Here is a 211,523-nt window from a genome sequence, read left to right as displayed (position 1 = left end):
TGCCGAACCTCTGTTGATTGAAGCCCTGGCAATGACAAAGCGCCTGTTTGCTGGGGAGCATCCTAATGTAGCTACTAGCTTGAACAATTTAGCTTCCCTCTACAATAGCCAAGGACGGTACAGCGATGCCGAACCTCTGTTCATTGAAGCTCTGGCAATAAGAAAGCGCCTGTTTGCTGGGGAGCATCCTAATGTAGCTACTAGCTTAAACAATTTAGCTTCCCTCTACAATAGCCAAGGACGGTACAGCGATGCCGAACCTCTGTACATTGAAGCCCTGGCAATGAAAAAGCGCCTGTTTGCTGGGGAGCATCCTAATGTAGCTACTAGCTTGAACAATTTAGGTTTGCTCTACCATAGCCAAGGACGGTACAGCGATGCCGAACCTCTGTACATTGAAGCCCTGGCAATGACAAAGCGCCTGTTTGCTGGAGAGCATCCCAATGTAGCTTCTAGCTTGAACAATTTAGCTTCCCTCTACAATAGCCAAGGACGGTACAGCGATGCCGAACCTCTGTACATTGAAGCCCTGGCAATGTGCCAACGGGTGTTAGGCGTTAATCATCCCACTACAGCGAAAGTTCGAGAAAATCTAGCAATCCTGCAACGCCAGTCTAATCCCCCCGCTATTTAGAAAGGTCGATTAAGTCACTTTATGCAAATATTAAAGGCGATATTAATTTTACCCTTTTCCCTGCTGTGGCGATTTATTAAAAAATTAATTCGTAATTAAAATATTGGTTTTGTGCAATTGAGAGTGTAGAAAACAATTAGTTGAGTGCAATTATTAGATTCTCCTGATGCACTACAAAAATTAAAATATACAGCACAAACAGAAGACTGGGTAATTGGTGTAGTGAATGCTGACGGGGAAAAGTGCGTTGGCAAAGCCTACACGAAGTGCGATCGCTGTTGGAACTATTCTACTCGTATGGGAGAATCAGCAGAACATCCGTTAATTTGCGATCGATGCGTTGCAGCCTTAGAGGGTGTTTGAAAAGTCTGACAGGTTGTAAAAAAGCTCTCTCAGTATACGCTGTGAATAGATAGTAAACAGCACCGAGAGAACAACATGAGTAAAGCATACTCGCCTCTTTCTCATCGATCACTTCGCCAAATAGGTGTTAACATCCTCTTAGAGGCGATCGCCTCTAAGAGGATGTTAGAAAAGTATTTTGTAAGTATAATTAGCTACTGCATAAACGAAGTCAGCCTACGCGGGCTAATGAAAAATTAAGGATTTTAACCCACGTTCGCGTAGCGTTCCGCAAGGAAAGGTGGGTTTTGTCTGTGTAGCCGCGACTTCTAGTCGCCAAGGCAAGTAATAAATTAGACTTTTCAAACAACCTCTAAGAAGTGTTTCATCTTTCAGGAAAGCTAGTGTGGCACGAGCCAAAATAATAGATTTGGTACTACAACTAGGAAATCAAACAGTAGTATTATTAATAGCGATCGCACCTTTTGTTGAAAAGAAAGTAGAAATACTAGTACAGCTACATCCAATGAGTGAAAAGACTTACTTGCCATCTAACCTGAGACTGATTTTACAAGTAGAATCAGGAGAAATTATTCAAGAAGTTGTATCGCGAAGTAATCATAACTTTATTCAATTAAAACGATTTCGAGGCAATTCTGGAGAAGGCTTTAATATTCAAGTGTCTGATGGTAATTTGACAATCAAGGAGACTTTTGTTATCTAAAACTTTTTTGTCAGAGTGTAATGAGTAAATTAGTTATCTTGAATTTGGGTACAGGCGATCTCCATAAAGGCTTTCCTGATGTTACAGTTCAACTTGGGTTGACAAATGACCCACGGGCGATGGAATTTCGCGGGAGTTTACCAGCAGCGCCAGAAATTTCTCAACTTTATCGAAATTGGCAAACACTATACTCGGCTCTCTATCAGTATTATGGTTGGTCTGTACGTCTCGAAATCGAAGATACTGATATAACAAATTTTTCGGAAGTTGAATTTAACAATTTATGTCAGCAATTATCATCTAGAATTAATATTTGGCTTCATTCAGACCAGTTTCGCAAAATCGACCAAAAATTACGCACACAATTAAATCCAAATGAAGAAATTTGCTTTATAATTGCAACTTATGATAACTTACTCCGACGACTTCCTTGGCATTTATGGAATTTTTTTGAAGATTATCCGAATGCTGAAGTCGCACTTAGTCCCTTAGAACCACAAAGACTAAATAAAATATATACTAAGGAAAAAAAAGTCAAAATTTTAGCGATTTTTGGTAATCATAAAGGAATTGATATTAGTAAGGATAAATATTTATTAGAGAGTTTATCAAACCAAGCTAAAATAAGTTTTTTGGTAGAGCCACAACTAAAAGAGTTAAGTAACGAACTTTGGGGGAAAGGTTGGGATATTCTATTTTTTGCTGGACATAGTTCTAGTCAAGAAAGAGGAGTTCTGCAAATTAATCAAACTACGACAATTACTCTGGATAAATTAAAACATGGACTAAAGAAAGCAATTAAGAGCGGATTGCACTTGGCAATTTTCAATTCCTGTGATGGCTTAGGTTTAGCAGAAGCGTTAGAGGATTTACACATTCCCCAAGTTATTGTCATGCGCGAACCAGTCCCAGACGTAGTAGCGCAGGAATTTTTAAAACATTTTCTAACAGAATTTTCTAGCGGACAATCACTATACTCTGCACTGCATGAAGCGCGAAAAAGGCTGGAAGGAATAGAAGATGAATATCCTTGTGCAACTTGGTTGCCAGTAATTTGCCAAAATCCCTTGTCAGCACCAATGACTTGGCACTTGCACCGAAAAATGATTACGACCAAGAGTATTTTAGTAATATTGCTGACAAGCTTGTTGGCAACAAGTTTAATCATGGGGGTGCGGTATTGGGGTTATCTGCAAACATCGGAACTACAGGCTTTTGACCATTTTATGCAGTTGCGATCGCAACTTGTGACTGAACAACCTGATCAGCGAATTTTAATTATTACTATTGATGAAGCAGATATTCAGTACCAAATCAATAAAGGAATGCAAATGCGATGGTCATTATCTGACCAAGCTCTTGCTCAACTTTTAGATAAATTAAATAAGTACCAACCCCGAAGTATTGGTTTAGATATTTATCGTGATGGTGTTGTAGATCCAAAATTAGCTACTCGTTTTAAGGAGGATAATCGTCTATTTTTTGTGTGCAAAGTTGCTACTACTGATGATGATGGCGATAGTGATGGTATTCCGCCACCGGATGGAGTTTCAAGCAAACGTTTGAGCTTTAGTGATTTTGTTGCAGATGATCAAGATATTGCTCGTCGCCAGCTTTTAGATTTGACTCCTCTCCCAACATCTCTATGTCCCACAGAATACGCTTTTAATCTACAGCTAGCACTTGATTATTTAGATAAAGAAGGCAAAAGATCATTTGGTACAAAAGAAGGTGATTTGCAGATTGGTAACGTTGTGTTTCAGCAATTAAAAAAACATACTAGCGGTTATCAAAAAGTGGATACATCCGGTTATCAAATATTGTTGAATTATCGTTCTCTCCCCTCTGTTGAAAAAATTGCCCAGCAAGTTAGTTTGAAAGATGTATTAAATGAAAAAATCTCATTAGAATCAGTTCAATCACTTAAAGACCGCATTGTTCTGATTGGTCTTTCTGCCCCCACCAATACAAATGATTATTGGAAAACACCTTTTAGTTCTAATGCGAAACTGGAACAAAAGCAGATACCGGGGGTATTCGTACAGGCGCAGATGCTAAGTCAAATCCTCAGCGCAGTTTTAGACCGCAGACCTTTATTGTGGTGGTGGTCTGGATGGATGGAGTTCCTTTGGATATGGGGATGGTCATTAGTAGGAGGTATTACAGCATGGTATTATTCAAAACCGCTCCACCTGGGATTGGCGGTGGTAGTAATACTTTTAACACTGTTTGGGTTATGTTTTGGCGTTTTTACACTGGCTGGATGGGTGCCACTTATCCCCTCAATATTAGCGTTGTTAGCTACCCAAGTAGTGGTAGTTTTATGGTTTAGACATTATCGTGTTGCCAAGAGAAAACAATTGAATTCTCAATTATGATAAAAAAAAAGTCATTAGACCAACAAATTAAATGTGCTTGCGTAGTTACTTTGCTCATTATTAGTACAACAAGTTACTTGCAATCAGTGCAGGCACAGCTGACTAATTCGATTCAAAACACTGTTAAAAATTCGCACTTCCAATCCTTTCAACAACCAAAATTGCCCAGAAACGGCGCACCTACAGGTCGGCGCAGAGCAGGGGCTGGGCGTAGTCCTGAGTGTCCTAGCTCTCTGACACGTCTTACTGCTTTAGTCCCTGGGGATGAAGGGAAATCATTTTTAGCATCAACAGTTGCAGAAAATCCAACTTTTTGGTTTTATGTTCCCCAACTACCTGAAACCATGCATTCTGGAGAATTCGTGTTACAAGTGCTCTCTGGTAAAGATGTACAGAATGTCTATCGAACACCTCTTACTCTGTCTGGAAAACCAGGGATCATCAGCATTACTCCACCAGCACAACCGCAATATTATTTAAAAGCAGATAAAAAATATCACTGGTACTTTCATGTTTATTGTGGTGATCCGGAAAAAACGTCTGACAATTTTTATGTAGATGGGTTTGTGCAAAGGCAAGTGCTGACTCAGGCTCTTTATAATCAATTAAAAACAGCAAAACCAAAAGAGTACATTGCCTATAGTGCTAATAATATTTGGTACGATGCCCTAACTAATTTAGGTCAACTGCGCCGCACCAATCCGCAGAATGCAACTATTAATAAAGATTGGGTTGACTTATTAAATGCAGTTGGCTTGCAAGATATTGCTAAAGAGCCAATTGTACAGGATTACAACTTGGAAAAATAAGACTAGTCACAGGATGCAGTTACTAATTTATTGAGGGTGCTATGTCAGGGAGAACTCAAGATTGGCGGTGTTGGTGCAGTAGTTTTGTAATGGTAAGTGTGTTAATTGCTTCCTTGCAAGAGCAAGCTTTTGCTCAAATTACCCCGGATACAAGCTTGCCTAATAACTCTAGCGTTGCAAGGGATGGAAACATCTTCAATATTACTGGAGGAACGAAAGCAGGAAGTAATTTGTTTCACAGCTTTGGGGAGTTTTCTGTTCCTCTTAATGGCGCTGCTTTGTTTAATAATGCTGCGGATATTCAAAATATCATTAGTCGGGTAACGGGTGGGTCAGTTTCTAATATTTATGGGATAATCCGCACTAACAATGCCAACCTGTTTCTAATTAATCCTAATGGAATTGTATTTGGTGCAAATGCCAGATTAAATATTGGTGGTTCTTTTGTGGCGAGTACAGCCAATGCACTGCAATTTGAAAATATCGGATTTTTTAGCGCTACTGATAAAAATATCCCTTCACCGTTGTTGACTATTAATCCTTCAGCATTGCTGTTTAATCAGATTAATCAAAACGCAGGGATTAAAAATTACTCAGTTGCACCCGCCCGAACAAATCCAGCAGGCTTTGATGCATTAGGTTTACGAGTACCAGATGGGAAAAGTTTGCTGCTAGTGGGTGGTAATGTCAGCATGGATAAAGGACGATTAAATGCTTATGGTGGACGGGTTGAGTTAGGAGGGTTGGCGGAACCTGGTAGTGTAGCGCTGGGTGTAGATGGTGATAATCTCAGTTTGAAATTTCCTGAGAATGTAACGCGAGCAGATATATATTTTACTAATAGCGCTGGTGTTTTTGTAGAAGCTGCTGGTGGCGGTAATATTGCAGTCAATGCCAAGAATCTAGAGATATTAGGAGGAAGTATTTTAAGTGCTGGTATTGGACAAGGTTTGGGGACATCTGAAACTGTTGCAGGAGATATTGCACTTAATGCTACCGGAGAAATCAAAGTTGCTGGCACTGGGAGTAATGTTGCCAATCTTGTGCGTTTGGGGTCACAAGGTAATGGGGGTAACATTACTATTGATTCTGGTTCATTCTCATTACGCGATGACGCTGAACTTACTGTCTCAACATTTGGACAAGGGAATGCGGGGAATGTGACAGTACGGGCACGAGATGCTGTTTTTCTTGCAGATGCTGGCATCTTCAGCGCGGTGTCATCAGGGGGTGTAGGTAAAGGTGGCAATATCGACATCAATGCTGCAACACTATCACTAATTGATGGCGCTCAACTGATAACTGCTACTCGTGAAGCACATGAACCCCAGCCACCAGGACGGGGGGATGCGGGGAATGTCAATATTAATGTGACTGGGAAAGTTGATATTGCTGGGGAGAAAAACAGTTTATTTAGTGTGATTAGCAGCAATATGGAAATGGAGACAGTTGGCAATGGCGGTAACATTAGTATCAATTCTGGTTCTTTTTCCTTACGAGATGGCGCTGGACTTACTGTCTCAACTTCTGGACAAGGGAATGCGGGGAATGTGTCAGTGCGGGCACGAGATGCTGTTTCTCTTTCAAATAATGCTGCCATCCTCAGCATTGTGGATACTGGGGGTGTAGGTAAAGGTGGCAATATTGACATCAATACTGTAACACTATCATTAATTGATGGCGCTAGCCTACAAACCTCAACTTATGGAAAAGGGAATGCGGGGAATGTGTCAGTGCAGGCACAAAATGCTGTTTCTCTTGCAGATAATGCTGGCATCTTCAGCACAGTGTCACCAGAGGGTGTAGGTAAAGGTGGCAATATCGACATCAATGCTGCAACACTATCACTTATTGATGGCGCTAGCCTACAAACCTCAACTTATGGAAAAGGGAATGCGGGGAATGTGGCAGTACGGGCACGAGATGCTGTTTCTCTTGCAGATGATGCTGGCATCTTCAGCATCGTGTCACCAGAGGGTGTAGGTAAAGGTGGCAATATCGACATCAATGCTGCAATACTATCACTTACTGATGGCGCTATGCTAGAAGCCTCAACTACTGGACAAGGAAATGCGGGGAATGTGACAGTGCAGGTACGAGATGCTGTTTCTCTTGCATATGCTGTCATCTTCAGCACAGTAGAATCAAGCGGTGTAGGTAAGGGTGGCAATATCGACATCAATGCTGCAACACTATCACTTACTGATGGCGCTCAATTGCTAACTTATACAGATGATGTATCTGATCGCCAGCTAGTAGGACGGGGGGATGCGGGGAATGTCAATCTGAATGTTACTGGCGCTGTCGATATTACTGGGCAGAAAAACAATTTATTCAGTGGGATTGGCAGCTTTGTGGAAACTGGGACTGAAGGCAATGGGGGTAACATTACTATCGATTCTGGTTCTTTCTCATTACGCGATGGCGCTCAACTTACTGCCTCAACTTCGGGACTTGGGAATGCGGGAAATGTGACAGTGATTGCACGAGATGCTGTTTCTCTTGCAGATAATGCTGCCATCCTCAGCACGGTGGAATCTGGGGGTGTAGGTAAAGGTGGCAATATCGACATCAATGCTGCAAGGCTGTCACTTACTGATGGCGGTCAATTGCTAACCATTACTCGTGGTGTATCTGATACCCAGGCAGCAGGACAGGGGGATGCAGGGAATGTGAATGTGAATGTGACTGGCGCTGTTGATATTGCTGGGGAGAAAAATAGTTTAAGTGGGATTGGCAGCTTTGTAGAACTGGGAACACAAGGCAATGGGGGTAAAATTACTATTGATTCTGGTTCTTTCTCATTACGCGAGCGCGCTCAACTTGAAGCCTCAACTTCTGGACAAGGGAATGCAGGCACAATTCAAGTGAATACTGCTGATTTTTTCGCCATTTCTGGTAGCAGTTCAGACTTGAACACTGGGTTGTTCGTGAACTCCCAAAGTCCGACGGGTACTGCTGGAGATATTATCGTCACCTCACCTAAAGTTACTTTAGACAACAGTGGCAGACTCAACGCTGAATCTGCATCGGGTAACGGTGGCAATATCAACTTACAAACTGATTTACTGCTTCTGCGTCGTGGCGCTGGAATTTCTACCACCGCAGGCACAGCACAAGCTGGGGGTAATGGTGGCAATATCACCATCACCGCCCCCAATGGCTTCATCCTCGCTGTCCCAAGTGAAAATAGTGACATCACTGCCAATGCTTTTACAGGCAGTGGTGGGAGAGTGGATATCAAAGCGTTTGGCATTTATGGTATTGAGTTCCGAGACAAAGAAAACCCACAAACAAGCGATATCACTGCTAGTTCAAAATTTGGTATACAGGGGACTGTAGAACTAAACACCCCAGATATTGACCCCAACAGTGGCTTAGTTGAATTGCCAACAATACCAGTTGACACCAAGTTAGCCCAAGGCTGCTACAGTCCAGGTTCCGCCCAAAACCGATTTGTAATCACTGGACGCGGCGGTTTACCACCCAATCCCAAAGACATTCTCACTCCTGATACGCCACAAATAGATTGGGTGTCTCTTAAACCCAGCAGCAACAACCGTTCCCTACCACCTGTTACCAGTGAACCAACTACCTCTACTCCCAAACGCATCGTTGAAGCAACAGGTGCGACGCTAAACGCCAAAGGACAAATCGTCCTCAGTGCTAATTCATCCACCGCTACTCTTAATACTTCCAGACAGAACCCAATTCAATGTCATGGTAGCTAAAGTTACTCATATTTTTGCAGCATCCTGCTTGCTGATGTTGTTCAACAGCCTGACAATTACACCCAGCAGGGCGCAGACAGGAAATCGTGTACAACTACCCCAAAACAATTTTCCCTCACTTCCACAACTCCCGCCGCCGCAGGATGTCCAACCACCTTCACCCAGAACACCACCAACACCACCCTCTCCACCACCACAACTTCCGCCTCCATCTGAACTACTTCAACCTGATCAACCACTACTCACACCAGATGAGCCACTTCCGACAACGCTACAAATCTTCACTGTTAAACAGTTTGAAGTCATTGGCAGTACAGTATTCAGCTCAGAAAAATTAAATCAGGTACTTGCTGAATTTATCAACAAGCCTATAACATTTGCACAATTAATAGAAGCTCGTTCCAAAATTACTCAACTTTATATTAATGCAGGATACGTTACTTCTGGAGCTTATATTCCGGAACAAACTCTCACTAGCGGTGTTGTCCGAATCCAGGTAATTGAAGGTGAATTAGAAGATATCCAGATAACTGGTACTAGGCGACTTAACCCAAATTATATCTGTAGCCGTATAGCTTTAGGCGCATCCACTCCTTTGAATCAAAAACGCCTGCTAGAGTCCCTGCAATTATTGCAACTAAATCCTTTAATTCAAAACTTGTCTGCGGAACTGTCTGCTGGCTCACGTAAAGGTGCTAATTTGCTGGCTATCAAGGTAACAGAGGCAGATTCGTTTAATATACAACCAGTGCTGGACAATGGCGGCTCCCCCAGTGTTGGTAGCTTCCGACGCCAACTGCAAATAAACGAAGCCAACTTACTCGGATTTGGAGATAGTATATCATTAGCGTACAGCAATACTGACGGCAGTAACACCATAGATGCCAGCTACAGCTTACCCCTCAATCCCCGCAATGGCACTCTCACCTTCAGCTATGGTAATACATCAGCCGATGTCATTGAACGCCCCTTTAATAAATTAGATATTGAATCAGCTTCCCAATATTACGAACTCACATTCCGCCAGCCTCTAGTGCAAACTCCTAACCAAGAGTTCGCTCTTGGGATAACCGCTTCTCGCAGAGAAACTGATATTTCCTCCTCTTTACTAGAAGAGAATCAGGTTCCCCTTTCTCTACTTTCACCAGGGGCTGACGAAGAAGGACGCACCAGAGTATCTGCATTGCGATTTTTTCAACAATGGACAAGTCGCAATAGCCAAGAAGTAATTGCCGCTCGTTCTGAATTTAGTTTGGGAATTGGTGCATTTAATGCAACAATCAATGAGACCGCACCTGATAGCCGCTTTTTTGCTTGGCGAGGACAGGCGCAGTGGGTACGCTTATTAGCTCCTGATACTTTATTGTTAATTCGTGGCGATATGCAACTGGCTTCTAGAACGCTTTTAACTTCAGAACAATTTGGTTTAGGTGGTATAAATAGTGTCCGGGGGTATCGTCAAGATTTACTATTAGCAGATAATGGTGCTTTTGCTTCTGTTGAATTGCGGCAACCAATTGCACGTGTATCACAGTGGAATGGACTTCTGCAAGTTACTCCATTTGTTGATGTTGGCACTGCTTGGAATAATTCCTCAAGTAGAAATGAAAATAATACTAACACCCTAGCTTCTGTTGGTTTGGGTTTGCATTGGTCACAGGGTAATAACTTTACTGCTGGTGTTGAGTGGGGTATTCCTTTAGTTTCTGTTGATACTCAACGCAAGACATGGCAAGAAAACGGGTTGTATTTTTTTGTACAATATAATCCATTCTAATTTCACACAAAATCGCAGCAAAAAGTCGAGCCAGTGCGTTAGAGTTGCCTTGCGTCGGAATCTTCTGGCATCGGAGCACCTGCTTCTAGCGATCTGTTAGCAACGCAAAAGTGTCACTTGACAAGAGAGAGTTATAGAGAGTTTTCTCAGGTTTTTATTCTAACTAATTATCAGGCATAAATCTTATTATGAAAAAAGTAAAGTTTAAAATTATATGAAATTTTTCAAGCATTTTTTTTTAGCATTATTGACGACATCACTATGTATATATTTGTCGGATTTCTTTGATTCATCTAATTATTTAACGGTAGCGTTTGCCAAATCTAAAATCAGATCGTTTCCTGTTTTAGTAACAATATCTGCTGTCAACTCCAGCCAGCCTTCTAGCCTAGTGCAGCAAAGTCAAGCACTTTATGAAGAGGGACAGTTTGTGGAAGAGGTACAACTTCTAAAAAAAGCAGCAGGTGAATTTAAAGCTACTAATGATATATTGAATGAAGCTATAACTTTAAGCAATCTTTCTTTAGCCTACCAGCAATTAGGACAATGGCTTGAAGCAACTGAAGCGATCGCACAAAGTATTAAACTATTACAAACTCTAAAAGATTCAGGTTCTTCACAAGAGCAATCCCAAATTTTTGCTCAAACTTTAGATGTTCGAGGTGGACTGGAATTAGCACAGGGGCAAACTGAAGCCGCCTTGGGTACTTGGCAAGAAGCGGCTAAAATTTATCAACACCTAGATGATATATCTGCACTGATTCGCAATCACATTAATCAAGCCCAAGCAATGCAAGCTTTGGGAAATTATCTGCAAGCAGATCAAACCTTAATCTCAGTACGAGAAATTCTCAAAAAACAATCAGATTCTTCTCTGAAAGCCATAGGATTGTATAGCTTAGGGAATGTTAGGCGAAGTTTGGGTTATTTAAAGGATTCGCAAGAAATTCTAGAAAAAAGTTATTCTGTGGCTAGACAAGCAGGAGATGCGATCGCTCAAAGTAATGCTTTACTTAGTTTAGGTAATACCGCCCGCGCTCAAACATCCGCTCAACTTAGTTTGGGTAACTCAAACAACGCCAAGGATTACACAAAAACAGCAATTCAATACTATCAACAAGCGGTGCAGATTGCATCTGCAACATCTATTGTGCGGCTCCAAGCTCAATTGAATCTATTAAGACTATTGGTAGAGCAAGAGCAAGAAGAATTTAATACAGCAAAGGCATTATTACCGCAAATTCAGTCTCAGATAGACAATCTGCCTCCAAGTCGAACAGCTGTTAACTACCGGATTAACTTTGCCCAAAGTCTGAGCAAAATGATACAGAACTCAGTTCAGCTAAAAGATGTTGCTAAAATACTAGCGCAAGCTGTTCAAGTAGCTAAGAGTTTAAAAGATGAACGAACCGAGTCTTATGCCCTTGGTACTCTTGGCGGTCTATACGAACAAAGCGGACAGCTAGCTGATGCTAATAGCCTTACACAGCAAGCCTTGGTGAAAGCCGAATCTCTTGATGCTCAAGACATTGCTTATCAATGGCATTGGCAGATGGGACGGATACTACAAAAGCAATTCAATATCCCAGCAGCAATAGCTGCTTATAATCAAGCTTATAACGCTCTCAAATCTCTACGTAATGATTTAGTTGCGATTAATCCTGATGTGCAATTTTCTTTCCGCGAGAGCATAGAACCCGTATATCGACAGTACGTTGATTTACTGTTGCAACTTCCGGAAAATACTTTTCAAAAGCCAGATAATCTCATTCAAGCTCGTCAGGTAATCGAATCTCTCCAGTTAGCAGAACTAGATAACTTCTTTCGTTCACCTTGTTTGCTACCAAGAATTGACCTTGATAAATTAGTTGAAAAGGAAAAATCTACAGCTGTTGTCTATCCAATTATTTTAGATAATCGACTAGAAATTATTACTAGGTTGCCAGGGCAAGATACAATGTACCGTAAAACAACTAAAGTTTCTAAAGATGTATTAGAAAATACTGTAGAAGAACTACAGAAAGATTTACCTGTTGCTAGTCGTGAGCCTGATGTTAAGCAGCGCTCACAACAGTTATATGACTGGTTAATTACACCTATTGAATCAGATTTGACAAAGAAAGGTATAACATCTTTAGTGTTTGTACTAGATGGTTCTTTACGGAATATCCCAATGGCGATTCTTTACGACAAACAACAGCAAAAATATCTGATAGAAAAGTATGCTATTTCTTTGACACCTGGTTTGCAACTTGTTGATCCCAAACCTTTACGAAATGTGCATTTAAACGTTTTAGTTGTCGGAGTTGAGCAAAAACGCTTGATTGAAGGTAAATCCTTTCCCGAACTCTTAAATGTGACGCAGGAATTAAAACAAGTCCAATCTGAAGTTCAATCAAGTAAAAAACTCTTAAATCAAGAGTTCACCAAAACTAATCTGCAAAAGCAAATTCAATCTACTCCCTTTTCAGTAGTACACATAGCTACTCACGGGCAATTTAGTTCAGACGTTGAACAAACCTATATTATTACCTGGGATGCTCTACTGAAGGTTAGAGAGTTAGATAATTTACTACGAGCTAGGGGTGAAAGCCGACCAGAAACAATTGAATTACTCGTCCTTAGTGCCTGTAAAACCGCCACCGGAGACAAACGAGCGGCTTTAGGATTAGCTGGTGTGGCAGTACAGGCAGGCGCACGCAGTACTATAGCAACTTTGTGGACTGTAGATGATGAATCTACTAGCGACTTTATGGGTGAATTATACCGACAGTTGGAGGCTGGAGTAACTAAAGCCCAAGCACTACAACGCGCCCAACTTGCAATTTTAGCTAAAGAAAATCGTCCTTATTTTTGGGCACCTTATGTTCTTGTAGGTAATTGGTTGTAATTATTTAAAAAATTTGCTTCTTTAGTAAGTAACCCAAGTTGCTGCCATTTTTGAGGAAATCCCGTATATTTACAAAACTGATTGTAGAAGCTGTGCGATGTGTGGCTTGAAAAAGTTGCTGTTTTGTTTTTGGCTTAGTTTCGTAATCGAACAGGATAGTAAATCTGCGCCCTTTTTGAGCCTTTGGGACCAAATCAGGTGCAGTCATTCTAAATCCTCCTTGCGAGCTAGTTCATCGGAAATTTGAATCGTTAATTCTGCCATTGCGATCGCAAGAGAAGTGTATCCGGCATCTCTTGCATCCCAATTATAGCTTTACTACTCTTCCATGCTGTTCAAAACTCTTTTCAATCATGCTGCCCCGCCTAAGCGATGCTTCAATGTCATCAAGTTAAAGGCTGGACTGGTAAATTTGCATCAATCTCAATCAAAGTAACTTTGGCATTTTCAACTACTGTATTTCCCATTAGCGTGTCCTGCATAGCTTCAAACTTAGACTCTGCTTTCCCAATCTGCTCATAATGTAAAATCACATGATAATGCTTTTGTATTGGTTCCCCAGACTCAGAACGCTCTACTACAAGCCAATCTTTGTTTTGACCTGACTCGGCAATCTGACGATATTCACTGGCTAACTGTTCTAATGCAATAGCTATGGCGTGTTCTCTAGTTTGTCCACAGCAACGAATCTCATCTCTTGGCTGGTCAACAGATGACGATACTTTACAAACATACTGTCCATTCTCGTCAGCTTCAACATTAATCGTAATTGTTCCGGTGATTGAAGTCATACTTAGTTTGTTTATGCGGTAGTAGATTTGTAATTAGCAATAGATTAAATCAAAGCGAAAGGTTTATCATCTATCGTTTCAATCACAATACCGCCAAATCGAGCTTCTTCAGCCCAGCACTTCACTGCATTAATGTAGCAAATGTGACTTTCGTACTTCTCTTTAGTTTCAGTTACAATTGCCTCAAATCCTCCACTCATTGAGGTATTAAAGAAACTCAACTTCCGCCCCTGAGCATCACAGGCTTTACTGTAGCAATTATTACAGACTGCGCGTGGATATCTTGCAAAATATCGAGTTGGGATCGAACAGATTGGGCAAGGATGAAACTCAGTATTGCTCATAAATGCAGTAACACTTGAGATTAATTTGAAATAACACTACCTAATTTATGCTGAGTTTATTGATCTTCAACGAAGAGGCTCTTGGATGGGGGCTAAAAGCCAGCAAGAAACAAACGCTTCCTTTCTGTACGTTCGCCTTATGTTTTCAGAATTTAACTCATGAAAATGCTCTTGGTGTTCTGTTAATGAACAGCTTTCAAGGTATCGTAAAGTAGCTTGTAGCGCTTAAACCCTACTTCATACAAAAGATTTACCTGCGGCTGTACCACAATACTATCTTGCGCGAAGATATTGAGTGCAGTTTCTAAGTTCGGGTATGCACCAACCCCCACCATTGCTAAAATAGCTGCTCCGTAAGCGGCTCCTTCTTCGGCTTTGGGAGCAATAAGTTCTGTTTGCAAAACATCTGCTAAAATCCTTAACCAAATATTAGAGCGTGCCCCTCCACCTATTGCCAAAAGTTGATCGACAGGAGCGATCGCACTGATAACTTCCAAGGCTGAACGCAAGCTGAATGCAACTCCCTCGATAACAGCACGAATTATATCTGCTTGCGTATGAGCTAATGACAAATTCACCAAAGCACCGCGAGTATCTGGATCGAGATGGGGACTGCGTTCTCCTGAGAGGTGGGGTAGAAATAGAACACCACGCGCACCAGGTTGCGATCGCTCTGCCATATCCATCAGATCAGTGTAGGATATATGCGGTGCAAATGTATCTCGATACCAACGCAGAGAACCACCTGCTGCTAGCGTCACTCCCAACAGATGATAGCCACCATCTACATGACAGAACGGCGTTGGATAATAGAGGGATGAGTTGAGGTCATCCAGTTAAGAGCTTCGACCTCCCGAATCCGAGTCGGGTCTAACTATGAGAGCAAAAGACCCTTTTAAAACATCCTCTTAAACACTTATAATATCTGCTTTGTTGGGTTGAGGAACGAAACCCAACATTTTATCCTTGTTCATGTTGGGTTTCACTGCCGTTCAACCCAACCTACATTGATAGATTTTATTATAAGTAATCACCCGAACTTGATATAACATCGGGAATAAACAGCAGCTATCAACAATAGTCAATTCCAGTATTGTTTACCCCGACTACTAGCTGTAACCTTAAAAAACTAACATTTAACACCCTCTGAATTATAGAACTGATGTTTATGAGGGTTGATTTAATTTGGTCATGAGAGTACCTTCAGCGGTGTTTATAAAGGTGTCTCGATCTGGAATAATTGCTTGGGGTATTAAAGTAGTGGAGTGAGTGGTAATTCCTGGCAGCTTTTTGACAGCAGTGCCGATCGCCATAAACTCGATAATGCCACTACCTAACTGATAAACATAAGTTTTAATACCAACAACTTGGTCAGCTCCACTATTACGAGCATCAGTAGCGATGTGAGCAATGGCTTGTTCGCGTGCTTCATAAATTAATGTAGTCAATTCATTAATTTCACCACGGACAAATGACTTGAATGCTGATGTGATTCCCCCGACAAAACCAAGAGAATATACGGAAACACCCAAAAGCAACTTTAAAGGCATATAACCCAGGTTGATCAGGTTCCACATTTCCTGATTAGTTAAATCGCTGGTAATAGGAGTTTGACTAAAGGCTACTTTAAGGGCGGGATGGTAAGAAGCAGTACCAATCATCACCATCTCTTGCATCCCGGCAAAGGGAATAATTGATGTCTGAATTCCAACCACAGCATTAGCCCCTGTATTTAAGGCTTCAGACTCAATTCGCTTTAAGGCTAAGTGACGAGTTTGGTTGAATATTTCGGAAAATTCTTTAATTTCTCCGCGTTTTAAACTTTTGAGAGAGCCGAGTATTCCACCACCTAATCCAATGGAGTAGGCAACATTGCCAAAGACAAACTTTTTGGGTGCAAATCCGGCATCAATTTGGCAATAGAGTTCCTGTCCATCGGCGGAAGTAGAAAATTCTAATTTTTCGGATTTTTCTTCACCTTGGTGAACACAGGAGCCAATAGAGAGGAATTCAACATTGCCGATTTGTTGCACTAAATCATTGGAAACGCCTGTGATGCCACTTCCGCCATGCTTTTGTGCTTCAGCCGACATCCGCGCATAAGCTTTTTGCCTTCCTTCATGAATCATGCTGGTGACTTCGGTGACTTCTCCGCCGACAATGGTTTTTAGTCCTGATGCAATTCCTCCAATTAGCCCCAGTGAAAAGACACTGTTGCCAATGACTAAATCTCCCGGATACATACCCTGTTGTCGAAGACAGAAGATTTCATTGCCAGAGAGTCCGCTGATTGCAACCATGCCTTTGACTCCAGTAATTTAGATGAATGTATGATAACCGCTTGTAAAAACCTGTGCAAATCTGTCAGCGATGTTTCAGTCCCCTTGCGGGGTAATAGGTTTTGGAAACACAGAAGCGATATTTTCTCGCCAAGTGCAATATTATTTCAGTCCCCTTGCGGGGTAATAGGTTTTGGAAACATCGATGTTTCCACATTCTATTCAGCCAAATGAAGAGAGTTTCAGTCCCCTTGCGGGGTAATAGGTTTTGGAAACTTTGGAACCACGAAGGAGAAACAACTCAATATATGTGAGTTTCAGTCCCCTTGCGGGGTAATAGGTTTTGGAAACTCAATGCAGCAGAAGCGATCGCCACTAAATAGGAGTTTCAGTCCCCTTGCGGGGTAAAGGTTTTGGAAACTATGAGGTGAGTAAGGAGTAAGAAAGAGAATTTATGTTTCAGTCCCCTTGCGGGGTAATAGGTTTTGGAAACCCTTGGCAGTTGTAAAGCCCTGTTTCAAGCTTTCCTTGGCTGGTTTCAGTCCCCTTGCGGGGTAATAGGTTTTGGAAACTTCTATTTTTAGTATTTCTTATTACAAGTTATAATATTTGTTTCAGTCCCCTTGCGGGGTAATAGGTTTTGGAAACGTGCGATCGCCTCCTAAATAAAGTTTCCTTGCAAGTTTCAGTCCCCTTGCGGGGTAATAGGTTTTGGAAACAATTGTACCCCCTAAGTAAGATTTAATTATGGCAAGGTTTCAGTCCCCTTGCGGGGTAATAGGTTTTGGAAACCAACAGTTTGGTAAAGATATGCCGATCTTGTCAACTCAGTTTCAGTCCCCTTGCGGGGTAATAGGTTTTGGAAACCAATGGCAGATACCTGCGTTGGCTGCAAAGACTATTGTTTCAGTCCCCTTGCGGGGTAATAGGTTTTGGAAACTATTCTTAAGTGTTGTTTTCACGTCTTTCCCTGCTGGTTTCAGTCCCCTTGCGGGGTAATAGGTTTTGGAAACCCTATTTGAGGTGTGTGTTTTACCCCGACTATTTTCAGTTTCAGTCCCCTTGCGGGGTAATAGGTTTTGGAAACGCTGGAAACCTTGAAAGGGAAAGTGGATTTAGCTAAGTTTCAGTCCCCTTGCGGGGTAATAGGTTTTGGAAACTTTACGACTTTTCCGCAATCGCACTTACATTTCCAGTTTCAGTCCCCTTGCGGGGTAATAGGTTTTGGAAACTTGTTGTTGTCTCTTTGACTGCGTAGCTTTCGGAAGTTTCAGTCCCCTTGCGGGGTAATAGGTTTTGGAAACTGCTCGGTGCTGAAACTTAATAAGAGCAAGCTTCCTGGAAACGTTTTTGACGGATCGAAAAAAAAGGTTGTTTTCAGCCGCTCTTATTGCAACTAATTTGCAACTTCCTTCATTTCTTAAACGCTGTAATTATTTACTTGTCTAGGTTCTGGCGATTTTGGCAGATCCCCCAGGGAAATTGACCCCGCTTCGACTTGCCAAACATCAAGTTGATTCCCTAATCATAAGACGTGTATCTATTATTGTCCAGAAGTTGAGGAAGGATATATGGATTCAGTCGATTTTTCCCTGTTTCAGGGCTTTACGGGCTAACTTGACATAAGTTTTCACCGTAGACTCTCGCATCTCTAAATCTTGGGCGATCGCCTTTAAGGATTCGCCTATCTCCCGTCGTGCTAAAATTGTTGCCCAGACTACAGCAATTTTATCAGTGCGCTCCCCTCCTTTTCGTTTTCGTTGTGCAGTAAATAACTCTGTCAGTTCTTCAATACGTTGTGCCAACATATTCGTTAGCAACTCAACGGTTGTAGTTAATTTTTGTTCCACCCAGTCTAAACGTGTTTGTCCCAGTCCGAAGGTAGTTTTGTGTCCTGTCCCACAGTATGGAGCCAACTGTACCAAGCCATAAAATAACTGGGTAAACTCAGCATTTGCTAAAGCTGCTTTGCTTAGACCAAAAGACATAGCTCCGGTAAAACCTGTGACTGAGCCTCGCTTTCCGGCTGCCACTTTCATCGATTCCAAATGGTGCTGATGAATAATTACGCTTTCGTCTATCCAATCAAGGAATGTTTCTTGTTCTACTGGCAATCTGGAAAAGTCATTCCATCGCCGTAGGTAACTATGGAAAAGATTTTCTGGTACTGGCAAGGGGAAATGATGACCTTTGCGCCGAAAACTTGTGGGTGAAATAAAACTCAGATTCACTAATGATTGTTGGGCTGATGATTGCAACAACTGAGCATAAGTAGTTGGAGCATGAGCGATATTCACCTGTTTTATCTGTAGGGATGCGCCACTCAATTCGATAGTTTTCGGTAAGTTAGTCAACCAAAGTTTTAGAAACTGCACCACCCGTTCAGACAGAGCATTCAGATGCCAGTGGTAAATTTGCTTGGCTTCTAATCGCAGTTGCTTGCCACTAGCAAGCAGTTCACCTTCTAATGCTGAAATATTGAAGGGTTTTTCTGATTCTCCATCATGTAAATATGCAGAAAGGTCTGGATCAATTTGTCGCACTTGGTCAAGAAACCAGGCATGAAGTCCAATTGTATATTGTGAGAACAGGAGTTAATGCTGAATTGACACTAGCTTGAACAAGAAACCAGGCATGAAGTCCAATTGTATATTGTGAGTAAAGAGAATTTGATGTGCTTGGCTCAAGTTCAAACACCAAGCCTACCAATTCAATGTTATCTGCCCATGTAACTGCTGAGGTGGTAGCCACTGATTTAGCTTTCGGTTGGCGCCTGGTGCTCAGTCCCCGTGAGGGGATTTTGTAAGTGGAAACTTTGATTGATTGTTCTCTACTAGAATTTATTTGAAGTTTCAGTCCCCGTGAGGGGATTTTGTAAGTGGAAACTCTGTACCTTTATAATGTTTTAATATTGACATTAAATGTTTCAGTCCCCGTGAGGGGATTTTGTAAGTGGAAACTTGAAGAAATTGCTTCTCAAACGGACACCCATAAAAGGTTTCAGTCCCCGTGAGGGGATTTTGTAAGTGGAAACGACCATTGGTTGACAATAGAGTTCTGTTATCCGTCCCGTTTCAGTCCCCGTGAGGGGATTTTGTAAGTGGAAACTCTCGACACTATTAGATGTGGTGTTGTGTCAGACAAGTTTCAGTCCCCGTGAGGGGATTTTGTAAGTGGAAACAGTTGATGAGTATTCAACCGTCTAAGTCGATCACAAGTTTCAGTCCCCGTGAGGGGATTTTGTAAGTGGAAACTTCTTGGGTGATATTGCTACCCATAGCACGAGCCAAGTTTCAGTCCCCGTGAGGGGATTTTGTAAGTGGAAACCCTCGGTGCTGAAAGCTAACGAGAGCAAGCTTTCTGGACACGGTTTTGGCAGATCGAAAATTTTGGTCATTTTCAGCCTACCTTATTGCAAGTAATTTGCAATATCCGAAACTACTGAAATGCCGTAATCATTTACTTGTCAAGGTTCTGGCGATTTTGGCAGATCCCCCAGGGTTTTAGCCCCCGCTTCGATTTGCCAAACATCAAGCTGATACACCAATCATAATACTATTGTTTGCTCTTGTCGAGGAATTTCAGAACCGTATGTAATTGTTCGCTTGATTGCGCCAGCATCAAGTATATACAATCGTACCGAATCTTCTTCAGGCTTAACCAGTTTTTCAATCTTGGTTTGCAGTGTCGCAAATTGTATCGCTGTTAAAAAACACTCAAAAACGCTGTATTGTGTCCATTTTCCGTAACCAGACAACATCTTATGTAAACGAGTGCGACGTTTATTTGCGCCTTTATTATCAGGCAGATCGTAAATAATTAAATAAAACAGGGTAGTCATTGTCAGATTTTTTGAGAAATGATAATCAACGTAAAGCTAAAGCCTTATATGGAATCCCTTCTTGTAAATGGCGACTCAATAGCCGCGCTTGTAGTTCAATCGCTCGCCGATAAGTGCATTTGTACTCAAAAACCGGATGTTTAAATTCATCATTCATTTTGCGCTCGAATGCTTCTAAGAAAGTTTTCCTAGCAGTATCCTTGAGGCGATATGCACCTAAACTTTCGTTAAAATCGTCAGGTTGAATTTCATGTTTATGTAATACGGCTAATACTACATTGTCAGAAATCAAAGCACGAAACTCTTCCATTAAGTCCAGCACCATTGCAGGCTGTCCATGATGGACTTCATGCAAATATCCAATATAAGGATCTAGCCCAGCAACATGAACCGCAGCCGTTACTTGAACTCGCAATAAACCATAGGCAAAACTGAGGAGTGAATTCACGGGATCAGTAGGTGGGCGCCGATTTCGACCAGCAAATGTCCACTCTTTTCCAACCATCCGTGGCCAGCAGGCAAAATATTCTCGTGCAGCTAAACCTTCAATTCCTCTGACTTTATCTATGGTTTTTTGGCTTTTGACGAGACTTTTACGCTCTTTGAGAGGATTATCTCGCTCATTATGACGATATAAAACCTGATATTGATTGTGAATTTTCGCTGCCACAATTGTTTTGACTAATTCTAAACGTCCGACGGGATCGTTATAAAGTTTATATTGTGCTAGTCGCAATTGACCGTTGCGTGAATAACCAGGAAGTGCGGAACCCAGATATTTACCAAAGGTAGAAAGATAGTGAATAGGCATACCCAATTCCAAAGCATAAACTAGAGCATCGCCTGTGACTTGAGGATTGCCCATTAAGACAACTTGTTGGACTGTTTGGGCTGCAACAGTCTGTTTTTTCCAAGAACCATCTGATTGCTTGAGAGCAACGTTAAAAGCTTCGTAATTCTTGCTTAAAACGGCATCAGCTTGAGTGACGTAAAGAACTGTCATTTTAGATTTGTGGTAATTATTGGTGGATAAAACTTATCAAACGTGATGTGAGACTTATTCTTAAAACCTCTCTCCAAACCTCTCTCCGAGACGGAGAGAGGCTTTGATTCTTGCTAGTAGGCAAGGGATTGGGGGTTAGGGTGAGAGTAAAGTTGCACACGGGGTTATCAAGAAACTTGCTCCCGATGAATTTAATCATCAGTTTCAGCAGTGGTTGACCTTCGTAACTGTTGAACTTCAAAAGGTAGACAAATACCTTTTAGACTGCATGAAAAACACTTTTTAGTGTTGTCGATTGGTGCAGGCATAGTTCTTTGCTCTGCAAGTTGAGCAAGAGCGATCGCTTGCTCAGTCATTTGCCGTAGTTGAGGTGTAAGCTCTACTGTCTGTCTTCTGCGGTTAGCGTGATAAAAAATTTCTCCGTAGGCGATACTGCGATCGGTACGTTCTTCTAAACATAAAGCAGCTGCACAAAGTTGAAAATGGTCGTTAAGATGGTGTGCCATCTTTCCCTTCTTATATTCCACTGGGACAAGCTGGCGATCGCATTCTTCAACAGCATCAATTATACCTGCAATTTTTAGGCGATCGCTCCAAACCCATTGTTGCTGATGAATCAGCGTTTCCCCTTCCTGAATAGTTCCTTCTTCATTAATATTGCGGTGTATGTGGCGACCCAAGATAATATGTTGGTTATCTTCCATTTCACCTAACACATATTCCAGATAAAATCTGCGTGGGCAATATTCCCAGGCGTTGAGATATGCCAATGGTAAGTAATCTTCATTCATTGTTCATCAATTATTTCTTAAAGGATGTTTGAAAAGTATTTTTGGTAACATCAAAGCATCAGGAACCTAACCCCCCTAACCCCCCTAGCCCCCCTAGCCCCCCTTCCCTACAAGGGAATGAATGGGGGTTTCAAAGCCTCTCTCCCTATGGGGGAGAGGAATGTAAGTGGGGTTTCACGAGCGTCATTACGAATTAATTAAACAGGTTTGTCCCATTCCCATTGCTGTCTTGCGTCCAACTCCTGCAAAGTGGGCAAAATTAGCTAAAGTCGTAGCAATTTTCGCCTGTTCAGCTTCTTCAAAACGATATCTTACCCAGCCTTTAGCACCAATTTCTGAACTGCTTTCTAACTTCAAACTATAAGTTTTCAGTTCATAAGCACAAACTAAACCTTTCCACTCCACAAATGGAAACTTCAGTTCTTCTGGTGCAAATATATTCCAGCGCCGCAAGAGACTGCCAAAAACTAATTCTGGTAAAGGAAAAGGCTGAATTTCTCGCTTCTGTTTAAAACTTGTAGGCGACAAGAAATTGAGGGTGATGTCATCAGAGATTTTATCTGTATTTGCCAGAATCGCGTAATCTGAGAAATCTGCTAAAGGATGAGTTCCTGGCAAAGTATAGATACTGCGAATAACAAAGGGGCATTCTCCTAGAGACAGAGGTTTGTTACCCCATTGTTCTATACCATTCAAAAGTGGATCGATTAAATCACCATCAAGTAGAGAGATACGAAAAGTAAAATCATCTCCCGGTTGTGTTCCTCGTTGGCGACGGTATCCCATCAATTCTGAGAGGCTGAAAGGAGTATCTTGACTGCCGTGAATGGCATCTGCTATTTGGGTATCTCCCAAACTCAGCCAGTCCATCACTTGAGCATGTAGTCCCCAGCTTATAGCAGGAATAATTTGCTGACTTGCAGCACCCAGTTGAATCACCAAAGCATATAAACTAGCGGATTTAGGAGGCGATGACAACAGTGCTGGCTCCATAGAAAACTCCAACAGGTAAACAGGTTTTATCAGGTAGTTGCCAATAGTTACCAGACAGTTGCGCCTGACTAACTAAACTCACAGGCGGCATCACAATTCGGTTGTATAGTAACAGTCTGGATGATGTTGGTAAATCCAACGGATTTAAAGGATGCTTGGTGATGTACTGTCCAGTTCGCTCTTTCAAATCTGCAATTTCTGTTGCTTCAACTCGCACCTTAGCTGCCCATTTACCCAACCTGATCCAACGGGGAATTTTGATAGATTCACGGCTAACAATATAGGTTTTATACTGACTGCCTACTGCTAATTCTTTAGCACGGCCATAATTAATTGGGTAATTGCGTTTTGCTCCGTCACCTCCAAATTGCACAGATTTACCATAGTAAGCAACTTGTGCTGCTTTGAAGGTATTCACCTGATAAGACCAAATTAGAGGTAATGCCGGAAATACATAGATTCCGGCTTTGTTAAGGTGCAAAAGATTTTGCTCTTGAGTAGCATCTAAGTAACTAGGTTTTTGGGCATTTATTCCCTTAAGTCGATAGGCTTTAGGAATGTACTCAGTTTCAAATAAGGCAAAGCTCAATGCCCAATTGTGCAGATATTTTTCTGTTTCGTAGAGAATACCCATTTCACGAGTGGCAAAAAATACGTTGTCGTGGAGGGTTAACTTGCATTGGTAAAGAATCATAAGCTGGTGATGAGGGATTAGGAAAGTAGTGTAGGCGTTACCCACACTACAAAATTGCTCTTGTTAACTTATTTGCTTTTACCTTTTTTACCAGCGATCGCACCATAAGTTTCAGCGTAGATTTTAGTTTGCTGATACAAAGTTGTGAGTGTATCCCGCAAGCGAGTTTCATCTTGATAAATTGCTGTCACTTCACTCAATAAATCAGTTAATTGTGAACCACTAATTACCTGAGTTTTGCGAATTGGTTCTTGATTGAGTAAATTACTTGCCACTTCAGTTGCTTTGATGATAATATCTGCTATGGGTGCATTTAAATCTGATTTTAAAGCATCATAAAGTGACTGTGTAAAATGCAAATTACTGAAGATTTCACCATCACAAAGTACAATACCAATGATGTGATTTGCCATTGTTCCGGTGCGTGATTCCTGTGCGCCATAGCGACGAGTTCGCATTAAGTTACCCAACACATAAAGGAAACTTTCAAAGGTTGGGTCACGTAGAGTTTCAACAGTGGGAAAGGTAACTTCTGGCAATACATGATCTAACTCATTGATTGATGAACGTACTTTGTTAGTCTCAGTCCGTTTATCGTCATCAGGATCTAACATCATTGTCCCTGATTCACTCAAAGCATTGAAAGTAAAACTCTTATGAGAATCTTGGTATGGACTGAGAGAAAAAGCAGAATCAGAGTACACTTTTGAGCGTTCTGAACCACGCTCACCAACAGCAAACCCATAGATTACACAGTCTGGACATTTCCCACAAAACTGTTCCGCACCGTATCTACAGAAGTTTTCAGCTTTCTTCTCTTCTGAGTTTATCAGGTTCAATGAGCGCAAGAGTTCCCTACCAACTAATCGCTCAGGACTTACCTGCTTGCGCTTAAACATCACCAAACGGCTGATGGAATCTGGATTGTCTAAACCAGCTTGAGTCCGGGCTGTATTCAGGACTCCATCAGTTTGAAAGACGGGAAAAGATTGGCTATGACGCACCATTAAAAAGTGGACATATTTACCAGATGCTAAACGGGGGAAGACTGTTTGAAATTCTGATTTTAAAATGTTGATAACGCTCATGCTACTTCTCCTGATAATTGAGTTTTTTCAGATTGTTTTTCTTGTAAAGCTAGCCAACGATAGGCAAATTCTGCACCAGATTTGATCCGGTTGCGGTTTTCTTGGAGTAAGGCGCGATCGCCTTTATAAAGTCCCAGGAATAACTCATCAACACAAGTACTTATAAAGGCATGAATCGCCATTAATTCTTGTGCTTGTCGAGTTGAAAAATCTACTGATTTATCTAGTAAATATGGACGTTTATAAACTTCTTGACGTTCTAAAGCATCTTTGAGTTGTCCCGCCGCTTGTAAGATCAGGTCTTCCCGATCTATTTGCTCTGGAACTGTGAGAATCATCTCTAAAGCTTTAGAGATAGGTAATAAAACTGCATGACTAGATTCATTAACTTTCACCTGATAAAATTGGCGATATTCTGTTACCAGCCGCTCAATTAACTTCAATTTTTCTTGCATATTTACGTTTCCTTTTACCCAGATTTGGGCATAATTCCAAATTCGTTTGACATCTTCCTTACCTGGTTCACGTTTAGCTTCATTTGCGATCGCAAACACATTTAATACATCGGTTGCCAAATCCCTCACCGTACCATTCAGGGCTTGCCAACGAGCATCTGGTGGTGAACTGCGGCATTCTAGATGCAAGCTATAACTCACAAGTAGCCTCTCTAATGCAGGTGCTAAATCCTGCAATCTTAGGCACGGGTTTACACCCAAAAGATTCCAAAACCCCGCCGGTCCATCAAGAATCACTGAGTCCGCGAACTCTTGATCGCTGGCATAAAGCGGATCGGGGCTGCTAGTCGCCACAACTTTCACACCGAGAAGTATGGGTAAAGCTAATGCCAAAAAAGCGGGTGCTACCCAAGCATCTGTAGTGGTTTTACCTCTAGTAGTTGTATAAGTTATTGCCAGAAACGGCAAGTCTTTAGTGGAGTAACTGTCACCATATCGCCCCATTTCGGCTTCATCTTCATCTCGCCAAGGCAAGTTTTGCAGTCCGTTGTAATTCATCCCAGCATCTCGCCACTGCCTGCAAACTTCCCAGAGGTTAACTCTTTTGAGTTCTTTCACCAGTCGCCTAACTGCAACAGCAATTTGAGGCGAGTAGACATAAGCAGGAAAGATGTAGAGAAAAACAGGCTGTTGTTCTTCTAACTTTCCTGAAGGTACAGCCCAAAAAGCTTGACGCAGCAACATTTCTAAAGACCAAATTTTCGAGATGCCGCGTTTGATTCGTCCTCCTCCCAAGCTATTCTTGTTACTGTATTGTTGAGGCTTAAATAGCACCACAGTATCTAGTTGATCCTCTGCATCTGACTCTCCTGAACTTAAAGAACAAATAGGTTGATTATTAACTTTTGCCTCAGAATATGCAGCTAATTGATTCTCAAAGTCAGTAGGTTGATGGCAAAACCCTGAAACTTCCAAATACTGGGCTAAATAGTTAACAAAAGCCTCATGAGTAGGGCTAGTTATTCCCTTGAGTAAATTATTTTGTTCCGCCCAAGTTGCCAGGCGATCGCCTAAATCTTTCAAAAAATTGCTAACCTGTTCTAGGTCTAAAGTAGTATGAGTTGCAATGTAATAAGCCGCAGCTTGATACCAACCATAATTCACCCCTCCAGACTGCACTTGTGTTTGTTCTGGAGATATTTGATTTTGCAATTCCAAAGTTGTCAGTATCCAATTTATATACTCCTGACAACCTTCAAAAAACTCTCGCTGTGCTAGAATAATCAACTCTGCCAACCGATCAGCCCGGATATCTGCGCCCTCTAACAAAAATTTTTGCTCTGCATCAGTTAGAGTTAACTTCTCTAACCGCTTTGGTGTAGCTGGAACTTTAACATTAGCGACTTTAATTTGCACAACATCAGGAAGTAGCCGAATCAAATCAGCAGGGGTAAAAAGTTCTAAAGTTTGGGGGGCAACTTTGAGTCCTTTACCATCACGAACAAAGCCTACATCGCCACTTTTAAAATAGTCTGCTAATCCCTTTTGATTATTTTCAGCATCTCCTTCGATGAGATTTTTCCATACAGCTGTTTGAATGTCTGCCAAGTCCGGCGCATCGTGATTTTTAGGAGCCAAATACACAGCACCCTGAGCAAAATAGAGAATTGGCTCCCAATCAAGCTGACGAGCAAAACTCACGACTGCATTGTGGATTTGGTTGCTGATTAGCCCTCGACAATCTCTTAGGCGATGGTAAACTAATTTTTTAGGAATAGTCAGCCAATCAAGATGATCTTGTAAGCGATCGCCTTTGGTAGTTATAGCAACATCTGCCGGATCGCCCATGTGAACCGCCACATCCCCAAACGCCAGTAAATGGCGTAAGATATCATTTAAGCGGCGATCGTCTACAGTGAATTCTCCCTCGTCATTTTCCCAGTTAGAAATAATCGGATTACTATCAATGCTAAATTGAGTATTCTGGGCTAAAAAAGCAATTTCTAATAAATATTCCTGCCATTGCTGCCAAAATTCTTGAAAATTTAGCTTCTCACCTAACTCTCGGCATAAGTTAAGAATTGGCTCTATCTCATGGGCTTTTGGCGGCGGTTGAGCCTCTCCCTGACCACGCACATATTTGTTATAATCGTGTAAAGTTAAACCTAAACAAAGCAGTCGTTTTTCAACTTCTTGTAGTTGCAGATGTTGCGGTAAATGTGTACTCAAATTCCAGGCTGTTAATAGTCCATTGAGGACATGAACTAATAAGCTTTGGTCGGCTTTAGCAGCCCAACGTTGGGCATTTTCTCTGGCATAGCGTAGTTTACCGCCGTAGGCATCGCCTTGTTTAACTAAAGTTTGATAATGGGCTATTTCCGAACTCCCTAAAGCTGGTATTAATCCAAATTCCCGTTCCATTGCCGGTAGCACTGTGTTAATAAACGAGTGAAAAATTGGGTCTGTATCAGATGGGAGAGTTTCAATTAACAGTGTTTGTAGTAGTGTTGGCATAGTGTTTAAAATGCAGAGTTTATTTAAAAGACAATACAATACAGTTCAGTTAAGTATTTCTTCCTTCTCTTCCTTCTCTTCCTTTGCGTCCTTTGCGTCCTTTGCGGTTCGTTAAAAAAATTGACTTTGACAAAGAGTTTTAGCCTTAACTGAACCGTATTGATTTAAAAGATGTAAGGTTTAGTGCGATCGCACCGGGGAATTCGCCATTTCAGGGCTTCCAAAAGTAAAGCATCTTGGTTAAAAGCGCAAGCATGGTATTGTTCATCTGCATCTTGGAGGCGATATAGCCCAAAAGTTGGGCTGAGATGGAGGGCGCGGCTAATATCCCAATGGCTGTTGGGTTGACTACGATTTACCTGCACTAAGAAAGTGAGTAGTTTTTGTTTACCCAGACAGCGACTTACTTCAGCTTGTGGGTGTCCAATAATGCTAAGTTTATCGATGAGAGATAGGGTACATTGTTTGAGTTCATCAGTACCGCGATCGCATACTAAGCTAATAGGAAATCGTTCATCTGACCATTGCCGAATTCTCAGGTAAACTTGAATATATTTCTCTGGAAATTCTGTAGCTGAATGATTCGCTTGTTTTGCAGCTTCTAAAAATCCTTCCCGGTTAATAACTTCGACTTCGGCATAGGGCAACAATCTCAGCAAATCATAAGTATAGAAACGCCCTTCATCCCAGACGGCTGCTTGCAAATCCGAACCACCCCGAAACCGTAAAAGCTCCTCTTGGATTGCTTCACCTGTCTTAGTTTTGTCTTGTCCGAGAGCATACCAATGTCCGCGTTTTTTATCTAGTTGCTCTCCGTAGACATGGCGTAAATCCTCAGCCATCCTATCTTGCAACTGCTGCATGACGGCATTTTTCTTGGGACTGATGCTAAATAACATCCCTTGAGCTTGGAGAGCGCCCCAATAGCTGCGGTATTGCTCAAATTCTTTCGGAGGATCAAAAGGTTCTGCAATTATCTCTGTTAAATCTAACTCTTCCTTTTGAGATTTAATGCGGCTGATAGTTTGTCCATCTTCTAACTTTTCTTTCAGCCTCGCCATAATCCAAGGAGTCCGGCTGGGTAGCAAAACAAATGCTTTGTAACTCAAAAAGCCAGGATGACGACCCAAGCGACCTAGACGTTGCATGAAGGTAGCAGAATCGCTAGTTTCAAAAATCAGTAGATGAATTTTGAAATCTACACCGACATCAACAGCACTTGTACCAATTATCAAAACAGGTTGAAGAGAATTCTGCAAATCTTGCTGTGCTAATGCTCTTCCTTGAGGGTCAATCCGACCGCTAATTTCTCGAACAATCACATCAGGAAGTAATGCTTGCAGTTGACGCACCGCTCGACTAACAAGAGCTACAGAGTTGAGAATAATTAATCCTCGTCCTTCTGGTTGCAAAATAGCGCGAATGGTTTCTACTTGCTGAATTAACCAAGTTAGGGAATCAGTATCTTGATCTAATTGGACAAACTCCAAGTTTACAGCTTGGGATATTTGCCGAAATCCTGGGGTAGACTGACTAACATAATTTCCTCCGACCTCTGCAACTTTAAATCCAGAAGTTTTGAGCATCTTAATAAACTCTGGTTTAGGAGTAGCGGTAGTAAATAAAAACCGCATCGGACGTTTGCGGGGGCGATTATGGCGAATTAATAGCATAGCGTTGAGAATTGCGGCTTCTTGATGCACCCCAAAAATGTGAAACTCATCAGCAACGTATAAATCGGGGTTTCTAGCCAGGGTGAGGGGTAATTCCACCCCCCGATTGTAGGCGGGGTTGTAGTAGCGAAAGTGAGCCACTAAATGAAAGATATCTGGGTTTGTCAGAATAACGTGTTTTTGCTTAAATGATAGTAGCAGTTCTTTAAATTTGTTACCTTTATTTGATTCCTCAATTCGACGGGCTAATTCGGCTCCATAGAAAGTGTCTACCGATGTAATCCCCTCTGGCTGAAACTTTTCATAGTAGCCAATAACTTGCTTTTCTTGGTCAGTCACCAGTTCAATCGTTGGATATAGCCCAATCATCCGAAACCCAGGATTGAGCAACGCCGCCAAATAAGCTGCCAAGGATTTTCCATCACCAGTAGCAGAGGTATTAAATATGACTTCTGCCGTTCCACTGATAATCTCTGCATAAGTCTGCGCTTGGTGAGAAGAGAGGGGACAGTGAGAATCGGGTACAAAGTTGGGAGCTTGCTGTTTTACCTTGCAGATTTGCGTACATCCCAGAGGACAAGCACCGATTCCAGGATTGAGTTGGGAATAGAGCGGCAGTATAGAAAGTCTCACAGTACCCTAGTGATGTAACTTTGCATCAATGTAACACTCGATAAAATGGAGATGTCATCAAAAAATGATGTTAACTCTAACCAGTTTCGGTTTGCCCTCGAAATTTTGAAACTAATAGCTGAAAAACCTCGAAAAAAAGCCGAGTTAGAAAACTTGTTGAGCGAGCGCGGTTTTTACTGTGGCGATTTATCTCAGAAGATTACTCGCGTCATTAGTAAACTTAGAGACTGCGGTTTCGAGATTCAGGGTGTTCCAAATCGTCCTTATCAACTAGTAGAGTCCATATTTCCCGTAATCCTTTCCGCAGAACAGCGACAAGCCTTAGCAATGGCAGCAGACTTACTTGCAGACTTGGGATTTTCTGCCCCAGCCAGCCAAATCTACCGAATTGGCAATTTTAGTAAAAAACCTCAATCTCACAGTCTGACGGTAGACTTTCATCCCCCTGCTGATTATAGTGAAGATGCGCTATCTGACATTGTTCGCCAGTTGCAACAACGCTTTCAAGAGAAACGCCGCTTTGTCATTTGGTATCACAACAACAAAGGGAAAGAGACAATCTGGGATTTAGACAAATCAGAACTGAGATTACACAATGGCACACTCTATTTGTTCGCTTTGGCTCCAGACTTTCGTAGCTATCATATTCAAACTAGGCCAAATATTGAGCAGAACTGTACTTTTAGAGTTGATCGGATCACCAGAATTGGTGCAGCTTCCCAAACCCCTTGGACTTATAGCAAATTCCCAACCCTGGATATTATCTATCGACTTACGGGCGCTTTAGCAACTTACCAACCCCGTAGACCTCATGAAACAATCATTTCGCCACAAGGAACTATAGACTACGTTGATATTTTGACCCAAGATGACTGTATATTTTGGTTCCACCAAAGAATGCTGCAATATGGTTCTAGTGCTAGAGTTTTAGATCCGCCTTGGGTTGCTAAACAACTTAGAGATGTTCTAAAAAAAGCTCACGACAATTACTGTGGTTAATAGAAGTAGAGGGTGCGATCGCTGTTTCTGTTTTTCCTGATCCTGTAGGTGCGCGGAGAAGGATATTTTGGCGGTTAAGGATTTTGACAATGGTTTGGCGTTGAAATTGGCGTGAGGTATGGAGAGAAACTGCTTATTGGCTTTCATGTGTTGAATATTTTTGCAATTGGGAAAGCGATCGCGCCAGTACGAGGAAGTGAGGGCGATGTAATGTGGATATAAATCAGCAACCTCTTGAAAAAGTAGCTAACTGAGAGTTTGGTAAGTTTTAGTCCCCTTGCGGGGAAGAGAGATGGGAGATTAATTAATATAATCATCCAGCATCTCACGGATTAATATTTTCGCCGTTGCATGGAATCAACCTGGTAAATGGACTTGATTCCTATTCAGCAGATGACGAGTGTTTGTTTCCGTTCCCTTGCGGGAAATTTTACATACCAACTATTTTAACTTATTTGTAAGATATCTTTTATCTGCTGTAATTTATCAAAAGATGCATTAACTTCCGATTGGTGCTTTTTAAAATAATCTATTGCACTCTGATATTTTATGCTTTCTAAGTATCTAGCTTTTTGACTCGCGCTTTCCAAATCGTTATAAAGTTTTTCCAAGCTCCTGTTATTTAGTTTCTTGGCAAGCTGACGAACATAGCCCCGACGAGAGTCATGAGGAGATTTTTCTGGAAATTGACTTGGTATATCATCACCTTTTTGAGAAGCATAATAATCTACCCAGTGCAATGCTGCATAAAAGCACATAGTTACTGCCCAATCGGGATAAGCACTTTCAGTAAAGTGTGCTGCATCTTCATTGCTTTGAGCTTGCACAAGGTAGCGTTCACAGTTCATGATTTATTGACGCGGAACTAGAGGTAATTAAAGCACAATGAAGTTAGGAGAATTACTTGACCACGTTTTTAGTCTAACTACCTCCGTATGTTCTTCCTCATCAGACTTGGCTATTACCTCATCTTTAAGTAAATAAAATCTATCTACTATCTGAGGACGAAAATACCATTCTTCACCAGAGTCATCTATTAATTTCCATTCATAGTCAATTACCAAATCTTTAATTTTATCCCAGGTTACATCGGATAAACCGGTATTTGCTTCCTCCAACTCTATCTGAAAATCAATCCAATGAATATCAGGAAAACTTGTAGCGATCGCTCTAACTTTTTTAACTTCTACTAATTTATCTAATTCTTGTACCAATTTTTGTATTTCACGAACTGCATCATAACTTGTTAATTTATCGGATTTAACTAAGCGTAAATCAGATGATCCCCGATTACTCCAAGTTGTTTTATTAGTCTTGAAGTTTGACACTGAATGTGTATGTGTTGAGTTCCTAATTGAAATCATGCTTCTCCTTTTAAAAATTCATCTAGTCTGTCTCTCAAAAATGCTGCGTGCTGTCGAGTAAATGCAAAATTTATTGGATGTGCAGATGATGATGCTCCTTGCTCATCTTCCACGAATGGGCTTTCTGAGAGTATTCCTACTAGCAGTATCCGATTTTCCTCATCAATTGCGACACGCATACCAGTAACAAATAACACTTTATTGACTTCCTGTTTACTCATAATTTATTTTTAACCTCTACTTTACATTAAAAAGGAGAGAGCAAAAATGCTGTAGCTGCTACTATATTTGCTCCCTCTCATATTTTATAGCTCTACTGGTAGTAGAACTAAACCATGATCAAGCAGGTTTGTTCCCAGGCTACTTTGTTGATGAAAGTCGATTTGAAGCCTGCGAAATAGGAGAAGAAGTAAAAAACTGAGATTTTACCTGAAACTCAGTAACAGTTTTATACTGTTTTTGAAAAGATTCACAATGCGTCCATGCAGAATACGAGTCAAGTCCTGTTTTGAAGTTTGACCTTGATTCAGTCATAATCTGACCTCTCAAAACTACACCTTGATTATAAGGAATTTTCCAGCCAATATCATCAAATTTCGCAATACTTTTATACGTTAACTACAAGCTAAATACACTTAACGCTCTTAATACTTCCATCTTCTTTGAGAGCGACAATTTTCACCTGCGTTACCTGTCCCTCTTGTAAAACAGCTACTTTTTTCGGTTCTTTCTCGGTCATTTTTATCACTCCCAGGATCTCATAGGTAACTTTATTACCTTTAACGGCAAGTACAGTAGCATCTAAAACTTGGTTAATTTCAAACTTTTGTGACTGAAAAACTTCCGCAATTTCTGCTTGACGTTCAGAAATTTGTTCAACCTGTGGACTTTGAGAAATGGATATTTCTTCAATCGGACTAACTTTGTAATACCGCATTAAACGCATCGCCCAGCCTAAAATTTTTAACATCGCCTGAGCGTTTGCTTGTTGGCTTTGCAGATATTGATTACAGGCACGTTCTATACTGCGGTAGTAGCCTGTAGTTCGGCCACTGTGTCCAATTTGCCAACCATTAGTAACTAAGGTTTTAAGATAGCTAAAAAATCGCCGTCCTGCGTCCGGTTGCTCTACAATGCTACGCAGATATGCAATAACTTTTCCTACTTCGTTAACATCTGTGTCTTCTTTAACCAAAGTTATCGCTAAATTGTGAGCAAGTTGAGATTCCGCTTCTGTTAAAGATTCTGTAGTCAACATTAATACATTCCTTCTGGTGGTTCGCGGTCGGTTGGGTAGCGTAGAACTTCAGCGAGTTGTTGGAGTTGGAAAAGTTGAATGAGTCGGGAATGTGCTGTTTTAATTTGGGTAGCGATAAATTTTTGTAGTACCTCTTCTGTGAGAAGATGATTGTTATCGGGAGTGTAAGTGGAGTAGTGCGATCGCAAATCCTCAAAGTTTTGCAATATCCTAGCTTGGGTGACTTCTACAGTCATTGTTCCCATCCCGATAGGTTTACCACCACCAACTTTTAAAGCTATGGGGTAGTTAGAATCTTGTCCCAGCACAACAAAAAGTGTCCCCAATTCTTCAGGTTTGATGTTTTTAAATTGCAATTGAGTAGTAAAAGTGTATTCTCTTGCTGCTTGTTGAATTGCAATTCCTTGATTTTGACCTTTCTCAATGGCGCGAATTGTATGATAATAAAACTTACGTCCAGCAACTTTTCCCCTTGCGTCAAAATATGCGCTTCCGGGTTCAGGGCGGGGACGATATAACGAAGGCATAAACCCCGTATTAAAACCTATATTTTCGCACTTAACATCATTCAACTCAATTAATCCTTGCCAATCTAAAGCACCGAATACTTGACTAGCGGGACATAATTGTTCTTTATTTCGACATGGTAATCTTTCGTTAGGTATTTTATCCCGAAATCTTGATGTGACTACTGCAAGGGTGCTATTCGTAATCGCTTCATAAACTGAACGAATACAACCTTTAAGGGAACTCCCTTGAATTAGAAGGTATTTATCAATCCCCTGTACCATTGTTTTAATTAAAGGTACACGAGTTCCAATATCGTTACCAGGAACAACTATACCAGTAGAAACATGAAGTGAAGTTTTAACTTTCAGGGTTAAAAATAAAGTTCCATGTAGACAATTCTGATCAAATCTATGATGTCCGGCAGGATGTTCTAAGCGGGGACGTTCCTGTGGAAAAGAAACAAATTTGTATGGTTTTTGTATATTACTTACCGCAGAATCATCAGCAGATGGAGGCTGAGAAGGTACTGGTTTTCGTGGTTTAGGTTTTGGGATATTGGTCATTTTAGTTAACCGTTAAGGCGACAAAATGAATAGTTGCAGTATCAGAGTCTTTGAAATATCTTTGCTTTATTGCTTCAGGCTTTATAAGTTGATCATTTTCACCTTTAAAAGTGAAACCTTTAGGAAATCTTGTTTCTTCTTGGTTATGCCAATAGGCATCTCTATCACAAATTTTCCAATTACCAGTTAAATTTTCAAATCCTTCTAAATTAAATTTCTGTTGACTGAGGATTAAAACTTCATAACCAAATTTATATTTTTTCCATCGAATTTCACAGATAGAATTAAATACCTGTCCTTCAATTTCTCCTCTTTCATCAGGCAAATTACTACAAATCCCACTTACAGCATGAGAGTAACGTAAAAAATAATAACTTTGAGAGTTAGAGACCTGAGTAATTGAAGCATCAAGTTCGTCAGGTGCTACCAATTGCTTATAATATACATACCCAGTTGTAAATTCTTGTGTCATACTTTTAAAACCCCTCACCCCAAACCTCAACAGCACGCATAAACAAATCTTTTACACCAGAATTAGTGTTATTGTTCCATGTAACTTTTACGCCAAATCCTAATTCCATCGACTCTGCAAAACCTTCAGAATCTCGTTTATCTGGTTTAGGAAAGCCATATTTTTTGGCTTCATCGTCTATTAAAAACTCTCCTACTCCAAGTAGATAATTTGAATCCCATTCTCCTGGATTTCCTAGTTGACGAATTTTTCCTGTTTCGAGTTGACACCCTGGATACTGGACAATTGCACTATTGTATTGAACGCGAACCGTACCTAAACCGCGTGATTTGGCAAAACCTAACCCAAACCAACCATCATTTAAATCACGCAGTACCAAACCAATTAAACCAAGTTGCGCTAAGGTGAAATTCTTCAAATGGATTTTCGTATGAAATTCTCCAGCAGTGCAAACTTGATAGTTAAATAAAGCTCCAGGTACAGTTGAACCAAATACTCGGTCAATAGCGACACCGTTACGTTCTTCTAATTTCAGTTGGGTTAAGTCAACTGGATGTGCATCTTCAATGCGAATGCGGCTTGCTATTGAAGTATTACCAAAAATTTGGTCAGTAAATGAAGATTGTTGATAAATATCGTGACTTTTTAAATTTTTAGGTAAGTAATCACCTTTTGTAGGGTCACTTGCCCAAACCTTCCTTGTATTATTATCACCACCAACAGTACGGACAATTCTTTCAGCATGGGCGCGAATTGCACCTTTTAAGCTGCTTCCAGGTAAATAAATTGACCACCCACCCCCATGAAAAGTTTTGACAAATTCCATATCAGGATTTGTAGGGTCTGCACCTTCACGTCCCGATTTAATCAGAATCGGGCCATCTGGGATGATGTTTAAATCAATAGTGCAATGGTTTACAAGTTGTTTGTGCATAGATGTATTTATTTCAATAAATCTGTTTAGGCTGCGACTAAACTATTTAGCTGTAATTCAGATTGTTGAAAGGCAAAATTCACAGCAGCGAATAATTTATCTAATTCTTGAATTGTGTAATAAGTGCTGTTTCTGGTAAATATTTCACGTTCTAGTTTTCCAAATTGCCAACGTTCACCATTAGAAACGATGCCGAAGAGAATTATTTGATGTTCTCCATTTAATCTTTGAGCAGCAATCATTTCTGCTAAACATTGCGCCCAACCTGTTTCAAAGTTATCTTGTTTCGCTTCAACTAAAATAAAGTATGGTTTATCAAATACAACTTTACCTAATGGAGAGCGTTTCGCCAGAATATATTCAGGAAACCCTGATAATTTTTCATCATAATTTAAGGATTCATGACTCCATAAAATAAAATGATGGCGGTAGGTTTTCCAAACTTCTTTAAGAACGGGATAAATGAGATTTTCACAGATAGCAAATTCTGAGTTATCAACTACAGCATCCCGCATCATCAGTTCTAGATCTTCGCGGAAGTAGTCGGGAATATTAAAAGGAATTTCGCTAATAAAAATTGCTTCTGTGTACGTAACTTGAAATGCTTTGAGAACTTCACTGATAGTTTTATAGTTACTGAAAGCCATTTTGAGATCCTCAAGATTGTGTGTGGGTTGTAGTAGTAGAATTTTTGTGTAGATTTTCTGTTAAATATGTGATGAGAGATTGAGTCCATTTTTGTTTGGATTCTTTACCATTTTCATAGCTGGGTAATTTATCACCTAAGTTGCTATTAACTAATTCTTGCAAGTAGGTTAATAACTTTTCTGGTTTTTTATTAACATCAAGCCAGTACATTTTGTCAATTTCTAGTTTAACAACTCCTAAACCGCGCGATCGCCCTCCACCCAGAGGTATTTGTTCGGTTTCAAACTGGTGTAATCCAATCATTAATAGTCCTAATTCCCATTCTTCCGCATTTTCCACCACTGCGCGAAAATCAAACTGTGTCCCCGCAGGTACTACTTGAAAATCATAAAGTTTACCATCTGCTGCGGTTTCAGTGTCTCTATCAATGGCTACACCGTCTCGTTCTTGGTATTGTCCAAACCAGGTATCAGAGACTACGGTTAAATCTCTGACTTGGAATTTGCTAGCAATCCAAGGTGAACCGAAAAGAAGAGAAACTAGATCAGTCTGGTTGATAATTTCTCTTGTCAAAACTTCGTCATTATCATAATTTTCTTTTAACTGTTTCATTTCCTGAGATGTAATTGACCATTCATCCTCAATGGCTGGATTTGCTACCAGTTTGCGATTATTTCCTACAATACCTCTGAGAAAACTTTCAAGGCGCGATCGCATTGCGCCTTTAAAGCTAGACCCTGGTATTAATGGTTGTCCTAATGCATCTTTAATCACAGGTAAATCTGTCCCAATGGGTTCTGTGGAACGTCCGGCGCTAATTCTTAATGCGGTGATGGTGGTAAGCGTCCCTGTGATTTCTAGACGGTTTTTGAATGTGTCAAACATAGGTTTAATTATTCTATTAGTTTATTTTGTCTCTTTTCCTTCAACATAATCATGTGTTCCATAATGTCGCAACTTTAGTCTTCCATTCACAACTTTGCAACTGACACGAAATTGTATTCCAACATAAAAATGATCAATACCTTCATTATCTTTTGCACCTTGGTAAGGATAATAACTAACAGTCTTTCCTAGAATTCTTGTATCTCCATTTGATTCTTCAAATTGATAAGATACTTTAGCTAAAGTTTCTTGTAGTTTTACCTTATCTTGTGTATCAGTAATTTTTTTATAATCTCTCCGAAACATATCTTCATATTCTATTTTCGGAAAATTTAGTAATTCTGGGGATGCTAAAAATTTATCTTTACACTCATTCCAAATTAGTTGTCCCCAGTTAGAAATAGTTATTCTCCCATCAATTTCTGCAACTAACGCTTCTTCAATTTTTTCAGTTTGTGAAACAGATAAACTTGCGCCAGCATTAAGTAATGCTAAACTCACCTCATGTTTTTTTATTCGTTCATAATCTATAGTAATTGGCAAGCGAGGAATAGTAATTAGGTGAGATGATGAACCTTCAAATACATATATAATTTTATCGGCATAAAACATACCAATAGTATTCATACATCCTTGAATCGCCTTAAAACCGCCTACTAAATTAAAGTAGATGTCATAACCATCTTTTTTAGCCTCTTTATATCTTTTTGAAAGCCAATCTATTAAATCATCAATCCCTTGTGTAAATTTTGTAGTATTTTCTGCGGAAAGCTGATAAGGAGTATACACTTCAATACAATTGACTTTTTTATTTAAAAAATCTTTAATTATTTTTGCGGTTATTTGACCTTGTGCTGTATCGGTAGTTATTAACCAATGATAATCTAGTTTCCCATTATCAACTTTGTCGTTATACAAGCTATATATACCATTTAGTTCTGCACTGGCTTCTTTAATTTCTAAAGTATTACCACTATCCAGCTTTTGTTCAGCCCTATTTTTTAACTCTAAAAGAATATCTGGAACTTCAGGATAAGATTTATTAATTTGCTCTTCTGTTAAATGAGCAGTTTTATCAAGCAGCTCTTTCCAATTTTTTGGATCTGCTTTTTGACGTAGTTGATTAGTAAGTAAACTTGTTCCAACAGTTGATACAACAAAACGATGCATATTTGAAATTTCCTATTAATAGTTATAGTTATTTAAGTTTTTAAATTCAATTCTCCAATCGAGGCTGTATGTTCTCTTGCTAAATAGCCTAGATATAGTTGCACAAGTTTCATGTGAATCTGTTTTGTCAATTGATGTCGGTTACTACTCTCCTCTATATACGACTCTAAATCATGACCTTTAGGAATACCTTTCTGTACATTTTTGACTATTGATTCCGCATCTTGCTTAAGATCATCCAGTTCTTTAACTAAAGCTACTGCAAATATTTCTTTATCTTTAGAAGTTGTCCAAATAGGACTTGAACCACGTCTACCAATTTGATAACGAATATAATTTTTGATAACTTCTATAGAAGAACTAGAATCAACAGAAACACCAAGTACATTTCTAAATGGGGATTTTTCATCTTTTCCTGCTATTGCAAATTTTTTGGATATTTCTACCATCTTTCGGATAATCTCATCTATCTGGTTGGTGATACCTTTTTCAACTCTTAAAGCAAGTTGTTCTTTTAAAACATTATTTAATTCAATCATTTTTAAACAGCTTCCTCCTGAAATACATTATGAAACTCATTACAAATTTGCACTTGACCAAAACCCTCAGAAGTGCGATCGCCGATTCCATAAATTTCCAAATCTTCCCAAGCTTTCAACCACAAATCCTTATTTTCTGTACTGAATAAATACACACTTCCTCTATTTGTCACTAACTCCACATCTTTCATCAATCCCCAAGCAGCATTCCAACCAGAACGATAATCATAGCTACTGTAAGCAGTATAAAGTTGCAAAGATGAATCATTCACCCCTGTAACCTGTTGTAGCATTGTTTCAGAAATTACTGTTGTGCGTCGCCAATTTTCAGTTAAAATTGCATCCGCTTGTAAATCAATGGTGAAATAAATACGATTTGAGGGTAATTCGGAAGCATTGCTAAATATATTACCCCATTCATTCCAGCGTATACGTAATTTTTGATTAAATTGGTTAATTTGATTATCTACATTTGACTTAATATCACTTTGCTTTTTAGCTGTAATCTTGACTTTTCCTAAACCTCGTGAACTTGAACCTCCCAAACGAAAATTATCTTGATGATTGTCAATAAATGTGTGTAAAGAATCTACTAAATCATCAGATACTACAATTGCACTTGTATATATTACAGGTTGCTTTTTCTGCTCTTTTGATTCATTTAAAACTTTAATGCTATAAAGTACCCTTTCTTCAGAAGTAGCGCGACGGCGATTTATACCTACTCTAGTTAATAAACGAGAGTTAGCAGAGTTTTTAGAATACTTACTAGTATTTTGACTATAAAAACCAAGAAAGCTATCTACTCTATCTCCTTCTAATTCATTACCCTTTACCGGGCTATTAAAATCATAGATTTGACCAAAATTTTCTGCACAAAATCGATCTATTAAAGTGTCAAAAACACCATGTCCTTTTGGTTTAAACCCAGGTTCGATTTTAGAACTTAAAGCAGTTGTAGGTATTACCTTCACCTCTGATTTAACTTTGTCATCTCCTGTTGGATAAGCATTTTTAAAAATAGCCGGATTTTCACTCAAAAATAATTTATGAAAATCATCACCTTCTTCAATTTGTTGATTTGCTTCCTTTAATATCTGACCAGCAACAGCACCACGAATTACTGAACCAGGAATAAAAGTTTCAGCTTCACTTATATTCCCTCCTGGTTTTTGTCGTCCTATTGCTAAAGGAGATAAAGCTTTAATTTCTAAATTAATCTTTTTCATTGCTTCCCACTCCTTTAGCTAAAAAATCCCATGCTGCTTGTTCTACAGATAACGCAGGGAATTCCCAATTTAACCACCCCAAGCCAGCAGATTTACTCCCACCTAAAGCGTTAATGTGTCGCAGTCCCGCTAAAATTAACGCACCTACGTAATCTGGGTTCTTAAATGGTGAGTTAGATAAACAAATATTCCCTTGAAACCTCAATTTTATATTCGCTGGAGATGTTTCTAGAAAATAAAGTTTACTTTCTTCCCCAGTGCGACGACGACGGCTTATTGTTACTCCTGGACGGATGATTTCTGGTAAATTTTCTGGTTGTTCTTCACAAATTAAATCATCAAATATGATGCGAGAAGTTAAAATAGGATTCCCAAATATTTGACAAATTAAACAATGATACTTTTTATCATCTTTTGATATTTTATATTCTTCCCTGTCAAAATTCCCATCCAAACCTGCCCTTTGTGGACACATACTTTGTGGGTTGGGAGAATAGCAAATGTTCCATTGTAAACCTCCAGCTATTTTTTCGCACTCATGGCGTAAACGCCCTTTTAATTGTGAAGCAGGAATGAGTAAATTTCCTTCAGCGTTGCGAACTATGGGTTTATCTGTGAGTGAACCGGAAGAACCTCCAGCACCTATACATAAAGCTGTGTCAATGATAGCGGTAATAGAATAAGTTTGAATTGAGTTCGGTAATTCTTGTAATTTAATCATGACTCAACCTCTACAGGTGAATTTTCTGATTCTTCCACAAATTCATAGATGTCAACCATATCTCGCCAAATTGTTTCATAAAGAGGATAGCCTGATTTATCATCTTCGAGTGAACCGTCATCATACATCCAAGGTGCTAAATTACCGCCATTATTTTCATTTTTAGGTGGACACCAAGCTTTTTCAAAATCATTTTCTAATTCAGATTTACCCTGCTTGAGTCTCACTCGGAAATACCGATAATTGAGAATAGCTGTGTGTTTACCTCGTTCTAATAAGCTCCTGATTTGGTAAAGTTGTGATTTAGGGAATTTGGCTTTTTTCAAGGCTGCAATTGATGTTAATAATCCCCTTAATTCATGTAGAGTATAAGGTGCGGCGTATAATCTTAAATTTTGGGGAGTTTTCTTAGTTAATGCTTGTTCACGAAATTCTTTAACACTTGATGCAATCATTGTCACAGATTTTAGTGTTAAAAAATCTACTGTTCCCCCATGATATCCCACATTTTTTAATTTTTTAGCCCGTTCTTTAGCAGACTTGAGTAATTGCTCTATTAACTCTTTGGCGTAGTAAATTGGTGTGTTGATAGCTGTAATTAAAACACCTATTGATGTACTAAGTTTACATTCGGAGCGTTCAGCCTTTGATGGTTGGTAACGATGAATTTTGTGTGGTTCAAATGGTTTATCAAACTTGTATTTATAATTACCCAAAATGCACCTTTTCTCTTGTATATGAGGTTGAATTTCTACTAAGTTAATTTTTTTGAGTAAAATGTTTTCAAATCTTTCAGCTATCATTTGAGAAATTTCTAATGCTTTATTAGCAGGTACAACAATTAAAATGTCATCACCACCAATGGTAATTATTTCAAAAGGATGAATTATATCACCATTTCCTAGTTCTGATTCTTCATCATTTAAATGTTTGAGTGTGTGAGGGTGCAAGTTGTCAGCTAATGCTTGATAAACTGCATATCGTGTTGCTAAGTCTATATCTCGACTAAACTCTTTGTGTTCCTCTGGTTTCCGAATTTTTTGGATATATCCACCCATGTTATTACCGTCAGCATAGATATAACCTAGAAAACCTTTACTAGCGTTACTAACATGGGTAAGAGTTTGGGCTATTTTTACATCTCTGGGTTCAACACCTGCATAGTATTTAGTTTTGTAAGTGGGATTCTCATCTAAAAATTCAGTAAATCTATTTACCCAGCTTTCAACTATACCTCTACGCCATTCCAAGTTAGAATTAAAATACCATTGTGGTTCTTTTAGATCACCATCTTTAGCTCTATCACCAAAAAGATATTTTCTAACTGATGATTCAGAAAAAGAAGTTTCTCTAGCTAGTTTGTCTACTTGCAGAATAGAAGAACGGTTTTCCCCTCCATCTCTGACTAAATAAGGATGGGTTTCAAACATAGGTGGATAACGACGGGTGGTTTTACGTCCAGGAATATCATTACCGCTACGTCGTTGATTAAATAAAACAGCTAATTTGGTAGTAATTTCATTAAAGCTTTTACGGGTTTTAAATACTTCTAGCCGTTCGTTTTCATCTTTGGGATATCCAAAATAAGCCTGAATTATTGGTTTTTGGTAGTTCTTGTGATACCACTCTAACCAAGGTGTATCTTCTATATTTTCTTTGAGTAAACCAAACCGAATTTCTAATAATCTAAATGTGTCCCCAACTGCACAAGAGTTAGCTGTTAAGGTTTCGTAAGTATAACGCTTTTCAATGGCATCAGCTAAATCATGAACATAAGCAGCAGGACAAAAAACAAGAATATTTCCACCTGTGGAATAAATAATTAGTTCGGGAATGAGAACTTCGGATAAATTGAAGTATTGATGAAAGTTATCATTTAGCCATGTTCTGATATCTGTACATTGAGCTTGATAAAGATTGGGTTTATATTCTGGTTGATAATCATCATTAAAAAATGCTTTTAAATCAATCTGGTTGATTCTATCTAGTAAACCAGATGCACCGCGTATTTCTTGAATCTTTGCTGAGTCAAATACATAGTTTTTAACTTTGGTCGCCCCACCATAAACTAAACCAATTTTAGTAGTTTGATTCCATAAATTAGAGTGTTGGTGTTTTAGCTCATCCAGAGTTGGCGGAAAATAATCATCTTTAATACTTTGCAATTCTTCTACCTGCTGAACAATTGCTTTAACCGCTTCTGGAACTTCCTTGGCATTATTCTTATTCAAAGCCTCGCGCATTTCTTGTAAAACAGTAATATCAAACTGCGGTTTTCGCTCATTACCCCAAGCCAGACACCAAGCGATCGCTATACTAATAGAACTCATCTTATCCATTTTTACATTTACCTCAAATTAACTCCACCAAAACCCGCGCCAATGCTTGCACCATCGGACGACTAGAAACATCCTCCCCACGCTGCAACCGATGAACATTTCCTTTAAGAATCGGTGTTTCCTCCGATATCACATCACTTACACCTTCATAATCACTGGAAATAATTGCAACCACCTGTAAACCCAGAGACTTACACAACTCTTGCCAAGGTGCAATTTCAGACTCATCTTTGACCAAAATCACCGCATGAGTCGCTTCCGCCATAATCAGCCGGTTATCGTCAGATATTATTCCACCCACATCAAATATAAATATTCGTGTATTGATAGCTCTGACTTCCTGCGCTTTTAGTTTTACAAACTCTGTTGTAAATCTAGCTTTATATTCAGCTTTTAAATTTTTCGCCAAATCCAAATCACGCCGTGCAGTTTCCCCATACCAAGAACCATCACCATCTGGACAACCAGAGATGAAATAAGACTCTGGTGCATTGGGAATCTGCAATAACGCCTGTTTTAAACCATCCCGGAAGCAAGTCTTTCCTGTATTCGCAAACCCACACAGCACAATTTTGATACTAGGCTGCTGTGACGATCGCACCACATCTAATGTATCCCCTACTTTATACTTAGGATGTCTGCTAATCGTGACTACATAGGTATCCAGCCCTCCGTCGCCAATCTTGGGGTCAAAAACAGCGATCGCATCATACAACTTAGATAATTTATCAGCTAATACCTGACCAACCAGTACTGATATGCGTCCGTTAATTTTAATCAGGGAACCACTCGCAAGTTCACCTGAAGCAATCATTACATCCAACTGCGCCGCTACATCTCGCACAATCTGGTCGCCTTTAGCAAGTGTTGCACCAAACCCAACTTTTAAAATGTCGCCTTCAAGATTGATGTTATACGTTGTCATAAAATTTCTTGCAGCTACACCTGTCTTCTTAATCAATCAAATATCAATCTATTAAGTCTCCCAGTTTATACGAGGGGTTATGTGTTATTGAAATTACATATTTACCTAACTTAGGATCGTAAAATCCTACTGCACCGTAAATATGACCAAGTTTATGTGCTAGAACAAATGCTACAGGGATAGAAATTGGCCCATTAATCTTCAGAAGTGGACCTCCCGCCAGTTCTCCTGATGTTGCCATTTCTTCCAATCGGGCTGCTGCATCACGCACAATCTGGTCATTTTGGGCAGGTTCTCCAAAATTTACACGTAAAATTCCCTCTTTTAGCTCGATTTTGTACGTACTCATTACCTTTAGCTTTATTTGATGGGTACATCATACACGCACCTGGAAGAAGTGTCTTCCAAGATGCTGTATCTTAAAGAAACGCCGTGTGCAACTTTCTCTCAAACCTAACCCCCAACCCCTTCCCTACTAGCGTTGGGGAGCAAGAATCAAAGCCTCTCAGGAGTGGGGGAGAGGAATGGAAGTAGGGTTTTAAGAATAAGTTGCACATCGCGTTAAAGAAAGTTATTTTTATCGAGATTGGGCTGGTGTCTGAACTAGTTTTTCAAGATATTCCTGATGTAGAACTATTGCAGTGCTTAGGACGCGGATATCTTAAACAAAATCTCTTACGAGCAATTCGCTTGTGGGTGTGGTTGCGATCGCTTTACGGTGACAATCAACACCGTCTAATTTTAGATGACTCTTTTTCTTACGCAGACTGGCGGAATCTATTCTTCAGTCCTACGCATCCCAAAGGAGAAGAAATTCCCCCCATACATGACTCTCATTGCCTCTGTGCCAAGAGCGTAGCCGAATGGTTATTCAGTGAAAATACAGGAATAATTGTTAGCCACTGGCAAAAATTAATTCTTGCTCACACAGGTATGGATGAATCTGAACTGAATACTCTATTGCAACGGCGCTTATTTGGCGTCACTCGTCGTTCCCTACAGGCTGACTTAGAAACTCTAGCTAAACTCGGCTGGCTTGTGTATAAATACCAAAAATATTATCGGGTGTGCGAGTTTCCACCACGTCTCATAACTACAAAAGATGAGGGAAGCGCTGCTAAAGTAGGTGCTGATGAATTGAGTTTCATGCATGAAGATTTAGTGGGGTTTGCAGAAAATCACTCCCAAAAAATCAATGGAGTACAACGCTTTTTCTTAAAACTCGATTATGTTATACCCCGTCGAACTCTAGACGCTGTTGAAGATTGGCAAGAGCAGTTAAGACAACTTTGGGCAAAAACTCCAGTTCCACCTATCAAGCTAACTTACAGTAGTGCAAGGCTTGAGGGTAACGTTGATTGCATCGTTTATCCAGTATGTATCTACTACGTACAGAGGGCAGTTTATCTGTGTGCATACGGCGAAAGTCCTCAAAAAGATACTAACTGGTATAATTTTCGCCTTGACCGGATTCAGAATTTGCTGACTCTAGAGTGGGTAAACTCTAAGTTGCCCTCTAACTTGCAACAGCAATATCAGCAGAAGTCTTTACCCACCCCAGATGATATTGCTTTGTCTATGTCTAAAGCATGGGGATTTGATTTCTACTTACCTTCCCAACTGATGTTACTGCGATTTGACCGGGAGTTCTGCGATCGCTACGTTAAAGATACTGAACGCCATGAGACTTTTGAAGAAATTAGCTACCAGCAAGTACAACATTTGATTCAACGTGAAATTAAACAACCTCAACAACAGGCTTTACTAAAAGTTCTGGACAACCGTTCACCAAAAGACGCTTACTATCAAGTATTTATCCGATATCAAGATCACAAACAAAGGGATAATAACGTAGTCATGCGTTTACGAGCATGGCAACCAAAAGTCGAAGTCCTCATCCCTTGGGATTTACGACTAAGCTTTGCTGCTGATATCGCCACTCAATTTCAGCTTTATCACAATTCATAATAACTATTAACTAATTTTTGCAATCTGGGAGGATGGCAGTTGTTGTTTCAGTCCCCGTGAGGGGATTTGGTAAGTAGAAACTAGTTATAATCGTTCTCCGTCTGTATCTACTGGCGTGTTTCAGTCCCCGTGAGGGGATTTGGTAAGTAGAAACAGCACCATCTCGTGCAGCTACCAGTCTCAAAGCTGGTTTCAGTCCCCGTGAGGGGATTTGGTAAGTAGAAACCCCTACGAGCTATGGCAACTGAGGCGCTAATATCACGTTTCAGTCCCCGTGAGGGGATTTGGTAAGTAGAAACACAGCTACTAGGCTGGGCTATGGCTTCGGGTGATATGTTTCAGTCCCCGTGAGGGGATTTGGTAAGTAGAAACCAATTGGACAGAGCATCATCTTTCAGAATTTCAATCGTTTCAGTCCCCGTGAGGGGATTTGGTAAGTAGAAACTGCTCGGTGCTGAAACTTAATCAGAGCAAGCTTCCTGGGAGGGTTTTTGGCAGATCGAAAAAAAAGGTCATTTTCAGCCGCTCTTATTGCAACTAATTTGCAACTTCCCTCATGACTGAAATGCTGGAACTATTTACTTGTCAAGGTTCTGGCGATTTTGGCAGATCCCCCAGGGTTTTAGCCCCCGCTTCGACTTGCCAAACATCAAGCTGATTCCATAATCATAAGATGTGTATCTATTATTGTCCACGAGTTTGTGAAGATTTAATCTCCAAGCCCATATTCAAGCTCAATCAAACCCAATAGCTTCTCTTCCAAAGCTGTCAAATAAGGACGATTCAGCTTCCCCAGCATCTCCAAAAACTTCTGCATTGACTCCTCCAACGCGCCCGAATATACTCGACTGATGCGTAGGCGTAGCCCGCCGCAGGCATCGCTAATCTCCGCCTCCGCGGACTAAGAGAAAATCAAGCTTTTATAACCCAGGTCGGTGGGTAAAGCCTTGTTTAGACGCGGTTTCTAACCGCCGATTTAACGTTAAGCTGACACGCATGAGCATTGCTGTGCCCTACTATATGTTACATCCAAACGAGAGTTGCTATATTCTCAGAATTTTTTGAAACCACTCTTCGGTGCGATCGCCCATAGCTTCTAAAGAGTATAAAGTTTCTGCTTGCTGGCGACAAGCTTGGCGATCAATTTCATCCAAATGCTTAATTGCTTCCACTAAACCTTGGACACTATCAGGTTCCACCAAAAAACCAGTTTTGCCTTCTTGAACAATTTCTGTTAAACCACCCCGACGATAACTAATCAAAGGCACACCGCAAGCAAGTGCCTCTAATGCCACATTAGGATAAGCCTCTATCCATCTAGGAGTAATTAATAATGCTTTACACTGGCCTAATTCCTGTTGAAGTTCGTGTGTTGGTAAAAATCCTCTGTATTCTATCGGAGCATCAGGGTATTCCTGACAAATTTGCTCCCAGTAGGGTACATCCTGTTTTAACCCGAATATCTTCATCGGCATACCCGCAATTTTCGCTGCTGCTACAGCATCTTCTAGCCCTTTTTCTGGTGCTATGCGACCTACCCAAGCCAGGTAAGAACCAGGTTGACTGCAAAACTGATAAACAGACAAATCCAAACCATTTACTAAACATTTACATTTATCTGCAAATGTAAAAGTAGCTGCCTGGGTTTGACCATGAACGCCAATAGTACCTGGAAAATTATTTGCTACCTATTCAATCATGTGATCCATAACATCTGTTAAAGAACCCATACTGATAAGATGGGCGATCGGACGGTTAAAAAATGGTGTTAAATACAGTGGTAGCCAATCATAAGCAAAATTCACAATCAAATCATAATCTGCTTGCACTTGGCGAGCATAATCCCACATATTCGCCAGAACAGAATTTTTCGGGATAAAAACTGGCTCAGTACGAGTCTGATTCTGGGCTGGTATCTGGAGTTCTCCGGGAATTTCTTTAATAGGTAATGAACTGCTAACAGACCCTTGGGGTGCGACAATTTCTAATTTGTTTCCTCGCCGCAGCATCTCTTTGGCAATGTTAGAGAGGGTCAACTCCACTCCGCCACCCAATCCTGAACCTAGTGAACCAATTGGAGTGGACATAAATAATAATTTATGGTGTATTTTCGTCGTTGATGTATTTTCATAAAGATCATCTTTTTACCTAAACAACGTATTTATTGGGTTTCGCTGTGGCTCCATCCAAAATACATGATAATTAAATTCAACTTTGCTTACGGTAGCAGCGAGTTGTAATCAGGTAAGGGTGAAAAACCTCTAGAAATTGACTCTGAAGTGTATGGAAAAATGTTTCTACTACTTTAGGATCATCTAAATGAAAAGGAAATTCTTGATTAAAACCTTTAAATAAATACCAATTCACTATCATTTTACCTTCAGAGTTCAAAGCTTGATAAAATTGTAATAACTGCTGGCTAGGATCTAACAGATGTTCTAAAACATCAAAGCACAAAATCGGATCAAATTTCTCTTCTGTAGGCATTTCCAGAGCAAAAATTATTTTTTTGTCCAGTCCCATTTTCTCAGATCGATACTGAACAAAATCACGATTGATCGGATTAATATCATAATAAATCATTTGCTCAACTTGTGGGCAAAGAGCAGCGCCAAGGGCATGAGTTCCGATTCCACCACCAAAATCTAACACTCGACCTTGAGCATAATCTGCAATCAACCGCAACATATCTCCAATATATTCATGACTTGACAGATGCCAAGCCCCCAATTCAAATAAGTAAAGCTCTCCTACTTGATCACGATAGAAAGCACTTGCTTCTTGCCAATTAAAATCTTTATATCCTAAGTTTTTTATTTCTTCTTGTTCTGCTGCTAACTTTGTCTCTATGGTTTCTGAATCTAAATGTAAAAAATCTTGTAGATGACGTTTGAAGTGAAATGAGTTTTCTAAAAAGCTACTTAAGAAACAAGGGGTAGTAGAATTTACCATAAAATTTGTGTGGTCAGGAAATAAACGTATTATATTATAGAATAAATCTATACCAGAGTTATGGATAAAATAAATAATTACAATTTTGTGTATTTACACATCGATGAATTTATTTTTTAATTCAATCAAGACCTTGAACAAAACTATTGTTTTACCTTAAAAAGTTGTATGAAAAGTAGCCTTTTTCAATCTCAAATTCCGAGTTTTTCGCGCCAGTTGACCAATTCTGCTTGGCGGCTTTTGCTGATGGGAATTATTCTGAGTATATTTTTCATATTCTTATATGGTTGTCAAGGGACAGTCCAGAAAAATGACGAAGTAATTCATCTGAGTCTATGGCAATCAATCAATCCCCCTAGTAATCGGGATGTGTTTAACAAGCTAGTAGATAAATTTAATCAGACTCATCCTGATGTTCAGGTGGAATCTATCTTCATCGGTCAACCTCAATTGCCAAAAATATTAACAGCAGTTGTGGGCAATGCGCCTCCAGATATTCTCTCATTCGATCCTCAATTGACAGGTCAGTTTATGGAACTAGGGGCAATTCGACCTTTAGAAGAATGGCTGGACAAATTGCCCTTGAAGTCGGAAATTAGCCCCAACTTATGGGAAGAATTAAAATTAGACGGTCATCTTTGGTCAATCCCACTTTATACGAGCAATATAGGCATTTTTTACCGACCTAAACTTTTCCAAGCTGCGGGAATTACGCAAATTCCTAAGACTTGGGAAGAGTTGAGGGAAGTTGCCAAAAAATTGACCATAGACCGGAATGGCGATAATCGACCGGAACAGTACGGAATATTACTGCCTTTAGGAAAGGAAGAATGGACTGTCTTTAGTTGGTTCCCCTTTTTATTGAGCGCTGGTGGAGAAGTAATGACAAATAATCGCCCAAATTTGATGAATCCCGGTGCGATCGCAGCCTTACAATTTTGGCAAGACTTATTAAAAGATGGTTCAGCAACCCTTTCTTCCCCAGAGCGAGGTTATGAAGAAGACGCTTTTATTGCAGGTCGCGTTGCTATGCAGATCACAGGTCCTTGGACTTATATAATGAAGTCCAATGTTGACTTTAACGCATTCCCTATACCTACAAATGTGAAGCCGGCGACGGTGACAGGCACTGGAAATATGTATTTGATGAAGACTAGACCAGCCAGAGAGCAAGCTGCACTCAAATTTTTAGAGTATGTCTTGAGTAAAGAATTTCAAACAGAATGGAGTATGGGGACGGGTTTTTTACCAGTTAACCTCAAAGCTGCCCAAAGTCAGGCTTACCAGGAATTTATTCAGCAAAAACCTATCTTGAAAGTCTTTATTGATCAAATGTCTGTATCAGGTTCTCGACCAATCATTCCTGGCTATAGTCGTTTGTCTGACAGTTTAGGTCGAGCCATCGAAGCTACCATGTTAGGCGCTTCTCCAGAAACAGCACTCAAACAAGCCCAAGCAAACCTCGATTCAATTTGGGATTCCCTACCATCTAGATGAAATCTAAAATTCTACCAGCACCCCTCAAACCTGGTGACTTGCTACGAGTTATTGCGCCCAGTGGTGCTTTACGAGAATTGGAGCCGTTTGCGCGGAGTGTGGAAATTTGGCGATCGCACGGCTACCAAGTAGAAATCAGCCCAAAGATAGATGATAAATGGGGATATTTAGCAGGCACAGATGAAGACCGCCGTAACCAGCTAGCAGCAGCATGGCAAAATCCAGATTGTCGCGGTATCCTCTGCGCCAGAGGTGGTTTTGGTAGCACCCGCATCTTAGAAAATTGGCATTGGGAACAAAACTCAGAACTTCCCAAGTGGTTGATTGGCTTTTCTGACATCACCGCCCTTTTGTGGAGCCTTTATAACGTAGGGATTTCCAGCCTTCATGGCCCAGTGATGACAACTCTCGCCGATGAGCCAGATTGGTCAATCGAGCGATTGTTCAATTGGGTGGAAGGGCGAGATATCCAACCTCTCAAAGGTTATGCTTGGGGTGGCGGGATTGCTACTGGCATTTTGCTACCAGGAAATCTGACAGTCGCAACTCATCTTTTAAATACACCAATGCAACCAAATTTTGATGGTGTGATTTTGGCACTTGAGGATGTCACAGAACCACCCTACCGCATCGACAGAATGCTGACACAGTGGCGTTTAAGTGGTTCTTTATCAAAACTTCGGGGGATTGCTTTGGGGGGTTTTACTCGCTGTCAAGCCCCACCAAATGTGCCTAGTTTTAGTGTGGAAGAAGTTCTGCGCGATCGCTTAGGCGATTTAAATATTCCGATTGTCTCTAATCTACCTTTTGGTCATGATAATCCCAATGCAGCATTACCAGTGGGTATAGAAGCAACTTTAGATGGGGATGCGGGGATATTAGCGATCGCGCATCCGCATTAAGTTAAAAAGTATAATTTTTTACGTAAAATAATTACAGTTAATTATGTCCAGTGTAATTTTTGACTTAATTCCAGAAATATCAATTATTATATGTACTTATAACAGAGATAAATACCTAGATCATGGAATTAATAGTGTTATAAATCAAACTTTCAAAGATTGGGAACTGATCATTGTTGATGATGGTAGCCAAGACAATACTTTTGAAGTTGTCAATAATTATGTGGAAAAATTCAATAATATCAGGTACTTGAAACATCAAAATAAAAAACAGTGTTACGCTAAAAATGCCGGAATTCAGGCATCATTTGGCAGATATATCACATTTCTCGACAGCGATGATGCTTATCAACAAAATCATCTGGAGTCACGCATTGAATATATTAAACTCCATCCAGAAGTTGATTTGATTCAAGGGGGGTTTGCCACTGAAGAAGAAATTTGGGTAGCTGATTATTATCAACCTGATAAAAAAATTAATCTTCGAGAATGCGTTTTGGGCCCAACTTTTTTTGGGAAGAGACACGTATTTTTTAAGTTGCGGGGATTTAATCACATACCCTATGGAGAGGATACAGACCTGTGGGAACGGGCAGAAAAAATCTTCAGGACTCAACAAATAACAGAACCACAAACCTATCTTTATACCAGAGCTGAAACTAGTGTCAGCAAAGCTTTTTCTGAAAATGTTTCTTCGCCTAGCTAACTCTTTGGTATGAACATTAATATTCGCCCATCCCAAATCAGAAATTTTTTTTGCTATTTCCTCAGTTCTGCTTGGCAGTTTTTACTTCTGAGAATTCTGCCTGTCAAGTTTAAATTGATGGGTAAGTAAGTCGGCGAGAAAAATTCAATGTATATGAAGAAATATAAAGTTGAAGTTGGGTGTGTTACGCCGTAGGCTAACGCACCTTGAATCGTTGGTGCGTTGCGCTGCGCGGCAACGCACCAACGATTTAAATTTCTTAACATAGCTTGAAATATTAGCACCGACTTACTTAAGCAATTTCGTAGTAAGGACTGAAGTCCTTATTTTCTAAGCACTAAAGTGCTTACTACAAACCCTCAAAACTAGCTTGACAGACTACTAGTCTAGCGATCTTAATTTCTTTTCAATGTACACAAGCCAATTGCTGGTATAATTCCCAGAATCATTGCCGTAAATAATTGTCCACTCCAATACAATATAAAATTACGGTTTGCTTCTGGAATCAATACTTGTATAACAAAAAGCAACCAAACTAAAATACTAATTAATAAGAAAGAAATTGAGGGTAAAAAATTCCACCACCAAATGCCTGCTGTATATCGCCTCAATACCAGCCATTGGCAAATCCCTAGCCAAATTCCAGAAATTATATATGCGATCGCTGACAGAAATCCCAAAATCAAAGTATCTTCAAGAGATGATGAGGCAATGGTTGAAATGTCGTTAATCCAGGCTGTAGAAACACCATTGGCAATCAGCCAACCTACACTAGTAGCAAATATCCATTGCCAACCCGGTAAATATCGGTAAAGGATCAGACTCTGGTCAGCAGCAAAAATTACGGCAAATACAACATTACTGAAACTTCTAACCAAAATACTCCATGTTTGTGGTTGGATAACAACGCTAGGTGAGAGACTTTGGAGAATAATTTTCTCTAAGGCGATACTGACAACGCCACCCACAACCCATCCAATTAGGGTCATTAAGGTAAACTGAATAAAGAACCTCTGTCGCTGCGATCGCGGAATCAAAAACTTGCCTGGGTTAGGCTCGTTATTAATAGATGCAACATGATCGGGACTGTTAGAGTCAGTTTGCATAGGAAGTTAGGGGAGTGGGGAGTGGAGAAAACACAAAAGAGTGACAAAATTCTTTTATATTCCACTTTCATTGTTAATTCTTGTTTTATCGCATTCCGACTCCTGACTCCCCATTGCCGTCAAGCGACTAAGGCTTTCGCTGACAACTTGCTGATCAAGCGTAATCCCAGAATGATAAGCTAAACAGTGGTATAAAAATTGTGACTTAGGATGAAGTGATAAATGGGTGTTTCTTCAACGACTCCTCATCTCTTACGGGCTGCTCGTGGTGAAGTAGTAGATCGTCCCCCTGTATGGATGATGCGACAAGCGGGACGATATATGAAAGCATATCGAGACTTAAGAGAGAAGTATCCTTCGTTTCGCGATCGCTCGGAAATTCCAGATGTAGCAATTGAAGTTTCCTTGCAACCGTGGAGAGCCTTCCAACCAGATGGAGTAATTTTATTTTCTGATATTGTCACCCCATTACCTGGTTTGGGCATTGACATGGACATCGCCGAAGGTAAAGGGCCAATCATTCACTCGCCCCTCCGCACTCAAGAACAAATTGATGCTTTGCGTCCTTTAGAACCAGAAGCAGCTCTGCCATTTATCAAAACAATTTTGCAGACGCTGCGCTCGGAAGTAGGCGATAAATCAACGGTGTTGGGCTTTGTGGGTGCGCCGTGGACGTTAGCAGCTTATGCAGTAGAAGGAAAAGGTTCTAAAACCTACTCCATCATCAAAAACATGGCATTTTCAGATCCGATAATACTGCATCAACTGTTAGCTAAATTAGCAGATGCGATCGCTATCTATGCCCGCTACCAAATTGACTCTGGTGCCCAAGTTGTGCAAATGTTCGATTCTTGGGCGGGTCAGTTGAGTCCTCAAGATTATGACACCTTTGCTCTCCCTTATCAGCAGAGGGTTTTCCAGCAAGTCAAGCAAACCCATCCCGATACACCTTTGATTTTGCTAGTTAGCGGTAGTGCGGGTGTATTGGAAAGAATGGCACAATCTGGCGCTGATATTGTCAGTGTAGACTGGGCGGTGGATATGGCAGACGCACGAGCCAGATTGGGTAAACAAGTCAAAGTTCAGGGAAATCTTGACCCAGGCGTACTATTCGGCTCTAAACAGTTTATCCGCGATCGCATTCTCGATACCGTTCGCAAAGCTGGCAATTGGGGTCACATTCTCAACCTCGGCCACGGTGTTTTACCAGAAACTCCAGAAGAAAATGTCGCTTTCTTCTTTGAAACCGCAAAGGAACTTAATCTTGCAGGAGTTAAAAATTAGGAGTTATGAGTTATGAATTAGGAGTTATAGCGTTTCCTAATCACATGAGTTACATCATAGCCCCCTCTCGAAGAGCGGGGAGGGGGTTGGGGGTGGGGTTCTTGTACCTCACTCAACTGAGAACCGCTATATCCCTCTTCTGTCACTCTCCGAAAACTTTTGCCATTTCCGAATTCTAGAGCTTTTGTATAGCAGGCGATCGCGCGATTCTTTTCTAATAACAAATACAAGACCAATTTTTTTCTAATAGTATAGCTTGTATTGGTTGCCTCATGAGGCTTCTAGCGATCGCCCTCGCGGAAAGTGACAGAAGAGGGATATAAACTATAAAATTATCAGTTGCGAGGCGCAAAGTGATTTTTTTTATTCTTAACTCCTCACGTACAGACGCGATTAATCGCGTCTCTCCTAACTCCTAACGTACAGGCGCGATTAATCGCGTCTCTCCAAACTCTTAACTCCTAACTTGATTAATAACTCCTGATTGGGAACTTTTAACTTAATTCTTAACTCCTAACTCCTAACTCCTAACTTATTAAAATCTTAGTATGAGCCAGAAACGGATTTTAGTGACTGGTGCAAGTGGTTGTATAGGTCATTATTTAACAGAAGTCTTAATTAAGGAAACAGATCACGAACTGTATCTGCTAGTTAGGAACCCAAGTAAACTGCAAGTTGATACCAAGGCACGTTCAGGCATCAACGTTTTACAAGGTGATATGCAAAATATTCACCAGTTTGCCGATTTGCTCTCCACAATTGATACGGCGGTACTCACTGCCACAGCTTGGGGTGGTGATCAGACATTTGAGATTAATGTCGTCAAAACTATAGAGTTGCTCGAACTGCTAGATCCAGAACGTTGCCAGCAGGTGATTTATTTTTCGACAGCTAGTGTTTTAGATCGCTACAATCAACCATTAAAAGCAGCTGGGGAAATTGGGACAGATTACATCCGTTCTAAATATGAGTGTTTACATCAAAAAGAAAAATTAGCGATCGCACCCAAAATTACCACAGTATTTCCGACTTTAGTAGTGGGCGGTGATGCCAATAAACCCTATTCTGCTGTCACATCTGGCATTCCCGAAGTTACGAAATATATTAATTTGATTCGCTTTCTTGATGTAGATGGCAGTTTTCACTTTATCCACGGACGAGACATTGCCACTGTAGTACGATATTTAATTGATCATCCTCCCGAAAATGATCAATCACGTCGGTTTATTTTAGGTCAAGCGCAGTTAACTGCTGATCAAGCAGTGAAAGAAGTTTGTGCTTATTTGGGCAAAAAGATTTACTTTCGCATTCCCGTATCTTTAGCATTGGCTAATTTGATTATTGTTCTGTTCCGCATTCAGATGGCCGCTTGGGATCGGTTTTGCATGAACTATCGGCATTTCACCTATGAAAATTTCATCAATCCTGATAGTTTCGGCTTGCCAAATTATTGTGCAACCATGAGTGATGTTTTAAAAATTAGTGGCATTTAACGTGCTGATAAAATATCTATTGTTTGCTAATGATGGCGGTCATTTCTTGCGGAGATAAGCCGACACAAGCTGCAAGTTCTTCCAATGTCAATCGTTCGTGTGTGTTTGCTTCTAACATAGACGTTGCAGCTGCAACGTAATCAGGATTAGCAAGATGATTGATATTCTTAGGAGAAGTTGCTTGGGAATAAAGGCTGGCAATGCCGGAGCCTCCAGTAAATTTTTGTATTTGATAAGTGGCAATTAGAGTAGCTTGATGGGCTTGGAGATAGGCAACATAAAATTGCATAATAGCTAATCTTTTTTGCTGTCTCGCTTCCTTCCAACGAGCTCGCAAAACAGGAAGCTGCTGAAAAGTACTGATGAATTTAATCGGGTCTACTGTGACAGTTAAGGAAAAGCTGTTTGAGCGCTCAGATGGGGAATCCGGTGATGTTGATACCGTAGTTAGAGCCGGAGATAATTCGATAGATACGACATCTCTAAAAGCATTCAATCCCATTGCAGCTTTTGTTTCTAGCACTTAGGCTGAATTGCGTTCAGCAATAGCTACTAATTGCTCAATGATTTTGAGATCCTGCTGTGTAATCTCAGTTTTAAGCAGGTTAAGTTGATTACCATAACTGGACTTATCTTCGGATGCAACCACAGGAAATGTAATACTGACAAATATAACGGCAAGAAGAATCCTGAAACTTTGTGCAAAAGCTTTTGAGAGCCATTGTGCGATCATCTGATTGATTTATTCTGAAGCGCTACACTTGTTTTCTAATTTGCTTCTCTTTTCACAATACCGCTAAATGATAATATTTCTTATAAATCTGGAGTCTTTTTCAAAAAACTAGTCAGTAGATGGTGATAAGCATCAGTCTGCAAAGCATTATAATCAAAGGTTTGGATATCTGCTCACGATTGTAGGCGATTAAGTTTATTAGCAACATTTAGTGATAGTGTTTAAGGCATTTAGCGATCGCCTGTGACAGTTGCGTAAGTCCTGCTGATATGCATTTAGTTTACAATCTGGTCGTAGTAAGGGAAGCCAGAAAGCTCCTGACTCCTGTTTCAACATGCTTTTCTTTTTGCCGATTAGCTTATCTGCTGCAAGAATTCCAGTCCCTAGTCGCCCATTTGATGTAAAAATATCAATGCTAAAATAAAACAACTTTAATAAAAAGTCAATAACTCTTAATTTTCGTTAGAGTGGGATAACAATCAAAGTGTGAGGATTGATACTACATGCGAATCTTGTTAGTGTATCCGATATTTCCCAAAACCTTTTGGTCTTATGAAAAAATCTTGGAGTTAGTCGATCGCAAAGTTTTATTACCACCTCTGGGTTTAGTAACAGTAGCCGCGATTCTCCCCCAAGAATGGGAATTCAAGCTAGTCGATCGCAACATCCGCCCAGCAACAGAAGCAGAATGGGCATGGGCAGATGTAGTAATTCTCTCCGCGATGATTGTCCAGAAACAAGATTTACTCGACCAAATCCAGGAAGCAAAAAAACGTGGCAAGCTAGTCGCAGTCGGCGGCCCCTACCCCACCTCTGTACCTCATGAAGTTGAAAATGTTGGCGCAGATTTTCTGATTCTGGATGAAGGGGAAATCACGCTACCCATGTTTATTGAGGCAATAAAAAGGGGAGACACATCTGGTACTTTCCGCGCCACAGAAAAACCTGATGTCACAAGCACACCAATACCCCGCTTTGATTTATTAGAATTGAATGCCTATGACATGATGTCGGTGCAGTTTTCGCGCGGGTGTCCCTTCCAGTGCGAATTTTGCGACATTATTGTTCTCTACGGGCGCAAACCACGCACCAAAGCCCCAGCACAACTGTTAGCAGAGTTAGATTACCTCTATGAATTGGGTTGGCGGCGGGGTGTGTTCATGGTGGATGATAACTTTATTGGCAACAAACGAAATGTGAAATTGTTGCTGAAAGAGTTAAAAGTCTGGATGGCAGAACACAAGTATCCCTTCCGATTTGACACAGAAGCTTCGATTGACTTAGCAGAAGACTCAGAAATGTTGGAGTTGATGGTTGAGTGTGGTTTTGCGGCGGTGTTTTTGGGAATCGAAACGCCGGATGAGGATAGTTTGCAAATGACCAAAAAGTTTCAAAATACTCGCAGTTCCCTAACTGAGGCAGTGGAAACCATCATCAAAGCGGGATTACGCCCAATGGCTGGGTTTATTATCGGTTTTGATGGCGAAAAAGCAGGCGCAGGCGATCGCATTGTCCGCTTTGCAGAACAAGCAGCTATTCCCTCTACTACTTTTGCCATGTTGCAAGCGTTACCTAACACTGCGCTTTGGCATCGCCTGAAAAAAGAAGGACGACTACGGGACAATCAAGATGGTAACATCAACCAGACAACATTGATGAACTTCCTCCCCACCCGTCCCCTAGAAGAACTTGCACGAGAATATATTGAAGCATTTTGTACTTTATATGACCCAGTACAATACTTGGATCGTACCTATCGTTGCTTCTTGATGATGGGTTTGCCGAGTTGGAAAGCGCCAGCAAAAATGCCAGAGTGGGTAGTTGTGAAAGCGCTGCTGATTGTAATTTGGCGACAAGGCATCAAACGGGAAACCCGTTGGAAGTTCTGGCATCATTTGTTCAGCATTATCAAGCGTAACCCTGGAGTTGTTGAGCATTATATTGCCGCTTGCGCCCACAACGAGCATTTTCTAGAGTATCGCCAAATTGTGCGCGATCAAATTGAAAGTCAACTAGCGGAATATCTAGCACAAGGTGCAGAAAAGCCATATGTGCTAGTGAAGGAAAAAGTAGAGAAAAAAGCTGAAGTGGTAGTCAGTTAAGGCGGGTAACGGGTAATAAGTAATAGTAAATAAGTTACTTATTACCCGTTCTCAATTAAAAGTATATAGTGATTCCCGTACAGGTAAGGTACACACAAAAATAATTAACCACAACGTGAGTTCGACAGAACTAAAAAATAGCAGGAGGCAGTGCAGGTAAGTCTTTTGGATAAATGTCAATAGAGCGTTTAGCATAAATTTTTACCGCTCATAACTTTTCAAACACCCTCTTAATACACCGAGTTAACTGCGGCGGGGTAGCCCCTAAATTCTATTTATGGGGGCTAGCCGCAGGCGAATTTATTCGCCGTCAAGTTTCTTTTTGGTTTTGAATGTACATTTTTATTGTGTCTAGTGTTGCACCGCCCACCGTTGATACAAAATAGGAATTAGTCCACAACGAAGGTAATCGACTTTTTAATTCGGGAAACTCCAAACGCAAATATCTAGAAGTTGCACCCTTGAATCTCTTCACGGCTCGGTGTACTCCAAATTGAGGGTCAACATCAATCAATAATGTACATGGTCTGGCATTATCTCCATTTCTAAGATTTCAACTTTAATATCAATAGCTATTTGTGCAAGCAATTCTTTAAGCCTAGCTGCTACAGCGTTTACTAGTACTTTTCTGTGATATTTTGTCTGCTTACTTGAGTCGATACGTCGATCCAAAAACAGAAACTTTGTCAATCAAGCTAGCTAGAAATGGCTGGCTAGGGATGGAACAATTCTTGTTGGACGCTTGGCAAAATGGGTCAAATCAATCTGCGAGAACTGCGACTAGTTCAAAGTCTCCTACTGGCAACAGTGGGATAGAGCGGATGTCTAGTAATCCAATAGCTCGTGAGGAGTCGGAACCTGTAAGGGTAAACGAAACTCATGCAGTGAGTTGGAACCCACTGCATTCATGCATGGGGTAGTTCACTAAAACAACATTGCGGGTAATTCGCTAAAAGAAATCACATATTTCTCTCCAATATTGCGTTTCAATATCTTAATCGCCGCTTCATGATATTCTTGCCCACCACTAGAAGCACAGCCATCTGATACTACGAACGTCTCAAATCCAGCATCAAAGAGTCCTAAAGCTGTAGCCATCACACAAGCGTCTGTATCAACTCCACACACTGCAACTGTAGTAATAGCGTTATTTTGCAAGGCTTGGAGCAGGGCAGGTGACATCACAAAAGAAGTAGGAGCATGAGCATGAAAAAAAAGGAAACGGGACATAATATTTACTTCGAGCAGAGTAGTTGAAATTGGAGAATATGAAGGCTTATCAAACGTTTTGCTGACAACCGGAATTAAGGTTTTAGAAAGCTCTGTTTCCTGTCCAGACACCATTTCATTCCAGTTGAGTTGACGTGAAAAGTTAGGATTCCGGTTAAAAAAGCGAGTTGCCCAAACCTGATGAAACTTACTAGCATTATCAACCACCTTTGGCACAACCGCTTCACATTCAGGTGTGATCAAAAAGCCATTTTGTAAATCTACCGCTAACAAAATCCCTTTACGTTGGCTTAATGAAGTAGACTGCGCCTGCGCTTTCTTAGCGGAGCCAAGTTGGACGGCTGCCAATGTTCCTGTCAAGGTGATAGCACCGTGAAGGATAGTTCTTCTATTAATTCTATTTTCAAACATGGAAGTGACAAGTTGCATAGGCTCTCAGGTTGAGGTCTTGCACGAATTCGATGCTCTACAGGTCTTTGGTTTGGTTGTTGATGTTAGACATTGTTTTTCTTTTTAGTTAATTGAGAGAGATTAGTCAGTTGATTCTGTGCGGCGCTGGCGTTTTAGGCGCTCACCTTTACAGAACTTCTTTACAATAAATAAATTTGATTAGACGCACATCGTCCAATAGTTATACGACGCACATCCTCCAATAGTTATACTACGTGACTAAGCTTAACTTTCTGTAATATTTTTTGACTAAGGAATCGCGCAGAAATAAATTACCTATTTGCTGAGGAAACTTGGCTAATGCCACCTCTGCCCAATGCAGTGGCTTCTGTTGCTGCCCTTCATACGTGACCGTAACTTTAATGATCTTGTCGTCGTTCTTGATATCGGCGAGGCAAATGTCAAGGCGCTAATTGGTGCTAGTGTTCCTGAACCATCTGTTACTCTGTCGATGTTTGCTGTAGGAGCAGTTAGTATGTTTGGATTGCGTCGTCGCCGTCAAACTTGCAATTCTAACTAAACTTTGAAACCTTGTTAATATAGGGTGCGTTTAGTTTCATTGGAAAATAGCAAGTGATTAATTGCATTTTCACCCGTACACTTATACGGGTGAATTTCGTGTATATTGGCATTTATATTTTATCTACCGCGATCGCGTTCTAAATCATCCATTACTTTTTGCAAATACCACTCGTCTGACATCCCAGGATAGTAATCCTGCTTTTGCTGAATCAATCGTTCGGCAATTTCCCAATATCCCCCAACCATTCGTAAAAGTCGCTGACGTAGCAGGTTATATTTTTGCTTTTTTGACTCAGGACTAAATTTCTGGATTTTTTCTAGGCTACTTAAGACTTGTTGATAATTTCCCCAGTCTTCTTGTTCACAAAAGATACTCGCCGCCCGTTGATAATCTTCCAGAGCGTTTTGCATTTCTTCTAAACAAGTATAGGCAATGCCGCGATTGTAGTAAGCTTGAGCATCATCGGGATTGATCTGTAGTGCTTGGGTATAATCTTGAATTGCACCAAGATAGTTACCCGTTGTCCGATAGGCATTACCTCTGGCAATATAGACTAAGGCATCTTCGGGTTGTATCTGAAGTGCTTGGTTAAGATCCGCGATCGCACCTTGATGATCTCCTAATGCAGAACGGGCTTTACCTCGGTTGCGATAGACAATGGCATCTTGAAAATTTAGTCGCAATGCTTGATTAAAATCTGCGATCGCTTCTCGATAATTTCCCATTTTACAACGCACAACCCCACGACAGCAGTAAGCTTGGGCATCTTGCGGATCGGCTTTTAATACCCAGTTTAAATCGGCGAGTGCCTCTTGGGTATCTCCCTTTTCAGCTTTTTCTAATAATTGCGTGAAATATTCATTTGTGGATAAAATTGGCGCATTTGGAGAATGTGATTGCTGTACAACAGGTAATTCTTTGGGTTGTAGCTGTTTAATTAGTTCCAGACACAGACGACAATTCTCTTTATCCTGTTGCTCTAGATATAATTGTGCAGCTTTTTTAAAGTTAGCGATCGCATCTTGAATATAACCCTGTTTGCGCCGCACCATCCCCCGTAGATTATAAGCAGCAGCATAATTCAGATTCAGACGAATAGCACGGTCAACATCCTCCAGCGCCCCCGGCAAATTTTTCAGCGCCACCCTAGCCAATGCACGACAATAATATGCTTCTACACTCTCAGGATTAAGCTTCAGGGCTTCAGTATAATCGGAGACAGCATTAAGGATTGCACCTGAGTCATAATATGCCAAACCCCGTTGCAAGTAAGCTTCGGGAAAGTAAGGTGTCAGTTCTAAAGCCTGGTTAAATTCTTCAATTGCTCCAGCGTAGTCTTTTCGCCTAGCCTTTTCCAATCCTCTATTGTAGAATTCGTCATTCATGGCATTTGTTTGGTTGATTCAGTTAGTTAAATTCCACTAGGCTTTCTTCGTAGCCTAACCTATCCACTTACCCTTAATATTCTAAGTATTCAGCGTGGCTTTGCTTGATTTCGTATTTTGAGTGAATTCAAACGAACACACGACCCTAAGAGGATGTTTTAAAAGTCTTTGGTGAATAGAATAGAGCCTCCAGCACGCTGACGCGAACGCTACTATACAAACTCTCTAATAAAAAATCACGGGTTTCATAACCTGTGGAGGCAGGTTTTGTCTGTATAGCCAAGGCAAGTAAACAACCACTCTCAGCCCGATTATTTTCAATTCCAAATAAAAAAGGTGGGGAAATGAATGTATTCATTTCCCCATCTCTCGTAGATTGTAAAATATTTACAGTTAACTAGAATTATTCCAAAAGCAATCTAGGAGTACTCAGTACAAAAACATCTCTACTTCCTTGAGCGTCAATCTGTGGTTTTATGGGAGTGGTGAAGTGGAAAAATTTATGGTCATTGATCAATAAGAGTTCTCCCGGATTTAGAACTTTACTAAACACAGGCTTTTCTTTTTTGGCAGTATACAAATGTGTTTCTCCACCTTCAATATTATCTCTATCTACTGAGAATATGCCAATAAAATCAGTACCATCTTTATGGATACCTTCAGGCGCTGGATTACCCATATTATCTGGCGAACAAATAGTTCTAATTTGATGAACTCCGATTTCAGCTTCCGGATGAAGTTTACAAGAATCACTAAATGCTAAGACAAGATTTCTAAAAATATCAAGTTCTATGAGTGCATCATCTAATTCTGCAAACTCTCTTTTTACATCACCCACTAATGGATTATACTCTTTACTTTGAAAGAGGTAGCTATGAGGTAATTTGATTAACTCATTTTCAGAAACTGTGAACCGAGATAATCTTCTCGAACGATAGTTGCCTTTGATATAAGGGTCAATAGGCATATTACTAAAAAATGGCTTGAAACCTTCTGGATTGATCGAATTTACCTTTCTTAGAGTAAACAGAAAAGCATATTCTAATTCCGTTGCTGTCACCAATTTTTGCATAGGATTTACCTCCTTGCACATTGAAATTCTCCCAGATTTTTCTTTATGGGAGGCTTATAACACCTAGTATATGCTACTTCTTATTAAGATGTTGTCAATTTGACTACATAAATTGACACTTTGTGATATATGAAGATGCTCAAATTTTGTCACAGGCGGAGTAATACTCATGGGTGTATGAGTAGCTGCTGAAAAGATTTGCTGATGGGGTTCGGTGGGGGAAGAAATCGACGTATATTTACTAGCAGCAACAAGGTTCCATAATGATAGATTGGCTTTACCGTTACCCACCTTTATATCCAGGTATTCTACTAAAACGCTACAAGCGGTTTTTTGCTGACGTTCAACTTACTTCTGGCGAAATAGTGACAGCACACTGTCCCAATACAGGGCCAATGACTGGAGTATCAACTCCCCAAAGTGCTGTACAGCTTTCCAAAAGCGATAATCTTAACCGCAAATTGGCTTACACTTTAGAACTAATTCAGGTACACGACAATGAGCCGACTTGGGTAGGTATAAATACAATTTTGCCCAATCGGGTGGTAAAACTGGCTTTAGCGAAACATCTTTTCCCAGAATTGGGCGACTATAGCCAAATCAAGGGCGAGGTGGTTTATGGGCTAGATAAAAAAAGTCGAGTGGATTTTTTCTTGACGGGGAGTGAAGAGGAACGCCCGATTTACTTAGAAGTGAAAAATACAACTTTATCTGAGGGGAGATTAGCCTTATTTCCTGACACCGAGACTACAAGAGGACAAAAGCACTTGCGAGAACTAATGGCGCTCTTACCTTTAACTCGTGCAGTGATGCTTTACTTTATCAATCGCAGTGATTGTACTGAGTTTTCTCCTGGCGATCGCCCAGATCCTGTATATGGTAAATTATTACGGGATGCGATCGCTCTTGGTTTAGAAGTCTTACCTTGCCGTTTTGACATTTCCCCTGAAGGTATCCGTTATTTGGGTTTGGCAAAACTAAAAATTTAATTACATCTGATTACAGAGACGTTGCATTGCAATGTTTCTACATGCATAAAACAATAAATCCATCTAGATACTGTCTAGATGGATTTATTGATAGTTGGTATTTACTAAAAAATATTCAACCAAACTCTAATGGAGAAACGACTATAGGTAGTCGCCGCCCCATAAATAGCATTCGCTATTCTGAGGTTTGCTTATGCAGGAATCAAAACTGTGTCAATTACGTGGATAACACCGTTATCAGCAGCAACATCTGCTGTTGCAACTTTTGCATCATTTATCTTAACGCCATTAGAAGCGTCAATTTTTACATCTGAACCTTCAACTGTTGTAGCTGTCTTCAATTTAGCTACATCAGCAGCCAGCACCTTACCTGAGACAACATGATAGGTCAAGATTTTCTTGAGCTTAGGAATATCTTTGAGTAATGCGTCTACTGTACCTGCTGGAAGCTTTTCAAACGCTGCATCAGTGGGTGCAAAAACGGTGAATGGACCAGGGCCTTTGAGTGTATCTACTAGACCAGCCGCTTGGATTGCTGCAACTAGTGTCTTGAAAGAACCATTATTAGTGGCAGTGTCAATTATGTTGGCCATGTTCTTTACCTGTTTCTGTGTAAGCTGTTACAAACCTAAACTATTTGTTTAATAAAATCTATCTATCGTTAGGTGTATGTTAAATCAAAATTTTTATTGATATTATAAAAGTTTATATATATTTTTATACAAATAAAGAATTATATGTACATTGTCTGCGTGGATGAGTTATAGGTACTCCTGGATGCGGATCGCTCCTTTTTCTAGAAAGTGGTAGGGGCGATCGCCTATTCAGTAGTATCAACACAGCAGTTTTTACCAAAAAAGTTAGTTAAAAAGATGGGTAAAGGCATCTTAATTTTTACAAAATTGGTATAAAATCAGGTTTTTAGCTATTTAAGAGTTATCTGAAAATTTTTAATCCCCTAGCGAAACAGGCAATGCAGAGCTTATTCAGTATTTATATTCCTTTGTCCTAGCTTTTTGTCATGAATTTATCACCAAAAATGTTGGTAATGCGCGTATTTAACTGATATTATTTCATCACTAAATACATTTCACTCGCTGTTTGTGTAATCCTACTTGGAAATAATAAATTCCCATCACACTAATGCTTTTAGCAATTGTGATTGTCCGTTTATTTCCAGAATTGATTATACGTAGGACTTACGCAAAAACCCTCTCAAACTCCCATTTGTCCATATCCTCTGCCATCTCTGTGGCTGTTTTTCCATTGCCTGTGCGTAAGTTAGGTATGTCAACAATGAGACTTTTAGGTAATATTTTCCCCAAACTATAACTTTCATGAAAAGAAGAAGACTTATTGCTTGGATTGCTACGGCAGTTACCAGCATGATGCTGGTAATTGGCTTGCAGTTTGTCAATTTCTCGCCAGCAAGATCCGTAACCACACTTAACGTGTATGCGGCTGTCAGCTTAACAAACGCGCTGAATGCCATTAAGACTCAGTACCAAAATGCTAACCCAGGTGTCAACGTTGTTTATACGTTTGGTGCTTCTGGTACCTTATTGAGCCAAATACAAGCAGGAGCACCAGTAGATATTTTCATTTCTGCTGCCACCAACCAAATAGATGTCTTGCAGAATTCAAGCCCAAGTAAATTAGTGGCAGGTAGCCGTAAGAACATTGTTAAAAACAGTCTAGTTTTGATTACTCCTACGACACCTCCCGTTAGTGTTGGTAGTGCTGGTCTTACTAGCATCAATGGTTTGACCAACGCCAACATTACTGGTATTGCTATAGGTGACTACACAGGTACTCCTCCAGTTGTGCCAGCAGGAAATTATGCCAAACAAGTTCTTACTAGCCGAGGTCTTTTCACCGCTCTTAGTCCTAAACTATACCGTGCCAGCAATGTACGTAACGTCTTAACTGCTGTTGAAAATAAAACTCTTGCAGTTGGAGGTGTAAATAAAACTATTGGCGCAGGTTTTGTTTACACAACCGATGCTTTCATTTCTAACAAGGTAAAAGTCGTACAAACTGCCAACCCGGCAGATAGTGCTGCGATTGTCTATCCATTGGGTATACTCACCAGAACTACAGTTCGATCAACGGCACAGAGTTTTTCTACTTACTTAAGTGGTACTAATGCCAAGAATATTTTCAAAAGTTATCAATTTAAGTTGCCTTAATCACCACAAAGTAAATCAATTAAGTACTCGTTGTCGTGAATTTTGAACTATTTGGAGTAATGTCTCGTGAAGTTCACTAAAAAACTCTCAATTCTTGTTTGTAGTTTGACCACTGCCTTCCTTTATACTGCTGTGATTACCAATACTTATAAATCAGCAGCACAAGCAAAAGGACAAGATCTGATTATCAACGGGGGATTTGAAATCGATCCTCTCGTAGATCCTAATGATCTCAAGACTTCAAATCCTAATATTACAGGATGGATTAAGTCTGGCGATTCGATAGATACATCAGTTATTAAAATTAGCAACTTTCCTAAAACTGGTAAGCAGGGTTTATCGCTTGGTGGATTTTCAAAGATTAGCTACATATCACAGACTATCCCTACAGTTCGTGGTAAACACTACCAACTTACTTACTATTTAGCATCAACAGAGCAAGCACCTGATCTGAATAATAAGTTTCAGATTTTTATAGGTAAAAAGGAAGTTGATGTTAAAAAAAATATTCCCTTTCAGAACTACAGGCAATACACGTTAGATTTTAAAGCAGAAGCAACATCTACAGAGATAAAGTTTGGTTCCAAAGCAGAGTTTGCGTTTTTATATTTGGATGATGTGAGTGTTAAAGCTACACCTTAACATTAAGGAGAAAATTGTCGGGATGAAGCGATAGATGATGGAGATGAATAAACCACAGATGACAAGCTAATCGCAATACTGCTCGGTTAAGTCTAAAAAATAAAAATGTGTAGGTTGGGTTGAGGAACGAAACCCAACATTTTGCGGGGTTTATTGGGTAACGCATTGCCTCAACCCAACCTACGAATATTCTTAACCGAGCAGTATTGAAGCTAATCCTCATTTTATTAGAAGCCCAAGCGATGTCTGGCTTTATAGTGTCGAGAATGCCACTATGCCAATAATTAGACTTAAGTCCGAACTCACCTATAAGTCAATATAGTTCAGTTAAGGTTTGTTGGTGAGAATTTTCGGCTTTTAGAGACGCGAAATTTCGCGTCTCTACAGAGTTTAATAAAGCTAACTCTTCTAAATCGATATCAAGTGTTTAGTTTTATTGACACTACTGAGAATCAGCATAGTAACTATCAACTGGTTTTAAACATTGTCAGAATTTTGAATTATTTGGAGTAAAATTTCATGAATTTAACTAAAAAACTTCCAATTATTGTTTTGAGTTTTACCACAACCTTCGTTAGCACTGCTGTGATTACCAATACTTATAATACTGCTGCACAAGCGGCAGAACTTGTTAGAAATGGAGGATTTGAACTCGATCCCCTCGTAGATCCTAACAATCTCAACACTACAAATCCTAATGTTACAGATTGGACTAAGTTTGGCGATCCGATGGATACATCATTGATTAAAATGAGCAATTTTCCTCAAAGTGGTAATCATGGTTTATCACTTGGTGGATTTGTAGACCTCAGCTACATATCACAGACACTTTCTACACAACCTGGTCAGAAATACGAACTTAGTTACTATTTATCATCTATAGATGGAGTCCCTGACCTTGATAATCAATTTCAGACATTTGTAGATGGAAATAAAATTTTTGATCAAACAAACATTTCTTATCAAGCATATACGCCATATAAGTTCAATTTCACGGCAGACGCATCATCCACAGAATTAAAGTTTGGGTCTGTTGATAGACATGCATTCTTATACTTGGATAATGTGAGTGTAAAACCTGTGCCTGAGTCATCAACTATTGGAGGAATTGCAGTTGCCGGTTTATTGGGAATATGGTTGAAGAAAAAGAAGGTCATTAGCTAGAAATAATTGCCCTTTTTTATCACTTTTGGAAAACAACAGACACCATACAATCTCAATGGAAAAGGTGTCAAGGCGTAGCCCATCGTAGACATCGCCTTACCCTTTTTATAGCTAAATAAAGTTCAAATTTGATAGTCTAATGCAACTAAAACTCTGCCACAATGCTGATTTGCAGGTACAGCTTCCAGCATCTTTTTCGGTTGCGGTAAGTTGAGGTTCTTCATTAGTTCGATAAACTGGTTGCGGCTGCGTCCAGCAAACCGGGGATTCCAGGACTTTTCCTCGCCAATGGTGGATACTGTCTGTCCTTGGTAGTCGTGACCAGGATATACCAAGGTGTCATCCGCTAATGTGAATAGCTTCTGAGTAACGGCATCATAGAGTGATCCAGCATCACCGCTTTGGAAGTCGGTACGACCGCAACCCCGGATGAATAGGGCATCTCCAGTTAATACATGAGTGCCGTTGACTAAGTATGCCATGTGGCTGTCAGTGTGACCAGGGGTAGCGATCGCCCGAATCTGCACGTTCCCTAATTCCAACATATTCCCATCGGCAATGTAGTGGTCTGCACAGGTAGCCGCTGCATTCTCAGGTAGAATCCCCAAACAACCCGTAAGTGATCTGAGTCTGTCTGTCCCAGTAATATGGTCGGCATGGATGTGGGTTTCCAGACAATAGCGCAGAGTCAGCCCCAATTGTCGCAATATCTGAAGATCACGTTCCACCTGCTCCAATACAGGATCAACTAAGATAGCTGTTTTACTTTCTGGGTCGGCAATTAAGTAAGTATAAGTACAAGATTCTTTATCGAATAGTTGACGAAATAACATAGCAGATTTCTTCAACATGAAAGTAGTAGCATCAGGTTTTGGATTGAGGGATTTCAGTAACTCCTGTGCCAAACTTGCTGCTTGAACCCGAATTTCGGGAACAGCGGTGGTTTCCCAAAGATTGCCCTTGCGCGGTGTCCCCAAGGTGTACAGCATTTGAGATGCATTTCCATCTGCATCAATCAGCGCCCCATTTCGGGCAGTATCAATTCCCATTGACAATCTATTGGGACGGATTAATCGTTGTTCTTGGAGGCTAGCGACCAATGGGTGCTGCAATCTGAGGTAATCACAATTTGCACCGGTGCAGTTGACAATCCGCTTAACTTGCAAAAGGATATCCTTGTGCGTCCCCCGTTCGCAGATTTTCACATTCACCCCATCCTCAAACTCCTGACAGCTTTGAATCCGACCTGCGTAATGGATCAGTTGACCAGACTCCATTGCAGCATCCAGTACTTCGGCAATTTCTTCAGCAATCCGATGCCGGTGAACTTCCCAGTAAGCTTTGACATGGCGCAGAAATCGCTTCTGTTCCGGCAATGGCATTGCTTGCCAAAGTTGGGGAATAATTGGGCGGATGGCATCGATTACTGCCCGCCAATCTTGAGCCAGTCCGTTGCCGGGGTTCTCCCGGTTGTAGGAACTGGCGTCTCCTTGGGTAAGAGCCTCACGCAGCTCTTGACGTACCACATGCAGCAGTCCTCGCGCCGTTTTTGGTGCAGTTTCTACATCAATAAATGCTGGATAAGAAGTTGTTGATTTGTGGGTATAGGGCATCAATCCGTGCCGCGAGACGGTATGAATTTGTCCCTGGAACCCTTGGTGATGCAAGGCAACAACCGCATCTACCATTGTTAACCCAGTGCCCACCAGCAGAATAGCATCCTCTGGATTTAGGCCAGCGATCGCATCAGCAGACCAAGCATCTTTAACATAGCGGTTGTCTAAAACGGCGAGCGGTGCAGGCAGAATTGCCGGGAAATTGCCCAACGCTAACACCGCCTTTTGCACATGCAAACACTGACCATTGCTCAGGTACACTATTGTGTTATCAGGTTTTGTTTCGATGGCGATCGCTTCATCCACAATCTTCTCTAGCTGCACATTAGCTGCTGCATTTTCCTGTGCTGCTTTTAAAGTCGCCTGCACATAGTCCCCATAAACCCGACGCGGAACGAAGGTAGATGAAGTTACCTGTTCATGCCCATTTTTGTGCAGCCAGTTCAGGAAGTGATTTGGTTGATCACCAAATGCGCTCATCTTACCCGCCGGCACATTCAGCAAGTGACAATCTACTGGTGTCCCGTAAGCAACTCCTCTACCCACTTCAGAATTACGTTCAATCAACTTGATAGATAGTGGCATAGTTGCGTTGCGTAAAAGATTGGCTGCAACCAGAGAACCGCTAAAACCACCACCAATAATAGCGATCGCAACTGGAGAGACGGTTAGGTTAAAAATGCTGTTGTTCATAGGACGTGTGAGTTGCACTTGCTTTCTACTGATCAATTTACAGCCGATAAACTGAAATTTCCGCTTGTAGCAAGCTGTTAGGCGGATGAATTAGCTCAAAAAACCACATAGTCACATGAATAAGTGGGAATTGCACTTGAGTGTCCAATTCCCCAGATCAAGAGAGTGGCGATCGTCAGATTACACAAACTAAAATCTAGACGAGACAGGGTTTTGGAACTATTTCTCTAAAATTGATGTGTCTATTGCATCCAAATCCGATGCAAATAGCGTGGTTTTTAGTTAACATCAAAAAACCCTTCACCAGCGAGAATTTTACCTCTACAATTGTCAATATTTTCTGACACTACTAGCATTCAACCTTCAGATAATGTTTGGCTTAATGTCCTAACAGCAATATAGAAGTATTGACAAATACAGTAGCCCTAAATCGATTGTGAGAAAATAATAAGGTTGTGAATGTCACTAAGTATTGGGTGCAAAATGTGGAGGCGTTCATTAACTGAATTGAACGAAGCCTATCAAAAACTTCGTGAAATCAAAAGCGCATTTACACACAAACTTATAAGGTAATTAAAATGACTTACGATTCCCAAGATGTGGAACAAATCCTTCAAATAGCACTGACTCATAAACAGGAAGGTGAATTTTCACGAGAACAGCTTCTAGAAATGGCATCTGAGTTAGGTATTTCTTCTAATATTTTGGAAACAACTGAGCAAAAGTGGTTAGCTCAACAAGAAGAGGAACGTTCGCGACGGACATTTAATACTTTCCGAAGCAGAGGTTTTTGGGCGCACTTTGTTTCCTTCCTAGCAGTGAATTTATTCCTGATTCTCTTGAATTTAATCACTAGTCCTAGTTATTTTTGGGCTATCTTCCCAGTATTAGGATGGGGGTTAGGACTATTTTTTCATTGGTGGAGTGTTTATCAGACTAAAACAGAGGATTACGAGATAGCCTTTCAGAAATGGCGCACACAAATTTAACTAACGCACAGCTATCTAGTCCTACGAGTTAAGAGTAATCTTTCACCTACAAATGGGGAAATTTCCGTACTTGATACTCTGCTGACTCCACTATCGGATAGGATTCTGCCAGTGCTGGGATGAATTTGTCTTCAATAGTCTGCAAATTTGCTTGGGGTATGGCTTTCCACTGCTCCAGCGTTGCCCAACGAATGATCAGGATAAATTATTTGTGGTCATTGGGGCTTATACAAACCTATTTACTGAGAAATTTAGGATATTCAGCCAGCCCTGTTGTCTAAATTTGGGCATCCTTCTGGATAAAATCTTCCCGTAAATTCGGGGCAACCTTAAACTTGAGGAGTTCTATAAACACGTCCTTTGAACCCTCTGCTTGCTAATTTGCCAAAATAGAGCTGTAGGCTAGAATAACTACGCTTTAAGCATAGCTTGATTGCCTACACTCAGGTGCAAGGGTCGGCTGGTTAATAAGTAAGAGGAAGGGATTATGGACAGCAACAACTGGTTGCAACAACTAATGATGGTGGGTCTTGGCACAACGTCTTTAGTAGCAGAAAAATTGCGCCAAGTCAGCGATGATTTAGTTAAAGACGGTAAGCTCAATCCTGAGCAAGCCAAGGCGGTAATAGATGATATTGCCCAGCAGTTAAAGTCGGAACAGGGAAATTTCGATGTCCAAATGCAACGGCAAATGCGAAATATGATGCAGGACTTGGGAGTAGCTCGCCAGTCGGAAGTGGACGAACTCAGGGGCAGAATTGACCGTTTAGAGCGTCAACTGCGCGATTTAGAAAATAAGCTTTGGCGTTAAGATGTCCTTTCTGATTTAAACTAATTGTGTCCTGTTGGTAATCTTTTTGCCAGGATACTTAAGTAAGGAGAACTGATTTTGAAACCAATTTTTCTTAGCGTGGCGTTCATGCTGGTGTGTGTTGTACTTTTGGTTGTGGGACAAATAGGCAGTAAACAGAACACTGCCATTGCTGCCCAGTTAACCCAAACGCCGCCAGCGCCCACAACTGTAACTGAAAACAATATCTTAATTGCGAGTAATACTATGTCTGATGCTAATGTCGTAACTACCCCCTCTGGATTAAAGTATGTCGAGTTAAAAGAGGGGACTGGGGCGACTCCTCAACCTGGACAAACGGTTGAAGTTCACTATGTTGGCACTCTAGAAGATGGAACTCAGTTTGATAGTTCACGCGATCGCGGCCAACCCTTCAGCTTTAAAATTGGCGTTGGACAGGTAATCAAAGGTTGGGACGAAGGACTTAGCACCATGAAAGTAGGCGGTCGTCGTCAGTTAATCATCCCCCCAGAGTTAGGTTATGGCGCTCGTGGTGCTGGTGGGGTAATTCCGCCCAACGCCACTCTGCATTTTGATGTGGAATTGCTGGGAGTTAAATAGAGACTGGGGCATAGGGACAAGGGACAAGGGAGAATTGTTAAAAGAAGTTATTATTCTCTCTGTTCCCAATGCTCAATGCCCGATCAAATAAATTACTATTTGATGAGGTGCACTTTTTCAACTCAAGAGCCAGACATAAAGCAAATTTTACTTCTGACTCTTTGAAGTTCCGTACCATTCTCTTGATTCGGAATTCTCCCCGATCTTCTAACCTTTATCAGGAATATCAATTCTGGCTGTTCCAATAGGAATGTCTCCATTTAATCCAACCCTTTTAGCTGTTACTCCATAGAGGGTGTTAGAAAAGTTTTAAAGTATACTAAAAACCCCGCTTCCATTCCTCTCCCCGAAAGGTCGATAGGCTTTGAAACCCCCTAATAATGATTATCATTCTTAGCGACTGTATATTTTATTTTCTGGAAGTCCCTAAGTGAATCAGTGGGTTGCTGAACTAGGCTCTTACCAGCCAAATCTCCAACAGACACCCAGCGAAGTTAAAGCACTAGCCGGTTTAGTTTCGACCTCACATCCCGATAGCGCCCGACACCTAAAATAAACCATTGGTTACTCATACAGCCGTCTCACTTTTCCAGAAAATAAGCCTTTTTTAAAACCAATTTTCAACTATTTCTGATTTATTGATCCGACAAATCATCCCAGATATATTTAATATTTATACTCAATATCTATGTTATTACATCCCAGACTTCAAACAATTCTTCATCATGTTTGCTTATTGAGTTTGAGCTTCACACTCAATAGTTGTTTATCCAACTCCCAAAAATCTAGCCAATCAGCGACTAACCCACCGCAAGTAGTTGAAAATACAGCAGCAGCAGTTTCAATTCCTATACCAGACGACAAAGCCATCCCTAAATATGACCATATCTTTGTGATTGTTGAAGAGAATAAATCCTACGACCAAATTATTGGCAACCCGAATGCACCCATCATCAATCAACTGGCAAAAACCTATGGCTTGGCTAGTAACTTCTATGGCGAAGTGCATCCCAGCGAAGCTAACTATGTCGCCATTTTAAGCGGCAGTACCTTTGGTATTCATGATGATGATGCTTTCTATTGCTTTGCTGGTAGTAATGAGCAATTTTGCCAGAATTCCCGTCAAGCTGACTATGCTAACCACACTATTACCTCTAAAAGCTTAATCGACCAATTGTCACAAAAGGGGCTGACTTGGAAAGGGTATTTTGAAGATATTCCTTCCCCAGGCTCTAAGTCCGTTATAGCTCCCAGCTTCATCCGTGTGTTATATGCGGTCAAGCATAATGGTTTTATGAATTTCAAAAAAGTGCAAGATGACCCAAACTTGCCTAGTAAAATAGTAGGAATTGATCAACTTACTACCGACCTGAACAGTGGTAAAGTTCCCAATTACAGCCACATTATCTTCAACCAATGTCATGAAATGCACGGTTTAGCAGAGTGCCCCCAATTGCAAAAACTGATTCAAACTGGCGACACGATGATTGGAAAAGTTGTTAATCAAATTACCACTTCTAAGTTGTGGGCTGAGTCTGGTAACAATGCAATTATTATTACTTGGGATGAAGATAGTAATCCCTCTAACAAAGCTAAAATTCAAGGTTGCTGTGGTTTTGACCGTGATAGTAACGCTAACTTTGGTGGCGGTCACATTGCGACGATTGTGATTACCAACCACGGCTTACGGGGCATTGTGGATAACACACCCTATAATCATTACTCATTGTTACGAACTACTGAGGATGCTTTTGGCATCTATGAATACTTAAACTATGCCAATGACACGACTAAAGGAGTTAAGCCGATGACCAATCTATTTGTGAAAAAATAAGAAAGATATAAACCGCAAACTCAAAGACCACTGGCAAACACTTCAAGAGCAGTAGTATTGTTGAAATTTTCCTTCGATTGTCTAAATTATTATTTGTTTTTATTTCATTACTGTACGTTCGCTCATTTTTAACCTGCAAGATTTAATTAAGCCTTACAAGGCTTATAATCCAGGCGCTGCAATCGATTTAGGCATTTTTGTCTCGCACAGAGCTTTTGCCATTTTATGATTTATGCTATCCCTGTGCCTTAAATAATCGCCTCTGGGAGCCTTCTGTGATGGTCACAAATTTTACTTATAAATAACGGGTTACTTAAAAATATCCTTTTTCCTTTTGCACTAAGGCTTTAATTCCCTTCCGGATCTCAAAATAAGCGAACGCACAGTCATTAAGCTTGCTTTTTTAATGCAAATAGATTTCAATACTCTGTAAATGCTAGTATTTGTCAACTAGATATTGAGTGATGTAACGGAGTCAGAAAACAATAATGAAGTCTAAACAGTTTGTTCTCGGTCTATTGCTGACAGGTGTGATCGTGGTGTTGGTGACAGAACCTACTAGAAGTGAGGACATATTATCACTTAGAGTTCATAAGAGTACAGTGTCCACCAATGCTAACGAAGACTTTACTCAGCAAACACGCCTGATTACCAAAGAGCAGACTGTTGAACCAATCTGACAAATTCGGCAAGTAAGTGAGATAGAGAATCCAGCCAAGAGCGACCAATTGTTATTAGTGCAGTCGCTAACACAATAAACAGCGCCTTCCGAAGAAATCGTGCAAGTTTATGATTATCGGATTCAGTAACCGTGCGGTTTTTATCACCTTTATTTCTGCTGCTTAATATCCTGTTGTTTTTCCTCAAGTAGTCTCTACCATGCCCGCGAAAAAGCTCCGTCATCTGACCTTTATTCTGCATCGCATCCTGGGTTTTGCGATCGGATTGATTGCGATCTTGGTTGGCTTAACTGGCAGCCTGATCGTTTTTCAGCGCGAAATCCGCCATATTTTTACTGTTCACATTTTTCACTGGATTTGCCTGGAATTTGGGCTATGTTGACCGGCCAATCTCCTCTACCTCTGAGCCAGCAGATAAAAACGGCTCAACTTGCCCTACCCGACGGAGCATTGCGGAGCATTGACTTAACGACAGATCCGAAAGCGCCTCTGCGATTGCGGATGAAGCTCCCCCAAGAGCAGCTGGAATACGGCATGAGCAATGTCTATCTGGATCTATACAGTGGTCAGGTTTTACGAGTTGATAATTCGTTAAAGGCATCGTTAGGCGACAAGATTCTCAATTCCTTCCAGCCATTGCACTTCGGCACCTTCGGCGGCTTACCCACCCGCATTCTTTACATCTTCGTTGGTCTGGCTCCGTTAATTCTATTTATTACTGGCTTTGTGATGTGGTGGGATCGCAAACCCAAGCAGAAAGATGATTATTCTCATAAACGGAGTTATATAAACTAATTCTCAAATAATCGGCTTTGTTTTAAAAAGTACTATTAGGTGTGTGGAGTATGAAAGTGTTGCGTAGGCGTAGCCCGTCGTTGACATCGTTGTTTATTTCCTGTTTTTTTCTTGCTGTGGTCATACAACCAACTCAGGCAAAGGAAGTAACTGAAATTTCTCCTGTACAGGAACTAAACCGTTCCGCAAGAACAGTCAAAGAATGGTTAGCTCAGATAGAACAACAGAACCCTCCTGACCAAGGGGGGAAACAGGCGAGTGAAGTTGTACAAGTTACCTCAGTGAAAGCAAATCCCACCGATAAAGGTGTGGAGGTGATTTTACAAACTTCCATTGGGCAAAAATTGCAAGTAGTGAATCGCAGTTCGGGCGATAACTTTATTGCTGATATTCCCAGTGCTCAATTGCGTTTACCCAACGGTGACGCTTTTACATTTCGCTCTACTAAACCAATTGCAGGTGTTAGCGAGATAACGGTAACGAACTTTGATGCTCAGACTATCCGGGTGAGTGTGACAGGTGAGGCGGGTGTACCCATTGTTGAGTTGTTTGACAGTCCGGATGAGGGTATTATCTTCTCTGTGGCTAGTTCTGCATCTTCTGCACAACAGCCGCAGCAACAACCTCAAACGCAACGAACGCCGCAAGAGCAGCCAGAAACTCAGACACAGCCTAGTCTTCCATCAGCAGAGAGTGATGAACCGATTGAACTGGTAGTGACGGGCGAACAAGATGGATACACTGTGCCAGAAGCATCAACTGCAACTTTAACTGATACACCTTTACGTGATATTCCTCAATCGATTCAGGTGGTTCCCCAACAGGTAATCAAGGATCAGGGAATCACGCGGATTGTGGATGCGGTTCGCAATGTATCTGGTACTCAGATAGGAGGAGGCTATGGCAATCTTTTCGGTGAAGTCAGGATTCGCGGTTTTTCCGCCGGTAGCTTAGTAGATGGGTTTACTGGTTTACTTCCTGCTAATGGTGCCAACATTGAACAGGTGGAAGTGCTCAAAGGCCCAGCTTCAGTGCTGTATGGAGATGGAGATCCGGGTGGTCTGGTAAATTATGTGACGAAAAAACCTTTAGACACCCCCTATTATTCTGCTACTTTTACGGCTGGCAGCTACGATTACTACAATCCTGCAATCGATCTGTCTGGACCACTGACGACCGATAAAAAGTTACTGTATCGTTTGAATGTTTCCTATGAAAATTCTGGCAGCTATCGGGATTACATTGAAAACGATATATTATATATCTCTCCGGTTCTCTCCTACAAGATTAGTGATGCCACAACCCTAGACTTCGCCTATGAATATCTGAATTCTAAACAAGGGTTCGACCGAGGCTTTAAACCAGAAGCAATCTTTTTAACGTTGCCCAGAAATCGGAATTTAGCTCAACCGGATGATTTTTCCAATAGTGAAAGCCATCGTGTCGCGCTAACACTCAATCAGCAGTTTGGTGAAAATTGGCGGCTGAAAAGCAGATTTTCCGCACAATTTGATCAAGGTGGTGAAAAAGTTACCCAAACCGGCGCTGATCTTTTAGAGGATGGTCGAACATTGATACGAGGGCAGTTTGGTGATGGTCAGAATTATTCACAAAGTTATGCTCTGCAAACCAACTTGATTGGTAAATTCAACACGGGTGCGATCGCCCATCAACTGCTGTTAGGTGTGGACTGGTCCCGGAGTCGTGGATATACCAACAACAGTTATAGTCTTGGTGATGGTGATTTCCCTTCGATAGATATTTTTGAGCCAAATTATAACGTTCCACTTCCGCCACTTTCATATAGCCGGTCTAATAGCGCAAGTAACGGCATAGGAATTTACCTGCAAGACCAGGTAACATTATTGCCCAATCTGAAGTTGGTTCTAGGCGGGAGATATGACAATTTTGACACAAGCAGTGAAGATTTCAGTAACCCTGACGAACCGCAAAATTCTAGTGCTAACTCTCATGCCTTTTCACCGCGTGTGGGCATCGTTTATCAACCAATCGAACCGATTTCGCTGTACGCCAGCTACAATCGCTCTTTTATATCCAACTTAGGGACTCTAAAAGCAGGCCGGATACAAATAGAGCCTTCGCGCGGTACACAGTACGAAGTCGGCATCAGAGCTGAACTTTTAGACAAGCGGCTTTCAGTAAACCTTGCAGCCTATGACATTGCTAAAACAAATATCCCCACTACAGACCCTAACAACGACCAATACTCAATTGCAATTGGAGAAGTGAAAAGTCGAGGAATTGAACTGGATGTAGCCGGGGAAATTTTACCGGGTTGGAAGGTGATTGCCTCTAGTTTTCTCAATGATGCCTATGTTAGCAAAGGTTATGCCGGACTTCCCGAAGGTCGCCATCTGACAAATGCACCATATCAAGGCGCGAGTTTCTGGACAACTTATGAATTTCAAAAGGGTAACTTGCAAGGATTACAGTTTGGTGCGGGGTTGTTTTTTAAAGGCGATCGCACTGCCAACATCGATGATCCGTTTATCCTTCCCTCTTATGTCACAACCGATGCCTTAATCGGTTACAAACGCGATAATTGGCAGGCTGCGCTCAACTTTAAGAACATCTTCAATGTCAAATATTACGAATCAAACGACTATCTTACCTTCCCCCAAGCACCATTTACCTTACAGGGCACAATTTCAGTGAGCTTTTGATCCCCCGTAACCCAGGGCAAACGCATCTTATTTACTAATAAAAACACAAAAGCCGAGAAACTTTAGCGTTGAACTGAAGCTTGTTTTGGCGGGGTTCCGTTCCAAGAGAAAGTAGGTTTGCTTTCGCAATAACTCCATCTGGCTTCCCAAGGCATGGGAAAATTAGGAACCTGAAAGCGGATCGAAAATCGTCCCCAGGTGTTGCTCAACTTACCAGAACCATCTTCTCGTGACGTATCACATTTGATATTCGATTTACCAACCCAATAGCCATGATAAATTCCACGATTGCTTGTTATTCCAGCCAGCCCTTCAATGAAGATAGTTCCAGATGGATAAGTCCAGATAGCACTTTTGCCGCGTTCGCTTTGATAAACCACTCTGCCGTAGTCACTATTCCACACTTCATCTGCGATTGCTACCCCAGAACGGATTTATCTCAGTTCTAGATCCCAACTCTGGCAGTTAGACAATGTGCTGACTCCAGGACAACTTTATGATGGTTATGACAAGCTTTATATTCCCCGGATTGCTTATACTACTGGGGATTTAGATATTCATGATTTGGTGGTGGAAGCTGATAACGATCGCTTTGCCAACGCCAGAGGCGATCACATTCTGTTTATCAGTACTATATTAAATTGTGTGGCGACAGTGAGCGATCGCCATAGTTGCATTCCTTTATGGAAACCGAAGTTTATTTCTAGCTTGGTAAATGAGGATCGCTGTCACCTCAATGGTTTGGCGATGGTAGCCGGAAAGCCTCGCTATGTTACTCTTTGTGGTCAATCTGATGTGGTGGATGGTTGGCGGGACAAGCGACAAGGCGGGGGTTGTATTATTGATATTCAATCTGATCAGGTGATTGCCACAGGTTTATCCATGCCCCAAGATTTTATCAGGGTAAGTTGTGGTTGCTGAATGCTGGCACTGGGGAATTTGGCTATATCGATTCCGATGGACAATTTCAGGCTGTTATATCATGTCCGCCAGATTACCCCCTTCGATTTCCAATAAGGGAGAAAATTCTACCTCATCTCCCCATTGCCTACTCCCCACTCCCTACTCTCCATTTTCATAACAATTTATCCAAGCGGTTGATTCTCATCACATTGACGTGAATACTGTAATTCCAACTCATTTTGCCGTTCCCTACCTCCTTTATACGCAGCCGGACAAAACTTAGTGTTAGCGCTCATACAATCCATGTGTGGCGTCTTAGCACACACCACAAGTAGTCCACCCAGAACAAACAACAAACCACAAATTGCCAGCGTATTAACCCAATAAATTTCCAGCGCTCCGTGAACTACTATCTCTCGCAGTAGAGATACAATTGTTACCTCAACTGCCACTCCCACAGAGATACTATGTTCTTGCAAATAGACCATTAATAGTCGGAATAACTCGACTAAAATCAACACAAATAGTATTTTTGCAGTCACATGTTGATAGTCTAGTGGCTGCGTGAGGACAATAGCTATTCCCCACAATTGGATCAGCATGACGGCGAATAAACCTAAACACAAAACAATCACAATTAAGTCTTGAAAGGCTTCCATGTTGCGAACAATTGAGTGCCGATCAAGCCAGCGATCGCTAAATAAAAATCGACTTTTCTGGCGCTTTTGCATGTACATTTTATTCCAATCGTGACTAGTTCAGACAACACCAGCGAGTCAACCCAATAGTTTTATTTTATGCAATATTAAGCTTTTGCGCCTCAGCGAGGTTGGTAATTTAAATTTTGTGCTTGTTGCAACAATTGCTCGGCATTTTTCGCCCACTGGGGATTCCCCTGAGCTTTGTATAAATCTCTAGCAAATTGCAATACTTGTACTGCATTTCCATATTGCTGTAGCTGCATAAAAACTAACCCTGCACCATAATAAGCGTTGGGATAGTTAGAGTTAGCTTGGGCTGATTTTCTAAAAGCCTCTAACGACTCCTCTAATTTGTGTTGAATAAACCAAATTGAACCGAGATTATAGTAAGCTTCTGGATACTTCGGATTAATTTTTACTGCCTTACGAAAGGCATCTTTTGCTTGATCAACTTTACCTTGTTGGAGATAACACATCCCCAGATGATAAGGAGGTTCTGGTGCATTTTTGCTATATTCTATGGCTTTTTTAAAAGATGCGATCGCTCGCTCACAATCTCGTTGCTGCTCTCGTACCAATCCAAAATTATAGTGGGCAAATCCTAGTTTGGGATCAAGTTCTAGGGCGCGTTGCAAATAATCGTTAGCTAACTGTAAATTATTACCTTCTAACAACGCACCACCTAAATTAGCAAAAGCTGGAGCAAATTTAGGATCGGCTTGGGTTGCTCGATAAAATGCGTCGGCAGAGGGTTGTAATTTTCCCATTTGTCGGTAGGCTAGCCCTAGATTATAGTGCGCTGGTGCCAATGTCGGATCTAACTTGGCTGCTTGTTTAAAGGCTGCGATCGCATCTTGGACTTTTCCCGCCTGAATTGCCTGTAAACCTTGATTTAACCAGTCTATGGCAGTTTTAGCATGAGATTGTGCCAGCTTTGAGGCCACAGGAGGAAATAGAGAAAGAGAGGGCGAGGAAATACTCACAACCAACAAAGTCAAACTTACTAACCCTGCTATGCGATATTTAGAGAATGATAATCCCATTGATTTTTTGACTCGCAATACTTTCAGTTAAATTTACTTCATAAGGACTTTTTTACAAAAATTTTTAATTTGCCATGAAAGTTTGTGATACTTAACTTTTCTTAAGCTAAATTTTACGACAGGCTACAATTTTTTTAACTTTCGATTAAAAGAAGGATAATAACAAATTAAAGAAGGGGTAATTTTGACTCCAGAGAACCATTTTTTTATCCCTGACATATACAGCAGAATAATGCGGTTATAAAAGACTTACCGCAAGGGGGTTTTATGAACGAAAAAGTAAAATCGGGTTCGCGGAATGTTGCAATTGTCGGGCCTTATTTAAGTGGAAAAACCACTTTACTAGAAAGCTTGTTATTTGTCACAGGGACAATTTCCCGCAAAGGGAGTGTTAAGGACAGCAATACAGTGGGAGATAGTGCTGCCGAGTCGCGCGATCGCCAGATGAGTGTAGAAGTCAGCGCCGCTAACACCGAGTATAACGACATTCGCTTCACTTTTATTGACTGTCCGGGAAGTGTAGAATTTGCCCAAGAAACGTACAATGCTTTAATCGGAGTAGATGCGGCAATTGTAGTTTGCGAACCCATACGCGAGCGAGTCCTTACCCTCGCCCCTCTATTTAAATTCCTAGACGATTGGGAAATTCCCCACCTCATCTTTGTCAACAAAATGGATCGGGCAAATATTCACGTTTTGGAAACGTTGCACGCCCTGAAAGCAGTATCTAGCCGTCCTTTGGTAGCGCATCAATATCCCATCATGAACGGGGAACAACTCACCGGCTTTATTGATATGGTGAGTGAACAGGCATATCAATATCATCCAGGCGCACCTGCGGACCCCATTCCCTTCCCGGAAAGTTTAAAAGAAGAAGAACATACAGCACGGGCAGAAATGCTCGAAGCCCTAGCAAATTTTGATGACCACTTACTCGAAGAACTTTTAGAAGACATTGAGCCATCCCAAGAGGAAATCCTCAAAGATTTAAAAATGGAATTAGGGGCAGATTTAGTAGTGCCCGTTTTCTTTGGTGTAGCAGAACAAGATTATGGTGTTAGACCTCTATTAGAAGCCTTGTTACGGGAAGCCCCCGAACCAGAAACCACAGCAGAACGTCGTTTAAAAAACTTAAAAGGTGATACACCTCTAGCGCAGGTATTAAAAACTTACTACACTCCCCAAGGTGGCAAGCTCTCTCTCGTGCGTGTTTGGCGGGGCAAATTAACTGATGGTATTGTCCTCAATGGCATTCGCACTGGGGGAATTTACCGCCTGATGGGACAACAACAGCAGTTCGTTAACCAAGTTAGTGCTGGTGAAATTGTTGCATTGAGCCGTTTAGAAGGAGTCAAAACAGGCGATACAATCTCTATAGAACAGCAGTCGGCGATGGAATTACCCAAAGCTGCACAGTTGGAACCAGTTTATGCTCTGGCCATTACACCAGAAAAGCGTAACGATGAAGTTAAACTCAGCAGTGCCATCACCAAGTTGTTAGAAGAAGATTCCTCACTTGCTTGGGAACAACACGGCGATACTCACGAAGTTATCCTGTGGGGTCAAGGCGAAATTCATTTGCAAGTCACCCTAGACAGACTGCGCCGCAAATATAACTTGCCAATGACAACGCACTCGCCGCAAGTGCCTTACAAAGAAACTATCCGCAAAACGGTGGCTTCAGTTCATGGGCGCTACAAGCACCAAAGCGGTGGTCACGGACAGTTTGGTGATGTTTTTCTCGAAATTAAGCCTTTACCACGCGGTACAGGCTTTGACTTTAATGAAACTATTGTCGGGGGCGTGGTTCCCAAACAGTACATTTCTGGGGTGGAAATGGGCGTGCGGGAATTTCTGACACATGGACCTTTGGGCTTCCCAATAGTGGATTTGGCGGTAACTCTGACTAATGGTTCCTATCACAACGTTGATAGTTCCGAACAAGCCTTTAAGCAAGCTGCCCGATTGGCAATGCAAACGGGGATACCCCAAGCGGAACCTACCCTATTAGAACCAATTCTGCGGGTGGATGTTACCACACCTAGCGAATTTACCTCCAAAGTGCTGCAACTGTTGAGTGGTAGACGGGGGCAAATTTTAGGCTATGAAGGTAGAAATGATTGGCAAGGCTGGGATAATGTCTCTGCATACTTGCCACAAGCAGAGATGCAAAACTTTATTGTAGAGCTGCGATCGCTCACTCTTGGCGTTGGTTCTTTCCACTGGGAATATGACCATCTTCAGGAAGTGCCGGAAAAGCTTGCTGAACGTGTCATTCACAGCAACAGTAATGGTGCTAACGGCAACGGCAAGTAATTTTGGATTAATGTAAAGTTGCGATCGCTTCAAGGCTCAGATTCCCGACTTCTTTAATAAGTCGGGGATCTATTTCAATCTATAAAAGGATTTGTAAAACTCTACCGTTCATAGAGGTCTTCACGCTGCCAATCCCGACCTCCAAGTTGAGCAGATCGAGTTTTGATTTGGTTAATAAATTCTCTTTCGGCTTCCCACATTGCAAGGTTGGTTTGAGGCGCAGTTATTTTACCAAGATGGAGGTCAATAGCTTGGCGAATAATTTTTGCTTCACTTACACCCGCCTGTTGGGCGATCGCTTTTAGCAGATGCTCTTGACGTGGTTCAATATAAATCTCCTTGCAAATTTTGCTCGACACAATTTAAATTTTACATAATGTATACATTACATTATACATTGTTTTTTAGTGAGATTGCGATCGCTCACTCTCGGCGTTGGTTCCTTCCACTGGAAGTATGACCATCTTCAAGAAGTACCGGAGAAATTTGCTTAACGCTTCATTCCAAGTAATGGTAATGGTGTTAACAGCAACAGCAAGTAATTTTGGATTTTGGATTTTAGATTAATCTAGAATCAATTAAATTTTAGATGTATGGACACTTCTTATGGTTTATGGGTGTCCTTTTTAATTGGCACGTATAGGGAAGTAAATTAGGACAAATGAAATAATTCCTAGTGCAGTTCCAACAGTACTTATGGCTTGTATAATCATGCTGTTATTACCTAGTAGAAAAGTTGCTATAAGTGTTAGGGTTATAAATACAGCCGTACCGATTATTGAAATCAATAAAGGAGTTGTCCGAATTAAAATAGCTTTAGCACTTTCTTTAAAGATGGGTGTTTCAACTAAATTTAAGTGTCTATATTGCTTACTTTCTTCTAAATTATGAATAAGTATTTTCCAGGGTTTGCTAAAATCTGGTATTATTAAGAATTCAAAAGTGCAAAGTTCACTAACGTTTTCAAGCAAGCAACATGCAAGTATATCTCCTATATAAACTTTAGTTACTGAGGTAACGTCAAAAATTATGTTTTTTCCAAATTTCTTATGTAATGAAGATATGTATTTTCTTAAGTCCAGATAATTAATTCTCTCGATGCTCCATTTAATGTTGTCTGTTAAACAAGGAATATATTGTGCTTTTAATCTGGCTAGTTCACTTGAACTATAATCAGTATCTAGAGCAAATAATGTATCCTTTTGATTGCCAGTATAATATTTGTAAAAACCTAATGAAAGATTATTTATTAAATCATAAACGTTGGCGCTTAGTAAGTTAAGCTGAACTTTCTCTGTTTTAGAATCTTCAATTTGAACAAATACAATACGATTTGTACCTCTTAAAATACAATGTACAATCGGATTAAGATACTGATCTGGTCTATCAGAAGTTACAAAAATATATAGAGATTTCAATCTATTCCTCCAGATGTAATCACACGCCCTTTACCTGAAACCTTCGCTTTTCTGAGACAAATCAATGCTTCAACAGAATTTCTTCCCACGCCAAATGAAATAGTCTTTCCAGTAGCTTTGAGAAATAAATCTGAATAAATAATCAAATAGTCTGTAATATTTTTTTCTGCTGACACAACAAAACATATATCGTCACCAGCTACATAAATCAGGGAGGCTTCTATTTCATCTTGAACAAGCTCTGCTATATCAGCAATAGCTGTTTTTACTTGATAAGAAAATTGGCTAGCTTCTTCAAGATTTCCTAAGAGTAAATAAAGTTCAATAGTATCACCTATATTATCTCCGTCACCTATACAAACTAGTAAATTATTAGACACAATCAATATACATAAATCTATTTATACTATATTTTATCCCTATCTTAGTAGCGCTACGATAATTTAATACTGGCTTTTGCAAGCTTCAACATGAAATTTCAATAGTAAGTAATGGTAACACTTCAATTGCGACAATTAAGTGTTCCGCCAGGACATAGAGTAATACTGCACGATGTTAGCTGGCAAGAATTTGAGGCGATTTTAGAAGAACTTGGCGACCATCGAGCGACTCGATTGGCTTATAGCCAGGGAACTTTGGAGATGAGAATGCCATTACCAAAGCATGAGAAAGCCAAAGTCATCATTGGGGATTTGGTGAAAATTCTGCTGAAGGAGTTAGAGATTGACTGTGAAACATTTGGCTCAACCATCTTTAAACGTGAAGATATGGCTTTCGGTCTTGAGCCTAATGACTCTTTCTACATTCAAAATCATGCTCAAATGATTGGTAAAGAGCGAATAGACTTGACGGTTGATCCGCCACCCGACTTAGCAATTAAAGTTTATGTTACTTCCAAAACTCAACTGAATGCTTACGAAGCACTAGGAGTTCCTGAACTGTGGCGATATGAAGATGGCAAGCTACAAATTAATATTCTTCAGGATGGTAAATACATTGAGTCTGAAATTAGTTCTACTTTTCCCAACTTGTCCATTGTTGAAGTAATTCCCCGGTTTGTCGAACAGAGCCGAACTTTAGGTAGAAGTCCAACGCTGAGAGCATTTCGTCAATGGGTGAGAAAGCAAATCAACCCAACTTAATGTAATCCTTATTCTTTAAACAACTCATATTCCTAAGCTGTATCAACTTCTCCAAAGAGCAGAACTACTTCATTCACATTTATATGGTGTATACATTAGGTTATACATTATTTTTTAGTGAGATTGCGATCGCTCACTCTCTTCGTTCATCTCTGACATATCTTTCATATTTTGCATATTAGCTTTTTAGGTTTCTAGCTTCATGCGCTCCCGGTTTAACTTGTCTTTGGAAGCATTTACAGCTGTTTAAGCCTGCTTGACCATCTCCTGTAACTTGTATGAAATGGTATTAGTTTCATCAAAGCGTTTGGGAATTATGTGATTAAGCTAAAAAACATCTAATTTGCATAATCGAATGAAACATAACTCTTGTGGGGTAAGCATCTTGCCCGCCCTAGTTGTGCAAATTAAATGCGCCACAGCTTAAGTATATTCGTTTTAACCACACAGAAAAAACTCATGGGCCTTATAGTCTCTCTTCTAAGTAGCGTCATTGCAATTCTCGTTTATCTCAATACAGGTAGGATATCTGGTGAAAGATCACGTTTAGCAATACGCACAATTACGACATTGATTGGTAGTATTGCAGTACTGAATTCTATTTCTAGGCTTTTGGTGATTGTCCCACCAGGTAATGTCGGTGTCGTCAACTTGTTTGGTGAGGTTTCCGAAACTGCTCTTAATCCTGGTGTTCACTTGCTTAATCCCTTTAGCAAGGTGCTGAATTTTTCCACTCGCCTTAAGGATGTAAAGGAAAATGTAGATGCAACATCCCAAGAAGGTTTGAGCCTAAATCTTGATGTCAGTCTTCAGTACAAGCTCGATCCGCAGAAGGCAGCTACAGTATATAAAACAATTGGAACTGATGAAACACAACTGGTGATTTCCAGATTCCGCTCTACTGTCCGTGCCATCACAGTAAACTACCCAGCCAGTGCTATTTACTCTACTAAACGCCAAGAAATCGCCCAAAAAATTGACCAACAACTCACCCAGGAGATACCGACTTTGGGTTTTATTGTTGAGGAAGCTCTTTTACGAAACATCAAAATGCCTGATACTCTACAAGCTGCAATTCAAAACAAACTTAAGACAGACCAAGAAAATCAGCAGATGAAATTTGTTTTGGAGAAAGAGCGTCAAGAGGCAGAACGAAAGCGTATTGAAGCGCGAGGTATAGCTGATTACCAAAAAATTATCTCTGATGGCCTTACCAACCAAGTGCTACAATTACGAGCGATTGAAGCCACAGAAAAGCTAGCTCAATCTAATAATTCTAAGCTTGTAATTATTGGTTCTGAAAAAGGCGGAGTGCCTATTCTGATCCAGCCATAAACAGGAACCTCAAAGCCCTAAAATTTTCTTGTCAGGTCAATGGCCTGGCGAATAATCTTTGCTTCACTTAAACCCGACTGTTAGGCGATCGCCTTTAGCAGATGTTCTTGATGTAGTTCAATATTTTGAACATTTCTTTCTATTTATTTACTAATAATAATAATAACTATTGTTGGTATTTTTCTGAGCATTACCAACTATGCCTAATATATTCAACCGAGAAATTTTCAGGTTATCTAAAGCTGCTTTTAGCATTGAGGAATTTGTTTTTTGAATCCTGGCTACTATCAAAAGCCCATCAGTGTGGGGTACTATCAGGCTAGCATCGGCTAATCCCACCAAAGGAGGGACATCATAAATCACTAGGTCAAAACTGTTATGTAAATCTGCCATTAGTTGCTTCATTTTTTGAGATGAGAGCAACTTTGTCGGATCGGGTGGTATTGGTCCAGAGGTGATTACAGATAATTGGTTCATGGAAGGTAGTTGTCGTATTATTTCTCCCAATGGCAAGTTTGTAGAAATTAAATTGCTTAATCCCCATAGATTATTTAAACCTGATAGCTCGTGAATTGTGGGTTTACGAAGATCAGCATCTACAAGTAGAACTCGTTGCCCCATTGTTGTAGCTATTTGAGCTAGATGGAGGGCAACCGTAGACTTACCATCACCACTCATAGCTGAACTAATAACTATGGAGCGAATCGGGCGATCGGAACTGAGTAGTTGAATATTGGTATAAAGTACCCGTAGGGCTTCTAAAAAGTTGGTAGAAGAGTCACCATACTTTTTATCTGGTAAAACAGCCAATCCAGCAATTCCCTGAGAAGAAGAATTTTGGATATTTGCTAAGGAAGTTTTTTGATTAAAAGTGCGGTTTTTCTTAGTTTGAACTTGCTTTTCAAAAGGAATATTTCCTAACAATGGTTGTTTGAGCTTTTTTTTCAGTTCATCAACAGTATGGTAGGTATTATCTAGCTTTTCTACAAGTAAGGCAACACCAATTGCTGCGAGGATGCTTGCAACGAATCCTAGTATAAAATTGCGTTGAGTAGAAAAAGGATCAACAGGAATATCTAGGGTAGTTGGTCTTTGAAGTAATTGCCAGCCAATATCCGATTGGGATATTTCAATTTGGAGATTTTCGTGGGTTGATAGAAACCGATTTAAACTTTCAGTAGCAATTTGTAATTTGCGCTGTAATTCAGTGTACTGTCGGATTAAAATTGGCAGTTGGCTGCGTCGTTGTGCAAATTTTTGTTCTATTTTGGCAAGTTCTTGGCTTTGTACTTCTAAGGTTTGAAACTGTGTCGCGACTTCGGCAAACTCTACACTCAATAAGCGCTCTGACTCTTGACGTAGCAAAGGTAAAAGACTAGCTCGTTTCTCTTTCAATGTTTGGATGCTGGGATTCTCTTCTTGCAAACGAGTTGATTCTGTAGCAATCTGAACATCAAATAGGCGTATTTGAGCAATCAACTGTTGATATAAAGGAGCATTATTCAGTATTGTCGTTGCTCCATTTTTTCCTTGTAGGATACCAAAATTAGCACGAACTTGGGCTAACTGTAGATCAATTACTTGTTTTTGTCGAGAGAATTCAACAGTTTGTAAAGCAATTTGGCTGACTTGGCTTTCTGGGTCATTAAAATTGTACTTTTGTCGAAAAAGTTGCAATTCTTTTTGAATCTGATCGACCCGATTTTGGATAAATGGCAGTTGCTTTTCAACAAACTGAAGCCCCTGACGTAACTTGGTTTGCCTCCTTAATTGACTATAATCTAAGTAATTATCTGCTATTCGCTCTAGTACAACTTGAGTCTGCTTTGGATTGCTACTTTGATAACGAACTTCTATAATCTTGGTTTCTTGCAATCGATTAATCTTCAGAGATTCCAGAAGAGAATAATAGTTGATTTCTGGATAGGAGGCTTGCAACTGGTTAAGAGTGCTTTTCATCAGTTCAGGACTCTTAAGAACCTGAATTTGGCTTTCATAATCTAGACTAGACTTCTGTGAGTTCAAGTCTTTGACAACATCCACAACTTTGGGATCATCATTTACAGGTTCTACCAACAGTTGAAAACTGCCTTCATATTCTGGGGGCTTCTCGTTTACCACTAAGTTAATCACTACAAGTGTCATCAAAGCAATCGTTACACTTGTCATGAGTAGCGATCGCCGCCGTAAAATACTTATAAATTCTTGAAAGTTCCATTCCTCTTCTTGTTCTTCAGCCCAGCGAACAGGTTGATTTTGAGAAAATGGAGGCACAGAGTTATTACTGCGATTAGAACTTGAATTTTGAGAAGGATAATTCTCTATCATGTGTTTAATAGTTGCTAATGCACTGAACGGGAGCAGTAAAAAGGCTTTTGAAGCTTTCAGTTAGGTTTTTTAAGTTTAGGTAACAATAGATACTACATATAATATTTATTTGATATTCTCTTTAATGAAAGCTCTCTATTTTTATTGAGCGTAGCACGTAATAAACTAAGTAAAAACTATAACTTACAGTACTTACCTAGTATTTGCTTGCTCAAAGTATAACAATAGAACTCAAGTATTGACAAAAAATACTAGATATCCAATACGAGTTTAAGGTATTAAAACTTGATTTTTCAACGCTTTTTCAGCAATAACAGGGTTGGGCTATGCCTCGGCGACTTATCAAAGGATGATTAAGAAAAGCCTGAAATGCCCTATTTTCGTTAAAATAGTATATAGATACCAATCAATTTATACAGTGCGTAAGTAATAAAAATATTTATTTTATAAAAAATTTGCTAGTCTCTCTTTCGTAATATAAAGTTTTGATGAGGTTTTGGTCTTCAGAATTGAAACATGATAAGGTGGGGCGTAACAGATGTTACACGTAAAAAATAAAACTCAATGATGATATCTTTAAATTCCTTAAGGATGTTTGAACAGTGAGTTTTGTATCATTATTTTTCTAGTTTAGGTAGCTTTTCGTAGAAAAGCCTTGCCACAGGGTGCGTAGTGTTCCAAGAAGAATTCAAAAGTCAGGAGTCAGAATGAAGACGCTCGCGGACACGAGAAAGCGTAGCGCTATCAGTGGAGGATTCAAACCCGCACTTCGATCCTTCGACAAGCTCAGTGCAGGCAAAAGTATTACAGTCAGCAGTTCAACAAAGCTCACTGTAATACCTGTCGAACTGGTCAGTGACCACCACTTTATTGTTGACCACTAAATATATATGCATATTTAGTGGGGGTCTTAAACCCCTTTATTCAGAAGCTTGCGGACTGGGCTTTGTTCTGGTAATTGATGCCTTTATTCTTTCTTGGTAAAGCATCTCAGTCCTAAAGAGAAATTAGGCTTTTTGCTTTAACTCGTTCCGCTTAGGGAAACTTTAATACATAGCTTGAATCTTTCAAACATTGAGAGAAGAAACAAGCCTTTTTCTACTCTAGACTAGGAACAGAACTGATGAGACTTAATGAACTTAATCAATGGATTAATCAACAATTATTGCCATCGATTTCTACTGAGTTAGATGCAAGGAATAAACCTTCTGTAAAAACTCAAAAATCAATTAAATTATCTGTGCTGACCCAATTTTTCCCCCCAGATTATGCTGCTACAGGGCAGTTGATTGAAGAACTAGTGAAACAGTTAGGGAAGCAAGGGGTAGAGGTTGAAGTCTTTACAAGTCAGCCAGGATATGCGTTTAGCTCTCATCGGGCCCCAGCAGTTGAATGGGCTGACCAAATCAGAATTCAGCGATCGCGCACTGCCCAAATTTGGACGGCAAGAATTCGTGGTAAAGCTGTTAATGGGGTACTATATACTTTACGCGCTATGCTCTATCTACTCAAAGCTTGGCGTCGCAAGAATATATTACTAATAACTACAGCTCCCCCATTTTTGCCAGTTATCGGATATCTGGGTTATTTATTGTTCCGATTGCCCTATGTGTGTGTACTCTACGATCTATACCCTGATATTGCGATCGCACTAGGCATAATTTCCAAGCGTCACTGGCTAGTACGCTTGTGGCATGGGATCAACAAACAGGTTTGGCTAAAAGCCAAGGGGATTATAGTACTTAGTCCGGTGATGAAACAACAGGTATTAGCGCATTGTCCCGAAATAGCTGATAAGATTTCTATAATTCACAGTTGGGCTAACCCAGAAGCGATCGTCCCGATTGCCAAACGAGAAAACTGGTTTGCTTGGAAGTATAACTTAGTTAACAAATTTACCGTACTCTATTCTGGCAATATGGGTCGCTGCCATGACATCGACACCATGTTAGAAGCTGCAAAGCAACTACAAGACGAGCCAATTCAGTTTGTCTGCATTGGTGGTGGTGCCAAACGCGAAGAATTAATCACGGAAGTAAATCGGTTAGGGCTGAACAATTTTACGTTTTTACCCTATCAAGAGCAGCAAGTGTTACCCTATTCTTTAACAGCTTGCGATCTATCATTAGTGAGTGTGGATGCAACTACAGAGGGTTTAGTTGTTCCCTGCAAATTTTATTCAGCTTTAGCCTCTGAGCGGCCAATAGCAGTAATTTGCTCACAGACTTCATATCTCAGAGAACTAATGGCTGAAGCCAACTGTGGTGGAACATTTGACAATGGAGATGGTCAAGGTCTAGCGCAATTTATTCGCTTTCTGAATCGAGATCCACAAATAGGAGAGCAGATGGGCAAAGCAGGTCGCCAGTATTTGCGATCGTCGCACTTTACACCAAAAGTTATCTCTCAACAATACTTACATATTTTGGAGCAGGCACTATTGTCTGATGAGATAATAGCCATATCTCAAAGCGATGTAAAGTAAGTATATTGGAATTAATTGCATATTTTCCTACTATTTTTTTAGGAGTTGGGCTTCGATGGTCTTATTGATCTCAGTCCCTCCAACATACCTTCCTTGCTCATAGTTTTTGTCTATACAGGAGGTGAAATTGCAGAAAAGGTGTGACCGAAATCGGAGACGTTCCCAGCGACGGGCTATTTATTGTCTCATTCATAGCTGCTATATCGATAGCGTCAGTCAGAAATATAAAATGTTTGCTGACCAAGCAGGTCAATTACAGCAACGAGGGATGAGTCGGCGGAATGCATTGATGTTAGTAGCTAACCAAACCGCAGTGCCTATAGAAGGAGAATGGTTAGAAGCTTTTTGGTGTGAAGAGTGTCAGCAAACAACTTGGTATCATATTCACAAGTGTGGCGATCGCAGTTATGAAATTTTGGTAGCACCACAAGAACTATGGCAGCAAGTAAGCGGAGTGATTGATGCTCTGGGGAACCCTTCTGTTGGGGAGTTTACGCGCAAGAGTGCCAGACATGTTGGTTATCAAGGTCTTAAAGGTTTCCAGTTTGTGAGTTAAGTGTTATTAGTGCCATTTTGTTAAATATATTAATCTTCAATCAATAATTATGAGTGATCCAAAAATTGTCTCTCAACAGGAGTTAGTGATTGAAGCTGGACGCACAGACCAGCAGTATTGGAAAGACATATGGCGATATAGAGAATTATTCTATTTTCTTGCTTGGCGTGATATTTTGGTGCGGTATAAGCAAACTGCGATCGGTATTGCTTGGGCACTGATTCGTCCGTTTTTGACTATGGTAGTTTTTACAATTGTGTTTGGACAATTGGCAAAGTTGCCTTCCCAGGGTGTGCCTTATCCAATTCTAGTCTTTTCAGCGATGTTGCCTTGGCAATTCTTCGCCAACTCACTCTCGGAGTGCAGCAATAGTTTGATTGGCAATGCTAACTTAATCTCAAAGGTATATTTTCCCCGCTTGATTATACCGACAAGTGCAGTAGTAGTAAGCTTTGTAGACTTCCTGATTTCGGGGATGATTTTATTGGGGTTAATGGCTTGGTATAACTTTGTCCCCAGTTGGCGAATTCTGACACTACCACTGTTTATTACTATTGCTTTTGCTGCTTCAATGGGGGCAGGATTATGGTTTGCTTCTCTAAATGTCAAGTATCGAGATTTTCGTTACATTGTGCCGTTTATTGTGCAGTTTGGTTTGTATATCTCGCCAGTGGGATTTAGCAGCAGTGTTGTTCCAGAAAAATGGCGTTTGTTATACTCTCTGAACCCTATAGTAGGAGTAATTGATGGTTTCCGTTGGGCGATTTTAGGGGGTGAGTCAAAGTTATATCTTCCTGGTTTTTTGCTGTCTTTGGGATTAGTAATTTTGTTATTTATCAGTGGAATTTGGTATTTTCGTAAGGTGGAACGGACGTTTGCAGATGTGATATAAAGTTATAGCGAATCCTTAAGCAACTGAGGTACAGCTTAACCTCACCCCGATAAAGCTTATTCTTTATCTCCCCTCTCCTTAGTAAGGAGAGGGATTGGGCGTGAGGTTTTAAAATGTACTTCACTAGACCTCTTGCAAAAGTCCCAAACACCCCAGCCTTAATCCCCTCTCGAAGAGCGGGGAACTCGGGGTCCCCTCTGGGGATTAGGGGCAGGGAGACAAAGCGTAGCTTTGGCGGGGTGGGGTTCTTATTTTTGATTTATGCAAGAAGTCTACTCTTATTGGGAAACGCTATATATTCGCCCAATAGTTTTAAAACATCCTCTAATATAAGTTGATGAAGAAAGCTCTCATTTGTGGAATATCGGGTCAGGATGGAGCTTACCTGGCCCAGTTACTTCTTAATCAAGGCTATAGCGTCTGTGGTAGTTCGCGAGATGCCCAGATTTCCTCTTTCCGAAATTTGGTTTACTTAGCTATCCGTGACCAGGTAAAGTTAGAGTCAATGGCTCTGAATGACTTTCGGAGTGTATTGCAAGTGCTGACAAAAATCCAGCCAGATGAAATCTACAATTTGGCAGGGCAAAGTTCAGTTGGTTTGTCTTTTGAGCAACCAGTAGAAACTTTAGAAAGTATCACTACTGGGACTCTAAATTTATTAGAAGCTATTCGCTTTTTGGGTGTGCCAATCAAACTGTATAACGCTGGTTCTAGTGAATGTTTTGGGGATACTGGCGAAACTGCGGCTGATGAAACAACACCATTCCGCCCCAGAAGCCCCTATGCTGTGGCTAAAGCTGCTGCTTTTTGGGAAGTTGCTAACTACCGGGAAGCTTATGGTTTGTTTGCCTGTTCTGGGATTCTATTTAATCATGAATCTCCCTTACGACCAGAAAGATTTGTGACTCAAAAGATTGTTGCGGCTGCTTGTCGCATTGCTCAAGGTAGCACTGAGCAGCTTTATTTGGGAAATATGCAGATTCAGCGTGACTGGGGTTGGGCACCGGAATATGTGGAGGCGATGTATTTGATGCTGCAACAGGAACAGCCGGATGATTATGTAATTGCTACGGGAGAGAGCAGTTCATTAGAGGAATTTGTAGCAGCAGCATTTGCATCTGTGAATTTAGATTGGTGTCACCATGTTGTGATAGATAATAGCTTGCTGCGACCTACAGATTTGGCAGTGGGTAGAGGTAATCCAGTTAAGGCGAAGAACAAGCTGGGATGGCAGGCGAAATACAAGATGAAGCAGGTGGTGCAAATGATGGTGGAGGCTAAACTAGCGCAATCGTAAATCATTCGTAAATGCCAAGAAAGGTTTTTTAATAACTCTGACCTCACTTCCATTTGATAACTGATAACTGAAAAACTAATGTCTGACACTGTTATTCAAGTTGAAAATTTAGGTAAAAAATATATTATTGGGCATCAACAGCAAGAACGTTACACTGCATTGCGCGATGTGATTGCTAATAAAGTTAAGTCCCTTGGTACTTTAATCCAAAATCCAAAATCCAAAATCCAAAATTCCCAGGAGGAGTTTTGGGCGCTTAAGGATGTGTCTTTTGAGATTAAACAGGGTGACAGAGTTGGAATTATTGGGCGCAATGGTGCGGGAAAATCTACACTTTTAAAAATTCTCAGCCGGATTACTGAACCTACGGAAGGAAGCATCAAAATTAAGGGAAGAGTTGCTAGTTTATTGGAGGTAGGTACGGGGTTTCATCCAGAGTTAACTGGTAGAGAAAATATCTATCTCAATGGTGCAATTTTGGGAATGAGTAGGGTAGATATTAAGCGTAAGTTTGATGAAATTGTAGCGTTTGCGGAGGTAGAGAAGTTTTTAGATACGCCAGTTAAGCGGTATTCATCGGGGATGTATGTGCGCTTGGCGTTTGCCGTGGCGGCACATTTAGAACCAGAGGTTTTGATTGTTGATGAGGTGTTAGCGGTGGGCGATGCTCAGTTTCAGAAGAAGTGTTTAGGGAAGATGGAGGATGTAGGGCAAGAAGGAAGGACGGTTTTATTTGTAAGCCACAATATGAGTGCGATTCAAGCCATATGTAAAAGGTCTCTTGTATTGAGTTTAGGTCATCTTGTGGCTGATGCGAACTCTAGCGAAGCAGTCAAGATTTATCTGCAAGATTCATTAAGTTCTAATTCTTTCAACCGTAAAAACATCAATCAATTGAAACCACAAATAATATCAGGAAAGATTATAAAAAATAGCAATGATTACATAGAGTCAAAGATTCTTGTAGAAGTCAATATATTTACACCTACTGAAAAGACTATCAGTTTAGATATCCGTGTGAAAGATTGTATGGGAATTGCCGTTGGATTTGGTTCTTTAGGAACGTTGAATCCCAAACAAATCTTAAATATCAATACGGGAATCAACGTTATTTCATTTAGCTTTCCAATTGATAAATTTGCTGTAGGTTCATATATCATAAGTTTAGATTTAACTTTACCGGATGCTGAATTTTATGACCGTGTTGAAGAAGGCTTACGCTTTGATGTTAATCGACCGCCTAATAATGGCTATATTCGAGTATTAAATCAATCCTGGGGATATGGTTCTTTTGAGATTCCTTTAAATCAAATTGATTGCTCTATAACTGATGAGTTAGCCTCTAAATAGGTTTAAACAATCAAAATTTAGTGAGCTTTATAAAATGCCTGAACCTCAACCATAATATCGTATTGAAACAGTTTTACATAATGTTACATAATCTAATTTTTTCAGTCAATCTACTTAGTATATAGATAAATACAATGTTTTCAAGACTCAAGCCATTTGTTAAAGAAAAGATTTATAACAAATTAGGACTACTATATAGTCATGATGGTCTTCCAGTATGTATTTTAAAGTATTTGCCAAAAAATACACCTATTACTTTGGTAGATATTGGAGCACATGATGGTTGGTTTACTATTGCCTTAGATAAATATTGTGGAGTCTCGCAAGGTCTACTTATTGAACCCTTGCCCCATAAAGCAAATCATCTACAACAGATATTTATATCTCCAAAATATTCAGTTTTAGAATGTGTGTTGTCTAATAAATCAGGAGATATTGAACTTGAGGTAAATGAAGCAGAGGCAACATCGTCCATTCTTAATATTAAACGTTCTCTTCCTGAGTTAAGTGCTCTTAATTTAGGAAAGCCAAAAACTATTAAATGTCAAGCGATGACTTTAGATGAAGCCTTGTGTAAATATTCATTTTCTGAAATTGATCTCATTAAAATAGATGTGCAAGGTGCTGAACATCTTGTCATAGATGGAGGTAAAGAAACACTAAAAATCACTAGTATGATTTGGATAGAGATTTCATTTAAACCTCTGTATGAAGGCTCATCTATATTTGCTGATATATATTCCCTTCTTACCCAAGCAGGGTTTAGATTAATAGAAATAGAACCTGGTTTTCGCGCACCAAGCGGCGAGTTATTACAATCTGATGCTCTATTTGCAAAGCTATGACTTTTAGAAAGCAGATCAAACAATGGCTTTATGGAAAATGCCCTGGTTTTGCAGGAGCATTTCCTTATTATGGTACTAAAGTTTATTTTCCGAAGAATTCACTAATATTTAGGTTAGCCTGTGAACAAGGTATTTACGAGCAAGAAAACCTAAATATTCTATCTTCATTAGTGAAACCAAACAGTACCTACTTTGATGTAGGAGCAAATATTGGCTTGATGTCTATTCCTATACTTCAGAAGCATGATTCTTGTATGGTTGTTTCATTTGAGCCTTCCCCAAATACGTATAAGTTTCTGAATCGTACCGCCGAAAGTAGTCAGTTTAATAAACGATGGACAGTAATTAGTAAGGCGGTTGGTAGCCAAGTTGGAACTTTAGACTTCTTTATTGCTTCTCCAGACATGGGAGCCTTTGATGGCTTCAAAGATACGAAACGCGTTAACACAAATAATCAAATAGAGGTTCCAGTAACAACAATAGATATCGAGTGGGAAACTCTAGGCAAACCTAAACTTTCAGTTATTAAAATCGACGTTGAAGGTGCAGAATTGGAAACCCTTAAGGGGGCATTAAATTGTATTCAAAATGATCAACCTTCTATATTGCTAGAGTGGAACGCTACCAACTTACAAGCCTATAATTGTCCGATTGAAAGTTTAATAATATTTGCTGAAAAATATAATTATCAGGTGTATAATTTACCACATTTAATACCAGTATTTAACGTGGAATCATTGTTACTACACATGCTCAAGACAGAAAGTTTCTTGTTAGTGTCTACAAGCAAACCTAGTTAATAATCAAGGTTATACAATGGTATTGTAACGTTGCTGGAAGATGAACAATTACGGCAGAAAATAAGTGAAAGTTGTTGAGCGATCGCCCTCAATGAATATCCCTTAGAACTGCAAGCAAAAAGATACATCGAACTATACCAACAAATGTTGCGATCATCATGTTAGGACTAGGGCGATGTCTACGCTCCTCAAATGTAATTACAGGCTTTGTGCATTACTAAATGGATATAGGCGATCGCACACTGATCTTAGAGGATATTTGTAAAGTATAAAATGTCATAAGTTAATCGGGAATTATAACCCATACTAAGGCATCGCACTTGAATAATATTACTTGGAATTTTGGACTGGTGACTGTTGTAGCATATAGATAGTTGTCTTCAATTGACAGATATATGAATCAGATAATAAATGACTCACATAAGCAGTTAAATGCTTTATATAATCAAGATTTCTATCAGTGGGTACAAACTACTACTCATAACATCCGTAATCGAGATTTAAAGTCTTTGGATTGGGAAAATTTATTAGAAGAGTTAGAAGACTTGGGTAATGAACAAAAGCATCAATTAGAAAGCCGCCTAATTGTCTTACTTGAGCATCTGCTAAAACTAACTTATTGGTATCAAGAAAGAAACTATAACAGTCGAGGATGTCAAGGTACAATTATAGAACAAAGGAAACAAATCAAAAAACTTCTCAAAAGAAATCCTAGTCTCAAACCTTTCTTTTTAGAAATATTGGCAGAAACTTATCAAGATGCTAGAGATATTACAATTGTTAAAACTGGACTTGAACCGGAAATTTTTCCTTTAGAATCCATTGTGACTCCTGAACAAGCGTTAGATGAAAAGTGGCTACCTGAAGAAATTCAATAAAAATTGAGGTAAGCATTCAGCCGTCAGCTATCAGCAATATTAAGCTTGGCAAAGATATTATGTCTCAATCATCTCTCTACGAGCAAGATTTCTTCGCTTGGTTAACCCAGCAGCAATCAGCCTTAGCTAATCGAGATGTGGCAGCTTTAGATTGGGAGAATCTGGCAGAAGAGTTCGATGCTATGGGCATTCACGAAAAAAATGACTTAAAAAACCGCTTAGTAGTTTTGTTAGCGCATTTACTAAAATGGCAGCATCAACCTACAAAACGCTCTGTCAGTTGGTTTACAACGATCGCTAACCAACGGGATGATTTACTAGATGAAAATCCTAGCTTGCGTCAATACCTTCCTGATATTTTAACCAAAGCCTATCGTAATGCTCGTCGGGAGGCATCAGCAGAAACAGAAATAACTTTAGCCAATTTTGGTGAAAATTGCCCTTACAAAATAGAAGAAATTTTGAATCATCAGTTTTTGTGTAATACTACAGATTATTTTGAGAGAGCAATTGATCAAGAATGAACCTAAGAGGATGTTTAAAAAGTATTGTATGAAACACCAAAAGCCTCAGAAGCTAACCCCCCTGCCTTCCTTCCCTACAAGGCAATGGGGGTTTAAAAGCCTCTTGACCTTTCGGGGAGAGGAATGGAAGCGGGGTTTTTCAGTATACTTTAAAACTTGACAAACATCCTCTAAAATCAACTGAGATGAATCAAACGTTGCTCGGATTAAAATAGGTATTAGTCAGTTCTAAAAAAACAGTCGATTATGGAAGAACTATTATTGTTACGTCAACTTATTGAAGAAAAACAATATGAGAAAGCTCTAGAAGTTGTCGCTGAACTTGAAGAAATGTCAAGGGAAGATAAATTAAATAAGATTTATAGCTATGCGGTAATTTTGTTGTTGCATTTAATTAAGCAAGAGGCTGAAAAACGCAGTACCCGTTCTTGGGAGTTTTCTATTTATAATGCCAGCAAAGAAATTAAAAGAGTTAACAAACGGAGAAAATCAGGTGGATGCTATGCCAATGAAGAAGAATTAAAAGAAATTTTAACTGATGCCTTTGATACAGCGCTTAAAAAAGCAGCATTAGAAGCTTTGGAAGGTATATATACAGATAATGAACTCAAAGAAAAGATTCAAGAAGACAAAATAAAAAGTAAAGCGCTTAGTCTAATTTGCTAATTGATAATTTGGTCATTTTGAGGTAAAAAATTTGATCACTAGGGTTTGAAATCGATAATCTCAACCTTGAGGAGTGATCGCAATGCTTGGAATGGGGCGATCGCTCTTATAAAATACAAGTAGTAAGCTGCTCGTCGGGAGGCATCAGCAGAAATAGGAATAACTTTAGCCAATTGTGGTGAAAAACGAAGCTATCTACCAAACAGATCCACCCTTACCCCCCAGCCAAGTCCTACCGACAATGTATGATCTGCCCAGTGAAGATCCAGAGGATATGGACTTACCGGAACAAATGCATCCTCGTCCACCAAGGGAAACCATGCCGACAATGTATGATCTTCCTAGTGAAGACCCAGAGGAGCCTGGTTTGCCGGACGAATTCCATGACTTCCAATCCCAATTATTACGCGAAACCTGTAAACCCCCAAATTACCCAACTGGGGAAATGTTTATTGGCACAGATTTAAATTTGTATTACGATGCCCGCAATCGATTGTGGCACAAAAGACCAGACTGGTTTTTGGTATTAGGTGTATCTCGTGCCCAACAACAACAAGATATGCGCCTGAGCTATGTTGTTTGGCAAGAGGGAATCGCCCCATTTTTAGTAGTTGAATTACTTTCACCCGGTACCGAAGCCGAAGATTTAGGACAAACATTCAGAGATGCCAACAAGCCGCCAACAAAATGGCTGGTGTATGAACAGAGTTTGCGAATTCCTTACTATATCGTGTTTGACCGCTATCAAAATCAATTGCGAGTGTTTCAATTAACCGCAACACGATATCAAGCAGTAGAAGTTCCAGAACAAAAGTTTTGGTTAAGAGAACTGGAATTAGGGTTAGGGGTATGGAGTGGGAGTTATCAGCAAACTGAAGGTTTATGGCTGCGTTGGTACGATGCTACAGGTAATTGGATTGTGACACCAGAGGAACGAGCCGAACAGGAAAGTCAACGAGCCGAACGATTAGCAGAAAGATTGCGATCGCTCGGTGTTGATCCAGATGATTTTTGACATACTCCCCCGAATAGACAAACGGGACATTCTGAGGTCAAACAATTATTGCAGGCATAACCCGTCTTATATCATCTAATCCAATGGACAATGCCCTGCCCATTAGTTCAATCATACCACAACCGAATAAATTCGGTCATTCGCTTATATCCCCCGGTTTATTCGCGGGGGCTTTACGCTTCACGAGTCGTAACTTGATTGGCAGGCGATCGCTTTTGAGTCAAAGGCAAATGTTCTGGTTGTCACTAAACAGTATTGGGCTGTTCAGAATTGCTCTAGAATATTAAGAGGTGCTAATTTGGACAGTTGAGATGACTTCCCAAACACTGGATATAACTAAGACATTAATTGCCCAACTGCAAACTCTACCACCAGAACAACAACAGATGGTGGTAAATTTTGTTGAATTTCTAGTCCAGAAACACGTCCAATCCCAACCTAGTCAGAACCAAAAAAAGCGACGCATTGCTGGATTGCATGAAGGTATGGGTTGGATTGGTGACGATTTTAATGAGCCTTTACCAGATGAATTTTGGATGGGTGAGTGATGAATTTTCTTTTAGACACCCATACATTAATTTGGTGGTCAATAGACCCCATAAAGCTTTCACAGCCAGCGAGAAAGTTATTGGATGATGAAAGCAACACTCTATTTTTGAGCATTATTAGTGTTTGGTAAATACAGATTAAACTCCAGATTGGAAAGTTGACTCTTAAGGTGCCACTTTCGGAGTTGATCAAAGACCAACAGGAAACAAACGACTTGCAACTTTTACCTATTGAGCTAACTCATATTTACGCTTTAACTAATCTACCCAACCATCATTGTGACCCTTTTGACAGACTGTTGATAGCTCAGGCTACTGTGGAACAAGTCCCTATTGTGAGCATTGATTCTGCTTTTGATGGCTATCCAATTGAAAGACTGTGGTAAACCTGGAAAGAGCAGTATCCCCTAGAAGTAGCAGCAAAAGGATACATCGCATTCTGCACACTAGGAGGCGATCGCTTTTGAGTGAAAGGCAAATGTTATTTTTGTGGTGTCGTATGATACTGCGATCGCTCACTAGATAAAACAGTACAGGCGATCGCAATGTTTGAAATGGGGCGATGTCTAACCACAAGCCACTGCGCGTCTACGCTCTGGAAGTTTTCTTGATAAGTAAAATTTTATTTCTTTCAGAGAGATTATTATGCAAAAACTGCTGATTACTGGCTCCTCAGGGCTAATTGGTTCTGAGGTATGCATTCATTTTGCTTCCCTTGGCTGGGAAGTTCATGGTGTTGACAATAACCAAAGAGCAGTTTTTTTTGGGACTCAAGGAGACACTCGCTGGAACCAACAACGGTTGCAGTCTGTAATTAAAGGATTTGTGCATCACGAAGTTGATATTCGCGATCGCCAAAGTGTCCTAAACTTGATTTATAGCCTCAGACCAGATGCGATCGTCCACACAGCAGCACAGCCTAGCCACGATTTAGCAGCTAAAATCCCCTTTGATGACTTTGATACCAATGCTGTTGGTACTTTGAACCTATTGGAAGCAACTCGCCAGTTTGTCCTTGAGGCTCCCTTTGTTCATCTCTCCAGTAATAAAGTGTACGGTGATGCCCCAAACGAAATCCCAATGTTGGAGTTAGATACCCGTTGGGATTACGCTGATCCAATTTATGAGTATGGTATTCCTGAAACCTTGCGAATTGACCAATCCAAACACTCGATTTTTGGTGCTTCTAAAGTTGCAGCCGATGTCATGGTGCAGGAGTATGGACGTTACTTTGGTATGAAAACTTGCTGCCTGCGCGGTGGCTGTCTGACAGGGCCAAACCATTCAGGTGTTGAGCTACATGGGTTTCTCAGCTACTTAGTGAAGTCTAACTTAGAAGGACGGACTTACAAAATTTTTGGCTATAAGGGTAAGCAAGTTCGAGACAATATTCACTCTTATGATGTTGCTCGTTTTATTGAAGCATTTATCCAAAATCCTCGTTCTGGGGAAGTTTATAACTTGGGAGGCGGTAAAAATAATACTTGTTCTATTCTGGAAGCTTTCGACATAGTTGCTTCTCTCTCAGGTAAACCAATGCAATATGAATATGTAGACAAAAACCGTGAAGGCGATCACATTTGCTACTACAGCGATTTGCGGAAAATGCAGCAACATTATCCTCAGTGGTCTATCACAAAAAGTCTTGATAATATTTTTATAGAAATTGCTACAACTTGGTTAAGTAGGCTTTAATGAAACTGCCAAATCACAACTTCCTTCAAACCTGTAGCAGAAAGTACTGTTTTCCAGAACCCTGATCAACCCTTAATTTCCCCTTGGGAATGCAATCGGTCGAAATCAGCTTCTAATCTGGCGCTTTTTTACCTCTGTTCTAGGTGGACTTGAGAGCGAGCTTATAACTTAAAGTTCGAGTGCCTTTCATTGAGTCGGCTTACCGTAAGCCGACTTTTGCTCACGTTAAAGAAACTCTTTCCTAGACCACCGATTAAATTATGTAAATAAAAATGAGTAATTTGCCCCGCATTTTAATAGTTAGTGAACTATCTTTAAGTTTTAGCAAGGATGGTAGCAGTGCTAATCCAACTTTATTTAATCTATTTGAGAACTATCCTTCGGAACTTTTGATGCAATACGTTCCAACATTGACTTTAAGGGATACCCCTCCATCTCCTCCATTTGAAGAACGTGTAATATCATTTTCATCTCAATATCTGCCAACTATAAGAAATAGATTAGGGATTATCTTAAACTACCTAATAGATGCAATAAACTTTCAATTTATAGAATGGCTTTCAATTCCTAATAAAAGTCAGTTAAAGAATTTTGATCCAGAAATTATTTTGGTATGCCCTATTACTCCTTTGTGTCTAATAATGGGGTGTAAACTAATGGTGGAATTTGACCGTCCTGTTTTAATCTATTTAATGGATAATTGGATGGCATATAAGCGTCCTACCAAATGGCCATACTCTTTTTTGCAAAATTTAACACACCAATATATACAAGATTTAACCAATCAAATTCTCAAGCAATCAGTTGCTTGGTTAATGATTAGCGAACAACTAAAAGATGAATTGTCATCTCGTTACAAAATAACGCCTCAAGCATCATTGGTTGTTCATAATCCTGTCGTTTTATCTAACAAGAGTTTACCTAATCTAGAAAAAAAATCCATAAATGATATTTTTAGAATTGCATATGCAGGTTCAATTCAAGGGATGCATTATGATGCGCTAGCTTCGGTAGCAGAGGCAGTATACGAACTTAGAAGTGAAGGAGTACAGGTTGAATTAGTGGTGTATACAGCTAGAGGATTTTGGGATTTTTATAAGACACAACTGCAAACGTGGGAAGTAATCTATGGCTCTTTAATTCCTTACAATGAATTAAATGAATACCTAAAGTGTGCTAATCTGCTGTTGGTCGCAACATCATTTTTACCCGAATATGCTCATGTGATTCGCTCTTCTATATTAACAAAGTTGACCGATTACATGGCCACAGGTATACCAATTATGTCTTGCGGTCCTAGTTACTCTGCTTGCAATCACTTTGTTAATAAATGGGAATGTGGTTTAGTTTGTGAAACAAATAATGTTCCAGACGTTAAAGCCTTTATTGCCAAACAAATGAATAATTATTCTTTAAATCAAATAATTGCAGTTAATGCTTTTGAAGTTTTAAAAAGTCAATTTGAGCAGTTTAAAGTCAGTAATTCACTGTATTATTTTATTCAGAAAATGGCATTAACTAATTAATGATAATTGATAAGGGTAGTTAATCATATTTATTTGCAACTTTAAAAACATACAAATACCATTTCCAATACTATGAGAAGACATCCATTTATGATATATATATGGCAATCTAAAATACTTAGATATTTCTCCAGAAAAATTAATCAAATTAGATTCAAAATTTTCAATCAAGGATTAATACAAAATCAGATTGCTATTTCCAAAGAAGTAATTTTAAATGTTCATGAAGATGCTTATTATGCATTCAGATATTTCACTGATTTTGATGCAGATATGGTGAGTGAAATGAAATCTTTCATCTCGCTCACTAAGGAAAAAAAGTGTTTTCTCGATATTGGTGCCCACTATGGGATATTCAGCTTAGTTTTTTCAAGTAACTTGAATACTACAGCTTTTGCATTAGATCCTTCTCCATCGGCATGCAGGATGCTTGAGCATCATCAGCATCTTAACTCTAAATGTCAGATTGAAGTTTTTCAATTAGCTCTTGGAGATTCAGAAGGAAAATTGCAGATGCAATCTGATATTAGCGATCATTTTATAGTAACAAAGTCAGATATTTCGGTAATTGAGAAATTCGTCGAGGTAGATGTTACAAGAATAGATAGCTTTATTGTTCTGAAAAATATTATACCTGATGTCATAAAAATAGACACTGAAGGGTTCGAGTTAAATGTTTTGAAAGGTGGAATTGAATTTCTCAGCAATTATAATCCCATAATTTTTCTAGAAGTACATCCTGCCTTCTTAAGCCAACTAGGCTACTCAGTGGAAGAGTTAATTACGTTTTTATCTCAACTCAACTATAAACTTTATGAATCGAATTTAAAGTTAATAAAAAATCCTATATCTTACTTAAGTCAGGATATTCGTAGAGTCATATGCTGTAAATCACCTGAATGAGAAAAAACTCGCTGGCTAAGGTCAGGGAGTTTCTCGCCGACTTTCGATGAAAGGAATAACCCATTAGTTAATAAAGTATGAATCAACCTCTAGTTTATAGTTGGCAAGAGATAGTTTCACGCCTTAGTGTAGCTCCCCGATGGCAGGAGGCGGCAAAATATTTGACTCGATCAGAAAAGATGAATGGACTAAAGTTACAGGGCATCTGGTCAATTCTAGACGAAGGTTGGCAAGAAGTAGAAGATAAAATTAAAACAAGCAAGTATGAACTATCAGAATTATTGTATGAATATTATCAACATCCAGTTTGGTTAATCAATGCCGCGTTTTCAGAATCTGATGAATCTACGATTAGCGATCGCCTAGCAGCAGTACGTTTAATTTCCCATGTACAGCTCAGTAAAATTTTGGATTTTGGGGGAGGAATTGGGACAGTTTCTCGGTTGTGTTCGATCAACTTACCTCAAGCAGAAAAAATCGATTTAGTAGACATCACAGAGTTTCGTCACATTATCCAACAACATTTGGCTGATTTTAAAAACATTCGTATTTTAGAAAAGCCAGAACCACTTTATGATGCTGTAATCTCAACAGAGGTGTTAGAACATCTCATTGATCCAATTGAGGCTATGATCGAAATCAATCGTTTGTTAAGAATAGGTGGTGCTTTTGCTGGAAGTTGGAGTTTTGGTCCTTGTATCCAATGCCATTTACCGCAAAATTTCCATCTGCGATCGTTAATGTTTTGGATTATTCGCAGTCTGGGATTTGGATTTTATGGATTTGAACGTCGGGGAAACACTGTTTACGGTTTTGTAAAAACTTCTGATGTCACACTCCAAATGAGAAGAAATGCTCGTTTGATTGAGTTTTGCGCGAGATTGCCAATTCCCCTAGACCGTTTACTGCTAATGCTTCGGGGTTTATAAAGTGATAAAAGTTTTTCTGGTTTGTTCTGGATTGGGTAACGTTAAACGAGGTTTTGAGTCCTTTACTCAAGAGTGCTTTGATGCCTTATCTCAAGAGCCAGAATTGGATATTACCCTTTTTAAGGGAGGAGGAAAATCTAATCATCGCCAAATTACTTTGTGGAATTTTCCGCGTGATAGTTCGGTAGGGATTCATCTGGGTAAATTAACAGGTAGAGGAGCTTACTTTATTGAGCAGGTATCATTTGTCTGTAGCCTTTTACCCCATATTTATCAACAGCAACCTGACGTAATTTACTTCAGTGATGGCATAGCAGGAAATATCCTTTGGCACTGGCGAAAACGAATACGACAACGCTACAAACTCCTATTTTGTAATGGCGGTCCTCTATCACCTCCTTTTCACCGTTGGGATCATGTGCAGCAGGTTGCACCCATCCATCTTCAGGCTGCGGTGGAAGCAGAAGAACCTTTAGAGAAGCAAAGTTTAGTGCCCTATGGTATCCAAATGGATTCTCAATTAAAGATTTTATCTGCTGAGGAAAAAGCTACTCTGAGACGAAAGTTAGAATTGCCAGAGAATTTGCCAATTGTCTTATCTGTAGGAGCAATAAACAAGTCACACAAGCGGATGGATTATTTGATCCGTGAGGTTGCCCAATTGCCAAAGCCACGCCCTTATCTGTTAATTTTAGGACAACAAGAGGCAGAATCTCCCGAAATTTTTAAGTTGGGCAATCACTTACTAGAGCCAGATAGGTTTCAAATTAAAACTGTTGGGTTTAATCAAGTTGGCGATTACTATCAAGTGGCAGATGTTTTTGTACTGACTTCATTAGGTGAAGGTTTTGGACGTGTATTTTTAGAAGCAATGTCCTATGGCTTGCCTTGTTTAGCTCATGATTATGAGGTAACACAATTTGTCCTCAAGGATGAGGGATATTTAGGAAACTTTCAATTATCTGGAAGTTTGACAAATCTGATTCTTCAGGTATTAACTGACAATGATGATGATTCTAAGTATCGGCGACATCAATCAGTGTATAAACATTTTAGCTGGGATAGACTTCGTTCTATCTATGTTGACATGATCCATTCTTATAACTTACGCAAAACTACACGATGACTAAACTATACTTAATTCAAAGGGCTTGGCAAAGATTTACTAGACTTCCAGGTATCCGAGATATTTTTCCTATAGGAGAAGATAAGTTAAAAGAAGTAAAATTTTGGTTAGGAAGAAGGAATCGAGAAAATCAATATTCTATCTTTAGTAAATGCGATAGTTTAGAGAAATATTTTGAATTATCTAGTCAGTTGTTTGGACCTCATCAAATTAAACATGAAATTCTCAGCTTACTTCATTTCGCTAACGCTGAACAACCAAAATATGTATGTGAAATAGGTACAGCTAATGGGGGAACAAATTTTCTACTAAGCCAAGCTTTGTCCTCTACTAAATCCATGCTGGGAATTGATTTATACGTAAAAAACAAAGCCCAACTTCACTACTTTGCAAAAAATTCTCAGCAGCTTATTTTTGTTGATGGCTCATCATATCATCCACAAACTATAGAGAAAGTCCAGAGTATTTTAGATGGCAAAAAACTGGATTTACTATTTATCGACGGAGACCATACTTACGAAGGAGTAAAGCAAGACTTCTTAAATTACAGGCATTTCATACGTGACGGTGGTATCATCGCCTTACATGATATTGTTCCAGATTATTACACTCGATATGGACAAAAAACTGGTCGCTGGGTCGGAGAAGTGCCCAGATTTTGGAGTAAGATTAAATCACTTTATCCATTTTATGAGTTCATAGAAGATCCTGAACAAGATGGTTTAGGAATTGGTGCAATTCGGTATTCTTCTCAGATTAATTTACCAGAAGATTTATAAGTAGTATGTATCGTATTGCTATTCTCAATAATTATCCATTTGAAGAAGTATGGCGTGAAGTAGAACGCCGAGAAAAACCAGATCATCACCTATACGGAGTTAACTATTTTCATCACAGAGGATATGACGTTGAGATTGTTCCTTTTCAAAATTCGCAAATTTTACAATCTATTAATCAATTCCTTTATAGGACTCAATTTCCAGTACCATTAGGCGACATTGATCAACAATGGTCATCTTTACAGTTTTTAAATGATGCTGATTTAATTTATGCTCCCTGTCAAACCCAAACACATATACTCAACTACATTAAGGCATTAGGATTAATCAAAATACCGATAGTAAGTTTAGCTCATCATCCATTAGCTCGTGGCCGACTCAGTTGGTTGCGCTCTCCATTTATGAAATTATGGGTGAGAGGAAATGATGCATTCCCTAGTCTCAGCCAAGCTGTTGCAGATGAAATAAATTCTATTTTACCACTACGATCTTCTGTGACCAACTGGGGACCGGATGCTAATTTTTACCCTGATCTTGGTAGGTTAGGAAAAGGTGTAGTCGCTGCTGGCAGGACAGGTCGTGATTTCATAACATTTGGGTTGGCTGCATCCCAAACCAATATACGATCTCATATAATTTGTCTGCAAAATTCAGTCTCTAATACTTTTGAGACATTTGCTAAGAATGTTCAAATAACAGTTCAACCTCAAAATAATTTCATGAAGTATCCAGAGTTGCTAGAAATTTATGCAAATGCACGAGTATTAGCAATTCCAATGGTATCAGGTTTTAGTTTATCTGGTCTTACTAGCTTGATGGATGCTCTGGGTATGGGAAAACCAGTGATTATGACTAGAAATGCTTTTATTGATATTGATATTGAAGCAGAAGGAATCGGAAAGTGGGTTCCACCAGGCGATATTGAAGGCTGGAAAAATGCAATTCAATTTTTTGAAGATAATGAGGATAAAGCACTAGAAATGGGACAAAGGGCAAGAGCATTAGTAGATGCTGGGTTAAATTCAGAAAAATTTGCTCATCAAATCATGGATATTTTTGAAAAAATTATACAGAAAAAATGATTATTTTACTAAATTATATTTTTTTGTTGCAGAAGATAATCTATTATTCGTTAATTAAGACACTTAAACTTTATGGCTACTCTGCCTTCAAAAAATTATATTGGTGTTAACAATAATCATCTTTTTTCAGTGATTATTCCAACCTATCATCGCAATGATTTATTAGCAAAATGCCTGGATTGCCTCGCCCCAGGTGTGCAAACATTACCAGCAGACCAGTATGAAGTCATTGTCACAGATGATGGTTCCCAAACTACTGCCGAAGAGATGATTAGACAGCAATACCCTTGGGTAAAGTGGGTTGCTGGTCCCTGCAAAGGTCCGGCTGCAAACCGTAATAATGGCGCAAAGCACGCTAAAGGTAAATGGCTGGTTTTTACAGATGATGATTGTGTGCCTACTGACCAATGGTTAGAAGCTTATGTAGAGGCGATCATTACAGATATTTATGTTTATGAAGGTCAGACAACTTGCAATGCGGGCATTCGCTCTCCTCTAGAACATGCACCAATCAACCTTACAGGCGGTTATTTTTGGTCTTGCAATCTTATAATTGATATTCAACTTTTTGAGAAATTGAAAGGTTTTGATGAAAATTTTCCATACCCTCACTTAGAGGATGTTGAATTCCGTGATCGGATTAAGGCTTTAGATCAACAAGCAATATTTGTTGAAAGGGCTATAGTTGATCATCCACCAAGAATAGCACCTTGGGGTAACAAATTAGCAAATTATCATGAAAGTGATATTTATTATTGGTTCTGTAAAAAAAATGAGCCAATTTCTCAACGAAAACTTATAATCACCATAATAAAATACCGAATAAGAGCTATAGCTAAACACCGATTAAGTTCGCATACTTTTAAGGCTTTATTCTCAACACTTATTGAAATTATCTATGTGTTTTTTAAGTTTAATTTATGGAAGGAAAAACTAAAAAAAGTCCCGAAAAATCTAGCTAAATAAATACAATGCATAACTACTATTGGGAACAATTTATTTACGATATCCAATCTTGTGTAGATAGTGGATCTATAATGTTAGACGCAGGAGCAGGTAATTGTCATTGGAAAAGTTATTTTCCATCTGTTAGGTATATTGCAATGGATCTAGGAATAGGAGATAGTGAATGTGACTACTCTAAATTAGACATTAGGGGAGATTTGAGAAATATTCCACTTGAAGATAATAGTATAGATATCATTATTTCAATTCAAGTTTTAGAGCATTTACCTGAACCTTGGAAAGTTATTGCCGAGTTCCAAAGGGTTTTAAAGCCACAGGGGCTTCTTTTTATTAGTTGCCCTGAATCTGAACAGCAACATCAAATCCCCTTCGATTTCTTCCGCTACACGCCTTTCGGTATAAAAAGCTTATTAAACAGTTCTGGCTTTGAAGTCGTTTGGATTAAGTCACAACTAGGTAACTTTTCAAAAATCATGAATGATGTTTGTTATTCTGCTAAAAAGCTACCCTCTCTCTCAGAAAATTGGCTATTGAAGCCAATATTACTATTCACTTCATTCTATCTTCGCCAAGTTATGTGGAGGCTTCATCAGCCTCTATTTAGGTATCTAGATCGATTTGAGCAGTTTCAAGATCATTCAGTTGGTCACTTTTTGAAAGCCAATAAACTCTAAGCAATAAATCTAAAAATAAACAATTGCTCATGAAAGTACTTTTCAGAGATGATGATGTAGATTCCAAGTGTAGAATTCCTTTTTCTTTCCTCAAGTACCCTTTTTTCTGCTTGGTAGGTATGCGGTAATTGTTCAATGGATTGAAGTATTTAGCTGTGATGTTTGTAAAAATTGGGATAAGCCAATAGATTTTCTATTTATCGATGGCGATCATTCTTATAAAGGCTGCCTACAGAATTGGTTAGATTGGAATCCTTTTATAGAAGATGGTGCAATTATTGCATTTCATGACGGTAGGCTTTTCAGTAATGGTTGGACAACTCAAGACACTGGTTCAGTTAGAGTAGTTAATCAATTATTTCGTCATAATCAAAATTCTGTTTGGCAAATCATTGATGAAGTTGATTCCCTTGTTATCGTTCAAAAAGTTCAATCTAAATAAAGGTAATAAATTGCGTGGTTAACAAAAGCTCTGTATATGATGAATGGCATAAAGCAGTTCATGGGAAAGATGATCCAAAAATAGTTAAGCTCGAAGATTGGCATAAAAATGCACTTAGTCTATCACCTTCCTTAAATAAATTGAAAATTTTAGAGATAGGCTGTGGAGTCGGAGATTTTGCTATCTATTTAGCAAATCAAGGAGCTAATGTAACTGCTGTTGATTTTTCTTCTATAGCAATTGGAATGGCTAAAGATAAATCACAAAATCAAAGTATGAATGTTCAGTTTCAAGTAGCAGATGCTCAAGCACTTCCATTTGAAGCAAATACATTTGATTTGATACTTTCCTGCGAATGTTTAGAACATGTTCCTGAACCGCAGTTAGCCCTTACTGAGATGAAAAGAGTATTAAAACCTCTAGGAAAGCTAATTCTCACAACAGAGAATTACTCAAATGCAATTTTATTATTATGGTTAGTTTGCTGGTTACGAAAAGAACCTTTCAACAGTGGTGAAAAAGTTCAGCCCATTGATCATTTATTTCTTTATTGGAATGTCAAACGTATGTTTAATAAAGCTGGGTTACGAGTACATAAAATGGCTGGGTCACACCATGTTTTTATCTTACTTCCAAGATTTCATCCACACACCTTTGTTATAGATAAATTTAAAAATCCTTTATTTGCCAGATTATTCCGTCCGCTTGCACGTCATATGACGTTTTCAGCTATTAAAGAATAGGCAAAATTTTTATGAAGAAATTAATTGTTCATGTTGCTAATGTTGAAGTATCTGAAGAATCAGGCATGGGACGTATTGCTTGGCACTGGAAAAATGAGCTTGAAAAAAGGGGTTATAAATTTTTCCATATTGGTCCACAACAGGTTGGACGAATTCCTCATCAAGGATTGTTTCCATATGTGGCACGTCAATTTTATCAGCAACTCAATTTAAGAGCATCTCTTTTTATTCTTCATGAACCTGCCTCAGGGGTTTTTATGGATTTTGCTATTCCTACTGTGGTAGTTAGTCATGGTATAGAACAAAGAGGTTGGCATCTCCGGTTGCAGGAGAAAGATGGAAGTACTCAAAAACTCAAGTTGCGTACAAAGGTTTTTTTCCCCTTGTGGAGATTGCGTCAGTGCGACTTAGGCTTAAAAAAAGCGAACTTGTTACTCCTTTCAAATCAGGAAGATAGTCAGTTTGTCCAACAGTACTATCATAAAAATTCGACAGATATTTTTTTATTCAGGAATGGAGTTTACCCGTCTGGGTTAGATGAATCGTCTAGGTCTAATAACCCACTAACTATCCTATTTATAGGTTCTTGGTTAGAACGCAAAGGAATAAACACACTACTTAATGCTGCTAATATTTTGCAGAAACTGGGTTTACACCCAAATTGGTTACTGGCAGGTACAGGTGTGAATGCTGAAGCAATTTTAGCTTCTTTTCCTAAGGAGCTTTACCCTTATGTAGAAATCATTCCCAAATTTCAGGCATCTGATGAGTTGAATATATTGGCTCAGTCTGACATCTTTGTTTTACCAAGCTTTTTCGAGGGACAATCTTTGGCAGTACTGCAAGCAATGTCGGCGGGGCGGTGCTGCATTACCACCAATTGCTGTGGTCAAAAAGATTTAATTCGTCATGGCTATAATGGGTTACTACACGAACCAGGTGATGCTGAAAAATTAGCTTCTTTGATAGAAGAATGCGCTAGTGATAGCAAGTTGAGAGTAACTCTTGGTAGAAATGCTAAAGCTTCAGTGCAAAACCGTTCATGGAAGGAGGTGTCTATGGAAGTAGTAGACCGCATAGAAGCCTTATTAAACCAGAACTAACAAAGTTAATGCAAGTTACTTCCATTGTACCTCGACTGCCTCCTGCAATTGATGGTGTAGGAGACTATGCGCTAAATTTAGCTCGTCAACTTCGCAAGGACTTTAATATTAAAACTCATTTTATAGTAGGTGATACCACCTGGACTGGTGCAGCAGAAATTGAAGGATTTGTTGTTAGCCAAGTTAGCGTGGGCGTAGCCGGTCGTAGACATCGCTCTCCTGATGCACTGCTAAATTTATTATCAACCGATCGCTCATCCAGCATCCTTTTACATTACGTAGGCTACGGCTATGCTCAACGAGGCTGTCCAGTTTGGTTAGTCGATGGGTTACAGCGTTGGAAAAGTTTATTTCCTAAGCGATCGCTCGTTACCATGTTCCACGAAATTTCTGCTTCTGGCCCACCCTGGACAAGTGCTTTTTGGCTATCATCCTTACAGAGAAATTTAGCAGCACGTTTGGCACAAATGAGCGATCGCTGTATTACTAGTAAACAACTCTATGCTGAAATAATTGCTAATATTAGCCGAGGCAAGCATCATGAAATTCCATTCCTACCAGTTTTTTCAAACATCGGTGAACCAGATAAAGTACTTCCTTTGTTAGAACGCCAGCAGAGGTTAGTTGTCTTTGGAGGTATTGCCAACCGCGCAAGAGTTTACCGAGAATCTCAAGCAGTTTTGGAGTATGTTTGTCAGAGGTTAAACATTCAAGAAATTTGGGATGTAGGAACTCCAACGGGAGTAAATTTATCCTTAATTACTAAAGTACCTATCTTAGAAATAGGACAGCAATCTGCCGAAAAGGTGAGTAATATTTTGGCAGATTCTGTTGCTGCTTTCTCGGACTATCACCCCGATTTTTTAGCTAAGTCAACTATTTTTGCTTCTTACTGTGCCCACCGAGTATTACCTATCAATGCCAAAGGTAGTGTCTCAGTAGTTGATGGTATAGAACCAGGGAAGCATTATTGGGTTCCTAATCCTCAAGAGAATGAGTTAGGAAATGACGGGGAGATGCAGGCGATCGCAGACAATGCTTATTACTGGTATCAAACTCACAACTTGTCGGTACATATTCAGATATTTGCCAAATACCTAATAACAAATTCAGCAATCACACTTTAATACAAACTATGAGCATTAGTTTTTCTGCTCTGATCACTAATTATAATACTTGGCAACTGACAACTCTCTGCGCTCAAGAACTTGAGCGTTGGTCAAAGGAAAATCTTACAGAGATTTTAGTTGTTGATGATGCCTCTGTACAAAATGCACCCGAAAATCTACCCGATAAAGTGCGAATCATTCACAATCCTGAAAATCGCGGATATGTGGCTAGTGTAAACATTGGTTTTTCCCATGTAAAAGAAGATGTAATTATTCTGTTTGATAGTGATGCTTATCCCTTAATGGATTTGACTCAATCACTTGCTCATTTATTTGCAACTAACTCACAATTGGGGGCTGTGGGTTTTAAACTCATAGATGAGCAAGGCCAACCTACAGGTTCTTACAGTACAGAACCGAATGTACTTGGCTTGTTACTTGGACAACAGTTAGCAGCATTATATAATTCTAGGTTTAAGCACACAAGAGAGCGTCCCCTGTGTCTTCATTCCTGTGGAATGGCTGTGCGAAGGATAGCCTTTGAGAAAGTTGGTGGTTTTGATGAAGGATTTGATTTCTTGGATGCTGATATAGATTTTTCCATGAGACTTCGTGCTGCTGGATGGCATATGCAAATTGATCCTAGTTTAGTTGCATATCACAAAGGTGGAGGTAGTTTCCAAACTACAGCTAAACGGGTTTTGCGCCATCATAGAAATCGATGGCGGTTGTTAGCAAAACATGGACATCTACCTCTACCTTGGCTATTAAAAGCTGGATTGGTAACTCGTCATGCACTTGAATACAGCTTTTTGATAATTGTGGGCAAAGTGGTAATTAAAGATTCTGCGACTCTTAAAGATAAGCTATATGGGAGACGACAATTACTTAATGAAGTATGGAGTAGTTATGGCAATGAATATTAATGAAAATGTAAATACTCTACGCCCCATTTATGATTTTCCACTCCCATCCCTTGAGGATGATCATGGGAGTCGTGGTTTGGTATACAGGGCAATTCTTTCAGGTAGTCGTGTGTTGGATGTTGGTTGTGATACAGGTCGCTTTGGTGAAGTCTTACGAATACAAAAGAATTGCACTGTTGATGGTGTCGAGCCTTATTTACCTGCTGCTGAGGTTGCCCAAACTCGTCTCAATCAGGTTTTCATACGCGCAATTGATAATGAAAAATCCTTTGATGGTCTGATAAATTACGATGCTATACTCTTTTTGGATATCCTTGAACACTTACAAAATCCTTGGGCAGTTATCAAGGGTGCTATGAAAGTTTTGCAACCGGGCGGTACTATACATATAGTAGTTCCTAATATTGCCCATATTTCTGTTGTGCGTCGTCTACTCCAAGGAAATTTTGAATACAGTAATTGCGGAACAATGGATCGCACGCACATTAGGTGGTTCACAGGAGTTTGAGGGAATCTCTTAAAGAAGCTGGCTTTGAGAAAATAGCGATTGATGTCGTTCCTCAAGTACCTTTTTTATATAAAAAATCAGGAATATCAGGTTTTTTAGTAAACCAACTTGTGAGATTTTTACCCAATCAAATTGCTGGTTCTGTTACAGGATATGCAAAAAAATAGATAATGTCAGACTTAAATATTTATTCTTTTTGCTAGCAAAAAAATATTAAGAAAATTTATTTGATCAAGTTATATAGCAATCCAATTTGATTTATGAAAAATTCTCATTGTATTTTAAAAATCAAATATGAGTCCTATATAAGGAATTGAATTTTGACCGCTATTATTTAGTATTAAATCTAAACAATTAGGAGAAATAATATGTTAGCGAATTTTGAAAATCTAAATAAGCCAGAATATTTTTTCAGACCTTCCCAGATATGGCAACGTATTCAACGTTCCACTGAAAATAATGTAATCAATAATTTCTCATCAGTTATTCTGCCTTGGAAAGCCCAAATTAAAGTTCATCCAGATGATACCATTGGACGTGCCATATATATGACTGGAGTTTACGATTTAATTGTCACAGAAATGTTATGGAGGTTAATTGAACAAGGAGAAATTGCTATAGATGTTGGTGCAAATATTGGTTATATGACTAGCATTATGGCGGCTAAAGTTACTCAGACAGGTAAGGTATATTGTTATGAACCGCATCCAGAGATTTATCAGGAATTATTAGAAAACATCACAAGCTGGCAAGAGTCTATGGGATGGCATAATATTATACCACGAGAAATAGCAATTTCCGATAAATCTGGCTCGAATGTATTAACTATCCCAGATGGCTTTGATAAAAATCGGGGTTTATCTAAAATCGAGACTAACAATAATGTTTTGACCATAAATGAAAGTTCTTTGATTCAAAAATCTTATTTAGTTTCTGTCTCTACACTGGATAAAATTTTAGATTTGAATCAATCTTTTCAGATAGGTGTTCTTAAAATTGATATTGAAGGGCATGAGTTTGAAGCTTTAAATGGTGCTAAACAAATGATTTCTCAGCAAAAAATTCGCGACATTATATTCGAGGAACATAATTCCAATCCTAGTTTGGTAACAAATTTTTTACAAAAGTATGGATACACCATTTTCAAAGCTGTAGGAGGTTTTTGGGGGCCAATCATTTGTTCTCCTGAAAGCCAGATAACAGGACGTGACTGGGAACCGCCCTGTTATCTGGCGACTATAAATCCAGCCCGTGTTGTACAACGTACTAAGGCGTGGGGATGGCATTCCCTTCATAACCGAATAGATTTAGTGTAAAGTTTAGTTAAAGTTATTGTGAAAATACTTATCTATTCTCCGCTCTTTTATCCCAGTGTTGGCGGATTAGAAACTGTTGTGTCCATCCTGGCTCATGAATTCATTGTTCAAGGACACGAAGTGAAGCTAGTCTCCCAAACTCCAGCAACAGACTCAAAGGATTTTTCATTTGAAGTCGTCAGACAACCTAGTCCAAAACAATTATTAAAACTCACTCAATGGTGTGATATTTATTTTCAAGGCTGTGTGAGCTTGAAGGGGCTTTGGCCATTAATGTTCATATCTAAACTTTTAGTGATAACCCACCAAACTTGGTATCGCTCCCCTGATGGAAGTATGAATTGGCAAAATCATCTCAAGCACATGGTTACTCATTTTGCAACTAATATTTCAGCTAGTCATGCTTTAGCTAAGTCTATACCAGCAGCATCTAATGTAATTCCTAATTCTTACCGTGAGGATATTTTCTATGAAATACCAGAAGTTGCGCGTAGGCAAGAACTTGTTTTTTTAGGGCGTTTAGTTTCTGATAAAGGAGCAAATTTGCTATTAGAGGCATTGGCTAAACTAAAAAAAATGGGGCTTACTCCTAAGTTAACCATTATTGGTAGCGGACCTGAAGAATATAGCTTACGTCAACAAGCAAATGATTTAAGAATTGTTGATCAAATTTATTTTGCTGGAGTGAAAATTGAGCATGAGTTAGTTAAGTTATTAAATGCTCATCAAATTATTGTAGTGCCATCTCTTTGGGATGAACCATTTGGTATTGTCGCCTTAGAAGGAATTGCCTGTGGCTGCGTGGTTGTTGGTTCAGAGGGTGGAGGATTAAAAGATGCCATTGGCCCCTGTGGTGTGACATTCCCCAATGGTGATGTGCAGGCATTAACGCAAACTCTATTTAATCTCTTAAAAAACCCTGAGCAACTGGCTAACTACCGAGCTAATTCATATGCTCACCTTTTACGTCATCATAAATCAACAGTCGCTAAAGCTTATCTAGAAGTAATTGAGGCAGCAATTCGGTGAAAGAGTATATTGGAGTTTTAGCTCCCTTTGCCATTATAGTTATTCTCTATCTTTCTGCTCAAAACTGGCGGACTTCTATAAAAACCATACTAGTTTTAGTGGTAATTGAAGGTGCTTTACGGAAATGGGTTCTACCCCAAGCCAGTCAGTTCATCTATTTTTTGAAAGATATTGTACTTATAGGAGCTTATCTTCGTTATTTCATTTTCTCATCTACTGAAAAAACCTTTCGTATCAAAGGCAATTCGGCAGCTGAAACTATCGCTTCGATGATTTTGCTATTAACAGCTTGGTGTCTGTTACAAGTTTTTAATCCTAACTTAGGTTCTGCAATTATTGGTATTTTTGGGATAAGAGGATACTTGTTATACATTCCTTTAATATGGATGTTACCCAATCTCTTTCGTTCAGAAGAAGAATTATATAGATTCCTGCGATCCTACCTGCTATTGGTCATTCCAGTGGGGCTATTAGCAATAGCACAGTTCTTTAGCCCCCCTTCAAGTCCCCTCAACACCTATGCTCAAGATATAAAACAAGGTATTGCAACTTTTGGAGATGGAAATTCCAGCAGTGTTCGTGTTACAGGCACTTTTTCCTACATTAGTGGCTATTCAGTTTATGCAATTATTTCCTTTGGATTGTTAGTTCCCCTGTTAGCAGTTCCGCAATCTCGATGGTGGCGTTGGGCAACAATCGCAGAATTACTACTAATTAGTGGTACCTCGTTCATGACCGGCGCTCGTGGTCTTTTTTTCACTGAAATCCTGTTTTTAATCGGTTATTTTGGGGCACAGTTACTAACTAATCTGAAAACAGCCATTCCCTTGATAAAACAGTTTACAGTGCCTATTATCACCATAGCTGTTGTGAGTGTCACTTTGTTTCACTCTGCTATCAATTCTTTACTATTCCGCATCAATTCCAATCATGATTTGTCTAGTCGCATTTCGGGAATCTTCATTGAACCATTTGAATTTATAAAGTTAAAAGGACTGGATAGTTATGGTCCAGGCGCAACTCATCCAGCAGCTTCAGTATTGCGTAGGATTCTAAATTTACCTCTAGGAGAAACCATTCCTGTCTACTATGAGTCGGAATTGGGTCGAATAGTTCTGGAAATTGGTCCTATAGGTTTTTTCTTATGGTATCTACTGAAACTCATATTCATTTATCTACTATGGCACGCATTCCTGAAATTAAAGCGCCCTCTGTTGCGAGAGCTAGCGCTGTCGGCTTTTTTGATTCATGCGCTTCTATTTACTGATCGGGTTGTGTTCAACCATACTCTTCTAGTCTACTACTGGTTCCTGGCAGGATTTATTTTCCTTCTACCCCGACTCGAACAGATAGAAAACTGGAAACAACAACAGGAATTCTTCAATGGCCCAGATACCTATCGCCCTGATCCACCCTACAGGTAATCCTAACGTCCGTCAGGCAGCGAATGCACTAGGAGAAGTCGGTCTGCTGCGGGAGGTGATTACAACCATTGCCTATAACCCAGAAGGAAGTATCAGCCACTACTTAAAGCTGCTTCCGGCTCAAATTAGTAATTCTATTGCGAATGAACTAGGGCGGCGTACCTGGATTCCTCCAAATGGTGTAGCCATGCGATCGCACCCTTGGGGTGAAGCAATGCGGTTGACATTGGTTAAAACTCGACTCAGTAGGCGTTTTGGCTTCGGTTCTCAAGGTCCCATAGATTGGGTTTATGCTTCTCTCGATCGCCATGTTGCCAAGCATCACCTCCAGGGTCTGGCAGCAGTTTATGCTTATGAAGATGCTGCTGCTACTACCTTTGAGGTTGCCAAGCAACAGGGAATTTTATGCCTGTACGACTTGCCTATCCTGTTCTACCGCATGGCGCGAGAAATTCAGCAAGAGGAAGCTGAACGGTTCCCAGCACTATCTGCATCACTGCAAGCAGTACGAGAACCTGACTGGAAGTTGAGACGCAAGGAGCAAGAAGTGGCGCTGGCAGATCATATTTTTGTGGCCTCTTCCATTACCCAGCAATCCTTACTCAGGGAAGGGGTTAGTCCTGACAAAATTACGGTTATCCCTTACGGCGCACCGATTGATTATTTTCAACCCCAACCCAAACTAGATCAAACTTTTCGGGCCTTGTTTGTCGGTCGCGTCGGTGCTCGCAAAGGAGTTCATTACCTCGTCAAAGCATGGGAAGAACTCCAACTTCCCCAGGCAGAGTTAATACTGGTAGGAGTAAACGAATTTCCCCAAACCTGGCTTTCCCAACTTCCTCATGGAGTTAATTACATCCCATCAGTACCCCATACTACGCTGAATCAATATTACAGTAATGCCAATGTGTTTGTGTTTCCTTCTTTAGTAGAAGGCTTTGGACTGGTACTTCTAGAAGCGATGGCTTGTGGCATTCCTGTAATTACAACCCCTCATACAGCAGGCCCTGATATTTTAACCGATGGGGTGGAAGGGTTTATTATTCCCATTCGAGATGTGGAAGCACTCAAAGAAAAACTAGAGTGGTGCTACTCTCATCCCCAAGAGTTAATAGAAATGGGACGGGCAGCTCGTCGCAAAGCTGAAGAGTTGAACTGGGGTATGTACTGCCAGAGATTGGCAAGTCGAGTTCAGGAAATTATCAATTACTAAATACTTAACTAATCATAAAATTTTAGAGGTATAAATATGCAAATAATGAATGTTGAAAAGCTAAAATCTGCAACGCCAGACTCTCTGCATCTTTGGTTTCCTAACCTGTTTGAATTTAAGGGTGGTATTCAGGTTTATCTCCAGGATGTTCTCCAGGCTATACAAGAAGCACTACCCAACTTATCTGTATGTATTTTAGATAAGCTCGATAGAAATAAGCCTGTAGATAAATTCAATTCAAACAATTATTCATTTACTTTTAGCGGTCATTTGCCTAGTGTGTTACAAACAGCGCACTTTACTTTTAAATTAATTACAAAAACATTAATCAATCGTCCAAGTTTTATTCTATGTGGGCATATTAATTTTTCTCCTGTAGCATTTTTTATTCATCGGTTTACGGGTATTCCTTATGGAATTATTGTTTATGGTGTTGATGCTTGGGAAATTCAAAATACATGGAAAATAAAAGCGTTATATGCTGCTGAAAAAATAATTTCAATTAGTGGTTACACCCGCGATCGCCTAATTAATGAGCATAATTTAGATCCAGATAAGATTGAACTTTTACCAGTTACTTTTGATGCTAGACGCTTCCAAATTTCTCTGAAGCCGCAATATCTACTGGAACGCCATAGCTTAACTCTTGAACAGCCAATCATTTTGACCGTAGCTCGATTAGACAATAGTGAACGCTACAAGGGCTACGACCAAATCTTACTAGCAATGCCTGAGATTCGCCTAGCCATTCCCAATGCTCATTACATCTTAGTAGGCAAAGGAAGCGATCGCCCCCGAATTGAGCAACTAATTTCTCAATTAAACTTATACGACTGTGTAACATTAGCAGGATTTATACCAGATTCAGAACTCTGTGACTATTACAATCTCTGCGATGTTTTTGCCATGCCTAGTAAAGGAGAGGGATTTGGAATTGTGTATTTGGAAGCTCTGGCTTGTGGCAAACCAACTTTAGCAGGGAATCAAGATGGTGCAGTTGATGCCCTCTGTAATGGGGAGTTAGGCGTGTTGGTGAATCCTGATGATCTAAATGCGATCGCCCAAACACTGATTCAAATCTTACGAGGTACTTATCCTCACGCCATCCTCTATCAACCTCAAATTTTACGCGAGCAAGTGATTGCCAGATTTGGATTTGAACGGTTCCAACAAACTCTGGCTGAGTTAATTCATCTTCGGTAAATTACCTTTCATTCCTGAAGAACCCCAAAGAGACAAAGCACAGCTTTGACGCTCCTTCGCGTTGGAAGAAAAAAGCAACTGGTGTGGGTGCAATGACTGTAGGAATAGTAACTAATTATCCGGACAGGTCTATTAATTGAAAAAGAATTCAGAATTCATCCTGAATTCTTTTTTAATCAAAAAAAACATAAAATATCGTGAAAATTCTCTTCTTATCGAAGTTTTTTTATCCTAGCTTAGGTGGTAGTGAAACTAATGCTGAGATATTAGCTCGTGAATTTAGCCAAATAGGACATCAAATAATACTAGTTACCAAAACTAGGGGAAAGAATCTCGATGGAAATGGCTTACCATTTCCTTTTGAAGTAGTTCGCAATCCTCATTGGATGAAGCTAATAAAGCTTGTCAGATGGTGTGATGTTTATTTTCATAATGGCATTAGTTTAAGGGGAGCTTGGCCATTATTACTGTTCAAGAAACCTTGGGTCATTCGCCATCAAGTTTGGATCAGAAGTATCGATGGTAGTGTAAATAAAATTGGCGGTAATGCTGATGATTGGCTGGCCAAAATCAAGCATTGGATAAATCAGTTCGCTGTATCAATTTCAATTAGCGAAGCCATAGCAGAGCATTTAAAATTTCCTTCCACTGTTATACCGAATCCATATCGTGACCATTTATTCCGGATAATTCCAGAAGCTGAAAAAAATCTAGAACTTGTTTTTCTGGGGCGACTGGTTTCAGAGAAAGGAGTTGATATATTACTGGAATCGTTAGCACATCTGCTAGAGTCTGGATTTAGTCCACAGTTAACAATAATTGGGGATGGTCCAGAGAAGCCAAAACTACAGCTAAAAACTAAAAATTTAGGGATTGACAAACAGGTTGTTTTTGTTGGCTCCAAAGTCGGAGAGGAATTAGTCCATCTTCTTAATCAACATCAGATTATGATTATTCCTTCTCTTTATGATGAACCTTTTGGAGTAGTAGCACTAGAGGGTATTGCTTGTAGCTGCGTGGTTGTTGGTTCAGAGGGTGGGGGATTAAAAGATGCCATTGGTTCCTGTGGTCTGACATTCCCCAATGGAGATGTGCAGGCATTAACGCAAATTCTATTTAATCTCTTAAAAAATCCTGAGCAACTGGCTAAATACCGAGCTAATTCACATGCTCACCTTTTACGCCATCAGAAATCAGCAGTCGCTAAAGCTTATCTAGAAGTAATTGAGGCAGCAATTCCCTGAAAGAGTATATTGGAGTTTTAGCTCCCTTTGCCATTCTACTGGTGCCCTCTGTAATGGGGAGTTTGGTGTCTTGGTGAATCCTGATAATGTAAATGCGATCGCTCAAACACTGATTCAAATCTTACGAGGTATTTATCTTCACCCCATCCTCTATCAACCTCAAATTTTACGCAAGCAAGTGATTGCCAGATTTGGATTTTAACAGTTCCAACAAACTCTGGCTAAGTTAATTCAAACTAAACTACTACCCACTACCTGGTGAAGTTGATCAACAAAATTAACCTAAAAAATAGATGAAGATATTACAAGTCATACCCTCCATCAGTCTGACTATGGGCGGCCCTACTGAAGTTGTTCTAAACTTGGTCAAAGCCCTGCGCCAGCTTGGGTCAGATATTGAGATTGTCACCACCAATGATGATGGAAATACTTTGTTAGATGTCCCTCTTAGTCAGCGTATTGAGTATAAACAAGTGCCAATCTGGTTTTTCCCCCGTGTTTCTTACCGAATCAAAGAATACATCTTCTCTCCTGAGTTAGCACCTTGGCTTTGGCAGCATATGCGAAATTATAACCTAGTGGAAACTCACTATCTTTTTTCCTATGCTCCGACTTGTGCTGCGGCGATCGCCCGTTGGCAAGGAATCCCCTATCTCGTTCACACAATGGGTCAATTGTCACCTTGGGCACTAGCTCAAAGTCGCATGAAAAAACAGGTTTATAGTCGGCTGATTGAGCATCATAATCTAAATCGTGCGGCTGTTATTCATTCTACATCTGCTGGTGAAGCAGAAGATATCCGTAACTTCGGTGTTAAGACACCCGTCCTCACTTTACCTCTTGGGGTGAATATCCCTCACCCTTTACCCGATGCCAAACAAAAACTACGACACATCTACGGCATTTCTACAGAAACACCCATAGTGCTGTTTCTTTCTCGTCTTCACTACAAAAAACGCCCAGACTTACTACTACAGGCACTTGGCCGTCTTGTAGAACAAAACCATGATTTTCATCTAATCATAGCGGGTTCCGGAGAACCAGAATATGAAACTCAGCTGAAAAACTTGGCAATATCCCTTGGCATCTCCCATCAAATTTCCTTCGCTGGTTTTGTGATCGGGCAAGAGAAAGACTTGGTGCTACAAGGGTCAGATATATTTATTTTACCATCTTTTTCCGAGAATTTCGGTATCGCCGTTGCTGAAGCAATGGCAGCTGGATTGCCTGTGATTATAACTCCAGGAATTCAAATTTCTCCAGAAGTTGCTGCTGCCCAAGCTGGGTTGGTTGTTGAGGGTACACTTGAAACATTGACAGAAGCGATCGCGCTGTTACTGAAATCTCCCAATCTGAGACAACAGCAAGGCGAGAATGGCAAACAGCTTGTCAAACAGCAATATTCCTGGGAAGCGATCGCTCAAAATCTTACCTCTGTTTATCATGCGATTATTGAAAGAAAACTCTTGCCAGAATATCTTGTAAACTCAAGTGCAAAAATCTAGATTTACGAAATGATCAGAATTTGCTATTTTTATAAGCGATCAGTATTTTTTAGTGAACAAGGCAAAAGTTAAAAGTTCAGAAGTGCTGAATCACCGAAGTACGGATCGGCTGGGTGCTACTAAGCTTTTCAGCGAATGCTAGCCGAAGTTCTGTGATCAATACGCTTGATTGAATATGAAAAATTAGATCAAAACGAGGTTCGTATAAATTGAATAAAATTTTTCGTAAATTTTGCAAATATAGAACACTTATTTACATAACAGTTGTTGTAATAACCACTGAATTTTTTTTAAGACTTCTGCTTGGACTAGGTAATCCCCTATTAAGTCAAGCAGATCCTTATACAGGTTATCGCTTTCAAGCAAACCAAAAAGTATTTCGTTTTGGTAAAAGAATAGAATATAACCAGTACTCCCAACGTTCAGAGCCAATTAAGCCAGAAAAGCTTAAGGGAGTACTAAGAATTATGATGATCGGTGATTCCATTCTCAATGGAGGTAATCCTACTGATCAACAGCAAACAATTACTGAGATTTTTAAGTTTAAATTATTGGCTGTTGGACATCCAGCAGAAGTACTCAATACCTCTGCTGGCTCGTGGGGAATTGGGAACCACTTAGGATATTTACGTGAATTCGGAACTCTTGAGAGTGATGTTGTCGTTCTGGAGATTGGCACTAACGATTTAGCTCAACCCACAAGTACTAGTGCTATTGTCGGAAACGACCCTAATTTCCCTACTCATCCTCCACTCTTTGCAATTCAAGAAGCTTGGACTCGCTATACCTGGCCAAGGTTATTACAAATTTTTAAAATTGGCTCTGCCCCTTCTGATTTTCCGCTAACTCCTTCATCTGCTCAACCTGATCGCCAGTTCCAACAGAATATGCAGAACCTTAAAACTACAGTCCAGCTAGTGCGTATTCAAAAAATTCCCATTTTTGTATTGTTCGTACCTCAACTTTCTAACTTAGTTCCCTCCAACAATCCACCTAAATATAAATTGGAGTTTATTCAGCAGTTAAAGTTTTTACAGGTTCCTTTAATTGACGCTCAGTCCGAGTGGTCAACCTTGCCTAGCAAAAAAGTGGAAACCTTATTTCGAGATGACATACACCCAAATGAGTCAGGGAATCAAGCCTTAGCGAATTTACTGTTTCAGCAGCTATGCGTTGCTGGGCAGTTACCTACCTGCATGTCATAATGATACACCTCAACCTCAATGAAGGGTGAGTATATTTGTGAATCGCTTTCATCGCCAACTGAACAAATATGGGATTTTTTTATACTAGGCTATTATCCTGATTTTTTATTTTATTGCTTGATTATCAAAGGCGGTATTCTAGATAATTGGCATGGTTGGTACTATGCCTTTTAGCGTGTTATGACAGAAATTTTACTAGCTATTTATTTGATAGAAGCTAATAAATTTAAACTTTGATTATGTTGGTATGAATAACTCAATAAACAAATAACTTTACCACTTTAGTAAGTGTTTTCGAGCAACAGCAGATCCAACACTTATTCCTAATTACTTCAAATTATCACATGCCCAGAGCCAAGGCGATCGCTACCCTTATCCTTGGTGGTAGATATCAATCCCTCACGATTTTTAAAAGTTGAGAGCGCTGGTTTCCGGCGCTCTAACTTTTAGCTGATTGAATTCTTGTTTAACCTACCTTGCTTACCCACCATATGCGTCTAGATCAATATACTATTGGTAACTATACTCCAGGCGCAACATACTGGAAGCAACTTTTTTGGTATTTTCTTGGGTCGGCTTTAGTTGAAAGTTATTGGCTACCATTTTCAGCTTTTAAGATTTGGGTACTCCGCAGTTTTGGAGCTAAAATCGGTCAAGGTGTCCGCATTAAACCTGGAGTGCGGGTAAAATTTCCCTGGCGGTTATACATTGGTGATTTTGTTTGGATTGGGGAAAATGTATGGATAGATAACCTCGCTTTTGTAACCATCGAAAAGCATGTTTGTCTGTCTCAAGGGGTCTATCTCTGCACTGGAAATCATGATTGGAATCATCCCAATTTTAAATTAATTGTTGCTCCAATCAATATTCAAGAGAATAGTTGGATTGCTGCCAAGTCTTTAATTGGCCCAGGAGTTACTGTTGGTCGGGGAGCAGTACTGACTTTAGGTGGCGTGACTGGAAGCTCACTAGAGCCGATGACTATTTATGCAGGTAATCCGGCTCAACCCATCAAGCTGAGAAAGCTTTGATATCCAATTTTTGCGATCGCATCTCATAGTTTAGTTTACTACAAATTGGGGTAAACCTACAGACACTCCACATTTAGTAATTAGGGCTTGCTGAATAAGTCTCTAAAGCGAATCTAGAAGCCACACAGGTTGCAAAATAGTTGTTTCGTTACTCAGTTTCCAAATTTCCCCAGCGATCGCTAACGATTGTGCAAGGGTTTTGAGACTTTAGATGTTATAGCCTTGCACTTGTTTGGTAAAAAAAGGCTTGAACCCCTTGTATAGAATACGTTACACCTTCATTCAGCAAGCCCTAATTAGTCATTCAAAGGACGCTTTGGCTTAATATCTAAATTTCTGCTTGCAGCAACGGCTATTAAATTGGGAGCATCTCAGTTTTGCAAATACACCATAAGAGAAACAAGATTCCTGCTCCCTCTCCGAACTCACGGAGAGGGCTGGGGCGAGGTTTAGGGTTTCTACGAAAGTGAGATCCCCCTATTGAATTTTCTTAAAATTCTCAATTGTGAGATATTTTTCTTCATCAGCTATCTGACTGTTGTAATCGATATCAATTTGGGTTGGATAGCCAAATCTAGCACTGTACCGTACATTCAGGCTGAAGGCTTGACGGTTGATAGCATCTTGAATCACATCAAATAGCTTAGGAATTGTGTTGTAGTTTTGAAAGAATTCTGGATTAACTGGTTTACCTGTAGCTACAGAAGTGATGGAAGTTGTTTGACCATTACGTACTTTAATGACTACTGGTCCCCTAGCGTCGGCTATACAAAAGCAACTATTGCTCAAAGTATAGTCATAGTTGGAAATATTTTGCCGATTCCAGAAACGGCGATTAAATTCTAATCGCTTTTCTAATCGCTTTAAATTCAAGTTATTACTCGCTGGCGATTCTGCTATCTCTATGGGAGATTTGGACATTACTGGTAGGTTCAGACCAAAAGATAGCAATAATCCGGCACTGATAATGATAGGTAAACGCATATCAATCCATTTTATTTTAAAAATATTATATACATTAATTCATTTACTTCTTTAAATGCACTTTATCTTTTGATTAAAATTCATCAGTGCGTAGCCAAGTCCAAATAGCAAATTTATGACTGTAGAGAGCTGGTTCGTGAGTCTAGTCTATAGCCAAATCAGATCAGGGGCGTTGGAGCAGCCCAACCTAGTATATCGCATACGCGCGAAAATCTTTTCTCTAAGTGAGTCGGCGCAAATATTTCAAGCTATGTTAAGAAATTTAAATGTAGGGTGCGTTAGCTGAAAGCCTAACACACCCTACCTTGACTTTATATTTGTTTACATAAATTGATTTTTTCTTGCCGACTTACTTATGTCGTAAAATCCTGACTGTAAAAAACAAATTTTTTTATTTCAAGCATGAAAGATAGACAAACTTGGTATATTGTCAAGCGTTCTGCTGGTAATTGCGAAATTGTCCCCAGCGATAAAGTTGGAGACGATAATTTAGAGATTATAGAACAGTGGGGGCCTTTTAGTTCGCAAGAAGAAGCGATCGCTCGGCGTGTCGGACTTATTAGGGCTGGAAAATGCCAACCAGTTTAAGTTAGGAGTCATTCGATTTGGGATTTTAGATTTTGGATTGAAGGAAAAATCTAAAATCCCAAATTGGCAGAGTTTGAAATTGACAATGATGGTTTTTATTCCTAACTCCTCACTATTCACTCCTAACTTTATTCCTAACTCTTCATTTTTCTGCTGTGGGCGTGCCCTTAGCAGGAATTTGTTTACTTATGACTTCCACTGCTTTAGCGAATTGGGGGTCTGCTAGAGTAGCGAGTTTGTCACGTTCATGGAGCCACAACTCTTCCATCTGCGTTTTGGTCAAATCCACCTTCACATCTGGCTCAATACCTTTATGATTGATATCTCTACCGCTAGGGGTATAATAATGAGCAATTGTCACCGCCAATCCTGAACCATCTTCCAGGGGACGCACCGATTGCACCAGTCCCTTACCAAAGGTTTGAGTACCAACCAAAGTAGCACGCTTATTATCCTGCAAAGCCCCGGAGAGGATTTCACTTGCACTGGCTGAACCTTTATCTACCAGCACCACCAACGGTTTATTTGTCAAGGCTCGTCCGTTTGCCTCTTCCTTTTCTGCCTCTCCTTGGCGTTCAACGGTGGAGACAATCTTACCTTTATCTATCCACATCCGGGCAATATCCACACTGGAGAAAAGTAAGCCGCCAGGATTACCACGCAGATCCAGAATATATCCAGCTACCTTTTTACTTTCTAAATTTTTGATGGCAGTTTGCATTTCTTTACCAGCATTGGCGCTGAACTGGTTCAAGCGAATGTAGCCAAGATTCCCTGCTGGAGTTTGCTTCTGGGAAAACTTAACTGGATGAATTTCAATTCGCGCCCGTTTGATGTCAAACTCTTTTGTTTTACCGTCGCGCCCAATTGTCAGGCTGACTTGAGTTCCTGCTTCACCCCTAATCAATGATACTGCCTGATTGGTATCCATCCCCTTAGTATCTTTACCGTCGATTTTCAGGATGACATCTTTCGCCAAAACACCAGCTTTAAAGGCTGGTGTATCTTCGATTGGGGCAATTACAACCAGTTGCTTCGTTTTTTCATCTTGACTAATCGTGATCCCAATACCTATTAGTTCTCCAGAGGTGTCCACTTGCATATTCTTAAATTCCTCTGGGTCCATAAACCGGGTGTATGGGTCTTGTAGCTTTTTGAGCATTTCCCGAATGGACTTATACGCTTCCTGTGGATTACTGTAGGACTTGCTCAAGTACTCCTTACGAACAGCCTGCCAATCTACCTGATTAAAAGTACCGTCTACATATTGGCGCTGAATAACTTGCCAAACTTCATCTACCAATTCTTTGGGACTTGCTTTAAATAAAGCCTGACCTCGTGAGTGAATGCCAAGGCTAGTAACAGCGATCGTGGAGAGTGTCACTGCCGTAGCACCCAAAACAAGCCTACTTTTTGTAATCACCATAATGACAGCTGGGTCAGAGGGAAAATATATATTTCAGTATGCTCAATCTAACACAGGCTACTACTGTACAGACCGAATATGTATCCCTAATTTAAACAAAATACTTGACAATCTGGCGAATTTGGGGATTGGGCATTGGGGATTGGGCATTGGGCAATTCAATTTTGGATTTTGGATTTTAAATTTTGGATTAAATTTCAATCTAAAATCCAAAATCTCAAATCTAAAATTCTTGCTCCCCCATTACCCCTTATCCCCAGAGGGGACCCCACCTTCCATACTCCCCTAGCCCCTTTATGGCTCTACCCAGCGTTCATCTGCCTTAATGAGGTTAATTAATTCCTCTACACCTTTATTTTCTGGGACTTTTTTAATTTCCTCTCTGCCACGATACAAAGAAATGTAACCAGGTGTTTTACCAACATAACCATAGTCAGCATCCGCCATTTCTCCGGGGCCATTGACAATGCAACCCATAACTGCTACATCAAGACCAGTTAAGTGTTTAGTGGCTTCCCGAACTTTGTGCAGCACTTCTTCTAGGTTAAACAAAGTGCGTCCACAGGAAGGACAAGCAACGTATTCCACCATAGTTTTTCGCAATCCCAAAGCTTGGAGAATGCTGTAGCAGACGGGAATTTCTTTTTCTGGTGCTTCTGTAAGTGAGACGCGAATTGTATCGCCAATGCCATCAGCAAGTAAGGTAGCAATACCAGCCGTGGATTTAATTCGCCCGTATTCGCCATCACCGGCTTCCGTAACGCCCAAATGTAGCGGATAATCCATATCAAGGTCATCCATGCGCTTGGCTATCAGGCGATAGGCGGCTAGCATCACTGGTACTCGTGAGGCCTTCATGGAAATAACCAAGTTGCGGAAATCCAAAGATTCACAGATGCGAATGAATTCTATGGCAGATTCCACCATGCCTTCAGGGGTGTCACCGTAGGTAAATAGCATTCTTTCAGCTAGGGAACCGTGATTTACCCCAATTCGCATCGATTTACCTTGATCTCGCAAAGAAACTACTAGAGGTTCTAGGGTTTCGCGGATTTTATGGCCAATTTCGTCAAATTCGGTTTTAGTATACTCAGTTCGATTGACGTTTGGCCTTTCAAACACATACAAGCCCGGATTAATCCGCACTTTTTCTATGTGCTTGGCGACTTCCACAGCGATTTTTAGCCCATTGTGATGGACATCAGCCACAATTGGCACGTCTTGGTAAGTTTTTATTAATTTTTGTTTAATTTCTGCTAAAGCTTTAGCATGAGCCATACTCGGCACTGTGACACGGACAATTTCGCAGCCAATTTCGTGCAGACGACGAATACCAGCGACGGAACCATCAATATCAAGGGTGTCTTCGTTAATCATTGACTGCACCACAACGGGGTAGCCGCCTCCAATGGTGACATTACCCACCTTTACAGGACGGGTTTTACGCCGCTTGATAGTTGTATCAAAGGTAGGTTGACTTGATGTAGTATTTGAAGTATCTACTATGGGCAGAGTTTGCATAACCTGATTAGGTAAATTTGCTGTAGCTAAAAATATCAGATTTGATAAATCTCTGTTTCCCAGATTGCCACAGGTGGTGGCTCTTTTGGACGATTAGGTAGAAAAAAAATGGAAAATGAGACAGGCAAAGGAATAAAGAGCAATTAAGAGGTTTTGCTCATTTATAAAAATATATTGCTGAAAAATTATTTTAGCTGAGTAGTTTGAGTCGCGATCGCTCTCTTACTGAGTTATAGATATTACTGGTAGTATAATAACTGCTGAAAAATCTCTCTCACCTGCGGCATAGCGTTTAACGCGCTTCATAAAAGCGATCGCTAAATTTGTGTTTTCATAATACAAATATACTATTGAGTAAACAGATTACACATCCCACCAGCTAAATTAAACTTATCACCAAATTCTTTGATGCCCATGCTAGAAAAAACATCCACATTCCAGAAAGCTATAGAGGCGGTAGAAGCATTAGATCCAGAAGCTCAGGCTATTCTTGTGGATATTATTCAAAAGCGCCTCAAACAACAGCGACGGGATAACTTATTAAAAGCGGTTGCAGAAGCTCGTGAAGCCTATGCTAAAGGGGAAGTACGTAGTGGAACTGTTACTGATTTAATGGCGGAGTTGGATGATTGATGCAACTGCTTTGGAGTGCAAGATTTATTCGAGATTTTAAACGTTTAGCGCGTCGAAACCCGCAATTACGCTCTCTAGTTGAGCAAACATTACAACAGCTTGCGGAAGATCCGTTTGACGCTAGCTTACGTACTCATAAACTTAAAGGAGATTTATTGGGTATATGCGCTTGTTCCATTGATCACAACATCCCGATTCTGGGGAATTAGTGATTTCTTTGTTGACCTTGGGTTCTCATGATGATGTTTACTGAAGTAGACACTGAACTTGGAAAATTTGTGTATTGGAATTATTGATGTTATTACAGAATAAAAGGGACTGTAATTATGAATACCCAAACAACAACCCAACTCCCCATTCCCGCACACTTTAACTCTGAAGAAGTCGGCGAAGTCTGGCGTGTACTTTACCAAGAACGTGCCGCCGAAGCTGAAATCTGGGCAAAACAACACGATATCAAACCTGCATCTTTAGATAAAACTCGCATTTGCTTACTATTAATTGATGTCCAAAATACCTTCTGTATCCCAAAATTTGAATTATTTGTAGGTGGAAAATCCGGTACTGCAGCGGTGGATGATAACGTCAGGTTGTGTGATTTTATCTATCGCAACTTGGGAGTAATTACAAAAATTGTACCCACTTTGGACACCCACACAGCAACGCAAATCTTCCATCCGATCTTTTGGGTGAACGCCGCCGGAGAACATCCAACCCCAGCAGCGACTAGCATCACTGCTGGAGATATCGAACAAGGTATCTGGAAAGTTAACCCAGCAGTTGCTGACAGTATTACTAATGGCGATTATGAATTATTAGAAAAACACGCTTACCATTATGTTAAGCAACTAAGTCAAGATGGTAAATATCCTCTCATTGTTTGGCCTTACCATTCTATGTTGGGTGGTATTGGTCATGCTTTAGTTCCATCGGTAGAAGAAGCGATATTTTTCCACTGCATTGCTCGTCAGAGTCAGACACATTTTGAAATAAAAGGTGAAAATCCCTTAACAGAAAACTATTCCATCTTACGTCCAGAAGTGTTGGAAGATTTTGAGCAACGTCCACTTGCTCAAAAGAATATACGCCTGATTAAACAACTTTTAGAATTTGATGTTGTCATTATCGGTGGTCAAGCTAAAAGTCACTGTGTCGCCTGGACAATTGACGATTTATTAACAGAAATTAAACAGATAGATGCTACCCTTGCTCAAAAAATCTATCTACTAGAAGATTGCACTTCCCCCGTTGTAGTTCCCGGTGTTGTGGACTACACAGAACAGGCAGATGCAGCATTTACAAGGTTTGCAGAGGCAGGAATGCACATTGTAAAATCTAGCGAATTTGGGAATTGGGTATAGGGCATTGGGCATGGGGCATTGGGCATTGGGCATTGGGCATTAATTATTCTCCCCCTACTTCTTTATTCCCTACTCCCTACTCCCTATTCCCTACTCCCTCATTTCTTCAAATAACCCTTTGGATCTTCGGCTACCCAACCCAGAGATGAGCTAGAACGCACTTCAAAATGGAGATGGGGTTGAGTGGAACTTGGTTGTCCACTGGTACCTACGGTTCCCAGTACGTCTCCTTTTTTCAGTTGCTGACCGACAGTAACTTTGATATTGTCAAGTTGAGCATAACGGCTTTGGAGTCCGCCACTGTGGTTAATAATGACCAACTTGCCATAAGTACCTTGATCGTTGGCAAAGGCTACGGTTCCAGGGGCGATCGCTAGCACATTAGTACCAACTGGTGCTAATAAGTCAACACCACTATGAAAGAAAACTTGACCTGTCGCCGGATTAATTTGCCACCCGTAAGCTAATCCGATAGTTGCCACTTGTGCCAACGGATATCCAGACAGGGATGCACGGTTTGGCGTACCTGTATTAGTAGGTAAAGGGGACTTAGTTACAACACCATTCGGCGACCAATTTACCCCCGGAACAAACACAATTCTGGGGTCTTGTTGGCAGCCATTCACCTCAAAAAGGCTATCAGCACGAACTTTGTATTGTGCCGCCACTTGTCGCCAAGTTTCACCGCGAGGCACTTCGACTACAACCCCATTGTAGGGAGGAATTTGAAGTACACTACCAACGGTGGTGATCGCAGTGTTCTGCAAAGCTGGATTCATGCCAATAATAGTTGTAGGTATGAGATTGTAGCGCTGCGCTATGCTCTCCAAAGTTTCGCCACGAACAACTTTATGGCGTTGGAAGCGAGATAAGGCTGGAGTTGGGCAACCACTGACAGCAGCGTTGGCGCTGTTGGTGTTTGGCAGTATGCTTACTAGGCCTAAGGCGCTAACTAAGCTACAGAGAAACAGTTGACGAAAAGGTAAAGTCATGTATACAGGTCAAGAGCGCATTAACTTTAGATTTTAGATGGGAAGAGTGCGGATGAGGGAGTTTTGTTAGCGGATAGCTAGCTACTTCGACATCGCTCAGTACAAGTCAGTACAAGTGCCTAATGCCCAATTTCTAGTAAATTGATCTATCCACTTGCCGTTAGCTTGACTACACTTAGAAATTAGCAACTGCATTGCTGTCCTTGAGCAAAACGATTATGAAGTTATCATTAAAGCAACTGGCGATTTATGTGTTTTTATTGGTGTTCGGCTGTGGTGCAGGTTTGTTTGGCAGTCGCTATCTCCTGCTACAAAATCCCTCTTTCCAACAGTTAAAAAATGTAACAATAGCTTCGCCTCCAGAATCTGTAGTTCCAAATTCTCCTAATGGAGCGATTGGGGCTACTGGGGGCGATAATGTGAATTTTATTGCGACGGCAGTGCAAAAAGTTGGCCCAGCTGTGGTGCGAATTAATGCCACCCGCAAAGTCGCCAATCCGATCTCTGACGCATTAAAAAATCCCCTCTTGCGGCGATTCTTTGGAGAGGATGAGGAACCAATTCCCCAAGAACGGATTGAGCGCGGTACAGGATCGGGATTTATTTTGAGCGAAGATGGAGAATTACTCACCAACGCTCATGTGGTAGCAGATACAGATACAGTACAAGTCACCCTCAAGGATGGCCGGAGTCTAGAGGGGAAGGTGGTGGGAGTTGATTCTGTGACAGATGTGGCGGTAGTGAAAATAAAAGCAAATCATTTACCGATTGCGAAGCTGGGCAATTCGCAAAACTTAATACCAGGAGAATGGGCGATCGCTATTGGCAATCCTCTGGGTTTAGATAATACTGTCACTATTGGCATCATCAGCGCCACCGATCGCACCAGCGCTCAAGTTGGTGTCCCAGATAAGCGAGTCAGCTTTATCCAAACTGATGCCGCAATTAACCCTGGTAATTCTGGTGGTCCGTTGTTAAACGCCCAAGGCGAAGTGATTGGTATTAACACTGCCATCCGCGCTGATGCTCAAGGACTCGGTTTCGCCATCCCCATTGAAACCGCCGCCCGCGTCGCCAATGAGCTTTTTACTAAAGGGCATGTGGATCATCCCTTCTTAGGTATTGAAATGGCAGACCTTTCTCCTACCAGAAAACAGCAAATTAATCAAGAAAATCAGCTTAACATTCAGCAGGAAGCTGGGATTGTCATTAGAGGAGTTACAGACAATTCTCCAGCCAAGCAAGTAGGACTTCTTCCTGGAGACGTGATTCAAAAAGTTAACACTAAACCCGTCAAAACCTCAGCCCAAGTACAGAAGTTGGTAGAGTTCAGCAAAGTTGGGGACATATTAGCGATCGAAGTCAACCGCCGCGATAAAATTCAAACCTTCAAAGTGCAATTAGGAGCTTATCCTGAAAGGAAGTAGTCAATAGTCAATAGTCCTAGAATGTTTGACTACTGACTATTGATTATTGACCATTAGACAAATGCTCTAACTGCATTCTTTGTTCCATCTGGCGCAAAAAATACCCCGTCATCATGGCCGACGCTAGAAGCCCAGCTAAGTTCTCCCGATCTGTTGTGATTTGGACGTTGAAATTCTCTGCGGGGAGCATTCCCACTAGCCCTTGGACATTTTGCGAAATGATTTGCTTAATTTCGGGGCTGGCGGACTGAGCAATCCTAGCTAAAACATCAGGAGACTGATGCTGTAGATATTTGAGCAACTGATTGGGGTATTCCTCAGAGTGGTCGGAAAGAAGTTGATTAGGGTGTTCCTCAGAGTTGTCATTCAAAAAGTCAGGATTAAACACCATTGGCAGTTTTTTTTAGCTTAATTGCTAACTCTACTCTAAACCATAGTACAAGACTAGCGCATTCACCACGGGTATAAGTCTTTAAGAGGAAAGAGCATTGGGCATTGGGCATTGGTTATTTTTTCTTACCTTGCTCCCCTGCGCCCTTTCTCGCCGACTCCCTACTCCCCATTACCCCTTATCCCCAGAGGGGACACCACCTTCCCCACTCCCTTTAGTTCTAGTTCTAGTTCTAGTTGTTCTTCCTTCTGGTTGGTGGAAAGTATTTGCGGGAGTTGTTCGATTTGGAAATACTGATGAAATTTCGGGGTTACTTGGAGTGAGTAGGAGCGAGAATCGCTGTCTCGGCGCTTGCGGATGAAACCAAGTTCGACGAGTTCTGGAACGTGCTGATATACTCCTGAACCGCGCAAGTTAATCAAGTCGCTCTGGAGTATGGGACTATTAAGGGCGATCGCTGCTAAAGTCCGCAATGCACCTACACCCAATTCTACTGGTATCATAGTTTGCACCAAATCATGAAAGTCAGACCGTAGTTGCAAACTGTAACCATCTGGGGTTTCTATGACCTCTAGGGCGCTATCTCGGTGGGCATAATTGTCCATTAGTTCAATTATCCCTTCCTTAACACTGGCGCGATCGCACGCGGCATACTCGGCGATTTCGCCGAGCGACAAGGGTTTACCCTTTAAATAGAGAATCGCTTCTATCTTCGTCGCTGTGGCTGTAATCATTTAGTTATTGGGCATTAGGCATTGGGCATTGGGCATTGGTCATTGGTACATATCAACTAATAATTAACAAGTGTGTGGTATTATATCCTAAATTGTCAAAATAAAAATATTGTTTGAAACTCTCAAATTTGGGATTGGGCATTGGGCATTGATTATTCTCCTTGTCAGGGCTATTTCATTCTCATCTAGCCCGCCTCAGCCCGCCTCAGAATGAATTCTGAGTCTAATAGCGAAACTCGTCTAAAGACGACTGAGAAAAGGTTATAACCCTCTTCTGTCACTCTCCGAAAACTTTTGCCATTTCTGAATTCTAGAGCTTTTGTATATGAAGCGATCGCGCGATTATTTTCTAATAACAAATACAAGACCAATTTTTTTCTAATAGTATAGCTTGTATTGATTGCCTCATGAGGCTTCTAGCGATCGCCCTCCCGGAAAGTGACAGAAGAGGGTTAGTCCGTTTTAACGGACTTTAGCTATTAGCCCCGAACTTTAGTTCTGGGCGGTTTATGTCTAGAACTAAATAGCCCTGTTCTCCTTGTCTCCCTGCCTCTTCATTTCCCTCAAAAGCCTCTGCTGGTGAGAATAAATTCTGCGATCGCTAAATCTTGGGGAGTAGTCACTTTTAAATTTGTCTCCTCTCCCTCGACAATTCGGACTTCGATGCCGCACTTTTCAAATAAAGCGGCATCGTCAGTTACTTCCCAACCTTGACGGACACCTTCAGCATGGCACTGTTTCAACAACTTGACATCAAATCCTTGGGGAGTTTGTGCCGCCCATAGTTGTCGTCTGTCAGGTGTTTTTTGAATTATGCCTTGTTCATCCACAATTTTGATCGTGTCTTTGACGGGCACACCAGCAATTAAACCGGGACAGTGACGAATGGCCTCGGCACAAGAATTAAATAAATCTGGTGTGGCCAGACACCTAGCCCCGTCGTGAATCAAGACTTGTTCTGCGGCTACTGGTAGCGCCTGCAAGCCATTGTAAACAGATTCTTGGCGGGTGGAGCCACCTTGAATCAATTCCACTGGTTTAGTCAGCTTTAGATTGGCGAGAATTGCTTTGAAATCAGACCAGTCAGTAGATTGAGAAATAATCCCGATCCAACTGATTGTAGTGGCGGCTTCTGCGGCTAATAGAGTCCAAGCAATAATTGGTTGCGATCGCACTAGGAGCAGGAGTTTATTGCGGTTACTCCCCATTCTTTTTCCCATTCCCGCAGCTGGAATTAGTAAATACACAGAATTCCTCAATCTTTAAGCTATATATTTTCCCCTAAAATAGGGAGCGAGTAAGCGTCAATAAATATTATGCGAGTAGTAGCCCTTGTACCTGGCGGAATTGGCGACCAAATTCTCTTCTTTCCGACTCTAGATGACCTGAAGCGCCATTACCCTAACGCTCAGATAGATGTCGTTGTTGAACCCCGGTCAAAGGCTGCCTACCGAGTGAGCAAGTCAGTTCACGAGGTACTGGCCTTTGATTTTCAAGACCGTAACAGTCTGGCAGATTGGGGTAACTTGGTGGGCACAATTCGCGATCGCGAATACGATGTTGCCATTGCTGTGAAGCAAAGTTGGTTGGTGGGTCTTTTACTCTGGTTGACGGGAATTACTGTACGCATTGGCTACCAAGGCAAAGGCTCGGTTTTTCTTAACCACGCTGTGCCGTTTAAACCATCCCAGTATGCGGCAGAAGTATATCACGATTTGCTGCAACCATTGGGCATGAAAACCCCTGTCCCAGAGTTAGCAGTAAATGTGCCAAAACCAGATATTGAGTGGGCAGAAAAGGAACAAAAACGTTTAGGGGTGCATGAAACAGGCTATATCTTGATTAATGGCGGTTCTGGCCAGTTATCACAGGCTAAAGAACTGGATAAAATCTACCCTGTCGAAAAGTGGCAGCAAATTATTCAAAACTTCCAACAAAAGCAGCCGGATCTGCCTGTGGTGGTCATTAAGGGGTCTGACGATGAGCAGTTTGTGCGATCGCTTCTGGAGTCTTCTCCAGATATCAAGGTGACAGCCCCAGATGATATTGGCAAGTTAACTGCCATAATTGCTGGGGCAAATTTAATGTTATCTACTGATAGTGCGGCACTACAACTGAGTGTTGCAGTTCAAACCTATACCATCGCCCTACTTGGTCCCACTGATCCAGCGAAGTTGTTGCCGAGAAACGATAAATTCTTGGCCATTGAATCCCCCACAGGAAAAACGGCGGATGTTTCACCAAACGCAGTTTTAGAGAAAATTTGGGGTGGCTAAACCAGCAGTTTGCCCCAATTTCTGCGCTTCTTTCTGGGATAATAGGTAAGAAATTCATAGTCTGTGGTAGGGTATTCCGTGGACTTTAAATAAAGCTCAACGTCTACGCACAACAATAGCTGGATTGGGTCAAGCAATTTTAGATTTTAGATTGACCCCAGCAATCAAGTCAGGGGCAAGTCATTTAATTTTGGATTTGAGATAATAGAATTATTCTCGCGAATAAATTCGCTTGCTCTCAAACCTTTCTAAATTTTGGATGCAAGAATCTTCTTTTCCATTATCCAAAATTTAAAATCTAAAATTCGGTGATAAGCCTACACTGTGCTGTTTACAGTCAGTGTAGGAGTATGTCACTCGCTTCGCTCCCATTCAAAAAATGGTAACTAGCTCAAAGTCGTTAGATTTTGTGGTTAATTTAAGTCAAATGCATGAAGACTATTTTCAGTAATTCGGTGCGGGTAAATGGTTTAGTAAGATATCCAGATGCCCCTACCAGTTTCGCTTTTACTTTGTCTACAACTCCTTTATTCCCGGTGACAAAAATGATGGGAGTCTTCTTAAAAATTAAATTATTTCGGATAATTCGACACAACTCATAACCATCGATTCCTACCATGTTTAAATCCAGCAAAATTAAGTCCGGTTTGTGCCTGATAATTGACAAAGCGGCTTTTAATGGATCGTTGATAGTCACTACAGAAAAATTTTCATTTTCTAAGAAATAGCTAATTGCTTTGAGAATTGTGCGGCTATCATCTACAGAAACGATTTTGTGGACTTTTTCTGCCGTTACAGTAGCAGTCGTTACTCTTTGGGAAGCCGGATTTATATTATTTGATATTGTTGGTTCCTGAAAGTTTGCTTTTGCAGGAGCAGAAATCTGTAGTAATCGCTGAACAGGAGCTATATTCTCTTCAGAAATATTTGGGTAAGAGTTGAGAGTGATAGTTAGTTTCTCTTTGGTGCCAACTAACTCTGTAATTAATTTTGGGAAAAGCGTAGGCGTAGCCCGTCGTAGACATCGCTCCTCAAATATTTTTGGTAATTTATCAAATGGTGGATCAGGTTCATGCAAGATAATCGCACCATTAACAATGTAAGGGTATAAATTGCGAGCCACTTGGATTTCATCTTGATTCCAAATTACAGCCAGATGACACAGGCTAAAACCCTTCATCCAATTAGTTAAATATGGCTGGAGGTTTGGTAAATATTTCTCCTCAATTTTGCTATTAATCAACAAATATGGACGTTGATATTGAGAAGAAATTTTGGGAAAAGAAGCCTGCCAATTCTCTAATCGTGCTTGACAAGCTTCGATAATTTTTTCTACATCTAGCCGACAATTTTTTGGCGTTCTATTCAGTAGTTCTATTAATTCATAAGTACCTTCTTTGATGAGCAAAAATGATTCAATCACCTCTTTAACTAATTCTTGAACCAGCACTGCTGCTTGTGTAGAATGTAGATGTTTTTCACTAACAAGCCAGGATATAGCCTGATACTCAGCAGGGCGGCTTCTGGAATTACTATTATGTTCGATTAACTGACTGTGTGAGTCAGGTTCAAACATCAGACGTAATTGAACACGAACCTCGCTAGTAAGCAGTGGAATTTGCTGGCTGAGGCGACGCAAATGACGTTCTAATCGATCAAAAGGTTCCACTGAATGGGTAGCGTAGGTTATTTTGCCCTGTTCTAGGTAAATCGACCAATAAACTGAGTTACTCAATGCTTGCAAACAAGTACTGTCGGAACAATTGGATAACTGTCTTAACAAACTTAGAGGACGTAGTGTGGTGAATGCACCAGAATTATTCATATTTTTCAAGTTTTTTACGGAATCAACAACCGAACATTTGTAAATTGAAAATAGTAAATTGAAAATATGAGCTATGAAGTATTCTCTTCTTTGTAATATTTCTCTACGTACAGATTATTTATCTTAAAATATGTATATTAAAAATTATAAATTTTATAACTTTTTTGTTACATTTGGCACGTTCTACTTACAGCTAAAAAACAAGTAGGTGGGTATGAATAAAGGTAAACACTGATCATGGCTAGACTATCAGTAGATGTTAATTGCTTCTCAGCTATACTCGCTATCGACAACTATTAGCTGAAGACGTTAATAATGACGTTTATTTATGCCCACTATCTTCAAGAGACAAATTTGATTCCAAGTTCGCGCAGTTACACTGATATAGTTCTAGAGCTAATGAACTTAATTATGGTTAATCACTTTTCTCTAAAGGAACGATTCTCCTACATAAAATCTTTAAAAACTTATCTAGGAAAGTTTACGTATTTATTGTACTGTAGGTTTAATGGATATAAATTTTTGGTAGATAGATTACAACAGCTAATGCTGGGTTTTGATAAACTAAGCTGTACTCCAGTTCATCTGAAATATATAGAGAACTTCATGAAAATAATTTGTTTAATAAAGATTAGAGCATCTACAACTAGATACTATATTCTGTAATGGCCTCGGCAACTGGAACTATATACTCTAAGAGAAGGAAAATAAAGCTTTGAACTTTAACATAACACAAAAAGTTATGCATGATACATTAAGACTTGATGAAGTAGTAGAATTTGCTGAGAACCCAGAACCACGTTGTCCTTGTGTGCTGTTACTAGACACATCTGGCTCGATGCAAGGAGATCCGATTGAGGCTTTAAATCAGGGTTTACTGAGTTTAAAGGATGAATTAGTCAAAAATTCCTTAGCTGCTAGACGAGTGGAAGTGGCGATCGTCACTTTTGATAGTAATATCAATGTCATACAAGATTTTGTGACTGCCGATCAATTTAATCCACCTATTTTGACAGCACAGGGTTTGACTACGATGGGTGCAGGAATTCATAAAGCTTTAGACATAATTCAAGAGCGGAAATCTCAGTATCGTGCCAATGGCATTGCTTACTATCGTCCTTGGGTATTCATGATTACCGATGGAGAACCCCAAGGCGAGTTAGAGCATGTGGTAGAGCAAGCATCCCAGCGCTTACAGGGGGACGAAGCAAATAAGCGTGTAGCATTTTTTACAGTAGGTGTAGAAAATGCGAATATGACGCGTTTAAATCAAATAACTGTGCGTACCCCCCTGAAGCTGAAAGGATTAAATTTTATCGAAATGTTTGTCTGGCTGTCAACTAGTATGTCAGCTGTTTCTCATTCGCAGGTGGACGAACAGGTAGCACTACCGCCGATTGGTTGGGGGACTGTTTAATTAAAAATCGCAGCTAGCTGTGTAAACATCAAGCTGCTGGCAAAAAATCTATGAACATATCAAAACAGATTACTCAATGGCGGATTGTGGCTGCGTCTGTATGTGGTACAAGTCACTTAAAAAATAAGCAGTTATGTCAGGATGCTCATCACTGGCAGATATTGTCAGATAATATTTTGGTGGCGGCCGCAGCAGATGGTGCGGGTTCTGCAAGTCTTGGGAAAGTGGGAGCGATGATTGCTGTGGAGACAGCAATAGAAAACATTTCAACCATTGGGCTGACCCAAAAAATGTTGAATGATGATGCCTTGGTGCGATCGCTCTTAAATGATGCCATACTAGCGGCTAAAAAAGCTGTGGAGGCTGAGGCGGCTAGTTGTGACAAACAACCTCAAGATTTAGCAACTACCTTAATTATGATGGTCGCCACACCAGAAGTTGTCGCTGTGGCACAGATAGGTGATGGTTTGGCAGTGGCAAAAGATAGCATGGGCAACCTCCTGGCACTGACTATACCTGATAGCGGCGAATACATTAACGAAACCACTTTTTTGACTTCGCCTACTGCCTTAGATGCAGTGCAGATGAGATTATGGCGCACAGACATCGTAAATGTTGGTATTACAACCGACGGACTACAAATGCTGGCTTTGAATATGGTTGTTGGCGAACCTCACAAACCGTTCTTTTTTCCCCTGTTTGAATTTGTAGCCAATACCAAGGATAATACCGAAGCCAAGGAGCAGTTGATAAAATTTTTACGCTCAGAGCGGATTACACAACGCACTGATGATGATTTGACACTCATTATAGCTGCATTCAACGACTCATAAGCAATACATCTACAGGTTTCACATCTTACAATAACTCCCGTTAGCGGTAATTTCATTATGCAGGTACTACGTTGTTCCCCTAGAAAAGAAATTCTCAGCCTCAATGTCAGTTTGGGGCGTGGCGGTGAAGCTTGTGTTTATGCAGTGCCATCCGATAGCAACTTGGTGGCGAAGATTTACCACAAGCCAACGACTGCCCATGCTGATAAACTCCAGGCGATGCTTGCCAACCCGCCAGAAAACCCGACGGCGAGTTTGGGGCATATCTCTATCGCTTGGCCAGAGGATTTATTACGGGCGGCAGATGGCAAAAATAGTATCCTTGGCTTTTTGATGCCACATATTCAGGGGATGCGTCCAATTATCGACTTTTACAACCCCAGAACCCGTCGTCAACACTGCCCCCTATTCAACTATCAGTACCTGCTCCGCACGGCTCGGAACCTGGCGGCGGCTTTTGCAGCTTTGCACGCTAGTGGATATTGCATTGGTGATGTGAACGAGTCAAATATTCTCGTCAGTGACACCGCACTGGTGACTTTGATAGATACAGACTCTTTCCAAGTACCCGACCGAAACAATAATGTTGTTTATCGCTGCCCAGTAGGTAAACCAGAGTTTACCCCACCAGAACTCCAGAATAAAACTTTTGCCCAGCACGATCGCGAAATCTCTCACGATTTATTTGGGTTAGGCGTGCTAGTATTTCAACTCTTAATGGAAGGCACCCACCCATTTTCGGGGATTTTTCAAGGTGCTATTGAGCCACCGCCCTACGAAGCCCGCATTGCATCAGGTCATTTCACTTACAGCGAAAAGCGGCACGTACCCTACCTACCGACACCCATTGCACCCCCTTGGGAAATTCTCCATCCCAGCTTACAAGAACTATTTGTCCGTTGTTTTGAAGTAGGTCACAACAACCCACTGCTGCGCCCCAGTGCCCAGACTTGGCTCTCAGCAATAGCTGAAGCCGAAGATTCCCTAATTACCTGCACGACAAATCCCCAGCATCGCTACAACAACCACATGCGTAGCTGCCCATGGTGTGAACGTACCGTGCGATTAGGCGGACGCGACCCCTTCCCATCACATCGGGCTATAGAAGCTAAAGAACATCTACAACCGCGAATCAAAGCGAAAAAGCACTACACCCAGACACCGCGTTTTCCACAGCGAGCCATGTCACCGCACCTAGCTAATTATTGGCAACCAGTAATTACCCAAAACCGTTCACCTTATAAAGCTTTCAAGAAGTCAAAATTGCACCCGATTATTTTATGCTTTTTGGGTTTTGGTTTATTGGGATATGCGGACGTAATGATTAAATTTACTCAGCCGTTGATTTCCCAAAATGCTTACACCCAACAAACATTGAAGTCTCGCCAGACAAATAACATCCTCAGCTTCACTGATTATTATCAGCAGGGTGACGCTGCTTACAAAGAGCGAGAGTATGAAAAAGCAATTGCCAACTTTACCGAAGCAATTAAACAACAACCTACACATGCCATAGCGGTTGTAAATCGCGGCAATGCTCGTTATAACCTGAAAGACTACGAAGGAGCAGTTGCAGATTATAGCCAAGCTCTGACAATCAACCCCAATCAAACCAAAGCTCTGGTAAATCGCGGCAATGCCCGCTATATGCTCGCCGAATATAGCAACGATCCTGATCAAGAGTATAACCTAGCGATCGCTGACTATAATCGGGCTATCGGTCTGGATAGTAATGAAATTGAAGCTTATCTTAGACGGGGGATTGTCCGCGCCCAAATGGCTAAATATAGCGGTGAATCTCAACAAGCTTACAAAAGAGCGGTCGCAGATTTTACTGAGGCAATAAAACTTAATGTATCCAAAGCCGAAGCTTACTTTCAGAGGGGTGCTGTCTATTATCAAATTGCTCAATATAGTAGCAATTATGAGCAAGAATATAATCTAGCGATCGCTGACTTTAACCAAGCATTAACTATTAGCCCCAAACTAGCAAAAGCATATCTCAAACGAGGTATGGTTCGCTATGAACTGGCACAATATGGCGGTAGTCAATCTAACAAAAACCAGGCGAAAGCTATCGAAGATATACAGGCATCTGCCAAAATCTTCCTTGAGCAAGATGATATGGATAATTATCAGCAAGCACTCAGCAACATGTGTGTAGTCGTAGAAAACAAATGTGATCCTTTATTCCAAACCTCAAGTAATGTGGAAAAAACTAACTAAAAATAAGTAAGTTTTGTTACTGAAATATTATTGGTTTTGATTGAAAAAATCAAGCCTGACTAGGGTTAGCGCCAGCTAATCCTAGTTATTTTATGGTTGACATTTTTATTTAATTGAGTAATTTATTTCCGTATTTATAAATATTCATAGAGCTTTTATATAGAAAAGATTTTAATTTATATTTACTTCATAATTTTGCCGAAAATTAAAGTTAAATTATTGACTGAGAATAAAGAAATCAGAAATCAATTTTTCTCTATCTAAGTGCATCCTCTTCATCTCGATAAAGTCAAATAATAATATCTCTACAAATCTCCGAGGTAATTGCATGAAAGCGGTGATTTTGGCTGGAGGGCTTGGTACACGCCTCAGTGAAGAAACTAGTATCAGACCCAAGCCGATGGTTGAGATTGGTGGTAAGCCAATTCTCTGGCACATAATGAAAACTTACTCCGCTCACGGCATAAATGATTTCATCATTTGTTGTGGTTACAAAGGTTACATAATTAAAGAGTATTTTGCTAACTATTTCTTACACATGTCAGATGTTACCTTTGATATGCGATTTAACCAGATGAACGTGCATTCTGGTTATGCTGAACCTTGGCGTGTCACCTTAGTAAATACGGGTGATAATACAATGACAGGCGGACGCTTAAAGCGAATCAGCGAACATGTTGGTAATGAAACTTTTTGCTTCACCTATGGTGATGGTGTAAGTGATATTAATATCACCGAGCTAGTTAGGTTTCATAAACAACAAAATACCTTAGGAACACTCACAGCCGTTCAACCAGCCGGACGTTTTGGAGCCATTTCCTTAGGATATGAGCAAACTAAAATCACCAGCTTTCGAGAAAAACCTGAAGGTGATGGAGCTTGGATTAATGGCGGTTATTTTGTGTTAGAACCAGAAGTAATCAATTTGATTGCTGATGACTCTACGGTGTGGGAGCAAGAGCCATTAGAAAAGCTAGCCGATATGGAACAGCTATCTGCTTTCAAACATGATGGTTTTTGGCAACCGATGGATACTTTACGCGATAAAAACTATCTAGAGGGGCTATGGAACACCAATCAAGCTCCTTGGAAGGTTTGGTAGAAAGGGAGTTAGGAGTTATGAAACGCGATTAATCGCGTCTGTACTTTGGAGAGACGCGATTAATCGCGTCTGTACAGGAGTTATGAGTTATTAATTGCATTTAACTCCTCACTCCTAACTTATAACTCCCCACTCCCCACTTCATAGATTTACTGTAATTTAAAGTACAATAATACTAATGTATGATTTTGCAATTATTGGTGGGGGAATAGTTGGACTCTCTACAGCGTTGGCTTTAGGAAAACGCTATCCAAGTGCCCGTATTTTAGTACTAGAAAAAGAGAGCCAATGGGCATTTCACCAAACCGGCAATAATAGCGGGGTGATTCATTCTGGTATTTATTACAAGCCAGGTAGTTTCAAAGCTAAATTTTGTCATGATGGTTCTCGCTCTATGGTAGAGTTTTGTCAAGAGCATGGAATTGAGCATGAAGTTTGTGGTAAAGTGATTGTTGCAACTGAAGAACAAGAGCTACCACGCTTAGAAAATCTCTACAAACGTGGCTTAGACAATGGCATAGAAGTCCAGAGAATCAGCCCGGAACAAGTCAAGGAAATTGAACCTCACGTAAAATGTGTAGGTGGACTTCGGGTATTCTCAACTGGTATTGTTAATTACAAGCAAGTTTGTTTGAAATACGCCCAGTTAATTCAACAACAGGGTGGAGATTTACATCTGAATACAAAAGTTCTGAAAATCTCCCCAAGTGGTAAAAATCAGGTACTGGAAACAAACAAGGGTAACTTTGAAACGCGCTTTGTAATTAATTGTACGGGATTGCATAGTGATCGCACCGCCAAATTGGGTAAAGTTGAACCACAAGCAAAAATCGTCCCATTCCGGGGAGAATACTACGAACTCACCCCAGAAAAACGTTATTTGGTCAAGACACTAATTTACCCAGTTCCCAATCCAGATTTCCCCTTCCTGGGTGTCCACTTTACCCGGATGATTGATGGTAGCGTCCATGCAGGGCCAAACGCGGTTCTGTCGCTCAAACGCGAAGGTTACAAAAAAACCGACTTTGACCTGCGGGATTTTCTTGAAGTCATCACCTATCCTGGTTTCTGGAAATTGGCAGCAAAACACGCTGATGAAGGCATCCAAGAAATCATTCGTTCCTTTAGTAAAGCGGCCTTCACCAGAAGTTTGCAAAAACTAATTCCTGAAGTCCAAGCAGAAGACTTAGTTCCCACCCATGCAGGAGTCCGCGCTCAAGCCTTAATGAATGATGGCAAGCTTGTAGACGACTTTTTGATTGTTTCCGGTCAAAATTCCATTCATGTTTGCAATGCTCCTTCTCCTGCTGCCACATCTTCTCTAGAAATCGGCAAAGCGCTTGTGGCAGAAATTCCCCAACTTTCGCATCTAGATAGTGTAGTTACTGCATAGATATCATAGTTACTTCCGGTGCTGCTGAATTAAGGGATGAATATTGTGGGGGTGAGCAAGATTGCCCATCCCCCAAGAAAAAAGTCTCGTGCATCAATTAAGAACCGCTATAGAATACTGCTGGGTAAGCCTGCAAAAGGTTTTAGTAACTACCTAATGACAGTTAGCCTCATATATAGCAATACAGTTTAGTTAAGCATTTCTTTCTTCTCTTCCTTTGCGTTCTTTGCGCCTTCGCGGTTCGTTAAAAAAATTTACTTTGATAAAGAGTTAAGCCTTAACTGAACCGTATTGTCATATATAGCATTTCTTAGTTGATTCAAATAAATACTTAACCTCCAGCCCCAACCCTGCTAGCGTTGGGGAGTAAGATTCAAAGCCGAATGGCACTAAGAATAAACCCAAAGGCTTGTGAGTCTTAAGACTGGGAATGTATTCCGAGAGGGCTGTATCTTAACTTAGTGCCATTCCCCTATAGCAGCTCCCTTTTGGATGCAACACGCCCTTTGGCGCAAGCTGTGCGCCCCTACTAAACAAAGAATTTAACTCATCAATACAAAGGTATTAACCACAATGAAAATATTAGTAACTGGCACAGAAGGCTATCTTGGTTCATTATTACCTTCTCTATTAATTGAACGGGGACATGAAGTTATCGGTTTAGATACCGGTTTCTATAAAGTTGGTTGGCTATACAACGCTAATGGGGTGACACCTAAAACCCTCAACAAAGATATCCGCAACATCACCCCTGATGATTTGGAAGGTATCGAAGCAATAGTTCACATGGCGGAACTCTCCAACGACCCCGCCGGACAATTGGCACCCAAAATTACCTACGAAATTAATCATGTAGGTTCAGTTCGTCTGGCTAGTCTGGCTAAGGCTATGGGTGTGCGTCGCTTCGTATATATGTCTTCGTGCAGTGTCTATGGTGTTGCTACCGCAGGTGATGTCACAGAAGAATCCTCGATTAATCCCCAAACAGCCTACGCAGAATGCAAAACTCTTGTAGAAAGAGATGTCAGACCACTCGCTGACGATGACTTCTCTCCCACCTTCATGCGGAATGCCACAGCCTTTGGTGCTTCTCCTAGAATGCGCTTTGATATTGTTTTAAACAACTTAGCAGGGTTGGCATGGACTAGCAAACAAATCAAAATGACCAGTGATGGTACACCTTGGCGGCCATTAGTCCACGCACTGGATATTTGCAAAGCAATAGTCTGCGCTTTGGAAGCACCGCGGGACATTGTACATAACCAAATCTTCAACGTGGGAGATACAGCAAACAATTACCGCGTTAAAGAAATCGCGGAAATTATTGCTGATATTTTCCCAGATTGTAAATTATCTTTTGGTGATAACGGCTCAGATAACCGCAGCTATCGGGTATCCTTCGAGAAAATCAACACAATCCTACCCGGATTTAAGTGTGATTGGAATGCCCGACTTGGTGCCCAGCAGCTATTTGATTTATTCAGTCAAATAGATATGGCTGAAGATACGTTCTTATTTAGAGGATTTACTCGCTTAAAGCAGTTAGAGTATCTGATTCGTACAGAGCAAATTGACAAAGATTTCTTCTGGAATAAAAAGTAGCTAGAGTGGTCTATTAGTGTGTAAATAAATAATTTAATTAAAAGTATTATTCGTAATTTATGCTTTAGCAATAAAGTGCAAATTACGAGCCGATTAAATCAAAACTTACACACTAATAATATCAATAAGTCCGAAATTAATAATATTTATTCGGACTTATTTCATTTATCAAATTATTTGCAATCAGTGAGTTGAAATTTATGGCGATCGCAAAATGTCGTTTCAGTGGTCAACCTCTGCATCAAACCTTTATTGATCTAGGAATGTCACCTTTAGCGAATGCTTATCTGACAGCAGAACAGCTAAATAATGCCGAAAAATTTTATCCTCTACATGCTTATGTTTCTGAAGAGACTCTCTTAGTTCAATTAGAACAGTTTGAAACCCCAGATCACATTTTTAGCGATTATGCTTATTTCTCTTCCTACTCCGTAAGTTGGCTAAAACATGCTAAGGGTTACACCGATATGATGGTAGAAAAGTTTGGTTTTAATCATCATAATCAAGTTATTGAAATTGCCAGCAACGACGGCTACCTACTGCAATATTTTTTAGAAAAGGAAATCCCAGTTTTAGGAATAGAACCAGCCGCAAATATCGCCAAGGTTGCTGAATCCAGAGGCATTCCTAGTATCAACAAGTTTTTTGGAGTTGAAACTGCCAAAGAACTGGTAATCCAAGGAAAATTAGCTGACCTTTTGATAGGTAATAATGTTTTAGCTCATGTACCGGATCTAAACGATTTCATTGCTGGGATGAAACTCATCCTCAAACCCAATGGCATTTTGACGATGGAGTTTCCCCACATTTTACAACTCATTCAAGAAAATCAGTTTGATACGATTTATCATGAGCATTTTTCTTACTTCTCATTCCTGACTATCGAAAGAATTTTTGCAGCACACAATTTGCAACTTTTTGATGTGGAGGAATTACCAACTCATGGTGGTTCACTAAGAATTTATGCCAAACATGACTACGCTGATAATCCCAGCATCAGCGAACGAGTTAGCCATTTGAAAGCAAAAGAAATTGCTGCTGGGCTGCATCGGATAGAGACTTATATTACATTTGCCGAAGAAGTCAAACAAACAAAGCACAAGCTATTAAATTTTCTCTTGACGGCTAAAGCAGAAGGTAAATCAATTGCTGGTTATGGCGCACCAGCCAAAGGTAATACGTTGCTCAATTACTGTGGGATTGGTAAAGATTTTATCGATTACACAGTAGATTGTAATCCTTACAAGCAGGGTTTATTTTTACCTGGAACTCATATTCCCATCTTTGAACCAAATAAAATCCGCGAAACTAAACCAGATTATGTCCTAATTTTACCTTGGAATCTCAAAGAAGAAATTATGGAACAAATGGCATTTATTGGCGAATGGGGTGGACAGTTTGTAGTGCCAATTCCTGAAGTAAAAATTTATCCATCTTCTGTTCCGGATAGGCTTTTAATAGCATCGTAATTACTAAATATAACCCCAAATGCGCCTTTTGTTACTATTTTTTGTTGTCATCATGAGCATAAACAATAGGTAAAAAGTAATTAAAAGGCGTAGCTATATAAAGCTGGGAGCATCTCAGTTTTGCAAATATACCAGATGAGAAACAAGATTCTTGCTCCCTCTCCTTACCAAGGAGAGGGTTGGGGTGAGGTTTTCCAAGGCTTTTTACACTCATTGAGATGCTACCTATAAAGCTTTTGTCATCAAATCGCAAAAAATTAAACTGGAAAGTAGCTTGTTAATTACTAAGCTGCTGTTAGTAGGTTCTTAACTACAGATTTGAGCTTAATATGAATAAACTGCTGACTATTGCTATTCCTACATTCAATCGTGCTGAGTTACTTGATAAACAATTAACATGGTTAGCTAAAACTATTAAAGGTTTTGAAGATGACTGTGAAATTTTAGTTTCTGATAATTGTTCAACAGATAATACTCAGGAGGTTCTCAAGAAATGGCAAGTAACATTTAGCAATATCACATTTAACTCGAATAAAAACTCGAAGAATTTAGGCGTAGTCAAAAATATTATGTATTGCCTAAACTCTACAAAAACAAAATATGTTTGGACAATTGGTGATGATGACCCAATTCAAGATAGAGCTATTGCTTATGTGATTAGCAAACTCAGACAACATGAAGATTTATCATTATTGTTCCTCAACTTTTCTGGTCGAAACCAAATTACTGGAGAACCAGTTCATCCACCAACAATTGTTGGTAATCGCTGGTTTGACGTTGATAGTGAAGATGGGAATGGTGATGGTAAAGCCATATTTGAACATTGTTTCTCAAAAAGTGTCGGTGCAGTAATTTTTCTGACTGCTACAGTTTATCGTACTGACTTAGTAAAACGCGCTCTAGAAAGTTGGCAAGATGCTGAAAATAATTGGATATCTTTAGCATATTTAGCCGGATATTGTGCTGCTAATGGCAGTCTAATTGTTACTAAAGAAACTTATTTGGAATGTGTTGTTGGAGTGAGTTATTGGCAGAAAGAGCCAAAATCTGCACTGTTAATGCAATACAAACACATACCCGAAGTGATTTTGAAATTGCAAGAGAATGGATATTCTAAGCAGTTTTGCAGGCGGATGCTTTTGCAGAATGGCAAAGAAGTCAACTTGAAAGTTTTCTTGGGTGCTTTAAGAAGATGGCCTATGTCCGCCATTAAAACAGTAGTTCCATTTTTGGCTTTAGTCAGCTTGTGTGCTTTTGATGTGATGGTTTCTAAAGAGTTCGGGTTAGCAGAATCAAGTGAAATACCTACTCAAGAAGTGCGAAGCTATAAGTCATAAGCTACTAAATTACTGACAAATATACATTAAAAATAGAAGGTATTTACGCCATGTTTAGCGCAATTAAACGCAAAATATCTACACTGTCTTCTGACTTTGAATATTACGTTGCCCGTTGGAAGCATAGCAGAAATCTGCCAGTATTGGAAGGACGCGATCGCAACATCCTTAATGCTCTCAAAAAAGATGGTGTTTGCGTCACAACACTGGCAGATTTAGGGTTTCACTCTAGCTCGGAACTGCTCAAAGCTGCTTACCATCAATTGTCTCAGATGGAAAATCTAAACAACGACCATATAGAGCAAAAGTTGCCCCAAATTTACACAGTTACAGGTTTACCAGAATTTTATGCCTGGGGGATCGAGAAAAGGTTGCTCAATATCATCGAAAATTATATCGGTCTTCCCATTGCTTTTCACGGTGTACATTTACGCAAAGATTTAAAAAATAAACATCAGTTTGGGACGCTGCTATGGCATAGTGATGCAGAAGACCGCCGCATTATCAAAATCTTTATTTACTTGAATGATGTAGAAGAAAAAACTGGGCCTTTTGAATACATCCCCCGCTCTTTAACTTCCTTATTTAGTTTGAATTATTTTCGACTTTACTACAAACTTTGGAAGTCAGGCTATATGGGTATCGATGATGAAGAAGTAAAACCAGTCATCCCCAAATCAGCTTGGAAATCCTGCTCAGGCCCAGCAGGTACAGTTATTATTGTAGATACGAAAAATGCTTTGCATCACGGCACAGTCCGCACAGAAGAACGTTCAGCGCTATTCTTTTGTTACACCGCCAACCCCCCCGAACGACCAGACCTCTGCACCCAATACTGGGATGATACTTATCCCAGAGCAGAGTTACGTTCTTCATCAGATGCAGTTAAAGTTTCGACTTAGTACCCTTTCGTAAGCTGCGTTAGCGACAGCGTAACGCACCGAAAGCAGCAGCAATGGTGTAAACGCACCCTACGAAGTTGTAGGTTATTAAATCTACATTTATTACTGTTATTTTCTGGTCTAAATACTAAGCCGTTAGCAAGTATTTTCTGTACTCAACATTCATCTCAAAGGAATATATGATTTTCACTGAAACCGCACTCAAAGACGCATTTATTATTGATTTAGAAGAAAAACCAGATCATCGTGGTTTTTTTGCTCGGTCTTTCTGCGCTCAAGAATTTGAAGCACACGGATTAAAGCCAATAGTTGCTCAATGTAACCTGTCTTTTAACTACAAAAAAGGCACTATACGAGGAATGCACTATCAAATTCTGCCAGCAGGAGAAACGAAGTTAATTCGCTGTACTAAAGGCGCTATTTATGACGTAATTATTGATATGCGTCCTGAATCTCCCAGCTTTTTATCACACATCGGTGTAGAACTAACCCCAGAAAACCGCCGCGCTTTGTATGTTCCAGAAATGTTTGCTCATGGCTATCAAGCACTCACAGATGAGACTGAAGTTGTATATCAAGTGGGTGAATTTTACACGCCAGGGTATGAGAGAGGTTTACGCTACGACGACTCATTTTTTAATATTGATTGGCCTCTAGATGTGACTGAAATATCTGAGAAAGATTTAAGTTGGCCTTTGTTGAGAATGATGACTGTTGGCAGCACTTCCAAATAAATCTAGGCTCTTTATCTCTGTGAGTAAAAAATAATTACTTTAGGTAGAAATAAATGTCAAATATTCTATCTCGTGTCGGTAATACTATCTCTTTTGTCTCCAAAAAAGTCCAAGCTCGTGTCAACTACGCTAAGACTTTACAAGTTGTTTCCCTAAAGCCTAAACAGCCTTCCAAAGGAAATGTACTTCTTTCTTATCGGATTGAACCATTTCTCATAAAACCAGGTCAGCCTATCCCCAATGACCAGAGTTGGAACTGGGAATGTCTATTAATCGCCCAAACTTTTTTAGACATGGGCTATAACGTTGATGTTATCCAGTTCCATAATGATAAATTTGTTCCTCAAAAAGACTACGCATTTTTCATTGATATCCGTCATCGTCTAGAAGCGCTTGCACCAAAACTGAATAAAGATTGCATCAAAATCTTCCATATTGACATTGCTAATATGGTGTTCCGCAATGCAGCTGAATGCAACAGACTTCTAGAACTCCAACAGCGCCGAGGAATTACCTTACGTCCACAGCGATTTGAAACGCCCAACTTAGGAATTGAATATGCCGATTACGCTACCGTATTGGGGAACAATTTCACAGTTGATACATTCAAATATGCGAACAAACCAATGTATCGTATTCCGATTTCTTCGTCACTCATTTATCCTTCTCCCGACGAGAAAGACTTTGAAGCGGTAAGAAAGAATTTTCTGTGGTTTGGTGGTAGTGCTTTAGTTCTCAAAGGGTTAGATTTAGTTTTAGATGCCTTTGCCCAAATGCCGGAATACCATTTAACAGTTTGTGGGCCGGTAAGTAATGATAAAGAGTTTGAGCAAGCTTTCTATAAAGAACTATACGAAACACCTAACATCCACACCTATGGTTGGATTGATGTTAGCAGCCCTGACTTTTTAAAGGTTACAAATAATTGTTTGGGACTTGTTTATCCTTCCGTCTCTGAGGGACAGGCAGGTGCAGTAATAACTAGTTTACAAGCCGGGTTAATTCCAATTTTAAGCTACGAATCTGGTGTGGATGTTCACGATTTTGGTATAATTTTCGATAATCTTACCCTTGAAGAAATTAAGGCGAAAGTTAGAAGTATTTCCAATTTGCCTGTTGAAGACCTAAAACTTATGTCTCGTCAGGCATGGGAATATGCAAGAGCAAACCATACGAAAGAAAAGTTTGCCCAAGCCTACAGAAATGCTGTGGAGCAAATTATCCAAAATCACAGCCAGAAAAAACAGAGTGATTCGATAGCATCTAGCAAACAACTGGTTAGCACTTAGCCCTGGCGATTAAAAATCGCGGCTATACAAACCAAGTCCGCCTGCGCGGACGAAAATTAAGGGTTTCAACCCGCGCAGGCGGGTTTTGCCTGTATAGCCGTGACTTCTAGTTGCTTGGTGGAAGCTAATCTTAATTCACCATGAAAATGTACTTAATATTTAGCTGTAACAAATTATTAAGTGCAAAATTATCGAGAATTTGTATCACAATAAACAGTTCCAAAAAGGAGTTTAGTTCATGATTATTATCGATCGCGCCTTACAAGCCCGTGCAGCAGCAGGAAATCCTATTAAAGTGGGAATGATTGGTGCTGGTTTTATGGGTCGAGGAATTGCCAACCAAATTGTCAATTCAGTGCCAGGAATGGAGTTAGTTGCTATTTCCAATCGCCAGATTGATGCAGCTAAACAAGCTTATTCGGAAGCCGGAATTGAGAATATTCAAGTTGTTGGAACTGTCAGCGAATTAGAAGATGCGATCGCTAACGGGGAATATGCAGTCACAGAGGACGCTAAGTTACTGTGTCGGGCTGAGGGTATTGACGCACTAATCGAAGTCACAGGTGCAGTAGAATTTGGCGCTGTGATCGTCATGGAAGCGATCGCCCATTGCAAACATGTGATCATGATGAATGCCGAACTCGACGGCACCATTGGCCCCATCCTGAAAGTGTATGCTGACAAAGCAGGCGTCATCCTTAGCGCCTGTGATGGTGATCAGCCAGGGGTGCAAATGAACCTTTACCGCTTTGTAAAAAGTATTGGTTTAACTCCCTTATTGTGCGGTAACATTAAAGGACTCCAAGACCCCTATCGCAATCCCACCACCCAGGAAGGATTTGCTAAACGTTGGGGTCAAAAGCCTCACATGGTGGCTAGCTTTGCCGACGGAACCAAAATTTCCTTTGAGCAAGCGATCGTTGCCAATGCCACAGGGATGAAAGTCGCCAAACGGGGAATGTTGGGATATGACTTCAACGGTTATGTCGATGAAATGACCCAGTTATATGATGTTGAAGAACTCAAGGAACTGGGCGGCATTGTCGATTATGTAGTTGGAGCAAAACCCGGCCCTGGCGTATATGTATTTGCCACTCACGACGACCCCAAGCAACGCCACTATCTCAACTTATACAAATTAGGCGAAGGTCCTCTTTACAGCTTCTATACTCCTTATCACCTCTGTCATTTTGAAGTTCCCCTGTCCGTAGCGCGTGCTGTCCTGTTCGGTGATGCCGTCATGTCTCCACTCGCAGGGCCGCTAGTAGATGTTGTCACCACCGCCAAAATCGACCTGAAAGCAGGAGAAACCTTAGATGGCATCGGCTACTACATGACCTACGGACAATGTGAAAATTCCGATATCGTCCAACAGCAAAATCTCCTGCCAATTGGTTTAGCTGAAGGGTGCCGCCTAAAACGAGATATTTCTAAGGATCAAGTCCTCACATACGAGGATGTAGAATTACCTGAAGGCAGACTTTGCGACCAACTCCGAACTGAGCAAAACACTTATTTCGCCTCAGAAAAAATCTTGGTAGCAGTTGGGTAATATCGGTTCCAAAAATATTTGCAACAAATGAATTGGCTGTAGGGGCGTACAGCTGTACGCCCCTAATACGGTTTGGATGAGATCCCCCCGCCTGCGGCGACCCCCTTAAAAAGGGGGTAAAGATCAGAAAAAGCCCTCTTTTTAAGGGGGGTTGGGGGGATCTCCGAGGCCTCTAGCAACGTATTTGTAGCAAGAATTTCGTAAAGAGGATAGGAAGCTATACTGTGGGACACTAAAGTTGTTGATAGTAACTTGCTGGGGAACGTTCAAATAAACCTGATCGAAACTTTAGGTCAAATTCATGAAAATTGCTCTAGTCCATGATTATTTAACCCAGCGAGGTGGGGCAGAGCGTGTGTTTGAACTGCTTTGTAAACGGTATCCCGAAGCAGATATTTTCACATCTTTGTACGATCCACAAAAAACTATTGATTTAGGCGATCGCATAGTTAATACAACTTTCTTACAAAAGATTCCTTATGCAACAAAATATTTCAGGTCGATGGCTCCTCTATATTTTCCTGCCTTTCGTGTCTTGGATCTGCAAGACTACGATTTAATTATTAGCAGTAGCACTAGCTTCGCCAAAGCAGTGCGAAAAAATTCCAATGCCCGCCACATTTGTTTTTGCCATAATGTCACCCGTTTCTTATGGGATACAGCAACTTATTTAAAAGAGTACGGTGACTATAGATATTTTGCTCCTTTAATCGAACAAGTATTCCAAGTAATGAGAAAGGTAGACCTGAAATATGCACAGGAGCCTGATCTTTATATTGCTAATTCTAGTGTTGTTGCCCGCCGTATTGAAAATATTTATGGCAAAAAGGCAATGATGGTGAATTATCCAATTGATACTAGTAAATTTGTTTTCTCAGATATAAAAGATGAATATTATCTGGCATCAGCCCGGATGATCAGTTATAAGCGTCTTGATATAATAGTGGAAGCTTTTAATTGGCTAGGGTGGCGGTTATTAATATCAGGTGATGGGCCAGAACAAGCACGGTTAAAATCTAAAGCATTACAAAATATTGAGTTCTTGGGACACGTAAGTGATACAACTCGCAAAGACTTGTTTTCCAAAGCCAAGTCTATTATTGTCGCAGCCCTAGAAGACTACGGATTAGTTCCAGTAGAGGCTAATGCTAGTGGCACACCAGTCATCGCCTATGGAGCAGGTGGAGTATTAGATACTCAAATATCAGGTGAAACAGGAGTCTTTTTCAAAAGGCAAACACCCGAATCTTTACAAGTTGCATTACTAGAAGCCAAGGGGATTTCTTGGGATTACGATCGCATCCGTAATCATGCAGTCGCAAACTTTTCAGAGAACGCATTCTTTGGGAAAGTTGAGGAAATTATTAATCAAGCTTGTGGCGTGCCTCAATTATTCATTTGATAAAGTAGTGATTAGTCATTAGTTATTGTTTTTTGAGACATACCTCACTTTAAAAGTGGGCAAAAGAAACTTTCTGATATTAGACTAATTCAAACCACGTTCTTTGTAGGCGTGGTATTTCAAGGAATAATGGCTCTGGCGTTGCGGTTTTATTTGTGAATCTTTTTCCACTATCAGATTACCTATTTATTTTTCTCTCTCCTCCTCGGAGGTTTGTTAAAAAAATAGGTATCCTTCGGAGAATCTCTTAGCGTAAGTCTTAAAGACAAGGATAATAAAAGTGGTTCAAAATAGTCTAAATCCTCAGATAACTTCAACTTCTGAAAGTGAACCAAGTTACGGTCAATTGTTTGCCGTATTTGTGCGGAGATTTCCTTGGTTCTTGGCAGTATTTATTAGTTCTATTGCTATTGCAAGCATGGTAACTTTAAAGACAAAACCTACTTATAAAAGTTCCATGCAACTGCTAGTAGAACCTAACTATCAAGGTAAAACAGAAGGTGCTGGGTTAGACAACCAGTTTACTGACTCGAATGTGGTTATAGATACTGCCACCCAGCTTAACTTGATGCAGAGTTCGGGACTTATCCAAAAAGCAGTTGATAAACTTCAGTCTGATTATCCAGATATAAGTTCAACTGAAATTAAAGCTTCTTTGGTCTTAACTCAATTAAGGAGCAAAGAAGATAATGTCGCTACTAAAATATTTCAAGTTGAATACACTGCTGGAGATCCAGAAAAAACACAAAAAGTTCTGGGTGCAATTCGACAAGTTTATGTGGAATATAACAAAGAACAACAGAATTCGCGTTTACAAAAAGGTCTACAAATTATTAGGGAACAGTTAAGTAAAGCCAGTGAAGAAGTAAACGCATCTGAGACAAATTTACAAAGGTTTCGTAGAAATCAGAACTTAATTGATCCAGAGTCACAGGCCAAAGCGATTGAGACAGCTTTGAACAATATTGCCCAAGAAAGACAGACAACTCGCGCTCAATATGGGGAAGCTTTAGCACGTCAAAAATCTTTAGAAGAACAACTTAATCGTTCTCCCCAAAATGCTCTAGTTGCTTCTCGTCTGAGTCAGTCTACTCGCTATCAAGGCTTACTGAACGAAATCCAAAAAACCGAACTAGCACTAGCACAAGAACGCTTACGCTTTACAGATCAAACTCCGAGTGTGCAAAAGCTCAAAGAACAGCTTCAGAGCCAGAAAGAATTATTACAACAAGAGGTAGGAAGAACTTTAGGCGGACAGTCTACTGGTGGAACCACTTCTGGAGACTCTCTTCTTGAACGAGGACAGCTTGGGCAAATTGATCTTAGCCTTGCTGGTCAGCTAGTGGAAACCCAGACCACTATAGTTGCTTTAACTGCTCGCGATCAAACTTTGGCTCAGAAAGAAAACGAACTGCGTCTTGAAATTAAACGCTTCCCACCTCTGTTGGCTTATTACAATCGGATGCTACCGCAGTTGCAATTTAGTCGTGAAAGATTAGAGCAGCTTTTAAGAGCAGAACAGCAATTGCGGCAAGAACTTTCCAAGGGTGGATTTAATTGGGAAGTTGTAGAAGAACCTCAAAAAGGCGGACAATTAGGCCCCAATCTTCAGCAGAACTTGCTGTTAGGTGCTGTGGTTGGGTTCATGTTAGGAGGCATTGCTGCGTTTATTCGGGAATCGGCTGATGATGCAGTTCACACCACTGCTGAATTAGAGAAGCAAATGGCCATGCCGTTGTTGGGAACAACTCCCAAGTTACCGCCAGCCAAACCCAAAGAATCAATGATCAAGTTGCCTTTTGGCAAGCCAGAAGTTCTCGCCCCCTGGACAATTCAGGTATTGCAATCTCCACCACGTTGGGAATCGCTGGATCTGATTTACAAAAACATTGAACTTTTAAATACTGTTGCTAACTTGAAATCTTTGATGATTACCTCAGCTTTACCTGATGAGGGTAAATCAGCTTTGGCGTTGGGTCTGGCAATGAGTGCTGCCCGTTTACACAAAAAGGTGTTGCTAATTGATGCCAACTTACGCGATCCCAGTCTCCACCAACAACTGAATCTTCCTAATGAACAGGGGCTTTCAACTCTATTGGCGAGTGATGCAACTCTACCCAACCAAATTAGTCTTCAATACTCAGGTTCCGCCTACATTGATATTTTGACTGCTGGTCCCAAACCTGCTGACCCAGCTAATCTGTTGAGTTCCCCTCGGATGATGCAGTTGATGGCAGCTTTTGAGGAAAACTATGATTTGGTACTCATAGATGCTCCCCCAGTTCTCGGCTTGGTGGATGCCATGCTTACCGCATCATCTTGTCGTAGCGTGGTTATGGTGGCAAGCATTGGCATTGTAACGCGAAGTCAGCTGAATCAAGCCACAGCCATGTTAAGTAAGTTAAATCTGATTGGGGTTGTAGCTAATGGGGTATCAAACTCTAGCAGTAATTACGTACCTTATATCAAACAACAGCAATTAGCTCTACGTCAAGCTGTGGAAAAGTAGTTAGTACGGCTTGGCGTAAATTCAGCTACCATCTTAGCTAGATAAGGGGCTTAAGTTAAGCCCCTTATTAAGGAAATGAGAATAACTTATTACTTAGTTTTTACATATGTTCAGGTATAAAGCGCATCTTCTAGATTATATGCCAGACAAAGCTAATTGGAGATAGTCAAATTAGCAACCTGATAAACGAAAAACCTTATTGACGGGTTTGAAATACTTTTTGGGGTGTAGTCCGTGACGCGCTCTGAGTCTGTAACCATCTGCATAGACAATAGCGGCTTCATTCTCAGCATGAAGTCGATCTTGATCATCTACAGATAATTTGACCGGACGCTCACAAACAATAGAAGTGCGTTGACATGGGAAGAACCAACCACATTCTGTAACCTGACTTTTAATTGCCATTACCAAGGCTGTACGGCAAACCTCATCTTTAATCTCAGGTATTTCATTCATTACTTGGAGCTTCTGTAATTGCCGGTGCAGTAATAATTAATTTAATTGTCTCACACGCTTTATAAAAAATTTTACGCTTCAAAATATTTTTGCGCGTATCTACTGAACTTTATCCAGTTTATGTATGGTTATTATAGCAATGGGTTTTGCCCATTGTAAACTGTAATCTAAGGTTAATCAAAATCTAATGTTGGGACAGAAGAATATAGTTTTTGTGCCTACGGATGGATTGTGCAATCGAATGCGATCAATTGCATCTGCTGTCAGTCTTAGTAAACATTTAAGCCGAGAATTAGAAGTCATTTGGCTTATCAACCGTTCATTAGGTTGCCCTTTTAACCAGTTATTTAAACCACTGCCATCCATACGAGTCATTCAGTCAAAAAAAATAACGAATCATCTTTACCAGGATAGGGATTATGTGTTAGCCATGAGCAAAGACAAGTGTATCAGGCTGATGCTACTGAGCTCATCAAGACTCTATAAAAACCTTATGTATGATGATGTAATTGACAGCATAGAGATGGCTGATATAAGCCCTGCCGATCTAACATCGAAGGTTGCTAAAAGCCGAAGACCTTTGCTAATAACAAATAGAGAATTTTACAAGGATTTCAAGCCAAATTCTTATGATTTTTTCCGACCAATAGATGAGTTGGAACGTCAGATTAAAGAAAGAATTGCTGGCTTTAATGAATATACTATTGCCATTCATATCAGAAGAGGTGATCACAAGAAATCCATCTTAAATAGCCCTTCGTCTCTATTTGAAACAACAGTTTCAAATGAAATTGATATTAATTCTAAAGTGAATTTCTATGTTGCGTCAGATTCTGTGAGAGATAAGCAGTATTTAAGCGACAGGTTTGGTTCTCGTATAATCGCTGACTTCAGAGAAACAAGTAGATATAACAGTCAAGGCTTGCAAGCTGCGCTGATTGACTTATACTCTCTTTCTAGATGCTCTAAAATATATGGTTCATATTGGAGTTCTTTCTCTAGAGTTGCTGCCGATATTTCTGGAATTGAGTTGATTACATTAACCCAGTTGTGAGTGTCTCTATCCCTGTTTAATCACTCTCGGAGAATAAAAATAGGAGCCAACTTTTAAACTGTAGACAGAGCAGCAATTTGAGCGTTTATTTCCTAACAGAATGGCTGAAATCAAAGTTTTTGGTAAAAGCCTTATACCGTAAGGATTATAGATTATTATCTCACCATAGTGATAGAAGAGGGCTATAATGTATTTTACATATACTACTAATTGAAGTGCGTAATGTGGGTTGTAATAAATGCTATAGCAAAGCTTGTGATGCCCAGGGACGAAAGTTGAGTTTCTTTAATACTTCAATGAGTGGAGGATTTGAGGCAATTGCAAGTGAAACTAAGGAGAAGCATAAAAGTCACATTTGCTACATTGACGCAGTGAAGTGCTGGGCTGTGCTTCACTAATGCGATTACAAAGTTTTCGGAATGTGGCTTAAGGTAATACTTATGTACTATGAAATGGCGATCGCATTGTGCCAGTTGCGTAAATCCTGACAAAGCAGGATAGGACAGATATACTACCCTGCTTTGTTAATGAACAAAATTTAATTTTATTGCTATCAGGAAAATTTCAGTACATTTATGCTATCTTCATGGGTTGTCAGAGAAATCACTGGCTCTTTAAAGAGTAAATAAAGAATTTATTTGAGCGATCGCTATTTCTACATAGTCTTATAATCTAGAGATTAAAGCACTTCCAAAAAGGTTAGAAGACAATAGCGGACTGGTTTTGTTAACCTCAGGCAAATTAAACGTAGATATAGATTCATAGGTAATTTCCCTCTACATTTCTCTACTGTCAGTAGTTCCCGGAAAATCATAATTTACCCATGAATATTAATAGTAGCGTTACTCGTAATTAAGGACAGGGTTCAAGACCCCCAACTCCACAGTTAGCTTTGTTTCAGACTGGGGTTTAGACTACATCTAATATCATGTTCGCTTAAAGACTCATTGTTTAGGCTGATGCGGAGAGTTTTTTCAACAAGTGATTAGGCGGACATGATATAAAACATAATTACGAATTACGAATTACTCCAACTTTTTGGACTTACAACAAGATGCGGATTTGGGTCTTTGGCATTGATAGCCTTTGATAACTCCTCAGCAATTCACTTCTGTATAATCCCAAAGACATATGACAACTTCAATAATTCCAACTCTAGAGAATTTATATGATGTAACCCAGCCACACCAAGATAATCGCTCTGGGTACTGCACACTCCATTGGCGACGGGGTAAGCTGTTGGTGAAGCCGTTGGGACGAGTTAAACAACCATATCTGCCTTCATTAGATAGTAAGCGATCGCTAGTAGAATGCTTAGAACATTCTCCTGTAAATTTGGTGAGCATAGATCCAAAATTGGGTGAGGCTTTGCTCAGATTTTGGGCAGAAGCATGTGAAGAAGCTCAAAAACCAATATTTCTAAGCATACCCACTAGCAATAAACTGCCTAAGCAACCTTTGCAGCGACTAATTGATTGGATTGCTGCTTTAGTGTTGTTGCTATTAGTAAGTCCAGTCATGTTGGGATTGATTGTATTAATGCAGGTTTACTCACCAGGGTCATTTTTTTGTCGTGAGTGGCGTGTCGGAGAACGGGGTAAACTCTTTCGGGCGATGAGGTTTTGCACAACTACAAAGCACAACATCACACCGCTAGGGCGTTGGATGCGTAAATACAGTCTTGACAATCTGCCCCAGTTATTGAATGTGCTGCGAGGTGACATGAGTTTAACCGGATCTTGTTGTTGGACTTTAGAAGATGCAGTACAGCTAAATAAACTACCAGAAATTAGCGCTTCATGGGAAGTAGAAGCCCAGCCCCATCTATTACATCTGGATAGCCAAACACTTTGAGAATTCAAAATTAAGAATTCTGACTCCTAATTCCTAACTCCTGACTCCTGAATTCTTATACCAATTCTTTGTGAAACTGCACAAAATCAGGCTTGGTGAGACAAGGGGTTAAGCCCCTTGTTCTATGCAACTTCACAGGTAATCGGTATTATATGCCAAATTATTGTTAGAAAAATCCATGCTTTTCAAACTTCCTCAACCCCTCAGCAATCTGCTCAAAGCTACCAGCTTCTGGCAGGACAACTATTTGATATTGCGAGAATTTAAACACTTTCGCAAAATTGCAACTTTAGCTCTCATATTTTCGGTTCTGGCGGCAACTTTTGAAGGTGTGAGTATTGGTTTCTTACTTTCGTTTTTGCAAAGCTTAACTAGCCCCAATGCTCAACCTGTCCAAACAGGAATAAACTGGTTTGATATTTGGATTTTGGGAGCTAAGACATCAGCAATTAATCGTTTGTATCGCGTATCTTTGCTAATTTTATTGAGTACTTGGTTACGTGCCACCTTCAATTATTTTTCTCAAGTTTATACTGAATTATCTCAACTCCATCTTGCCGATCGCTTACGTAAGCAAATTTTTGAACAGTTACAATCTTTATCGCTAAGTTACTTTGCCAAAACTCGTTCTGGTGAACTAATTAACACAATTACCACAGAAATCGAAAGGATTAGACAGGGTTTCAGTAGCGGAGCTTTTTTAGTGACGAGAGGGTTAACAACCTTAGTCTACTTAATATCAATGTTTTTGATATCATGGCAACTAACGTTAATTTCAGCATTATTATTTACCCTTTTAGGTGTAGGATTATCGAATCTAAATGCCAGGGTCAGAGAATCAAGTTTTGGCATGACAACTGCTAATGCTAATTTTACATCAACAGCCGTAGAATTTATTAATGGCATTCGCACTGTTCATTCCTGTGGTACTCAAGAATTTGAGCGCCAGCGTTACTACAAAGCTAGCGACAAGATAATCAGTACTACAACTAAAGTTGTCTTCACTTGGACACTTGTCAAGCCAATTGCTGAAGGCGCCGCTACTACGGTGTTGGTTGGAATGATTATTTTGGCATTCACTAGCCTGGTTACTAATGGAACGCTACAAGTTGCATCTTTATTAACATTTTTCTTTGTGCTATTTCGTTTTATCCCATTCGTTCAAGATATTAATGGCACGAGAGCATTTCTCAGTACTTTACATGGTTCAGTAGACAACGTTAAAAACCTCTTAAAAAGTGAGGATAAAAATTATTTTCAGAATGGTAGAATCAAGTTTAATTCTTTAAAAAGGTCAATAAATTTAGTATCTGTAGATTTTGGCTACGATGAGCGAAATCTAGTGCTGCATAATATTACCCTAACCATTGAAAAGGGAAAAATGACAGCATTAGTCGGAGCATCTGGGGCTGGTAAAACAACTCTTGCTGATTTAATTCCCCGATTTTATAATACTACAGATGGATATCTTTACATTGATGAAGTTGATGTACGGGAGTTTGAAATTAACTCCCTACGTCGCAAAATAGCTGTCGTCAGTCAGGATACTTTTATCTTCAATGCTAATGTTTGGCAGAATATTACTTACGGTACTCCAGAAGCCACTAATGAAGAAATTCAAGAAGCTGCTAAACTAGCGAATGCACTAGAATTTATTTTAGAAATGCCCGAAGCTTTTGATACCCAATTGGGAGATAGGGGTGTTAGATTATCTGGAGGACAAAGACAGCGAATTGCGATTGCGCGGGCTTTACTACGGAACCCAGAAATTTTGATTTTGGATGAAGCAACTAGCGCCTTAGATTCTGTATCTGAACGCTTAATCCAAGATTCATTAGAAAAGCTATCTGTTGGTAGAACAGTAATTGCGATCGCTCACCGTCTTTCTACCATTTCTAAAGCAGATAAAGTTGTAGTTTTAGAACAGGGACGGATAGTAGAACAAGGTAAGTATCAAGAACTCCTGGAACTCAAAGGCAAGCTTTGGGAATATCACAATATGCAATACCGTAATTCGTAATTCGTAATTCGTAATTTACAAATTACGAATTGATTATCCTGCTCAATTATTTATAGTTTTGACAAGGAAAAATAAATGGTAAATCTAGGCTACCACACTGCTAAAACTCACGGTAAATTTAATCGCTCCCTATATAAAGCAGCCGTTTCTCAGATTGTCAGCATCCCGATAAAACAAACTCGGCAAGTTCCGATAAGTGTCTATGCCTTATCATGTGAACGCGATCTCCCAGAACAAGTGGCAAGTATTCGCTCCTTCATCCGTCATGTCGGCATTCCAGATACATTCACTGTAGTTTCTGATGGCAGTTACACTGACTCTAGTTGTAATTTACTCTGCCGCATCAATCCTTGCGTTCAGGTAATACTTTTACAAAACTTCCTGAGAACGGATTTACCTGAGTGTGTTCTTGATTATGCTCAACTGCATCCAATGGGCAAAAAATTGGCGGCATTAATGTCAATTCCTATTAATGACACTACGATTTACACTGATTCAGATATTTTATTTTTTCCCGGCGGTATTGACTTAATTAATTTAGGTAATTCCGATGACAAATACTCTCTTTATCTACCTGATTGTTCTATTTCATTAGACGAGCGAATTATTTATGATGATTCTGAGAAGTTAAATCCAGTAAATGGTGGGTTTATATTATTTAGGCATGAATTTGACTGGAGTTTTGCTATTGAACGTTTAGCAAATCTTCAAGAAAAGCCCACTTATTTTACTGAACAAACAATTGTACATTTGACAATGCACCATAATCATGGTAGACCTTTATGCTCAAAAAAATATGTTCTTAATGTAGAAGATCAGTTCATATATCCAGATAAATTTGCAAGTAAAAAAAATGCTCTCAGGCATTATGTTAGTGATGTCAGACACAAGTTTTGGTTTAATGTTGGCATATAAAGTTATGAAATTAAACCTCTATTTATATGAGCAGTATAATTAATAATTACGTGAAAATAGCTGGTGATTAATGTCTAACTCAATTAATAATATCAAGCAAAATGAGAAAGAATTGCACAGGCAATTTTTGGAAAAAAACCTGATTTATCAATGCTCCAATTTTGAGGTAGGTGACGGCGGAGGTGTTGAAACTTATTTAGCTTCTCTATTTGAGCATCGACCACCTGATGTTAGCGATCGCGTGATAAAATCGCTTAAAAATGTTGATCAAAGCCAGTTGAAACTGCTACATATCCACAGTCCAGAGTTGCTATTGCAGCTGACAGGCGAATGCCCTACCATCTTCAGCGTTCATAATCACTCATTCTACTGTCCTAGTGGTACAAAGTATTTAGCAGGGCAACGGACAATCTGCGATCGCAACTTTTCTTATTTAGGATGTACCTGGGGTAAGTTGGTAGATAAATGTGGTAGCCGTAAACCTTTAAGAACTTTTAGAGAACTTCAAACCACCCATCAATTTTTAGATGTATTAAAAAAGATAAAAATTACTTTCATTGCTAATAGTGAATATGTGCGACAACAATTGATTCAAAATGGTGTACCCCCAGAGCAAACTATAACGATACATTGTGGTATCTCTGTACCAAAAACAGCAACTGCACCCCTAAGTTTACAAGTCCATAAAAATCATCGAATTTTGTTTGCTGGCCGGATTGTTTCTGATAAAGGTTTGGAATGGTTACTCAAAACATTAATACATACAGACCCGCAAATTAAACTTGATATTGCAGGTGAAGGATGGGAGCGACCACGCTTAGAAAAGTTAGCAAATACCCTCAGATTGAGTAACCGGATCACTTGGCATGGATGGTGCGAGCCTGATAAAATAAATAAACTTTATCAACAGTGTTTTGCAGTCATCTTTCCTAGTGTTTGGCCTGAACCTGCCGGTCTTGTAACTCTGGAAGCCTATGCTCGTTATCGACCTGTAATTGGTAGTAGAGTTGGAGGGATTCCAGAACATTTACGAGATGAAGAAACGGGTATTCTTGTTCCAGCTAATGATATCAAAAAGCTGGCTTATGCCATTAATGAGTTGTATATAGATCATCAAAAAAGCCGATACATGGGTGAACAAGGTCATGCTTTATTGATGAAGGAATTTACAATGGATGCTCATGTAAAAAACCTGCAAGCAATTTATGCAAAAACAATAGCAGAATTTCCTTCTAGCTCGATAAAATTATCTAGCATCACTCAAGCTAAATAAGCTTTATTTGGTCAAAAGCTCAAATGGTGGGGTGCATCTTTTATCTATGAAATATAAAGGAATAAAAATATGTCATTGCATCAAGAATACCAACAACCTTTAGTTAGCGTTATTATTCCCACCTATAATCGACCAGAGTATCTCAAGCAAGCGATCGCTAGTGCTATTAAACAAACTTATCAAAATATTGAAATTATTATTTCTGATAATTGTAGTTCCGAAAATCCCCAAGCACTTGTCGCATCTTTTGGTGATTCACGCATCAAATTTTGGCGACATCAGCAAAATGTGGGTATGTTAGCTAATCAGCAACATGGTTTCAAGATGGCGCGAGGTAAATATGTTGCTAGTCTCCATGACGATGATATCTGGAATGAAGACTTTTTAGTAAAGCTTGTACCACTTCTCGAAGCAAATTCTGAGTTAATCATCGCTTTTTGCGACCAATATATTATAGATGCTAATGGCATAATTAATGATGCTGGAACTGAAGAAAATACACGCGGTTACAAGCGAGATAAACTAACACCAGGAGTTCATCAACCTTTCTACAAAATTGGGTTGGTAGATAAAAGTATACCCACTGCTGCATCTTGTGTAATTCGCAATAATTTTATTGATTGGGATAGTATTCCCTCAGAAGTTGGCGGGATGTGGGATTTATATTTAACTTACCTCTGCTGTATATCTGGTTATGGCGCTTACTACTATCCACAAAGGCTGACGCGATATCGCGCCCATGAGCAAACTGATACTATGCTCAGTGGTAGTCGAGATATGCAAGCAAAAATCCGCAAAGCTAAAAGCGAAATGTTTTGTTATCAAGTCTTTATGGAAGAGGCTCGTCTACAGCAATTTAGGACGTACTTTAAACAGAAATGGTTAGAAGCTAATACAACTTTGGGAATTGGTTTGCTACGAAGTGAACAGATAGCAGCAGCACGTCCTTATTTTTGGCAGGTGCTGAAGAAACAAAAGTTTAATGTGCGAACTATAACCGCATTAAGTCTTAGTTTTACTCCCCGATTTATCGCTAGTAAGTTAATGAAGATATCCAAATAACATCACAGTATAATCTGAGTTGTAGAAACTAATTTTTTAACGAACCGCCAAGGACGCAAAGGACGCAAAGAGAATAAGAAGAAGATTCTCCTCTGCGTGAGCTAAATAGAATTTATGCAATAGGTCTATTGTTAAGCAAGGTAGTGTATGAAACTTTGTATTGTTACCCATAAAATCAAAAAAGGCGATGGTCAGGGACGGGTAAATTACGAAGTTGCTCAAGAAGCAATCCGTCGTGGTCATCACTTGACATTATTAGCTAGTGAAGTCGCACCAGAACTAGAAGATAATAGTCAAGTTAATTGGATTAGAATTCCAGTTAAAAGCTATCCCACAGAATTCGTTCGTAATTTCATATTTGCCCAAAAAAGTGCAGATTGGTTGCGTAAACATCGCTCTGGCATTGATTTAGTTAAAGTCAATGGAGCAATTAATCTGGCTGCGGCTGATGTGAATGCTGTACATTTTGTCCATAGTTCATGGTTGCGATCGCCTGTTCATATTTCCCGCAATCGCCGAGACTTATATGGTTTTTACCAGTGGTTGTTTACGGCTTTTAATGCCCGTTGGGAAAAACAGGCTTTCCAAAAAGCCCAGGTTGTTGTAGCTGTATCCGAAAAGGTAGCCCAGGAATTAGTCAACATTGGTGTACCGCGTTCTCGCATTCGGGTAATTGTCAATGGCGTTGACTTAGAAGAATTTGCCCCTGGTGAAAGCAATCGCCAAAAATTAGGTTTAGCAGAGAATGTCACCCTAGCACTGTTCGCTGGAGACATCCGCACACCCAGAAAGAATTTAGATACAGTGTTGCACGCCTTGGCGAAAGTTCCCGATTTACATCTGGCGGTGGTTGGTCATATCGAAGGTAGTCCCTTCCCTCAACTAGCGGCTTCCTTGGGGTTAAGCGAACGCGTGCATTTTGTCGGATATCGCCGTGATATCCCCGAAATTATGCGAGCAGTCGATTTATTTATTTTTCCTTCCCGATACGAAGCTTGTAGCCTCGTATTGTTAGAAGCACTTTCTTCAGGACTGCCAGTAATTACTGCCACAGCTACCGGAGGTGCAGAGTTGGTGACACCAGAATGTGGCATCGTCTTACCCGACTCAGATGATATCGATGCTTTAGCTGTGGCGTTGATCTCTTTGGTGAGCGATCGCGCCCTCATACAGCAAATGGGTCAAACTGCTCGTTCTGTGGCAGAACAACATAGCTGGATTACTATGGCACAAACTTATGTGGATCTATTCGAGGAGTTAAGCAAGAATGCGGAACACCGTTCTGATACCGACTTATCGCCGTCCACAAGACCTCTCACGCTGCCTTTTGGCGCTACAGGAGCAAACTAAACCCGTTGATCAGGTGATAGTGGTTGTCCGCGATACGGATGCAGAAACTTGGCAATTTCTGACGCAATTAAACGCGCCCAATCTGCCATTGCATACCGTGAAAGTGACACAACCGGGGGTAGTAGCAGCTCTCAACGCCGGACTAGCAGTTGTGGAGGGCGATATTGTTTCCATTACTGATGATGATGCCGCACCCCACCCAGATTGGTTAGAGCGCATCACCGCTCACTTTATCTGTGATAGTTGCATTGGTGGTCTTGGTGGGCGTGATTGGATACACCACGGCAGCAAATTAGAAGACGAATCCCGCCTAGTAGTTGGACAGTTGCAGTGGTTTGGGCGAGTGATTGGCAACCATCACCTGGGAGTGGGAGAACCCCGCGAAGTCGATATTCTCAAGGGCGTAAACATGAGTTTTCGTACCCAAGCAATCGGGCAATTACGCTTTGATGAGCGGATGCGCGGTACAGGAGCGCAGGTACACTTTGAAATGGCGTTCACTCTGACATTAAAGCGGGGTGGTTGGAAGATAATTTATGATCCTAATGTTGCTGTAGATCACTATCCAGCACAACGTTTTGATGAAGATCAGCGAAATAACTTTAATGACATTGCCTTTATTAATTTAGTCCATAATGAAACTTTAGTTTTATTAGAGCATTTGCCATTTATCCGCCGGATTGTATTTTTGTTCTGGGCAGTATTCGTGGGTACGTGCGATAGTTTGGGTTTTGTACAATGGCTGAGATTTTTACCTAGCCAAGGGCAGTTGGCGGGTAAAAAATTGCTGGCATCTTGGCGTGGACGTTGGCAGGGATATAAACAATTCGTAATTCGTAATTCGTAATTCGTAATTCGTAATGAATTCAATTTCTTCTTATATCATGTCCGGGTAATTAGTTGTGATTCCCATAGTCATTGCACCCCACCCCTTTATCCCCTCCCCGCCGGTGGGGAACTCGGGGCCCCCTCTGGGGATTAGGGGCAGGGAGACAAAACGCAGCTTTGGCGGGGTGGGGTTCTTCGGGTTTAATAAGTAATCAAGCGGACATGATATTAGCTCTAGTTCTCAGATTCAACCTGGGAATTAAGACGGGTGGGTTGCTGTCTCCAGAGAGCCAGTAATCCAAAATCTAAAATCCAAAATCTAAAATTGAATGACTTCTAAGCAGATACTTTTCAATAGTTTTTTACAAGAAAGCTATTCTCCTGAGGAGCGATCGCAACAGGGTTGGATGGCGATCGCAGCCTTTGTATTACTGACTGTAGTTTGTTATTTTGCTGGTGCTACTGCCGCATTACGCCTAATTTACCCGGTGACAGCTTTAGCAGTAGGCGTATTTTTATACTTGCGGCATCCCATTCTCTACATCAGCTTTACCTGGTGGATTTGGTTTCTCACACCCTTAGCTACTCGCTTAGTTGACTATCGGGTGGGCTGGGACGCTACCCGTCAAATGCTCATAGCACCCTACTTAGTGGTGTTTGTCACTATAGCAACATTCTTACGACACTTTCCCCGCGCCTCTGGTCAAGGGGGCTTACCGTTTGTTTTGGCTTTTATCGGAGTGTTCTATGGCTTTCTAATCGGTCTGATTTACAATCCCCCTATCCCTGTAGCACGCGGATTGATGGATTGGCTCAGTCCGATCATTTTCGCTTTTCACTTATTTATAAACTGGCGAGATTATCCCAGCTATCGCCAGAACTTTCAGCGAACATTCCTCTGGTGTGTGTTGATTTTAGGAACTTATGGCGTATATCAATTCGTGGTAGCTCCTGAGTGGGATAGGTATTGGCTCATCCAATCAAAACTATTCATGAGTTCTGGAAAGCCTGTACCTTTCGGGATGCGTGTCTGGAGTACATTGCACTCAGTCGGTCCCTTTGGTTCCGTCATGCAAGCTGGATTACTGTTATTATTTACCAGTTCAGGAAATTTAATTTTTCCGGCTTCAGCTGTTGGTTACTTATCCTTCCTGTTGACACAAGCACGTACTAATTGGGGAGGCTGGTTATTTGGAATAATTATGATTATGGGTTCAGTCAAAGCGCGGATTCAAATGCGCTTAATTACCATAATCGTGGTCATGGCAATTTGTGTTGTACCATTGACAACTATCGAGCCAATTTCTGGGGTTGTAGCAGCCCGTTTGCAAACTTTTTCTAATCTTGAAGAAGATAACAGTTTTAAAGATAGATCGGGAAGTTATGACAAAAACCTTGGTTTAGCCCTTTCTAATGGTCTAGGTAATGGCTTAGGAAATATTTGGAAAGTTAACGAAAAAACTGGTCAAATTGAAGTGGTGGTGATTGATAGTGGCATATTAGATATGTTTTTCACCCTTGGTTGGTTTGGAGCCATCTTTTATATGGGTGGATTAATCTTATTGATTATTAGTGTTAGCAACTATGGTGAAGGTCGTTTCGATAGTTTTGTTAGTGCTGCCCGCGCCATTGGCATCAGTTCTGCTACACAGTTAGTTATTGGTAGCGGGATGTTAAGCGTAGCAGGGATGATTCTTTGGGGATTTTTAGCTATGGCTATGGCAGGACATAAGTACTATACCAATCCTCAGATCCCTGACTTCTCTAAGAAGTCGAGGTTCTGATAAATCTTACAACTTAAATAGGACTCTTATAGATTATGAAAGTAATTATTCTAATGCCACTAGCCGAGCAACGAGGCGGCGGTGAAATGATGCTTTGGGATTTGGTACAGCAGGGACGTAATGCTGGTGTTGAGTGGCTGGTGATATTTTTAGAAGACGGCCCGATGGTACAACAAGTAAAGTCCCTGGGTATTGATGCGCGAGTTGTAGAAAGTGGACGTTTACGCCAAATCCACCGTTTTATTGGCGCTGTTTTTCGGATAGCTGCGATCGCCCGCCGCGAACGTGCAGATATAATTGTCAATTGGATGTGGATAACGCATATATCTGGAGGTTTGGCGGCAATGCTGGCGGGGTTGCCTGCTGTGTGGTATCAACTAGAAGTACCTAGTGACAAAACTTGGTTGGTGCGAATCGCAACTTTAATCCCAGCCCGCGCAATTATCACCCTTTCTCAAGATGGCAAGCAAGCACAGGCAGAAATTTGGCCTCACAGACCAACACCTTTAGTTTATCCTGGTGTAGCACTAGATCGATTTGAACCTGATGCTTTACCTTCTCCTGAAGAAGCACGGCGGAAGTTGGGCTTACCTTTACACGGACCTCTGATTGGAATTGTTGGACGATTGCAACGATGGAAAGGAATGCACGTACTGGTACAGGCGATGCCGAAAATTTTACAGAAGTATCCTGATGCTCATTGTGTAGTGGTTGGCGGTAAGCACGATTTGGAATCGGATTATGAGGACTTCTTAAAAGCAGAAATCGCCGCATTCGGTTTGAAAGAGCAGGTAATTATGGCTGGGCTACAGCGTAATATCCCTGAGTGGGTGCAGGCGATGGATGTATTTGTTCATGCCTCAGATAAAGAGCCGTTTGGGATTGTGATTATTGAGGCGATGGCGCTGGGTAAACCTGTAATTGCTGGCAGTGCAGGCGGTCCGACAGAGATTATTACCGATGGCATGAATGGACTATTAACACCTTACGGCGATGCAGATAAATTAGCGATCGCAATTCTCCGCTATCTTGACGAGCAAGAATTTGCCCAGAGTGCGGGAATGGCTGCACGACAACGCGCCCTCGATTTCTCAACGCAGAATTATGCCCAAAATTTTATTAGTGCAATTCGTTCTGCGATGCCGAGTGTTTCATAGGCTCAATCAAAACATAATTCCTAACGAGGCAACATCTTCGATCTACAATTCTATCAAACGGATGAGTTAATTTGGGTTTTCAGTACCTATTATTGCTAATGATTAGGTTGTTGCCTCCCAAAGTCATTTTCGTAAAGCAGTCTGTTCTGGATAATAATCCAGCCAACTAGCATAGTAGGTGGTAAAGAAGCGTTAATTTTAGTTAATTTCAGTTAATTTTAATGGAGGGATATTTTCGTATCTTGGGCTGATACCATTTTACTATTTCACACTCTACACGCGCCCCGAAGTGGTTTGGCAAAGGAAAATGATTTGCAGCCAGCTATGATCGTAGGTGATAGTAAACTACTAGCCAGTTAAGTTTTCTCCCATTTCCCAATGTTTGTTGTTAAGCTTTTACTGAGCTATTTTTTTACTGTATATTAATAAATAACTACTTAATTGCTGGGAGATATGAAAATCTATGAGAATACAGTAATAATTAAATTACTAATTCCTCGCCTATACCCTTTTACTTAGATTGTGTTGATACTATCTTTACATTATCACTTAATTGTAAATATAATATAATACACCATATCTTGTTCGTTATGTAATACTTAGTGTTATAGAGAAAACCTCATCCAAATCAACCTGGTAACACTTTTGGGTAAAAATTAATAGAGTAGAATAACTGAATATCACTCAGACATTTTGAAAATTAGAAGCAGGATTTTTAAATGATCAGCTTAAGTAATTCGGAAAACGGCACAGCTAGCAGCACAGCAGCCACTAAGAGGCTGGCAAGGGCGATGATGGTTTCTAGTGGAGAGTTTTCACTTTTATTAGCCTGTTGTAACTCTTTTCAAAGGCAGCAGCAAGTGATGAATTTGTTAACAGAATTTTCATCAGCAGATATTCACGAAGTCTCACTCTCACCTGCGGCTGACACATTGTATACAGCTATTATAACCGCAATTGGTACTACTCAACCCGAAGCCTTGATGATACGGGGTTTAGAATCTGTAGTGGCAATTAACCAACTAATCATCAGTACCAACATCATGCGAGATGAGTTTCGGAAACAGTTTCGGTTTCCCTTGGTGTTGTGGGTAAATGATGAAATTCTGTGTAAGCTAGTCTGGCTAGCACCCGATTTCAAAGACTGGGCAGCTAGTACCATTAGATTTGATGTACCTCAAAATCAGTTCGTTGAATCTGAACAACAAGCCATGAGGGCTTAATATTGGCTGAAATTACAAAATCTAAGCTACGCTTCTCTCTGATTATTTTCTAAAATTACTTTTATTCAACCCTCGCTGACTAAGGTGAGGTAAAAAGCGTTACCAGATTTCCTCGCAAGCTATTTTCCAAATTAGAAGATGGAATAGGTGTAGAGGAGTAAGTTGCTACAGCAGTTTTATATTTAATTCAACCCACCTACTCAATGAAGTCTGAGCTTCTGAATTCTTAATTGATTGCCGTAGGACTAGAGGGCGTTTTGATTGAGTGCATTTTTATTCAGAATTTGTATAAGGAACAAACAATTAGTACATCAGCGTCTGCCTTTATATCTGTTTCAAAAGAAAGAAACTAAACTAATTACCAACTAGTGAAGTTCTGGAGTTATGTACTTTATATTGCAATACGCTTGGGTTAAGGATAATTGTAGGTTGGGTTGAAGGTCGCCAAACCCAACAAACTATGGCAAATGCTGGGTTTCGTTCCTCAACCCAACCTACACAGTTTAAGGTTTTTGGCGCTAACCCAAGCATATTGGTTTGTATTGTCCATTTGTAGTTGGATAATATCTCTTAGTCGTATATCTATATTACCATGAAACTCATGCAGAAACACTACTTTAACACTAATCAAGCGCGAATTTTCACTGCTTTGATTTTGACTGGAATTTTGTCTATTGCTAGTGGTTTAACACTTGTCAATGGGGCTACAGCTGCTTCTGCGAACTTCTCGCTAGAAACAAGCAATGAAGTTCTTAAAGACAATATTAAACCAAACAGCTTGCCACGTCCAGTAGCTAAGGCGGTACTGCGAGATTTAGCCCGCAGACAGGGAATTTTAACCAAAGAACTGAAAATTATTGATTATAATCAACAGACTTGGCGCAATGGTTGCTTGGAACTGCCTCAACCTGATGAACTCTGCACCCAAGCGTTAGTTCCTGGTTGGCGGATTGTGGTATCTAATGGCAAACAAAACTGGGTTTATCATACCAATCAAACAGGTTCCGCAGTCAGGCTGAATGAAAAAGCTAATGAAAATACACTAGCCCCTGTACAAATTCCAGTCAGCGAGTTACCACCACCGTTAAATAAAGATGTAGTCTTTCGGCAAATCTCCAGTGGTGGTATTACTGGCAGAACCTACGAGACTGTTTTACTCAAAGATGGGCGATTGATTCGCGTGCGGATTGGTGATGCCAATGATTCTGAGCGTACTGTTCACCGTGTTTCTGTGCAACAGGTGCAACAATTTCAGAGATTTTTAGAACGTTCTAAATTTAGTAAATTCCAGAATCTGAGTTACCCAGCCCCCAGTGGTGCTGCTGACTATATTACCTTTACTCTCACAAGCCTTGAGGGTACGGTTCAGTACAACGATATTTCTCTAAATAACCTGCCAAAGAATTTACAAGCAGCAGTCAATGCCTGGAATCAGATTGCAGCCAGGGCACAATAATAACAATTCAAAATTCAAGAGAGTTACATAAGTTTTAGCGCTTACAATCGAAACGATCGCTATTCATGCTGATTGTTCATAATTTGATCATCTCTGTAGCAAATGATGAAAAGGTTTGTCAAGTGGTGTGTTGAGTTTCATTCTTGGTGGAATATTCGCCAAAGCAGAAAGTCTCTTTTGTTTGCCGTTATAGTTACCTTGAGTGTAGTAGCTACGGTAATCCTATCGTTCCCTTTGAACGCTCAAATTAATCTGCCGCGATCCCTTCGGTGGGCTACGCCAACGCCAGCATCTGAGTTAAGGGGAGTGTGGTTAACAAATATTGATAGTGATGTGTTATTTGAGCGCGATCGCCTCAAGGCATCTTTGCAACGCCTTGATAAACTCAATTTTAACACGATATATCCGGCGGTTTGGAATTGGGGATATACATTGTATCCTAGCAAAGTTGCAGCCAAAGTTATCGGGCGATCGCTCGATCCCACACCCGGATTGCAAGGACGAGATATCCTCAAAGAAATTGTTGATGTGGGACATCAAAAAGGGTTAACAGTGATTCCCTGGTTTGAATTTGGCTTCATGGCACCAGCCGATTCTCTATTAGCTAAAAATCGTCCCCAATGGCTCACCAGTCGCAGTGATGGGACTCGCATTGTCAAAGATGGCAGAGATAATCGCGTTTGGCTAAATCCCTTCCGCCCAGAAGTACAACAATTTATTCAAGATTTAATCATTGAAATTGTGAGAAACTACAATATCGATGGCATTCAATTTGATGACCATTTTGGCTTACCATCAGAATTAGGTTACGATACCTATACAGTGGCACTTTACAAAAAAGAACACCGTGGTCAAGCTCCCTCGAAAAACTCTCAAGATCCAGAATGGGTGAGTTGGAGAGCTAACAAAATTACCGAGTTTATGAAACGGGTATTCAAAACCATCAAAGCTACTAAAAAAGATTGCCTGGTTTCCGTTGCCCCTAATCCTCAACGTTTTTCCTACGACTTCTCTTTAGCAGACTGGCAAAAGTGGGAACGGCTGGGAATCATTGAAGACTTAGTTTTGCAGATATATCGGGATGACTTGAATGTTTTTGTCAGCGAATTAGAGTATCCAGAAGTGAAAGCGGCAAAAAGTCATATTCCAGTGAGTGTGGGCATTTTGTCCGGGTTGAAAAACCGATCTGTACCGATGCAACAGATTAAAACACAAGTGCAAAAAGTACGCGATCGCAATTTTGCTGGAGTTTCTTTCTTCTTCTATGAAAGCCTCTGGAATATGAGCAAAGAAAAACCCCTAGAGCGTCAAATTGGCTTCCAGAAAATTTTCCCCACACCAACGGCTTACCCGAATTTGCTAGCCGGTTGGAAACCGTTGAGTTAATTTTCCTAGCAACCTGTCGGTGAACACATCACTTAATTTCAGTGAAGATTCACCCCTTCGGGGTTCGTCAGTCGCTCATGGGGGAAACCCCCAAGACTGCGCTGACTCACCGACAATCACTATCTTCAATCCAAAATCCAAAATTTAAAATCTAAAATTCGGTCATGGTAATTTAACTAGCTTGCTGTCCAAACCGTCTCTGTAAATCAGCCTCCGCTTCCTCAATTGTCATCGGAACCTGTTTTGGAGATTGGGCGCGTCTTCTGTCGATGTATATATGGAATGCTTCATCGTCGTTGCGATGCTCCAAAATATAAGCTCTTAGCTGCTCTAAAGTCATTTGTTGAAGGTTAGGTTTTGTCATAACCAAAGAATTTCTCCAGTTGGTGTTATCTCAGCTTCTATTGAATTATTCGCCAAGATGTAAACATTCCTGGTGCGCTCATCTAATCTTACAAGGTCTATTCGTTTATAAACTCTGGTAAGTTGAGCGCACACCCGAATTGCAGATATTGCTTGTTTGGGTGTAGGCTCGATAAACACTATCCTATTCCCAAACGCCCAGCCAAGCCAGGAGTTAGGGGTAGAAGTGTGGTAATCATCAAGAATAGAGCCAAAAGCCCCAAAGCGGCTCTAGCATCATCGGGTTCAGTGACTTCATTCAAGCTGGGGCGTTCTTGATCTCGTTGCAAAAAGAAAATCACGATCGCCCAGTACATGGCAAGAGTATTACCAAGAGACACTAGCGCCAGTAAAATTAAAGTTGCGATCGTTGCTCGTCCTGCGGTTTTGCGTCCATAAATCGCCTGAACAATGCGGCCACCATCTAGTTGTCCTGCGGGCATCAAGTTCAAAGCGGTAATTACTAAACCCAGCCAACCAATCACCACTAGGGGATGAACACTTACCAAGGATGACTGCAAAGCCGAACCAAGAACAACTCGCGCCAAACTTCCCACCAAAATCGACCCTTGAAAAAACTGATTTGGCAATTGAAATAAACTACCTGGATGGGAAAGCAGCAAACCCGTCACCAGGATTAATAAAGAGACAATACCACCTGCGGCTGGCCCTGCCAAGGCGATATCAAATAATACCTTGCGGTTGGGCAACAGAGACTCAAAGCGGGTAATTGCACCAAAGGAGCCAATTTGCACTGCGGGTAGAAAGAAAGGCCAGCTAAGGCGAATTTGGTGACGCTGGGCAAGTATCCAATGACCTATTTCATGAGCTACTAAAATCGTTAATATCCCAGCGCCTATGGGCAAAGCTTCTTTAAACCGCCCTGGATTGCCAAAGAAATCAAAATTTAGCAATAAGCCCGCAGCTTCTAGATTTGTAGCAATAGTTGCTATCAACAGAATACCTGCAAAAGCTTTTTGCGATAACAACATCGGCCGCGGATCATTGCGGCTCGGCAGGACAATTACCACTGGTTTAGCGTCGGTATTTTCTACTAAAAACAGGCGATATTGATCACCAAGGAGTTGCCGTAATTTTGCAGTTAGACGATTGTGAACCTCTTCTGGTTCTCCTCGCAGATTGCCTTTAAAAATGGCTCCATCTTGATAAGCGATCGTTTCTGTGGCAAAAAACGTATCGATACCGAAAATGCCTTTAATTGTATTTAAGTCATCTTCGGGTATTGGCGGGATCTCCGCTTTCAGTTCTGCTACTGCTAGTTGTGGGGAATTTGGTTCCAGTGAGGAATCAGCAGCGAGTCTTTCTGTGGCGCGTTCTTTGAGGATAGCATCTTGCCCAGCTGCGCGTAACTGTCTGCCCAAGAAGATGTACAATCCGGCGGAAGTCACCACTAAGAACAATATACCCGCTATATTGATGTAAATTCCTGCGGCAAACAATCCAAAAAACAGCAGCCAGGGAGTCATCAACACCACCGACTGTAACCAGGCTAAGATTCCCAGTTTACCAAAAGGTCTGGCGCGATAAAAGCCCCAGCCCAAAATGCCTAAAGCTACCAGTAGGATTGCCGCCAGGATAGAAGTTTCTGATAAAGTAAACATCTCCAAACCTTTGCTATTGAGACTGAGCCAGAACAAGTCCGGTATTGCAGATACACTTATTAATGTATAACGTCGTCTGTCGTCTGCCCAAATTATCCGGTTTGGCATAGGCTAGCAAAAACCGCAGGCATTGCAGTTTTGGTAGACCATTAATCTAGCTCTGCTTCAGTTTCCTCATCTGCTCGCAAAATCACTGATGTAGTTCCGTACAACACGCTCAAAAAAGCGCCAAAATGTTACAGATTTAGATACTTATGATTTCATCGGAGGCGATCGCATCTGATGCCAAAATGGGAACCATAAGAAAAGAAGCTCGTACCATGCTTTGGTATGAAGCAGAGAAACGTAATACATCACAATATATTTGTTTACCCATGTCTAACGAACAAGAGCAGAATTCCGCTTTTAACGCAGCTGCCAACATTAACGTTCACCATGCCGAATTACAGGATTTATCCTTAAGTGCAGCCGGTAGATTATATAAAGGTGGGATTCGACCTGGTGATCCGATCAGAACCAGACTGCAAGCCCAAGAAATGTTAGATAAAATCCCTCCATCTCAAAGAGCAGGGATTGATGGCAAATCTACTGATGTTAATACCAAACAATACCTATCAGATAAGCACGCTAGTCATATCAAACCGCATAGCAAAGGCGGCTCAAATGATCCCAAAAATATCAAGTGGGAAAACGCCAAAGATAATTTAGCCCGTGGCGATAAACCCATGACTTCGCAGGAGCAAATAAGATTAGATGCAAAATGGCATTTTGACAACCTAACAGGTGCAGTCAAAGCAGGTGTTAAAGCCGCGCCCCTTGGAGCAGCTATTGGTGTAGCGACAGCAGCACCATTTTCGTTACTAACCAACGCGCTGTGGGTAGTTCGGGGTGAAATTTCTGCACAAGAAGCCACTATAGAAACATTGAAAGATACCGTCAAAGGCGGCGCAATTGGGGGTGTGACAGCGTTTGTAACCACAACACTAGCAGCAGCTTGTCCACCAATTGCGATCGCTTTAACCGCAGCCGCGCCAGTTTTAGCTGTTGTTGGAACTGCGGGTATGGTTTACGAGTTTTTCAAAATCCTCGATGACCATAAACAAACGGTGAAAGTCTATTATGAATCTTTAACTAAACAAGAATTAGAAAGATTACAATCAATTGAGAACGAACTGATTTATGAACACCAGAAAAATCTAGAGTTTTTGGCCCAAGCAGAAGCGATTAATCAAGAAATTACAAATCGTCCAATTGCACCGGGAATAGAAGGGGCTATGCAACGGTTATGTGAATCAGTCGCTATTGCTAAATCTCTAGGATTAACATCAGCAGATAGTAAATTGCTTGCTGGTTCTCAACTTCCTCATCTGATCACAGAATAATAGGAATTAAATTTTAGAGGATTACATAGTTTTTATGCTTCCTTTTATTTTCGGCGCTCTTGGATTAGCTGTTGGAGCGGTTGTTGGTGCTTTTACTACTCACGCTTTTGGGGAAAGTGATAGACAAGCAGCCAAGCATCATAGGACGGTTGCAAATGAACTAGCTGATAAATATACAAATTTGGAGCAAAAATACTATGAACTAGCTGATAAAACAAAAAAACAGATTCCCAATTTAACTCACCAACACGCTTTAGATGAAGTTGAAAAAGACTGTTTGCGTTTAGCAGTTAGATTACAGCATAGTCTGATTGATCTGATGTGGGATATTGATAGAGATCCAACAGAAGCTGCTTTGAAGGAATTTGTCAACGCAGTAGAATTTACAAATAATTTTCTCTGCGAAATAAATGAAAAGTTAATTTGTGTACCCAGTGACTATTATGCACGCAATCTTATTGCCTCTGCTCAACGCGAAATCATTTTGAATAGTTCAGAAGATTTTTCCAATCCATCAAATAGAAACAATGAAGAATTTACGGAAAAACCATTGTCAAGAGAAAACGAATTTAATAAGGAGGGAATTTCAATGAACAATACTCGGTACATTTTTTTGAACAATTTCAAAGGCTTGTATTATTTTTTCAAAGTTAGCTCCACATCTAAACTTTGAAAATAATATCCCGCCCACGGCTGAATCAGGGTTTGAGGTATAAAACCTGCTCAATTTTTGTCCTAACTATGGCAATGAAATTATATTCTTAAAATATATCTGAATACTTACTATAGTTATGGTATTGCGCTGTAACTTTATCGGAGGCAATCAAGCCACATAAAAATATCAATGTGAAAAATATGGTTTTAAGGTAAAGCAATTAAATCCAGGATTCGACTGAAAAACTGTAAACTTGCTGAATCCTAGTGAAGTCGCTGTCAGCAGAGACGAGAGTAATATTATGATAAATTGCTGTTGCGGCGATCAAGGATAGTCATCGGACACCTCCCAGCAACTACTAGAACTTTCATTTTACCTGATTGATCAAGTGGGAATGGTTTTGACGATCGCACTATAAAAGTCAAAAAGCTTAAACAAAGACCGATCGCAACATTGAGCAGGAACTAGCTAAAAAATAGCGTTGGCGCTAGCCTTGTCGTCAGACATCGCACTCCAGCAAGGTTAGAGAGCAATGCCTAGTTGTGTAAAATAGCGATCGCCTCAAAGCAGCAGAGAAGAAAAATGCTTTGAAAAAGGCGAAAGTAAGAAACTCTAGCACAAAATTTCTTACTTTAGTTTTTATTAACAGACTACGGTTGTACGTCCGATTGAGCGATCTTCAGGTTTGGGTTTAATTGTAATTTCTACATCATTACCCAAAATATTCAGATAGCTAATTAATCTATCAGTTGAAAACCCACTTAATCTTCCTCTAATTAATGAAGAAACTTTAGGCTGATCAATTCCTAAAATTTCACCAGCTTGCACTTGTGTTAATTTTCGGCTAGCAATGATTTCACTAATTTTACGGACAAGTTCGGCTTTGACTAGTCTTTCTTCGGGATTGGGTAATCCTAAATCAGCAAAGACATTCCCACTACTAACGTAAACATTATTTTCGTTGCTCATTTTTTAGCTGTTTCCGTTGAATAATCTTCCTGAGCGTCTTTTAATCTTTTTTTAACCAAATCTATGTCTTGTTGCGGTATAGCAATACCATGTTTTGATTTCTTTTGAAATGAATGCAATAAGTAAACAACTCCTGCAAATTTAACAGTGTAAATTGCTCTGTATGTATCCCCATCAAAATTATCTACAATTTCTAAAACGCCAGCCCCTGAAAATCCATGTAGAGGTTTTGCATCAGGATGCTTTTCACCATGTTGTGCCAAATTTAGAGCATAACCCATTACATCTTGTACATCTTCAGGAAACTCCTTTAAATCATCAAGAGCGCTTGCAATCCATTTAAGGGGTTTTTCTTGTTGTTCACTCATGTAATACCAATTATGCCAAAATTAGCATATTATGTCAATAAGTGATTTTTTTATATCAAAATTAGTCTATAGCAATCCGATTTGATTTCTGAAATTATTTGCGTAGGCTGGGACTGGGGAGTAGGGAAGAAGCCTCTTTGAGTTGTACTGAGTTTTTTCAAAAATTAAATATGAGTCCTATATCAGCGTCAAATACTGATTAAATACCGCAAGTGACTTGCGAAAATTTGTTTGTTAATTATTTATGATTTTACAGCAGATATAACCGCTACTCCATATTTTCCAAATATAGTATCGGAAGTAATTATAACCATCTTTTCTAACATCGCTTGTGCTATTAAAAGTCTATCAAAAGGGTCTTTATGATATTCAGGTAGCGATGCTGCTTTAACAGCGTGGTGTTCTGTCATTGATAAAAAACTAAACTGAGTATCAATAATCGCTTGTATTAAATTTTCCGGGGTTTTAAGCTGCCCTTTTTTTCTTTTTATTTCTATTTACCAAACACTAACAGCGCTAACAAAAACTTTATTTGAAGAATCTGAAATTTGCTGACGAGCTTCAGGTAAAAGACAAGGATTATCTTCAAGTGACCATATTAAAGCACAGGTATCAAGCAATAATTCCATTATTCTTCTATACCAAATTCCGAAAGAATCTCACTTGATGTTTTATAAAAATCTTCTGATATTTCTACTTGCCCTTTCCAAATACCTAAAGGTCTAGGTTTTTGAGTAGAAGCAATTTCTTTTATTTCACCACCAATGTTAAAATTGAATATAGGTGAACTAATTACAGTCGATTCATTTCCACATAATGATTGAGTAATATTTGTTTTATCCTTCAAACTATTTAATGGATGTAAAGTAAAAACATTCAGATCAGTAATAGAATTAATAAATTCGATAGAACTATTATACATTCGTTCATTTATATCTTCTTTAAGATTTTCTCCATTTTGTTTACTAATAATAGAATCAATTTCTTCTTTCAACGATTGTAAGTCTGAAAGAGTTAAAGAAGATAGCATGGATGATATTAAACGTGCCTGATCGCTAATAGACATAATGTTATTAGGTGTAAAATAAACTACAGTTAACAGCTAAAGACGAAATTTTTATTTCACTACTATTTTAATCTATCTAGTTAGACTCTATATCTTGTAAAGCGTGTAGTAATAGTTGTTATTATCACAACATTGAGCAGGAACTAGCTAAAAAAGAGCGTTGCCGCTAGCCTTGTCGTCAGACATCGCACTCCAGGAAGGTTAGAGAGCAAAGCGATCGCCTCAAAGCAGCAGAGAAGAAAAATGCTTTGAAAAAGCCGAAAGTAAGAAACTCTAGCACAAAATTTATTACTTTAGTTTTTATGAACAGACTACGGTTGTACGTCCGATTGAGCGATTTTCAGGTTTGGGTTTAATTGTAATTTCTACATCATTACCCAAAATATTCAGATAGCTAATTAATCTATCAGTTGAAAACCCACTTAATCTTCCTCTAATTAATGAAGAAACTTTAGGCTGATCAATTCCTAAAATTTCACCAGCTTGCACTTGTGTTAATTTTCGGCTAGCAATGATTTCACTAATTTTACGGACAAGTTCGGCTTTGACTAGTCTTTCTTCGGGATTGGGTAATCCTAAATCAGCAAAGACATTCCCACTACTAACGTAAACATTATTTTCGTTGCTCATTTTTTAGCTGTTTCCGTTGAATAATCTTCCTGAGCGTCTTTTAATCTTTTTTTAACCAAATCTATGTCTTGTTGCGGTATAGCAATACCATGTTTTGATTTCTTTTGAAATGAATGCAATAAGTAAACAACTCCTGCAAATTTAACAGTGTAAATTGCTCTGTATGTATCCCCATCAAAATTATCTACAATTTCTAAAACGCCAGCCCCTGAAAATCCATGTAGAGGTTTTGCATCAGGATGCTTTTCACCATGTTGTGCCAAATTTAGAGCATAACCCATTACATCTTGTACATCTTCAGGAAACTCCTTTAAATCATCAAGAGCGCTTGCAATCCATTTAAGGGGTTTTTCTTGTTGTTCACTCATCTAATATTAATTATGCTAAAAATAGCATATTATGTCAATAAGTGATTTTTTTGTATCAAAATTAGTCTATCAGCGTCAAATACTGATTAAATCTCGCAAGTGACTTGCGAAAACTACAACCGCGCAAAAGCCTCAGTAATAGCATTGGCACTGAAAACCTTTGTGAAAAAATACTTTTCACTTTGCTCTCACAAGCGTTTCTTACTTTGACTTGTTAGAATTCTCAAAAATGATCCGCCAAATCCTTAATGCTCAATGCCCTATTCGTATCTTGCCCATGACGATCGCACTATAAAAATCAAAAAGCTTGAACAAAGACCGATCGCAACATTGAGCAGGAACTAGCTAAAAAATAGCGTTGGGGCTAGCCTTGTCGTCAGACATCGCACTCCAGCAAGGTTAGGGAGCAATGCTTGGTTCTGTAAATCAGCGATCGCCTCAAAGCAGCAAATGGTAAAAAAACTTGAACAAAGACTAAAATAAGAAACTTTTGCACAGCATTTCTTATCAATGGTCGGCACAATTTAATCAATCACGCTATTCAATCCCCGTTTCTTAACTAGGTGCAACAGCTTAAGAGCAGTACCACTGGGACGCTTCTGACCGATTTCCCACTTTTGAACCGTTGATAGACTTGTATTCAAAATCGCAGCAAATACTGCCTGGCTGACATGAGATGATTCGCGTATTTGCTTAATTTGCTGAGGTTCTAGCGGTTCAATCGCAGACAAGCACAGACGGTCGAATTCACGCAATGTAGTCTGATCCATCAGTCCAGCTTTGTGCAGCCCCATAACCGTTTCGTGAACGGCTTCAAGAATCGCTGATTTCTTCTTCGGCATTGCAAATTACCTCCATCAATTCATCTTCCAGCTTGGCTTTTTCGAGATCCTATAGTGTGTAAGACAACAGCACCGATGCCAGCTTTTTTAATGCTTCTTCTTCTTGTTTGTTAATGTTGCTGCGCTCATTTTTCGGGAAGCCGAAAACAAAAAACCAGCAATCTCCCTTGTTGGTAGCGACCAGTGTACGAAAGCCACCACGCTTACCTTGTCCAGAGCGGGCAATCCGCTTTTTGACCAGTCCGCCTCCTAGATCGGCTTCGTAAAGTCCTGCTGTCATTTCGTTTACAGCCGTGCAGAGGCTAAGGTCGTTTAAACCCTCTTTGCGTGCCCAACGGTTAAACCATCGGGTTTTGTAGATTATCATGCTATGGTCATTCCCTTCGCTTATTATATAGCACTTGGTGCTATGGTTGGCAAGCTCAATGCCCTATTCGCAATCTTGCCCATGACGATACACTATAAAAGTCAAAAAGCTTGAATCAAAGACCGATCGCAGCATTGAGCAGGAACTAGCTAAAAAATGGCGTTGGCGCTAGCCTTGTCGTCAGACATCGCACCAAAATATGACAGATTAATTAGATTTAAGCCTTGACAATAAAGGCTAAATATGTTTAAGGTCAAACACCACATCTTTCGTAGGGGTTTAGCAATGCTAAACCCTTACAGCATGGTCTTTGGGCATTTGGAAAGTAGCCGCAAAACAAAGCTCAAACTAACTGCGTCCACAAGTTATAAAGTATGTGTAGATAAAACAGCGAGTATATTGAGAAAAAATCTGTATGACAAACTACCAAGAAACCCTAACTAGTAATGAATCCGTTGATGAGCTAATTGCCGAGACGACAAGCATTAACCATGTGGAGGTAATTGAAAATGTCATCGACTCCTTGGAACAAGACGACAGTGCAATGGTTAGCCGCACTCCAGAGAATGGTTATCTCTGGAAGTTTAAGTACGGAAGTGTGGAAGTATTTGTCCAACTCAATGGCACAACCGATGAAGACACCATAACGGTTTGGTCTACGGTGCTAAATTTACCTGCTAAAGATGAACCTAAGTTGATGCGGTATCTTTTGGAGTTAAACTGCTCTAGTACTTTTGAAGCGCGTTTCGGTATTATTGAAAACCGAGTGGTTGTAATATCGACACGCACCTTAGCGGAGTTATCTCCTGGCGAAGTGTCTCGGCTAATTACCGTTGTGGCAACGATCGCTGATAATAACGATGAAGCTTTACAATCTGAATATGGTGCGACTTAAGGAATTTGGGATTTTAGATTGGGCTGTTGCTGCATCGGATGCCTAGCAATCAGATTTGGCGATTAATTCCTTTGCTAGAGGCGGCTGGCAATGTGCAGATGGCGATTGACCTCTGGTTGCTAAAACAGCACCAATCTGGAAAGCATCCGTCAACTCTGCGCTTTTATACCTGGTCGCCACCTGCTATTTCTCTCGGCTATCATCAACGCCAATACCCGGAATATTGGCAACATTTAACTTGGCAAGGGCAAAAACTGGATTTAGTGCCGCGTCCGACTGGTGGACGGGCGGTGTTACATCAAGGTGATTTAACTTACGCTGTAGTCACATCTGGACTGACGGGTAATCGCCTCCAGGTGTACGAAACAATTTGTGAGTTTTTAATTCAAGGCTGGCGATCACTTGGCGTAGAATTACATTACGGTACGGCTGGGCGAGGTTACATCCACAACCCTAACTGTTTTGGCACCGCTACCAGTGCAGATTTAGTTTTGCCAGATGGTGGCAAACTTATTGGTAGCGCTCAACTGCGACGTGAAGGGACGATTTTGCAACATGGTTCCATCCGTTTGCAACCCGATGCTGAACTGTTCACTCAGGTATTTGGTGCAGAATCTTTTACGGATGTACAACTGCCTCAAAGTCTGAGTATTGAAAAGATTATTGCAGCTTTAGTCATTGCAGCTAGCGATCGTTTTCATATCCAAATCGAGGTGCAACCCCTCTCAAAGTCCGAATGGGAAGCAATCTTGGCGCATCAGCCCTGAATCTTGAGGGTAGAAGTCTCTTTTAGATAGCCTGCTGTCACACAATCATCAATCAGTTGTAGAACAAACGGCCAAAGTTCCGGCGCACCTATTTCTACTGGCGCTACCCGTTTCATCACCTGCTCGCGCCTAATGCCATGAATGCGCCAACTTCCGCCCTGAGTTTGCTGATTGTGCAGCAAGGATTGTATACGGTCTAGGGCTGCGGCAAACTTAGCAGTGGGTGTTTCCCCTGCTTCAAACTCATCCCAGAGTAAACGCAACTCACTACCTTGATCTGCTGGCAAAAGTCCGAATAAGCGCAACGCTGCTTGTGCTTCTCTTGCTGCCTTGCTGTCATTACCCTGCACATCGTAACAGAAGGTGTCACCTGCATCAATTTCTACCAAATCGTGAATTAGCAGCATTTTGATCGCATGGAATATATCAACACCCTCTGGGGCATATTCTGCTAATACACTTGCCATTACAGCTAAATGCCAAGAGTGTTCTGCACTATTTTCCCGGCGTGATCCATCAATAAGAAGGGTTTGACGCATCACCTGTTTCAATTGATCAATCTCAATGATGAACTGAATTTGTTGAGTCAGCCGATTGATTTGCACCTGAGTTTCTGATTGTGGGTGTGGTTGACCAAAGAGGCAGGGGAGCAGGGGGCAGGGGGCAGGGGGAGAAAGATTCACCGAATTCCCCTGCAATCAAGGGTTTCAGAGCAACTAAATTTATTTATGCCCAAAAGCAAAAATACTTATTTTGAGCGTCAAGTGCCACGAGAAATAATGCGTCCGTTTTCAGAGCAACTAAATTTATTTATGGGGTTCTCCCCCTTGCTCCCTGCCCCCTGCCCCTTTTCCTCTTCTTTGACTGGATCTTCCAATATATGTGATTATCTCAAAAATTATAGCGAATCTGCAAGTGCTTTTTTCTACATACCAATTAAAAAGCGCCTGGGAGTGTTGCCGTGTTTCCACCCCAAACGCTTTTTATTTTTAACTTGCTCCTCACACAAATAAATAGTATCACTACTTGAATCAAAAGGCCAGTATAGTGAGTGACACTTTCAGAACTGTACTGCCAATTTATATTTCTATATGCAAATTAAAAAATGCCTGGGAGTGTTGCCGTGTTTCCACCCCAGGCATTTCTTATTCTTAACTTGCTCCTCACACACAAATCAACACTATCACTACTTGTATCAAAAGGCAAGTATATTGAGTGACACTTTCAAAACTGCACAAGCAATCCAATTTCTGACAAATTAAAAAGCGCTTGGGAGTGTTGCCGTGTTTCCACCCCAGGCGCTCTTTATTTTTAACTTGCTCCTCACACACAAATAAAGAATATCACGCTTCTATCCAAGGGCAAGTATATTGAGTGACACTTTCAAAACTGCACACCTGATGTCAAAGAATTTTAGTGTAAAAAATGACGTACACCAGTTAAGACCATAACTAAACCCAGTTCGTTAGCAGCTTTGATTGAATCTTTATCGCGCAAACTTCCCCCAGGTTGGACAATGGCTGTAATTCCTGCTGTTGCGGCTGTTCTGACTGAATCATCGAAGGGGAAGAACCCATCGCTGGCGAGAATTGCGCCTTTGGTTTTTTCTCCAGCTTGTTCTAGGGCCATTTTAACTGAGCCGACACGGTTCATTTGACCAGCACCTACTCCTAGTGTAGTGCGATCGCTCGTCACAACAATGGCATTGGATTTAACGTGTTTGCAAACTTTCCAAGCAAACAGCAATTCGGCTAATTCGCTAGCGGTGGGTTGACGTTCGGTGACTACTTGCCATTGACTGGCGTCAGCAATCACGTCATCGCTAGCTTGGACGAGGAAACCACCTGCGATCGCTTTCACTGTATCCTTAGGGCCACTGCTCAAATCAGCTAGAGTCAAAATCCGCACGTTGGATTTTTTGGCCAGGATTTCTTCAGCTTCTGCATCACAACTTGGTGCAACCACACATTCTAAAAATGTTTTGGTTAACTCACTGGCTGTAGCCGCATCAATTGGGCGGTTGAGTGCGACAATACCACCAAAGGCAGAAACAGAATCAGCGTTGAAAGCTTTTTGATACGCTTCAAAAATACTACTTCCCAGTGCCGTACCACAGGGATTTGTATGTTTGATAATCGTTGCTGCTGGGGTATCAGTGAATTCAGCAATAATTCGGCGTGCGGCTTCTAAATCAACTAAGTTATTGTAACTAAGTTCTTTGCCTTGGAGTTTCGTCGCGGCTGTCCATCCCGTTGGGGTTGTACCAGTTTGATACCAAGCGGCGGGTTGATGGGGATTCTCGCCGTAACGCAGAGATTGCAATTGTGTGCCGCTAAGGTTGTAATTTTCTGTTCCTGCGAGATAAGATGCGATCGCTTGATCATAACTAGCAGTATGCAAAAATCCTTTTAAAGCTGCCTTTTGCCGAAACTCTAGGGATGCTACGCCGTTATTTTGGCGCAATTCCTCCAAATACTCCTCATATTGTGTTGGATCGCATAATACAGCGAGATGGGCGAAGTTTTTCGATGATGCACGTAGCATAGCAGGGCCACCGATATCAATTTGCTCAACAGCTTGGGATAATGTCACCCCTGCTTTAGCAATAGTTTCCTCAAAAGGATATAGATTGACCACCACTAAATCAATCGGGCGAATTTGGTTATTTTCTAAATCTGTAATATCTTGGGGAACATCTCGCCGCGCCAAAATCCCGCCGTGAATTCGCGGATGTAGGGTTTTGACTCGACCACCTAAAATTTCTGGAGAATCTGTGTAATCTGCAACTTTGGTAACAGGGAGTCCCGCATCTTTGAGGGCTTGGGCTGTTCCCCCACTGCTGATTAAATCAAAGTCAAATTCTTCAACCAAGCTACGGGCTAGGTCAATTAAACCAGTTTTGTTAGATACACTCAGCAGGGCTAGACGCGCCATTGATCAATTCCTTAAAGTGGGCTGGGAACGAAGGATCTCAAGTTTTGCATAAGCTTTGGTTAACTTCAAGACCATTAGGAATCATCGCAGCGGGAGGGTAAGTTAGGAGTAATACAGTGAATTAGGCATTTGCAGTAATACCAATTTTTCCTGATGTTGCTACAAATCAGATCCTTACAACCCCCTTAATAAAAGGGTTGGAGAGAGTATCACTAGATTTATGCCACTTATAGCCTGTAGACTCATAGACTTCATCCCTCATAAAACTGATTCTAATGAATCGCCGAAAAGCCTTTGGAAAAAGGTTGAGGGAATTGAGAGAAAAACAAGGCTACTCCCAAGAGCGCCTAGCGGAAGTAGCTGGTCTTCATCGTACCTATGTGGGCGATGTAGAACGTGGAGAGCGCAACATTAGTCTCAATAATATTTGGCGTCTTGCAGATGCTTTAGGTATTAATCCTTCTGCTTTCTTTCAAGAAGCTAATACTTCACAGCCCAATTCTGAAAGCTTTCCCGGTAATGAAGAAATCAATTAATACTGGGTGTCCCAGGGCTTTCCTGGTAGTTGAGGCTAAAGAATGCGTAGATTGGCAAAACAAAGTAGGGATGATGCGTATAATTCTCAAAGGGATTACCAAACGCTACATCAAGTTAAGACTCAAGCCTTAGAGTTCATTGGTAGTGAAAAAAGTTCCCTTGTTTTAACAAACGCGATAAAAAATCCCGCCAATACTAACTGTATTGCCTTTGGTGGTTTCTTATACCCCTCAGAAGGTATTTCTATTGAGGTAAAGCTAGATGCTGGAGATACTAGCAAATCAAAAGTTATTAAACTTACTAATACTTGGAATCGAATTGGAGTTATTGTTGATGCTCCAGAAACGGAAATTATAACAGTCACTTTAATGTGGACTGCATCTGTTCGGCTCAACTTTTGGGGACTCAACGCAGATGCCTTAAAGCTTCCTGATGAGATCCTTTTATTAAAACCTAGCGTGTCTGACCTACAACAATCTCATTTAGTACCAGAGACATTTTACTTGCCTCATGATACAGCGCTAGTGATGGAGATAGATGAGGAGCATTCTAATCATTTTCATCTATTAGAAGGCGAAGAAATCAGTCTTAAAAAATGCTCATACTGCGGCAGATTACTTCCTGTAAATATGCAACGTTTGGGTTCTTTATCATTTCACAAGCACAATGCAAAACTAAGTAACCACCAAAATGAATGTCGCTCATGTAAAAAGTGGCGTATCAATAACAATTTCAATCCATTAAGGACTACAGACCAACTACACGAGTCATCGGTCATCACCAGAGAACGCAAGATTTTTCTTAGAGAACCGGAAATCCTTCAAGGGATTAAAGAACGTACAGGCGCAGGATTGAAATCTCAGGTCTGGGAACGATTTAAACGGAAATGCTTTTATTGTGGTAAAGTCCTCAAACTTGAGGAAGTTCAACTAGACCATACACGTCCACTGGCTTACTTGTGGCCTATCGACGAACACGCAACTTGTCTATGTGCCGAACATAATAACCAAAAAAAGGAGAAGTTCCCAGTCGAATTCTATAGCGATGAACAACTTGTGGAACTCTCGAATATTTCTAGACTCTCGTATGAGCAAATACGCAAAAAAGAACTCAACGAAGTAGAACTGCAAAGAATTTTGTCAAACCTACCTAGCTTTGCACAACAATGGGAGCCAAGAACCTTTGCTGCCATAGCAAGAAAAATAACTGAACTTCGTCCTGACATAAATCTGTATACTTTACTTGAAAAGGAAAATTTAGACGTTTACCAAGAGTTAATTGAACGTCTTCGAGAAAGACCATTATCAGTTGGACAGGAATAAGTCTAGGTTTTTAAAATAGAATTCTGGTTTTATTATATAAACTATTGCAATTTCCCAAAAACGGTCTAAAAAATAATAAATGGTGTGTAGTTGTTAATCCTTTGTCACTAATTCCATGCTGCTCAAGCGCTTGGACATTTTCGCATACATCTGCAACTAATTCAAAATATGGCAATGCTATTTTTTTAAGTTGACTGACCATTTCTCCACGTTTCCCCGAACCTAAATGAAGGATTAACAAGCCTGTGGGTTTTAAAAATTCATGGCAGATTTTGAAAAAATCGAGGTAACAATTCATCGATTTAGTTTGCTGCCTATCTAGAAATGAAAGACTTGTTTTGTGAAAATCAGATTCACCCCAACCGCAAAACCAAAGCCGAAGCCAGTTGGGACGATCAAATCTCATACCTAGAAAAGGTGGGGATGTGATTATTGTATCAAAAGCCTCTTGGCATTTATTTGGTAAATCACGGAAGTCTCCATAATAGCCAACACCAGGCCGGAATATTTCGGGAAGTGGCGGCTGTAACGCTCGTTCGATTCTTTCCCAAACCTTATCCACTAAAGATTTGTAGACTGACTCACCTTTGGGATGAAGTGGAGTAATTGGATGTGATATTCGAGATAAAGCATAAGGTCGATTACCATGAAGTACGTGGAGAAGGGATGCCCATATAAATGCCTCAGGTTGGTTCTTTAGCCCATCCCGAATAAATATACGTCGTGCTTTTAAAATTTCCTCTAAAGTTTTGGGGTGATAGTAATCAGCTACAGTTGCATTGAGTCCAAATTTAGCTGCCGCATAGTCTTGGGAATTTAGACGAACAGATGCAAGATGGTACTCAATTTCCTGTAATGCTGTTTTTGCTTCTATTAAAGAAGGAGGGTTTACCTTAGCTGTGGCAATAGTTGATGCTAACGGACTTTTATCATTTGATACTGAAACTCGACCCATGAGGGCAGCTTCAAAAGCTACAGTTCCGACTCCTCCTAGAGGATCGAGAACACGACCACCTTCAGGAACGAATTCACGAATTAACCAATGCGCGATTGCTGGCTTCAATTTACCTTGATAAGAGCATAAGGAGTGTAAGTTGTGTCCCCAATTGCGGCTGCTATATGGAGCATCCTTGTACGGTAAATGTTGACCAAAATTAAGAATCTTGCTCTCAAGATTCTTAACTTCATTCGTAACAGCCATTGACACTGAAACCTGCACAGGTTTATGAAAAACAAGTTCAACTTGAACAAGATCAGACTTGTCTCTAGAGTATCTTCTAGCTAAAACGTGTTGGTGTTCCAATACAAATCCAACCGACTGAGCAATTTGAGCTAAAAGACGATCTGTTGGAACATGAACTCCATAAAACTTAGAATCGCCAATATCCAGAAAAAAGCGTCCTCCAGGAACTAACCCTCGATAAACTGCTGACAATACTTCTTGCATATCAGAGAAATACTGTCGTACCAAAAGCGGGATTCTTTTGTCTTTAGCACATTCATCAAGTTGGGAAGCTACATTCTCTACTGAGTCAAATATTTTATAATTAGATCGCAAACGAGATACGTTATTAATTCCAGCAGCAACAGCTTGCTTGCAAAAACTTGACAATTCTTTTTCCGAAGTTATGAACCCAAGTAAACACAGTTCTATTTTTGTATTTCTGAAATAATTAGTACCGTTTAAGTAGGGAGGAGAAGTGATTGCCATATCGAAAGAGTTGGCAAATTCTGAAGGTATTTTGCGGCAGTCAGCAGATATTTTAATGCTATCAGCCATTTGAACTGGGAGATACTCTATATCTTCAACCATGCGGCGTACTGTCTGACTTATAAAGGCGGACACATCGACTCGTCTTGTTTTGTATTCATCAGGTCTTCGTCGTCGGAGGTCTGCACGTCGAGTCATATTAGATGAGTTAACTGCATTTGCCGCACACGCAAGAAGAAGCAATGATTGTATCTGAATTACTTCTTCTGCCAAAGTATAAGCAAGGTTACGAGCTGCTAACAAGTGCCGAAGATGCTGTTCCTCAAAGAAATCTCGACCAGGAAAAGCAGCTTCAAAAGCATCCAAATCTACTTTTGCACCAAGTTCATTAAGCCATTTAGGTGTCATATACTGAAGGTATTTGGCTGTTACTTGATGCAGGGTTTCCAAATTATTTCTAGCCCAAGCTGCGGCTTTTACTTTCGTCTCGGCGACAAAGCACATGAAAGGATTGATTTCAGAATAAAAGGAAGAAATTCCTAAACACGAAGCAGCAAGTTGTGTTGTTCCAGCACCACCAAATGGATCATAAACCGTGCGCGGCGGTAAACCATTTCGCAATAATGTATCTCTTACATATGTTGCAGAAAATCCTTCAACATAGGGATACCAACCGTGAAGACCTTGATGATGACTTTCACGAAAGGTAACACCAACATCGCAATAACCCTCATAGTTCAGGGGTAACTCAAGTTGTATGTCTGTCTCTAGGGAATTTACATCTATCATTGTGCAATTATGATAGTGCTGCAAAAGTCCGTTGAGACAAGTATCACTAAAGCTAATGTCCCCTGTGGTTGCTTGCCTTTCTAAATCTTCAAGAAATGGATCTTGGAGCGCCAGCCGAAAGTCACGACTGGACAAGGATTGTATATATGCCAAGAACTGTTTTGTGAATTTAGGCTCGCTAGATTCCGTAGGGATAGTAATTGTAACTCTAGCTGACCTCCCGTTGCGGGTTCGCTCACGAGGAAAATAGATTGTCTTAAACACCTGATTTGGCATAAAGTCTAACTTACTTTATTTTGCGACCTTTCAAACAACAATGCGGAATATAGGTCTACATAGTCTATGCCAAAATCTAGTGCGGAAAAACCTTTACAGTATCACTGGCTATAGATAATTCAACCTTTCTACGTACAGGTAACGCCATATCAGTCATCGTCCGAGCATGGAGTTCTTTACCAGAGGAAGTTTGTAAACAATATTGGTACTCCCATCCTAAAAACCTTCGGGTGCGAACAACTACAGAAGCATGACTGACTGGCTTTAAGATAAAGTCTTTTTGGCGGATCATGATTTCACCACTATCATCAGTGTGATTCACTGTTAACTCAAAACTGCCGGTTTGTATTTTCCATAAATTCCTTGACGACGATCGCATTCTTTGGGCAAGCAACAAATGCCGCTAAATACTAAGTCTGCTTGAAGAGATAGGATCTATGTACAAAAGTAGAATTTTAGGAGTAAACCTCTGTCTTTACAAGCTATCACCGTTAAGAGAGCAAATTCTCAACCCCCCGCAGGCTTAATTGTCACTTTGCATGGTTGGGGTGCTAATGCTGAGGATGTAGCATCTTTGTTACCCTTGATCAACTTACCCGATTACGAGTTTGTATTGCCTAATGCACCTTTTCCTTATCCCTATTCCCCTGTGGGGAGGGCATGGTATGACCTGCGGGTGGAGAATATGTATGAAGGGTTGCCAGAAAGTCGCCAACTACTAATAGATTTTTTGCAATCTTTAGAAAGTAGCACTGGCGTACCTTTGTCACGCACCATTTTAAGTGGATTTTCTCAAGGCGGAGCAATGACTTTAGATGTCGGCTCAAAATTGCCCCTAGCAGGTTTAGTTGTCATGAGCGGGTATTTACATCCAGACGCAATAACAGCAGGTAAAAGTGGGATTCCGCCGACTTTAATTACCCACGGTAGATATGATGAAGTTGTGCCCCTGCAAGCCGCTTTGAAGGCACGAGAAACTCTCAAATCTCTAGGAGTGGCGCTAGAATACCACGAATTTGACATGGGGCATGAAATAAATCCACAAACGTTAGAGGTGCTACGGAATTTCGTTGTAAATACAATTGGCTAGTCAGCATTACGAATTTTTTATAAATTCTGGTACAAATTCTGACAATTTTTACGATATTAATGGCCTCTAATGAGTAATATATATTGGGTGGCTGCGTTCAGCGCAACTTAACCCATGCTGAAGGCGAGTGCTGCATAAGGGAGGGGCAAGCATTATGACAACTCTAAGCATTTCCCAAAAAGAAATTGCTGCCATGACTGCGGCAGAAGTAGAAGAACTGGCTACACGTCTGGAACTGGATAATTATAGCAATGCTTTTGAGGGTTTAAATGATTGGCATCTATTGCGAGCGATCGCATTTCAGCGTCCAGAGTTAGTTGAACCCTATATCTACCTCTTAGACTTGGAACCCTACGATGAAGCGTAGCAATTTTAGATTTTAGATTTTAGATTGGGTCAACTGGCTACAATCAGAGATTATCAGGGTTAATGTATTACTTGCTTAATCCGAAAGTACCAATGCAATCTCCCTTAAATCCAAAATCGAAAAGCGTTCGACTGAGCGCTCACGCCGAAGTCCAAAATCTAAAATTGAACAGGGTTCTAATTGGTGTAGGTGGCGGTATCGCCGCCTACAAAATCTGTGAATTGGTTTCGACGCTGTTTAAAACTGGGGTGGAAGTCCGAGTCATCCTCACCCGTTCGGCGCAAGAATTTATCACGCCTCTGACTTTAGCAACCCTATCTCGTCATCCCGCCTACACAGATGATGATTTTTGGCAACCAACTCACTCTCGTCCGTTGCATATTGAATTGGGTGAATGGGCAAATGTCATGGTAATTGCCCCCTTGACAGCTAATACATTAGCAAAGTTAGCCTACGGGATGGCTGATAATTTGCTGACAAATACCGTGCTGGCTTCTACTTGTCCTGTGCTGTTAGCACCCGCAATGAATACAGATATGTGGGAACAGCTATCAGTGCAGCGAAATTGGCAACAGCTATTGACAGATAGCCGATATCATGGAATGAGTACAGCATCAGGTTTATTAGCGTGCGATCGCATCGGTGCTGGTAGATTAACAGAACCTCCAGAAATTTTGGCTCACATCCAATCGTTGTTACACACTCAAGGCAAACGAGATTTACTAGGTAAACGAGTGTTAATTAGTGCTGGGGGAACGCGAGAGTATCTTGACCCAGTGAGGTTTATTGGTAATCCTTCAACAGGTAAAATGGGATTGGCTTTAGCACAAGCTGCACTTCACCGAGGCGCAAGTGTCACCCTGGTACATGGGACAGCGAATTGGAACGTACCATTGGGAGTGCAAGCAATTCCCGTTGTTAGTGCCGAACAAATGCAGCATGTCATGGTGGAATGTTTACCCAACGCTGATCTAATTGTCATGTCAGCAGCCGTAGCAGATGTCAAACCAAGAGATTATAGTACAGAGAAATTGCCCAAGCGATCGCTTCCCCAAGCTTTACCCCTAGAACCAATACCAGATATCGTCGCCCAATTAGCACAACATAAACAGCCCCATCAGCTTTTAATTGGCTTTGCTGCACAAACTGGGGATATTGTCAATCCTGCATTAGAAAAATTACAGAATAAAAAACTAGATGCTATTGTTGCTAATCCCATCGATCAACCTAATAGTGGTTTTGGGAGTGACAATAATCAAGCGATATTTTTAGATAGTCAAGGAAATCAGCTAACGATCGCACCTTGTTCTAAATTAGAAATGGCGCATCAATTATTTGATTTTGTTCTATTTTGACCAAGCAAATTAGGTCGTCTATATATTGAAGCTGCTTGTGTCCATACTGTTTTGGATAAAGCTCGATATTCTCTTGGTTGCTTTTCGTTGGCAGTTAAAGGTTTTTCACCAATCAGAAAACTGTCAAAAAGCTTCTACTACAAAGTAAGACTTGGTGTCAAACCTGATGAACTAATTTCCAACTTACCATCATCAAGATGGCGTAAATGATAAACCGTAGTGGGCGTTGTGGAGCTACCTGGCAGACTTTAGCGCCTAGTAACACCCCTGGCACAGAGCCTAGCCATATAGGCAGTACCAGACTCCAATCAACTGTTCCCAGGCTGAGATGACCAAGGGCTGTAAACAGCAGTAAAATTGCTGCGTGTGAAATATCTGTACCCACTAACTTCCGTGCATCAAGGCGAAAAAACCCAATCAGCACTAGGGCAAACATTGAACCTGAAGAGACGCTGCTTAGACCAACGAAACAACCTAAAATTGCTCCCAAAGTGATTGTTAGGAAGCGACCAAAGTTAGTTTCTAAATCTAACTTTGGCAGTTCGGGTAAATTAAATTTGGGGAAAAAAGTCAATAACAACAATTGCACTAGTGCTAACACCGTGACTAGCAAAATCATTCCGCCAAGCAAACGGAGCAAGATGTTATCCAGATTATACTCACCTGTACGTTTAAGGAAGTGCAAAATCCCTACCCCAAACAGTGAGCCTGGAACACTCCCGAATGCCAGCCATTTGACAACTTCTGTGTCAAGAGTTTTCTGTTCCCAATGTTTGACGCTACCAACAATCTTCATCAATGTGGCAGCCACAACATCAGAACTCACAGCAATAGAAGGCGGAACCTGAAAAACAAAAATCAACATTGGGGTGATCAGAGAGGCCCCGCCAATTCCTGTCAAACCAACGATGATGCCAACAAAAAAGCTTAAGAGCGGTAGTAATAAATAGTGCATACTCTTCGGGTGTTTCAACAATGAATTATCAGCTATCAGTTATCAGAGTCCTGTTGAGTCTCCCACTTCTATAAGTGAGCAGCGTCGGTTAGGGTTTAAATCCCCAAACGAAGCCTTAATAACTGTTCTGACTTAACTACGAGCAGCTAGAACCGAAAGTTAGCTAAAGCTTCACTGCTAGAGAGCAGCAGCCAAACTATAGCCCAGTCGTAGACGGAGCTAGTGATGCCAAGTTATTGTGTTTCTCAAGGGATGAGTGACACAAAGGTTATCCAGCTAAAGGTTAGGGCAGAGGATTCCTGGACAACTTAAAACATCTCTGGAAGTTTTTGAAAGCATGACAAACTGGCATTTAGCTGAAACAGACTTTGATAACTGCTTATGAGTCAGTTACTCTGCTAAACTCAACTTCTAACTGGTTTTTCTGCGGTTTTACATATAAAAGCACGTAAGGCGATGCACTTACCGTATTTTACTTGTAAGCATGATCAAACGTCCAGCGTATTCGCGTTGTATATCGTTAGATTATCTGGATAATGCATCGCAGCCGGTTAAACTTCTGAGGACTGGTTGCTAAAAAAATTACCTCAAAGTTAATAACCATAGGGATAATTGAATGTGCTACCTAACACCCTGACAATTAAAGGCGATCGCAAATAGCAAAAACTCTAAGAGTCTGCCCAGCGAGTTTGGGGGATTATGGATGGTAGTGAGGAAGCACTGGTTACTGAAGCGATCGCTAAAACTCGCAATTTTTTCGAGTCCGTCGGTGTATGCACTCGCTTGTCTGACTACGGTATTGGACTAAATACCATTCCTGTGAGGAGTGGGAAAAGTTTTACCAATGCTTACTTCAGAACTCGGTGCTGAAAAATGCTTGACTCGCAAGCATCTATCATGCTAAAAATAATCAAACCGTTCGGTCGGTAATATTATTTTTAGCAATTTTTAATTCAATAAACTACACCACTCCCTACTCCTAACAGACGCGATTAATCGCGTCTCTACTCCCTACTCTAATAAATCGCTGTAATGTCCAAAGGCGAAGAAACAAAAAGCAGAATTCTCCACCAAGCAGCCGAACTGTTTAACCAAAAGGGGTATGCAGGCTCATCAATGTCAGACATCATGCGTGTTACTGGATTGCAGAAAGGAGGAATTTACAATCATTTCCAAAGCAAAGATGATCTGGCGCTACAGGCTTTTGACTTTGCGATCGCTCGCATCAAACAGCATACTAGATTTGTATTACGAAGCAAACGCCACGCAGTAGAACGCCTGCAAGCAATCATTGGCGTATTTAGTAGCTTCGCAGAAAATCCACCTATCAAGGGAGGGTGTCCACTGCTGAATACTGCTGTGGAGAGCGATGATGCTCATCCGGCGTTGCGAGAACGTACTCAACAGGCGATGAACTCTTGGCTGTATCTGATTCGTCGAATTATTGAAACAGGAATTGAAAAGGGTGAAATTCGCTCGGAAGTGAGTGCTGATGAAATCGCTACCATCATAATTGCAACGCTGGAAGGAGCGATAATGATGAGCAAGCTTTATGGAGATTCAATTCATATGCACAGGGTAATTAAGCACCTGAATCAATACTTTGAAACTCACCTTAGAATGTATGGCACAAATCAAGATATAGAGAAATAATGCTAGTAAATAATAATTTGCACAGACCATTAGAAGTAATATTAACAATTCCTGTAAAAACATACGACATTGACTTTATGGGAATCGTAAGCAATATTGTGTATATCAGATGGCTAGAGGATTTACGTTTAAAGTTTTTAGATGAACATTGGCAACTCAATCAACAAATTGAGCAAGGATATACACCGATTCTAGCTGGAACGGAAATGTGCAAGCTGAAATTTTATCTAACAATGAGTTAGCAGCAGTGGCTAGCCAAAAAGGTGCTTTTATTAGTTTACACAATGGTCGTCCCATGAGAATTCCAGAAGAATTGCAAAATAAATATTTCCAGTGTCAGCAAGTGACTCAGGACATTTGAATTTGATAAAAGCTGAAATTTTTTAACTACTTTCAGACTGAACGGTTTTATTTATTAAGGATTCAATATGCTGAAATTTTACTACAATCCGCTCTCGCCAAATGCTCGTCGTGTGTGGCTCACCTTACTGGAAAAGGAGATACCCTTTGAATCAGTTTTGGTGAATTTGGATGGCGATCAATTACAACCAGAGTTTTTGACAATTAACCCCTTCCATCACATTCCGGTTGTGGTGGATCAGGGTTTTCGAGTTGTAGAATCACTGGCAATTATGGACTATTTAGAAAGTAAATATCCTACACTTGTAATGCTACCTTCTGAGCCTCAGGCGTTAGCAAAGGTGAGGATAGTACAATTAGTCACTGCTAATGAATTATTTCCACAAGTGATTTCACTAATTTATGAAAGAGAAGATTCACCACAAGCTGCACAAGCAAAGCAGCATATAGATAAGGTGCTGAAATTTTTTACACAAGTGCTTGGCGATCGCAGTTTTTTTGGTAGTCACCAGTTAACTTTAGCAGATATCGTTGCAGGAATAGGTGTACTTTCATTACCTAATTTAGGTGTTAATCTCCGTGATTACCCCAGGCTAAATGAATGGTCTGAGCGCTTAATGCAACGTCCAGCATGGCAGAAAACCAAAATGAGCAGCGAAGAATTTGAAGCATTTAAAGGACGAGTTAGAGCTTTAGTGAGGTTGCGTAGGTATCAAGCCAATAAGAAAAAATAGCCAGTGATTAGCGACTTGTTGCGTATTGAGGCGGGATATCAAGAAGTAATTGCGATCGCTAACCAATCAAGTACACCTATAGAAATCTCCAAAATTGGTATCACCACTGAAGTTGTCATATCTTTAATAATATGAGGAGTGAGGAAAATTTCTTCTGATCACTCCTGATAAGCTACTCATTACACCAATTTACTTAGCACCAGTCAATATACTTTCGATATCTGCTAACTGCACCACTCCTGAAAAAGTTGGACTATTAATTACAAAGAAAGGTGTACCAGAAACAGCCAATTTTTCAGCTAGCTGGATATCTTTCTTAATTGCGGAAGTGGCAAGAGTCAGGTCGCGTTTAAATTTACCCAAGTCCAGATTCAGTTTTTTAGCAATATCTAAATATAACGCCTGACCCAGTTGCTTTTGATTAGTAAATAGCGCATCATGATATTCCCAAAATTTGCTCTGCTGATGTGCCGCCCAAGCTGCTGTCGCAGCTGGCAATGCTTCAGCATGAATTGAAGTCAGGGGGAAATTCTTGTAAACTAATCTCAGTTTATCTGGATATTTTACTAACAATTGTTTCAAGGTTTTATGCGCTTCAGCACAATAGGGACATTGAAAATCTGAAAATTCTATTAGCAAAGTTTTTGATTGAGTTGAACCTGTGGTGGGAGACTCACCAATCACTGTTTGAGGATTCGTTTTTAAATCCTGTAAAAATGCTTGCTGTACTTGGTTTACTTTCTGTTGTTGTTGCTGCTGATAGGCTTGAACAGACTCAATAATTACCTCTGGGTGTTCCCGGATAATTTGTAATACTTGCTGTTCCAACTGCGGATCAATCTTGCTGGCAGCTTGTGCAGGAAATGACCAGGTGACAATCAAACATAGCAAACCTATTGCTGTCCAAGTACGCAGATATTGAAATAAGGGACTAAAACAATCAAAGAATGTACCCATACAAAAATTATTAAATACTTCTTCAAGGGGATTCTATACATTACTTTTTACTTGTTAAAAAGATCCAAGAATCATCCCCGCAAGTAAAATAAAACCAATCCACACGTTTTGCCGGAACATCTCACCATAAACAGGATTAGGTAAGTCTTGCTTTCTTAATCGCAGAGACTGCCAAACCCATCCAATAGTAGCAACTGCAAGGCTAATCCAGAAGGCTAAGTGCAGATGTATGAGTATACCTAAGCAAGCCAATAACAAGATTGTGCCAGCAAAAAAAATTCCAATAGCTACAGGGGCATAATCACCAAAGAATAAGGCGCTAGAATTAACACCAATGCGGCGATCGTCTTCCTTGTCACTCATAGCATAAACTGTATCAAATCCCAATGTCCACAATACAGTCGCGCCCCAAAGTAACCAAGTTGGTTGGGAGATAGTTTGTGTGACTGCACTCCAGCTAATCAATACGCCAAACCCCCAAGCGATGGAAAGCACCAGTTGCGGTACGGGAAACACCCGCTTTGCACCTGGATAAAGCAGAATTACAGGTACTGCTGCCACACATAACCAAAAACTCAGGGGATTAAGATAAAAGGCCAGGACTGCTGCACATACTAGCGATACGATCGCAACTACAATCCCAACTTTCACAGACAGGGCGCGAGAAGCGAGAGGGCGATCGCGTGTTCTCTCCACTTTTGGATCAATATCCCGATCCCACAAATCATTGACAACACACCCAGCCGCGCTCGTGGCCAGAGTACCCAATATAATCACACCAACCAGAGCTAAAGGCGGTTTCCCAGAAGCTGCCAAAAACACAGCCCAAAGGGCAGGAATCATTAAAATTAACCGTCCTTCTGGTTTATGCCAGCGCAAAAGCCGGATAATCACAAGCCAAATTGGTGACTGGGGGCGTTCTGGTGTCGTTAACATAGGATTGGGCATGGGGTATGGGGCATTGGGCATTGGGTATGGGGCGTGGGGCATTGGGAATTAGTTATTTCTCCCCTTACTTCTTTGCTCCTATGCTCAATGCCCTATTCCCTAATTCACACATCTTTACATCTATAGAATAACTTTATTTGTTATTTGTAAAAACATAACCTCAAGTGGCAACTTTAAATACCTTTAAATAGTCACTAGGTTAGAAACAGCAGGGTGAATATACTTAGCTCAGTTACCCTTGACCAAAGATGAAGAGTGCTGAGTATTTTTTAATTTACTCACCACTTAATCTGAGCAAGTATGTTGCAAAAAATATCAGTGCCAGCTACCCCGACATACCACCGTTTGCCATCATTTCTTATAAAGAGAGAAAACTAGATGCTGAATTTAGTAGCTTCGGCTAGCTGGGAGAGTGTTCCAACTCAACCACTTAAGCAACATCGGATTATTGCTGCCATTGATCTGGGAACAAATTCTCTACACATGGTAGTAGTCAAAATTGACCCCACACTACCAGCTTTTAGCATTATCGCTAGAGAAAAAGAAACCGTAAGACTTGGCGATCGCAATCTTACTACAGGGGAACTCAAACCGGAGATAATTCAAAAGGCGATCGCTGCTTTAGGACGCTTCCAAAAAGTTGCCAAAACGATCAACGCTGAAACAATCATTGCTGTGGCAACTAGTGCTGTGCGGGAAGCCCCCAATGGTAAAGATTTTTTGCACAGGGTAGAAGCGGAGTTGGGTTTAAGCGTTGACTTGATTTCTGGTCAAGAAGAAGCGCGACGAATCTATCTTGGCGTGCTGTCGGGGATGGAATTTCACAACCAGCCCCATACCATTGTTGATATTGGTGGTGGTTCCACAGAATTGATTTTGGGTGATAGTAACGAACCGCGTAGTCTCACTAGTACCAAAGTCGGTGCAGTGCGACTCACTAGCGAGTTAATCACCACTGACCCCATTAGCAACACTGAGTTTCAGCAGCTGCAAGCCTATGCACGCGGGATGTTAGAACGTTCCGTGGATGAGGTACTAGCAAACCTGCAAGCTGGGGAATCTCCCCGTTTAGTGGGTACATCTGGCACAATTGAAACCCTGGCGATGATTCATGCACGGGAAAAGTCGGGTGTTATTCCTTCCACTCTCAATGGCTACCAGTTCAGTCTTAAAGACTTGCAAGAGTTGGTAAATCGCTTGCGGAAACTGAGTAACTCCGAAACGGCTGCCATACCTGGGATGCCAGATAAGCGGGCCGAAGTTATACTGGCTGGCGCAGTAATATTACAGGAAGTAATGACCCTCTTGGGTAGTGAATCGGTAACGGTTTGTGAGCGTTCTCTGAGGGAAGGCGTAATCGTAGACTGGATGCTAACCCACGGTTTAATTGAAGATAAGCTACGCTACCAAAGTTCAGTTCGGGAAAGGAATGTTCTAAAACTCGCTAATAAGTACCACGTTAATTTAGAATATAGCGATCGCGTCGCAAAATTTGCCGAGAGTTTATTTGATCAAACTCAAGGTACCCTACACCACTGGGGATCTGACGAGCGACAACTGCTGTGGGCAGCTGCAATATTACACAATTCCGGTCATTATGTCAGTCATTCGTCTCACCACAAGCACTCTTACTATCTAATTCGCAATGGTGAATTACTCGGTTATACAGAAACCGAGATTGAAATCATTGCCAATTTAGCGCGTTATCATCGCAAATCGCCGCCCAAGAAAAAACATGAAAATTACCAGAGTTTGCTGACTAAACACCAGCGCCAAATGGTCAGTCAATTGAGTGCGATTTTAAGATTAGCAGTGGCATTAGATAGACGACAAATTGGTGCGATCGCTCAAGTGCAATGTGAGTATTATCCACAATTTCAGCAGGTAAACTTGCTAATTTTTCCATCTCAATCTGATGATGATTGTGCTTTAGAACTCTGGAGTTTAGATTATAAAAAAGGAGTATTTGAGGAAGAATTTGGAGTGAAATTAGTAGCGACTTTAGAAAAGTCCAGCGTTGCTAACTTCTTCTAGAAACAAGTAACTAGGGTGCGTTAATGCTGTGTAACGCACCTGCTGAATAAAGTGCAAGCGCACATATATGCGCCACTACAAATTATCTGTGATTTATACCTATGCTTTCAAAATTCAAGTTAAATTCTTATATATCTATACTTTTTCATCCTACTTAAGGATGAATTGATAAACTATCCAAAGAAGGTAGTTTAAAAACAAAAATTAGAATTATAATTAGAGCATCGTTAATAGTCTATTTAATAATAGGTTATGTTGCTATTGGATATCTAAGCTGGGAAAACTTAGATATCCTTATATAAAATTTCACTAAAGCAGGCTAAATAGCTCAGTTTTCTGAACTGGAGAATACTCCGGCTTCAGCATATAGCTTGCATATATTGATTGTGAGAATTCCTCAGCTTTGAAAGCTATGATCGATATCAAAGCTTAAGCTAAATAATCTAATGAATTTATCAGTGACAACTTCCCCTACTAAAATTGTACCTAAGTTAAGTTACGATGTGCTGATTGAGACTCGATAACATGGTAGGGTTAGTGCAACAGTGGTAGGCTTACCAGATATTAAAAGCTCTGGTGCTACAAAAGAAGAAGCGCTAGAGAAACTAATTCAACTTTTATAAGAGCGAAAATCAGAAATAGTGACTTTGGAAATTGAACCTCCCCAAACCGAAAATTCTTGGATGAAATTTGCGGGAATGCACAAAGATAACCCTCTTTTTGCTGAGGTACTGGACTACATAAAAGCTGAATCATCATTTAAAATCCTGTCATGAATGATTTTTGTCCATTCAGGTGCATTGATCATTAATTGGGGTACAACTTTAATAAAAGCCGCAATTTGTTCTTCTATATCAAAAGATTCGAGAAAATCAATTAAGCTGAACATCACTTCTGGCTGTTGACATTGACCATCTAAAATAAGATGATATGCAGATAAATTTTGCTGTTCAGGATTATTAGCTATTTCAGCTAAAGCATTTTCAAAGTCGGTAACTTGCTGTTGAGTTTGCATCAAGCGATTTTGTCTTAAAATTGCCAATAGATTGTTTTGATTCATGGGTTTCAACCTACATTATCAAAAATACCTTGCCAAGTTAATCTATTCAGGTTAATTAAACCTTGCAAACTTCTCTTGATTTCTTTATTGTACAAACCTTGACAATGGTTACGTTGGTGATTTATCTGGCTGTTGTTGAATATCTTTGAGGATTTCCTTAGCTTCTTCGTTTCCTAAGCTTGCAGCTTTGCGTAAATCTTCCATTCCTTGAGACTGGTTCCCATTCATAATATGATTAGCACCCCGTAAAAAGTAGGCTTTGTCATTATTGGGATTTATCTTAACTGCTTTGTTACAGTCATCTACTGCGTCACTATAATCTTTCAATTTAAAATAGGCTGAACAACGTAAAAAGTACGCTTCGTCATTATTGGGATTTATCTTAACTGCTTCGCTACAGTCATTTACGGCTTTACTATAATCTTTCAATTTAAAATGCGCTGAACAACGCTTCACGTAGTCTTTTTCAACGTTGGAATTTATCTTAACTGCTTTGTTACAGTCATCTACTCCGTTACTATCATCTTTGAATTTAAAAGAGGCTGAACAAGGGTTCACATAGTTTTTAAAAATGGGAATTTTTGGAGAATTCAAATTGTTAGTAAAAATAATCACTGAAGCTGCTAAACTAATCAGTGAAGCTCCTGCTATTAAACTAAGAGCAATCTTTTTATAAGGGATAATTGGTCGTTTTATGGAGGCTTGCGTAGAGTTGGGATCAATATGCAAAGCTTGATTGCAATCGTCTATTACTCCCTGTTTGTCCAATGCAGAACGTGCAAGCCCCATGCTGTACACGGCATGAGCATGGTTAGGATCAATCTTGAGAGCTTGGTTGTAATCATCTATCGCTCCTTGGTTGTCTCCCAACTTATAACGTGCAAGCCCCCGGTTGCTGTAGGCATTGGCATGGTTAGGATTAATACGCAAAGCTAGGTTGTAATCATCTATTGCCCCCTGGTTGTCTCCCAAATCAGAATGGGCATTTCCCCGATTGCTGTAGGCATTGGCATCGTTAGGATTAATCTTGAGAGCTAGGTTGTAATCGTCTATTGCTCCCTGTTTGTCTCCCAAGTTATGACGTGCAGATCCCCGGTTAATGTAGGCATTGGCATCGTTACGATTAATCTTGAGAGCTTGGTTGTAATCATCTATCGCTCCTTGGTTGTCTCCCAACTTATAACGTGCAGCTCCCCGGTTACTGTAGGCATTGGCATGGTTAGGATTAATCTTGAGAGCTTGGTTGTAATCATCTATCGCCTCTTGGTTGTCTCCCAAGTTATAACGTGCAAGCCCCCGGTTGCTGTAGGCATTGGCATGGTTAGGATTAATACGCAAAGCTTGGTTGTAATCATCTATTGCCCCCTGCTTGTCTCCCAAATCAGAATGGGCATTTCCCCGATTGATGTAGGCATCGGCATGGTTAGGATTAATACGCAAAGCTTGGTTGTAATCATCTATCGCCCCTTGCTTGTCTCCCAAGTTATAACGTGCAGATGCCCGGTTACTGTAGGCATCGGCATGGTTAGGATTAATACGCAAAGCTTGGTTGTAATCATCTATTGCCCCCTGCTTGTCTCCCAAATCAGAATGGGCATTTCCCCGATTGATGT

Annotated in this window: 199 protein-coding genes, 9 pseudogenes and 2 CRISPR repeat arrays; of the genes and pseudogenes, 126 read left to right on the top strand and 82 right to left on the bottom strand. The window is 40.3% G+C overall.

The annotated features are described in order from the left end of the window. The 8 genes and pseudogenes from V7K36_RS22170 to V7K36_RS22135 form a co-directional block, all read left to right on the top strand. A partial coding sequence (locus tag V7K36_RS22170) for a tetratricopeptide repeat protein (RefSeq protein ID WP_335119306.1) occupies window positions 1-634 on the top strand: 634 nt, incomplete at its 5' end. Window positions 635-778: 144 nt separating this feature from the next. Then, window positions 779-997 (top strand): annotated as a pseudogene (locus V7K36_RS22165) (zinc finger domain-containing protein); the annotation flags it as partial. A gap of 331 nt (window positions 998-1,328) precedes the next feature. Beyond that, on the top strand, window positions 1,329-1,700 hold the full coding sequence (locus V7K36_RS22160; RefSeq protein ID WP_335119330.1) for a DUF1822 family protein: 372 nt from the start codon (window positions 1,329-1,331) through the stop codon (window positions 1,698-1,700). A 20-nt stretch (window positions 1,701-1,720) separates the two neighbouring features. Continuing rightward, window positions 1,721-4,078, top strand: coding sequence for a CHASE2 domain-containing protein (locus tag V7K36_RS22155; RefSeq protein ID WP_335119305.1), 2,358 nt, complete (start codon window positions 1,721-1,723; stop codon window positions 4,076-4,078). A gap of 161 nt (window positions 4,079-4,239) precedes the next feature. Then, window positions 4,240-4,887, top strand: coding sequence for a DUF928 domain-containing protein (locus tag V7K36_RS22150; protein ID WP_335119303.1), 648 nt, complete (start codon window positions 4,240-4,242; stop codon window positions 4,885-4,887). Between the two features lie 41 nt (window positions 4,888-4,928). Continuing rightward, window positions 4,929-8,618 carry a two-partner secretion domain-containing protein gene (locus tag V7K36_RS22145; protein ID WP_335119301.1) on the top strand — a complete coding sequence of 1,230 codons (3,690 nt, stop codon included), beginning with the start codon at window positions 4,929-4,931 and terminating at the stop codon, window positions 8,616-8,618. Then, window positions 8,608-10,395: a ShlB/FhaC/HecB family hemolysin secretion/activation protein gene (locus V7K36_RS22140; protein WP_335119299.1), complete on the top strand. Its 1,788-nt coding sequence runs from the start codon at window positions 8,608-8,610 to the stop codon at window positions 10,393-10,395. The genes V7K36_RS22145 and V7K36_RS22140 overlap by 11 nt, the downstream gene beginning before the upstream one ends. 271 nt (window positions 10,396-10,666) lie before the next feature. Beyond that, the gene (locus V7K36_RS22135) at window positions 10,667-13,285 is read left to right on the top strand and encodes a CHAT domain-containing protein (RefSeq protein ID WP_335119297.1); all 2,619 of its coding nucleotides are present in this window, start codon (window positions 10,667-10,669) and stop codon (window positions 13,283-13,285) included. 4 nt (window positions 13,286-13,289) lie between these two features. On the opposite strand, the gene V7K36_RS34235 is transcribed toward V7K36_RS22135, so the two are convergent. The 13 genes and pseudogenes from V7K36_RS34235 to cas3 form a co-directional block, all read right to left on the bottom strand. Further along, window positions 13,290-13,493 carry a DUF3854 domain-containing protein gene (locus tag V7K36_RS34235; RefSeq protein WP_442948497.1) on the bottom strand — a complete coding sequence of 68 codons (204 nt, stop codon included), beginning with the start codon at window positions 13,491-13,493 and terminating at the stop codon, window positions 13,290-13,292. A gap of 178 nt (window positions 13,494-13,671) precedes the next feature. Further along, window positions 13,672-14,076, bottom strand: coding sequence for a hypothetical protein (locus tag V7K36_RS22130; RefSeq protein WP_335119295.1), 405 nt, complete (start codon window positions 14,074-14,076; stop codon window positions 13,672-13,674). Between the two features lie 526 nt (window positions 14,077-14,602). Next, window positions 14,603-15,256, bottom strand: coding sequence for an FGGY-family carbohydrate kinase (locus V7K36_RS22125; RefSeq protein ID WP_335119328.1), 654 nt, complete (start codon window positions 15,254-15,256; stop codon window positions 14,603-14,605). Window positions 15,257-15,586: 330 nt separating this feature from the next. Further along, a complete protein-coding gene (locus V7K36_RS22120) occupies window positions 15,587-16,720 on the bottom strand; it encodes a heavy metal-binding domain-containing protein (RefSeq protein WP_335119293.1) in 1,134 nt (377 codons plus the stop codon). A gap of 72 nt (window positions 16,721-16,792) precedes the next feature. Beyond that, a CRISPR array of direct repeats spans window positions 16,793-18,003; the repeat unit is 37 nt; unit sequence GTTTCAGTCCCCTTGCGGGGTAATAGGTTTTGGAAAC. Window positions 18,004-18,276: 273 nt separating this feature from the next. Then, window positions 18,277-19,498 (bottom strand): annotated as a pseudogene (gene cas6 / locus V7K36_RS22115) (CRISPR-associated endoribonuclease Cas6). A 748-nt stretch (window positions 19,499-20,246) separates the two neighbouring features. Beyond that, window positions 20,247-20,540 carry a CRISPR-associated endonuclease Cas2 gene (gene cas2, locus V7K36_RS22110; protein WP_334822629.1) on the bottom strand — a complete coding sequence of 98 codons (294 nt, stop codon included), beginning with the start codon at window positions 20,538-20,540 and terminating at the stop codon, window positions 20,247-20,249. Window positions 20,541-20,565: 25 nt separating this feature from the next. Beyond that, window positions 20,566-21,543, bottom strand: a complete 978-nt coding sequence (cas1d, locus tag V7K36_RS22105; protein ID WP_335119289.1) for a type I-D CRISPR-associated endonuclease Cas1d — start codon at window positions 21,541-21,543, stop codon at window positions 20,566-20,568. Window positions 21,544-21,734: 191 nt separating this feature from the next. Continuing rightward, entirely contained in the window at window positions 21,735-22,334 is a 600-nt protein-coding gene (cas4, locus tag V7K36_RS22100) for a CRISPR-associated protein Cas4 (protein WP_335119287.1), read from the bottom strand. A gap of 186 nt (window positions 22,335-22,520) precedes the next feature. Next, window positions 22,521-23,327, bottom strand: a complete 807-nt coding sequence (cas6, locus tag V7K36_RS22095; RefSeq protein ID WP_335119285.1) for a CRISPR-associated endoribonuclease Cas6 — start codon at window positions 23,325-23,327, stop codon at window positions 22,521-22,523. Beyond that, window positions 23,296-24,021: a type I-D CRISPR-associated protein Cas5/Csc1 gene (gene cas5d, locus V7K36_RS22090; RefSeq protein ID WP_335119283.1), complete on the bottom strand. Its 726-nt coding sequence runs from the start codon at window positions 24,019-24,021 to the stop codon at window positions 23,296-23,298. The genes cas6 (V7K36_RS22095) and cas5d overlap by 32 nt, the downstream gene beginning before the upstream one ends. Before the next feature lie 68 nt (window positions 24,022-24,089). Next, on the bottom strand, window positions 24,090-25,109 hold the full coding sequence (gene cas7d, locus V7K36_RS22085) for a type I-D CRISPR-associated protein Cas7/Csc2 (protein ID WP_335119281.1): 1,020 nt from the start codon (window positions 25,107-25,109) through the stop codon (window positions 24,090-24,092). Then, window positions 25,106-28,078, bottom strand: a complete 2,973-nt coding sequence (gene cas10d / locus V7K36_RS22080) for a type I-D CRISPR-associated protein Cas10d/Csc3 (protein ID WP_335119279.1) — start codon at window positions 28,076-28,078, stop codon at window positions 25,106-25,108. The genes cas7d and cas10d overlap by 4 nt, the downstream gene beginning before the upstream one ends. Window positions 28,079-28,242: 164 nt before the next feature. Then, window positions 28,243-30,384, bottom strand: coding sequence for a type I-D CRISPR-associated helicase Cas3' (gene cas3, locus V7K36_RS22075; protein ID WP_335119277.1), 2,142 nt, complete (start codon window positions 30,382-30,384; stop codon window positions 28,243-28,245). Between the two features lie 51 nt (window positions 30,385-30,435). Here cas3 and V7K36_RS22070 point away from each other — a divergent pair, with 51 nt between their 5' ends. Then, window positions 30,436-31,383 carry a WYL domain-containing protein gene (locus V7K36_RS22070; RefSeq protein WP_335119275.1) on the top strand — a complete coding sequence of 316 codons (948 nt, stop codon included), beginning with the start codon at window positions 30,436-30,438 and terminating at the stop codon, window positions 31,381-31,383. On the opposite strand, the pseudogene V7K36_RS22065 reads toward V7K36_RS22070, so the two are convergent. From V7K36_RS22065 to V7K36_RS21985, 17 genes and pseudogenes are all read right to left on the bottom strand, one after another. After that, window positions 31,340-31,480, bottom strand: a pseudogene (locus V7K36_RS22065) (hypothetical protein); the annotation flags it as partial. The gene V7K36_RS22070 and the pseudogene V7K36_RS22065 overlap by 44 nt on opposite strands. Before the next feature lie 349 nt (window positions 31,481-31,829). Beyond that, window positions 31,830-32,210 carry a hypothetical protein gene (locus tag V7K36_RS22060; RefSeq protein WP_335119273.1) on the bottom strand — a complete coding sequence of 127 codons (381 nt, stop codon included), beginning with the start codon at window positions 32,208-32,210 and terminating at the stop codon, window positions 31,830-31,832. Window positions 32,211-32,258: 48 nt separating this feature from the next. Next, on the bottom strand, window positions 32,259-32,711 hold the full coding sequence (locus tag V7K36_RS22055) for a hypothetical protein (protein ID WP_335119270.1): 453 nt from the start codon (window positions 32,709-32,711) through the stop codon (window positions 32,259-32,261). A gap of 32 nt (window positions 32,712-32,743) precedes the next feature. Next, window positions 32,744-32,968: a hypothetical protein gene (locus V7K36_RS22050; RefSeq protein WP_335119268.1), complete on the bottom strand. Its 225-nt coding sequence runs from the start codon at window positions 32,966-32,968 to the stop codon at window positions 32,744-32,746. A gap of 404 nt (window positions 32,969-33,372) precedes the next feature. Beyond that, a complete protein-coding gene (locus V7K36_RS22045; RefSeq protein WP_335119265.1) occupies window positions 33,373-34,005 on the bottom strand; it encodes a hypothetical protein in 633 nt (210 codons plus the stop codon). Next, on the bottom strand, window positions 34,005-35,078 hold the full coding sequence (locus tag V7K36_RS22040; protein WP_335119263.1) for an RAMP superfamily CRISPR-associated protein: 1,074 nt from the start codon (window positions 35,076-35,078) through the stop codon (window positions 34,005-34,007). The genes V7K36_RS22045 and V7K36_RS22040 overlap by 1 nt, the downstream gene beginning before the upstream one ends. 1 nt (window position 35,079) lies before the next feature. Further along, window positions 35,080-35,550: a hypothetical protein gene (locus V7K36_RS22035; RefSeq protein WP_335119262.1), complete on the bottom strand. Its 471-nt coding sequence runs from the start codon at window positions 35,548-35,550 to the stop codon at window positions 35,080-35,082. 4 nt (window positions 35,551-35,554) lie between these two features. After that, the gene (locus V7K36_RS22030) at window positions 35,555-36,484 is read right to left on the bottom strand and encodes an RAMP superfamily CRISPR-associated protein (protein ID WP_335119260.1); all 930 of its coding nucleotides are present in this window, start codon (window positions 36,482-36,484) and stop codon (window positions 35,555-35,557) included. A 26-nt stretch (window positions 36,485-36,510) separates the two neighbouring features. After that, window positions 36,511-37,131: a hypothetical protein gene (locus tag V7K36_RS22025; RefSeq protein WP_335119258.1), complete on the bottom strand. Its 621-nt coding sequence runs from the start codon at window positions 37,129-37,131 to the stop codon at window positions 36,511-36,513. Window positions 37,132-37,141: 10 nt separating this feature from the next. Continuing rightward, window positions 37,142-38,017: a type III CRISPR-associated RAMP protein Csx7 gene (gene csx7, locus V7K36_RS22020; protein ID WP_335119256.1), complete on the bottom strand. Its 876-nt coding sequence runs from the start codon at window positions 38,015-38,017 to the stop codon at window positions 37,142-37,144. A 21-nt stretch (window positions 38,018-38,038) separates the two neighbouring features. Next, window positions 38,039-39,187, bottom strand: coding sequence for a putative CRISPR-associated protein (locus V7K36_RS22015; RefSeq protein ID WP_335119253.1), 1,149 nt, complete (start codon window positions 39,185-39,187; stop codon window positions 38,039-38,041). A gap of 32 nt (window positions 39,188-39,219) precedes the next feature. After that, on the bottom strand, window positions 39,220-39,726 hold the full coding sequence (locus V7K36_RS22010) for a hypothetical protein (protein WP_335119251.1): 507 nt from the start codon (window positions 39,724-39,726) through the stop codon (window positions 39,220-39,222). 2 nt (window positions 39,727-39,728) lie between these two features. Further along, a complete protein-coding gene (gene csx10 / locus V7K36_RS22005) occupies window positions 39,729-40,955 on the bottom strand; it encodes a type III-D CRISPR-associated RAMP protein Csx10 (protein ID WP_335119249.1) in 1,227 nt (408 codons plus the stop codon). After that, on the bottom strand, window positions 40,942-41,676 hold the full coding sequence (locus tag V7K36_RS22000; protein WP_335119247.1) for an RAMP superfamily CRISPR-associated protein: 735 nt from the start codon (window positions 41,674-41,676) through the stop codon (window positions 40,942-40,944). Before V7K36_RS22000 ends, csx10 begins: the two co-directional genes overlap by 14 nt. Further along, a complete protein-coding gene (cas10, locus tag V7K36_RS21995) occupies window positions 41,673-44,006 on the bottom strand; it encodes a type III-B CRISPR-associated protein Cas10/Cmr2 (protein ID WP_335119245.1) in 2,334 nt (777 codons plus the stop codon). Before cas10 ends, V7K36_RS22000 begins: the two co-directional genes overlap by 4 nt. Before the next feature lie 22 nt (window positions 44,007-44,028). Next, the gene (locus V7K36_RS21990) at window positions 44,029-44,940 is read right to left on the bottom strand and encodes a CRISPR-associated protein Csx3 (RefSeq protein ID WP_335119243.1); all 912 of its coding nucleotides are present in this window, start codon (window positions 44,938-44,940) and stop codon (window positions 44,029-44,031) included. 43 nt (window positions 44,941-44,983) lie between these two features. Further along, window positions 44,984-45,289 carry a CRISPR-associated protein Csx3 gene (locus tag V7K36_RS21985; protein ID WP_335119241.1) on the bottom strand — a complete coding sequence of 102 codons (306 nt, stop codon included), beginning with the start codon at window positions 45,287-45,289 and terminating at the stop codon, window positions 44,984-44,986. A gap of 245 nt (window positions 45,290-45,534) precedes the next feature. Between V7K36_RS21985 and V7K36_RS21980 the strand changes: the two genes are divergently transcribed. Then, window positions 45,535-46,908 (top strand): TIGR03985 family CRISPR-associated protein, encoded by a 1,374-nt coding sequence (locus V7K36_RS21980; protein ID WP_335119239.1) that lies wholly within the window; start codon window positions 45,535-45,537, stop codon window positions 46,906-46,908. Window positions 46,909-46,952: 44 nt separating this feature from the next. Then, a CRISPR array of direct repeats spans window positions 46,953-47,353; the repeat unit is 37 nt; unit sequence GTTTCAGTCCCCGTGAGGGGATTTGGTAAGTAGAAAC. 598 nt (window positions 47,354-47,951) lie between these two features. Here the strand turns inward: V7K36_RS21980 and V7K36_RS21975 are convergent. Together V7K36_RS21975 and V7K36_RS21970 are read right to left on the bottom strand one after the other, a co-directional pair. After that, a pseudogene (locus V7K36_RS21975) lies at window positions 47,952-48,995 on the bottom strand (glycosyltransferase family 4 protein). 121 nt (window positions 48,996-49,116) lie between these two features. After that, on the bottom strand, window positions 49,117-49,860 hold the full coding sequence (locus V7K36_RS21970; protein ID WP_335119237.1) for a class I SAM-dependent methyltransferase: 744 nt from the start codon (window positions 49,858-49,860) through the stop codon (window positions 49,117-49,119). A gap of 168 nt (window positions 49,861-50,028) precedes the next feature. On the opposite strand from V7K36_RS21970, the gene V7K36_RS21965 reads away from it, so the two are divergent. Genes V7K36_RS21965 through V7K36_RS21955 form a run of 3 tightly spaced genes read left to right on the top strand, consistent with a single transcriptional unit; the run spans window position 50,029 to window position 52,965 of the window. After that, window positions 50,029-51,357 (top strand): ABC transporter substrate-binding protein, encoded by a 1,329-nt coding sequence (locus tag V7K36_RS21965; RefSeq protein WP_335119235.1) that lies wholly within the window; start codon window positions 50,029-50,031, stop codon window positions 51,355-51,357. After that, complete coding sequence (locus V7K36_RS21960) at window positions 51,354-52,259, top strand: S66 peptidase family protein (protein WP_335119233.1); 906 nt, start codon at window positions 51,354-51,356, stop codon at window positions 52,257-52,259. Before V7K36_RS21965 ends, V7K36_RS21960 begins: the two co-directional genes overlap by 4 nt. Window positions 52,260-52,302: 43 nt before the next feature. Further along, the gene (locus V7K36_RS21955) at window positions 52,303-52,965 is read left to right on the top strand and encodes a glycosyltransferase family 2 protein (protein WP_335119231.1); all 663 of its coding nucleotides are present in this window, start codon (window positions 52,303-52,305) and stop codon (window positions 52,963-52,965) included. A 53-nt stretch (window positions 52,966-53,018) separates the two neighbouring features. Here the strand turns inward: V7K36_RS21955 and V7K36_RS21950 are convergent, their stop codons facing one another. Beyond that, window positions 53,019-53,231, bottom strand: coding sequence for a hypothetical protein (locus V7K36_RS21950; RefSeq protein WP_335119229.1), 213 nt, complete (start codon window positions 53,229-53,231; stop codon window positions 53,019-53,021). A gap of 129 nt (window positions 53,232-53,360) precedes the next feature. Beyond that, window positions 53,361-54,071: a hypothetical protein gene (locus tag V7K36_RS21945; RefSeq protein WP_335119227.1), complete on the bottom strand. Its 711-nt coding sequence runs from the start codon at window positions 54,069-54,071 to the stop codon at window positions 53,361-53,363. 222 nt (window positions 54,072-54,293) lie between these two features. Between V7K36_RS21945 and hemE the strand changes: the two genes are divergently transcribed. Next, complete coding sequence (gene hemE / locus V7K36_RS21940; protein WP_335119226.1) at window positions 54,294-55,355, top strand: uroporphyrinogen decarboxylase; 1,062 nt, start codon at window positions 54,294-54,296, stop codon at window positions 55,353-55,355. 17 nt (window positions 55,356-55,372) lie between these two features. Here the strand turns inward: hemE and V7K36_RS21935 are convergent, their stop codons facing one another. After that, window positions 55,373-55,585, bottom strand: a complete 213-nt coding sequence (locus V7K36_RS21935; RefSeq protein WP_335119224.1) for a hypothetical protein — start codon at window positions 55,583-55,585, stop codon at window positions 55,373-55,375. 318 nt (window positions 55,586-55,903) lie between these two features. On the opposite strand from V7K36_RS21935, the gene V7K36_RS21930 reads away from it, so the two are divergent. Beyond that, window positions 55,904-56,848 (top strand): NAD-dependent epimerase/dehydratase family protein, encoded by a 945-nt coding sequence (locus tag V7K36_RS21930; protein WP_335119222.1) that lies wholly within the window; start codon window positions 55,904-55,906, stop codon window positions 56,846-56,848. 16 nt (window positions 56,849-56,864) lie between these two features. Here V7K36_RS21930 and V7K36_RS21925 read toward each other — a convergent pair whose 3' ends face one another. Continuing rightward, window positions 56,865-57,137: a hypothetical protein gene (locus tag V7K36_RS21925; RefSeq protein ID WP_335119220.1), complete on the bottom strand. Its 273-nt coding sequence runs from the start codon at window positions 57,135-57,137 to the stop codon at window positions 56,865-56,867. Between the two features lie 73 nt (window positions 57,138-57,210). Here V7K36_RS21925 and V7K36_RS21920 point away from each other — a divergent pair, with 73 nt between their 5' ends. After that, window positions 57,211-57,375 carry a hypothetical protein gene (locus tag V7K36_RS21920; RefSeq protein WP_335119218.1) on the top strand — a complete coding sequence of 55 codons (165 nt, stop codon included), beginning with the start codon at window positions 57,211-57,213 and terminating at the stop codon, window positions 57,373-57,375. On the opposite strand, the gene V7K36_RS21915 is transcribed toward V7K36_RS21920, so the two are convergent. Beyond that, on the bottom strand, window positions 57,372-57,581 hold the full coding sequence (locus tag V7K36_RS21915) for a hypothetical protein (RefSeq protein ID WP_335119216.1): 210 nt from the start codon (window positions 57,579-57,581) through the stop codon (window positions 57,372-57,374). The genes V7K36_RS21920 and V7K36_RS21915 overlap by 4 nt on opposite strands. A 503-nt stretch (window positions 57,582-58,084) precedes the next feature. Between V7K36_RS21915 and V7K36_RS21910 the strand changes: the two genes are divergently transcribed. Continuing rightward, window positions 58,085-59,683 carry a B12-binding domain-containing radical SAM protein gene (locus V7K36_RS21910; protein ID WP_335119214.1) on the top strand — a complete coding sequence of 533 codons (1,599 nt, stop codon included), beginning with the start codon at window positions 58,085-58,087 and terminating at the stop codon, window positions 59,681-59,683. A 310-nt stretch (window positions 59,684-59,993) separates the two neighbouring features. Here V7K36_RS21910 and tnpA read toward each other — a convergent pair. After that, window positions 59,994-60,322 (bottom strand): annotated as a pseudogene (gene tnpA / locus V7K36_RS21905) (IS200/IS605 family transposase); the annotation flags it as partial. Between the two features lie 44 nt (window positions 60,323-60,366). Between tnpA and V7K36_RS21900 the strand changes: the two are divergent. Beyond that, window positions 60,367-60,603: a hypothetical protein gene (locus V7K36_RS21900; protein WP_335119212.1), complete on the top strand. Its 237-nt coding sequence runs from the start codon at window positions 60,367-60,369 to the stop codon at window positions 60,601-60,603. 4 nt (window positions 60,604-60,607) lie between these two features. Here V7K36_RS21900 and V7K36_RS21895 read toward each other — a convergent pair whose 3' ends face one another. Further along, a complete protein-coding gene (locus V7K36_RS21895) occupies window positions 60,608-61,342 on the bottom strand; it encodes a cysteine hydrolase family protein (protein ID WP_335119210.1) in 735 nt (244 codons plus the stop codon). A gap of 337 nt (window positions 61,343-61,679) precedes the next feature. Here V7K36_RS21895 and V7K36_RS21890 point away from each other — a divergent pair, with 337 nt between their 5' ends. Further along, complete coding sequence (locus V7K36_RS21890) at window positions 61,680-61,883, top strand: PEP-CTERM sorting domain-containing protein (RefSeq protein WP_335119208.1); 204 nt, start codon at window positions 61,680-61,682, stop codon at window positions 61,881-61,883. 119 nt (window positions 61,884-62,002) lie between these two features. On the opposite strand, the gene V7K36_RS21885 is transcribed toward V7K36_RS21890, so the two are convergent. The 3 genes from V7K36_RS21885 to V7K36_RS21875 all read right to left on the bottom strand — a co-directional run bounded on the left by V7K36_RS21885 (window position 62,003) and on the right by V7K36_RS21875 (window position 64,343). Beyond that, entirely contained in the window at window positions 62,003-63,271 is a 1,269-nt protein-coding gene (locus V7K36_RS21885) for a tetratricopeptide repeat protein (RefSeq protein ID WP_335119206.1), read from the bottom strand. A gap of 145 nt (window positions 63,272-63,416) precedes the next feature. Then, window positions 63,417-63,629: a hypothetical protein gene (locus V7K36_RS21880; RefSeq protein WP_335119332.1), complete on the bottom strand. Its 213-nt coding sequence runs from the start codon at window positions 63,627-63,629 to the stop codon at window positions 63,417-63,419. A gap of 45 nt (window positions 63,630-63,674) precedes the next feature. Further along, window positions 63,675-64,343 carry a 2OG-Fe dioxygenase family protein gene (locus V7K36_RS21875; RefSeq protein ID WP_335119204.1) on the bottom strand — a complete coding sequence of 223 codons (669 nt, stop codon included), beginning with the start codon at window positions 64,341-64,343 and terminating at the stop codon, window positions 63,675-63,677. 263 nt (window positions 64,344-64,606) lie between these two features. Here V7K36_RS21875 and sfsA point away from each other — a divergent pair, with 263 nt between their 5' ends. Next, window positions 64,607-65,332, top strand: a complete 726-nt coding sequence (sfsA, locus tag V7K36_RS21870) for a DNA/RNA nuclease SfsA (RefSeq protein ID WP_335119202.1) — start codon at window positions 64,607-64,609, stop codon at window positions 65,330-65,332. A gap of 191 nt (window positions 65,333-65,523) precedes the next feature. Here sfsA and V7K36_RS21865 read toward each other — a convergent pair whose 3' ends face one another. After that, window positions 65,524-65,925 carry a fasciclin domain-containing protein gene (locus tag V7K36_RS21865; protein ID WP_335119200.1) on the bottom strand — a complete coding sequence of 134 codons (402 nt, stop codon included), beginning with the start codon at window positions 65,923-65,925 and terminating at the stop codon, window positions 65,524-65,526. Window positions 65,926-66,669: 744 nt separating this feature from the next. Here V7K36_RS21865 and modA point away from each other — a divergent pair. The 3 genes from modA to V7K36_RS21850 all read left to right on the top strand — a co-directional run bounded on the left by modA (window position 66,670) and on the right by V7K36_RS21850 (window position 69,327). Next, entirely contained in the window at window positions 66,670-67,521 is an 852-nt protein-coding gene (modA, locus tag V7K36_RS21860; protein WP_335119198.1) for a molybdate ABC transporter substrate-binding protein, read from the top strand. A gap of 66 nt (window positions 67,522-67,587) precedes the next feature. Next, window positions 67,588-68,163 carry a DUF642 domain-containing protein gene (locus V7K36_RS21855; RefSeq protein ID WP_335119196.1) on the top strand — a complete coding sequence of 192 codons (576 nt, stop codon included), beginning with the start codon at window positions 67,588-67,590 and terminating at the stop codon, window positions 68,161-68,163. Window positions 68,164-68,682: 519 nt separating this feature from the next. Continuing rightward, window positions 68,683-69,327, top strand: coding sequence for a DUF642 domain-containing protein (locus tag V7K36_RS21850; RefSeq protein WP_335119194.1), 645 nt, complete (start codon window positions 68,683-68,685; stop codon window positions 69,325-69,327). A gap of 122 nt (window positions 69,328-69,449) precedes the next feature. On the opposite strand, the gene V7K36_RS21845 is transcribed toward V7K36_RS21850, so the two are convergent. Beyond that, window positions 69,450-71,636, bottom strand: coding sequence for an FAD/NAD(P)-binding protein (locus tag V7K36_RS21845; RefSeq protein WP_335119192.1), 2,187 nt, complete (start codon window positions 71,634-71,636; stop codon window positions 69,450-69,452). Window positions 71,637-72,214: 578 nt separating this feature from the next. On the opposite strand from V7K36_RS21845, the gene V7K36_RS21840 reads away from it, so the two are divergent. The 9 genes from V7K36_RS21840 (at window position 72,215) to V7K36_RS21795 (ending at window position 80,029) form a co-directional block, all read left to right on the top strand. Next, window positions 72,215-72,625 carry a 2TM domain-containing protein gene (locus V7K36_RS21840; protein ID WP_335119190.1) on the top strand — a complete coding sequence of 137 codons (411 nt, stop codon included), beginning with the start codon at window positions 72,215-72,217 and terminating at the stop codon, window positions 72,623-72,625. A gap of 487 nt (window positions 72,626-73,112) precedes the next feature. Beyond that, complete coding sequence (locus V7K36_RS21830) at window positions 73,113-73,436, top strand: phasin family protein (protein ID WP_190896299.1); 324 nt, start codon at window positions 73,113-73,115, stop codon at window positions 73,434-73,436. Window positions 73,437-73,514: 78 nt separating this feature from the next. Further along, a complete protein-coding gene (locus V7K36_RS21825) occupies window positions 73,515-74,036 on the top strand; it encodes an FKBP-type peptidyl-prolyl cis-trans isomerase (RefSeq protein ID WP_335119185.1) in 522 nt (173 codons plus the stop codon). Between the two features lie 430 nt (window positions 74,037-74,466). After that, window positions 74,467-74,592 (top strand): hypothetical protein, encoded by a 126-nt coding sequence (locus V7K36_RS21820; protein WP_334822534.1) that lies wholly within the window; start codon window positions 74,467-74,469, stop codon window positions 74,590-74,592. A gap of 132 nt (window positions 74,593-74,724) precedes the next feature. Then, window positions 74,725-75,870, top strand: a complete 1,146-nt coding sequence (locus V7K36_RS21815; protein ID WP_335119183.1) for an alkaline phosphatase family protein — start codon at window positions 74,725-74,727, stop codon at window positions 75,868-75,870. 488 nt (window positions 75,871-76,358) lie between these two features. Further along, a complete protein-coding gene (locus tag V7K36_RS21810; RefSeq protein WP_335119181.1) occupies window positions 76,359-76,550 on the top strand; it encodes a hypothetical protein in 192 nt (63 codons plus the stop codon). Between the two features lie 199 nt (window positions 76,551-76,749). Next, window positions 76,750-76,932: a hypothetical protein gene (locus V7K36_RS21805; protein WP_335119179.1), complete on the top strand. Its 183-nt coding sequence runs from the start codon at window positions 76,750-76,752 to the stop codon at window positions 76,930-76,932. Beyond that, window positions 76,926-77,345, top strand: coding sequence for a PepSY-associated TM helix domain-containing protein (locus tag V7K36_RS21800; protein ID WP_335119177.1), 420 nt, complete (start codon window positions 76,926-76,928; stop codon window positions 77,343-77,345). Before V7K36_RS21805 ends, V7K36_RS21800 begins: the two co-directional genes overlap by 7 nt. Before the next feature lie 116 nt (window positions 77,346-77,461). Then, the gene (locus tag V7K36_RS21795; RefSeq protein ID WP_335119175.1) at window positions 77,462-80,029 is read left to right on the top strand and encodes a TonB-dependent siderophore receptor; all 2,568 of its coding nucleotides are present in this window, start codon (window positions 77,462-77,464) and stop codon (window positions 80,027-80,029) included. Between the two features lie 62 nt (window positions 80,030-80,091). Here the strand turns inward: V7K36_RS21795 and V7K36_RS21790 are convergent, their stop codons facing one another. After that, a complete protein-coding gene (locus V7K36_RS21790) occupies window positions 80,092-80,433 on the bottom strand; it encodes a hypothetical protein (RefSeq protein WP_335119173.1) in 342 nt (113 codons plus the stop codon). A 10-nt stretch (window positions 80,434-80,443) separates the two neighbouring features. Here V7K36_RS21790 and V7K36_RS21785 point away from each other — a divergent pair. Continuing rightward, window positions 80,444-81,150 (top strand): annotated as a pseudogene (locus V7K36_RS21785) (DUF4915 domain-containing protein). Here the strand turns inward: V7K36_RS21785 and V7K36_RS21780 are convergent. Next, window positions 81,115-81,663, bottom strand: a complete 549-nt coding sequence (locus V7K36_RS21780; RefSeq protein ID WP_335119172.1) for a phosphate-starvation-inducible PsiE family protein — start codon at window positions 81,661-81,663, stop codon at window positions 81,115-81,117. The pseudogene V7K36_RS21785 and the gene V7K36_RS21780 overlap by 36 nt on opposite strands. An 89-nt stretch (window positions 81,664-81,752) precedes the next feature. Further along, window positions 81,753-82,676, bottom strand: coding sequence for a tetratricopeptide repeat protein (locus V7K36_RS21775; RefSeq protein ID WP_335119170.1), 924 nt, complete (start codon window positions 82,674-82,676; stop codon window positions 81,753-81,755). A gap of 267 nt (window positions 82,677-82,943) precedes the next feature. On the opposite strand from V7K36_RS21775, the gene V7K36_RS21770 reads away from it, so the two are divergent. Then, entirely contained in the window at window positions 82,944-84,992 is a 2,049-nt protein-coding gene (locus V7K36_RS21770; protein WP_335119168.1) for an elongation factor G, read from the top strand. Between the two features lie 101 nt (window positions 84,993-85,093). Here V7K36_RS21770 and V7K36_RS21765 read toward each other — a convergent pair whose 3' ends face one another. The 3 genes from V7K36_RS21765 to V7K36_RS21755 form a co-directional block, all read right to left on the bottom strand. Further along, window positions 85,094-85,351, bottom strand: coding sequence for a hypothetical protein (locus V7K36_RS21765; protein ID WP_335119166.1), 258 nt, complete (start codon window positions 85,349-85,351; stop codon window positions 85,094-85,096). Between the two features lie 267 nt (window positions 85,352-85,618). Next, the gene (locus V7K36_RS21760; RefSeq protein ID WP_335119164.1) at window positions 85,619-86,410 is read right to left on the bottom strand and encodes a hypothetical protein; all 792 of its coding nucleotides are present in this window, start codon (window positions 86,408-86,410) and stop codon (window positions 85,619-85,621) included. Continuing rightward, window positions 86,407-86,790 carry a mCpol domain-containing protein gene (locus tag V7K36_RS21755; protein WP_335119162.1) on the bottom strand — a complete coding sequence of 128 codons (384 nt, stop codon included), beginning with the start codon at window positions 86,788-86,790 and terminating at the stop codon, window positions 86,407-86,409. The genes V7K36_RS21760 and V7K36_RS21755 overlap by 4 nt, the downstream gene beginning before the upstream one ends. 111 nt (window positions 86,791-86,901) lie before the next feature. On the opposite strand from V7K36_RS21755, the gene V7K36_RS21750 reads away from it, so the two are divergent. Together V7K36_RS21750 and V7K36_RS21745 are read left to right on the top strand one after the other, a co-directional pair. Then, on the top strand, window positions 86,902-87,552 hold the full coding sequence (locus V7K36_RS21750) for a Uma2 family endonuclease (protein WP_335119161.1): 651 nt from the start codon (window positions 86,902-86,904) through the stop codon (window positions 87,550-87,552). Between the two features lie 459 nt (window positions 87,553-88,011). Further along, window positions 88,012-88,887, top strand: a complete 876-nt coding sequence (locus V7K36_RS21745; RefSeq protein ID WP_335119159.1) for a prohibitin family protein — start codon at window positions 88,012-88,014, stop codon at window positions 88,885-88,887. Window positions 88,888-89,037: 150 nt separating this feature from the next. On the opposite strand, the gene V7K36_RS21740 is transcribed toward V7K36_RS21745, so the two are convergent. Further along, complete coding sequence (locus V7K36_RS21740) at window positions 89,038-91,215, bottom strand: GumC family protein (RefSeq protein ID WP_335119157.1); 2,178 nt, start codon at window positions 91,213-91,215, stop codon at window positions 89,038-89,040. A 1,123-nt stretch (window positions 91,216-92,338) separates the two neighbouring features. On the opposite strand from V7K36_RS21740, the gene V7K36_RS21735 reads away from it, so the two are divergent. The 10 genes from V7K36_RS21735 (at window position 92,339) to V7K36_RS21690 (ending at window position 101,508) form a co-directional block, all read left to right on the top strand. After that, window positions 92,339-93,700: a glycosyltransferase family 4 protein gene (locus tag V7K36_RS21735; protein WP_335119155.1), complete on the top strand. Its 1,362-nt coding sequence runs from the start codon at window positions 92,339-92,341 to the stop codon at window positions 93,698-93,700. 127 nt (window positions 93,701-93,827) lie between these two features. Continuing rightward, window positions 93,828-94,256, top strand: coding sequence for a hypothetical protein (locus tag V7K36_RS21730; protein ID WP_335119153.1), 429 nt, complete (start codon window positions 93,828-93,830; stop codon window positions 94,254-94,256). Between the two features lie 49 nt (window positions 94,257-94,305). Beyond that, complete coding sequence (locus V7K36_RS21725; RefSeq protein WP_335119151.1) at window positions 94,306-95,148, top strand: ABC transporter permease; 843 nt, start codon at window positions 94,306-94,308, stop codon at window positions 95,146-95,148. A gap of 337 nt (window positions 95,149-95,485) precedes the next feature. After that, entirely contained in the window at window positions 95,486-96,445 is a 960-nt protein-coding gene (locus V7K36_RS21720; RefSeq protein ID WP_335119148.1) for a GDP-mannose 4,6-dehydratase, read from the top strand. A gap of 78 nt (window positions 96,446-96,523) precedes the next feature. Then, the gene (locus V7K36_RS21715) at window positions 96,524-97,795 is read left to right on the top strand and encodes an ABC transporter ATP-binding protein (protein ID WP_335119146.1); all 1,272 of its coding nucleotides are present in this window, start codon (window positions 96,524-96,526) and stop codon (window positions 97,793-97,795) included. A 134-nt stretch (window positions 97,796-97,929) separates the two neighbouring features. Beyond that, window positions 97,930-98,640 (top strand): FkbM family methyltransferase, encoded by a 711-nt coding sequence (locus V7K36_RS21710; protein WP_335119144.1) that lies wholly within the window; start codon window positions 97,930-97,932, stop codon window positions 98,638-98,640. Beyond that, the gene (locus V7K36_RS21705; RefSeq protein ID WP_335119142.1) at window positions 98,637-99,440 is read left to right on the top strand and encodes an FkbM family methyltransferase; all 804 of its coding nucleotides are present in this window, start codon (window positions 98,637-98,639) and stop codon (window positions 99,438-99,440) included. Before V7K36_RS21710 ends, V7K36_RS21705 begins: the two co-directional genes overlap by 4 nt. A gap of 395 nt (window positions 99,441-99,835) precedes the next feature. Then, complete coding sequence (locus V7K36_RS21700) at window positions 99,836-100,318, top strand: DUF29 domain-containing protein (protein WP_335119140.1); 483 nt, start codon at window positions 99,836-99,838, stop codon at window positions 100,316-100,318. 59 nt (window positions 100,319-100,377) lie between these two features. Then, a complete protein-coding gene (locus tag V7K36_RS21695) occupies window positions 100,378-100,842 on the top strand; it encodes a DUF29 domain-containing protein (RefSeq protein ID WP_335119138.1) in 465 nt (154 codons plus the stop codon). 246 nt (window positions 100,843-101,088) lie between these two features. Beyond that, window positions 101,089-101,508: a DUF29 family protein gene (locus tag V7K36_RS21690; protein WP_334945749.1), complete on the top strand. Its 420-nt coding sequence runs from the start codon at window positions 101,089-101,091 to the stop codon at window positions 101,506-101,508. A gap of 38 nt (window positions 101,509-101,546) precedes the next feature. On the opposite strand, the gene V7K36_RS21685 is transcribed toward V7K36_RS21690, so the two are convergent. After that, entirely contained in the window at window positions 101,547-101,681 is a 135-nt protein-coding gene (locus V7K36_RS21685) for a hypothetical protein (protein WP_335119136.1), read from the bottom strand. A gap of 68 nt (window positions 101,682-101,749) precedes the next feature. On the opposite strand from V7K36_RS21685, the gene V7K36_RS21680 reads away from it, so the two are divergent. The 31 genes and pseudogenes from V7K36_RS21680 (at window position 101,750) to V7K36_RS21535 (ending at window position 128,752) form a co-directional block, all read left to right on the top strand. After that, a complete protein-coding gene (locus V7K36_RS21680) occupies window positions 101,750-102,523 on the top strand; it encodes a Uma2 family endonuclease (RefSeq protein ID WP_442948500.1) in 774 nt (257 codons plus the stop codon). Window positions 102,524-102,606: 83 nt separating this feature from the next. Beyond that, window positions 102,607-102,810: a hypothetical protein gene (locus tag V7K36_RS21675; protein WP_335119134.1), complete on the top strand. Its 204-nt coding sequence runs from the start codon at window positions 102,607-102,609 to the stop codon at window positions 102,808-102,810. A 24-nt stretch (window positions 102,811-102,834) separates the two neighbouring features. Beyond that, on the top strand, window positions 102,835-103,071 hold the full coding sequence (vapB, locus tag V7K36_RS21670; RefSeq protein ID WP_335119132.1) for a type II toxin-antitoxin system VapB family antitoxin: 237 nt from the start codon (window positions 102,835-102,837) through the stop codon (window positions 103,069-103,071). Window positions 103,072-103,229: 158 nt separating this feature from the next. Then, complete coding sequence (locus V7K36_RS21665) at window positions 103,230-103,457, top strand: type II toxin-antitoxin system VapC family toxin (RefSeq protein ID WP_335119130.1); 228 nt, start codon at window positions 103,230-103,232, stop codon at window positions 103,455-103,457. A 259-nt stretch (window positions 103,458-103,716) separates the two neighbouring features. Then, window positions 103,717-104,766: an NAD-dependent epimerase/dehydratase family protein gene (locus V7K36_RS21660; RefSeq protein WP_335119128.1), complete on the top strand. Its 1,050-nt coding sequence runs from the start codon at window positions 103,717-103,719 to the stop codon at window positions 104,764-104,766. A 272-nt stretch (window positions 104,767-105,038) separates the two neighbouring features. Beyond that, entirely contained in the window at window positions 105,039-106,292 is a 1,254-nt protein-coding gene (locus V7K36_RS21655; RefSeq protein WP_335119126.1) for a hypothetical protein, read from the top strand. A 72-nt stretch (window positions 106,293-106,364) separates the two neighbouring features. Then, the gene (locus V7K36_RS21650) at window positions 106,365-107,195 is read left to right on the top strand and encodes an FkbM family methyltransferase (protein ID WP_335119124.1); all 831 of its coding nucleotides are present in this window, start codon (window positions 106,365-106,367) and stop codon (window positions 107,193-107,195) included. Between the two features lie 77 nt (window positions 107,196-107,272). Further along, complete coding sequence (locus V7K36_RS21645) at window positions 107,273-108,124, top strand: class I SAM-dependent methyltransferase (RefSeq protein WP_335119122.1); 852 nt, start codon at window positions 107,273-107,275, stop codon at window positions 108,122-108,124. A 1-nt stretch (window position 108,125) separates the two neighbouring features. Beyond that, window positions 108,126-109,250, top strand: a complete 1,125-nt coding sequence (locus V7K36_RS21640) for a glycosyltransferase family 4 protein (protein WP_335119120.1) — start codon at window positions 108,126-108,128, stop codon at window positions 109,248-109,250. Then, window positions 109,247-110,029, top strand: a complete 783-nt coding sequence (locus V7K36_RS21635) for a class I SAM-dependent methyltransferase (protein ID WP_335119118.1) — start codon at window positions 109,247-109,249, stop codon at window positions 110,027-110,029. The genes V7K36_RS21640 and V7K36_RS21635 overlap by 4 nt, the downstream gene beginning before the upstream one ends. 5 nt (window positions 110,030-110,034) lie before the next feature. Next, entirely contained in the window at window positions 110,035-111,111 is a 1,077-nt protein-coding gene (locus V7K36_RS21630; protein WP_335119116.1) for a glycosyltransferase family 4 protein, read from the top strand. A gap of 72 nt (window positions 111,112-111,183) precedes the next feature. Then, entirely contained in the window at window positions 111,184-112,077 is an 894-nt protein-coding gene (locus tag V7K36_RS21625) for a glycosyltransferase family 2 protein (protein ID WP_335119114.1), read from the top strand. Between the two features lie 5 nt (window positions 112,078-112,082). Beyond that, window positions 112,083-112,751 carry a class I SAM-dependent methyltransferase gene (locus V7K36_RS21620; RefSeq protein WP_335119111.1) on the top strand — a complete coding sequence of 223 codons (669 nt, stop codon included), beginning with the start codon at window positions 112,083-112,085 and terminating at the stop codon, window positions 112,749-112,751. Window positions 112,752-112,857: 106 nt separating this feature from the next. After that, window positions 112,858-113,193, top strand: coding sequence for a class I SAM-dependent methyltransferase (locus V7K36_RS34230; RefSeq protein WP_442948499.1), 336 nt, complete (start codon window positions 112,858-112,860; stop codon window positions 113,191-113,193). Between the two features lie 14 nt (window positions 113,194-113,207). Then, window positions 113,208-113,936, top strand: a complete 729-nt coding sequence (locus V7K36_RS21615; RefSeq protein WP_335119109.1) for a class I SAM-dependent methyltransferase — start codon at window positions 113,208-113,210, stop codon at window positions 113,934-113,936. 11 nt (window positions 113,937-113,947) lie between these two features. After that, entirely contained in the window at window positions 113,948-115,039 is a 1,092-nt protein-coding gene (locus V7K36_RS21610) for a glycosyltransferase family 4 protein (protein WP_335119107.1), read from the top strand. Between the two features lie 8 nt (window positions 115,040-115,047). Further along, window positions 115,048-116,166, top strand: a complete 1,119-nt coding sequence (locus V7K36_RS21605; RefSeq protein ID WP_335119105.1) for a glycosyltransferase family 1 protein — start codon at window positions 115,048-115,050, stop codon at window positions 116,164-116,166. Window positions 116,167-116,174: 8 nt separating this feature from the next. Continuing rightward, window positions 116,175-117,074, top strand: a complete 900-nt coding sequence (locus V7K36_RS21600) for a glycosyltransferase family 2 protein (RefSeq protein ID WP_335119103.1) — start codon at window positions 116,175-116,177, stop codon at window positions 117,072-117,074. After that, the gene (locus tag V7K36_RS21595; protein WP_335119102.1) at window positions 117,058-117,582 is read left to right on the top strand and encodes a class I SAM-dependent methyltransferase; all 525 of its coding nucleotides are present in this window, start codon (window positions 117,058-117,060) and stop codon (window positions 117,580-117,582) included. Before V7K36_RS21600 ends, V7K36_RS21595 begins: the two co-directional genes overlap by 17 nt. Beyond that, window positions 117,579-117,749 (top strand): hypothetical protein, encoded by a 171-nt coding sequence (locus V7K36_RS21590; protein ID WP_335119100.1) that lies wholly within the window; start codon window positions 117,579-117,581, stop codon window positions 117,747-117,749. The genes V7K36_RS21595 and V7K36_RS21590 overlap by 4 nt, the downstream gene beginning before the upstream one ends. Before the next feature lie 201 nt (window positions 117,750-117,950). Beyond that, window positions 117,951-118,898, top strand: coding sequence for an FkbM family methyltransferase (locus V7K36_RS21585; protein ID WP_335119098.1), 948 nt, complete (start codon window positions 117,951-117,953; stop codon window positions 118,896-118,898). 18 nt (window positions 118,899-118,916) lie between these two features. Continuing rightward, window positions 118,917-119,927, top strand: a complete 1,011-nt coding sequence (locus tag V7K36_RS21580) for a glycosyltransferase family 4 protein (protein WP_335119096.1) — start codon at window positions 118,917-118,919, stop codon at window positions 119,925-119,927. Then, window positions 119,924-121,351: a hypothetical protein gene (locus V7K36_RS21575; RefSeq protein ID WP_335119094.1), complete on the top strand. Its 1,428-nt coding sequence runs from the start codon at window positions 119,924-119,926 to the stop codon at window positions 121,349-121,351. The genes V7K36_RS21580 and V7K36_RS21575 overlap by 4 nt, the downstream gene beginning before the upstream one ends. After that, on the top strand, window positions 121,311-122,564 hold the full coding sequence (locus V7K36_RS21570) for a glycosyltransferase family 4 protein (RefSeq protein ID WP_335119092.1): 1,254 nt from the start codon (window positions 121,311-121,313) through the stop codon (window positions 122,562-122,564). Before V7K36_RS21575 ends, V7K36_RS21570 begins: the two co-directional genes overlap by 41 nt. A 45-nt stretch (window positions 122,565-122,609) precedes the next feature. Beyond that, window positions 122,610-123,767 (top strand): glycosyltransferase, encoded by a 1,158-nt coding sequence (locus V7K36_RS21565; protein ID WP_335119324.1) that lies wholly within the window; start codon window positions 122,610-122,612, stop codon window positions 123,765-123,767. Between the two features lie 197 nt (window positions 123,768-123,964). Beyond that, window positions 123,965-125,011, top strand: coding sequence for a glycosyltransferase family 4 protein (locus V7K36_RS21560; protein ID WP_335119090.1), 1,047 nt, complete (start codon window positions 123,965-123,967; stop codon window positions 125,009-125,011). Window positions 125,012-125,081: 70 nt separating this feature from the next. Then, window positions 125,082-125,213 carry a hypothetical protein gene (locus V7K36_RS21555; RefSeq protein WP_335119088.1) on the top strand — a complete coding sequence of 44 codons (132 nt, stop codon included), beginning with the start codon at window positions 125,082-125,084 and terminating at the stop codon, window positions 125,211-125,213. 91 nt (window positions 125,214-125,304) lie between these two features. Continuing rightward, on the top strand, window positions 125,305-126,516 hold the full coding sequence (locus tag V7K36_RS21550) for a glycosyltransferase (protein ID WP_335119086.1): 1,212 nt from the start codon (window positions 125,305-125,307) through the stop codon (window positions 126,514-126,516). Window positions 126,517-126,983: 467 nt separating this feature from the next. Then, the gene (locus V7K36_RS21545; protein ID WP_335119085.1) at window positions 126,984-127,721 is read left to right on the top strand and encodes an SGNH/GDSL hydrolase family protein; all 738 of its coding nucleotides are present in this window, start codon (window positions 126,984-126,986) and stop codon (window positions 127,719-127,721) included. 269 nt (window positions 127,722-127,990) lie between these two features. Further along, window positions 127,991-128,110 (top strand): annotated as a pseudogene (locus V7K36_RS21540) (YdcF family protein); the annotation flags it as partial. A 102-nt stretch (window positions 128,111-128,212) separates the two neighbouring features. After that, window positions 128,213-128,752: a WcaF family extracellular polysaccharide biosynthesis acetyltransferase gene (locus V7K36_RS21535; protein WP_335119322.1), complete on the top strand. Its 540-nt coding sequence runs from the start codon at window positions 128,213-128,215 to the stop codon at window positions 128,750-128,752. Window positions 128,753-129,229: 477 nt separating this feature from the next. On the opposite strand, the gene V7K36_RS21530 is transcribed toward V7K36_RS21535, so the two are convergent. After that, on the bottom strand, window positions 129,230-129,736 hold the full coding sequence (locus V7K36_RS21530; RefSeq protein ID WP_334824226.1) for a DUF6174 domain-containing protein: 507 nt from the start codon (window positions 129,734-129,736) through the stop codon (window positions 129,230-129,232). Between the two features lie 402 nt (window positions 129,737-130,138). Here V7K36_RS21530 and V7K36_RS21525 point away from each other — a divergent pair, with 402 nt between their 5' ends. Then, window positions 130,139-130,324: a DDE transposase family protein gene (locus V7K36_RS21525; protein ID WP_335119083.1), complete on the top strand. Its 186-nt coding sequence runs from the start codon at window positions 130,139-130,141 to the stop codon at window positions 130,322-130,324. Between the two features lie 142 nt (window positions 130,325-130,466). Here the strand turns inward: V7K36_RS21525 and ctpC are convergent, their stop codons facing one another. After that, on the bottom strand, window positions 130,467-131,750 hold the full coding sequence (ctpC, locus tag V7K36_RS21520) for a carboxyl-terminal processing protease CtpC (RefSeq protein ID WP_335119081.1): 1,284 nt from the start codon (window positions 131,748-131,750) through the stop codon (window positions 130,467-130,469). Between the two features lie 294 nt (window positions 131,751-132,044). Next, window positions 132,045-133,271 carry a (E)-4-hydroxy-3-methylbut-2-enyl-diphosphate synthase gene (gene ispG, locus V7K36_RS21515; protein ID WP_335119079.1) on the bottom strand — a complete coding sequence of 409 codons (1,227 nt, stop codon included), beginning with the start codon at window positions 133,269-133,271 and terminating at the stop codon, window positions 132,045-132,047. A gap of 408 nt (window positions 133,272-133,679) precedes the next feature. On the opposite strand from ispG, the gene V7K36_RS21510 reads away from it, so the two are divergent. The 3 genes from V7K36_RS21510 (at window position 133,680) to V7K36_RS21500 (ending at window position 135,265) form a co-directional block, all read left to right on the top strand. Further along, entirely contained in the window at window positions 133,680-133,904 is a 225-nt protein-coding gene (locus tag V7K36_RS21510; RefSeq protein ID WP_335119077.1) for a hypothetical protein, read from the top strand. Then, complete coding sequence (locus V7K36_RS21505) at window positions 133,904-134,113, top strand: type II toxin-antitoxin system RelE/ParE family toxin (RefSeq protein ID WP_335119075.1); 210 nt, start codon at window positions 133,904-133,906, stop codon at window positions 134,111-134,113. Before V7K36_RS21510 ends, V7K36_RS21505 begins: the two co-directional genes overlap by 1 nt. Window positions 134,114-134,230: 117 nt before the next feature. Continuing rightward, the gene (locus V7K36_RS21500) at window positions 134,231-135,265 is read left to right on the top strand and encodes an isochorismatase (RefSeq protein WP_335119073.1); all 1,035 of its coding nucleotides are present in this window, start codon (window positions 134,231-134,233) and stop codon (window positions 135,263-135,265) included. Between the two features lie 98 nt (window positions 135,266-135,363). Here V7K36_RS21500 and V7K36_RS21495 read toward each other — a convergent pair whose 3' ends face one another. Next, window positions 135,364-136,257 carry a LysM peptidoglycan-binding domain-containing M23 family metallopeptidase gene (locus tag V7K36_RS21495; protein ID WP_335119071.1) on the bottom strand — a complete coding sequence of 298 codons (894 nt, stop codon included), beginning with the start codon at window positions 136,255-136,257 and terminating at the stop codon, window positions 135,364-135,366. 218 nt (window positions 136,258-136,475) lie between these two features. Between V7K36_RS21495 and V7K36_RS21490 the strand changes: the two genes are divergently transcribed. Next, window positions 136,476-137,684, top strand: coding sequence for an HhoA/HhoB/HtrA family serine endopeptidase (locus tag V7K36_RS21490; RefSeq protein WP_335119069.1), 1,209 nt, complete (start codon window positions 136,476-136,478; stop codon window positions 137,682-137,684). Window positions 137,685-137,727: 43 nt separating this feature from the next. Here V7K36_RS21490 and V7K36_RS21485 read toward each other — a convergent pair whose 3' ends face one another. The 3 genes from V7K36_RS21485 to ispD all read right to left on the bottom strand — a co-directional run bounded on the left by V7K36_RS21485 (window position 137,728) and on the right by ispD (window position 140,056). Next, entirely contained in the window at window positions 137,728-138,075 is a 348-nt protein-coding gene (locus tag V7K36_RS21485; protein ID WP_104908394.1) for a DUF760 domain-containing protein, read from the bottom strand. Window positions 138,076-138,236: 161 nt separating this feature from the next. Then, a complete protein-coding gene (gene scpB / locus V7K36_RS21480) occupies window positions 138,237-138,809 on the bottom strand; it encodes an SMC-Scp complex subunit ScpB (RefSeq protein ID WP_335119067.1) in 573 nt (190 codons plus the stop codon). Window positions 138,810-139,372: 563 nt separating this feature from the next. Continuing rightward, window positions 139,373-140,056, bottom strand: coding sequence for a 2-C-methyl-D-erythritol 4-phosphate cytidylyltransferase (gene ispD, locus V7K36_RS21475; RefSeq protein WP_335119065.1), 684 nt, complete (start codon window positions 140,054-140,056; stop codon window positions 139,373-139,375). A gap of 69 nt (window positions 140,057-140,125) precedes the next feature. Between ispD and V7K36_RS21470 the strand changes: the two genes are divergently transcribed. After that, window positions 140,126-141,085, top strand: a complete 960-nt coding sequence (locus V7K36_RS21470) for a glycosyltransferase family 9 protein (RefSeq protein ID WP_335119063.1) — start codon at window positions 140,126-140,128, stop codon at window positions 141,083-141,085. Window positions 141,086-141,503: 418 nt separating this feature from the next. Here the strand turns inward: V7K36_RS21470 and V7K36_RS21465 are convergent, their stop codons facing one another. Continuing rightward, entirely contained in the window at window positions 141,504-142,910 is a 1,407-nt protein-coding gene (locus tag V7K36_RS21465) for a response regulator (RefSeq protein WP_335119061.1), read from the bottom strand. Between the two features lie 742 nt (window positions 142,911-143,652). On the opposite strand from V7K36_RS21465, the gene V7K36_RS21460 reads away from it, so the two are divergent. From V7K36_RS21460 to V7K36_RS21395, 14 genes are all read left to right on the top strand, one after another. After that, entirely contained in the window at window positions 143,653-144,327 is a 675-nt protein-coding gene (locus tag V7K36_RS21460) for a vWA domain-containing protein (protein ID WP_300415531.1), read from the top strand. A gap of 50 nt (window positions 144,328-144,377) precedes the next feature. Next, on the top strand, window positions 144,378-145,160 hold the full coding sequence (locus tag V7K36_RS21455) for a PP2C family serine/threonine-protein phosphatase (protein WP_335119059.1): 783 nt from the start codon (window positions 144,378-144,380) through the stop codon (window positions 145,158-145,160). 57 nt (window positions 145,161-145,217) lie between these two features. Then, on the top strand, window positions 145,218-147,386 hold the full coding sequence (locus V7K36_RS21450; RefSeq protein WP_335119057.1) for a tetratricopeptide repeat protein: 2,169 nt from the start codon (window positions 145,218-145,220) through the stop codon (window positions 147,384-147,386). Window positions 147,387-147,714: 328 nt separating this feature from the next. Further along, on the top strand, window positions 147,715-148,488 hold the full coding sequence (rfbF, locus tag V7K36_RS21445; RefSeq protein WP_334824195.1) for a glucose-1-phosphate cytidylyltransferase: 774 nt from the start codon (window positions 147,715-147,717) through the stop codon (window positions 148,486-148,488). A gap of 178 nt (window positions 148,489-148,666) precedes the next feature. Next, window positions 148,667-149,881 (top strand): L-2-hydroxyglutarate oxidase, encoded by a 1,215-nt coding sequence (gene lhgO / locus V7K36_RS21440; protein ID WP_335119055.1) that lies wholly within the window; start codon window positions 148,667-148,669, stop codon window positions 149,879-149,881. A gap of 573 nt (window positions 149,882-150,454) precedes the next feature. Then, on the top strand, window positions 150,455-151,483 hold the full coding sequence (locus V7K36_RS21435; RefSeq protein ID WP_334942720.1) for an NAD-dependent epimerase/dehydratase family protein: 1,029 nt from the start codon (window positions 150,455-150,457) through the stop codon (window positions 151,481-151,483). Window positions 151,484-151,683: 200 nt separating this feature from the next. Beyond that, window positions 151,684-152,952: a class I SAM-dependent methyltransferase gene (locus V7K36_RS21430; protein ID WP_335119053.1), complete on the top strand. Its 1,269-nt coding sequence runs from the start codon at window positions 151,684-151,686 to the stop codon at window positions 152,950-152,952. Between the two features lie 329 nt (window positions 152,953-153,281). Then, window positions 153,282-154,289, top strand: a complete 1,008-nt coding sequence (locus V7K36_RS21425; RefSeq protein ID WP_335119051.1) for a glycosyltransferase family 2 protein — start codon at window positions 153,282-153,284, stop codon at window positions 154,287-154,289. A gap of 50 nt (window positions 154,290-154,339) precedes the next feature. Next, entirely contained in the window at window positions 154,340-155,191 is an 852-nt protein-coding gene (locus V7K36_RS21420; RefSeq protein ID WP_335119049.1) for a phytanoyl-CoA dioxygenase, read from the top strand. A 179-nt stretch (window positions 155,192-155,370) separates the two neighbouring features. After that, window positions 155,371-155,925 carry a dTDP-4-dehydrorhamnose 3,5-epimerase gene (gene rfbC / locus V7K36_RS21415; RefSeq protein WP_335119047.1) on the top strand — a complete coding sequence of 185 codons (555 nt, stop codon included), beginning with the start codon at window positions 155,371-155,373 and terminating at the stop codon, window positions 155,923-155,925. Between the two features lie 53 nt (window positions 155,926-155,978). Next, complete coding sequence (locus V7K36_RS21410; RefSeq protein WP_335119045.1) at window positions 155,979-157,214, top strand: glycosyltransferase; 1,236 nt, start codon at window positions 155,979-155,981, stop codon at window positions 157,212-157,214. Window positions 157,215-157,452: 238 nt separating this feature from the next. Further along, the gene (locus V7K36_RS21405; RefSeq protein ID WP_335119043.1) at window positions 157,453-158,766 is read left to right on the top strand and encodes an NAD(P)H-dependent oxidoreductase; all 1,314 of its coding nucleotides are present in this window, start codon (window positions 157,453-157,455) and stop codon (window positions 158,764-158,766) included. Window positions 158,767-159,067: 301 nt separating this feature from the next. Beyond that, a complete protein-coding gene (locus V7K36_RS21400) occupies window positions 159,068-160,168 on the top strand; it encodes a glycosyltransferase (protein ID WP_335119041.1) in 1,101 nt (366 codons plus the stop codon). A 280-nt stretch (window positions 160,169-160,448) separates the two neighbouring features. Further along, on the top strand, window positions 160,449-162,677 hold the full coding sequence (locus V7K36_RS21395) for a GumC family protein (RefSeq protein WP_335119039.1): 2,229 nt from the start codon (window positions 160,449-160,451) through the stop codon (window positions 162,675-162,677). A gap of 171 nt (window positions 162,678-162,848) precedes the next feature. Here the strand turns inward: V7K36_RS21395 and V7K36_RS21390 are convergent, their stop codons facing one another. Further along, complete coding sequence (locus tag V7K36_RS21390; protein WP_335119037.1) at window positions 162,849-163,133, bottom strand: DUF6745 domain-containing protein; 285 nt, start codon at window positions 163,131-163,133, stop codon at window positions 162,849-162,851. A gap of 241 nt (window positions 163,134-163,374) precedes the next feature. Between V7K36_RS21390 and V7K36_RS21385 the strand changes: the two genes are divergently transcribed. From V7K36_RS21385 to V7K36_RS21325, 13 genes are all read left to right on the top strand, one after another. After that, on the top strand, window positions 163,375-164,187 hold the full coding sequence (locus V7K36_RS21385) for a hypothetical protein (RefSeq protein WP_335119035.1): 813 nt from the start codon (window positions 163,375-163,377) through the stop codon (window positions 164,185-164,187). A 1,131-nt stretch (window positions 164,188-165,318) separates the two neighbouring features. Then, entirely contained in the window at window positions 165,319-166,041 is a 723-nt protein-coding gene (gene hepC, locus V7K36_RS21380; RefSeq protein ID WP_335119033.1) for a heterocyst development glycosyltransferase HepC, read from the top strand. Between the two features lie 178 nt (window positions 166,042-166,219). Further along, window positions 166,220-168,061 carry a heterocyst formation ABC transporter subunit HepA gene (gene hepA, locus V7K36_RS21375; RefSeq protein ID WP_335119031.1) on the top strand — a complete coding sequence of 614 codons (1,842 nt, stop codon included), beginning with the start codon at window positions 166,220-166,222 and terminating at the stop codon, window positions 168,059-168,061. A gap of 75 nt (window positions 168,062-168,136) precedes the next feature. After that, window positions 168,137-168,976 (top strand): hypothetical protein, encoded by an 840-nt coding sequence (locus V7K36_RS21370; protein ID WP_335119029.1) that lies wholly within the window; start codon window positions 168,137-168,139, stop codon window positions 168,974-168,976. 70 nt (window positions 168,977-169,046) lie between these two features. After that, on the top strand, window positions 169,047-170,249 hold the full coding sequence (locus tag V7K36_RS21365; RefSeq protein WP_335119027.1) for a glycosyltransferase family 4 protein: 1,203 nt from the start codon (window positions 169,047-169,049) through the stop codon (window positions 170,247-170,249). A 69-nt stretch (window positions 170,250-170,318) separates the two neighbouring features. Beyond that, on the top strand, window positions 170,319-171,311 hold the full coding sequence (locus V7K36_RS21360) for a glycosyltransferase family 2 protein (RefSeq protein WP_335119025.1): 993 nt from the start codon (window positions 170,319-170,321) through the stop codon (window positions 171,309-171,311). Between the two features lie 147 nt (window positions 171,312-171,458). Further along, entirely contained in the window at window positions 171,459-172,661 is a 1,203-nt protein-coding gene (locus tag V7K36_RS21355) for a glycosyltransferase family 4 protein (RefSeq protein ID WP_335119023.1), read from the top strand. Then, on the top strand, window positions 172,579-173,508 hold the full coding sequence (locus V7K36_RS21350) for a glycosyltransferase family 2 protein (protein WP_335119021.1): 930 nt from the start codon (window positions 172,579-172,581) through the stop codon (window positions 173,506-173,508). Before V7K36_RS21355 ends, V7K36_RS21350 begins: the two co-directional genes overlap by 83 nt. Window positions 173,509-173,818: 310 nt before the next feature. Then, the gene (locus V7K36_RS21345) at window positions 173,819-175,273 is read left to right on the top strand and encodes an O-antigen ligase domain-containing protein (RefSeq protein ID WP_335119019.1); all 1,455 of its coding nucleotides are present in this window, start codon (window positions 173,819-173,821) and stop codon (window positions 175,271-175,273) included. 35 nt (window positions 175,274-175,308) lie between these two features. After that, entirely contained in the window at window positions 175,309-176,430 is a 1,122-nt protein-coding gene (locus V7K36_RS21340) for a glycosyltransferase family 4 protein (protein ID WP_335119017.1), read from the top strand. Between the two features lie 719 nt (window positions 176,431-177,149). Then, the gene (locus tag V7K36_RS21335) at window positions 177,150-177,653 is read left to right on the top strand and encodes a hypothetical protein (RefSeq protein ID WP_335119015.1); all 504 of its coding nucleotides are present in this window, start codon (window positions 177,150-177,152) and stop codon (window positions 177,651-177,653) included. Window positions 177,654-178,245: 592 nt separating this feature from the next. Beyond that, window positions 178,246-179,109, top strand: coding sequence for a hypothetical protein (locus V7K36_RS21330; RefSeq protein ID WP_335119013.1), 864 nt, complete (start codon window positions 178,246-178,248; stop codon window positions 179,107-179,109). 105 nt (window positions 179,110-179,214) lie between these two features. Continuing rightward, window positions 179,215-180,495 (top strand): glycoside hydrolase family 10 protein, encoded by a 1,281-nt coding sequence (locus tag V7K36_RS21325; RefSeq protein WP_335119320.1) that lies wholly within the window; start codon window positions 179,215-179,217, stop codon window positions 180,493-180,495. Window positions 180,496-180,667: 172 nt separating this feature from the next. Here the strand turns inward: V7K36_RS21325 and V7K36_RS21320 are convergent, their stop codons facing one another. The 3 genes from V7K36_RS21320 to V7K36_RS21310 are packed head-to-tail and all read right to left on the bottom strand — an operon-like array spanning window position 180,668 to window position 182,519. Beyond that, on the bottom strand, window positions 180,668-180,859 hold the full coding sequence (locus V7K36_RS21320) for a DUF6887 family protein (RefSeq protein WP_334942701.1): 192 nt from the start codon (window positions 180,857-180,859) through the stop codon (window positions 180,668-180,670). Further along, on the bottom strand, window positions 180,856-181,038 hold the full coding sequence (locus V7K36_RS21315) for a DUF6888 family protein (protein ID WP_335119011.1): 183 nt from the start codon (window positions 181,036-181,038) through the stop codon (window positions 180,856-180,858). The genes V7K36_RS21320 and V7K36_RS21315 overlap by 4 nt, the downstream gene beginning before the upstream one ends. Then, entirely contained in the window at window positions 181,038-182,519 is a 1,482-nt protein-coding gene (locus V7K36_RS21310) for a site-2 protease family protein (protein ID WP_335119318.1), read from the bottom strand. The genes V7K36_RS21315 and V7K36_RS21310 overlap by 1 nt, the downstream gene beginning before the upstream one ends. Before the next feature lie 254 nt (window positions 182,520-182,773). Between V7K36_RS21310 and V7K36_RS21305 the strand changes: the two genes are divergently transcribed. Continuing rightward, entirely contained in the window at window positions 182,774-183,901 is a 1,128-nt protein-coding gene (locus tag V7K36_RS21305) for a hypothetical protein (RefSeq protein WP_335119009.1), read from the top strand. Window positions 183,902-183,935: 34 nt separating this feature from the next. Then, complete coding sequence (locus V7K36_RS21300) at window positions 183,936-184,574, top strand: hypothetical protein (protein WP_335119007.1); 639 nt, start codon at window positions 183,936-183,938, stop codon at window positions 184,572-184,574. 202 nt (window positions 184,575-184,776) lie between these two features. Here the strand turns inward: V7K36_RS21300 and V7K36_RS21295 are convergent, their stop codons facing one another. The 9 genes from V7K36_RS21295 to V7K36_RS21255 form a co-directional block, all read right to left on the bottom strand. After that, complete coding sequence (locus tag V7K36_RS21295) at window positions 184,777-184,884, bottom strand: PIN domain-containing protein (protein WP_335119005.1); 108 nt, start codon at window positions 184,882-184,884, stop codon at window positions 184,777-184,779. Between the two features lie 314 nt (window positions 184,885-185,198). Continuing rightward, complete coding sequence (locus V7K36_RS21290) at window positions 185,199-185,525, bottom strand: helix-turn-helix domain-containing protein (protein ID WP_094333017.1); 327 nt, start codon at window positions 185,523-185,525, stop codon at window positions 185,199-185,201. Continuing rightward, the gene (locus tag V7K36_RS21285; protein ID WP_335118998.1) at window positions 185,522-185,893 is read right to left on the bottom strand and encodes a type II toxin-antitoxin system RelE/ParE family toxin; all 372 of its coding nucleotides are present in this window, start codon (window positions 185,891-185,893) and stop codon (window positions 185,522-185,524) included. The genes V7K36_RS21290 and V7K36_RS21285 overlap by 4 nt, the downstream gene beginning before the upstream one ends. A 242-nt stretch (window positions 185,894-186,135) precedes the next feature. Further along, on the bottom strand, window positions 186,136-186,384 hold the full coding sequence (locus tag V7K36_RS21280) for a type II toxin-antitoxin system VapC family toxin (RefSeq protein ID WP_335119316.1): 249 nt from the start codon (window positions 186,382-186,384) through the stop codon (window positions 186,136-186,138). 137 nt (window positions 186,385-186,521) lie between these two features. Beyond that, a complete protein-coding gene (locus tag V7K36_RS21275) occupies window positions 186,522-186,959 on the bottom strand; it encodes a hypothetical protein (RefSeq protein ID WP_335119003.1) in 438 nt (145 codons plus the stop codon). A 300-nt stretch (window positions 186,960-187,259) separates the two neighbouring features. Beyond that, window positions 187,260-187,589, bottom strand: coding sequence for a helix-turn-helix domain-containing protein (locus V7K36_RS21270; protein WP_335119001.1), 330 nt, complete (start codon window positions 187,587-187,589; stop codon window positions 187,260-187,262). Beyond that, window positions 187,586-187,957: a type II toxin-antitoxin system RelE/ParE family toxin gene (locus tag V7K36_RS21265; RefSeq protein ID WP_335118998.1), complete on the bottom strand. Its 372-nt coding sequence runs from the start codon at window positions 187,955-187,957 to the stop codon at window positions 187,586-187,588. Before V7K36_RS21265 ends, V7K36_RS21270 begins: the two co-directional genes overlap by 4 nt. A 524-nt stretch (window positions 187,958-188,481) precedes the next feature. Next, window positions 188,482-188,799 (bottom strand): helix-turn-helix domain-containing protein, encoded by a 318-nt coding sequence (locus tag V7K36_RS21260; RefSeq protein ID WP_335118996.1) that lies wholly within the window; start codon window positions 188,797-188,799, stop codon window positions 188,482-188,484. Window positions 188,800-188,848: 49 nt separating this feature from the next. After that, window positions 188,849-189,166, bottom strand: coding sequence for a type II toxin-antitoxin system RelE/ParE family toxin (locus V7K36_RS21255; RefSeq protein ID WP_335118994.1), 318 nt, complete (start codon window positions 189,164-189,166; stop codon window positions 188,849-188,851). Window positions 189,167-189,581: 415 nt separating this feature from the next. On the opposite strand from V7K36_RS21255, the gene V7K36_RS21250 reads away from it, so the two are divergent. Continuing rightward, on the top strand, window positions 189,582-190,061 hold the full coding sequence (locus V7K36_RS21250; protein ID WP_335118992.1) for a YbjN domain-containing protein: 480 nt from the start codon (window positions 189,582-189,584) through the stop codon (window positions 190,059-190,061). Window positions 190,062-190,099: 38 nt separating this feature from the next. Then, on the top strand, window positions 190,100-190,828 hold the full coding sequence (locus V7K36_RS21245; protein ID WP_335118990.1) for a lipoate--protein ligase family protein: 729 nt from the start codon (window positions 190,100-190,102) through the stop codon (window positions 190,826-190,828). Here the strand turns inward: V7K36_RS21245 and V7K36_RS21240 are convergent. Further along, window positions 190,819-191,433 (bottom strand): HD domain-containing protein, encoded by a 615-nt coding sequence (locus V7K36_RS21240; RefSeq protein WP_335119314.1) that lies wholly within the window; start codon window positions 191,431-191,433, stop codon window positions 190,819-190,821. The two genes, V7K36_RS21245 and V7K36_RS21240, sit on opposite strands and share 10 nt — an antisense overlap. Before the next feature lie 123 nt (window positions 191,434-191,556). Between V7K36_RS21240 and V7K36_RS21235 the strand changes: the two genes are divergently transcribed. Next, on the top strand, window positions 191,557-191,841 hold the full coding sequence (locus tag V7K36_RS21235; protein WP_335118987.1) for a hypothetical protein: 285 nt from the start codon (window positions 191,557-191,559) through the stop codon (window positions 191,839-191,841). A 400-nt stretch (window positions 191,842-192,241) separates the two neighbouring features. Here V7K36_RS21235 and purH read toward each other — a convergent pair whose 3' ends face one another. Beyond that, the gene (gene purH / locus V7K36_RS21230) at window positions 192,242-193,762 is read right to left on the bottom strand and encodes a bifunctional phosphoribosylaminoimidazolecarboxamide formyltransferase/IMP cyclohydrolase (RefSeq protein ID WP_335118985.1); all 1,521 of its coding nucleotides are present in this window, start codon (window positions 193,760-193,762) and stop codon (window positions 192,242-192,244) included. Between the two features lie 275 nt (window positions 193,763-194,037). On the opposite strand from purH, the gene V7K36_RS21225 reads away from it, so the two are divergent. Further along, window positions 194,038-194,298 (top strand): helix-turn-helix domain-containing protein, encoded by a 261-nt coding sequence (locus V7K36_RS21225; RefSeq protein WP_335118983.1) that lies wholly within the window; start codon window positions 194,038-194,040, stop codon window positions 194,296-194,298. Window positions 194,299-194,340: 42 nt separating this feature from the next. Next, on the top strand, window positions 194,341-195,621 hold the full coding sequence (locus tag V7K36_RS21220) for an HNH endonuclease (protein ID WP_335118980.1): 1,281 nt from the start codon (window positions 194,341-194,343) through the stop codon (window positions 195,619-195,621). 10 nt (window positions 195,622-195,631) lie between these two features. On the opposite strand, the gene V7K36_RS21215 is transcribed toward V7K36_RS21220, so the two are convergent. Both V7K36_RS21215 and V7K36_RS21210 read right to left on the bottom strand, forming a co-directional pair. Further along, window positions 195,632-198,397: a DNA methyltransferase gene (locus tag V7K36_RS21215; RefSeq protein WP_335118978.1), complete on the bottom strand. Its 2,766-nt coding sequence runs from the start codon at window positions 198,395-198,397 to the stop codon at window positions 195,632-195,634. A 76-nt stretch (window positions 198,398-198,473) separates the two neighbouring features. Next, a complete protein-coding gene (locus V7K36_RS21210) occupies window positions 198,474-198,719 on the bottom strand; it encodes a hypothetical protein (RefSeq protein ID WP_335118976.1) in 246 nt (81 codons plus the stop codon). A 162-nt stretch (window positions 198,720-198,881) separates the two neighbouring features. Here V7K36_RS21210 and V7K36_RS21205 point away from each other — a divergent pair, with 162 nt between their 5' ends. The 3 genes from V7K36_RS21205 to coaBC all read left to right on the top strand — a co-directional run bounded on the left by V7K36_RS21205 (window position 198,882) and on the right by coaBC (window position 201,209). Then, window positions 198,882-199,487 carry an alpha/beta hydrolase gene (locus V7K36_RS21205; protein WP_442948498.1) on the top strand — a complete coding sequence of 202 codons (606 nt, stop codon included), beginning with the start codon at window positions 198,882-198,884 and terminating at the stop codon, window positions 199,485-199,487. 154 nt (window positions 199,488-199,641) lie between these two features. Next, window positions 199,642-199,854, top strand: coding sequence for a protein IsiD (gene isiD, locus V7K36_RS21200; RefSeq protein ID WP_292761436.1), 213 nt, complete (start codon window positions 199,642-199,644; stop codon window positions 199,852-199,854). A gap of 92 nt (window positions 199,855-199,946) precedes the next feature. Further along, on the top strand, window positions 199,947-201,209 hold the full coding sequence (gene coaBC, locus V7K36_RS21195; protein WP_335118974.1) for a bifunctional phosphopantothenoylcysteine decarboxylase/phosphopantothenate--cysteine ligase CoaBC: 1,263 nt from the start codon (window positions 199,947-199,949) through the stop codon (window positions 201,207-201,209). A gap of 157 nt (window positions 201,210-201,366) precedes the next feature. Here the strand turns inward: coaBC and V7K36_RS21190 are convergent, their stop codons facing one another. Continuing rightward, a complete protein-coding gene (locus V7K36_RS21190; protein ID WP_334824126.1) occupies window positions 201,367-202,164 on the bottom strand; it encodes a sulfite exporter TauE/SafE family protein in 798 nt (265 codons plus the stop codon). 618 nt (window positions 202,165-202,782) lie between these two features. On the opposite strand from V7K36_RS21190, the pseudogene V7K36_RS34225 reads away from it, so the two are divergent. From V7K36_RS34225 to V7K36_RS21165, 5 genes and pseudogenes are all read left to right on the top strand, one after another. Next, window positions 202,783-202,986, top strand: a pseudogene (locus tag V7K36_RS34225) (NADH-dependent alcohol dehydrogenase); the annotation flags it as partial. Between the two features lie 210 nt (window positions 202,987-203,196). Next, window positions 203,197-203,817, top strand: a complete 621-nt coding sequence (locus V7K36_RS21180; protein WP_335118970.1) for a TetR/AcrR family transcriptional regulator — start codon at window positions 203,197-203,199, stop codon at window positions 203,815-203,817. Next, window positions 203,817-204,178 (top strand): annotated as a pseudogene (locus V7K36_RS21175) (acyl-CoA thioesterase). The gene V7K36_RS21180 and the pseudogene V7K36_RS21175 overlap by 1 nt, the downstream one beginning before the upstream one ends. A gap of 67 nt (window positions 204,179-204,245) precedes the next feature. Next, window positions 204,246-204,911: a glutathione S-transferase family protein gene (locus V7K36_RS21170; RefSeq protein ID WP_335118968.1), complete on the top strand. Its 666-nt coding sequence runs from the start codon at window positions 204,246-204,248 to the stop codon at window positions 204,909-204,911. 3 nt (window positions 204,912-204,914) lie between these two features. Then, window positions 204,915-205,046, top strand: coding sequence for a hypothetical protein (locus V7K36_RS21165; protein ID WP_335118966.1), 132 nt, complete (start codon window positions 204,915-204,917; stop codon window positions 205,044-205,046). Window positions 205,047-205,100: 54 nt separating this feature from the next. Here the strand turns inward: V7K36_RS21165 and V7K36_RS21160 are convergent, their stop codons facing one another. Both V7K36_RS21160 and V7K36_RS21155 read right to left on the bottom strand, forming a co-directional pair. Next, window positions 205,101-205,868: a DsbA family protein gene (locus V7K36_RS21160; RefSeq protein ID WP_335118965.1), complete on the bottom strand. Its 768-nt coding sequence runs from the start codon at window positions 205,866-205,868 to the stop codon at window positions 205,101-205,103. 54 nt (window positions 205,869-205,922) lie between these two features. Beyond that, complete coding sequence (locus V7K36_RS21155; protein ID WP_335119308.1) at window positions 205,923-206,804, bottom strand: 4-hydroxybenzoate solanesyltransferase; 882 nt, start codon at window positions 206,802-206,804, stop codon at window positions 205,923-205,925. Between the two features lie 390 nt (window positions 206,805-207,194). Between V7K36_RS21155 and V7K36_RS21150 the strand changes: the two genes are divergently transcribed. Further along, window positions 207,195-208,850, top strand: a complete 1,656-nt coding sequence (locus tag V7K36_RS21150) for a Ppx/GppA phosphatase family protein (RefSeq protein WP_335118963.1) — start codon at window positions 207,195-207,197, stop codon at window positions 208,848-208,850. 736 nt (window positions 208,851-209,586) lie between these two features. Here V7K36_RS21150 and V7K36_RS21145 read toward each other — a convergent pair. After that, complete coding sequence (locus V7K36_RS21145; protein WP_335118961.1) at window positions 209,587-209,910, bottom strand: Imm30 family immunity protein; 324 nt, start codon at window positions 209,908-209,910, stop codon at window positions 209,587-209,589. Between the two features lie 108 nt (window positions 209,911-210,018). Next, a partial coding sequence (locus tag V7K36_RS21140) for a tetratricopeptide repeat protein (protein ID WP_335118959.1) occupies window positions 210,019-211,523 on the bottom strand: 1,505 nt, incomplete at its 5' end.

The organism is Nostoc sp., from assembly GCF_036919555.1.
In the GTDB taxonomy this organism is placed as follows: Bacteria; Cyanobacteriota; Cyanobacteriia; order Cyanobacteriales; family Nostocaceae; genus Nostoc.
The sequence above is the reverse complement of the archived record's forward strand: the minus strand, read 5'-3'. Positions and strand labels throughout refer to the sequence as shown.

What these genes read in the sequence shown, in the direction of transcription:
- V7K36_RS22155 (WP_335119305.1), top strand. Translation starts at nt 1,721, where the DNA reads ATGAGTAAATTAGTTATCTTGAATTTGGGTACAGGCGATCTCCATAAA.
- V7K36_RS22145 (WP_335119301.1), top strand. Translation starts at nt 4,929, where the DNA reads ATGTCAGGGAGAACTCAAGATTGGCGGTGTTGGTGCAGTAGTTTTGTA.
- V7K36_RS22140 (WP_335119299.1), top strand. Translation starts at nt 8,608, where the DNA reads ATGGTAGCTAAAGTTACTCATATTTTTGCAGCATCCTGCTTGCTGATG.
- V7K36_RS34235 (WP_442948497.1), bottom strand. Translation starts at nt 13,493, where the DNA reads ATGACTGCACCTGATTTGGTCCCAAAGGCTCAAAAAGGGCGCAGATTT.
- V7K36_RS22130 (WP_335119295.1), bottom strand. Translation starts at nt 14,076, where the DNA reads ATGACTTCAATCACCGGAACAATTACGATTAATGTTGAAGCTGACGAG.
- V7K36_RS22120 (WP_335119293.1), bottom strand. Translation starts at nt 16,720, where the DNA reads ATGGTTGCAATCAGCGGACTCTCTGGCAATGAAATCTTCTGTCTTCGA.
- cas2 (WP_334822629.1), bottom strand. Translation starts at nt 20,540, where the DNA reads ATGACTACCCTGTTTTATTTAATTATTTACGATCTGCCTGATAATAAA.
- cas1d (WP_335119289.1), bottom strand. Translation starts at nt 21,543, where the DNA reads ATGACAGTTCTTTACGTCACTCAAGCTGATGCCGTTTTAAGCAAGAAT.
- cas4 (WP_335119287.1), bottom strand. Translation starts at nt 22,334, where the DNA reads ATGAATGAAGATTACTTACCATTGGCATATCTCAACGCCTGGGAATAT.
- cas6 (WP_335119285.1), bottom strand. Translation starts at nt 23,327, where the DNA reads ATGGAGCCAGCACTGTTGTCATCGCCTCCTAAATCCGCTAGTTTATAT.
- cas5d (WP_335119283.1), bottom strand. Translation starts at nt 24,021, where the DNA reads ATGATTCTTTACCAATGCAAGTTAACCCTCCACGACAACGTATTTTTT.
- cas7d (WP_335119281.1), bottom strand. Translation starts at nt 25,109, where the DNA reads ATGAGCGTTATCAACATTTTAAAATCAGAATTTCAAACAGTCTTCCCC.
- cas10d (WP_335119279.1), bottom strand. Translation starts at nt 28,078, where the DNA reads ATGCCAACACTACTACAAACACTGTTAATTGAAACTCTCCCATCTGAT.
- V7K36_RS22070 (WP_335119275.1), top strand. Translation starts at nt 30,436, where the DNA reads ATGTCATCAAAAAATGATGTTAACTCTAACCAGTTTCGGTTTGCCCTC.
- V7K36_RS22050 (WP_335119268.1), bottom strand. Translation starts at nt 32,968, where the DNA reads ATGAGTAAACAGGAAGTCAATAAAGTGTTATTTGTTACTGGTATGCGT.
- V7K36_RS22045 (WP_335119265.1), bottom strand. Translation starts at nt 34,005, where the DNA reads ATGTTGACTACAGAATCTTTAACAGAAGCGGAATCTCAACTTGCTCAC.
- V7K36_RS22040 (WP_335119263.1), bottom strand. Translation starts at nt 35,078, where the DNA reads ATGACCAATATCCCAAAACCTAAACCACGAAAACCAGTACCTTCTCAG.
- V7K36_RS22035 (WP_335119262.1), bottom strand. Translation starts at nt 35,550, where the DNA reads ATGACACAAGAATTTACAACTGGGTATGTATATTATAAGCAATTGGTA.
- V7K36_RS22030 (WP_335119260.1), bottom strand. Translation starts at nt 36,484, where the DNA reads ATGCACAAACAACTTGTAAACCATTGCACTATTGATTTAAACATCATC.
- V7K36_RS22025 (WP_335119258.1), bottom strand. Translation starts at nt 37,131, where the DNA reads ATGGCTTTCAGTAACTATAAAACTATCAGTGAAGTTCTCAAAGCATTT.
- csx7 (WP_335119256.1), bottom strand. Translation starts at nt 38,017, where the DNA reads ATGTTTGACACATTCAAAAACCGTCTAGAAATCACAGGGACGCTTACC.
- V7K36_RS22015 (WP_335119253.1), bottom strand. Translation starts at nt 39,187, where the DNA reads ATGCATCGTTTTGTTGTATCAACTGTTGGAACAAGTTTACTTACTAAT.
- V7K36_RS22010 (WP_335119251.1), bottom strand. Translation starts at nt 39,726, where the DNA reads ATGATTGAATTAAATAATGTTTTAAAAGAACAACTTGCTTTAAGAGTT.
- csx10 (WP_335119249.1), bottom strand. Translation starts at nt 40,955, where the DNA reads ATGAAAAAGATTAATTTAGAAATTAAAGCTTTATCTCCTTTAGCAATA.
- V7K36_RS22000 (WP_335119247.1), bottom strand. Translation starts at nt 41,676, where the DNA reads ATGATTAAATTACAAGAATTACCGAACTCAATTCAAACTTATTCTATT.
- cas10 (WP_335119245.1), bottom strand. Translation starts at nt 44,006, where the DNA reads ATGAGTTCTATTAGTATAGCGATCGCTTGGTGTCTGGCTTGGGGTAAT.
- V7K36_RS21990 (WP_335119243.1), bottom strand. Translation starts at nt 44,940, where the DNA reads ATGACAACGTATAACATCAATCTTGAAGGCGACATTTTAAAAGTTGGG.
- V7K36_RS21985 (WP_335119241.1), bottom strand. Translation starts at nt 45,289, where the DNA reads ATGAGTACGTACAAAATCGAGCTAAAAGAGGGAATTTTACGTGTAAAT.
- V7K36_RS21970 (WP_335119237.1), bottom strand. Translation starts at nt 49,860, where the DNA reads ATGGTAAATTCTACTACCCCTTGTTTCTTAAGTAGCTTTTTAGAAAAC.
- V7K36_RS21965 (WP_335119235.1), top strand. Translation starts at nt 50,029, where the DNA reads ATGAAAAGTAGCCTTTTTCAATCTCAAATTCCGAGTTTTTCGCGCCAG.
- V7K36_RS21960 (WP_335119233.1), top strand. Translation starts at nt 51,354, where the DNA reads ATGAAATCTAAAATTCTACCAGCACCCCTCAAACCTGGTGACTTGCTA.
- V7K36_RS21955 (WP_335119231.1), top strand. Translation starts at nt 52,303, where the DNA reads ATGTCCAGTGTAATTTTTGACTTAATTCCAGAAATATCAATTATTATA.
- V7K36_RS21950 (WP_335119229.1), bottom strand. Translation starts at nt 53,231, where the DNA reads ATGTTAAGAAATTTAAATCGTTGGTGCGTTGCCGCGCAGCGCAACGCA.
- V7K36_RS21945 (WP_335119227.1), bottom strand. Translation starts at nt 54,071, where the DNA reads ATGCAAACTGACTCTAACAGTCCCGATCATGTTGCATCTATTAATAAC.
- hemE (WP_335119226.1), top strand. Translation starts at nt 54,294, where the DNA reads ATGGGTGTTTCTTCAACGACTCCTCATCTCTTACGGGCTGCTCGTGGT.
- V7K36_RS21930 (WP_335119222.1), top strand. Translation starts at nt 55,904, where the DNA reads ATGAGCCAGAAACGGATTTTAGTGACTGGTGCAAGTGGTTGTATAGGT.
- V7K36_RS21925 (WP_335119220.1), bottom strand. Translation starts at nt 57,137, where the DNA reads ATGCAATTTTATGTTGCCTATCTCCAAGCCCATCAAGCTACTCTAATT.
- V7K36_RS21920 (WP_335119218.1), top strand. Translation starts at nt 57,211, where the DNA reads ATGAATTTAATCGGGTCTACTGTGACAGTTAAGGAAAAGCTGTTTGAG.
- V7K36_RS21915 (WP_335119216.1), bottom strand. Translation starts at nt 57,581, where the DNA reads ATGATCGCACAATGGCTCTCAAAAGCTTTTGCACAAAGTTTCAGGATT.
- V7K36_RS21910 (WP_335119214.1), top strand. Translation starts at nt 58,085, where the DNA reads ATGCGAATCTTGTTAGTGTATCCGATATTTCCCAAAACCTTTTGGTCT.
- V7K36_RS21895 (WP_335119210.1), bottom strand. Translation starts at nt 61,342, where the DNA reads ATGCAACTTGTCACTTCCATGTTTGAAAATAGAATTAATAGAAGAACT.
- V7K36_RS21890 (WP_335119208.1), top strand. Translation starts at nt 61,680, where the DNA reads ATGCAGTGGCTTCTGTTGCTGCCCTTCATACGTGACCGTAACTTTAAT.
- V7K36_RS21885 (WP_335119206.1), bottom strand. Translation starts at nt 63,271, where the DNA reads ATGAATGACGAATTCTACAATAGAGGATTGGAAAAGGCTAGGCGAAAA.
- V7K36_RS21880 (WP_335119332.1), bottom strand. Translation starts at nt 63,629, where the DNA reads ATGAATACATTCATTTCCCCACCTTTTTTATTTGGAATTGAAAATAAT.
- V7K36_RS21875 (WP_335119204.1), bottom strand. Translation starts at nt 64,343, where the DNA reads ATGCAAAAATTGGTGACAGCAACGGAATTAGAATATGCTTTTCTGTTT.
- sfsA (WP_335119202.1), top strand. Translation starts at nt 64,607, where the DNA reads ATGATAGATTGGCTTTACCGTTACCCACCTTTATATCCAGGTATTCTA.
- V7K36_RS21865 (WP_335119200.1), bottom strand. Translation starts at nt 65,925, where the DNA reads ATGGCCAACATAATTGACACTGCCACTAATAATGGTTCTTTCAAGACA.
- modA (WP_335119198.1), top strand. Translation starts at nt 66,670, where the DNA reads ATGAAAAGAAGAAGACTTATTGCTTGGATTGCTACGGCAGTTACCAGC.
- V7K36_RS21850 (WP_335119194.1), top strand. Translation starts at nt 68,683, where the DNA reads ATGAATTTAACTAAAAAACTTCCAATTATTGTTTTGAGTTTTACCACA.
- V7K36_RS21845 (WP_335119192.1), bottom strand. Translation starts at nt 71,636, where the DNA reads ATGAACAACAGCATTTTTAACCTAACCGTCTCTCCAGTTGCGATCGCT.
- V7K36_RS21840 (WP_335119190.1), top strand. Translation starts at nt 72,215, where the DNA reads ATGACTTACGATTCCCAAGATGTGGAACAAATCCTTCAAATAGCACTG.
- V7K36_RS21830 (WP_190896299.1), top strand. Translation starts at nt 73,113, where the DNA reads ATGGACAGCAACAACTGGTTGCAACAACTAATGATGGTGGGTCTTGGC.
- V7K36_RS21815 (WP_335119183.1), top strand. Translation starts at nt 74,725, where the DNA reads ATGTTATTACATCCCAGACTTCAAACAATTCTTCATCATGTTTGCTTA.
- V7K36_RS21810 (WP_335119181.1), top strand. Translation starts at nt 76,359, where the DNA reads ATGAAGTCTAAACAGTTTGTTCTCGGTCTATTGCTGACAGGTGTGATC.
- V7K36_RS21805 (WP_335119179.1), top strand. Translation starts at nt 76,750, where the DNA reads ATGCCCGCGAAAAAGCTCCGTCATCTGACCTTTATTCTGCATCGCATC.
- V7K36_RS21800 (WP_335119177.1), top strand. Translation starts at nt 76,926, where the DNA reads ATGTTGACCGGCCAATCTCCTCTACCTCTGAGCCAGCAGATAAAAACG.
- V7K36_RS21780 (WP_335119172.1), bottom strand. Translation starts at nt 81,663, where the DNA reads ATGCAAAAGCGCCAGAAAAGTCGATTTTTATTTAGCGATCGCTGGCTT.
- V7K36_RS21775 (WP_335119170.1), bottom strand. Translation starts at nt 82,676, where the DNA reads ATGGGATTATCATTCTCTAAATATCGCATAGCAGGGTTAGTAAGTTTG.
- V7K36_RS21770 (WP_335119168.1), top strand. Translation starts at nt 82,944, where the DNA reads ATGAACGAAAAAGTAAAATCGGGTTCGCGGAATGTTGCAATTGTCGGG.
- V7K36_RS21750 (WP_335119161.1), top strand. Translation starts at nt 86,902, where the DNA reads ATGGTAACACTTCAATTGCGACAATTAAGTGTTCCGCCAGGACATAGA.
- V7K36_RS21745 (WP_335119159.1), top strand. Translation starts at nt 88,012, where the DNA reads ATGGGCCTTATAGTCTCTCTTCTAAGTAGCGTCATTGCAATTCTCGTT.
- V7K36_RS21740 (WP_335119157.1), bottom strand. Translation starts at nt 91,215, where the DNA reads ATGATAGAGAATTATCCTTCTCAAAATTCAAGTTCTAATCGCAGTAAT.
- V7K36_RS21735 (WP_335119155.1), top strand. Translation starts at nt 92,339, where the DNA reads ATGAGACTTAATGAACTTAATCAATGGATTAATCAACAATTATTGCCA.
- V7K36_RS21725 (WP_335119151.1), top strand. Translation starts at nt 94,306, where the DNA reads ATGAGTGATCCAAAAATTGTCTCTCAACAGGAGTTAGTGATTGAAGCT.
- V7K36_RS21720 (WP_335119148.1), top strand. Translation starts at nt 95,486, where the DNA reads ATGAAGAAAGCTCTCATTTGTGGAATATCGGGTCAGGATGGAGCTTAC.
- V7K36_RS21715 (WP_335119146.1), top strand. Translation starts at nt 96,524, where the DNA reads ATGTCTGACACTGTTATTCAAGTTGAAAATTTAGGTAAAAAATATATT.
- V7K36_RS21710 (WP_335119144.1), top strand. Translation starts at nt 97,930, where the DNA reads ATGTTTTCAAGACTCAAGCCATTTGTTAAAGAAAAGATTTATAACAAA.
- V7K36_RS21705 (WP_335119142.1), top strand. Translation starts at nt 98,637, where the DNA reads ATGACTTTTAGAAAGCAGATCAAACAATGGCTTTATGGAAAATGCCCT.
- V7K36_RS21700 (WP_335119140.1), top strand. Translation starts at nt 99,836, where the DNA reads ATGAATCAGATAATAAATGACTCACATAAGCAGTTAAATGCTTTATAT.
- V7K36_RS21695 (WP_335119138.1), top strand. Translation starts at nt 100,378, where the DNA reads ATGTCTCAATCATCTCTCTACGAGCAAGATTTCTTCGCTTGGTTAACC.
- V7K36_RS21690 (WP_334945749.1), top strand. Translation starts at nt 101,089, where the DNA reads ATGGAAGAACTATTATTGTTACGTCAACTTATTGAAGAAAAACAATAT.
- V7K36_RS21680 (WP_442948500.1), top strand. Translation starts at nt 101,750, where the DNA reads ATGTATGATCTGCCCAGTGAAGATCCAGAGGATATGGACTTACCGGAA.
- V7K36_RS21675 (WP_335119134.1), top strand. Translation starts at nt 102,607, where the DNA reads ATGGACAATGCCCTGCCCATTAGTTCAATCATACCACAACCGAATAAA.
- vapB (WP_335119132.1), top strand. Translation starts at nt 102,835, where the DNA reads ATGACTTCCCAAACACTGGATATAACTAAGACATTAATTGCCCAACTG.
- V7K36_RS21660 (WP_335119128.1), top strand. Translation starts at nt 103,717, where the DNA reads ATGCAAAAACTGCTGATTACTGGCTCCTCAGGGCTAATTGGTTCTGAG.
- V7K36_RS21655 (WP_335119126.1), top strand. Translation starts at nt 105,039, where the DNA reads ATGAGTAATTTGCCCCGCATTTTAATAGTTAGTGAACTATCTTTAAGT.
- V7K36_RS21650 (WP_335119124.1), top strand. Translation starts at nt 106,365, where the DNA reads ATGAGAAGACATCCATTTATGATATATATATGGCAATCTAAAATACTT.
- V7K36_RS21645 (WP_335119122.1), top strand. Translation starts at nt 107,273, where the DNA reads ATGAATCAACCTCTAGTTTATAGTTGGCAAGAGATAGTTTCACGCCTT.
- V7K36_RS21635 (WP_335119118.1), top strand. Translation starts at nt 109,247, where the DNA reads ATGACTAAACTATACTTAATTCAAAGGGCTTGGCAAAGATTTACTAGA.
- V7K36_RS21630 (WP_335119116.1), top strand. Translation starts at nt 110,035, where the DNA reads ATGTATCGTATTGCTATTCTCAATAATTATCCATTTGAAGAAGTATGG.
- V7K36_RS21625 (WP_335119114.1), top strand. Translation starts at nt 111,184, where the DNA reads ATGGCTACTCTGCCTTCAAAAAATTATATTGGTGTTAACAATAATCAT.
- V7K36_RS21620 (WP_335119111.1), top strand. Translation starts at nt 112,083, where the DNA reads ATGCATAACTACTATTGGGAACAATTTATTTACGATATCCAATCTTGT.
- V7K36_RS21610 (WP_335119107.1), top strand. Translation starts at nt 113,948, where the DNA reads ATGAAGAAATTAATTGTTCATGTTGCTAATGTTGAAGTATCTGAAGAA.
- V7K36_RS21605 (WP_335119105.1), top strand. Translation starts at nt 115,048, where the DNA reads ATGCAAGTTACTTCCATTGTACCTCGACTGCCTCCTGCAATTGATGGT.
- V7K36_RS21600 (WP_335119103.1), top strand. Translation starts at nt 116,175, where the DNA reads ATGAGCATTAGTTTTTCTGCTCTGATCACTAATTATAATACTTGGCAA.
- V7K36_RS21595 (WP_335119102.1), top strand. Translation starts at nt 117,058, where the DNA reads ATGGCAATGAATATTAATGAAAATGTAAATACTCTACGCCCCATTTAT.
- V7K36_RS21585 (WP_335119098.1), top strand. Translation starts at nt 117,951, where the DNA reads ATGTTAGCGAATTTTGAAAATCTAAATAAGCCAGAATATTTTTTCAGA.
- V7K36_RS21570 (WP_335119092.1), top strand. Translation starts at nt 121,311, where the DNA reads ATGGCCCAGATACCTATCGCCCTGATCCACCCTACAGGTAATCCTAAC.
- V7K36_RS21565 (WP_335119324.1), top strand. Translation starts at nt 122,610, where the DNA reads ATGAATGTTGAAAAGCTAAAATCTGCAACGCCAGACTCTCTGCATCTT.
- V7K36_RS21550 (WP_335119086.1), top strand. Translation starts at nt 125,305, where the DNA reads ATGAAGATATTACAAGTCATACCCTCCATCAGTCTGACTATGGGCGGC.
- V7K36_RS21545 (WP_335119085.1), top strand. Translation starts at nt 126,984, where the DNA reads ATGATGATCGGTGATTCCATTCTCAATGGAGGTAATCCTACTGATCAA.
- V7K36_RS21535 (WP_335119322.1), top strand. Translation starts at nt 128,213, where the DNA reads ATGCGTCTAGATCAATATACTATTGGTAACTATACTCCAGGCGCAACA.
- V7K36_RS21530 (WP_334824226.1), bottom strand. Translation starts at nt 129,736, where the DNA reads ATGCGTTTACCTATCATTATCAGTGCCGGATTATTGCTATCTTTTGGT.
- V7K36_RS21525 (WP_335119083.1), top strand. Translation starts at nt 130,139, where the DNA reads ATGAAAGATAGACAAACTTGGTATATTGTCAAGCGTTCTGCTGGTAAT.
- ctpC (WP_335119081.1), bottom strand. Translation starts at nt 131,750, where the DNA reads ATGGTGATTACAAAAAGTAGGCTTGTTTTGGGTGCTACGGCAGTGACA.
- ispG (WP_335119079.1), bottom strand. Translation starts at nt 133,271, where the DNA reads ATGCAAACTCTGCCCATAGTAGATACTTCAAATACTACATCAAGTCAA.
- V7K36_RS21510 (WP_335119077.1), top strand. Translation starts at nt 133,680, where the DNA reads ATGCCCATGCTAGAAAAAACATCCACATTCCAGAAAGCTATAGAGGCG.
- V7K36_RS21505 (WP_335119075.1), top strand. Translation starts at nt 133,904, where the DNA reads ATGCAACTGCTTTGGAGTGCAAGATTTATTCGAGATTTTAAACGTTTA.
- V7K36_RS21500 (WP_335119073.1), top strand. Translation starts at nt 134,231, where the DNA reads ATGAATACCCAAACAACAACCCAACTCCCCATTCCCGCACACTTTAAC.
- V7K36_RS21495 (WP_335119071.1), bottom strand. Translation starts at nt 136,257, where the DNA reads ATGACTTTACCTTTTCGTCAACTGTTTCTCTGTAGCTTAGTTAGCGCC.
- V7K36_RS21490 (WP_335119069.1), top strand. Translation starts at nt 136,476, where the DNA reads ATGAAGTTATCATTAAAGCAACTGGCGATTTATGTGTTTTTATTGGTG.
- V7K36_RS21485 (WP_104908394.1), bottom strand. Translation starts at nt 138,075, where the DNA reads ATGGTGTTTAATCCTGACTTTTTGAATGACAACTCTGAGGAACACCCT.
- scpB (WP_335119067.1), bottom strand. Translation starts at nt 138,809, where the DNA reads ATGATTACAGCCACAGCGACGAAGATAGAAGCGATTCTCTATTTAAAG.
- V7K36_RS21470 (WP_335119063.1), top strand. Translation starts at nt 140,126, where the DNA reads ATGCGAGTAGTAGCCCTTGTACCTGGCGGAATTGGCGACCAAATTCTC.
- V7K36_RS21465 (WP_335119061.1), bottom strand. Translation starts at nt 142,910, where the DNA reads ATGAATAATTCTGGTGCATTCACCACACTACGTCCTCTAAGTTTGTTA.
- V7K36_RS21460 (WP_300415531.1), top strand. Translation starts at nt 143,653, where the DNA reads ATGCATGATACATTAAGACTTGATGAAGTAGTAGAATTTGCTGAGAAC.
- V7K36_RS21455 (WP_335119059.1), top strand. Translation starts at nt 144,378, where the DNA reads ATGAACATATCAAAACAGATTACTCAATGGCGGATTGTGGCTGCGTCT.
- V7K36_RS21450 (WP_335119057.1), top strand. Translation starts at nt 145,218, where the DNA reads ATGCAGGTACTACGTTGTTCCCCTAGAAAAGAAATTCTCAGCCTCAAT.
- rfbF (WP_334824195.1), top strand. Translation starts at nt 147,715, where the DNA reads ATGAAAGCGGTGATTTTGGCTGGAGGGCTTGGTACACGCCTCAGTGAA.
- lhgO (WP_335119055.1), top strand. Translation starts at nt 148,667, where the DNA reads ATGTATGATTTTGCAATTATTGGTGGGGGAATAGTTGGACTCTCTACA.
- V7K36_RS21435 (WP_334942720.1), top strand. Translation starts at nt 150,455, where the DNA reads ATGAAAATATTAGTAACTGGCACAGAAGGCTATCTTGGTTCATTATTA.
- V7K36_RS21430 (WP_335119053.1), top strand. Translation starts at nt 151,684, where the DNA reads ATGGCGATCGCAAAATGTCGTTTCAGTGGTCAACCTCTGCATCAAACC.
- V7K36_RS21425 (WP_335119051.1), top strand. Translation starts at nt 153,282, where the DNA reads ATGAATAAACTGCTGACTATTGCTATTCCTACATTCAATCGTGCTGAG.
- V7K36_RS21420 (WP_335119049.1), top strand. Translation starts at nt 154,340, where the DNA reads ATGTTTAGCGCAATTAAACGCAAAATATCTACACTGTCTTCTGACTTT.
- rfbC (WP_335119047.1), top strand. Translation starts at nt 155,371, where the DNA reads ATGATTTTCACTGAAACCGCACTCAAAGACGCATTTATTATTGATTTA.
- V7K36_RS21410 (WP_335119045.1), top strand. Translation starts at nt 155,979, where the DNA reads ATGTCAAATATTCTATCTCGTGTCGGTAATACTATCTCTTTTGTCTCC.
- V7K36_RS21405 (WP_335119043.1), top strand. Translation starts at nt 157,453, where the DNA reads ATGATTATTATCGATCGCGCCTTACAAGCCCGTGCAGCAGCAGGAAAT.
- V7K36_RS21400 (WP_335119041.1), top strand. Translation starts at nt 159,068, where the DNA reads ATGAAAATTGCTCTAGTCCATGATTATTTAACCCAGCGAGGTGGGGCA.
- V7K36_RS21390 (WP_335119037.1), bottom strand. Translation starts at nt 163,133, where the DNA reads ATGAATGAAATACCTGAGATTAAAGATGAGGTTTGCCGTACAGCCTTG.
- V7K36_RS21385 (WP_335119035.1), top strand. Translation starts at nt 163,375, where the DNA reads ATGCGATCAATTGCATCTGCTGTCAGTCTTAGTAAACATTTAAGCCGA.
- hepC (WP_335119033.1), top strand. Translation starts at nt 165,319, where the DNA reads ATGACAACTTCAATAATTCCAACTCTAGAGAATTTATATGATGTAACC.
- hepA (WP_335119031.1), top strand. Translation starts at nt 166,220, where the DNA reads ATGCTTTTCAAACTTCCTCAACCCCTCAGCAATCTGCTCAAAGCTACC.
- V7K36_RS21370 (WP_335119029.1), top strand. Translation starts at nt 168,137, where the DNA reads ATGGTAAATCTAGGCTACCACACTGCTAAAACTCACGGTAAATTTAAT.
- V7K36_RS21365 (WP_335119027.1), top strand. Translation starts at nt 169,047, where the DNA reads ATGTCTAACTCAATTAATAATATCAAGCAAAATGAGAAAGAATTGCAC.
- V7K36_RS21360 (WP_335119025.1), top strand. Translation starts at nt 170,319, where the DNA reads ATGTCATTGCATCAAGAATACCAACAACCTTTAGTTAGCGTTATTATT.
- V7K36_RS21355 (WP_335119023.1), top strand. Translation starts at nt 171,459, where the DNA reads ATGAAACTTTGTATTGTTACCCATAAAATCAAAAAAGGCGATGGTCAG.
- V7K36_RS21350 (WP_335119021.1), top strand. Translation starts at nt 172,579, where the DNA reads ATGCGGAACACCGTTCTGATACCGACTTATCGCCGTCCACAAGACCTC.
- V7K36_RS21345 (WP_335119019.1), top strand. Translation starts at nt 173,819, where the DNA reads ATGACTTCTAAGCAGATACTTTTCAATAGTTTTTTACAAGAAAGCTAT.
- V7K36_RS21340 (WP_335119017.1), top strand. Translation starts at nt 175,309, where the DNA reads ATGAAAGTAATTATTCTAATGCCACTAGCCGAGCAACGAGGCGGCGGT.
- V7K36_RS21335 (WP_335119015.1), top strand. Translation starts at nt 177,150, where the DNA reads ATGATCAGCTTAAGTAATTCGGAAAACGGCACAGCTAGCAGCACAGCA.
- V7K36_RS21330 (WP_335119013.1), top strand. Translation starts at nt 178,246, where the DNA reads ATGAAACTCATGCAGAAACACTACTTTAACACTAATCAAGCGCGAATT.
- V7K36_RS21325 (WP_335119320.1), top strand. Translation starts at nt 179,215, where the DNA reads ATGAAAAGGTTTGTCAAGTGGTGTGTTGAGTTTCATTCTTGGTGGAAT.
- V7K36_RS21320 (WP_334942701.1), bottom strand. Translation starts at nt 180,859, where the DNA reads ATGACAAAACCTAACCTTCAACAAATGACTTTAGAGCAGCTAAGAGCT.
- V7K36_RS21310 (WP_335119318.1), bottom strand. Translation starts at nt 182,519, where the DNA reads ATGTTTACTTTATCAGAAACTTCTATCCTGGCGGCAATCCTACTGGTA.
- V7K36_RS21305 (WP_335119009.1), top strand. Translation starts at nt 182,774, where the DNA reads ATGATTTCATCGGAGGCGATCGCATCTGATGCCAAAATGGGAACCATA.
- V7K36_RS21300 (WP_335119007.1), top strand. Translation starts at nt 183,936, where the DNA reads ATGCTTCCTTTTATTTTCGGCGCTCTTGGATTAGCTGTTGGAGCGGTT.
- V7K36_RS21290 (WP_094333017.1), bottom strand. Translation starts at nt 185,525, where the DNA reads ATGAGCAACGAAAATAATGTTTACGTTAGTAGTGGGAATGTCTTTGCT.
- V7K36_RS21285 (WP_335118998.1), bottom strand. Translation starts at nt 185,893, where the DNA reads ATGAGTGAACAACAAGAAAAACCCCTTAAATGGATTGCAAGCGCTCTT.
- V7K36_RS21275 (WP_335119003.1), bottom strand. Translation starts at nt 186,959, where the DNA reads ATGTCTATTAGCGATCAGGCACGTTTAATATCATCCATGCTATCTTCT.
- V7K36_RS21270 (WP_335119001.1), bottom strand. Translation starts at nt 187,589, where the DNA reads ATGAGCAACGAAAATAATGTTTACGTTAGTAGTGGGAATGTCTTTGCT.
- V7K36_RS21265 (WP_335118998.1), bottom strand. Translation starts at nt 187,957, where the DNA reads ATGAGTGAACAACAAGAAAAACCCCTTAAATGGATTGCAAGCGCTCTT.
- V7K36_RS21260 (WP_335118996.1), bottom strand. Translation starts at nt 188,799, where the DNA reads ATGCCGAAGAAGAAATCAGCGATTCTTGAAGCCGTTCACGAAACGGTT.
- V7K36_RS21255 (WP_335118994.1), bottom strand. Translation starts at nt 189,166, where the DNA reads ATGATAATCTACAAAACCCGATGGTTTAACCGTTGGGCACGCAAAGAG.
- V7K36_RS21250 (WP_335118992.1), top strand. Translation starts at nt 189,582, where the DNA reads ATGACAAACTACCAAGAAACCCTAACTAGTAATGAATCCGTTGATGAG.
- V7K36_RS21245 (WP_335118990.1), top strand. Translation starts at nt 190,100, where the DNA reads ATGCCTAGCAATCAGATTTGGCGATTAATTCCTTTGCTAGAGGCGGCT.
- V7K36_RS21235 (WP_335118987.1), top strand. Translation starts at nt 191,557, where the DNA reads ATGCCCAAAAGCAAAAATACTTATTTTGAGCGTCAAGTGCCACGAGAA.
- purH (WP_335118985.1), bottom strand. Translation starts at nt 193,762, where the DNA reads ATGGCGCGTCTAGCCCTGCTGAGTGTATCTAACAAAACTGGTTTAATT.
- V7K36_RS21225 (WP_335118983.1), top strand. Translation starts at nt 194,038, where the DNA reads ATGAATCGCCGAAAAGCCTTTGGAAAAAGGTTGAGGGAATTGAGAGAA.
- V7K36_RS21220 (WP_335118980.1), top strand. Translation starts at nt 194,341, where the DNA reads ATGCGTAGATTGGCAAAACAAAGTAGGGATGATGCGTATAATTCTCAA.
- V7K36_RS21215 (WP_335118978.1), bottom strand. Translation starts at nt 198,397, where the DNA reads ATGCCAAATCAGGTGTTTAAGACAATCTATTTTCCTCGTGAGCGAACC.
- isiD (WP_292761436.1), top strand. Translation starts at nt 199,642, where the DNA reads ATGACAACTCTAAGCATTTCCCAAAAAGAAATTGCTGCCATGACTGCG.
- coaBC (WP_335118974.1), top strand. Translation starts at nt 199,947, where the DNA reads ATGCAATCTCCCTTAAATCCAAAATCGAAAAGCGTTCGACTGAGCGCT.
- V7K36_RS21190 (WP_334824126.1), bottom strand. Translation starts at nt 202,164, where the DNA reads ATGCACTATTTATTACTACCGCTCTTAAGCTTTTTTGTTGGCATCATC.
- V7K36_RS21180 (WP_335118970.1), top strand. Translation starts at nt 203,197, where the DNA reads ATGTCCAAAGGCGAAGAAACAAAAAGCAGAATTCTCCACCAAGCAGCC.
- V7K36_RS21170 (WP_335118968.1), top strand. Translation starts at nt 204,246, where the DNA reads ATGCTGAAATTTTACTACAATCCGCTCTCGCCAAATGCTCGTCGTGTG.
- V7K36_RS21160 (WP_335118965.1), bottom strand. Translation starts at nt 205,868, where the DNA reads ATGGGTACATTCTTTGATTGTTTTAGTCCCTTATTTCAATATCTGCGT.
- V7K36_RS21155 (WP_335119308.1), bottom strand. Translation starts at nt 206,804, where the DNA reads ATGTTAACGACACCAGAACGCCCCCAGTCACCAATTTGGCTTGTGATT.
- V7K36_RS21150 (WP_335118963.1), top strand. Translation starts at nt 207,195, where the DNA reads ATGCTGAATTTAGTAGCTTCGGCTAGCTGGGAGAGTGTTCCAACTCAA.
- V7K36_RS21145 (WP_335118961.1), bottom strand. Translation starts at nt 209,910, where the DNA reads ATGAATCAAAACAATCTATTGGCAATTTTAAGACAAAATCGCTTGATG.